This is a genomic window from Undibacterium sp. GW821-FHT07F11 (assembly GCF_059418665.1).
Genome location: NZ_JBWKQH010000001.1, coordinates 692058 through 889352 on the forward strand (window position 1 = coordinate 692058; position 197295 = coordinate 889352).

Annotated in this window: 173 protein-coding genes and 2 pseudogenes; 95 read left to right on the forward strand and 80 right to left on the reverse strand. The window is 51.6% G+C overall.

Annotation, left to right across the window (positions count from 1 at the left end; all coding sequences use genetic code 11):
* The first annotated feature begins 235 nt into the window (after window positions 1-235).
* Window positions 236-982, forward strand: a complete 747-nt coding sequence (locus AC07OI_RS02935) for a helix-turn-helix domain-containing protein (RefSeq protein WP_495256249.1) — start codon at window positions 236-238, stop codon at window positions 980-982.
* A 21-nt stretch (window positions 983-1003) separates the two neighbouring features.
* On the opposite strand, the gene AC07OI_RS02940 is transcribed toward AC07OI_RS02935, so the two are convergent.
* Entirely contained in the window at window positions 1004-2263 is a 1260-nt protein-coding gene (locus AC07OI_RS02940) for a hypothetical protein (RefSeq protein ID WP_495256250.1), read from the reverse strand.
* Window positions 2264-2635: 372 nt separating this feature from the next.
* Window positions 2636-3589, reverse strand: coding sequence for a D-2-hydroxyacid dehydrogenase family protein (locus AC07OI_RS02945; protein WP_495256251.1), 954 nt, complete (start codon window positions 3587-3589; stop codon window positions 2636-2638).
* Window positions 3590-3962: 373 nt separating this feature from the next.
* Here AC07OI_RS02945 and AC07OI_RS02950 point away from each other — a divergent pair, with 373 nt between their 5' ends.
* Entirely contained in the window at window positions 3963-5813 is a 1851-nt protein-coding gene (locus AC07OI_RS02950; protein WP_495256252.1) for a phosphoenolpyruvate carboxykinase (GTP), read from the forward strand.
* 140 nt (window positions 5814-5953) lie between these two features.
* Complete coding sequence (locus AC07OI_RS02955) at window positions 5954-6733, forward strand: substrate-binding periplasmic protein (RefSeq protein WP_495256253.1); 780 nt, start codon at window positions 5954-5956, stop codon at window positions 6731-6733.
* A gap of 55 nt (window positions 6734-6788) precedes the next feature.
* Here the strand turns inward: AC07OI_RS02955 and AC07OI_RS02960 are convergent, their stop codons facing one another.
* Together AC07OI_RS02960 and AC07OI_RS02965 are read right to left on the reverse strand one after the other, a co-directional pair.
* A complete protein-coding gene (locus AC07OI_RS02960) occupies window positions 6789-7202 on the reverse strand; it encodes a DUF2798 domain-containing protein (protein WP_492707630.1) in 414 nt (137 codons plus the stop codon).
* Between the two features lie 60 nt (window positions 7203-7262).
* Complete coding sequence (locus tag AC07OI_RS02965; RefSeq protein WP_492707628.1) at window positions 7263-7580, reverse strand: hypothetical protein; 318 nt, start codon at window positions 7578-7580, stop codon at window positions 7263-7265.
* A 148-nt stretch (window positions 7581-7728) separates the two neighbouring features.
* Here AC07OI_RS02965 and AC07OI_RS02970 point away from each other — a divergent pair, with 148 nt between their 5' ends.
* The 10 genes from AC07OI_RS02970 to AC07OI_RS03015 all read left to right on the forward strand — a co-directional run bounded on the left by AC07OI_RS02970 (window position 7729) and on the right by AC07OI_RS03015 (window position 23094).
* On the forward strand, window positions 7729-8703 hold the full coding sequence (locus AC07OI_RS02970) for a LysR family transcriptional regulator (protein WP_492707627.1): 975 nt from the start codon (window positions 7729-7731) through the stop codon (window positions 8701-8703).
* A 245-nt stretch (window positions 8704-8948) separates the two neighbouring features.
* On the forward strand, window positions 8949-10925 hold the full coding sequence (locus tag AC07OI_RS02975; protein WP_495256254.1) for a sensor histidine kinase: 1977 nt from the start codon (window positions 8949-8951) through the stop codon (window positions 10923-10925).
* Between the two features lie 64 nt (window positions 10926-10989).
* Window positions 10990-11697, forward strand: a complete 708-nt coding sequence (locus AC07OI_RS02980; RefSeq protein WP_492707624.1) for a riboflavin synthase subunit alpha — start codon at window positions 10990-10992, stop codon at window positions 11695-11697.
* Between the two features lie 45 nt (window positions 11698-11742).
* Window positions 11743-12177 (forward strand): YybH family protein, encoded by a 435-nt coding sequence (locus AC07OI_RS02985; RefSeq protein ID WP_495256255.1) that lies wholly within the window; start codon window positions 11743-11745, stop codon window positions 12175-12177.
* 2 nt (window positions 12178-12179) lie between these two features.
* Window positions 12180-12779: a protein tyrosine phosphatase family protein gene (locus AC07OI_RS02990; RefSeq protein ID WP_495256256.1), complete on the forward strand. Its 600-nt coding sequence runs from the start codon at window positions 12180-12182 to the stop codon at window positions 12777-12779.
* Window positions 12780-12900: 121 nt separating this feature from the next.
* Window positions 12901-13311, forward strand: a complete 411-nt coding sequence (locus AC07OI_RS02995) for a hypothetical protein (RefSeq protein WP_495256257.1) — start codon at window positions 12901-12903, stop codon at window positions 13309-13311.
* A 156-nt stretch (window positions 13312-13467) separates the two neighbouring features.
* Window positions 13468-18609, forward strand: a complete 5142-nt coding sequence (locus AC07OI_RS03000) for an alpha-2-macroglobulin family protein (protein WP_495256258.1) — start codon at window positions 13468-13470, stop codon at window positions 18607-18609.
* 809 nt (window positions 18610-19418) lie between these two features.
* Window positions 19419-21788, forward strand: a complete 2370-nt coding sequence (gene pbpC / locus AC07OI_RS03005) for a penicillin-binding protein 1C (protein WP_492707617.1) — start codon at window positions 19419-19421, stop codon at window positions 21786-21788.
* Between the two features lie 198 nt (window positions 21789-21986).
* Window positions 21987-22313, forward strand: coding sequence for a hypothetical protein (locus AC07OI_RS03010; RefSeq protein WP_492707615.1), 327 nt, complete (start codon window positions 21987-21989; stop codon window positions 22311-22313).
* Window positions 22314-22416: 103 nt separating this feature from the next.
* Window positions 22417-23094, forward strand: a complete 678-nt coding sequence (locus AC07OI_RS03015; protein ID WP_495256259.1) for a DUF2314 domain-containing protein — start codon at window positions 22417-22419, stop codon at window positions 23092-23094.
* A gap of 181 nt (window positions 23095-23275) precedes the next feature.
* Here the strand turns inward: AC07OI_RS03015 and AC07OI_RS03020 are convergent, their stop codons facing one another.
* On the reverse strand, window positions 23276-23695 hold the full coding sequence (locus tag AC07OI_RS03020; protein ID WP_495256260.1) for a hypothetical protein: 420 nt from the start codon (window positions 23693-23695) through the stop codon (window positions 23276-23278).
* 422 nt (window positions 23696-24117) lie between these two features.
* Here AC07OI_RS03020 and AC07OI_RS03025 point away from each other — a divergent pair, with 422 nt between their 5' ends.
* Window positions 24118-25068, forward strand: coding sequence for an IS110 family RNA-guided transposase (locus tag AC07OI_RS03025; protein WP_495256261.1), 951 nt, complete (start codon window positions 24118-24120; stop codon window positions 25066-25068).
* Between the two features lie 15 nt (window positions 25069-25083).
* On the opposite strand, the gene AC07OI_RS03030 is transcribed toward AC07OI_RS03025, so the two are convergent.
* From AC07OI_RS03030 to AC07OI_RS03040, 3 genes are all read right to left on the reverse strand, one after another.
* Window positions 25084-25542 carry a GNAT family N-acetyltransferase gene (locus tag AC07OI_RS03030; protein ID WP_495256262.1) on the reverse strand — a complete coding sequence of 153 codons (459 nt, stop codon included), beginning with the start codon at window positions 25540-25542 and terminating at the stop codon, window positions 25084-25086.
* Window positions 25543-25564: 22 nt separating this feature from the next.
* Window positions 25565-26626 carry a serine hydrolase domain-containing protein gene (locus tag AC07OI_RS03035; protein WP_495256263.1) on the reverse strand — a complete coding sequence of 354 codons (1062 nt, stop codon included), beginning with the start codon at window positions 26624-26626 and terminating at the stop codon, window positions 25565-25567.
* A 65-nt stretch (window positions 26627-26691) separates the two neighbouring features.
* Window positions 26692-27762 (reverse strand): DJ-1/PfpI family protein, encoded by a 1071-nt coding sequence (locus AC07OI_RS03040; protein WP_495256264.1) that lies wholly within the window; start codon window positions 27760-27762, stop codon window positions 26692-26694.
* Between the two features lie 81 nt (window positions 27763-27843).
* Here AC07OI_RS03040 and AC07OI_RS03045 point away from each other — a divergent pair, with 81 nt between their 5' ends.
* Entirely contained in the window at window positions 27844-28848 is a 1005-nt protein-coding gene (locus tag AC07OI_RS03045) for a GlxA family transcriptional regulator (RefSeq protein ID WP_495256265.1), read from the forward strand.
* 641 nt (window positions 28849-29489) lie between these two features.
* Here the strand turns inward: AC07OI_RS03045 and AC07OI_RS03050 are convergent.
* From AC07OI_RS03050 to AC07OI_RS03065, 4 genes are all read right to left on the reverse strand, one after another.
* Window positions 29490-30233 (reverse strand): LytR/AlgR family response regulator transcription factor, encoded by a 744-nt coding sequence (locus AC07OI_RS03050; RefSeq protein WP_492707608.1) that lies wholly within the window; start codon window positions 30231-30233, stop codon window positions 29490-29492.
* Window positions 30234-30252: 19 nt separating this feature from the next.
* Window positions 30253-31308, reverse strand: a complete 1056-nt coding sequence (locus AC07OI_RS03055; RefSeq protein ID WP_495256266.1) for a sensor histidine kinase — start codon at window positions 31306-31308, stop codon at window positions 30253-30255.
* A 160-nt stretch (window positions 31309-31468) separates the two neighbouring features.
* Window positions 31469-31969, reverse strand: coding sequence for a cupin domain-containing protein (locus AC07OI_RS03060; RefSeq protein WP_492707604.1), 501 nt, complete (start codon window positions 31967-31969; stop codon window positions 31469-31471).
* A 17-nt stretch (window positions 31970-31986) separates the two neighbouring features.
* Complete coding sequence (locus tag AC07OI_RS03065; protein WP_495256267.1) at window positions 31987-32421, reverse strand: carboxymuconolactone decarboxylase family protein; 435 nt, start codon at window positions 32419-32421, stop codon at window positions 31987-31989.
* A 392-nt stretch (window positions 32422-32813) separates the two neighbouring features.
* Here AC07OI_RS03065 and AC07OI_RS03070 point away from each other — a divergent pair, with 392 nt between their 5' ends.
* From AC07OI_RS03070 to AC07OI_RS03090, 5 genes are read left to right on the forward strand one after another with little or no spacing between them, the layout of a single operon-like run.
* On the forward strand, window positions 32814-33248 hold the full coding sequence (locus AC07OI_RS03070) for a TlpA family protein disulfide reductase (protein ID WP_495256347.1): 435 nt from the start codon (window positions 32814-32816) through the stop codon (window positions 33246-33248).
* A complete protein-coding gene (locus AC07OI_RS03075; RefSeq protein WP_492707600.1) occupies window positions 33245-33499 on the forward strand; it encodes a DUF4266 domain-containing protein in 255 nt (84 codons plus the stop codon). Before AC07OI_RS03070 ends, AC07OI_RS03075 begins: the two co-directional genes overlap by 4 nt.
* 48 nt (window positions 33500-33547) lie before the next feature.
* The gene (locus AC07OI_RS03080; RefSeq protein WP_495256268.1) at window positions 33548-34678 is read left to right on the forward strand and encodes a DUF3570 domain-containing protein; all 1131 of its coding nucleotides are present in this window, start codon (window positions 33548-33550) and stop codon (window positions 34676-34678) included.
* A 32-nt stretch (window positions 34679-34710) separates the two neighbouring features.
* Window positions 34711-35604: an FAD:protein FMN transferase gene (locus AC07OI_RS03085; protein WP_495256269.1), complete on the forward strand. Its 894-nt coding sequence runs from the start codon at window positions 34711-34713 to the stop codon at window positions 35602-35604.
* 25 nt (window positions 35605-35629) lie between these two features.
* Window positions 35630-36886 carry a DUF4214 domain-containing protein gene (locus tag AC07OI_RS03090; RefSeq protein ID WP_495256270.1) on the forward strand — a complete coding sequence of 419 codons (1257 nt, stop codon included), beginning with the start codon at window positions 35630-35632 and terminating at the stop codon, window positions 36884-36886.
* 89 nt (window positions 36887-36975) lie between these two features.
* Here AC07OI_RS03090 and AC07OI_RS03095 read toward each other — a convergent pair whose 3' ends face one another.
* Both AC07OI_RS03095 and AC07OI_RS03100 read right to left on the reverse strand, forming a co-directional pair.
* A complete protein-coding gene (locus tag AC07OI_RS03095; protein ID WP_495256271.1) occupies window positions 36976-38805 on the reverse strand; it encodes an AMP-dependent synthetase/ligase in 1830 nt (609 codons plus the stop codon).
* 200 nt (window positions 38806-39005) lie between these two features.
* Window positions 39006-39380 carry a DUF7674 family protein gene (locus AC07OI_RS03100; protein ID WP_495256272.1) on the reverse strand — a complete coding sequence of 125 codons (375 nt, stop codon included), beginning with the start codon at window positions 39378-39380 and terminating at the stop codon, window positions 39006-39008.
* A 110-nt stretch (window positions 39381-39490) separates the two neighbouring features.
* Between AC07OI_RS03100 and AC07OI_RS03105 the strand changes: the two genes are divergently transcribed.
* Window positions 39491-40144: a LysE family translocator gene (locus AC07OI_RS03105; RefSeq protein WP_495256273.1), complete on the forward strand. Its 654-nt coding sequence runs from the start codon at window positions 39491-39493 to the stop codon at window positions 40142-40144.
* Window positions 40145-40278: 134 nt separating this feature from the next.
* Here the strand turns inward: AC07OI_RS03105 and AC07OI_RS03110 are convergent, their stop codons facing one another.
* Entirely contained in the window at window positions 40279-40737 is a 459-nt protein-coding gene (locus tag AC07OI_RS03110) for an Lrp/AsnC ligand binding domain-containing protein (protein WP_110254407.1), read from the reverse strand.
* 150 nt (window positions 40738-40887) lie between these two features.
* On the opposite strand from AC07OI_RS03110, the gene putA reads away from it, so the two are divergent.
* Window positions 40888-44547, forward strand: coding sequence for a trifunctional transcriptional regulator/proline dehydrogenase/L-glutamate gamma-semialdehyde dehydrogenase (putA, locus tag AC07OI_RS03115; protein ID WP_495256274.1), 3660 nt, complete (start codon window positions 40888-40890; stop codon window positions 44545-44547).
* 117 nt (window positions 44548-44664) lie between these two features.
* Window positions 44665-45318: a TetR/AcrR family transcriptional regulator gene (locus AC07OI_RS03120; protein WP_495256275.1), complete on the forward strand. Its 654-nt coding sequence runs from the start codon at window positions 44665-44667 to the stop codon at window positions 45316-45318.
* A 59-nt stretch (window positions 45319-45377) separates the two neighbouring features.
* Here AC07OI_RS03120 and AC07OI_RS03125 read toward each other — a convergent pair whose 3' ends face one another.
* The 8 genes from AC07OI_RS03125 to glpK form a co-directional block, all read right to left on the reverse strand.
* A complete protein-coding gene (locus AC07OI_RS03125) occupies window positions 45378-46595 on the reverse strand; it encodes an arabinose transporter (protein ID WP_495256276.1) in 1218 nt (405 codons plus the stop codon).
* Window positions 46596-46939: 344 nt separating this feature from the next.
* Window positions 46940-48214, reverse strand: a complete 1275-nt coding sequence (locus tag AC07OI_RS03130) for a nucleotide disphospho-sugar-binding domain-containing protein (protein WP_495256277.1) — start codon at window positions 48212-48214, stop codon at window positions 46940-46942.
* 146 nt (window positions 48215-48360) lie between these two features.
* Window positions 48361-48870: a DUF2059 domain-containing protein gene (locus AC07OI_RS03135; RefSeq protein ID WP_492707579.1), complete on the reverse strand. Its 510-nt coding sequence runs from the start codon at window positions 48868-48870 to the stop codon at window positions 48361-48363.
* Window positions 48871-49774: 904 nt separating this feature from the next.
* Window positions 49775-50899 carry a hypothetical protein gene (locus AC07OI_RS03140; protein WP_495256278.1) on the reverse strand — a complete coding sequence of 375 codons (1125 nt, stop codon included), beginning with the start codon at window positions 50897-50899 and terminating at the stop codon, window positions 49775-49777.
* Window positions 50900-50907: 8 nt separating this feature from the next.
* Complete coding sequence (locus tag AC07OI_RS03145; protein ID WP_495256279.1) at window positions 50908-52122, reverse strand: BtaA family protein; 1215 nt, start codon at window positions 52120-52122, stop codon at window positions 50908-50910.
* A gap of 176 nt (window positions 52123-52298) precedes the next feature.
* Window positions 52299-52682, reverse strand: coding sequence for a hypothetical protein (locus AC07OI_RS03150; RefSeq protein WP_495256280.1), 384 nt, complete (start codon window positions 52680-52682; stop codon window positions 52299-52301).
* Window positions 52683-52730: 48 nt separating this feature from the next.
* Window positions 52731-53261, reverse strand: a complete 531-nt coding sequence (locus AC07OI_RS03155) for an SRPBCC family protein (protein WP_495256281.1) — start codon at window positions 53259-53261, stop codon at window positions 52731-52733.
* Between the two features lie 71 nt (window positions 53262-53332).
* The gene (gene glpK / locus AC07OI_RS03160; protein ID WP_495256282.1) at window positions 53333-54802 is read right to left on the reverse strand and encodes a glycerol kinase GlpK; all 1470 of its coding nucleotides are present in this window, start codon (window positions 54800-54802) and stop codon (window positions 53333-53335) included.
* A gap of 175 nt (window positions 54803-54977) precedes the next feature.
* Here glpK and AC07OI_RS03165 point away from each other — a divergent pair, with 175 nt between their 5' ends.
* Window positions 54978-55262, forward strand: a complete 285-nt coding sequence (locus AC07OI_RS03165; protein WP_492707569.1) for a hypothetical protein — start codon at window positions 54978-54980, stop codon at window positions 55260-55262.
* Between the two features lie 25 nt (window positions 55263-55287).
* Here AC07OI_RS03165 and AC07OI_RS03170 read toward each other — a convergent pair whose 3' ends face one another.
* From AC07OI_RS03170 to AC07OI_RS03185, 4 genes are all read right to left on the reverse strand, one after another.
* Window positions 55288-55734, reverse strand: a complete 447-nt coding sequence (locus AC07OI_RS03170) for an FKBP-type peptidyl-prolyl cis-trans isomerase (protein ID WP_492707567.1) — start codon at window positions 55732-55734, stop codon at window positions 55288-55290.
* Window positions 55735-55850: 116 nt separating this feature from the next.
* Complete coding sequence (locus tag AC07OI_RS03175) at window positions 55851-56123, reverse strand: hypothetical protein (RefSeq protein WP_492707565.1); 273 nt, start codon at window positions 56121-56123, stop codon at window positions 55851-55853.
* Window positions 56123-56851 (reverse strand): substrate-binding periplasmic protein, encoded by a 729-nt coding sequence (locus AC07OI_RS03180; RefSeq protein WP_492707563.1) that lies wholly within the window; start codon window positions 56849-56851, stop codon window positions 56123-56125. Before AC07OI_RS03180 ends, AC07OI_RS03175 begins: the two co-directional genes overlap by 1 nt.
* A gap of 118 nt (window positions 56852-56969) precedes the next feature.
* Window positions 56970-57854: a LysR family transcriptional regulator gene (locus tag AC07OI_RS03185; RefSeq protein WP_492707562.1), complete on the reverse strand. Its 885-nt coding sequence runs from the start codon at window positions 57852-57854 to the stop codon at window positions 56970-56972.
* A 113-nt stretch (window positions 57855-57967) separates the two neighbouring features.
* Here AC07OI_RS03185 and AC07OI_RS03190 point away from each other — a divergent pair, with 113 nt between their 5' ends.
* The 8 genes from AC07OI_RS03190 to AC07OI_RS03225 all read left to right on the forward strand — a co-directional run bounded on the left by AC07OI_RS03190 (window position 57968) and on the right by AC07OI_RS03225 (window position 68148).
* The gene (locus AC07OI_RS03190; protein WP_495256283.1) at window positions 57968-59464 is read left to right on the forward strand and encodes a CoA-acylating methylmalonate-semialdehyde dehydrogenase; all 1497 of its coding nucleotides are present in this window, start codon (window positions 57968-57970) and stop codon (window positions 59462-59464) included.
* Between the two features lie 832 nt (window positions 59465-60296).
* Window positions 60297-61334: an NAD(P)H-dependent flavin oxidoreductase gene (locus tag AC07OI_RS03195; protein ID WP_495256284.1), complete on the forward strand. Its 1038-nt coding sequence runs from the start codon at window positions 60297-60299 to the stop codon at window positions 61332-61334.
* A 21-nt stretch (window positions 61335-61355) separates the two neighbouring features.
* On the forward strand, window positions 61356-62975 hold the full coding sequence (locus AC07OI_RS03200) for a GMC family oxidoreductase (RefSeq protein ID WP_495256285.1): 1620 nt from the start codon (window positions 61356-61358) through the stop codon (window positions 62973-62975).
* 187 nt (window positions 62976-63162) lie between these two features.
* Window positions 63163-63936: an ABC transporter ATP-binding protein gene (locus AC07OI_RS03205; protein WP_492707554.1), complete on the forward strand. Its 774-nt coding sequence runs from the start codon at window positions 63163-63165 to the stop codon at window positions 63934-63936.
* On the forward strand, window positions 63933-64667 hold the full coding sequence (locus tag AC07OI_RS03210; protein WP_492707553.1) for an ABC transporter ATP-binding protein: 735 nt from the start codon (window positions 63933-63935) through the stop codon (window positions 64665-64667). Before AC07OI_RS03205 ends, AC07OI_RS03210 begins: the two co-directional genes overlap by 4 nt.
* Window positions 64668-64743: 76 nt before the next feature.
* Complete coding sequence (locus tag AC07OI_RS03215; RefSeq protein ID WP_492707552.1) at window positions 64744-65964, forward strand: ABC transporter substrate-binding protein; 1221 nt, start codon at window positions 64744-64746, stop codon at window positions 65962-65964.
* A 307-nt stretch (window positions 65965-66271) separates the two neighbouring features.
* A complete protein-coding gene (locus AC07OI_RS03220; protein ID WP_492707550.1) occupies window positions 66272-67156 on the forward strand; it encodes a branched-chain amino acid ABC transporter permease in 885 nt (294 codons plus the stop codon).
* An 11-nt stretch (window positions 67157-67167) separates the two neighbouring features.
* Window positions 67168-68148 carry a branched-chain amino acid ABC transporter permease gene (locus AC07OI_RS03225; protein WP_495256286.1) on the forward strand — a complete coding sequence of 327 codons (981 nt, stop codon included), beginning with the start codon at window positions 67168-67170 and terminating at the stop codon, window positions 68146-68148.
* Window positions 68149-68228: 80 nt separating this feature from the next.
* On the opposite strand, the gene AC07OI_RS03230 is transcribed toward AC07OI_RS03225, so the two are convergent.
* The 5 genes from AC07OI_RS03230 to AC07OI_RS03250 form a co-directional block, all read right to left on the reverse strand.
* Window positions 68229-69311: a HEAT repeat domain-containing protein gene (locus tag AC07OI_RS03230; RefSeq protein WP_495256287.1), complete on the reverse strand. Its 1083-nt coding sequence runs from the start codon at window positions 69309-69311 to the stop codon at window positions 68229-68231.
* Between the two features lie 37 nt (window positions 69312-69348).
* Window positions 69349-70050, reverse strand: coding sequence for an alpha/beta hydrolase (locus tag AC07OI_RS03235; RefSeq protein WP_495256288.1), 702 nt, complete (start codon window positions 70048-70050; stop codon window positions 69349-69351).
* 271 nt (window positions 70051-70321) lie between these two features.
* Window positions 70322-71101, reverse strand: a complete 780-nt coding sequence (locus tag AC07OI_RS03240) for a response regulator transcription factor (protein ID WP_495256289.1) — start codon at window positions 71099-71101, stop codon at window positions 70322-70324.
* 125 nt (window positions 71102-71226) lie between these two features.
* Window positions 71227-72384: an iron-containing alcohol dehydrogenase gene (locus AC07OI_RS03245; RefSeq protein WP_495256290.1), complete on the reverse strand. Its 1158-nt coding sequence runs from the start codon at window positions 72382-72384 to the stop codon at window positions 71227-71229.
* A 62-nt stretch (window positions 72385-72446) separates the two neighbouring features.
* Entirely contained in the window at window positions 72447-73322 is an 876-nt protein-coding gene (locus tag AC07OI_RS03250) for an alpha/beta hydrolase (RefSeq protein ID WP_495256291.1), read from the reverse strand.
* Window positions 73323-73558: 236 nt separating this feature from the next.
* Here AC07OI_RS03250 and AC07OI_RS03255 point away from each other — a divergent pair, with 236 nt between their 5' ends.
* From AC07OI_RS03255 to AC07OI_RS03330, 16 genes are all read left to right on the forward strand, one after another.
* Window positions 73559-74317 carry a TSUP family transporter gene (locus tag AC07OI_RS03255; RefSeq protein ID WP_495256292.1) on the forward strand — a complete coding sequence of 253 codons (759 nt, stop codon included), beginning with the start codon at window positions 73559-73561 and terminating at the stop codon, window positions 74315-74317.
* A gap of 185 nt (window positions 74318-74502) precedes the next feature.
* Window positions 74503-76449, forward strand: coding sequence for a tRNA uridine-5-carboxymethylaminomethyl(34) synthesis enzyme MnmG (mnmG, locus tag AC07OI_RS03260; RefSeq protein WP_495256293.1), 1947 nt, complete (start codon window positions 74503-74505; stop codon window positions 76447-76449).
* Between the two features lie 129 nt (window positions 76450-76578).
* Window positions 76579-77235 carry a 16S rRNA (guanine(527)-N(7))-methyltransferase RsmG gene (gene rsmG / locus AC07OI_RS03265; protein WP_492707534.1) on the forward strand — a complete coding sequence of 219 codons (657 nt, stop codon included), beginning with the start codon at window positions 76579-76581 and terminating at the stop codon, window positions 77233-77235.
* A 17-nt stretch (window positions 77236-77252) separates the two neighbouring features.
* Entirely contained in the window at window positions 77253-78029 is a 777-nt protein-coding gene (locus AC07OI_RS03270; protein ID WP_495256294.1) for a ParA family protein, read from the forward strand.
* A gap of 2 nt (window positions 78030-78031) precedes the next feature.
* Complete coding sequence (locus AC07OI_RS03275) at window positions 78032-78925, forward strand: ParB/RepB/Spo0J family partition protein (protein WP_492707532.1); 894 nt, start codon at window positions 78032-78034, stop codon at window positions 78923-78925.
* Window positions 78926-78938: 13 nt separating this feature from the next.
* The gene (locus AC07OI_RS03280; RefSeq protein ID WP_492707531.1) at window positions 78939-79487 is read left to right on the forward strand and encodes an RBBP9/YdeN family alpha/beta hydrolase; all 549 of its coding nucleotides are present in this window, start codon (window positions 78939-78941) and stop codon (window positions 79485-79487) included.
* A gap of 309 nt (window positions 79488-79796) precedes the next feature.
* Window positions 79797-80135: an ATP synthase subunit I gene (locus AC07OI_RS03285; protein WP_492707530.1), complete on the forward strand. Its 339-nt coding sequence runs from the start codon at window positions 79797-79799 to the stop codon at window positions 80133-80135.
* 2 nt (window positions 80136-80137) lie between these two features.
* Window positions 80138-80968: a F0F1 ATP synthase subunit A gene (atpB, locus tag AC07OI_RS03290; protein ID WP_492707529.1), complete on the forward strand. Its 831-nt coding sequence runs from the start codon at window positions 80138-80140 to the stop codon at window positions 80966-80968.
* Between the two features lie 80 nt (window positions 80969-81048).
* On the forward strand, window positions 81049-81291 hold the full coding sequence (atpE, locus tag AC07OI_RS03295) for a F0F1 ATP synthase subunit C (RefSeq protein ID WP_186917574.1): 243 nt from the start codon (window positions 81049-81051) through the stop codon (window positions 81289-81291).
* A 65-nt stretch (window positions 81292-81356) separates the two neighbouring features.
* Window positions 81357-81827 carry a F0F1 ATP synthase subunit B gene (locus AC07OI_RS03300; RefSeq protein WP_422951672.1) on the forward strand — a complete coding sequence of 157 codons (471 nt, stop codon included), beginning with the start codon at window positions 81357-81359 and terminating at the stop codon, window positions 81825-81827.
* A 2-nt stretch (window positions 81828-81829) separates the two neighbouring features.
* Window positions 81830-82363: a F0F1 ATP synthase subunit delta gene (locus AC07OI_RS03305; RefSeq protein ID WP_495256295.1), complete on the forward strand. Its 534-nt coding sequence runs from the start codon at window positions 81830-81832 to the stop codon at window positions 82361-82363.
* Window positions 82364-82389: 26 nt separating this feature from the next.
* Complete coding sequence (gene atpA, locus AC07OI_RS03310; RefSeq protein WP_162044016.1) at window positions 82390-83931, forward strand: F0F1 ATP synthase subunit alpha; 1542 nt, start codon at window positions 82390-82392, stop codon at window positions 83929-83931.
* A 29-nt stretch (window positions 83932-83960) separates the two neighbouring features.
* On the forward strand, window positions 83961-84830 hold the full coding sequence (gene atpG, locus AC07OI_RS03315; protein ID WP_492707525.1) for a F0F1 ATP synthase subunit gamma: 870 nt from the start codon (window positions 83961-83963) through the stop codon (window positions 84828-84830).
* A 30-nt stretch (window positions 84831-84860) separates the two neighbouring features.
* Window positions 84861-86267 (forward strand): F0F1 ATP synthase subunit beta, encoded by a 1407-nt coding sequence (gene atpD, locus AC07OI_RS03320; RefSeq protein WP_492707524.1) that lies wholly within the window; start codon window positions 84861-84863, stop codon window positions 86265-86267.
* Window positions 86268-86339: 72 nt separating this feature from the next.
* A complete protein-coding gene (locus AC07OI_RS03325; RefSeq protein WP_422951668.1) occupies window positions 86340-86762 on the forward strand; it encodes a F0F1 ATP synthase subunit epsilon in 423 nt (140 codons plus the stop codon).
* A 98-nt stretch (window positions 86763-86860) separates the two neighbouring features.
* Window positions 86861-87277 (forward strand): CoA-binding protein, encoded by a 417-nt coding sequence (locus tag AC07OI_RS03330; protein ID WP_492707522.1) that lies wholly within the window; start codon window positions 86861-86863, stop codon window positions 87275-87277.
* Here AC07OI_RS03330 and AC07OI_RS03335 read toward each other — a convergent pair.
* Both AC07OI_RS03335 and AC07OI_RS03340 read right to left on the reverse strand, forming a co-directional pair.
* Window positions 87265-88050 carry a tetratricopeptide repeat protein gene (locus AC07OI_RS03335; RefSeq protein WP_495256348.1) on the reverse strand — a complete coding sequence of 262 codons (786 nt, stop codon included), beginning with the start codon at window positions 88048-88050 and terminating at the stop codon, window positions 87265-87267. The two genes, AC07OI_RS03330 and AC07OI_RS03335, sit on opposite strands and share 13 nt — an antisense overlap.
* Complete coding sequence (locus AC07OI_RS03340) at window positions 88043-88489, reverse strand: hypothetical protein (protein WP_495256296.1); 447 nt, start codon at window positions 88487-88489, stop codon at window positions 88043-88045. Before AC07OI_RS03340 ends, AC07OI_RS03335 begins: the two co-directional genes overlap by 8 nt.
* 170 nt (window positions 88490-88659) lie before the next feature.
* Between AC07OI_RS03340 and AC07OI_RS03345 the strand changes: the two genes are divergently transcribed.
* The 8 genes from AC07OI_RS03345 to AC07OI_RS03380 all read left to right on the forward strand — a co-directional run bounded on the left by AC07OI_RS03345 (window position 88660) and on the right by AC07OI_RS03380 (window position 97085).
* A complete protein-coding gene (locus AC07OI_RS03345; RefSeq protein ID WP_492707517.1) occupies window positions 88660-89484 on the forward strand; it encodes a PPK2 family polyphosphate kinase in 825 nt (274 codons plus the stop codon).
* Window positions 89481-90278 carry an SGNH/GDSL hydrolase family protein gene (locus tag AC07OI_RS03350; protein ID WP_492707516.1) on the forward strand — a complete coding sequence of 266 codons (798 nt, stop codon included), beginning with the start codon at window positions 89481-89483 and terminating at the stop codon, window positions 90276-90278. Before AC07OI_RS03345 ends, AC07OI_RS03350 begins: the two co-directional genes overlap by 4 nt.
* A 342-nt stretch (window positions 90279-90620) precedes the next feature.
* Window positions 90621-91706 carry a uroporphyrinogen decarboxylase gene (gene hemE, locus AC07OI_RS03355; RefSeq protein WP_495256297.1) on the forward strand — a complete coding sequence of 362 codons (1086 nt, stop codon included), beginning with the start codon at window positions 90621-90623 and terminating at the stop codon, window positions 91704-91706.
* Complete coding sequence (locus tag AC07OI_RS03360; protein WP_495256298.1) at window positions 91675-92067, forward strand: hypothetical protein; 393 nt, start codon at window positions 91675-91677, stop codon at window positions 92065-92067. The genes hemE and AC07OI_RS03360 overlap by 32 nt, the downstream gene beginning before the upstream one ends.
* Before the next feature lie 166 nt (window positions 92068-92233).
* Complete coding sequence (locus AC07OI_RS03365; protein ID WP_495256299.1) at window positions 92234-94270, forward strand: primosomal protein N'; 2037 nt, start codon at window positions 92234-92236, stop codon at window positions 94268-94270.
* A gap of 202 nt (window positions 94271-94472) precedes the next feature.
* On the forward strand, window positions 94473-95912 hold the full coding sequence (locus AC07OI_RS03370) for a serine hydrolase (RefSeq protein WP_495256300.1): 1440 nt from the start codon (window positions 94473-94475) through the stop codon (window positions 95910-95912).
* Between the two features lie 101 nt (window positions 95913-96013).
* Entirely contained in the window at window positions 96014-96559 is a 546-nt protein-coding gene (locus AC07OI_RS03375; RefSeq protein ID WP_495256301.1) for a gamma carbonic anhydrase family protein, read from the forward strand.
* 85 nt (window positions 96560-96644) lie between these two features.
* The gene (locus tag AC07OI_RS03380; protein ID WP_492707507.1) at window positions 96645-97085 is read left to right on the forward strand and encodes a GNAT family N-acetyltransferase; all 441 of its coding nucleotides are present in this window, start codon (window positions 96645-96647) and stop codon (window positions 97083-97085) included.
* A gap of 23 nt (window positions 97086-97108) precedes the next feature.
* Here AC07OI_RS03380 and AC07OI_RS03385 read toward each other — a convergent pair whose 3' ends face one another.
* Window positions 97109-97576 carry a peptidase associated/transthyretin-like domain-containing protein gene (locus AC07OI_RS03385; RefSeq protein ID WP_495256302.1) on the reverse strand — a complete coding sequence of 156 codons (468 nt, stop codon included), beginning with the start codon at window positions 97574-97576 and terminating at the stop codon, window positions 97109-97111.
* 206 nt (window positions 97577-97782) lie between these two features.
* On the opposite strand from AC07OI_RS03385, the gene AC07OI_RS03390 reads away from it, so the two are divergent.
* The 3 genes from AC07OI_RS03390 (at window position 97783) to AC07OI_RS03400 (ending at window position 99781) form a co-directional block, all read left to right on the forward strand.
* Window positions 97783-98616, forward strand: a complete 834-nt coding sequence (locus tag AC07OI_RS03390) for a L,D-transpeptidase (RefSeq protein WP_495256303.1) — start codon at window positions 97783-97785, stop codon at window positions 98614-98616.
* A 78-nt stretch (window positions 98617-98694) separates the two neighbouring features.
* Window positions 98695-99327, forward strand: a complete 633-nt coding sequence (locus tag AC07OI_RS03395; RefSeq protein ID WP_492707501.1) for a LysE family translocator — start codon at window positions 98695-98697, stop codon at window positions 99325-99327.
* 112 nt (window positions 99328-99439) lie between these two features.
* Window positions 99440-99781: a YkvA family protein gene (locus tag AC07OI_RS03400; RefSeq protein WP_492707499.1), complete on the forward strand. Its 342-nt coding sequence runs from the start codon at window positions 99440-99442 to the stop codon at window positions 99779-99781.
* A gap of 105 nt (window positions 99782-99886) precedes the next feature.
* On the opposite strand, the gene AC07OI_RS03405 is transcribed toward AC07OI_RS03400, so the two are convergent.
* The 6 genes from AC07OI_RS03405 to AC07OI_RS03430 form a co-directional block, all read right to left on the reverse strand.
* Window positions 99887-100306 (reverse strand): hypothetical protein, encoded by a 420-nt coding sequence (locus AC07OI_RS03405; RefSeq protein ID WP_492707498.1) that lies wholly within the window; start codon window positions 100304-100306, stop codon window positions 99887-99889.
* Between the two features lie 14 nt (window positions 100307-100320).
* Window positions 100321-102687: a protein kinase domain-containing protein gene (locus AC07OI_RS03410; RefSeq protein ID WP_495256304.1), complete on the reverse strand. Its 2367-nt coding sequence runs from the start codon at window positions 102685-102687 to the stop codon at window positions 100321-100323.
* Window positions 102688-103344: a 4Fe-4S single cluster domain-containing protein gene (locus AC07OI_RS03415; protein ID WP_495256305.1), complete on the reverse strand. Its 657-nt coding sequence runs from the start codon at window positions 103342-103344 to the stop codon at window positions 102688-102690.
* Window positions 103341-105203 carry an AAA family ATPase gene (locus AC07OI_RS03420; RefSeq protein WP_495256306.1) on the reverse strand — a complete coding sequence of 621 codons (1863 nt, stop codon included), beginning with the start codon at window positions 105201-105203 and terminating at the stop codon, window positions 103341-103343. Before AC07OI_RS03420 ends, AC07OI_RS03415 begins: the two co-directional genes overlap by 4 nt.
* Complete coding sequence (locus tag AC07OI_RS03425) at window positions 105200-106270, reverse strand: hypothetical protein (RefSeq protein WP_492707490.1); 1071 nt, start codon at window positions 106268-106270, stop codon at window positions 105200-105202. The genes AC07OI_RS03420 and AC07OI_RS03425 overlap by 4 nt, the downstream gene beginning before the upstream one ends.
* A 157-nt stretch (window positions 106271-106427) precedes the next feature.
* Entirely contained in the window at window positions 106428-106766 is a 339-nt protein-coding gene (locus AC07OI_RS03430; RefSeq protein WP_492707488.1) for an antibiotic biosynthesis monooxygenase family protein, read from the reverse strand.
* A 408-nt stretch (window positions 106767-107174) separates the two neighbouring features.
* Between AC07OI_RS03430 and xdhA the strand changes: the two genes are divergently transcribed.
* The 5 genes from xdhA to AC07OI_RS03455 all read left to right on the forward strand — a co-directional run bounded on the left by xdhA (window position 107175) and on the right by AC07OI_RS03455 (window position 113883).
* The gene (gene xdhA, locus AC07OI_RS03435; RefSeq protein WP_495256307.1) at window positions 107175-108659 is read left to right on the forward strand and encodes a xanthine dehydrogenase small subunit; all 1485 of its coding nucleotides are present in this window, start codon (window positions 107175-107177) and stop codon (window positions 108657-108659) included.
* Between the two features lie 18 nt (window positions 108660-108677).
* The gene (gene xdhB / locus AC07OI_RS03440) at window positions 108678-111044 is read left to right on the forward strand and encodes a xanthine dehydrogenase molybdopterin binding subunit (RefSeq protein ID WP_495256308.1); all 2367 of its coding nucleotides are present in this window, start codon (window positions 108678-108680) and stop codon (window positions 111042-111044) included.
* Between the two features lie 26 nt (window positions 111045-111070).
* Window positions 111071-112189: a xanthine dehydrogenase accessory protein XdhC gene (gene xdhC / locus AC07OI_RS03445; protein WP_495256309.1), complete on the forward strand. Its 1119-nt coding sequence runs from the start codon at window positions 111071-111073 to the stop codon at window positions 112187-112189.
* A gap of 125 nt (window positions 112190-112314) precedes the next feature.
* Window positions 112315-113634, forward strand: coding sequence for a guanine deaminase (guaD, locus tag AC07OI_RS03450; RefSeq protein ID WP_495256310.1), 1320 nt, complete (start codon window positions 112315-112317; stop codon window positions 113632-113634).
* Between the two features lie 60 nt (window positions 113635-113694).
* Window positions 113695-113883, forward strand: coding sequence for a 4-oxalocrotonate tautomerase (locus AC07OI_RS03455; protein WP_495256311.1), 189 nt, complete (start codon window positions 113695-113697; stop codon window positions 113881-113883).
* A 2-nt stretch (window positions 113884-113885) separates the two neighbouring features.
* Here the strand turns inward: AC07OI_RS03455 and AC07OI_RS03460 are convergent, their stop codons facing one another.
* The 6 genes from AC07OI_RS03460 to AC07OI_RS03485 form a co-directional block, all read right to left on the reverse strand.
* Window positions 113886-114908 carry a BMP family ABC transporter substrate-binding protein gene (locus tag AC07OI_RS03460; RefSeq protein WP_495256312.1) on the reverse strand — a complete coding sequence of 341 codons (1023 nt, stop codon included), beginning with the start codon at window positions 114906-114908 and terminating at the stop codon, window positions 113886-113888.
* A 630-nt stretch (window positions 114909-115538) separates the two neighbouring features.
* Entirely contained in the window at window positions 115539-116693 is a 1155-nt protein-coding gene (locus tag AC07OI_RS03465) for an ABC transporter substrate-binding protein (protein ID WP_495256349.1), read from the reverse strand.
* A gap of 50 nt (window positions 116694-116743) precedes the next feature.
* Window positions 116744-117982: a cytochrome P450 gene (locus AC07OI_RS03470; protein ID WP_495256313.1), complete on the reverse strand. Its 1239-nt coding sequence runs from the start codon at window positions 117980-117982 to the stop codon at window positions 116744-116746.
* Between the two features lie 78 nt (window positions 117983-118060).
* Entirely contained in the window at window positions 118061-119041 is a 981-nt protein-coding gene (locus AC07OI_RS03475) for an MBL fold metallo-hydrolase (RefSeq protein ID WP_495256314.1), read from the reverse strand.
* A 153-nt stretch (window positions 119042-119194) separates the two neighbouring features.
* A complete protein-coding gene (locus AC07OI_RS03480) occupies window positions 119195-120046 on the reverse strand; it encodes an HDOD domain-containing protein (protein WP_492707469.1) in 852 nt (283 codons plus the stop codon).
* Window positions 120047-120097: 51 nt separating this feature from the next.
* Complete coding sequence (locus AC07OI_RS03485; RefSeq protein ID WP_495256315.1) at window positions 120098-121786, reverse strand: methyl-accepting chemotaxis protein; 1689 nt, start codon at window positions 121784-121786, stop codon at window positions 120098-120100.
* 410 nt (window positions 121787-122196) lie between these two features.
* On the opposite strand from AC07OI_RS03485, the gene AC07OI_RS03490 reads away from it, so the two are divergent.
* Window positions 122197-122937, forward strand: a complete 741-nt coding sequence (locus AC07OI_RS03490) for a glycine-rich domain-containing protein (protein ID WP_492707466.1) — start codon at window positions 122197-122199, stop codon at window positions 122935-122937.
* Window positions 122938-122953: 16 nt separating this feature from the next.
* Here the strand turns inward: AC07OI_RS03490 and AC07OI_RS03495 are convergent, their stop codons facing one another.
* The 3 genes and pseudogenes from AC07OI_RS03495 to AC07OI_RS03505 all read right to left on the reverse strand — a co-directional run.
* Window positions 122954-123538 carry a PilZ domain-containing protein gene (locus tag AC07OI_RS03495; protein WP_492707464.1) on the reverse strand — a complete coding sequence of 195 codons (585 nt, stop codon included), beginning with the start codon at window positions 123536-123538 and terminating at the stop codon, window positions 122954-122956.
* Between the two features lie 104 nt (window positions 123539-123642).
* Complete coding sequence (locus AC07OI_RS03500) at window positions 123643-124041, reverse strand: helix-turn-helix domain-containing protein (RefSeq protein WP_495256350.1); 399 nt, start codon at window positions 124039-124041, stop codon at window positions 123643-123645.
* A 132-nt stretch (window positions 124042-124173) separates the two neighbouring features.
* A pseudogene (locus tag AC07OI_RS03505) lies at window positions 124174-124671 on the reverse strand (type 1 glutamine amidotransferase family protein); the annotation flags it as partial.
* 90 nt (window positions 124672-124761) lie between these two features.
* On the opposite strand from AC07OI_RS03505, the gene AC07OI_RS03510 reads away from it, so the two are divergent.
* The 3 genes from AC07OI_RS03510 to AC07OI_RS03520 all read left to right on the forward strand — a co-directional run bounded on the left by AC07OI_RS03510 (window position 124762) and on the right by AC07OI_RS03520 (window position 126191).
* Complete coding sequence (locus AC07OI_RS03510) at window positions 124762-125229, forward strand: PaaI family thioesterase (RefSeq protein ID WP_492707462.1); 468 nt, start codon at window positions 124762-124764, stop codon at window positions 125227-125229.
* Entirely contained in the window at window positions 125226-125783 is a 558-nt protein-coding gene (locus tag AC07OI_RS03515; RefSeq protein WP_495256316.1) for a PaaI family thioesterase, read from the forward strand. Before AC07OI_RS03510 ends, AC07OI_RS03515 begins: the two co-directional genes overlap by 4 nt.
* Before the next feature lie 96 nt (window positions 125784-125879).
* Window positions 125880-126191 carry a hypothetical protein gene (locus tag AC07OI_RS03520; RefSeq protein WP_495256317.1) on the forward strand — a complete coding sequence of 104 codons (312 nt, stop codon included), beginning with the start codon at window positions 125880-125882 and terminating at the stop codon, window positions 126189-126191.
* Between the two features lie 16 nt (window positions 126192-126207).
* Here AC07OI_RS03520 and AC07OI_RS03525 read toward each other — a convergent pair whose 3' ends face one another.
* Entirely contained in the window at window positions 126208-127869 is a 1662-nt protein-coding gene (locus AC07OI_RS03525) for a long-chain fatty acid--CoA ligase (RefSeq protein ID WP_495256318.1), read from the reverse strand.
* A 195-nt stretch (window positions 127870-128064) separates the two neighbouring features.
* Between AC07OI_RS03525 and AC07OI_RS03530 the strand changes: the two genes are divergently transcribed.
* On the forward strand, window positions 128065-129459 hold the full coding sequence (locus AC07OI_RS03530; protein ID WP_492707456.1) for a hypothetical protein: 1395 nt from the start codon (window positions 128065-128067) through the stop codon (window positions 129457-129459).
* A 119-nt stretch (window positions 129460-129578) separates the two neighbouring features.
* On the opposite strand, the gene AC07OI_RS03535 is transcribed toward AC07OI_RS03530, so the two are convergent.
* The 3 genes from AC07OI_RS03535 to AC07OI_RS03545 form a co-directional block, all read right to left on the reverse strand.
* Window positions 129579-130052, reverse strand: a complete 474-nt coding sequence (locus AC07OI_RS03535; protein WP_492707720.1) for a DUF2721 domain-containing protein — start codon at window positions 130050-130052, stop codon at window positions 129579-129581.
* A gap of 208 nt (window positions 130053-130260) precedes the next feature.
* Window positions 130261-131607, reverse strand: a complete 1347-nt coding sequence (locus tag AC07OI_RS03540; RefSeq protein WP_492707454.1) for an ATP-binding protein — start codon at window positions 131605-131607, stop codon at window positions 130261-130263.
* On the reverse strand, window positions 131604-132332 hold the full coding sequence (locus AC07OI_RS03545) for a response regulator (protein WP_492707452.1): 729 nt from the start codon (window positions 132330-132332) through the stop codon (window positions 131604-131606). Before AC07OI_RS03545 ends, AC07OI_RS03540 begins: the two co-directional genes overlap by 4 nt.
* Before the next feature lie 308 nt (window positions 132333-132640).
* Between AC07OI_RS03545 and AC07OI_RS03550 the strand changes: the two genes are divergently transcribed.
* A complete protein-coding gene (locus tag AC07OI_RS03550; RefSeq protein WP_492707450.1) occupies window positions 132641-133201 on the forward strand; it encodes a Spy/CpxP family protein refolding chaperone in 561 nt (186 codons plus the stop codon).
* Window positions 133202-133317: 116 nt separating this feature from the next.
* Here AC07OI_RS03550 and AC07OI_RS03555 read toward each other — a convergent pair whose 3' ends face one another.
* From AC07OI_RS03555 to paeA, 3 genes are all read right to left on the reverse strand, one after another.
* Window positions 133318-135549 carry a bifunctional diguanylate cyclase/phosphodiesterase gene (locus AC07OI_RS03555; RefSeq protein ID WP_495256319.1) on the reverse strand — a complete coding sequence of 744 codons (2232 nt, stop codon included), beginning with the start codon at window positions 135547-135549 and terminating at the stop codon, window positions 133318-133320.
* 145 nt (window positions 135550-135694) lie between these two features.
* A complete protein-coding gene (locus AC07OI_RS03560; protein WP_492707447.1) occupies window positions 135695-136969 on the reverse strand; it encodes an Hsp70 family protein in 1275 nt (424 codons plus the stop codon).
* 107 nt (window positions 136970-137076) lie between these two features.
* Entirely contained in the window at window positions 137077-138390 is a 1314-nt protein-coding gene (gene paeA / locus AC07OI_RS03565) for a polyamine export protein PaeA (protein ID WP_492707445.1), read from the reverse strand.
* 78 nt (window positions 138391-138468) lie between these two features.
* Between paeA and AC07OI_RS03570 the strand changes: the two genes are divergently transcribed.
* Complete coding sequence (locus AC07OI_RS03570) at window positions 138469-139695, forward strand: MFS transporter (protein WP_492707443.1); 1227 nt, start codon at window positions 138469-138471, stop codon at window positions 139693-139695.
* Between the two features lie 61 nt (window positions 139696-139756).
* Here AC07OI_RS03570 and AC07OI_RS03575 read toward each other — a convergent pair whose 3' ends face one another.
* Both AC07OI_RS03575 and AC07OI_RS03580 read right to left on the reverse strand, forming a co-directional pair.
* Window positions 139757-141079 carry a dicarboxylate/amino acid:cation symporter gene (locus tag AC07OI_RS03575; RefSeq protein WP_492707441.1) on the reverse strand — a complete coding sequence of 441 codons (1323 nt, stop codon included), beginning with the start codon at window positions 141077-141079 and terminating at the stop codon, window positions 139757-139759.
* Window positions 141080-141238: 159 nt separating this feature from the next.
* Entirely contained in the window at window positions 141239-142708 is a 1470-nt protein-coding gene (locus tag AC07OI_RS03580) for an aminotransferase-like domain-containing protein (protein WP_495256320.1), read from the reverse strand.
* Window positions 142709-142884: 176 nt separating this feature from the next.
* Here AC07OI_RS03580 and AC07OI_RS03585 point away from each other — a divergent pair, with 176 nt between their 5' ends.
* Window positions 142885-143202 (forward strand): hypothetical protein, encoded by a 318-nt coding sequence (locus AC07OI_RS03585; RefSeq protein ID WP_492707437.1) that lies wholly within the window; start codon window positions 142885-142887, stop codon window positions 143200-143202.
* Window positions 143203-143246: 44 nt separating this feature from the next.
* Here the strand turns inward: AC07OI_RS03585 and AC07OI_RS03590 are convergent, their stop codons facing one another.
* Window positions 143247-144104, reverse strand: a complete 858-nt coding sequence (locus AC07OI_RS03590) for a hypothetical protein (RefSeq protein ID WP_492707435.1) — start codon at window positions 144102-144104, stop codon at window positions 143247-143249.
* 318 nt (window positions 144105-144422) lie between these two features.
* Between AC07OI_RS03590 and AC07OI_RS03595 the strand changes: the two genes are divergently transcribed.
* Together AC07OI_RS03595 and AC07OI_RS03600 are read left to right on the forward strand one after the other, a co-directional pair.
* Window positions 144423-146180, forward strand: a complete 1758-nt coding sequence (locus AC07OI_RS03595) for a DUF1800 domain-containing protein (protein WP_495256321.1) — start codon at window positions 144423-144425, stop codon at window positions 146178-146180.
* A 50-nt stretch (window positions 146181-146230) separates the two neighbouring features.
* The gene (locus tag AC07OI_RS03600; RefSeq protein WP_495256322.1) at window positions 146231-147625 is read left to right on the forward strand and encodes a DUF1501 domain-containing protein; all 1395 of its coding nucleotides are present in this window, start codon (window positions 146231-146233) and stop codon (window positions 147623-147625) included.
* Between the two features lie 7 nt (window positions 147626-147632).
* On the opposite strand, the gene AC07OI_RS03605 is transcribed toward AC07OI_RS03600, so the two are convergent.
* Complete coding sequence (locus tag AC07OI_RS03605; protein ID WP_492707429.1) at window positions 147633-148229, reverse strand: chromate transporter; 597 nt, start codon at window positions 148227-148229, stop codon at window positions 147633-147635.
* Entirely contained in the window at window positions 148229-148795 is a 567-nt protein-coding gene (locus tag AC07OI_RS03610; protein ID WP_495256323.1) for a chromate transporter, read from the reverse strand. The genes AC07OI_RS03605 and AC07OI_RS03610 overlap by 1 nt, the downstream gene beginning before the upstream one ends.
* A 231-nt stretch (window positions 148796-149026) precedes the next feature.
* On the opposite strand from AC07OI_RS03610, the gene AC07OI_RS03615 reads away from it, so the two are divergent.
* Window positions 149027-149848 carry a DUF2314 domain-containing protein gene (locus tag AC07OI_RS03615; protein ID WP_492707426.1) on the forward strand — a complete coding sequence of 274 codons (822 nt, stop codon included), beginning with the start codon at window positions 149027-149029 and terminating at the stop codon, window positions 149846-149848.
* Here the strand turns inward: AC07OI_RS03615 and AC07OI_RS03620 are convergent.
* A complete protein-coding gene (locus AC07OI_RS03620; RefSeq protein WP_492707424.1) occupies window positions 149845-150333 on the reverse strand; it encodes a phage regulatory CII family protein in 489 nt (162 codons plus the stop codon). The genes AC07OI_RS03615 and AC07OI_RS03620 overlap by 4 nt on opposite strands.
* Before the next feature lie 116 nt (window positions 150334-150449).
* Between AC07OI_RS03620 and AC07OI_RS03625 the strand changes: the two genes are divergently transcribed.
* From AC07OI_RS03625 to AC07OI_RS03635, 3 genes are all read left to right on the forward strand, one after another.
* Window positions 150450-151280, forward strand: coding sequence for a hypothetical protein (locus tag AC07OI_RS03625; RefSeq protein WP_495256324.1), 831 nt, complete (start codon window positions 150450-150452; stop codon window positions 151278-151280).
* 4 nt (window positions 151281-151284) lie between these two features.
* Complete coding sequence (locus AC07OI_RS03630; protein ID WP_495256325.1) at window positions 151285-152097, forward strand: DUF2491 family protein; 813 nt, start codon at window positions 151285-151287, stop codon at window positions 152095-152097.
* Window positions 152098-152170: 73 nt separating this feature from the next.
* On the forward strand, window positions 152171-152956 hold the full coding sequence (locus AC07OI_RS03635; RefSeq protein WP_492707418.1) for a hypothetical protein: 786 nt from the start codon (window positions 152171-152173) through the stop codon (window positions 152954-152956).
* Here AC07OI_RS03635 and AC07OI_RS03640 read toward each other — a convergent pair.
* Complete coding sequence (locus AC07OI_RS03640; RefSeq protein ID WP_492707416.1) at window positions 152953-153864, reverse strand: methylglyoxal synthase; 912 nt, start codon at window positions 153862-153864, stop codon at window positions 152953-152955. The two genes, AC07OI_RS03635 and AC07OI_RS03640, sit on opposite strands and share 4 nt — an antisense overlap.
* A 160-nt stretch (window positions 153865-154024) precedes the next feature.
* Here AC07OI_RS03640 and AC07OI_RS03645 point away from each other — a divergent pair, with 160 nt between their 5' ends.
* Both AC07OI_RS03645 and AC07OI_RS03650 read left to right on the forward strand, forming a co-directional pair.
* Window positions 154025-154786 (forward strand): tetratricopeptide repeat protein, encoded by a 762-nt coding sequence (locus AC07OI_RS03645; RefSeq protein WP_495256326.1) that lies wholly within the window; start codon window positions 154025-154027, stop codon window positions 154784-154786.
* A 460-nt stretch (window positions 154787-155246) separates the two neighbouring features.
* Window positions 155247-156155, forward strand: a complete 909-nt coding sequence (locus AC07OI_RS03650) for a proline dehydrogenase family protein (RefSeq protein WP_495256327.1) — start codon at window positions 155247-155249, stop codon at window positions 156153-156155.
* A 96-nt stretch (window positions 156156-156251) separates the two neighbouring features.
* Here AC07OI_RS03650 and AC07OI_RS03655 read toward each other — a convergent pair whose 3' ends face one another.
* The 6 genes from AC07OI_RS03655 to AC07OI_RS03680 form a co-directional block, all read right to left on the reverse strand.
* Window positions 156252-158648 (reverse strand): sensor domain-containing protein, encoded by a 2397-nt coding sequence (locus tag AC07OI_RS03655; protein WP_492707412.1) that lies wholly within the window; start codon window positions 158646-158648, stop codon window positions 156252-156254.
* A complete protein-coding gene (locus AC07OI_RS03660; protein WP_492707410.1) occupies window positions 158645-159940 on the reverse strand; it encodes a cyclic di-GMP phosphodiesterase in 1296 nt (431 codons plus the stop codon). Before AC07OI_RS03660 ends, AC07OI_RS03655 begins: the two co-directional genes overlap by 4 nt.
* Before the next feature lie 224 nt (window positions 159941-160164).
* Window positions 160165-160632: a YybH family protein gene (locus AC07OI_RS03665; protein ID WP_492707409.1), complete on the reverse strand. Its 468-nt coding sequence runs from the start codon at window positions 160630-160632 to the stop codon at window positions 160165-160167.
* Window positions 160633-160668: 36 nt separating this feature from the next.
* Window positions 160669-161358, reverse strand: coding sequence for a nitroreductase family protein (locus AC07OI_RS03670; protein ID WP_492707408.1), 690 nt, complete (start codon window positions 161356-161358; stop codon window positions 160669-160671).
* Window positions 161359-161413: 55 nt separating this feature from the next.
* Complete coding sequence (locus tag AC07OI_RS03675) at window positions 161414-162433, reverse strand: transporter (protein ID WP_492707407.1); 1020 nt, start codon at window positions 162431-162433, stop codon at window positions 161414-161416.
* A gap of 75 nt (window positions 162434-162508) precedes the next feature.
* Window positions 162509-163468, reverse strand: a complete 960-nt coding sequence (locus AC07OI_RS03680; protein WP_492707405.1) for a LysR family transcriptional regulator — start codon at window positions 163466-163468, stop codon at window positions 162509-162511.
* Window positions 163469-163740: 272 nt separating this feature from the next.
* On the opposite strand from AC07OI_RS03680, the gene AC07OI_RS03685 reads away from it, so the two are divergent.
* Window positions 163741-166614 carry a TonB-dependent receptor plug domain-containing protein gene (locus tag AC07OI_RS03685; protein ID WP_492707404.1) on the forward strand — a complete coding sequence of 958 codons (2874 nt, stop codon included), beginning with the start codon at window positions 163741-163743 and terminating at the stop codon, window positions 166612-166614.
* A gap of 229 nt (window positions 166615-166843) precedes the next feature.
* Entirely contained in the window at window positions 166844-167143 is a 300-nt protein-coding gene (locus AC07OI_RS03690) for a hypothetical protein (RefSeq protein WP_492707403.1), read from the forward strand.
* A 75-nt stretch (window positions 167144-167218) separates the two neighbouring features.
* Here the strand turns inward: AC07OI_RS03690 and AC07OI_RS03695 are convergent.
* Window positions 167219-167416, reverse strand: a pseudogene (locus AC07OI_RS03695) (vitamin B12 dependent-methionine synthase activation domain-containing protein); the annotation flags it as partial.
* Between the two features lie 419 nt (window positions 167417-167835).
* Here AC07OI_RS03695 and AC07OI_RS03700 point away from each other — a divergent pair.
* From AC07OI_RS03700 to AC07OI_RS03710, 3 genes are all read left to right on the forward strand, one after another.
* Window positions 167836-170088, forward strand: coding sequence for a protein kinase domain-containing protein (locus AC07OI_RS03700; protein WP_495256328.1), 2253 nt, complete (start codon window positions 167836-167838; stop codon window positions 170086-170088).
* A 117-nt stretch (window positions 170089-170205) separates the two neighbouring features.
* Window positions 170206-170928 carry a beta/gamma crystallin family protein gene (locus AC07OI_RS03705; RefSeq protein WP_495256329.1) on the forward strand — a complete coding sequence of 241 codons (723 nt, stop codon included), beginning with the start codon at window positions 170206-170208 and terminating at the stop codon, window positions 170926-170928.
* Between the two features lie 311 nt (window positions 170929-171239).
* Complete coding sequence (locus AC07OI_RS03710; protein WP_495256330.1) at window positions 171240-172442, forward strand: phosphatidylinositol-specific phospholipase C domain-containing protein; 1203 nt, start codon at window positions 171240-171242, stop codon at window positions 172440-172442.
* Here the strand turns inward: AC07OI_RS03710 and AC07OI_RS03715 are convergent.
* On the reverse strand, window positions 172435-174015 hold the full coding sequence (locus tag AC07OI_RS03715; RefSeq protein ID WP_495256331.1) for a sigma 54-interacting transcriptional regulator: 1581 nt from the start codon (window positions 174013-174015) through the stop codon (window positions 172435-172437). The two genes, AC07OI_RS03710 and AC07OI_RS03715, sit on opposite strands and share 8 nt — an antisense overlap.
* 62 nt (window positions 174016-174077) lie before the next feature.
* On the opposite strand from AC07OI_RS03715, the gene AC07OI_RS03720 reads away from it, so the two are divergent.
* Window positions 174078-174242, forward strand: coding sequence for a hypothetical protein (locus AC07OI_RS03720; protein ID WP_495256332.1), 165 nt, complete (start codon window positions 174078-174080; stop codon window positions 174240-174242).
* Window positions 174243-174359: 117 nt separating this feature from the next.
* On the opposite strand, the gene metH is transcribed toward AC07OI_RS03720, so the two are convergent.
* Window positions 174360-178109 (reverse strand): methionine synthase, encoded by a 3750-nt coding sequence (metH, locus tag AC07OI_RS03725; RefSeq protein WP_495256333.1) that lies wholly within the window; start codon window positions 178107-178109, stop codon window positions 174360-174362.
* Here metH and AC07OI_RS03730 point away from each other — a divergent pair.
* From AC07OI_RS03730 to AC07OI_RS03740, 3 genes are all read left to right on the forward strand, one after another.
* Complete coding sequence (locus tag AC07OI_RS03730; protein ID WP_495256334.1) at window positions 178108-178392, forward strand: hypothetical protein; 285 nt, start codon at window positions 178108-178110, stop codon at window positions 178390-178392. The genes metH and AC07OI_RS03730 overlap by 2 nt on opposite strands.
* Before the next feature lie 112 nt (window positions 178393-178504).
* Complete coding sequence (locus AC07OI_RS03735) at window positions 178505-179140, forward strand: response regulator (protein WP_492707390.1); 636 nt, start codon at window positions 178505-178507, stop codon at window positions 179138-179140.
* A 274-nt stretch (window positions 179141-179414) separates the two neighbouring features.
* On the forward strand, window positions 179415-181115 hold the full coding sequence (locus AC07OI_RS03740; protein WP_495256335.1) for a DUF4214 domain-containing protein: 1701 nt from the start codon (window positions 179415-179417) through the stop codon (window positions 181113-181115).
* 84 nt (window positions 181116-181199) lie between these two features.
* On the opposite strand, the gene AC07OI_RS03745 is transcribed toward AC07OI_RS03740, so the two are convergent.
* Together AC07OI_RS03745 and AC07OI_RS03750 are read right to left on the reverse strand one after the other, a co-directional pair.
* A complete protein-coding gene (locus tag AC07OI_RS03745; RefSeq protein WP_492707386.1) occupies window positions 181200-182156 on the reverse strand; it encodes a TerC family protein in 957 nt (318 codons plus the stop codon).
* Between the two features lie 3 nt (window positions 182157-182159).
* On the reverse strand, window positions 182160-182843 hold the full coding sequence (locus AC07OI_RS03750) for a Bax inhibitor-1/YccA family protein (RefSeq protein WP_492707384.1): 684 nt from the start codon (window positions 182841-182843) through the stop codon (window positions 182160-182162).
* Between the two features lie 163 nt (window positions 182844-183006).
* Here AC07OI_RS03750 and nhaR point away from each other — a divergent pair, with 163 nt between their 5' ends.
* On the forward strand, window positions 183007-183918 hold the full coding sequence (nhaR, locus tag AC07OI_RS03755; protein ID WP_492707382.1) for a transcriptional activator NhaR: 912 nt from the start codon (window positions 183007-183009) through the stop codon (window positions 183916-183918).
* 95 nt (window positions 183919-184013) lie between these two features.
* Here the strand turns inward: nhaR and AC07OI_RS03760 are convergent, their stop codons facing one another.
* The 4 genes from AC07OI_RS03760 to def form a co-directional block, all read right to left on the reverse strand.
* Window positions 184014-184586: a FlgO family outer membrane protein gene (locus AC07OI_RS03760; protein WP_492707380.1), complete on the reverse strand. Its 573-nt coding sequence runs from the start codon at window positions 184584-184586 to the stop codon at window positions 184014-184016.
* Complete coding sequence (locus AC07OI_RS03765; RefSeq protein WP_492707378.1) at window positions 184586-185263, reverse strand: hypothetical protein; 678 nt, start codon at window positions 185261-185263, stop codon at window positions 184586-184588. The genes AC07OI_RS03760 and AC07OI_RS03765 overlap by 1 nt, the downstream gene beginning before the upstream one ends.
* 208 nt (window positions 185264-185471) lie before the next feature.
* A complete protein-coding gene (gene fmt / locus AC07OI_RS03770) occupies window positions 185472-186428 on the reverse strand; it encodes a methionyl-tRNA formyltransferase (RefSeq protein ID WP_492707376.1) in 957 nt (318 codons plus the stop codon).
* A complete protein-coding gene (gene def, locus AC07OI_RS03775) occupies window positions 186428-186952 on the reverse strand; it encodes a peptide deformylase (protein WP_495256336.1) in 525 nt (174 codons plus the stop codon). The genes fmt and def overlap by 1 nt, the downstream gene beginning before the upstream one ends.
* Before the next feature lie 161 nt (window positions 186953-187113).
* Between def and AC07OI_RS03780 the strand changes: the two genes are divergently transcribed.
* The 5 genes from AC07OI_RS03780 (at window position 187114) to AC07OI_RS03800 (ending at window position 195581) form a co-directional block, all read left to right on the forward strand.
* The gene (locus tag AC07OI_RS03780) at window positions 187114-188211 is read left to right on the forward strand and encodes a LysM peptidoglycan-binding domain-containing protein (protein WP_492707372.1); all 1098 of its coding nucleotides are present in this window, start codon (window positions 187114-187116) and stop codon (window positions 188209-188211) included.
* Window positions 188212-188223: 12 nt separating this feature from the next.
* Window positions 188224-189342, forward strand: a complete 1119-nt coding sequence (gene dprA, locus AC07OI_RS03785; RefSeq protein WP_495256337.1) for a DNA-processing protein DprA — start codon at window positions 188224-188226, stop codon at window positions 189340-189342.
* Between the two features lie 64 nt (window positions 189343-189406).
* The gene (locus AC07OI_RS03790) at window positions 189407-189871 is read left to right on the forward strand and encodes a Smg family protein (protein WP_423006979.1); all 465 of its coding nucleotides are present in this window, start codon (window positions 189407-189409) and stop codon (window positions 189869-189871) included.
* A 167-nt stretch (window positions 189872-190038) separates the two neighbouring features.
* Window positions 190039-192675, forward strand: a complete 2637-nt coding sequence (locus AC07OI_RS03795; protein WP_492707368.1) for a DNA topoisomerase III — start codon at window positions 190039-190041, stop codon at window positions 192673-192675.
* A 122-nt stretch (window positions 192676-192797) separates the two neighbouring features.
* Window positions 192798-195581, forward strand: coding sequence for a DUF1631 family protein (locus AC07OI_RS03800; protein ID WP_495256338.1), 2784 nt, complete (start codon window positions 192798-192800; stop codon window positions 195579-195581).
* 37 nt (window positions 195582-195618) lie between these two features.
* On the opposite strand, the gene AC07OI_RS03805 is transcribed toward AC07OI_RS03800, so the two are convergent.
* Window positions 195619-196539 carry a cation diffusion facilitator family transporter gene (locus AC07OI_RS03805; protein WP_492707364.1) on the reverse strand — a complete coding sequence of 307 codons (921 nt, stop codon included), beginning with the start codon at window positions 196537-196539 and terminating at the stop codon, window positions 195619-195621.
* Window positions 196540-197295 lie beyond the last annotated feature (756 nt).

Genomic DNA, 197295 nt, shown 5'->3' on the forward strand with positions numbered 1-197295 from the left:
AACCATTTGAATCAGAGAAAATGTCACAAAGAAACTGCATGCTAAAAAGCATGCACAGCATGGATTGTGGCTTGATGCTTTTTTCTCTGGAAGCAAACAGATTGTTAGAGTTCCTACAGGATTTAGCCATCATTTGGCACTCTGAAAAACACCCGATTCCATCTTCCGGCACGTCATTGACAGTGCAATGTCCTTGCAGATAATCTGACCAGTCTCAGATGATGGGGGGAAGAATTTGATTGATCAATTGCTGTCAGAAGCTGCATCCGTTATTACTGTCGACGGTTTTAAACAATGGCTGCGCAAGTCAATTCATCCTCTTTATCCGCATGCAGCCATTTACTGTGGTTATGGGCGTGTACACGCCGGTGGTGTGGGGCTTGATTACGTCATTACCGATAATTTCCCGGTTGCCCATCTCGACAACATACGCAATAAAGCCGGTGGCATGGATTCGCCGATTTTGCGGCGCTGGATCGCGACGCAAGAACCGCAATTCTTTTCAGTCAACAATCCATGGGAAGATATCCCACCGCTTTGGTTCGAACACTTCCGCAACACCGGCTTCAACAATCTCGCCTCGCATGGTGTGTTTGATGCTGAACGCTGCGTCGGTACCTATTACAGTTTCTTTGGTGTTGATGATCATTTCGATCAACAGAAGGCCGCGCTGCTCAGACAATTATGTCCGCTTGTTCACGAAGTGATGTGCAAGGTCATCGAGCACTTCAATGATTTCAGCCAGTTTGAAAGCAAACTCAATACGCTGACCAGACGCGAATCTGAAATTGCACGGCATGTCGGTCAGGGCAAGACCAACCGTGAAATTTCCGAGCTGCTTTGTCTCAGTGAAATCACGATCAAACATCACCTGATGAAAATATTTGCCAAACTGGACGTAGGCACACGCGCCCAACTGGCCGGTTTGCTGGCCGCCTACCATGCAAGATCACGGCCAGACTGCGAGTTCAAGTTATTGTAGCCTTGTGCCAGAAAATGATCATCAGCCTGGTGGCGGTGTATGCTTTACCTGTGGACATTGGAAAGGCGCAGCAGCATTTGCTACCGGTACAGTGCGGTATTGATTAAAGAAATTGGTAAACCCGCGATAGCCATTCCATGGACCTGACGGATCATCGTAGGTGATGGCAACCCCATAGCAAGCCTGTATGCGGGCACCTGCACCAGCCTTGTCATATGCCAGATTCATCGCCACACCGAAGTTGGCATCGTGCTCATCAAACCAGGTATTCCAGATGTTGTCTGCATCATGCCATTTCAACTTCTTCCAGCAATACTGACTGGACCAGTCGGTAGAGCAATAATTCTGCAAGCTCACTGTGCTGATACTCACTGGCGCTTCATCGTACATCAGCACCATGGGTGGAATCGATGATGAATTTACTACAGCGCCCAGTGAACAGCCTGCCTTGTAGCCTGGCGGTTGCGGGAATTTTGGATCCGCTTCAAAGACTGCATAGGAAGAGGGCAGTACAAAAGTATTTTCTACCGTACTACGGTCATAACAAGTCTGCGCCTGGTAATCCCAGATGGCACTGGCCTTGGATGATACTGAACGCCATGGTCGCTGCGCGTCACTGCCAGCCGCATTGTCTTTAATACCCCACAGCATATTCAATGAACCACGTGACTGGCCAACCAAAAAGAGATTGTCGGGATCAATATGCAACTGCTCTGCGTTGTAACGCATGAATTGTATGCCGTCACGAATGTCGGTGTTACCGGGGGCTGGATTGAATTTGGCATCATAAGATGCAATCGGATGCCTGAATTCCAGTGAGATTACGGTGTAGCCAGCATTCAGTGCCTGCATCAGTACGCTCTGGAACAAGGTCGAAGTTGCATACGGATTGTCGCTCGGTGTGCTGCTTTCCTTGAACATGAATTTTTCTGTCTGCCCATTCGGATGAGTGAAGATAATGACGGGCCGTTTTGTACCCACAGGATCAGTCGCCGGGTCAACCGGGCTATAGACGGATGCGCGTTGGGTCAGATAGGCCGCAGAACCCGGCTCCCACCATACTGCCTTGTCGGCATAACAAAAATTATCGCTCTCCCAGAAGGTAATTTGCCCGGACTGATTCTGGTAGTTGATGTAGGCAATAGTGTGGCTTTTGGCGACTGGCAGTTTGTTTGTACAGTCAGGTGAGGGTAGCGCAAGGCTTTGCGCATAACTGTTACCCGCAAAAAGCAGCAGGAATGAAAATACGATTTGCACGGCTGCTTTGAAAAAAGACTTCATGAAATGCTCCCTGGTGTTTGCTACTTGTTGAGCTGGATAGAATCGTCATTCGCGGACTATTAAAAAACATGCGACATCGCAGCCCGGCAAGTAACCCGCAAAGCATGTGTTTTTATCTCTTTTTATGATGTTGAGCGTGCTGATTCTAGCTTTGTTTTTTTGACTATAAAGAGGCTGTTACCAGAGATTACACAGCCTACAAGTCGGTAACCGTATAGCAAGCTAAAGCTACAATAGTCATACACTTTGGAACAATAAGTCCTGCCGGTGCCAGCCAGGTGAGTTAGCTCTGGGAGCAGGGAGAAAGTGACATTGAGCCAGAAGGCTTGCACGGGCAGCGCATGCTGCCCGCTCAATTTCCTGCATTAAAGATCAGGATGCCGCAACGTGGTCGAGGATGTTCTGGAAGGCAATGCGGAAATACAATTCATAACTGGCCTGTTCTACATAACCCAGATGCGGGGTGGCCAATACATTTTCCCTGTGCAGTAGTGGATGATCTGCCGCGACGGGTTCGCTCTCGAAAACATCAATCGCGGCAAAACCGGGGCGACCAGCATCCAGCGCCGCTTCCAGTGCGCCAGCCTGCACCAGTTCTGCGCGGCTGGTATTGACGAACAAGGCATCCGGCTTCATCAGGGCCAGATCAGCCGAGCTGACGATGTCGCGCGTCGCATCATTCAATCGCAAGTGCATGCTGATGATGTCGCACTCGGCAAAAAAAGCCTCTTTGGATGCCGCTACCAGCAAACCATCTGTGGCTGCCTGCGCACGGCTGGGTTCACGTCCCCAGACCATGACTTGCATGCCAAAGGCGCGGGCATAGCCAGCGATGAGCTTGCCGATCTTGCCGTAACCCCAGATGCCCAGAGTACGCTTCTTCAAAACCCGTCCCAGCTGGTTATGTACAGGATGAAGGGAGGAGGTTTGCCAGGCGCCTTCCTGCAAGAGCTGTGCATAATTGGTCAGGCGACGTGAAGCTGCCATGATCAGTGTCCAGGTCAGTTCAGCCGGTGCAGTCGGGTCACCGATACCTTCTACGACGGTAATACCCAGTTCAGCCGCTGCTTCCATATCAATATTGCCTGCTACCTTGCCGGTTTGTGATATCAGCTTTAAATTTGGCAATTTTTGCATGAGCGCGCGCGTCAGGCGGGTGCGTTCGCGTATCAGTACCACGGCGTCAAAAGGCTGCAGACGTATCGCCAGTTGACCAATTCCCACGGCAGTATTGTTGAAGACTTTGACTTCATGATCCTTCAATAAGTCAAAGCAAGGCAGCTGCCGGACTACGTCTTGGTAATCATCAAGTATGGCTATTTTCATGGTTCATCCTTATACATTCTTTAAAATCAGGGAAAATCTTTATTCCGGGTTTTATTCAAGTCTGGGTTGAAAAATCTTCACTTTCATAAAACGTAAAACAATGATAATGAAACTGAGGCAAAATTCGCTTCCTGCCAGACTCGCGTGTACAATGTCCGCCTACGTAGCTTTTAGATTCTTCCGCCCCGCGCCATCCTGCCGGGCGCAAGCCAGGAGCCAAGACACCCTCTTGTCTTCGTATTATCCGACAGAACCGCCGCTATGGTGTTCGCCTTGCTTGAGCGCTCCTGCGATCGCATCGCCACAATCTAACGACGATCCTGCCGTGCCGCTACACCGGTTTTTTTATTGAAATGGCATTGGAGGTAGTATCGTGAATCAACCCATCATGAAAGGTGTGGCTGCATTGAACGCACCCGCTTACGTGAAACATCAGAAATTGATCAACTGGATCGCCGAAATGGCGGCTTTGACCAAACCTGACAATATCTATTGGTGTGACGGCTCGCAAGAAGAGTATGACCGTCTGTGCGCACAAATGGTTGCCGCTGGCACCATGAAAAAACTCAATGAAGCCAAGCGCCCCAATAGTTACCTGGCCTGCTCCGATCCATCGGATGTCGCCCGTGTCGAAGACCGCACCTATATCTGCTCAACCAACAAGGAAGATGCAGGCCCGACCAATAACTGGATGGCACCGGCAGAAATGCGCGCCACCCTGAACCCCATGTTTGATGGCTGTATGCGTGGCCGCACCATGTATGTCGTGCCTTTTTCCATGGGCCCGCTGGGTTCACCCATCGCCCACATAGGCGTGGAATTGTCTGACTCCCCTTACGTTGCCGTCAACATGCGCATCATGACGCGCATGGGTCAGGCTGTGTATGACGTACTGGGTACGGATGGTGATTTTGTCCCTTGCGTACATACCGTAGGCGCACCATTGGCAGAAGGCCAGGCTGACGTTGCATGGCCTTGCAATAACACCAAATACATCGTGCATTATCCAGAAACGCGCGAAATCTGGTCCTTCGGTTCCGGTTATGGTGGCAATGCACTGCTGGGCAAAAAATGCTTTGCCTTGCGTATTGCCTCCACCATGGGCCGTGACCAGGGCTGGCTGGCAGAACACATGCTGATCCTGGGTGTCGAATCGCCAGAAGGCAAGAAGCATTATGTCGCAGCGGCTTTCCCGTCTGCCTGCGGCAAAACCAATTTCGCCATGTTGATCCCCGCCATCAAGGGCTGGAAAGTCACAACGATTGGTGATGACATTGCCTGGATCAAACCTGGCAAGGATGGTCGTTTGTATGCGATCAATCCTGAAGCCGGTTATTTTGGCGTAGCGCCTGGCACCAATACCGCTACCAACTCCAATTGCATGGCGTCGTTGACCGCCAACACCATTTTCACCAATGTCGGCCTGACCGATGATGGCGATGTCTGGTGGGAAGGCATGAGCAAAGAAGCCCCAGCGCACCTGATCGACTGGCAAGGCAAGGACTGGACACCAGAAATCGCCAAGGAGACAGGCCGTAAAGCCGCTCATCCAAATGCGCGTTTCACGGTTGCAGCAACCCAAAACCCGGTTATCGACGCAGCCTGGGATGACCCGGCAGGCGTGCCTATCTCGGCCTTCATCTTTGGTGGCCGTCGCTCAACGACTGTGCCGCTGGTGACTGAAGCCCGCAACTGGGTAGAAGGCGTCTACATGGCAGCCACCATGGGTTCTGAAACCACGGCTGCTGCCGTTGGCCAGCAAGGTGTAGTACGTCGTGATCCTTTCGCCATGCTGCCTTTCATGGGTTACAACATGAGCGACTATTTCCAGCACTGGCTGGATATGGGCAAGAAGATAGAAGCGGCAGGCGCAACACAACCAGCCATTTTCTGCGTCAACTGGTTCCGTACGGATGAAAACGGCAAATTTGTCTGGCCAGGTTTTGGCGACAATATGCGCGTGTTGAAATGGATGCTGGAACGCATAGAAGGCAAAGCAAACGGTGTGGAAAACATCTTTGGTGTCACGCCTACCTTTGCCGACCTGAACTGGGAAGGTCTGAACTTCACGCAAGCGCAGTTCGATACCATCACTTCCATCGACAAGGCAGCCTGGGAAGCAGAATTGAAACTGCATGCCGAGCTGTTTGAAAAACTGGCCTACCACTTGCCAGCCGATCTGGAAGCGACCCGTGTCGCCCTGGAAAAACGCCTGGCAGCGTAAACCATCGTTTTCTGGCAATGACAAAAACGCGGCTACGGCCGCGTTTTGTTTTTTTGCACAAACTGGAAATGCGGGCACAAGGGGTGTATAAATATCATCAGCCTCCACCACTCCACGATGCTCATTCTTCCGGGGACCGCATGCGCCTATCCACCACATGGTTGTTGCTAATGCTCACTGGCAGCATGCTGCTATCACCGACCCTGGCGCAAGGACAGTCACAAAGTCGTGAAGAGCGCAGGCTGGATATCTCGCTGTCCGATGCAAATCGCCCGAGTACGATCATCTCTCAAAAAGTCCTGATCAAGGCTTACGAACAACTGGGCATCAAGCTTAATTTCATTGCCACGCCAGCCGCGCGGGCGATCAGCATGTGGAACGGCGGCAGGCTGGACGGTGTTTCTGCCAAAGTCATAGATACAGGTTTGCCAGACTCCATCAAGATAGACATACCCATCGTCTATGAAGAAGCGGTGGTATTTACAGCGAAAAATAATATCACCGTGGATAGCTTCGATAGCCTGAAACCCTATGTAGTCGGTTATGTCAGCGGGATTCCCTATCTTGAAGACAGGCTCAGGAATGTGGCGCAAAAAGAAACTGCCCCCAGCCTGGAATCACTGTTCAGAAAGCTCGAAGCCGGGCGCACCGATGTCGCCGTTGACTCCCGTTTCAGTTTTTGCCTGGTGCGAAAACTAGGCTTGAACCACATACGCATACTTGAGCCATCGCTGGAAAAACGCCTGGGTTACCACTTCCTGCATGCCAGGCATCAGCAACTGGCGCCTGCTGTGGAAGCGGTTTTACGCAATATGGAAAAAGATGGCAGCATCCGGAAGATCCAGGAAGAAACCATGCAAGAGTATATGGAGCAATGCACTGAGCTGTCTGACGCTAAAAACAAAAAAGCCGCAGGTTGATTACCTGCGGCTCTTCAATCTTGTCCAACGCACTACTTATATGCAATCAGCGCAATCAACGATGTACTGGCAATAATACGGGTTTGCGTTTCAAGCCACTCTTTGCTGTCGCCTGCTCAGACGCCTGCATGATGGCACTGGCACCCAGCGCATGCTCAGTTGGCACAGGCTTGCTCAGCATACGTGCCAGCTTATTGACCAAAGGTTTGCTGATATAGGCTGCCGGAAAAGCGATAGGCCATACAGTCAGCCAGGCTTCCATCCAGGCACCAACAAAGTCATGGCCCCAACCCATCCACATCAGGCGCAAGACGGCTGTTGCCACCAGGCTCACCAGACCTGTCGTCAGGATGGTAGGCAGCATGGACGCCAGACTCCTGGAACCAGCCACCACACGTGGCTGGCGCTGTGTCACTACCGGGCTCTGGACTGCACCGCCAGCCAGAGAATACGCAGATGAATGTTGCATAAGGCCAATTACTTATTTAATCGTGCTACTGTTTAGCCACGGGCGGTTAGCCACGGGCGGTTAGCCACGTGCAGCCAGGGCACGCAATTCAGCTGCCATGTTTGGCGAACTACGGTCCAGATCATTGGCGATGCGGCGGATAGTCAGCATATTGCGCAAATTACGTGACGCTGTTTTTTCTTCACGGGATTGTTTTGGGCTGATAAGCAGCAAAGCAGCACGCAACATGCCTAGCAGCATAGGCTTGAAAACGATGAGCATGGTGGCCAGGATACCCAGACCCAACAATGGACGGGCAGCGCCAACAACGGCACTGATAGCGATTTGGGAAACTGGCAGGGCACTGGCTGCAGGGAAGGCGATATTCAGGAAAGTCATGATTTACTCCACTCTTTAAACACTTTGTAATGACGTCATAATATTGCACCGCATCATATAATTCTAATTTTGATTTACCATATCAATTATGCTGTTCATGAATAATTGTCAGTAACTTATTATTGACCTACCAACCGGAGCAAATAACGTGAATTTTCTGACATTGGATTTGAATCTCCTGCGTGTTTTTGATGCCGTCATGATCGAGCAAAACCTGACCCGTGCGGCAGACAAGCTGGCCATGACCCAGCCAGCCGTATCCAATGCCCTGAAACGCTTGCGCCATTCGCTGGGGGATGAGTTATTGATACGCACAGCCTATGGCGTGAAGCCCACGCCGCGTGCTGAAACTCTGTGGCCAGCGATACGCCAGGCACTGTCCAGCCTGGAAAGTGCGATTGCCCCGACCAGCTTTGATGTATCACAGGCGCAAACCACCTTCAGGATGGCGATGTCGGACGCGACTGCTGCCTTGTGGATGCCCACGCTGGTGAATGTCCTGGAAAAAGAAGCGCCCCGAGTGAATGTACGCATGGTGCCGCTGACCACCCGTGAACCGCGCCCTATGCTGATGCGTGGTGACATTGATATCGCCATCGGTTTCTTCCCCGGCGTTGTCGCCCAGCTTACGGGCGGGCAAGGCGCGGCCAATAGCGCAATCCGCCATGAACGGCTGTATTCCGGTCACTATGTTGTTGTCATGCGCCAAAATCACCCTTTGGCCAATAAAAAACTGACACTGGACGACTACTGCAATGCCAAACACTTGCTGGTGAGTTTTTCTGGCCGCGCGCATGGCCTGGTGGATGAAGCCCTGAGCCAGATGGGACGTGAAAGGCGCATTGTATTGACAGTTAATCAATTCTTTACCAGTGGTCGCGTGGTATCAAATTCTGATTTGCTGACGGTGCTGCCGCGCCATCTGGTTGCTGCCACAGGTATGACCGAAGCCCTGGTCTGGAAAGAATTGCCTTTCGCCATGCCGGATGTACACGTAGACATGCTGTGGCACGAGCGCGATAGCCGCAACCCCGCCCATCAATGGATACGCCGCAACCTGGTGGATATGACACACTCCAATCTGATTACCGAATTGGAACATGAGGTAAAACTCGATACCTGAAGCACGGAAAGAATTTCATCCTTACTTCAAGGTCAAAAATCAAGGCCGAAAAACAAGGATAGAGAAAAAGGACGAATTTGCTTACTATTGCCGCAGCTTGAAAAACTTGCTAGTCTGAAATCCGGTTTTTAAGACTGGCTTTTAAGCCTGGTGTTGACTTTATTAAACTGGCCAGTCCAGGAGTTTAGCAGCATGACATTTCAGCTTTAGATATGACCGAAGTCCGTAACACTTGCTGTCGGCTCTTGTTTTTGCTCGCATTTTGCCTGGGCATCTGCGGAACGGGTGCACACGCGGCAATTTTAAAGCTGGATAATGGCAAGAATGAAATTCCCTTAGCCTCTGCCTTCCAGATCTATGAAGACAAAAGTGCACAACTGCAAATAGCAGACATCCTCAAACCAGGCAGCACGACAGAGTTCCGGCCCTTGCGCGGCAATCTGAGTGCCTCTTTTTCCGCATCCGCATTCTGGCTGAAGCTGGATGTACAGCGCAGCCAGGCCAATATTGCCCGGCAATGGTTGATGGAGCTGTCGCCGGTCTTGCTTGACGATATCCGTCTGTACCATGTCAGCCCTGACGGCAGCATGACGGTGCACCGTGCAGGTGACCGCCTGTCTTTTTCCAGCCTGGAGCTAAAACACCGCTATCCGCTGTTCATGCTGCAATTGCCGGATACCCAGGTACATCATCTGTATCTGCGCATACAAAGCAGCAGCGCGGTATTTTTGCGTGCCAGCCTGTGGGAATCACATGCCTTTGCGGAACACTCGAACCAGGTTTCCATTTTCATGGGTATTTATTATGGCGTCCTGCTGGCCATGATTGTGTATAACCTGTTGCTGGCCATCTCTTACCGCGACGTGGCACTGCGCTATTACCTGTTTTTGTCTTGCATAGCCTTGCTGGCGGGAATGAGCCTGAACGGCCATGTTGCCATGTACATACTGCCTGACTGGCCGGAACTGGTGGATATACTGCCCAGCTTTCTCTCGCCGCTGGTGGTCATGAGTTCCACCATGTTTATCGCCAGTTTTTTGCGCCTGCATGAAAAAATGCCGCGCATCAATCGTCTGTTCATTTTTACCCAGATCATTTGCGCCTGTGTGTCACTGGCCGTGCTGGCCGGTTATTACCAATTGGTCGCACCACTCATGCAATTGACAGGCTTCGCCCTGATGATGGTGATTTTGCCGGTTTGCCTGCTGGTGGGCATGCGTGGTTATCGGCCTGGTTATATCGTCTTCCTGGCGTCGGCCACCTGGATTACCGGGCTTTCGCTGGTGGCACTGCGCAATATGGGCGTACTGGAGCCAAGCTGGGCAACCGAGTATGGTTTCCAGATAGGTTCAGCCATAGAAGCCATCTTGCTGGCACTGGCCCAGGCTTACCACATCAGCCTGATGAAGAAAGAACATGCCCAGACCCAGGCTACATTGCTGGAAATATCCCAGCGTACTGAACAAGAGCTCGACGCCAAGGTCAGGCAGCGCACTGCCGAGCTGGCAGAAGCCGTGGCCAGCCTGCAAAAACTGGACAAAGACAAGAATGATTTCCTTGGCATTGCTGCCCATGATTTGAAAAACCCCTTGACCAGCATCATAGGCATGAGCGATTTGTTGCGTAAACTGCAGCAGGACATGCCGGAGCAGCAGCGCCAGCATTATCTTGAGCGCATCAGCAGCAGCGGCCAGCGCATGATGCGCATCATCAGTAATTTGCTGGACGTGAATGCCCTCGACTCCGGCCATCTGCACCTGAAATTGCAAAGTCTGGATTTGAGCAAGATATTGCAGGACGTGGCCCAGCAATATACAGAAATGCTGAAAGCCAAAGACTTGCAAGTGATACTGGATATACAGGATGGCGTCATGATCAGGGCAGACTTTGATGCCTGTGTACAAATCATTGATAACCTGTTGTCGAATGCGGTCAAGTATTCGCCTTTGGGCAAGCGCATTTGGCTGAATGTCAGCAGCACTGCAGGATTTGGCGTTTTCCAGGTCAGGGATGAAGGGCCGGGCTTATCCACAGCGGACCAGCAGCATTTGTTTGAAAAATTCTCCAAACTCTCCAGCCTGCCGACAGCGGGCGAACATTCCAGCGGCCTGGGCCTGTCCATCGTCAAGAAACTCAGTGAAGCCTGCGGCGGCAAAGTCGATTGCGAAAGCGTGGCCGGGCAGGGCTGCAACTTCATGGTAGAACTACCGCTGGCAGCATAAATATCTGGCCAGACGGGAATGGCTTACAATCACTGACATTCAACGTACATCAACAATATCCATCATGTTCACAGGCATAGTACAGGGCATAGCCCGCATCGCAACACTCAATGACAAAACCGGCTTGCGCACTTATCAGCTGGAATTTCCCGATGGTTTTTGCAAGGACCTGGAAATCGGTGCCAGCGTCGCCGTCGACGGCGTTTGCCTGACCGTGACAGCCCTGCACGGCAACAATGCCGCAGAATTTGATGTCATGCAGCAAAGCCTGGCCATCACCACCCTGGGCGAATATGCTGAAGATGGCCGCGTCAATGTAGAGCGTGCCGCCAAAGATGGTGCCGAGATCGGTGGCCACCCTCTGTCCGGCCACATCGACTTCAAAGCCCATATCGCCCAGATACGCGAGCTGGAAAACAATTACGTGATACGCATCGCCGTACCACCAGAATGGCTGCGCTATATCTTCGCCAAAGGCTATATCGCCATCAATGGTGCCAGCCTGACGATAGCCGAGGTCAACCGCCAGGAAGGCTGGTTTGAAGTCTGGCTGATCCCCGAGACCCTGCGCATGACCGTCTTTGCCGAGAAAAAAACCGGTGCCAGCCTGAACATAGAAATTGAACGAACCACGCAAGTCGTGGTCGATACCGTACGCAATATGCTGGCAGAAACCCTGGGGCCACTGTTGCCAGCATTGGAAAGCCTGCTTGCGCAGCAAGGCAAGGACCTGGGACAAATCATACAAGCCCAGGTGCCGCCACCCAAATGAACTGAACCTGCGCTTGCCTCAGCCTCAAACATTAAAAGGATAGCCATGCACACTGCCGTACCAGATCCAACCAGCGAAGCAGCCACCACTATCCTCAACAATATCCGGCTATGGCAAGATGCCACGGCTGCCGGGGATGTGGATAAGTTGCTGGATTTGATGGATGAAGAAGTGGTATTCCTGGTGGCAGGTCATCCGCCCATGAAGGGCCGTGAGCAATTCGCCCAGAACCTGCGCAATATCTTGCAAACACATCACATCGCTTCCAGCTCACAGATACAGGAAATTGTCGTACAAGCCGATCTTGCCTATACCTGGTCTTACCTGCAAGTCGAGATCATCCCTAAACAGGCGGGCCAGCATATGAAGCGTGCCGGGAATGTGCTGAGTATCTGGCGCTTGCAGGCAGATTGCAAATGGCGTATCAGCCGTGATGCCAATCTGCTGACGCTGGAAACCCAGCCTGAGCCGGGAGCCTGAGCATGCGCAAGCTTTCCGGCTCATCGCTCAACAGCTTGTCCACAGGCTTGTCAACATACATATCTACACACTTATGCACCGCTTTTCTGGGCTTGTCCACAGCCTTATGTACAAGCTTATCCACAGATGCCTATGCACAAAACATTGATGCACCGAATGTCGTCCCCATCACGGCACAACTGACCAGCTCGGGCCAGCCTACCGCCAAAGCGCTGGAAGGACTGGCAGCACAAGGCTATGAAGCCGTCATCTACCTGGCCCCGCCGCACGTCTCTGATGCGGTACGCGAAGAGAACCTCATCGTCGGTCGCCAGAACATGCTGTTTGTGAATATCCCGATAGTTTTCAACAAGCCAGCTGTCAGCGACTACGAAACCTTTGCCGCCATCCTGCAAGGCCTGGGAAATAAAAAGGTATTGGTGCACTGCCAGGTAAATATGCGCGCATCCACCATGGTCTTCCTGTACCGCGTCGTGATCGGCAAGGAAGACCCCGTCCTCGCCTATGAAGCCGTCAGCAAGGTCTGGGCACCCAGCGGGCCATGGAAGGCTCTGATGCTGGATGTCCTGCAAAAGCACAAGATCAATTTTGATCCGTATTGATTCTTGACTGTCACTGTAACCACCTACTTTGGTAGGCTGTGTTTTTGTATTCCGCCTCTGTAGTATGCAAAGTGGGCATGTCTTATGTTGGTCATGCTGTCTAAAAACCGGGTGGAATATCGTGATTGAATACTTCAGCAATGCCATCAAGAACGAGCATATCGTTACCTGGGGACAGGCTATACGCGCCCTGCTTATCTCAATACCGGTTTTTGTACTCTTCCTGATAGTCTCGACCGTCATCGTGGTCGGTATCGTCGTACTCGCTGGTTTCACAGGACAGGGCGGGCATGGCAGCAACCCCAGCAACACAGAATTCTTTAACTCTGCATTTGGCTATGCCAAGATATTTGGTCTCATTACTTTCCTGAGTTCACTTGCCGTCATACGCGCTATCTGTCTGTGCATAGGTGCCGTGTGCCAGGCAAGTTACGGCAAAACCAATATCGCTTTCTTTATCGTCACTGGTGTACTTGCCACAGCCTTGTTGTTGATGGCGGTTTTTTTTACTTATCTGCGCCCCAGTCCCTGAGCGCTGAAATTCGTTTACAGAAGTCTGTTGCATTTACCCCCACGGAAGAAATCGTAACACCGGAAGATATCGTAACAAGTGAAATATCGACAATGCCCGTGTCATAATCATTGTGCAAAATTTGAGCAATCCATCCAGATCAATCAGGGACACCACATGCAAAGCAAATCGTTAAAAATGGCGATGTTGTTCGCCTTATTCATTGCCATCATAGGCGGCGCATACTGGTACAAGAACAAGAGCCCGGGTACCTCTGATGGCATTGGTGCCCTGGTGGTCAATGATGATCCGAATGCGCCTTTGACCCTGGTGGATGCAGCTGACCGTGGCCTCGATGGTGCACCCGCACTGGCGCTGACCTTCAGCATCCCGCTCGACAGCAGCAAGACTTATGAAAAATACCTGCAGGTATTCGAGATGCCAGCTTCGGCTGCTGACCTGAAAAAAGCCGAAACCAATAGCAGCGATGAAGACAATGGCTATGACGACGACGGCCAACCCAAAAAAGGCAAGGTCAGCACGGTCAGCACCAAGGCTGAAGACACTGACAGCAAGGGTGGCAAACCGGTAGCCGGTGCCTGGGTGGTAGGTGAAAACCCGCGCCTCTTGTACTTCCCGCATATCAAGCCGCAAACCCGCTATGTGGTGCAAGTGCAGATCGGCCTGCCCGCGCGCAATGGCAAGACCCTGGGTAGTGAAGCGCGCTATTCCATCGTCTCGGCTCCTGTCTCACCTTCCTATTATTTCGCCAGCAATGGCATGGTCTTGCCCGCCAAACAGAATGGTGGCTTGCCCATCGTGACAGTGAATGTGCCAGAAGTGGATGTGCAATTCCTGCGCGTGAAAAATGACCAGTTGCCACGCTTTCTGGACCGCGTCATCAATGGCAAACCTAAAAAAGCCGATGCCGCAAAAACTGAAGGAGAAGAAGGTGAGGGTGGAGATGATTACAACTACGACTGGAAACGCAGCAGTTTGAAAGGTGCCGTCCAGGTTTACCAGCTTGATGATTTGCGCAATATGTCAGACAGTGTCTATCTTGGTCGCTTCATGACCGAGCAAAAAGCCAATAAACGCAGCGTCACCTATATCTCGGTGGAAGATATCAAGGAGCTCAAGGATCCCGGTGTGTATGTCGCCGTCATGAGCCAGCCTGGCCGCTTCCGCTATGAATACCAGACCACGTATTTCTATGTATCCGACCTCGGCCTGCATACGCATTTGTATGACAAGTCAGCGGATGCCTTTGTCAGTTCTTTGACAGATGGCAAGGCCGTTAGTGGCGTCGAAGTATCGTGGATGGATGAAACCGGCAAAGTACTGGCCAAGTCTGACACCAATGGCGACGGCCATGTGACTTTTGCCGAACAACCCAAAACTGCCAAGGTCTTGATGGCACGCAAGGGCGAGCAAATTTCTGTACTGGCCCTGAAAGAACCCGCACTGGATTTGTCTGAATACGATATCACCGGCTCACCATTCAAGGCGACGCGCCTGTTTGCCTATTCTGGCCGCAACTTATACCGCCCCGGTGAACAATTTGATTTGTCGGTATTGGCACGCGATGCCGATGGCCGCGCCGTGCCCGCCAAGGCCATACAGGCCAAACTGAAACGCCCGGACGGCAAGGAACAGTTCACCGCCACCTGGCGGCCAGACCAGCGCTTTGGCGGTTATCTGGTCAAACGCATTGAATTACCAGCCGATGCACCTACCGGTTTCTGGACCCTGGAATTGCGCGCTGACCCTGCCGACAAGGTGCCGGGTACAGTATTCCGCTTTGGTGTAGAAGAGTTCCTGCCAGAACGCATGAAGCTCGACCTGAGCAGCAAGCTGGCGAATTTAGCCGCTGACAGTGACTACAGCGTCGATGTCGTCGGTAATTATCTGTATGGCGCACCGGCAGCCGGTAACCGCCTGCTGGGTGTGGCCCAGTTTGAACGCAACAAAAATCCGCTGGCCAAGCAATACCCGGGTTTTGAATTTGGTGATGTCACTGAGAATGAAGCCAAGACCCGCACTGAACTGGCTGAAAGCAAGCTTGATGATGAAGGCAAGGCCTCCGTCGATGTTGATCTCTCACCTATCGCCAAGCGCCGTTCACCCTTTACCGTGCGCACTACCCTGAGCCTGCTGGAAAGCGGTGGACGCCCCGTTGTACGCAGTATGGAACGCGTAGTCTGGCCAGCCCCGGTGCTGGTCGGCCTGCGCCCCATGTTTACTGGTGAATATGCGCCTGAAGGCAGCCCGGTAGAGTTTGAAGTCATACGTTCGGACAAGGATGGCAAATTGCAGGCTTCACCGACTTTGCCGGTGCGCCTGTTCCGCGAAGACCGCAATTATTACTGGCGCTTTGAAGACCAGCGCGGCTGGCAGTCCGGCTTTACGGAGACGGACGAACTGGTAGAAACCAGTGCCGTCGCCGTGCCCGCCAATGGCCGTGGCAAATTGCGCCTGCCAGTGCGCTATGGCCGTTATAGACTCGAAGTGCTGGACCCGGACACCAAGATGCAGGCCGTGTACCGCTTCTATGTAGGCTGGAGTGCACGCACAGATGAAAGCCAGGGCGTGCGCCCTGACAAAGTCGCCATGAAGCTGGATAAACCGGTCTACAAAGACGGCGACACTGCACGCCTGACGATCACCCCGCCGCACAAGGGCGAAGCCCTGATCACGGTAGAAGGTGACAAGACCCTGTGGATAAAACGCATGTCTGTCGGTGCGGATGCAACCACGATCGATATCCCGCTCAACAAAGACTGGAAACGTCACGACCTGTATGTCACTGCCGTGGTTCTGCGCCCCGGCAATGAAGGCGACAAGGTAACACCAGCACGTGCACTGGGCCTGGCGCATATCCCGCTGGACAGGGCAGACCGCAAATTCGCTGTGACCATGGAAGCACCGGTCAAAGTGCTGCCTGACAGCACCGTCAAGGTGAAAATCAAGGTGCCAGAGGCCAAAGGCCAGAAAACCATGGTGACCTTATCGGCAGTGGATGTGGGCATTTTGAACATCACCAAGTTTATCTCGCCTGATCCGCATGCCTTCTTCTTTGCCAAATTGCGTTATGGCTCAGACCAGCATGATATCTATGGCCGTCTCATAGAAAAAATGCAGGGCCAGAAAGGCAAACTGAAATTTGGTGGTGACAATACGCCCAAAGCCACCAAGAGCTTGCCGAAGAAGGTCAAACTCATCGACATCTTCAGTGGCCCCGTGCAACTGAATGAGCAAGGTGAAGCCGAGATACCGCTGGCCATCCCTGACTTCAACGGTACCTTGCGCCTGATGGCCGTGGTGGCCGGTGGCGAGCGTTTTGGCGCCAAGGATGCCGAGATGACAGTCGCCGCACCGCTGATTGCCGAACTGGCGACGCCACGTTTCCTGTCCTTTGGTGACACAGCCATCGTCGCGCTGGATTTGCATAATCTCTCAGGTGCAGGACAAAGTCTGAAAGTCAGCATCAATGGCGGCGAAGCCCTGAAACTGACGGAAGCCGAACGCAGCGTGAGCCTGAAAGACCAGCAAAAACAAACCCTGCGCTTCCCTATCGAGGCCAAGCCGATGCCGGGTTTGCATACCATTACTGTCAATATCAGCGGCTCTGGCATCAAGATGGAGCGCAGCTTTGCTTTGACTGTGCAGGCACCGACGCCACAAACCCAGATCACCAAGCGCTTTACCGTAAAAGCCGGTGAATCGCTGGATATCAAAGAGGCTGACCTGGCAGGCTTGCACAAGGGATCGCTGCTGGCGCATATGGTGGTATCAAACAAGGCACCTATCGATATCCGCGCCGCCATTCAGGGTTTGCTGACTTACCCGTATGGCTGTGCCGAGCAAACCACAAGTACTGCTTACCCGCATGTATTCGTAGATGAAGAAGCCGCCAAGCGCTTTGGACTCAAAGCTTATACACGCGAGCAAAGGGTAGAAATGCTGGACAAGGCCATCGCCCGCCTGGCCAGCATGCAGGCCCCCAATGGCGGCTTCAGCCTGTGGGGCAATGTATCCGAGTATGAATACTGGCTGTCTGCCTATGTCACCGGCTTTTTGGTGGATGCACGCGAACAGGGCTTTGGCGTACCAGATGCCATGTATAACAAGGCCCTGGATTACCTCTTGCGCGGTTTGCAGGATGGCGTAGCACGCATGCCCGCCAGCCCAAAACCGGCAGCAGCAGCGACTACTACCGGCACCAACCTGTGGGAAGAAAACCGTGTGCGTGACAATAGCCACTTCAATGTACTCGCTGCCGGTGCGTATGTGCTGTCACGTCAGAACAAGGCACCGCTGGCAACATTGCGCCAGATGCACGACGCCCGTGGCCACGCGCAATCCGGCCTGGCCCTGGTGCAACTTGGCATCGCCCTCAAGCAAATGGGTGACAAGGCACGCAGCGATGTGGCCCTGGCCGAAGGTGTCAAGAAGGGCCGTGACAATGGTTACTGGTGGTATGACTATGGCAGTAATCTGCGTGACGCTGCCCTGTCCTATGCCTTGCTGGATCGCCACCAGATCACGCTGGCTGGTCGCGATAACCTGATCGGTGTCATCGCCAATGAGATGGAAAAGCATCGCTACTACAGCACCCAGGAAAAACTTGCCCTGTTCCTGGTAGGCCGTTCTTACAGCACTGGTGAAACAGCCCCATGGACTGGTACCCTGGCAATTGCAGGCAAGACCGATGAATTGTCAGCCAAGGCCACGCTGTTCCGCGAATTGCAGGCCAGTGAATTGTCAACCGGTGTCAAGCTGAGCAACAGCAGCAAAGACAATCTGTATGTGGAATTGTCCATGACCGGCAACCTGGTCAAGCTGCCACCTGCGAAGAGCGACGTCATAGAGCTGAGCCGCAAGATGTATGCACCGGATGGTTCAGAAATCGGCAACCGTGCCCTGAAGGTAGGCGAAACTATCATCATGCGCATCACCGCCCGCAGTCGTAGCGTCATGGGCACAGGCATGATCGTTGACCGCATCCCGGCTGGCCTGGAAATCGAAAACACGAACATCGTCCAGGGTGAACAAATGGGTGTCGTAACGATAGACAAACTCAATCCTGCCGAAGCCATGCAAAACCCGCATATCAAACATGTCGAGTTCCGCGATGACAGGTTTGTAGCAGCAGTACGCATGGACTGGAATGTACTGAATCTGTTCTACCGGGTGCGGGTAGTGACACCAGGTAAATTCGTCATACCACCGCTGTATGCGGAAGATATGTACAGGCCGGATTTGTATGGGCAAACGGGTGGGACGGATGTGTTGACTGTGGTGGAAAGTGGGAAGTAGTGATTTATTGCGGAGGTTGGGTAGATCGTAGGTTGGGCTACGGTTTACCAGCCCAACAATGGGCGCTCGATGACGTAATTCGTTTATCAAAGCCTGACCTAAGACCTCTCACCACAGAGGAAGGAAAGACTTCTTGCAAGAAGTCTTCGTTACGCAGGCGTGTGGCATGCCACACGAATTCCCTGCTACACCACAGAGACACAGAGGAAAAGCGGAGATTGTTTAGCTCCTTCCACTTCAAGGGGAAGGTTGGGATGGGAATAGGTTTCGGTAAAACAACGGCAATCATAAAGACGTCGCTCCAGCGAAGGCTGGGGCCCAGTGGCGTTCGTTGCATACTTGAGTCGTTATTAAAGCGATTGCCCTTCGTAGATACCAGCCGGGTCTCGGCCCGGCGGCCGAAATCCTTTCTTTGCTTCGCCAAAGAAAGGATTCAAAGAAAGGCGACCGCAGACTCGCCCTTCGGGTGCTTACGCTACGCTTCAGCATAATTTGTGCATCACAAAAAATGGGAAGATCCGAAACTCGCTTCGCTCAAACATCGGCTCTTCTGATTCCATTTTCCGTGAAGCACAAATTACATCGGTGTAGCAGGGATTTCGGATTGCATGCAATCCGCCTGCGTAACGACATTGCCTTGCAAGGCGATGTGTCTCCCTTTAGGGACACAGGGCCCAAGCGGTTGAAGGTCAAAAGCAGAGTCAAAAACAAGATCAAAAACAGGGTAATTTGATCACTATAAAAATAACGTTATATCTCGTTCTTTTATCTTATTTTCCTGAATGCGTTGCTAATAAAAACCTACCCGAATGAAGCTCAATCTCAAGAAGTACACCAACTTCACTTCCCTGCCTAAAGTCCTGCTCACTCATAAAAAGAAATGCGCAGCAATCATCATCGTCGCACTGACCTTCATCATCGCCGACCTCTGTTTCCCTCTGCCCAAACCCGGCCGCGATTCCCCTTATGCCATGGTAGTCCTGGCCCGCGATGGCACGCCTTTACGCGCCTTCCCTGACAAAGACCACATCTGGCGTCACGCCATCAGCCTGCAGGAAGTCTCGCCCTATTACGTCGATGCACTGACGCAGTATGAAGACCGCGCATTCTGGTGGCATCCAGGTGTCAACCCGTTGGCGCTGATGCGGGCGGCATGGCAATGGCTGCATAATGGCAAGATCGTGTCCGGTGGTTCCACCATCACCATGCAGGTGGCGCGCATCATAGACCCCACACCGCATACCGTGCGTGGCAAACTCAAGCAGATTGCCCGTGCGCTGCAACTGGAAGCGCATTATTCAAAGAAAGAAATACTGACCCTCTACCTCAACTATGCCCCCATGGGTGGCGTGCTCGAAGGTGTGGAAGCAGCCAGCCGCGCCTATCTCGGCAAGCCTGCCAGCCGCCTGACGCATGCAGAGGCAGCGCTGCTGACGGTGCTGCCACAATTACCATCCGTCTTGCGGCCAGACCGTTATCCACAGCGTGCCCAGGTGGCGCGTGACAAGGTCATACGGCGCATGGAGGGCAACTGGAGCAAGGACATCATTGCCGATGCCTTGACCGAACCTGTTACGGCGCAAGTCGTGCGTGAGCCCCTGCTGGCCCCTTTGCTGGCGCTGCGCATGAAGCAGCAAGCGAAGCGTACAAAAAGCCAGCAAACCGTGATCCAGACTACGGTTGATACTGCCATCCAGCAGACGGTAGAAACCCTGCTGGCTGACCGCATACGGCAACTGCCACCGCATGTATCGATGGCCGCCATGGTGATGGATAATGTCACGTTTGAAGTACTGGGCTATGCCGGTTCGGCAGACTTCAGTGACCGTGATCGTTTCAGCGACGTTGATATGGTGCGGGCTGCGCGTTCGCCGGGTTCAGCACTGAAACCCTTCCTGTATGCGTTTGCGCTCGATGAAGGCCTGATCCATTCAGAGTCTTTATTGTCAGATACACCGCAATCTTTTTCTGGCTACCAGCCCGGTAATTTCCAGCAAAACTTCCACGGCCCGGTCAGCGTGTCTGAAGCGCTGGTGAAATCCCTGAATGTGCCAGCAGTCGAAGTGCTGGAACAATTGGGTTCATCCAATTTTGTCTCCATGCTCAGGCGCGGTGGTTTGAAGCTGGAATTCCCGCGTGGCGCCACACCCAACCTCAGCGTGATACTCGGCGGTGCAGGAGCCAAGCTGGAAGACATGGTCGGTGCCTATTCCTCCCTCGCACGCAAGGGCATGGCTGCCGTACCACGCATGACACCAGCAGCACCACGCAAGGAACAGAGGATGATGAGTGAAGGTGCGGCCTTCATCGTGCGCGATATACTGGAAACCGGTGGGCCAGTGGCGCGTGCAGTCGAAGGCAATGGCAGCTACCGCGGCATCGCCTGGAAGACCGGTACCAGCTTTGGTTTTCGCGATGCCTGGGCAGTCGGCGTCAGCAACCGCTATACCATAGGCGTCTGGGTAGGGCGGCCGGATGGCACACCCAATCCTGGCTTCTTTGGCGCGAACGTCGCCGCGCCCTTGCTGGTGGATATCTTCACCGCCATACCCGATGGTCGCAGCCTCAGCCCGGCTGCGCCCCCCTCCACTGTCAGCCAGGAAAAAATCTGCTGGCCGCTGGGGACACGCGCCAGCGAGCAACCAGAAAAACTCTGCCCGCTGCAACGCACGGCATGGGTCTTGAATGGCGCAGCGCCACCGAGTTTTGCCGACCGCCTGAAAACCGCTTCACCAATATTCACTTACTTTGTCGATAGCCAGAGCGGCTTGCGAGTGGCCCCCGAATGCAGCAAGCGCCCCATGGACAAATTGCAGGCCGCACGCTGGCCCTCAGCCCTGGAACCCTGGCTGGATGCGGGCCTGCGCAAAGTCGCCCTGCCACCCGCCTGGGCAGCAGAATGTGCTGCGATCTACAATGCTGACGAAAGCATCAAGATAGTCGGCCTTAGCGATGGCGAAATACTGCACAGGGCCAGCGGCAAGGAAGTACCCAAGGCCAGGCTGGAAATCCGTGGCTCGCAGGCAGAAGTCAGCTGGATGGTGAATGGCCATCTGGTAGCCAATAAACTAGCCAACCAGTCGCAGATCATCGAATTCCCTGAAGCCGGGCGCTATGACATTACGGCCTTTGATGCTTATGGAAGATACGATAGGGTCAGTATTAGCGTAACAAAGTAAAGCTATGTAAATAGGACTTACGCAAAACCGCCTCAGCTGCGTTGCAGCTCCTAACCGTACTAGAGTACTGTTGTCGTCGCTGCGCCTTGCTGAGACAATTTTGCGTAAATCCTGGTAAAGAAACAGATATCTTCACTTTTCCTTCATAATTTTTGCTTAAGATCTATCCTGTCATCAACACCCTTGAAAGGAAACAGGATGAAAAAATTACTAAACCTGGCCCGTGCCAGTATCTTCATGGCGGCATTAGGTGCCAGCCTGTTCGCCCATGCTCAACCTCCCGGCGGTGACCAGAAAAAACCGCCTGAAGCTGGCAAAGACGACAGGCCGCCCCGTGAACCGCCACCGCAAGCTTATGAAGATTGCAAAGGCAAGAAAGAGGGCGCGGTAGTGCAAATCACCACGCCACGCGAAGGCAAGATTTCTGCGACTTGCACAAACTCACCCAAGGGTTTGTTTGCCAAACCAGAGCGGCCACCACGTCCACCTGAAGGCAAGGACAATAATCCACCGCCAAAGAAATAAATTGTCACAGTAAGTTTTTTCTTTGCAAAGAAAATTTCCATGCACACGAGATTGCCAGAGTAGAATTTCTACTTCTGACAATCCTGCGTGCGATGGAATCAATATGAGTGAAGAAAAATTAGTCCCCGTTTTTATGCCTTCGCTGGTCGCTATGCTGGTCAATCTGGAAGACAAGAAAGGCAGCCCCTTAAGCTATGAAGAAGTCATAGACATCCGCGACAATGCCAGCGTCATGATGATGGCAAAATCCCATGCCGACGCACTCAGCGAATCACGCGGCTATGATGATATCGATCCAGAAAATTGCTGGTATGACTGGCAAATGTGCAGGAGAGAGATGGGCCGCAAGCCTGATCTCGATCCCGGCGCAAAAATCACCATGAGCAACTCAAATGACGCGAGCATGCAGCAAGCGTTTGCAGATGCCCGGCAATCATTGCCACACTTCCGCAAACTTATCCACAGCAATACCGCTGCAGAATTCTTTCCCCTGATCAAAACCAAATTTGTACTTGCCACTGGCAATATGTTTGTGTGGTTGAGAGTAGTTGAAAGCAACGAGACAGGTTTTACAGGCGAATTATTTGAAGTACCCGCAGAGCTGCGTGATCATGAAATTGGCGACACTTTCAATGTCGAAGATGCGGTAATCATAGACTGGATGATCAATCACGATGGGGCCATGCATGGCGGCTATACCATCAGGGCGCACAGGGCAACGCTGAACTCGGAAGAGCAAGCGAAGCTGGATACGCATTTGGGTGTCAGTCGTTATCTGTGAAGAGAAAATCTATCTCACGAACAAGACAGAGCAAGTAGTCTCCCTATAGAGAGAAGGTTCTTATGTGTGAATAGGACCGCCCCTACCTGTAGCAAAAACATTCTCGTAGCCACGCGTAATCGCCCGATAGCCTGGAAATGAATGAATGTACGAATTGCCCTCGACTTTACGTTTTTAAACATTACTCCAATTCAACCACTAACTCACCTTCAACTTTAATAGTTTGTCCAAAATTCAGGTGTACTGCAATCTCGAATTCAACAGTAATTGTTTCGTTATTTTCAATATCAAGCACGTATTCAAATGCATCCTTTTTTTCTAAAACTGTCCCTACGACTATCGCATGTGGTGACAATTTTTTTTCTTGAAAAATGCCACGTTGACTAGCTGAACAAATATTTTCATACTTGACAACCAACTTCAATGAAGCTGTCAACGAAACCTTATCATTTACCGTCAGGCACTTTGATTTTTTCCCTTCATCTAAGTACTCATTGCATTGAAATCCGCTACACCAGACCTTCTTCTCTGTCGTTGCAACGGATATGAGTCGGTTATACCCAAAAGCAGAAATTGATTCAATAGAACCCGTAATTTTCATTGTTCGCCCTTAATTTTATTGGGACATCCTAAATATAGACGTTCTCATTCTTATCGACATTTTTGACCCGTCTCCAGCTTTGATGCAGACCGTGTAGGTGCGATTAGTGCAATGTAATCGCATGCATGTCTAGTCTAAAAATACCGTTGATCCTCTTAAAATCATGCGTGCGAATACGCGAAGCTTGTATGGTTATAAGTGACGATTTCTGGGAAACTAGAAAGCGTTGGGGTGGAGGGACAACGCGTTGCATCTGCAGTTTTCACTGACAGACTCGATTAGAACTCTCCCACCCCACCTCTTCAACGTCGATGAGGAATCCATCGGTCAATAGGCCTGCCAACCAATACCGCCGATATGTGCAAGCTAACGTGAAGAAGTGGCCACCCCAACATTCTCACTTTAACGATAAGGAGGCAATCATGCAATCCCCGTTATTCATTGGTGTTGATGTGGCGAAATCTGAAGTCGTTATTGCCTGCTCGGAAAGCAGTTTCCTGGTGCGTGCTGTTCCTAATGAATTAGCTGCTTTAAAGAAATTTCTGAAGCAGTTACCACTTGGCTCTTCTATTGCGATGGAAGCAACTGGCACCTATCATCAGATGCTAGCTGACTTGGCTTTCCAGATGGGCTTGCATGTTTATGTACTCAATCCTAAAGATACCCGCCATTATGCGAAAGGGGTTGGGGCGCGTGCCAAGACTGACAACGTCGATGCAATGCTCATTGCACGTTACCTGGCACATGAAGTTAAGGAACTACGCCTGTATGAACCAGCTACGCCGGAGCAACGCACGATGGATGAGCTGCTTAAACGCAGGGCGAAAATTGTTTCTCTAAAGACGGCTTTACGCCTGACCTGTGATGGAGCGCCGTCACTGAAAGTGAAGTCAGCCAAGCTTTTAGATAGCTTTACAGAATTACTCAAGCAAATCGATCAGGACATTGCTACATTGAATACGGATATTCCCCGCCGGGCAGAACAAGTCTGTCGCTTGCAATCCATTGCAGGAGTCGGGTTATTAACGAGTTCCTGGCTGGCAAATCTGTTTGACCGCGTTCGCTTCACCAACAGTGATGCTGTCGTTGCATTTGTCGGTATGGACCCACGTCCTAGTGACTCTGGTCAGAAACGTGGGCGCAGGAGGCTGTCCAAGCGGGGCCCTGCTGAAGGGCGCCGCTTGTTATTTAACGCTGGTATGGCAGCAGCAAAATCAAAGGTGTGGGCACCCGTGTACCAACATTACCGTCAACTTGGCTGGCCGTCAACGGCCACCATTATGATCATCGCTCGTAAAATATTGCGGATTGCTTTTAGCTTGATCAAGAACGGCGTTGATTTTAATTCTGATCTCATCTCGATAAAAACTTGACGGGAACCATAGAATCTATTCGCACCTACTTGTATCAGCCTGTGGATAACGCAAATAGTAATTATCAAACTCGGCTACTTCACGCAAAACAAAGCCATGACGAAGGTAAAAACGGTTGGCGTCACTGTCACTCAAGGCACCAACGTGGATGATCTTCCCCAGTGTGTCAGCTTCTGCCAGTACTAGCTCCATAGTTGCACTGCCCAGGCCACGTTGCTGAAAATCCGGATGCAGGTAAAAATGGTCCAGCAAGAGGTCGTTGTCCTGCGGACGCAGCACCAGAAAACCTGCCAGTGATCCATCCAGCTTGATGAGCCTGGTACACTCGGCTGCGAAATTCACCAGGAGCCGTTGCCGCGCCCTTTCTGCATCAAAGCGCCCGACACGTTCAAGACTGGGGCGCATGGCGAGGGCGCGCAATTCTGCCAACTGCGCAGCATCATCCAGCGTGCAAGGTTCAAGTTTTAAATTCATGTCAGGCTCATATTAATTCTTTTCACGAACAACTCTGCGCCAGCAATTTTGCCATGTGGATAAACGCATTCTTACCCACTTTTGGCACATCCCATTTACCATCCACAGGTACGCGGCGCTGGTGGGCGATCACCATATCCAGTCTGGGGATAAGCAGCAAATATTGCCCATGCAAACCCCAGGCCACGTAGGCGCCTTGCAGTGGCGAATCTACGGGTTCTTCGAGTACCCACCACATATAGCCATAAGCGACATGGCGTGCTGCTGTGCTAGCCGGGTGCATGTCGGATGAGGGGGTAAAAACACTGGTCGTTAAACGCATCCAGTCTGCTGGTATCAACTGCCTGCCATTCCAGTTGCCTTCATGCAGTGCCAGCAGGCCTATGCGTGCCATGTCCCTGGTGGATAAAAGGAAATGATAGGGCAGGTGTATGGATTTGCTGCTGTCGCCAAATTTCTTTTGCGCGCTGAGTTTGTAGTCCTGTAATTGCAGGCTTTGTGCAATGTCTTCGTCAAAGAGTTGGTAGATGCTTTTGTGGGTGGCGTTTTCCAGTATGGTGCCTGCGACATTGAAGTCCCAGTTGTTATACAAAAAATAGCTGCCCGGCGTTTGTGAGGCGCGTGCCGGTGCATTTGCCAGGTCGTCGCCACTGTTGGCTGCAGCATGGAAAACACCTGAACGTGCCGTCAGCAAATCGCGCACTCTGGCCTGTTTTTCTGTGGATGAGAGGCCACCAACATCATCGATATTTGCGGCCTCCAGGGTCTGGTCGAGATTGATCGTTCCGTTGGCGACGTATTTGCCATACAACATGGACAGGATGCTTTTGCGCTGTGACTCTATGATGCCCGGCACATCGGTACGGCCATAGCTATACATAACACGGCCACCTCTGATCGCCAATAGAGCCGTAGTGGCCTGCTTTTGCGCGTAGCTATCCAGCTCGGCCTGTCCCTTTTTGCATTCGGCACTAGTCGTGGCAACGCTGTCCCATTCCGTGCCAGGGAAAACTGTGGCGGCATTGCCCGTCAGTGCAAAACTCGTCAGCAGCAAGGTCAGTAATTTGATTTTGTATGTAGCCATGGATACCCTTTCGCATCAGCATAGTCTACCTGACCTGAATACAATGACTTGGTTCCCCGATTCTTCTATTGTGGATATTCCATGAAGGTGCTGACCAGCGCCCTGGTAGCCAACCCGTAAGCCTTGCCTATCTCCTGCAAGGCCCTGTCCATGGCCTTGGCCGGGGCGATTTCAGTCAGCCAGTTGTGTTCTTTTTTCAAGCTGTCCATGGCAGATACATCAGCCACTGCATCCGGCAGCAATTGCAAACCATAACGCGTATTCACAGCCTGCATGCTACTGGCATAGGTTTTCACTTGCGAGCGGTAGGTGCGCGACCAGGCATCGGCATACAGGGCAAGGGCGATGTCATTGACGCCATCGCTGAGTGGCAGGGCAATTTCTTCATGCGACCAGAAGCGCAGCCAGTTGCTGGCGATGGTGATGATATTGGCAGCGCTCAGGCGAAATTGCTGGCTATCGTGTGTGGATAAGTACTCTTTTATCCCCAGCTCATTCGCCAGAGTAGTGGCGCGCTCATGACCTGCAATTGCTGCCACCATAGCCAGCGATACAGGCAAAGATGCTGTCACTCCAGTGGTGGTAATGATCTTGCCATCGGCCAGGTAGCGCTGGTTGCGCACCCAGGTCGTGCCGGGAAATTGTTTTTGCAAACTATCCATGGAATACCAGAAACCGACGGCACGGCGCTTGTCCAGCAAACCTGCATGTGCCAGAACCCAGACGCCGTCGCAGATACCGACGATCACTGCCCCCCTGGCAGCCTGCGCCTTGACCCAGTTTTGCAGGACTGCTGCTTGCACATTGTGCACAGCGGGAACGATGACGTAATCAGCACCCTGTGGATAAGTCTGGTCAAATTCAGCCATGCTTGCCTGTGCCTGCATTTTCAGTGCCGGATACAGATTCACCACGCCACTAGCGGTTGCGACAGAAAATACCTGCGCAGCACCTGAGGCCTTGAGCACCGCATAAGGCACGACAAAATCAGTCTGCTCTGTCATTTCATTATCCGCGACTACGGCAACGACAGGCTTGTCGCGGCCAAAACGCGGCTGGTAGCCGGGCAGGGTACTGCCAGAAGCAAGGGAAAAGCTAAAGCCAAGGAATAAGAACAGCAGGATTTTTGTTTTCATCAGTACACCGGGATTTATCCACAGGCACACTATAATCATCAACATCTTGGCCGAAGTGCCAATCTTGTCGCAAATTCTGCCATGGACAACAATACCCGCAGCATAGTTTTCATCACACTGAATGGCGTGCAAAGTCTGGACCTTAGTGGTCCGATGGAAGTATTTGCCGTTGCTAATCAGCACAGACCGCCAGGCATGCCGACCTATCGCCTGATCGTCGCCAGCCCACAGGGCGGCAATATCACCACTAACGCCGGGCTGGAAATACATGGGGTATGCGCACTCAGGGATTTGCCCGCAGAGATTGATACCATCATCGTCACCGGTGGCAGTGAAGCTGCGATGCGCGAAGCTGCGGCGGAGAATATCCTGTTGCCCTGGCTGCAAGCACGTAGTAGCTCAAGCAACCGCACCCGCCGCATCTCCAGCGTCTGCACAGGCGCACTGATACTGGCCGCTGCTGGCTTGTTGAACGGTCGCCGCGCCACCACACATTGGAACACCTGCGCCTTGCTGCAAAAGCTATTCCCTGAGGTGAAGCTGGATGCTGACGCCATCTTCACCGCCGATGGCCCCATCTATACCTCAGCAGGCGTCACCGCAGGCATAGACCTCTGTCTGTCCCTGCTGGAAGCCGACGGCGGCCCGGTCCTGAGCCTGGCAGTAGCACGTGAACTGGTACTGTATATGCGCCGCGCCGGTGGACAATCGCAATACAGTCACAGCCTGCAAACCCAGATCTCATCACAAACCCAGGCCAGCCCGCGCCTGCAGCAATTGCTCAGCGAAATCCTCGCCAATCCCACCGGCGACCTGCGCACCCCGGCACTGGCAGCCCGCGTGCACATGAGCGAACGTACATTCGCGCGCATCTTCCAGCAAGAAACTGGAACCACTCCGGCCCGCTTTGTAGAAAGCGCCCGTCTGGAGTTTGCCAAGAATTTGTTGGTCACTACCAGTTGGCCACTAGCAAGAATTGCAGACCGGTCTGGCTATAACAGCCTGGATACATTACATCGCAGTTTCATGAAACATCTGGGGATTACGCCGGGGTTTTTCAGGGAGAGGTTTGGGGGTTTGGATTGAGAGGTCAGACAATGAATGCATGACCAAGCAGCACTACAAACAAAATCCCGCAACGGTCGCATTGACGTTGCTGTTGGGTTTTGCTTTGGGGTTGCAGTTGCTTTTGATTTTCCGCAGTTCCCATGTGTAGGCGCCGTTTGTACGGTACAGAAAATGGATTAAGAAGAGCCGCTGTCTGAGCGAAGCGAGTTTCGGATCTTCCCATTTTTTGTACTGCACAAACGGGAACCCCTTTAGGGGCGACTACGCCTGGGTCGCCTTTCTTTGAATACGTTCTTTGGCGACGCAAAGAAAGTATTTCGGCCGCCGGGCCGAGACCCGGCTTGTGTCCACGGAGGGTAACCGCTTTAATAACGACTGAAGTAGACAACGAACGCCACTAGGCTCCAGCCTGCGCTGGAGCGACGGATTTGAGATTGCACTTCGTCTTATTATTACTGCTGATCGAAAGAACCCCATTCTCATCCCAGCCTTCCCCACCGCGCCACTTGCAAGCGGCTTAGATATGCATGGCACAAAGCTGCGCTTTGCGAATTCCCACGCATCTCCTTGAAGGAGAAGGAGCAAAAACCAGCATGGCGAAAGCTTGCTGTCAGCGATAGATAAAAGCATAAAAACTCAAAGCACTAGGGAACACAAATTCAAATCGACATATCCCGCAACATCCTCGAAGCCTCCCGGTTCGCCAGCAACACACTCCCATCGCGCATATGCAAACGCAATTGCGATTGCTCATCCGCTTTCATGGATTCGACAAAATCCAGGTTCACCAGTAGCGAACGGTGTATGCGTATGAAGCGTGCCGGGTCCAGCCGGGTTTCCAGTTCGGTGATGCCCAGCCGGACCAAATGGGTCCTGTCACCGACGATGATGGCGGTGTATTTGGCATCAGCTTTCAGGTAGGCGATGTCATTCACATTAACCGGGAAGATGTGGCCACGGTCACGCACCAGGATGCGTTCCAGCCGGCTGGTTTCACGGCCTGCTGCCAGGTTCAGAGCGTGTTCCATGGCTTGCATGGATGGTGGCGCATCCAGCAAACGGTCTACCGCTGCATCAAAGCGCTCACGTGTAAAAGGCTTGAGCAGGTAATCAACTGCATGCAGTTCAAAGGCGGTCACGGCATACTGGTCATACGCGGTAGTGAAGACGATTTCGGGTAAATGGCTGAGGCGGCGCAAGACTTCGAGGCCGGTCATCTCGGGCATCTGTATATCCATGAAGACCACGTCTGGTTTCAGCAAATTGATTTGCGTGAGGGCAGTGACGCCATCAGCAGCTTCGCCAATGAGACTGAGTTCTGGCCTGTCGCTGACAGCGTCGCGCAAGACTTCGCGAGCCAGTGGTTCATCTTCTGCGATAAAGGCGGTTTTTATTTTAGTCATGATGTAGTCCAGCCAAGCGTCACAACGAGGAGATAGGTATCGTCAGGCATATTTCAAAACCCTGTCCGGGTGCAGTATTGATGGTGAAACTGGCACGCCCACCATATTCAAGGTGCAGGCGGCGTTCTACGGTTTTCACGCCTATACCGCTGGAAGCGTGAACATCTGCCAGCTCAGCCCCGGGGCCATCATCCCTGATGGTGATTTCCAGTTCGCCATGCAGGGCCTTGAGCCTGGTCTTGATCAGCAAGTTGCCAGGCTGGGCGCGCGGGTTAAAGGCATGTTTGATACTATTTTCCACCAGTGGTTGCACGCTCAAGGCAGGTAACCCGAAGCCACCTGCCATTTCATCGAGCTGCCAGTTGACGTTTAACCTGTGTCCCAGGCGCAAGGCTTCCAGGTTCAGATAATCACGCACGAAATTCAGTTCTTCTTCAAGGGCGACATGGGTAGTACCGTTTTTCTCGCTATCAAGCACATAGCGCAGCATGTCGGAAAAACGGAATAATGCAGCCTCAGCTGCCTTGCCATCCTTGCGCATGAGGGCAATGATGGAATGCAGGGTGTTGAACAGGAAGTGGGGATTGAGTTTATTGCGCAAGCTGGCCAGTTCAGCCACCACCAGCAAACCCTGGGCCTGGGTCGCGGCCAGTGCCTGCATGCGGCGTGCTTCGCTGGAACGCACGGTATGAAAAATAGCGGCAACTACGCCATACATCATCAAGCTATACAGGAAAGGCCAGATATAGGCACTCAGGGGGCGGACTTCTTCGATTGCCTTGACATGCACGATCATTTGCATGAAACCACTGACCAGGTAATGCCAGAAAAACCCGAATCCCACGGACAAGAGGATATGGATGAACACGATACTGAGAGGCCGCAAACCTTTGCGTTCTATCAGGCCGGTCAGGGGCCAGATAAAGGCCAGGGTCACTGCCGCTGGCAAAGTATTGATCTCTGAATACATCGCCAGTTGCAGATCAAACTGCCCTTTGGACAGACCATCTATCTGTATCGCAAGAGCGATCAGTATGGAATATGCTATCCATGCCAGGGTATAAAAAAGCCACATGCGGCGCATTACCTATCCTTTCCACAAATCTGAGCCATGCACGCAGTATCCGGTAATTCTTGCCAGACAGCTACGGTGATGACACCAAATGAGGAATTAGGGAGCTTAGTTGCAGAGCCTGCGCCACTGATTAATCCTTTTCAATGTCTTTCAGTCCTTCTCAATCCTTCTCACGCGCCCAGTATTCCAGCGTTGCCGCCTTGTCATAGCCTTCACCAGCCAGCACCACACTGATACGGTTGCTATCAGGATAGACAATCACATCATGGGGATTACGCTCACCTATGACCAGGTAACGGCATACCGCATCCGTATGATTGAACAGACTGTGACCAACCTTTTGCCCGGCCGGGAATACCATGTAATCCCCCGCCTTCATGACATAAGTCTGTTCACCCATGCGCAGGGTCAGGCTGCCGTCCAGCATCATCAATTGTTCTTCTTCCAGGTAATGATAATGGTTGGGGCAGGCGAGTTTGCCGGGTGACAGTTCTTCCAGACTCACGCCTACGTGCTGGCAACCACCATATTGACCTAGCTGGCGATAACGTGAACCAAAACTCTGTCCGTGGGAATATTCATCCCATGGTACATCCTCCACCGCAAACGGACGGGTTACGCCGTCTTCAGTGAGTGCGATAGCTTTTCTTCTCTCTGTCATACCGGTTTCCTTTGAAATCAATCAGGTGAGGTGGCTCCTGCTTTGTCCGCTTCAACCTTGCCCATTTCCAGCAAGACTTCATGGGCAGAGCGATAGGCGTCAATGGCCAGTGGCATGCCGCAATACACGCTGGCATGTAATAGTACTTCTTGTATTTCTTTCATGCTTGCGCCGTTATTGACCGCACCGCGTACATGTCCTTTGATCTCGTGCGCGCGCCCCAGGGCGGTCAGCATCGAGAGCGTGATCAGGCTGCGGGTTTTTAAATCCAGGCCATCACGGCACCAGACCGTGCCCCAGGCATTACGGGTGACAAATTCCTGCAGCGGTACGGTAAAGGCATCGGTATTGCTGAATGCCTTTTCGACAAAGGCATCACCCATGACTTGTTTGCGTATCTGCAGACCATCTTGAAACTGTTGATCTGTTTGCGTATCTGTTTGCTTATGCATCGCTATGTAGGCTCCATATGGTTTTCTGTAAGGGCATGCTAGCCAGAACAGCGGAAGGGGTCAAAACGGCAATGCAATTTGTTGTTTTTAGGTAGCAATGCCGTTTTCAAACGAAAATATGTTAATTTGGAAACTTGTTTGAGGACAGACTTGTTTTAAGGACATACTCCCGTTACAGTTCATTACAGAAAACCCGGTATCTTTACCTAAGCCAAGATTTATTTGCGCAGTACAAGGCTTATGATGGATGTTAGCGCAAGCTGCTTATGCAGCGTCGGCAACAACTTATCCTGCAAGACAGGCAAGGCAGCACCATGAAATTTCTGAATCTTAAAACAGCAATGACGGCAGCGGTATCCGTAGCTTTCGCCTTGGGCTTGAGCATGCCGGCAATGGCGCTGGAAACCGGCAAACCAGCCCCGGAATTTAATGTACAGGGTGGCAAGGGCAATATACAACTGAGTGATTATCGCGGCAAAGTTGTCTATCTGGATTTTTGGGCTTCATGGTGCGGACCTTGCAAGCAATCCTTTCCGTGGATGAATGCGCTGCAAAGCAAATACGGTGCACAGGGTTTCCAGGTGGTAGCTATCAATCTGGATACCAAACAGGAAGATGCACTGGATTTTTTGAAATCCAGTCCTGGCAATTTTCATATAGCCTATGACCCTAAGGGTCTCATGCCACGCCAGTATGAAATCAAGGGCATGCCCAGCAGTATTCTGATAGACAGGGATGGCAAGATACTGTCGCAGCATGCGGGCTTTAATGAAGCCAGCAAGGCAAAAATTGAACAGGCCATCGTGGCAAGTCTGGGGAGTAAATGATGATGCAATTCATACATTACAAACATTGGCAAAAACTGGTATTGCTGGGTCTGGTGCTGTCCTGTACCGCTTGCGGCAATATGCAGCTGGTACAAGCCGTACAGCCCTGGGAAAAAGGCAAGCTGGCGAAGAAGGAAATGACCTTTGACAATGACAAGCTGGAAAGCAAATTCGCCGAGCATACTTATTCCAGCAAGGAATCTGCCTTTGGCGGCACTGGTGTTGGTGGCGGCGGCTGCGGTTGTAATTGAAGAATAAAATTGAAGAACAAGCGTGGATAAGGCTCAGGAAAAAAAAGCATGAAACCAGTCACTTCCAAAACCCCTGACAATCTGGCCACCACTTTGCTGGCAGCCGCACTGGCCCTGCCCATGATGCAGGCTGCCCATGCTGAATCAGCACCGGACAAAGGCCTAATCAGCCTGAAATTGCTTGACTACAAGGATAGCCAACCCGGTGAAGACCGCGTCAAGGTACAGGCCAGTGCCCTCAAGATCATGGCACCGCTGTCGGATGAATGGTCGGTTGGTGCGACTTATGTAACCGATAGTATTTCTGGTGCCTCACCAGCCTTCCATAGTTATGGCCTGGTCAAGCTCAGGGATTTTCGCCGGGCACTGGATGCGGAAGTTACCCGCTATTTCCCGCATCACACGCTGACCCTGGGTGCCACAGCATCCAGCGAAGCCGATTATATTTCGCGTGGCATATCGCTACAGGGCAGCCAGTTCAGCGAAGATAAAAATACCACCTGGACAGCTGGCCTGGGTTTTGCCAATGATACCGTCAGCGCCTCCACCGGCAAGGTCAGGGGTGAAAACAAGCAGGTGACCGATGCCTTGCTGGGACTGACCCAGGTCATGGGCATGAATGACATTCTGCAGATCAATCTTGGCCTGGCCCATGCCAAGGGTTATCTGTCCGACCCCTACAAGGCTTTCGACAAACGCCCGGATGAACGCAATAGCTATACGCTGTTAGCCCGCTGGAACCACCACTTTGATGCCACAGGCGGCAGTGCGCGACTCAGTTACCGCTATTTTGGTGATAGCTGGAAAATCAGGTCGCATACCTTCAACCTGGAATATACCCAGCCTTTTGGCCAGGGCTGGAGTGTCACGCCCATATTGCGCTTCTATAGCCAGAGCGCGGCCAGTTTTTATGTCGACGCACAGCCAGACATGTATCCGTTTGCACCTAACCCACCGGATGGGGCGCAGAATTATTCCGAAGACCAGCGGGTCTCGGCCTATGGCGCACGCACTGTGGGTATCAAGCTGGCCAAACAGATTAATGAAGACTGGCAGGTCGATGTGAAATTTGAGCAATACCAGCAACGTGCTTCGTACCGTTTGTTTGGCAGTGGCAGCACTGGCCTATTGCCGTTTGATGCCAGGACCATACAAGTTGGACTGTCGCGCCAATTTTAGTTATTGAGTTTAGTGATTGAGTTCAGGTTTTTATGCAGATTTACCGCATCCCTTTCAAGGCCATGGCCAGCACCTGTGAAGTCGTTATCGCGGATACCGATGAACAGCTGATGTTCGCCAAGGCACAGGAAGCGATTGCGGAAGTAAGAAGGATAGAAGTCAAGTATTCGCGCTATCGGCCAGACAGCATAGTCTCGCGCATCAATAGCCAGGCAGGTGGTGATGCCGTGGCCTGTGATGAAGAAACCGTGGCCTTGTTTGATTATGCCCAGGCACTGCACCAGGCCAGCGATGGCTTGTTCGACATCACGGCCGGTATCTTGCGCCAGGCCTGGGATTTCAAGAGCCAGCGGGTACCGGCAGCAGATGAATTGCAGGCTTTGTGCCAACGCATAGGCTGGACAAAAGTCGAACGGGCAGGTGACAGGCTGAGATTGCCGCTGGCGGGCATGGAGGTCGATTTTGGCGGTTTTGGCAAGGAGTATGCGGCAGACCGGGCGGCGGCAGTATTAGAGGCTGCAGGTGTAACGCATGGCTATGTCAACCTGGGGGGTGATATACGGGTACTAGGCCCCAAGCCGGACGGGCAGCCCTGGATCATGGGCATACAAGACCCGCGCCAGCAGGACAAGATCGCTGCCAGCATCCCTTTAATGACAGGGGCGCTGGCGACCAGTGGCGATTACGAAAGGTATTTTGAAACGGACGGACAACGCTACTGCCATATCCTGAATCCGCAAACCGGCATGCCGGTCAGGTACTGGCGCAGCATCAGCGTGCTGGCACCCTTGACGGCACTGGCAGGCAGTTGTACCACCATAGGCATGTTGAAAGAAGCAGATGCACTGGCGTATTTGCAGAAAACCGGATTACGCTTTCTGGCAATAGATCAGCAGGGCAAAGTACATACTCAGGCTGCTGCCTGAATAATGAATTGAAGGAGTATTTATCATGGCAACAGTAGTTGGTGACGACGGCAATAATACCTGGACCGTCATTAATCCCTCGACGTTTACACTCGATGGCAAAGGTGGGATAGATACACTGAATCTCGGTACTTCCTTGCGTTCCGAATATACGATCACGCTGGCTGCGGATGGCTCGATTCATGTCGATACGCTGTCCGGTGCCAGTGGCGAATTGCATGCCACACTGCTCAACATGGAGAGGCTGGTTTTTAACAATGGCAAGGATGTGCTTGACCTGCTGAGTTTTTTTGGTGATACCACGCCACCTTCGGTGATCAGCTTCAGCCCGGCCACACTGGCCAATAGCGTGGCGACCAATAGCGATATCGTGCTGACTTTCAGTGAAACCGTCACTGCTGGCAGTGGCACGATCAGCCTCATGAATGCGGATGGCAGCGTTGTCGCCAACTACAATATCGCCCAGAGCAGCAATGTCAGCATCAACGGCAATACCGTCACCATCAACCCGACCAATGACTTGAATAACAACAGCACTTACAAGCTGAACATACCTTCAGGTTCTATCAAGGACATAGCCGGCAATAACTTCATTGGCACCAGCAGTTACTCCTTCACCACGGTGGCAAAAACCGTCCCAGGCGGCATTGTAGGCACGGCAGCCAATGACAATCTGAACGGCACTGCTGGCAATGACAGTTTCAATGGTCTGGCCGGGAATGACGTCATCAATGGTGGTGCTGGTCTGGATACAGCGATTTATGCCGGCAAGCGTGCTGACTTCACGATTACCGCCTCTGGAGCAAGCTTCACTGTGCAGGACAAGACTGGTGCAGAGGGCACGGATACCGAGAATCAGGTGGAACGCCTGCAATTTTCCGACATGTCGGTGGCACTCGATATCAATAGCACAGCTGGTGTCGCCTACCGCATTTATCAGGCAGCCTTTAACCGCACGCCAGATCTGCCTGGTCTGGGTTACTGGATAGGGCAGATGGACAAGGGATCAACACTGAACCAGGTTGCTGCCAGCTTTGTCATTTCAAATGAGTTCAAGCAATTGTATGGTGCAAATATCTCTGACAATGCCTTTCTGACAGCCTTGTACAGCAATGTCTTGCACCGTACACCAGACCAGGCAGGTTTTGATTACTGGAATGGGCAGGTCAGCAAGGGCATGACGCGCGCAGACATACTCGCCAGTTTTAGTGAAAGCACAGAGAACCAGGTGCAGGTGATAGCTAAGATACAGAACGGTATAGACTTTATCCCGTTTGGTTAAAGACGTTCATGCTGATGCTGCGGGCTTGCAGCATCAGCATGTGAATAAGTCCTGATTTATCAACAGCGACTGAGATCAAGCTCAGTCCATTAGCGCGTGTAAACAGCCTTGATATCCTCAGCAAAATGCGCCAGTAAATTATTGCGCTTAAGCTTCAGGGTAGGGGTGATCAACGTGTTTTCCACAGTCCATGCTTCCAGCGTCAAAATCGCGGCACGAGGTTGGGCATAGTAGGGGAAGTTTTTCGTCAGCGCCTTGATACGCTGCACGACCGCTTTCTGTGCCTGTGGTGACTTAAGGCTGGCGGCATCATCAGGGTTCAGGCCCAGCGAGCTGGACAACTCCTGCCAGTAAGCACGGCTAAGAACAACCGCACAGGCGATAAACGGTGAATTCTCGCCAAAAGCATAAGCCTGCTCAAACACCACGTCATTCATGATCGCCAGTTCCAGATCAACCGGAGCGATTTTTTCACCTGTCGAAGTGACGATGATTTCTTTTACACGTCCCAGGATACGCACGCGGCCATCGACAATGGAAGCCTGGTCGCCAGTGCGCAGCCAGCCATCGATAAAAGTTTTGGCGGTATCTTCTTCCCGCTTCCAGTAACCGCGCATGACATTCGGGCCACGCACCTGCAATTCTGCATTCTCGCCTATGCGTACTTCGACACCTTCAACAGCGCGGCCCACGGTGGCAGGGTCATTATCATCCGGCGCATTAAAGGAAACCACAGGCGCAGTCTCAGTCATGCCATAGCCCTGTACGATAGGTATGCCCAAGCCCAAAAAACATTGCGAAATTGTTTGCGACAGCGCCGCCCCACCACTGACTGCCACCCGTAAGCGACCACCAAACTGGTTCTTGAGTTTGCTGGCAATCAGAGGTTCAAGTACCAGCCAGCGCAAGCCATCCAGCAAGGCCGTCATGCCATCCCCCTTGAGCAAACCCTGTTCACGGCTGAAGCGGCGCCAGCCAGTGGCAATCGCCAGATTGAATAAATTCGCCTGGAGTTTTGATGCAGAGAGTTTGGTCTGGATCACGCCATACACACGCTCATAAATACGCGGCACGGAAATCAGGATTGTTGGCCGCACTTCCAGCAAGTCTTGCGGCAATTGCTTGACCGAACGCGAGAAAGCAACACAGGCACCCGCAGCCACCGGCAGGTAATAACCGGCAGTACGCTCAAAGGTATGCGACAAGGGCAGGAAAGATAAAAATACATCAGTAATGACAGGCGACACCCTGTGGACAACTGCCTTTACATTTGACACCACATTGGTATGCGTCAGCATGACACCCTTGGGTTTACCAGTCGTACCCGAGGTGTAGACCAGCGCCGCCAAATCATCGGCGACTGGCCCTTTTACTCTAGCCTGCAAATGCACTGCGCTGGCCAGCCATTCATCGATTTGCACGACAGGGGCGCTGGCTGGCAAGGCCGCAGCCTCCAGCGTTTTTTCAAGAACAACAACCTGGCGCAAAGCGGGCAATTCCAGACCTGCATTGGCGATATCTTTCCATTGCCGGTCGCTTGCGGCGATTAAAAATGCAGCATCGCTGTCACTGAGGATATAAGCAATACTGGCCGGGTTATCCAGCGCATGCATGGGCACCGGCACAAAGCCACAGGCCTGCACCGCCTGGTCCATGCAGACAGCATGCAAGCCATTCGGCAGCAAGATGGCAACACGCGAACCATGCTCGAGCGCCAGTGGCGACAGGGCCTTGATAAAACCTTGCATGCGCTCTTGCGTCTGTTGCCATGAATAAGATATCCACTGATCTGTCAGCTCATCAAATTGCCGGTAGGCTTCTGCATCAGGGGTTTGTGCGACCCGCCAGGCAAATAATTCTGCCAGGGTTTGCACTGTGGATAAGTCTGGGGATATGGTTGTTTGCGCAGAGGTAGACATGAAATACTGAAGAAATTGAGCGATCAAGCGGCAAGCTTCCCCCGGACCCGGTGAAAGCTTTTAATTTTCCGAAATTAAACGAAAATGCCTGCTAAAAGCATCATTATGCAACAAATTGGAAAAGGGATTATTGCGTGAGCGCAAAACGCCGGATTCCTCTGATTTTGCCAGAGTGCGCATGGCGCACCTTACTACGGAAGTCAGGAAATATCTCCCCACATGGCAACATAGAGTTGTTTTAAATTTGCAGGCAATAACGGCCAGGCACGTTTCTTTTGTGCTGGAGTCATACCAAAAAACAATTCTTCTACATAATAGACATCTATATATTCTCTAGTTTTTTCGTTTGCTGTTTTCAACAATTCAGACATAAACCTGAGATGTGATTGTGCGATTGCTTGATTATCATCGCGCATGGTCTGTGTCGTCAATCTGGCGAACTCTCCTACCATCTCTGTCGTGCAATTTGCTATGCTGCGATGCCTTTTTGCAATGAGCATCATGTGTTCAGCCACATCAGGAAATGACTTCATGATATTCAGTAAAAGTTTTTTGACGCTGGGATGAATGGGCATAAATCCAGTAAAAAATAATTGAAAAAGTCGTAGTACGTAAAACCAAACTGGTTTTCATTGCCGATTATAATAAAGCCCTTGTCCGCCCATCCCATACAGGAGTTCCCCCAATGTTAGGCACACAAGACCTCGTCCAGTTCATCATCGCCGGTATCTTACTCAATATCGCCCCCGGCCCCGATTCCATCCTGATCATGACGCGTAGCGCGACGCAGGGCTGGCGTGCGGGTTCGGCAGCAGCGCTGGGCATAGGTGCGGGTACATTAGTGCATATCATGGCAGCGGCGCTGGGTTTGTCGGCTTTGCTGGCGACTTCCGCTACGGCTTTCACTATTGTCAAACTGGCGGGTGCGGCTTATCTTTTGTATATAGGTGTGTCCATGCTGTTAAGCAGGGCAAAATCTGCTGAACAAACGCAAGCAGACACAGGGAGCAAAGCCAGCCAGCCTGCACTCAGCCACCGCAAGATTTTCATGCAAGGCTTTTTGACGAATATATTGAATCCGAAAGTAGCGATTTTCTTTTTGGCTTTTGTACCGCAATTTATTGCGGCTGATGCCAGCAACAAGCCGCTGGCCTTGATCGTCCTGGGTTGTATCTTCAATTTCAATGGCATGTTGTGGTGCCATTTCCTCGCTATCTCGACGGCATTTGCCAGACAGCGCATGCGTGTCAATCAGGCTGTCACACTGTGGCTGAACCGCTTCATCGGGCTGATGTTTGTTTCTTTCGGTATCAAGCTGGCGTTGTCGGGCAAGCATTGATGAGGAATCAGAAAAAGAGGAATCAGAAGCGCAAATGAAAACATGCCGCATCTTTAAGAAATGCGGCATGTATGCCAGGCTCAACAGAGTCTGAAGAAATACCTGAACAAGCTGCTTGCTTAATACTACCGATATTACTTAATTGGCAGGCAGCTGGTATTTTTAACTTCTTCCATCACTGCATAGGTATGCGTTTCGCGCACACCGTTCAATTGCAGCAAAGATTTACCAAGGAAGTCGCGGTAGGCATTCATGTCCTTGACACGCGCCTTGACGAGATAGTCAAAACCACCCGCCACCATATGACATTCGAGCACTTCAGGGATGGCTTGTACGCCACGCCGGAAAGCGTCGAACACGTCTGGTGTCGTGCGGTCGAGCACAACTTCAATGAAAACCAGCAAGGCCACATCTAAAAGATGGGGATTGAGCTGGGCTGTGTATCCTAGTATGTAGCCGGATTCTTGCAGCTTGCGCACGCGTTCCAGGCAGGCGGCAGGGGAGAGGTTAACCCTTGTTGCCAGTTCTACATTACTGATACGGCCATCGTTTTGCAATTCGGCCAGAATTCTTTTACTGATTTTGTCGAGCATAAGAAGTCAAAAATCGTCAGTGTGGTGATTAATAATATTCGGCATAATTTTCTCACAAAAAAGAAAATTTCGATATATGTTCTGATTTCCAGAATTAATCATCGAAGAGCATCTATACAATGAAATCATATTTGTTTTGATTATTTTTATATGATTGCGATCACCGTGCCAACTAATAACTCGCCTTTTTCTGCCCTGCAAGCAGAGCTGCTCTCCCCTGCCAGCCCTCTCAGAACTGCAATTACAGAAGCATACCGCCGATCAGAGCCTGATGCTGTGCAATGGCTGCTCGGCAATGTAAATGCCCACGAGGATCAGCAAAAGAGTGTTGCAGAACTGGCACACCGCCTGGTCAGCAATGTACGTCAGCAACGCACCCGCGCTTCTGGTGTTGATGCCCTGATGCATGAATTTTCATTATCGTCAGAAGAAGGTGTCGCCCTGATGTGCCTGGCCGAGGCGCTGTTACGTATCCCCGATCATCAAACCGCTGACCGTCTGATCGCCGACAAGATTAGCAAGGGTGACTGGCGCAAACACCTGGGTGAATCCCCTTCTTTGTTTGTGAATGCTGCCACCTGGGGCTTGCTGGTGACTGGCAAGCTGGTCAGCACGAATAGCGAACAAAGCCTGGGTTCTGCCCTGACACGTTTGATCGCCAAGGGCGGTGAGCCTTTGATACGCAAAGGCGTGGATATGGCCATGCGCATGCTGGGTAACCAGTTCGTCACTGGCCAAACCATAGAAGAGGCCCTGAAAAATAGCCAGGACAATGAAAAACGTGGCTACCGCTATTCTTATGACATGCTGGGTGAAGCCGCGCTGACTGCCAAGGATGCAGCCTTCTATTACAAAGCCTATGAAACGGCCATTCATGCGATAGGCAAGGCCTCGAATGGCCGCGGTATCAAGAATGGCCCTGGCATTTCAGTCAAACTGTCTGCCCTGCACCCGCGCTATTCACGCGCCCAGCGTGAACGCACGATGAATGAATTGCTGCCCCTGCTGAAAAAATTGCTGGTGTTGGCGAAGCAATACAACATCGGTCTGAACATTGATGCAGAAGAAACCGACAGACTGGAATTATCGCTGGACCTGATGGAAGCACTGGCCTTTGATGCCGATCTCAAAGGTTTTGAAGGTATAGGTTTTGTCGTGCAAGGCTATCAAAAACGTTGCCCGTTCGTGATCGATTACCTGGTTGACCTGGCGCGCCGCAGCGGCAGCAAGTTCATGATACGCCTGGTCAAGGGTGCTTACTGGGACGCAGAAATCAAGCGTTCTCAGGTTGATGGCATGAGTGGCTTCCCGGTCTACACCCGCAAGGTCTACACCGATTTGTCTTATCTGACTTGCGCACAAAAACTGCTGGCCGCGACTGATGTGATTTATCCACAGTTTGCCACGCATAATGCGCTGACCCTGTCCACCATTTATACCTGGGCACAAAAAGCCGGTATCACTGATTATGAATTCCAGTGCCTGCATGGCATGGGTGAGACCTTGTATGACCAGGTGGTAGGCAAAGACAAACTGGACAAGCCTTGCCGCATCTACGCCCCGGTAGGGTCACACCAGACCTTGCTGGCTTACCTGGTACGCCGCCTGCTGGAAAATGGAGCGAACTCTTCCTTCGTCAACCAGATCGTTGATGAAAATGTGTCGATAGAATCCATGCTGGCCGACCCGATAGCCGTCTCGCGTGAACTGGGTGGCGCGCCACATGCTGCCATTGCCTTACCCAGGGATTTGTTTGGCAAGGAAAGAAAGAACTCTGCTGGCCTGGATTTCTCCAATGAGCTGGAACTGCAAAAAATCAGCACCCATTTTGCCGAAAGCAGCCAGCAAAACTTGATAGCTGCACCTATCCTGCATGGCCAGGTATCCGCTACCCAGGCGCGCCCTGTGAATAACCCCGCTAACCAGCTGGATGTGGTCGGTGAAGTAATCGAAGCCGATGCCCAGGATGTGCAAACTGCCCTGCATGCAGCAGAACAATATGCGATGGACTGGCAAACCACAGCCCCGGTAGAACGTGCCGCCGCCCTGAAAAAAGCCGCAGATTTGCTGGAAGCGCAAACGCTGGATTTCATGGCGCTGGCGATACGTGAAGCCGGCAAATCCCTGCCGAATGCCTTGGCAGAAGTGCGCGAAGCAGTAGACTTTTTACGTTATTACGCAGCCCAGGTAGAAGGCTTGCCAAATACCCAGGCACTGGGCCCGGTAGTTTGTATCAGCCCATGGAATTTCCCACTGGCCATCTTCATCGGTGAAGTCAGTGCCGCACTGGCCGCAGGTAATGTGGTGCTGGCCAAACCGGCAGAGCAAACCCCGTTGATCGCTTACCGCGCCATACAACTGATGCATGAAGCTGGCGTGCCGCGTGGTGCCCTGCAATTCTTGCCAGGCACGGGTGAAGTCGTTGGCGCCCAGCTGGTGGCGGATCACCGCGTCAAAGGGGTGATTTTCACAGGCTCTACCGAAGTCGCACAAATCATCAACCGCACGCTGGCGAAACGCGCTGTGGCTGAGGGCATCGATATCCCGCTGATCGCCGAGACTGGTGGCCAAAACGCCATGATCGTCGATAGCAGTGCCTTGCCTGAACAAGTCGTCAATGATGTATTGTCGTCTGCTTTTGACAGTGCCGGCCAGCGTTGCTCTGCCCTGCGCGTACTGTGCCTGCAAGAAGATATCGCCGACAAGACCATAGAAATGCTGCACGGTGCCATGCAAGAATTGCGCATAGGCCAGCCAGACCGCCTGGCTATTGATATAGGCCCCGTCATCGATGCAGAAGCGCAAAACAATCTGATGAGCCATATCAATGGCATGCGTGGCAAGGCCAAATCTTTTTATACGCTGGACCTGTCAGCCACTTGCCGCGCCGGTACTTTTGTTGCGCCGACTGTCATGGAAATCGCCAGCCTGGCTGACCTGAAAAAAGAAGTGTTTGGCCCGGTACTGCACATCTTGCGTTACAAGCGCAATGACTTGCCAGCATTGATAAATCAGATCAATGGCACCGGTTTTGGTCTGACGCTGGGCATCCATACCCGTATTGATGAAACTATCGATTTCATCATCTCCCGCGCTCACGTTGGCAATATCTATGTGAACCGCAATATCGTTGGCGCCGTGGTGGGTGTGCAACCATTTGGCGGCGAAGGCAAATCCGGTACCGGCCCCAAAGCAGGCGGCCCGCTGTACCTGAAACGCCTGCAACGCACGCCTGTGACCGGCCTGGGTGGACATACCGTATATGAACGCCAGTCACCACCAGCACTGGAGGCCTTGCTGGTCTGGGCGCAAAAACAAGGTCATCAAAAAATCGCCGAACTGGGTGAGCACTATGCCCATAACAGCCCCTACAAAGTGACCCAGGTCTTACCTGGCCCGACAGGTGAACGCAATACCCTGTCATTTGCACCTCGTGGCCGTATTTTTTGCGCGGCAACGACAGTCAATTGCATCATCAACCAACTGGCCGCAACACTGGCGACTGGCAACCTGCCTGTGTTGCCTGCACAAACCATGTCTATCTTGCCAGCAGGTTTGCCAATCGAAGTCAGCAAACTCATCATCACTGCAGAAGCAGAGCAATGCGGTGCCCAACTGGCCCTGGTCGAAGGAGGTTTGCTGTCGCATTACAAGCTCTTGTTTGCAGGCCTGGATGACGCTATCGTCTCCGTTGTCGAAATCCATGACCATGCAGAAATTCCTCTGTGGCGTTTAATGGCAGAACGGGCACTTTGTGTGAATACCACGGCTGCCGGCGGCAATGCGAGTTTGATGACACTGGCGACCTGATCGTTTTCCGTATTGTCGCTGCGAAAAAAGCTCCTGCATTCAGGAGCTTTTTTCATGGCGGGAATATATAGTGCATATCATCTCAGAGTACTGTCTTGAATCTCACTTCATAATCCCATGAGCAAACCTCAAACCCCTCCTATCTCTTCAAGAAAGCGACCCCAGCAAAGCCGTTCGGCTGATCTGGTGGCGACCATACTGGAAGCTGCCCTTCAGGTTTTACAAAGAGAGGGCGCGCAAAAATTTACCACGGCACGGGTAGCAGAAAGAGCGGGTGTCAGCGTGGGTTCTGTATATCAATATTTCCCGAACAAAGCAGCCATCCTGTTCCGCCTGCAAAGTGATGAATGGCGACAGACTGGCGGGATGTTGCGTAATATCCTTCAGGATGTTCAACTGGCACCGCTGGAGCGCTTGCGCACTCTCGTGCATGCCTTCTTGCGCTCAGAATGTGAAGAGGCACAGATGCGCAATGCCCTCACCGATATCGCCCCGCAGTATAACGATGACCCTGAAGCACAGGAAGCATGGCAATACTGGGACCAGACCATACGGGTATTCGTAGAAGAGTTGCTTCCTGTCGCAGCAGCAGCGACGCGGTCCATCGTTGAAGAACTGATTTCCACCACACTCAGCAGTGCTGGTGAGCATGTGTCGGTAAATGGCTATCCTGCCGACAGAGTAGATGGCTATGCGGATGCCATGGCAGATATGTTCTGTGTTTATCTGAACAGTATCAAAAGCAAGGAAGAGATTGACCAGACTTCTTGAAAGCCTGATCAATCTCCCGTGGATGGTGCGCACAGCGCACCTGCAAAAATTTCAGTACCTTACGTACTTGCAGATGCTTTACCCAGCAAACGCACAGCCACTAGCAAAGACAAAGCCACTGCCACGCTGGCAGCAAGAAAAACAGCATCGACACCCCAGTGCCCGGCGATAAAACCAGCCAACGGGCTGACTATGCCCAGTGACATATCAAGAAAAGCGACATAGGCACCCATGGCAACACTGCGGCTTTGTGGTGGTGCACGGCGCGCAGCTTCAACACCAAAACCGGGGAAGGCCAGTGAATAGCCAAAGCCTGTCAAAGCAACACCTATATAGGCCATGCTGACAGTATCAGCCCGCCAGATCAGCATGAGCCCGGCGGCTTCTATCACAACATTGACAAGTGCGACTCTAGCGCCACCGAGCTTGTCAGGCAAGTGGCCAAATAAAATCCTGGCGCCGATGAAAGCCACACCAAAGAATGTGAATGCAAGCGAGGAGTTGCCCCAGTTTTTTGCCGCAAACAACAAGGCAGAAAAAGCCGTTATCACACCAAAGCCAATGCTGGCGAGAGCCAGTCCCAGGCCGGGTACTACGACAGTGCCCAGTATCTTGTAAAAAGGCATACGGACAGTTGCTGTCGGTGGGACGGCAGCAATGCCCAGCGCCATCAGCAATGCGGCGACCGGCATGCAAATTGTCGCTATGCCTATACCAGCAAATCCCAGATGAGCATTGATGGCGACACCTGCTGGTGCACCGAAGGCAAATGCACCGTAGATGGCGATACCTACCCAGGCCATGACCTTGCCTGCATTTTGCGGCCCGACCAGCCCTATGCCCCAGCCCAGTGCTCCGGTGACCATCAGGCTTTCGCCTATGGCCAGCAAGACACGGCCAGACAATAGTATCCACACCGATACTGCAGGTGTAGTGACAAAGGGGAGCGATGCCAGATACACCAGACCTGAGCTGGCAATAATCAGGGAACCAGTGAGTACTGCACGCTTGGTACCACGCATATCGGCAAAATTGCCAGCCCATGCTCGTGACAGCAGGGCAACAGCAAACTGTGTACCGATGACCAGGCCGACCACCAGTGTACTCATGCCCAGGTTGTCATGCAGGTACAGCGGTAATACGGGTAGCTGCATGCCCATGGTCAGAAAGCCGATAAAAACCGCCAGTGTGAGTGGCAGCAGTTTCAGAAAAACACTACCGCCAGCCGCTGCGGGTGCAGCAGACAAGGACTGCGAAGATTGAGAAGATAAAGACATAAAAAACTCCAGGCATAATCATGTGATTGATGCTGGATATGATAAAAGTCTTCATCCCTATCGAATAGTCGCGTAATGCCGGTAGCATGAAACCGCGTTGCAAGCCAGGCAGGGCGTGGCTTTGCGCATTTACGGGATTTTTATTTTTTTCTTGTGAACGCGAAGTATTCGCGTTTTAAACTGCTGCGCAGACAGTTTTTGTCTTAACTTGAAAATTAAATCTTTTTGGCATATTCATCATCTGCTGATAAATATGACTGCATAAAATCGCGCATAAAAAAACCTATAGACAATAATGAGTTGTGGATAAGTTCGGCTATATCTTGTCGCTGAAATTGATTACTTTATTTTCTCTTGCTTAAATTTACCGCTTCTATCGCATCACATAAAGAATCTGCATGACCAGCTTTCTTGAATTTCTTAGCAACAAGCGCGCAGTTTGTTTTGATTGATGCTGAACCCAGTAGTTGTGACAGACTGCGCTCTAATTTACGTGTCGTCAGGCGCGACATGCGCATGAAATCGCCAACATCCAAATTTTTTACGCGCGCAGCATTATCAAATTGGTCAAAAGCCTGCGGCAACAACAGTTGCGGTATGCCTGCTCTTAAAGCTTCTGCGGTTGTGCCTATACCACCGTGGTGAACCAGGGCTGACGCAAGTGGCAAAATACTGCGCAGGGGTAAATAGCTTTGCCAGAGTATGTTCTCCGGCAAGTTTGCCACGATCTGTTCACGGTGAGAACTCAGGAAAATCGCCCGCAAACCCAGTTTTTGCACTGCTTGCAGCGCACATTGAAAATAATGGCTGGCCTGTATATTCCCTGAACCCGGGGTGAAAATCACTGGCGCATCGCCTGCTGCGAGAAATTCTTGCAACTCTGTGGATAAGTCTTTATCAGGACTGCTGTCGTACAGCTGAAATTCCCCCATAACAATAGGATTTGGCCAGTCTGGCTGTGCTGGAGCAAACCATGCGGGGAAAAAACTGATGCTCAGGTCTGGCACAGCATACATATATGGTGGCAGGCTCTTGATTGGTGGCAAGTTCCTGACTAGTCTGGCTTGATTGATGATGGGGACAGCAAGCGGGTCAACAAAATTCTTGTCTGCATAAGTCCACAGCCATTCACGCATCCATACGGGCAGCCAGCGCGGTATGAATAAATCACCCATGACCAGTGGATCATGCACAGTCCTTAAATTGGAGGGTGCTAGGTAAGCCCCGATGACTGGAATATCAGGGCGAAAACTACGCGTCAGATCTGCTATAGGCAATCCCAATGGGTGAGTAATAAATACACAATCCTGATTATCAGGCAAAGAAGCGAAGTAATCAGGTATTTCTGTAAATAAGCGTTTGCATGACTCAAGTACAATACCCAGACCTTTGCGTACATTCCATATATCGGGATTACGCATAGCGGCATCATATTCAGCCTGGGTACCCAAAATCTTGTAAGCAATACCAGCCATTTCTGCATGAATGGCATGAACTGGGGCCAGCAGCATCGTGGACATATGTCCACGCCTCTGCATTTCGACTGCCAGGCTCAGGAAAGGAAATATATCCCCGAGCGTGCCTACACCAAGGAAAATGAAGTGCCTGGATTTAGCCATTGTTTTTACTTGCCTGGAAAGGCACTTCTTACAGGTAGATTTTCAAAAGTAAGTACCGTACGTAGTCGATATCAACAGCTAAATTCAACTAAGGCAGGTAAATTCTTTTATTTACAGCGCATTAGTCGTTAAATTCAGCTGAAAACTTATTTTTTTTGATCCAGTTCGCGTAATTCTTCAGCCATTTTCCTGGAAGCTTCAATTATTTTATCCATCATGGGCGTGGTCACTTTTTGCATTGCCCCCAGACTTTGTTGAATGATGACCGGGATTTTGCCGACATAAGCCTTACCCGCCGGGGACCTGTAGAAAGCAGCAATGCCGTCAACCTCTTCCTGGCTCAGGGAATTCGCATAGATTTCAACAAAAATAGGCTCGAGTTTTTCCCAGGTCATTTCTGTCTTGTGGATATCTAAGACTTTATCCCTGAATTTATCCAGTACTTTTTGCTGGTCTGTACTGATCGTCTGGTCTTTCAGGGCTGCTTTCATCATGTTTTTCATGACGCCATCTATCTGGGCCTCTGTACTTTTCAGTATTTGTTGGCTATTCGTTAAAACCAGTAATTCTTTGACCGATGCTTCAGTGGCTTTTTCTGCATGTGCAGTACCGCAAGCGAGCAAGGTAATGAGCAGCAAATTTGACCATAGTTTCACGGTGTTTTCCCAGGAGGATTGAATGAGTTACGGATTCTACGACAGTTTTTTGCTTTTGTTTTTTTGCTTTTTTTGAGCTGTGGATACCTTTAATTTGAATAACTTTATATATAAATAGTAGTAGTTGTTAACGCAGGCATGTTGCTGTGGATAAGTCGGTAAACATCCACAGGATCAAGAGTTTAGGCGAATGATAAGGCGGTGATAAAAGTCTGTATATCCACAGGACAAAATCTGAACAGTAAACTTGCAGATGTGAAAATTTGGAGTTACGCACAATGAATACAGTGGATATCAGCTGACTTATCCACAAAGTTTTTTTGAAAAATGTTGTTTTTCGACGTGATTTTTCTAAAAAAGGCTGATTTATAGCTCTGAAGGGAAGTTTTTTTAGGAAAACAGGAATGCCGAGGCGATCTTTGGCAGAGTCATAGGATAGATTTTTTGAAGCAAGGCAGTTTTCAACACTTGAATTTGTCTGCAATAAAAAATGAATGCCTTTTTTTTGGGAATCCAGAATTTTTATAAAAGATGAAGAACGCTGCCAGCTTCTTTTTTTTTGAAATATCAAATTTCTGCATCAATCATTTTTATTTGAATCAAAACCAGATCTTTCAGGAAAAACTTCCAGGGTTTTCCAAAAGGGGTTTAATTAGATAACTTAGTTTATATATACATAGTAATAGTAGTTAACGTCGCGATATTTTGTGGATAAGTCCTAATTTATCCACAGAAACAAGTACTTAGTTCATGTATAGATGTGCTGATAAGTCCTGTATGAAAAAAGGACGGTTTTGGGATAAAAAATCTTCTTCCACAGCTTTGTATGGTTTTGCACAGTTCATCCTGTGGATATGCATAGGCTTATCCACAGATAAATCAATGAAAATTTTGCTGTCAGGTTTTAAATACCATCAGCTTTTCTCAGTATTGCTGGAGCAAAAGTAGTGAGTAAACGACCAAAGAGCGCGGCACTTTGCACTGCAGTTGTGGATAAATGCCGGTTATGGATAGCGGTATATTCCAGCTGGGGAAGGCCGCCGCGGGCGCGTTTGAACTGGCTGGCACCTGAGCTGTAGTGCAGTTTCAGCTTTTTATCTTTGGCTGTTTTAAGTAATAAAGCCATCAGGCGTCTGTATAAACCCAGCTCTTTTGGCAGGTTGGTGTCATAACCTATCAAGGGTGTAGTCAGCCATCCGTGCTCTGGATGTGTATAAATACCTAGCACTCCAACCAGGCGGCCTTGCCAGCGCAGGGCGTGCATTTCCAGGAACTGGGTTTCCAGGCAAAGCTCAAAGAAAGCGGCACTGAAGTTGGGATTAAGATAAGAGTGCTTATCGATGAAGAGCTGGCGGTAGAGTTGCTGCAATACGGCAATATCCTGCGTTTGCAGATGTTCGTGTGTCAGCACTTCTACTTCAGTATTGCCCAGCAAGCGGGCATCCTGTTTGACATGATTGTGTTTCCAGACGCTGGCTTGTTGTGGATCGCACAAATAAATCATGCGACTTGGGAATAGCTGCCAGCCAGCGCTGAGCAGGCTTTCAGTCAGTTCGGGATTCACCTGTGGACAGATATTACGCATCATCAGCGGACGCTGTGGATAAGTGTCTAGTAACTTATCGGTAGTTTTGCTGATCTCTGTTGCTGACCAGTCAGAGTACAGATTGGTGGAGACGAGATGGTTGGCAATAATGGCTGCCTGGTCCAGTTTGCTGGCTTTGAACAGGGCAGAGAGCGGCCCGAAGATGGCGCAACTACCCAGTTTGATGGGCTGCTCCCATCTTGGACCTACCTGGCGCAGTATTTCCTGGCGCGGATAACGCAACCAGGTAGAAAGCGGGCTGGCGACATAGCTTTCTTGCCAGCTGCTTTGATCCAGCAAAGTGACTGGCTGGCTTTGCCCGGCAATTTCTATGGCATTGACATCACAAGTAGCATTATTGAGCCAGTGCTGGCCACCACGTGAACGTGCAGTCAACAGCCACAGGGCATCTGCCACCACGCGTGGCGGTAATGAGGTATGCAATTTGGCGCTTAAATTTTGGTGTACAGGTGCATGCCACCATAGATGGCGGAACGGTCAGTGGCGTACAGTGCACGGTTATGCACAACGTCGGTATGCCAGGCAGCCAGTACTTCTTGTGGCAACTTGGCTTCCAGTGGGGACTCGCTACCACCTGTACGGAATACCACTTTGGCACCCGGTGCCGCAGTGCGATTCACTTCTTGCCAGAGTGTTGTCAATTGTTGTTGATCCATCCAGTCCTGGGCATCAAGGAAGAGATAGGCGTCCATGGAAGCACGTGGCTGGCCCAGCAAAAAATCGGTCAGGGTTTGATGATGAGGATGCAGCCTGTCTATATTGCGGCGCAGGGTGTGGAAATGTTCTTGCTGTAAATACATGGGTAGGGCTGCCTGTTTTTTTGCGTCATAACGGCGGCCAAATGCCTGCTGGGCGAAACAGTTTTCTTCCAGTGGAAAGTCACAGGCCAGATGGCGCATTCTTTCTTTGAACAGCAGATGCAAGCCATCTTTGGCTTCATGTTTTAATTCAGCAAACTGTGACGGCGGTATACCCAGGCTATACAGCGCCAATGGCTGGCTGGCGATGAGGCGGAATAAGCGGGTCTCAAATACCGGGGCGACATATTGCTCAAATAACTGCGCCTGCTCCTGCAGATTTTTAGCCTCCATGAGTTTGCTCATGTCGCCACCCATCAGACGTACAAAAAAATGGGCAAAGCCGATGAAATTACCCAGCAAGCCATGCTGATAAGCCTGATTCGTAAAATAATGGTAACGCGGTTTGCCAGACAAAGAGCGACTTTCCCAGAAATTGCTGGCATCGTCTGACAATTGCATGCGTATATGACGTTTATAGCGCTTCAGATTATCGGGCTTGTCGGCATTACCTAAAAAAGCCAGCACTGCATCATAGTCGGGCAAATGCCTGATGGCTGTTTGCTTGATATTGAGCATGGCCAGGTGAGCGGCATTCAAATCCACGGCATGGACTGCGGCTGGTTCGGCAGATAAGTAGGCCAGGGCGTTGCAGCCACCTGAAGAAATTGTCAGGATATTCGCGCCTGGTTTTAGTTGCAGGGCATCCAGATCAGCTTGTGGATCTTCCCAGATCTGGGCATACACGAGGCGGCTGAACCAGTGGGCAAACAATTTGTCTGCCAGGCCCTTGCGGCCAGATGTGGTGGAATTGAAAACGGCGCTGTCTATCAGGGCTTTGGTGGACATGCTGGTCTCCGCTTATGTTTTGGATAAGGAAGACTTTAGGATGCAGAGGTGACAGGCAAGTGACAGATTGATGAAGATTATGTGAAAAACGTATAAGAAAACCACAAAAAAAAGCATGAACCCGGAAGGATCATGCTTTTTCACAATATCAACAGATTTATCTATAAAGATACGGTTCAACTACCCCGCTCTGTGGATAAGCGGCGACGTCTGGCTTTGATAAACATGAATAACTGATAAGCAAAATACAGGGAAGCCAGTACCGGCATGGAGGCGACCAGTATCCACAGGCCACCAGCCAGGGGAACCGGGCCTGACCATACCAGGATGGGTACATCAGGCTTATTGCTTTTCTCAGTGGCAGCTTGCTTGGGTGTGTCTATCTGTACACCAGAATTTTGCTTGGGCAAATCTTCTGGTGCGACCACGAATACAGCTTGCGTACCTGGGGATGCACTTGCCGGGGCTGGTGCATTGCCAGCTGAGGCAGCAAAAACAGAGGAAGCTGGCAATGCAGTCAGCATTTGCAAAGCCAGGATCAGGACATACTTGAGTTTCATTGATGCAATCGGGTAGAAGATGCAATGTAGTTTTGACTACAAGTGCAATTAATTTTTCTCGGCGAACTTTTTAAGATTGCTTAAGCCCGCTTCAAAATCAGGACCCACCATTTTATCCATAAATGGGGCAAATAGCTTCATCATGAAATTGCCTTCGCTGCTACCTTCCATCTTCCAGGTGATTTTCGTGCCTTCTGCTTGTGCTTCCAGCAAGAAACTGCCGGTTGATGGTTTGCCCATACCTTCAAAATGCAGTTCATAGTCGATTTCGCGGAAGGGACTGGCGTGGATGAGTTTCATACCGCCGTTGCCTTGCGATTCACTTTTCCATTCCCAGGCGGCGTCTCTACCTGATTCAGGACCGGAAAATTCCATTTTCATATTTGGGTCGCGTTGGTTCCAGACTGACCAGTTTTTCCATTCCTTGGGTGTGGCGATCAAGGGAAAAATTTTGGCCGGTGTGGAACGTATCAAAATACTGCGGCTGACTTTGTATTCATTTGGCAGTGAATAAGCAATTGCCAGTATCAGGGCTATCGCAATAATCGGTATGCCGACAGACCATTTAATAATTTTCATTTTTATTCTCCTGTTGGTAATGTAAATGGTGGAACGAGTCGCCACTTAGTTGCGGGTATCTCATGCCTGGATTATCTTACTTTTCCTATGGCGATTTCCCAATTTTGCATCAAGCTGGCGGCTTCATCGCGGCTCATGGCTGGTGTAAATTGCGTCTCCATTTGCCACTGGGCTGCGCATTCTTCCATGCTCTTATACACACCGGCTCCCAAACCTGCCAGATAAGCTGCACCCAGGGCCGTGGTTTCTGTGACTTTGGGACGTATCACGGGTATGCCCAGCAAATCAGCCTGGAATTGCAGCAGCATATTATTGGCTGCCGCACCACCATCGACACGCAGTTCCCTGATGGGGAAAACCGCATCCCTGACCATGGCCTGCAGCAAGGCGGTGCTTTGAAAGGCGATCGATTCCAGCGCAGCGCGGGCGATATGGGCCACGGTGCTGCCGCGGCTCAGGCCCAGGATGGCACCCTTGGCCGAAGGCACCCAGTAAGGGGCGCCGAGGCCAGTGAAAGAAGGGACGAAGACGACACCGCCAGAATCTGGCACAGTTGCTGCCAGTTGTTCTACGTCGGTGGAATGCTGTATGGCTTTCAAACCATCTCTTAGCCACTGCACTACCGCACCGCCGATGAAGACACTACCTTCCAGCGCATATTGGGCATGGCCATCAGTCTGGCAGGCCGCCGTGCTGATCAGACCATTTTGAGAGCTGGGACACTGGTCGCCAGTATGCATGAGCATGAAGCAGCCCGTGCCATAAGTATTTTTTGCCATACCCGGTGTAAAACAGGCCTGGCCAAACAAGGCTGCTTGCTGGTCACCGGCAATACCGGCAATGGGGATGGCCGCACCCAGCAGCTTGCTATGCCCGAACTGGTGGCTGGATGGCAAGACTTCAGGCAGCAAGGCTTTGGGGATATCAAACCAGCTCAGTAATTCTTCATCCCATTTATTATCGTGGATGTTGTACAGCATGGTGCGCGAGGCATTGCTGACATCAGTGACGTGCAAGCTGCCTTCACTGAGTTGCCAGGCCAGCCAGCTGTCGATGGTACCGAAAGCCAGTTCACCGGCATGGGCGCGGCGGCGCGCGTCGGGAATATTATCCAGCAACCACTTGAGTTTGGTAGCTGAAAAATAGGGGTCAAGTATCAGACCAGTCTTGGCCTGTATGCGTGCTGCATAGCCTTGCTGGCGCAATTCATCGCAATAAGCCTCGGTGCGGCGGTCTTGCCAGACGATGGCATGGTGGAGCGGCTGGCCAGTCTTCCTGTCCCACAATACCGTGGTTTCGCGCTGGTTGGTAATGCCCAGCGCGGCGATGTCATTTGCCTGTAAACCGGCTTTGGCCATGACTTGCTGGCAGGTGGCAAACTGGCTTTGCCAGATTTCCATGGCGTCGTGCTCTACCCAGCCTGGCTGCGGGAAAATCTGGCGAAACTCTTGCTGGGCGCTGGCGATTAATTCACCACGCTCATTGAAGATGATACTGCGCGAACTGGAAGTACCCTGGTCTAGTGCAAGCAGATATGTCATAAAAATTCCTGATGCATCTGAGCCTCATGGATGAAGATCAGAAAAATGCAGAATGAAAAATTTTCAGCCTGATGCTGACGTCTGGTTACAATTTTAGCCATTAGTGCAATGGCAAACAGGATTGAATTTGATATAGTAGATTATTGATTTAATATTAAGCAAGAAAGGCAAGTCTGTGGCGGGTTTACTCAATTTTTCTTTGTCTTTGCTGGTGCTGGTCTTATTTGCTTTGGGCACCATGCGTAAAAGCCGCCGCTTGATTAATCTGTCTTTTTTTGCCATGGTCGCCGCCAGTCTGCTGGGTTGGTATCAATATATTTTCCCTGCTGGTCTTAGCCTGCTGTTTTATGCAGGCACCATGGCGACAGTGCTGGCGATTTCCATCTTCTTTTACGCCATCTATTCTTATGAATCCATCTGGACAGATGTCCAGGAAATCAAAGCCAGGCAGTTGAGCTGAAGGCTTTGGCCAGAGACATCTGAATTTATCTCACATCCAGTAATTCAATATCAAAAATCAGATAGGAATTCGGCGGTATCATGCCGTTGCCTGCTCCTGCTGCACCATAGCCCAGTTCTGGCGGAATGATCAGGGTGCGCTTGCCGCCTACCTTCATTCCTGCAACACCTTGTTCCCAACCCTTGATGACACGGCCTGAGCCTATGGAAAAGGAAAAAGCCTGCTGACCTACCGAGCTGTCAAACTTGGCACCGCGTTCGCGGTTGGCGAAAGGGTCGTGTAGCCAGCCTGTGTAATGTACATAGACGGTATTACCTGCAAGCGCTTCTTTGCCTGTGCCAACTTTTTCATCGATTTTAGTCAGCCTGCTGATGACCACGCTGTCAGGCGCTTGCGCCTGGGCTGGTGAGATGGACAAAATGCCAGTGAACAGAGTGCTGGCGAGCAGGGCGCTAAGACATTTGTATTTCATTCGGTTTTCCTTATGTGACAATAAACGCAAAACAGCTGCGGCTGCATTGCAGCTTCCGCATTTATCTGCTGGAGCAATTTTGCGTAAATATTAATGATGATTTGTTGTATTGCCTACTATTTTTGCTTGGCCGCTGCCAGTTTTTTCTCAAAGGCGACATCCAGTTTGCTGGCTTTTTTTGGAGCCAGTTTTTGCAAGTTATTCACATAGGCGACAAATTCATCCATTTCCATGGCATCGCTGACGCTGGCTGGCAATTCATCTGGCTGTTCCAGATTGGCCAGGGTCAGTGAAAAACGCCCATCGGCCAGGCTTACCATGGAGTAAGGTGCATTGCTGCGCTCGCGCAGGCGGTTTACGGCATAGGCGGCCTTGGTTGATCTGGCCATTATCTGATCCCGTATTTGCGCATGATTTTTTCCATGGTACCGTCGTTATCCAGTTCTTTATTGATTTTGTTGTACAGCTCTATACGCTGCTTATCCATGCGGACATTGCATAACATATTCAATTCTATGCTTTTCCATTTGATGGCACGCGCAATGTCATTGCCAAATCCTTGTTGTTGGGCAATGAGCATGCCATGTGACTCTGAAACTATCCAGTAATTCAACCTGCCATTCACCAGCAGGCGCGGATTATCTTCGTCCTGGCTCGCAAATTCTATTTTGTAGCCTTGTTCGCTGAGTTGCAAACCTGTGGCTGCATTTTTGTAAGAGCCTATGGAATAAGGTTTGGCGTCTTCAAAACTTTTCAATACCCGCGTTTCGGTTTTGCGGGCATATAAGACCCAATTGTCGGTGACCAGTGGGCCTACCCATTTATACGAATTCTCACGCTCAGGTGTACGGCGAAAACCGAACAAACAGGTATTGTCGTCATTCAGCGTGGAATTAAGGCCACGGGCCAGAGACGTGCTGCTGATGCTGTAATTGTCACCTGCGCGCTTGAGGATTTCTTGTATCTTTTCGGTCAGCGCACCCTGGATTTCGCCGCTTTTGAGATCGGTATGGGTGAAAGGTGCATATTCCTGGATAAGCAGTTTGATCGTTTCTGCATGGCAAAATGCAGGAACGGTGGCCAGAGATACAAGCAAACTGGATAGCAAGAATTTCACGAACTTTGTTTCCGAAATAAATAAGTGCTGGAAATATACCGCTGAATTTCCAATAAAGGCAGATATTTTCTTGTTTTGAACTCAGGTGTGCGGCTGAGGAGACAGTGCGGGTTGCAATCTATACCCAGATTGTTTTCAACAAGGCAAAACTCGCTGCGATCATGGCTTCATGCTGGCGTTTTTCCTGGCAGATAAAACTTAGTTCTGTAGTAATACTGACGGCGTCAGCGATCACCAGCCCGTGTGCATGGGCCTCGCGTATGGCAATGGAATCGCGGATCAGGCTCAGACCTACGCCAGACTTCACCAGATCCAGCATGGTCGGCTCCTGGTCTACCAGGGCAACCTTGTTGGGCATAATTCCTAGCCCGGCGAAGATCTGGCTGAGCAGCCGGTGATGTGCTGATTCTGCCGGCGTCCACAACCATGGCAATTTGGCCAGGCTGGCCCAGCCTTGGCCTGCAACCCGGTTTTTCCAACCCTTGGGTGCCACGACGCGATAGGTAAATGGTGTCAGCACCTGGCTGTGGCAAGGCGTTTTACCATCGTCGGGCGGTTGCCCGAGATAAAAGCCCACATCCAGGGTACCGGCGCGAATTTGCTGCAAGACTGTACCAGACATGCCTTGCTGCAATTTTGTGGATAACTGTGGATAAGTCTCGACCAGACGCTTCAAAAATAGACCGAGACGGGTGAACTCAGGGTCAAGTATGGTGCCTATCGCCAGTTCACCAGAAATGGTGCTGTGCATACTATGGGCGGCCTGGCGAAATTCAGCCATGCTGGCAATGACTTTTTCTGCGTAAGGCAAGAGTTTGGCACCATCGTTGGAGAGGCGCATGCCACTGGCGCTACGTGTGAATAAACTTAATTGCAAGGCATCTTGCAAGGACTTGATTTGCAGGCTGACGGCGGGCTGGGTCACATGCAATTGTTCTGCTGCCCGTGTCAAATTGCCTTCTTTCGCCACGGCGACAAAGGCGCGTAGTTGTATCAAGTCCATTATCAGAAATCCTTATATTGCTATTGATAATAACTCATTGGATTAACCAGGGCGAGTGAATTAATCTCTGTGTCACCGCAGAAAAAACTTCACATTATCTCTAAGGTTTACTTATGACATCCACAATCGCGCATTATATGAATGGCCAGGCCTATGCTTCTGCCAGTGGCCGCCAGCAAGATGTATTCAACCCTGCTACTGGCGAAGTGACAGGCAGTGTTGCCCTCGCCAGCATTGCGGAAGTACATGCCGTCATCGCCGCCGCCAAGGCTGCCGCGCCGGCCTGGGCAGAAACTGCGCCGCTGAAACGTGCCCGTGTGATGTTCAAGTTCAAGGAATTGCTGGACCAGCATCACAAGGAAATGGCAACCCTGATTACCCGTGAACATGGCAAGGTTTTGTCAGATGCCATGGGCGAAGTCACGCGCGGCATAGAAATCGTCGAATTTGCCTGCGGTATGCCACAACTGCTGAAGTCGCAATTCTCGGACAATATCGGCGGCGGCATAGACAATTACAATCTGCGCCAACCGCTGGGTGTGACTGCTGGCATCACGCCTTTCAACTTCCCCTTCATGGTGCCTATGTGGATGGCACCGCTGGCGATTGCGACTGGCAATACCTTCATCCTGAAGCCGTCTGAACGCGATCCTTCCTGCTCTTTGCTGATAGCTGACTTGCTTAAAAAAGCTGGTTTGCCGGATGGTGTTTTCAATGTCGTGCAGGGCGATAAAGTGGCGGTCGATGCCTTGTTGCAGCATCCTGATGTGTCGGCGATTTCTTTCGTAGGCTCCACCCCTATCGCTGAATACATCTACAGCGAAGGCACCCGCATGGGCAAGCGCGTGCAGGCTCTGGGCGGTGCAAAAAACCACCTGGTCGTCATGCCCGACGCCAACCTCGAACAAGCTGTCGATGCCCTGATGGGTGCGGCTTACGGTTCTGCCGGTGAACGCTGCATGGCGATTTCGGTGGCTGTTGCCGTTGGCAATGTGGCCGACAAACTGGTAGCAGCCCTGGTACCCAGAGTGGAAGCTTTGAAGATCAAGAACGGCATGGAATCTGATGCCGAAATGGGCCCGGTCGTGACAGCCCAGCACAAGGCAAAAATCGAGTCTTATATCGCTGAAGGCATAACCGAAGGTGCGCAATTGCTGGTCGATGGCCGTGGCCTTAAAGTCCCTGGTCATGAGTCCGGTTTTTTCCTCGGCGGCTGCCTGTTTGACCATGTCAAAGAGGGCATGAAAATACATCGCGAAGAAATTTTTGGCCCGGTTCTGTGCGTAGTCCGCGTCCCGGATTTTGCATCCGCTGTTGAGCTCATCAACCGCCATGAATTTGGTAATGGCGTGTCATTGTTTACCTCGGATGGCAACACAGCCCGCGAATTTTCCCGCCGCATCCAGGTCGGCATGGTGGGCATCAATGTACCTATCCCCGTCCCCATGGCCTGGCATTCTTTCGGCGGCTGGAAGCGCTCCTTGTTTGGCGATGTGCATGCCTATGGCGAAGAGGGCATACGCTTTTATACGCGCTATAAATCCATCATGCAGAGGTGGCCGGATAGCATAGATAAAGGGGCGGAGTTTACGATGCCGGTGGCGAAGTAGCGGTGGCGTGCTTGCTCCTTCTCCTTCAAGGAGAAGGTTGGGATGAGGATGGGGTTCTGTCGATAAACGGCAATCAGATTGTCGTCGCTTCTGCGAAGGCAGGAGTACAGCGGCGTTCGTTGCATGCTTGAATCTTTATTAAAGAGATTGCCCTCTGTGGACACAAGCCGGGTCTCGGCCCGGCGGCCGAATTCCTTTCTTTGCTTCGCCAAAGAAAGGAATCAAAGAAAGACGACCGCAGACTCGCCCTTCGGGTGCTTACGCTACGCTTCAGCATAATTTGTGCGTCACAAAAAATGGGAAAGCTTCGAAACTCGCTCCGCTCAAACAACGAAGCTTTCTGATCCATTTTCCGTGAAGCACAAATTACATCGTCCCAAGCGGATTAAGGTCAAGAACAGATTCAAAAACAACGGCAACTGCAACGTCAATGCAACCGTTACGATAATGTCGTTGAGAGTGGTCAATCAACCGGGGTTTTGGGGTTGCTGCTGTTTTTGACTTTTGTAGTTCCCATGTGTAGACGCCGTTTGTGTAGTACAGAAAATGGATTAAGAAATGCACGTGTTTGAGCGCAGCGAGTTTCGGGCATTTCCCATTTTTTGTACTGCATAAACGGGAACCCCGCAGGGGCGGCTACGCCTGGGTCGCCTTCTTTGGCTTACTTTTCTTGGCGAGACAAGAAAAGTGAGTAGCTGTCGGGCTACCCCCGACCTGCAATCGCAATACAGTGACAGAAGTGAGTAAATGAGTTAGCGTACAAACACGACAATTGATGAAAGCCTGATTTACCTGTTTCCAACAACTCACTTAAATAAACCCGGAGCCCTAAATGCCCAGCCTGCCAACCCTCTGCCCCTACCCCATCATCCAAGCCCCCATGGCTGGTGGCGCCACCACCCCGGAACTGGTGGCCGCAGTGTCAAATGCAGGCGGCCTGGGCTCCCTGGCCGCTCCCTTGCTGACTCCGCTAGCCATCATAGAGCAGGCTGAACACATCAGAAGACTGACGGACAAACCTTTCGCTATTAACCTATTCGTGCAAACCCGCCCACAAGTCGATTTTGCCGCACTGGAAGCCGCCAAGCTCTTGCTGCAACCGATCTGCGAAGAACTGGGCTGGGATACCCTGCCGACGCCAACCCGCTGGTGTGAAGATTTTGAAGCACAGCTCGATGCCCTGATCACAGCACGCCCTGCAGTCGCCAGCTTTACCTTTGATGTGCTGCACGGCAGCCAGTTGCAGCGCCTGCATGATGCGGGAATAAAAGTGGTTGGTACTGCCACCAATCTTCAGGAAGCCATCGTCTGGCAAGCCATGGGGGCGGATGCGGTTTGCCTGCAAGGGGTGGAGGCGGGTGGTCACCGCGGGACGTTCATCGGCGCACAAAAAGATTCCACTCTGGGCCTGTCTGCCTTGCTGGAAGCCTGCAAGCCACATATGCAGGTACCGGTTATCGCTGCTGGCGGCATCATGGATGGCAGGCAGATCAAACAAGTACTGCAGGCGGGCGCGCAGATGGTGCAGATGGGCACGGCATTCCTGGCGACGAAGGAATCAGCCATTCACCCTGCCTATAAACAACGTCTGCTGGAAAGCAGCAGCGATACGACACGCCAGACCCGCGCTTTTTCTGGCCGTATTGCACGCGGTCTCAACAATCATTTCATGCAAACCATGGATGCAGTGGCTGACAAAGTACCTGCCTATCCGATACAGAACGCACTGACGGGTTCCATACGCGCAGCGGCTGCCAAGGCAGCGAATACTGAACTGATGTCCATGTGGGCCGGGCAGGGCATGGCAGCGACCAGGGATATGAGCGTGGCAGAGCTGATGGCTGCACTAATCGCGGAAATGCAAGATTAATCAGGAACAAGGAAAAACGGTATGGAAGCAGCAGGACAGTTTGATTACATCGTCGTCGGTGCCGGTACTGCAGGTTGTGTATTGGCGAACCGCCTCAGCAAGAATCCTGATAACAGGGTTTTGCTGATAGAAGCGGGTGGCAAGGATGATTATGTATGGATACATATCCCCGTTGGTTACCTGTACTGCATCAATAATCCGCGCACAGACTGGATGTTCCGTACCGAGGCGGAGGCTGGTCTGAATGGCCGTAGCCTGATTTATCCGCGTGGCAAGGTGCTGGGCGGCAGTTCATCCATCAATGGCATGATTTACATGCGTGGCCAGGAAAGGGATTACCAGCAATGGGCAGAACTGACAGGTGACGATAGCTGGCGCTGGGAGCATGTCTTGCCACTGTTCAAGAAGAGCGAAGACCATCACGGCGATGATGCAGAATTCCACGGCAAGGGCGGTGAATGGCGGGTGGAAAAACAAAGGTTGTCCTGGGAAATCCTGGATGCCTTCCGCAATGCAGCAGCCGAAGTCGGTATCCCTAACAGTAATGATTTTAACCGTGGCAATAATGAAGGCTGTGGCTATTTCGATGTGAATCAAAAACGTGGTGTGCGCTGGAATGCTTCCAAGGCTTTTCTGAAGCCAGCAGCAAGCAGGCCCAACCTGACCATCATGACGGGTTGCCAGGTCCAAAAACTGGTCATCAGGAATGATGAACAAGGCAAGCGCTGCACGGGCGTGGAATTCATAGGCGGTGGTCGCAGCTGGTTTGCCGAATCTGTGAAGGAAACCGTATTGGCAGCAGGTGCCATAGGCTCACCACAGATTTTGCAATTATCCGGTATAGGAGATGCGGCACATTTGCAACAGGTAGGGGTTGATGTGGTGCATGAATTGCCTGGCGTCGGCGGCAATTTGCAAGACCATTTGCAGATACGTTCTGCGTTCAAAATCACTGGTGCCAAAACGCTCAACAAGATGGCTAACAGCCTGATAGGCAAGGCGCGCATAGGGTTGGAATATGCCATGTTCCAGAGTGGCCCGATGTCGATGGCACCGTCGCAACTGGGGGCATTTACCCGTTCGGATGCCAGTCAGACTACACCGAATCTGCAATACCATGTACAGCCTTTGTCACTGGAGAAATTTGGTGACCCTTTGCATGATTTCCCGGCGTTCACCGCCAGTGTTTGCAATCTGCGCCCTACTTCGCGTGGTCATGTGCGCATTGCCAGCAATGATGCCGCCGCAGCACCGAAGATTGTGCCCAATTACCTGACGACGGCAGAAGACCGCAAAATAGCAGCGGCCTCCCTGACACTGACACGCAAGATAGTTGCTGCGCCATCCTTGCAAAAATACCAGCCTGAAGAAATGAAGCCGGGGGCACAGTTCCAGACTGAAGAAGAATTGGCCAAAGCAGCAGGGGATATAGGCACGACGATCTTCCATCCGGTAGGCACTTGCAAAATGGGAAGAGTGGATGATACTGAGGCAGTAGTCGACAGCGCTTTACGCGTAATAGGCATAATTGGCCTGCGCGTGGCTGATGCTTCTATTATGCCGACTATAACCTCAGGTAATACCAACTCACCTACTGTGATGATTGCAGAGAAGGCGGCCAGGAGTATATTGGCAAGCTGAACGGATGAAAATTGAGTCAGTACAGGAAGGAATTTTTCTGCGTGGAATTACTTATGGTAGTTATACCGTATTGTTTAGAAATCGGTTTGCTGGGTATTATAAAAAGCTAATATAAAAACTTCCAAAAAATAAAGGAAGTGTTGTCGCGTTGGAGTAATAACCATAAGCCAGACAATAAGGAGAAGAGATGACCGACGTCATCCTGGAGACTAAGCGCTTGACCAAAGAGTTCAAGGGCTTCACAGCTGTAAGCGATGTGAATTTGCAGGTACAGCGTGGGCATATCCACGCCCTGATCGGCCCTAACGGTGCCGGCAAGACCACCTGTTTCAATTTACTAACCAAATTTCTTGTCCCGACTTCGGGACAAATCCTGTTCAATGGCCGCGATATTACCTCGGCCAAACCAGCCCAGATCGCACGGCAGGGCATCATACGTTCATTCCAGATCTCGGCGGTGTTCCCGCACCTGACGGTGATGGAGAACGTGCGCATAGGCCTGCAAAGAAAACTGGGCACATCCTTCCATTTCTGGAAAAGCGAACAGTCGCTGAACCAGCTCAATGCCCGTGCCATGGAATTGCTGGCCGAAGTTGACCTGACTTCCTTTGCCGACACCGTGACTGTCGATCTGCCCTATGGCCGCAAGCGCGCCCTGGAAATCGCCACCACCCTGGCCATGGAACCAGAAATGATGTTGCTCGATGAACCTACGCAGGGCATGGGCCATGAAGATGTGCACCGCGTGACCGAGTTGATCAAGAAGGTGTCGGCCGGCCGCACTATCCTCATGGTGGAACATAATATGAACGTGGTGTCGGGTATTTGCGACAAGATATCTGTCTTGCAGCGCGGTGCCATGCTGGCCGAAGGTACTTACCAGGAAGTCTCCACCAATCCCAAAGTCATGGAAGCCTATATGGGCAGTACCAGTGGTGAACTGGAAGGGGCGCATGCATGAGTGCTACAAATACGAATGCAAATACCAGCCCGGCGCTGGAAATTACCGGCCTGCAAGCCTGGTATGGTGAATCGCATATCCTGCATGATGTGAACCTCAAAGTGAATCAGGGTGAAGTGGTGACCATACTCGGTCGCAATGGTGCCGGGCGCACGACGACGATGCGCGCCATCGTTGGCCTGACTGGTGCACGTAAGGGGTCGATCAAGATCAATGGGCAAGAAGCTATCCATCTGCCTACCCATAAAGTGGCGCATCTGGGTGTGGGTTATTGCCCGGAAGAGCGGGGGATATTTTCCTCCTTGTCCACAGAAGAAAACCTGATGTTGCCGCCCTCGGTATCGAAAGATAACAAGGGCATGTCGGTGGCCGAGATTTATGAGATGTTCCCCAATCTGGCTGAGCGTAAAAACAGTCAGGGCACACGCCTGTCCGGTGGTGAACAACAAATGCTGGCGGTAGCTCGTATCTTGCGCACCGGTGCCCGTTTGTTACTGCTCGATGAAATTTCCGAAGGCCTGGCACCCGTCATCGTGCAGGCTTTGGCGCGCATGATCACGATGCTGAAATCCAAGGGTTATACCATCGTCATGGTGGAACAGAATTTCCGCTTTGCTGCTCCGCTGGCGGACAGGTTTTATGTCATGGAGCATGGGCAGATCGTCGAGAGTTTTGCGTCTGCGCAATTGCAGGAAAAAATGCCGGTCTTGAATGAGTTGTTGGGTGTGTAGGATGTATATCTGTAAGGTAACTGCCTCGCTGTCTTGGTGAAGCAGGGTTGAATAAAAATATGATTGGAGAAGACGCATGAAAGCAACATTCACGAAATTAAAAGTAGCAAGTCTCGCAGTTTCCGCCGCACTCGCTGGTTTTGCGCTGAATGCAAATGCGCAAGTATCTGGTGACACGGTCAAGATCGGTTTCATCACCGATATTTCCGGCCTGTATTCTGATATCGATGGTCAGGGTGGTGCAGAAGCCATCAAGATGGCGATTGCCGATTTTGGCGGCACGGTACTGGGCAAAAAAATCGAGCTGGTCACAGCTGACCATCAAAACAAGGCCGATATTGCCGCCAGCCGCGCGCGTGAATGGTTTGATCGCGATGGCGTAGACATGCTGATTGGCGGCACCAATTCAGGTACAGCCTTGTCCATGTCCAAAGTGGCGGCTGAAAAGAAGCGCATCTTTATCTCCATCGGAGCCGGCTCTGCCCGCCTGACCAATGAAGAATGCACACCAAGCACAATTCACTATGCCTACGATACCGTAGCGCTGGCAAAAGGCACGGGTTCTGCCGTTGTCAAGCAAGGTGGCAAAAGCTGGTATTTCCTGACTGCTGATTATGCCTTTGGTGCTTCGCTGGAAAGTGACACTGCCAACGTCGTCAAAGCCAATGGCGGCACAGTCGCAGGTTCGGTCAAGCATCCTTTGTCGGCATCTGATTTCTCTTCTTTCCTGTTGCAGGCACAAGCTTCCAAGGCACAAATCCTGGGCCTGGCAAATGCTGGCGGCGACACCATCAATGCGATTAAAGCAGCCAATGAATTTGGCGTCACCAAGACCATGAAACTGGCTGGTTTGCTGATGTTTATCAATGACATCCATTCCCTGGGTCTGAATGCCACTAACGGCATGTACCTGACCGATAGCTGGTACTGGAACCAGAATGAAGAAGCGCGCAAATGGTCACGTCGCTATTTCGAAAAAATGAAGAAAATGCCTTCCAGCCTGCAAGCGGCTGATTACTCTGCGACCCTGACTTACCTGAATGCCGTCAAGGCAGCAGGTACGGATGACACGACCAAGGTCATGGAAAAACTGAAGGCTGCCAAGGTCAATGACATGTATGCCAAGAACGGTTACATCCGTGGCGACGGCAGCATGATCCATGACATGTACCTCATGCAGGTGAAAACCAGCGCCGAGTCGAAAGAGCCTTGGGATTATTACAAAGTGGCGCAGACTATTCCGGGTGAACAGGCATTTACCACTAAATCCGAATCCAAATGTTCCCTCTGGAAGTGAAATCCAATTCTCGGGCGCATAGCGGCGTTGCAAAGCCTCGCAATACTTTCGTATTGCTACGTTTTGCGCCTTGCTCTGCATCCCGATAATTGAATTTCAGCATTGCTCTTGTTTTACGGGTAAGGTCGCGGACTTTGTCGCGACCTTCACGTTTGCAAAATTGAAGTCATTCAACTCTAGATTTTTCGCAGAAGAAGTACTTAGGGAGTAGGCAGAAAGAAATGATTTTCTCCTGATTTTCTCTGTGACTCTGTGTGTCTGTGTTGAGAGGTCTTCACCTTTCCATCCATTTTTTATTTAGCGTGCCATGGAAATATTTGGTATTCCGCTGCAAGCGATGCTAAGCCAGCTTTTGCTGGGCTTGGTCAACGGCTCGTTTTACGCGATGCTGTCTCTGGGGTTGGCCGTGATATTCGGCTTGCTCAATGTGATTAACTTTGCCCATGGTGCCCTGTATATGATGGGTGCCTTCCTTGCATGGATGGGCATGAATTATTTTGGTATCAATTACTGGGTCATGCTGCTTGCTGCGCCTTTGCTGGTGGGCCTGTTTGGCATCATCATAGAAAAGACCATGCTGCGCTGGCTGTACAAGCTTGATCATCTGTATGGCTTGCTGCTGACCTTTGGTATTACGCTGATGCTGGAAGGTGTATTCCGCTCAGTGTATGGCGTGTCTGGCCAGCCTTATCAGGTACCTGATGCGCTGACAGGGGCGACCAATCTTGGCTTCATGATCTTGCCTAATTACCGTGCCTGGGTGGTGGTGGCCTCGCTGGTGGTGTGCTTTGCTACCTGGTTCGTTATCGAAAAAACCAAGCTCGGTGCCTACCTGCGTGCCGGTACTGAAAACCCCAAGCTGGTCGAAGCCTTTGGTGTCAATGTGCCGCTGATGGTGACGTTGACTTATGGCTTCGGTGTGGCATTGGCTGCCTTTGCCGGCGTGCTGGCAGCGCCTGTCATACAGGTGTCGCCGCTGATGGGTTCCAACCTGATTATCACGGTGTTTGCGGTGGTGGTGATTGGTGGCATGGGCTCTATCCTGGGGTCGATTTTGACAGGCCTGGGCCTGGGCATTATCGAAGGCCTGACGCGGGTGTTTTATCCTGAGCTGTCGGCGACTGTTGTGTTCATCGTCATGGCGATTGTCCTGATGATCCGCCCTGCCGGTTTGTTCGGTAAAGAAAAATGAACGGAGCCACCATGAATAAGAAAATCAGTTACGGCATTGCTTTTGCCCTGTTACTGGCGGCACCGTTTATCGTCTATCCGGTGTTCCTGATGAAGCTCTTGTGCTTCGCCCTGTTTGCCTGTGCCTTTAATTTGCTCATCGGTTTTACCGGTTTGCTGTCCTTTGGCCATGCTGCCTTCTTTGGTGCTGCCGGTTATATCGCAGGCTGGGCTTTGCGTGATGCCGGTTTGCCGACCGAGTTGGGGATCTTGCTGGGAGTAGGGGCAGCAGCCCTGATAGGCCTGGTGATGGGTGCACTGGCGATACGCCGCCAGGGTATCTACTTCACCATGATCACGCTGGCCCTGGCGCAGATGCTCTACTTCGTTTTCCTGCAAGCGAAGTTCACCGGTGGCGAAGATGGTTTGCAAGGTGTGCCACGTGGCAAACTACTGGGTATGGTGGACCTGGGTTCTGACCTGACCTTGTATTACTTTGTGCTGGCAATTGCGATCGCCGGTTTTGCCCTGGTCATGCGCACCGTACATTCTCCTTTTGGTCAGGTCTTGAAAGCCGTCAAGGAAAACGAGCCACGCGCCATTTCGCTGGGTTATGACGTAGACCGTTATAAACTGATGGCCTTCGTTTTGTCAGCTGCACTGGCTGGCCTGGCTGGTGCCACCAAAACCCTGGTACTGGGTTTTGAGACGCTGACGGACGTACACTGGTCCATGTCTGGCCTGGTGGTGCTGATGACCCTGGTGGGCGGTCTGGGCACGCTGGTAGGCCCGATAGTTGGTGCCATCATCATCATCGCGCTGGAAAACAAACTCGGCGACCTGGGCAACCTGCTGGCGAACGTGACGACGATAGAATGGTTCCGCACGATAGGGGACTCTGTCACCATCGTTACTGGCCTGATCTTCATCGTCTGCGTACTGGCTTTCCGCCGTGGCATCGTGGGTGAATTGATGGCTTATGTGGAACGCAATGGCAAGGCCAAGGCTGGATGAAAGTTTTGAATTGCCAGCAGCAAAAAAGCCCCGTGAAGAAATTCCCGGGGCTTTTTCTTTTCTTGAAGATTTAAGAAGATTTAATTGGCGACGTGCTTATTATCTGTCAGCCTTTCCAACACTTGCCGTGCACTTGTTTTGATTATCGTGTTTTCACTGGCACTGTTGATGAGGCTGGTCAGCAGCCGTTTCACTGTTTCCGCATTGGCACCTGACTGCGCAAGCGCAAAGATGGCTGCCTGGCGCACTTCCGGGATTTGATCATTCAGGGCGGCGGAAAAGTAATTGAGACTGCTGTCGTTTTTATCCCATTGCGCGAGTTGTGAAATGCTGCGGCTTCTGACTGTGGCATCTGGATTTTCAGTCAGGCTTTGTAGTTGCCTGATGACGGCGGCAGTTGTTTTGGTATCGGCATTGCCTGGCATGCTGTTGTCACCTGGCTTACCTGGCGCGTCAATCCCTGCTGGTGCAGGTGCTTTCAGTGCTGCTAGTGCCTGCAGGGTGACTGCCGGTGTTTGTTGGTTATTCAGCGACAACAGTATGAGTTCGCGCTCTTCTTGCAGATTGACATTCAGGTTGCCGAGCATGGATAAAGCTGCTTTGCGTTGTCCGGCATCCGGGCTGCTGGCAAGTCGTCTGGCTAATGTCAGTGTTTCTGCGCTGGGTATACTTGCCAGCAAAGTGATGATGAGTTCCTTGCTGGCGGCAGGTGTTTCACTGCCGTATAGCGCCACCAGTTTTTTCAGGTAGTGTGGATTGTCCTGCGCGAGTTTTCGCAATTGATCTTGAGCATCTTCTTTTCCTTCAAGCTGGTCGGCAGGTGACAGGGCGCGTACCCACAGCAAGTCAAACGGATCTGCTTTATCTGCAGGTATTGAAGTGCTGTTTGTATTTCCCCACAATCCGGTGAACTGACCCAATGTGCGCGCCGCCTGGGGTGCTACGGCAGCGTTGTCACTGCGTCCATGCGTAGCGACTACCGGCGCAGGGCTGGCGCTGTCTGAGGGCAATGCCATCCAGTTTATTGATACCAGGCTGGCCAGGGCAAGCAGGCTGAGCAAGAGCAGGATTTTTTTCATGGCTTGAGTCTGTCCCGATTTGGAAAAAGCCCGTGCAACAGCATTGTGCATGGATGATATGAACAAGCCGGTTTTATTATGCATGGGACTTCTCCTGATGTAGTTATTGTGACGAGGGTGGTTATTGAAGCACCAGGCTGGCCTGGGTATTGGTGGTGTAATCCTTCAAACCAAAATGTCCCAGCCAGAAATCGTAAGTCGCATTTTGCCCGTCAATATTGCTTGTATGCGAACCGTAGACGTAGCAACTGCCTATGCATACGACTTCATCTATGTAGCTTTTGATCGAATACATTTTGCTGCCATAGCGTTTATTTTTGACTGACAGTATCAGGGGACTGTCTATGGACAGACCATTGCTGCCGCAGGTCGGTGTCATGATATTGAAAGGGTAGAGGCCGCATGACTCCAGGCCATGCTGGGCACCGGCAATGCCGATAAAGGAATTGACGGATGTTGAATACGCCAGTTCATTGATGGCTTTCATCGCCAGCGTCACACCCATGGAATGGCCGATGACATCTATCCTGCCGGTGCAAGAGGCTGCTTTGGCGGCTTGCATGGAGGCCTTGACGGGATTGGTGTTGGCCGCGCCATGATCATTGATGGCAGGATTGGTTTTGGAGCCCCAGTTGGGGCGGTACAGCTGGGCATCGGTATAACCCTGGCTTTTGAGGGTGCTGACGGTGGCATTCCAGTCCGACGGTGAACCGGCATTGCCGTGTACCAGTACCACATTGTCGAGGCAGGCGGCTTGGCTGGCGCAGGCGATAAAGCTGAGGCTCATGGCAATGAGCACCCGGATGAGTGTGCGGTGTTGCATGGTGTTGTCTCCTGTGGTGTTTTTATGTAGTCCCGTGCTTTGGTGCGCAGGAAAAAACAGGGTAGGAGCAAGTTGGCAGGAGCACCACTATCCGTTCAGATAGTGGCTGAGAACCGGTTCACGATCTTACTGCGCGAGCGTGATCGGGGCTCATGCGCTGCTCAAAATGCTCATGCACTTAAGTACATTCCGCTTTTTGCGCTGCGCTTTTGTTACCCTCACCCCGCTGACGCTCGCGACAGATCGTGAACAGGTTCTGAGGGGTGTTGAGTCAGCTTTTATGTGATGTCAACAGCAAGCCCAGTTCATAGGCTTTGGCGACGGCATGTACGCGGCTGCGTACATCCAGTTTGGCGAAGATCTGGTCGATATGGTATTTGACGTTGACTTCGGTGAGCTCGAGGATGGTGGCGATTTCCCAGTTGGTCTTGCCTTCATGCAGCCAGTGCAGGATTTCTCTTTGCCGCTCACTGAGGGTCTTGTTGCTGATACCGGGCTTGATGGGGAATTCTTCTACCTTGCTCAGCGCATGGGCAAGTGCCAGGTGCAGATGAGGCGTCAACAGGCTCAGCAGGTAAGCATGTTGTTGACCGACTTCAAAGGGTAGATTTGTGAAGATGAAATAACTGGAGAAATGCCCGCTCAGGTCCAGCATGCCGTGGGCGACGGTGTTATGCATTTTCTGCTTCCTGAATGAAGCCAGCCACTCCGCAGGAACTGCATGGTCATCACGCCCGGCCTGGAAGAAAACAGGTTCCTGGGTTTCACGCCATTTTTGCATCAGGGGGCTATGTGCCCGTCCCTTGCTGTCGAGCAGGGATTGATAGTATTGGTAGCTCTCTACCGGACAATTGAACTGCAACAGCTTATGCACATAGTTGCCCTGCGGGCTAACGCCACCTATACCGCAGACCATCATTTCATGCGGCAAGACTTCACGCAAAATCCCTTGGGCAATCAGGCTGAAGTCATCGGCATTGCGGGTTGCCGCACAAGCCATGATGATGGGCAGTATGGAATTGCCGGAGACTTCATGCGCAAAGTTCACCATGTCTGGAATCGTCCTTCAGGCTGCTCAAGATCTGCGTGATGCTGGGGGAGATGTGATGTGCCAGGGCTTGCAAGGCGGTGCATGGTTACTGTTCCATGCACCGTCCTCAACTACTTACCCTTTACTTACATAGCTGCTGCGTAAATCGCCCTGGCATCTTCCTTCGTCACTTCACGTGGATTATTACCCAGCAGGCGTGTCTGCAACATGGCGTCGCTGGCAAGCTGGTCCAGGTCTTTCTCGGTGATGCCTACCTGGCTCAGGCGGGTTTCTATGCCTACCCGCACCGCCAGGTCTTCCATGGCCTTGATCATGGCGTGGCAACGCTGCTCTGCAGTGCCCATGGCTTCTGGCGCGATGATGGCTGCCAGCTCGGCATACAGTTCGGCCGCATGGCTGGCATTGAAGCGCAGTACGTGCGGCAAGACCAGGGAGTTCGACAAACCATGCGGGACATGGAAGATGCCGCCTACCGGATAGGCCAGCGCATGCACTGCTGCGCAGGGTGCATTGGCAAAGGACTGCCCTGCCAGCATGGCACCCAGCAACATGGCCTGCCTTGCCGCCAGATTGCTGCCATTGGTGCAGGCTTCATCGATGTTGTTCCAGAGTAATTTCAAGGCTTGTACTGCCAGCATGTCGGACAGCGGATTCTTTTTGTGTTTGGTCGTATAGGCTTCTATCGCATGCACCATGGCATCTATGCCAGTGGCAGCAGTGACCTTGGCTGGCAAGCCTGTTGTCAGTTGCGCATCAAGGATGGCGATGTCGGCATATAGCTGTGGCGCGACTACACCCATCTTGGTGGTCGCACCTGTGGTGACGATGGAGATAGGGGTGACTTCAGACCCGGTACCAGCTGTGGTCGGGATTTGTATCAATGGCAGGCGCTTGCCTTTGACATTGCCTATGCCATACATGGTGGACAGGCTTTGATCGCTGCCAGCCAGGATGGCGATGAGTTTGGCTACATCCATGGAGCTGCCACCACCGAGGCCAACCACCAGTTCCACTTGCAGGTCGCGGGCATTGGCTACGGCTTGCAAGACTATGGCTTCTGGCGGGTCAGCAATCACGTCGGAAAAAATACTGACTTTGAGTTGTTCCGTTTCCAGGCTGTCAATGACAGGCTGGACCAGGCCGGTACGCAGGAAACCAGCATCGGTCACCAGCAGTACATGGCTAATCGCTGGAAATTCCTGGCGTATGATTTTGCCCAGGCGCGTTGCTGCACCGGTTTGGCTGATCAGGCTGGGGACGGTTCTGAATTCAAAGTCATTCATCTTTATCTCATTTTCATTTAGCTAGTTGTAGGGATATCTACCTTAGCACATGCTGATGCTTTCTATTTATCCAGTAGTTTCAAATCTCGCATCCAGTCGGCATACAGGCTGGTCCAGTTGCGCACGCTGCCGCTGGCGGGTGTCATGCCAAAGCCATGGTCGCCACGGCGAAAGGCATGCAGTTCTGCCTGAGCACCGCCTTCCAGTAATTGTTGATAGATTTTTGCGGCAACCACCGGCGGGGCTTTGGGATCGTCCGAGGCATGGACTATAAATACGGGCGGGGTGTTCTTACTTGCCTTTGGGATTTTCCCGCCAGGCACGCCGGTATATACCAGGGCGATAAAGTCTGCACGATTGCTCAATTTTTCTGCGGCGTCGGCAGCGCTAGCGCTACCCTCGTCCTGATCCGCCAATAGTTGCAAGGCCATGATGCCGCCAGCAGAAAAACCGAGTACACCTATCTTCTTGCTGTCGATTTTCCAATCCGCTGCATGTTGCCGCAGTAGCCGCATGGCGCGGCTGGCGTCTGCTGTCAGGGGCTGTATGGCTTTCCAGTTACGCTCGGTATCTGGTGCGAGGGTTCGGTATTTCAGTACGGCTGCGGTGATGCCCTGGGCATTCAGCCAGTGTGCTGCTTCTATACCTTCCTTGTCTATGCAGATATAACGGAAGCCACCACCCGGCACGACCAGTACCGCAGTACCAGTGGACTTGTCCGCTGGAGCCGGATAAATGGTCAGGGTAGGTTTGCTGACATAGCTGAGGTATCTGTCGAGACGGCCAGTTTCACGCCTGTCTTCTGCTGCCTCTGCTTGCTGATGTTGCAGACCGGGCGCACCGTTTTGCCATAAGGGAATCTCGATTTCAGTTTGCGCCTTACTGCTGGTGCTGAATAAGATACATGCTGCAAACATCAGAGACAGAGAAATCTTCATTGCGTTGATCCTTGCGAGAGACAAACTAGCGACAGATTTATTACACCGGATTTGCATCTTGTCTGATTTGTCGCGGGCAGTCAAACCGGCAAAGCCGCACTGCAACTGTTATGGCATGGCCTGTACCTTGTTGCCTACAGCGTGCTTCTGTATAAGTTATCTGTGCCATGTTTGCTATTCAAGATATTCTCTTGAGGCAACATGCAGGCCCCAATCACAAATCAAATACGCTCAATATGGATATTTTTCTTTTAGCCCTGGCTGCCTTCTTTGCTGGTTTTGTTGATTCCATCGTCGGTGGCGGTGGCTTGATACAGGTTCCCGCCTTGTTTTCTTTCATGCCAGGAACTGCTCCTGCCACTCTGCTGGGGACCAATAAGATGGCAGGTATCTGGGGAACGACAGTTGCAGCGACTCGCTATATGAAGACAGTCAGCCTGCGCTGGAGCATGGTGGCACCAGCCGCATTCATGGCGTTTGCCTTTTCCTTTGCAGGGGCTTTCCTTGTGACACATATTCCGCCCACCTATTTGCGCAAAGCTTTGCCCTTTATCCTGGTGGCTGTGGCTATCTATACCTTCAAGAAGAAAGAGTTTGGTGCTGACAATAAACCTGTGTTCTCGGGTATAAAAGAAACCTATATGGCGATGCTGGTGGGCGCAGGCATAGGGTTTTACGATGGTTTCTTTGGGCCTGGCACAGGCAGCTTCTTCATGTTTTTGTTTGTGCGTATCTTTGGTTATGACTTCCTGCGTGCCTCTGCGGCAGCCAAGGTATTGAATGTTGCCTGCAATACTGCGGCACTTATCTGGTTTGGTTATAGTGGTCACGTACTCTGGATGCTGGGTTTGACGATGGCCGTATGCGGTGTTGGCGGTTCTATTTTAGGTAGTCATTTGGCAATAAAACATGGTGCCTCGTTTGTTCGCAAGATGTTCCTTGGTGTGGTTGTTGCGCTGATATGCAAGACGACTTACGATGGCTTTCTCAAATAGTAGTGTTTCACGTGAAACAATCAGGCAGTGATAATGGGACTTCGGTCCCATTTTTTATGTCCTGATACCCATGTTTCACGTGAAACATAGTTCTAAATAAAAAGAGAATCTTTAGCTCTCTAAAAGTTTACGCGCAAAACAAACTATAATCGTGCCTCCCGTCCCAAGTTTCTCAGAAATCCACCATGTTTTATCCTAAAGAATTCGATGTCATCGTCGTCGGCGGCGGTCACGCCGGTACCGAAGCTGCACTTGCCGCTGCCCGTATGGGGCAGTCCACACTATTGTTGACCCATAATATTGAGACCCTGGGTCAGATGTCTTGCAACCCATCCATAGGTGGGATAGGCAAGGGGCATCTGGTTAAAGAGGTTGATGCCATGGGCGGCGCCATGGCGATTGCCACTGATGAGGCAGGCATACAGTTCCGTATCCTGAATTCATCCAAAGGCCCTGCTGTACGTGCTACCCGTGCCCAGGCTGACCGCATCCTGTACAAGCAAGCCATCCGTAGTCGCCTGGAAAATCAGCCTAATTTGTGGCTATTCCAGCAGGCTGTAGATGATTTGCTGGTCGAAGGTAATCGCGTTGTCGGTGCCGTAACCCAGGTCGGCATCAAATTCCGTGCCCGTGCAGTCGTGTTGACAGCCGGTACTTTCCTTGATGGGAAGATACATGTGGGTTTGAATAACTATTCGGCAGGCCGTGCCGGTGATCCGCCGGCGATATCTTTGTCTGCCCGTTTGAAGGAGTTGGCGCTACCACAAGGTCGTTTGAAGACCGGTACGCCACCACGTATAGATGGTCGCAGTATCGATTTTTCACTGATGCAAGAGCAGCCGGGTGACCTTGATCCTGTGCCAGTATTCTCGTATATGGGCAATACCAGCATGCATCCAAGGCAGTTGCCATGCTGGATTACCCATACCAATGAAAAAACCCATGACATTATCCGGGCTGGTCTGGACCGCAGCCCCATGTACACAGGTGTCATTGAAGGGGTAGGGCCACGCTATTGCCCCTCGATAGAAGACAAAATTCATCGCTTTGCCAGCAAGGAATCACACCAGATTTTCCTGGAGCCTGAAGGCCTGACGACCAATGAGTTTTACCCTAACGGTATCTCTACCAGCCTGCCTTTTGATGTGCAGCTGGACCTCGTGCGTTCCATGCGCGGTATGGAAAACGCCTACATCCTGCGTCCTGGCTATGCGATTGAATATGATTATTTTGACCCGCGTGGTTTGAAATCGTCGCTGGAGACTCGCCAAATTGAGGGCTTGTTCTTTGCAGGTCAGATTAATGGCACGACAGGTTACGAAGAAGCCGCAGCCCAGGGTATGTTGGCAGGCTTGAATGCCGCACTGAAAACCCAGGGTAAAGACGCCTGGGTGCCACGCCGTGATGAAGCTTATCTCGGTGTGCTGGTGGATGACCTGATTACCAAGGGGGTGCAAGAACCTTATCGCATGTTTACCAGTCGTGCGGAATTCCGTCTGAGTCTGCGTGAAGATAATGCCGATATGCGCCTGACCGAGATAGGTCGTCAGTTGGGTTGCGTCAGCGATGCGCAGTGGCAGCAGTTTGAAGAAAAGCGTGAAAGTGTTTCACGTGAAATGGAAAGACTGCGCTCGACCTGGGTTAATCCGCGCATCCTGGCGGATGTTGAAGCTGAGCGTGTCGTTGGCAAGGCTTTGGAGCGTGAGTATTCCCTGGCTGATTTATTGCGTCGCCCACAAGTGACTTATGAAAGCCTCATGAGTTTGCAAGGTGTGGAAGGGCAGGAACTGGCCGGGCCAGGTGTGCTCGATCCCCATGTGCGCGAGCAGGTTGAGATACAGGTCAAGTATGCCGGTTATATCGACAGGCAAGCGAAGGAGGTTGAGCGCCATGCGCATTTTGAAAATCTCAAAATGCCGGTTGGTTTTGACTACATGGAAGTCAACGGGCTTTCGATTGAAGTCAGGCAAAAGCTGAACAAGCATCAGCCTGAAAGCCTGGGCCAGTGTGGCCGTATTTCTGGCGTGACGCCTGCAGCGATTTCCCTGCTTTTGGTGCATCTGAAGAAACGTGGTTTTAAAGAGTTCATGTCGAATACGGATGTTGTAGCCGAAGGCCAGGTGGCAGATTGATTCACGTGGAACATCAAATTACAGACACGTTTGAAAGTGCTTTGATATCAGCACGATCCAGGTGATGAATAAAAACGAAGAATAAAAAATTGAAATGAAAAACAAGAAGTTAATCGAGGACCAGGCAGTATGATTCACGTGGAACATGCACACTTAAGAGCGACGCTGCAGAGCGGTGTTGAAGAATTGTCGTTGAATTTGAATGATGATCAAATTGATAACATGATTGCTTATTTGTCATTATTATCAAAATGGAATTCAGTTTACAATTTAACATCTATCCGTGACCCGAAAGAAATGGTCAAACAACATTTGCTGGATTCGCTGTCGGCAGCCCCCGCCTTCAAAGACGCAAAAAATGTGCTGGATGTGGGTGCAGGTGGTGGTTTGCCCGGTATGATGCTGGCGATTACATATCCAGATATCAAAATATCAATGATTGATACCGTCAGCAAAAAGACTGCATTTTTGACCCAGGCCAAGACTGAGCTGGGTTTGAAGAACGTGACTGTGCATACCGGCAGGGTAGAAGCCCTGCAGGTGAAAGACAAGTTTGATGTGATCACCTCACGGGCGTTTTCCGAGCTGTGTAACTTCATCAACTGGTCAGGTCATTTGCTGGCAGATGGTGGCCAGTTCATTGCCATGAAAGGCGTCGCCCCCAATCAAGAAATAGAACGCCTGCCGGATGGTTGGCAGGTAGAGAAAATGCAAGCCCTTGCGGTGCCAGGTCTACAGGCCGAACGCCATCTCGTCTTTATCAAAAAACAACTGGCCCCGGCTTGACCCTACGGAAATCTTCTATGGCAAAAATCTTTTGTGTTGCAAATCAAAAAGGTGGCGTAGGCAAGACCACGACCACTGTTAATCTCGCCGCAGGGCTGGCGCAACTCAATCAACGTGTCTTACTGGTTGATCTCGATCCCCAGGGCAATGCCACCATGGGGGCAGGCATCAACAAGGCCAAACTGACAGCTTCCATTTATGAAGTCTTGTTGGGTATGTCTGACGTGACAACTGCAAAACAGCGTTCTGAATCTGGCCGTTTTGATGTTCTCCCTGCCAACCGCGAGCTGGCTGGTGCTGAAGTTGAAATGGTATCTCTGGACAACCGCGACAAGCGCCTGCGTGAAGCACTCGCCAAGGTTGATGCTGACTATGACTTCATCCTCATCGACTGTCCGCCAGCCTTGTCGTTGCTGACTTTGAATGGCTTGTGTGCCGCCCATGGCGTGATCATCCCCATGCAGTGTGAATACTATGCGCTTGAGGGTTTGTCTGACCTGGCCAATACCATCAAGAAAGTCTCGGCCAACCTCAACCCTGACTTGAAGATAGTAGGCCTGTTGCGCGTGATGTTTGACCCGCGTATGACGCTGTCGCAACAAGTCTCTGACCAGCTCGAACAGCATTTTGGCGACAAGGTCTTCAAGACCCTGATCCCGCGCAATGTGCGTCTGGCTGAAGCACCATCTTACGGTATCCCCGGCGTGGTGTTTGATCCTGCATCCAAAGGAGCGCAAGCCTATATCGCCTTTGGTGCAGAGATGGTGGAAAGAATTAAACAACTGGAAAAATAAGTATGTCGATCAAAAAACAAAAAGGTCTGGGCCGCGGCCTGGACGCCTTGCTTGGCGGTGCCGCTGACTTCGCCGAAGCCGTACCTACCGTCACTGGCGCCCCTACCAGCCTGAACGTGGCACAAATGCAGGCCGGCAAGTACCAACCCCGTACCCGCATGGACGAGGGCGCACTGGCTGAGCTGGCGGCCTCCATCAAGGCTCAGGGCCTGATGCAACCTATCCTGGTTCGTCCTATAGGACAAAATAATGGCGTAACCCGTTACGAAATCATTGCTGGTGAACGCCGTTTCCGCGCTTCGCAAATGGCAGGCATGGAAGAGGTGCCGGTACTGGTCAAGGATGTGGACGACCAGGCCGCCGCCGCCATGGCCCTGATCGAGAACATCCAGCGTGAAGACCTTAACCCTCTGGAAGAAGCCCAGGGCATACATAGGCTGATCACGGATTTTTCTTTCACCCACGAACAGGCCGCCAATGCAGTAGGGCGTTCACGCAGTGCGGTATCTAACTTGCTGCGTTTGCTGAACCTGGCCAAGCCTGTGCAAACCATGCTGATGGCGGGTGACATAGACATGGGCCATGCGCGTTCCCTGCTGGTGACAGACGCCGCCACGCAGATACAACTGGCCAACCAGATCGTTGCCAAGCGCATGTCTGTCCGCGAGGCAGAAAAGCTGGTCGCCAAGACCACGGCAGAAATGAGTGCCAATGGCAAGCCGCGCGACAAGGCAGAAAAATCCCGCGACATCACCCGCCTGGAAGAAGAGTTGTCCGACTTGCTGGCCACCCAGGTTGCGCTCAAATTAGGCAGCAAGGGCAGGGGACAGATGTTGATCGACTTTGCCGATTTGGATAGCCTCGACGGTATTATTTTAAAAATACGCGGACAGTAAAAAGATTTAACCCATGCAGATACTGACTTTACCCGGCCTGTATAGCTCAGGCCCCAGCCACTGGCAAACGCGCTGGGAAGCCGAATTACCGAATGTAAAAAGAGTAGAGCAACAAGACTGGGACCATCCGGTCAAGGATCAATGGGTTGCCACTTTATCAGCTGCTGTGAATGCAGTATCTGATGAAGTGGTGCTGGTTGCGCATAGCATGGGTTGTGCGCTGACGGCCTGGTGGCTGGCATCAGGCATGCCAGGCGTTGTGGATAAAAGCAAGGTCCGGGCTGCATTCCTGGTGGCGCCACCAAATGTGGGCCGGGTGGATTTCCCTGCTCCCACTTTTAGTCCCATGCCCCTAAACCCTTTTCCTTTCCCTGTTGCGGTGGTCGCATCCAGTGACGACCCCTGGTGTGATTTATCAATTGCGCAAGACTGGGCAAAAAACTGGGGGGCGGAACTGCACCTGATTGGTGCAAAAGGCCATATCAATGGCGAGTCTGGTCTGGGTAGCTGGAAGCAAGGCCAGGACTGGCTCAACCTGCTAATCGCAAAAACGGTACAATAGTAAAAAAGCACCAAAATGGCGCATTTTGATGCGATGCACCAAACATTTGGCCTTATGCATCAAACGTTTGACGTTATAACGCACTACCACGTATAATTCCGTGGTTTTGATCGGCGAGGATTTGCGCTGCCCGGTTATATCGTGGCAAGCCAGTCAAATTCAATGTCATATTTTATAAAATTGTAGGACTTACGCAAGATAGGCCAGCAAGGCTCCGTAATGAACACAGTGCAAAACTGGACGACGGAGCTACCGATGAGCTCATGCACTGCTGCTATTTTGCGCAAGTCCTGGATAAATGAGGGAAGCATGGCACGCATCATACTGCTGCAACTGGTAGCAGCGCTGGTTGCGGGCTTGCTTGCTGGAATTTTCGGCAATATTTCTTACGGATTATCCGCCCTGTTTGGGGGATTATCTTGTGCGATTCCAAATGCCTTGTTCGCGTTGCGCCTGAGTATGAGCGCCCGGAGGCCTGGAGGAGCAAATCCGATGAGTTTTTTCATCGGAGAATTTTTCAAAGTTACATTGACAGTCGCGCTGATGGCAGCGGTTGTCTTCTGGTACCCCGATGTCAACTGGCCGGCCTTTTTGATCGCCTTCATCGTCGTACTGAAAAGCTATTTCATTTTACTCTTTAGGCACTGATCATGAGCTCAGCTGAACAAGTCACTCCGTCAGAATATATAGCCCATCACCTTGGGCATTTGACTAACCACGGCCACCAGGCACAAACGTCCTTGTGGGACATGTCGTATGTGAATATTGATACGGTTATCTGGTCAGTCGTTTGCGGCTTGCTGGGTACTATCATTATGTACATGGCAGCACGCAAGGCAACTTCTGGCGTACCTGGCCGTTTCCAGTGCGCGGTTGAAATGCTCATCGAAATGGTCGACAACAATGCAAAAAGCATCGTTCACGGCAATACCAGCTTCATCGCCCCTATGGCCTTGTCGGTATTTATCTGGGTTGTACTGATGAACTCCCTGGATTTCCTGCCAGTTGATCTGTTCTCTCAATGGCTGTTCCCCTTGTTTGGTCTGGATCATGAAATGCCACATCGTGTGGTTCCTACTGCTGACTTGAACGGTACTCTGGGTATCTCCATCGGTATTTTTGCCCTGATGATGTATTACAGCTTCAAGATCAAAGGCGTAGGCGGCTTCATCAAGGAATTGTTCAGTGCACCGTTTGGTCCTATGCTCTTTCCTTTCAATCTGGCATTGAATTTGGTTGAATACGCAGCGAAAACTTTCTCGCTCGGTATGCGGTTGTTCGGCAATATGTTTGCCGGCGAATTGTTGTTCCTGTTGATTGCAGCTTTGCTGGGTGCTTCTGATTCCATCTTCGGCGGTATTGGTCATTTGGTACTGGGTTCTGCCTGGTCCATCTTCCACATCCTGATCGTGCCTCTGCAAGCCTTTATTTTCATGATGTTGACTCTGGTGTACATGGGTCAGGCTCACGAAGCGCATTAATTAAGTTTTGAAGTTTCAGGTTTTTGGTTTTAGTTTTTTTGATTTTGGTATTTTAATTTTAACTTTCAAGGAGTTTTCTCATGACTAACGTCGCTTTCGTTGCATTGGCTTGTGGTTTGATCATTGGTTTGGGCGCTTTGGGTGCTTGTATCGGTATCGCTATGATGGGTGGTAAATATCTGGAAGCGTCTGCTCGTCAACCAGAATTGATGGACAAACTGCAAGGTAAAATGTTGTTGTTGGCTGGTCTGATCGATGCTGCGTTCATTATCGGTGTTGGTATCGCCATGTTCTTCGCAACTGCAAACCCATTCAAAGGCTAATAGCTTTCCTTTTTCTACCGCAGGTCTCTGGCCTGCGGAACGATTAATTTGATAAGGAAACTAAAGTGAATCTGAATCTATCTATGTGGTATCAGGCTGGGGTGTTTTTCATCCTGGCTTTGGTGACTGCAAAATTCATCTGGCCACCAGTGATTGGTGCGATCGATGAGCGCATGAAGCGCATTGCAGACGGTTTGGCTGCTGCTGATAAAGGCAAGTTGGAAATGCAAGCTGCTGAAAAGCGCGTGCAGGCTCAATTGGCTGCTGCTGGTGAAGAGAGCAAAACACATATCATCAACGCAGAAAAACGCGCTGCTCTGATCGTTGAAGAAGCTCGCAACACTGCTGCTGCTGAAGCTGCCCGCATTATTGCTGCAGCAAAAGCGGATGCTGAAAATCAAGTGACTAAAGCACGCGAAGAATTGCGCGACCAGGTTGCCACTCTGGCAGTCAAAGGCGCAGAACAAATTCTGAAACGTGAAGTCAACGCATCTGCTCACGCTGATCTGTTGAACCAACTGAAAACCGAGCTGTAATCATGGCCGAAATCGCAACGATCGCTCGTCCTTACGCAGAAGCGCTGTTTCGTGTTGCCCAAGCCGGTAACCTGTCCGCCTGGTCGGACCTGGTTACCGAAATGGCACAGGTAGGTGCGCATTCCGATGTACAAGCTCTTGCACACAACCCCAAAGTCTCGGCTGATCAAAAAGCTGAGATTTTCTTGTCTGCGATCAAATCTCCAGTGACTGCTGAAGCGAAAAACTTCATCAACACACTTGCTGACTATGACCGTCTGACTCTGCTGCCGGAAATCGCTTTCCAGTTCCATGCTCTGAAAAACGCCCACGAAGGCGCTGCAGATGCAGAAGTAACCAGCGCATTTGAAATGTCGGCAGCTCAGTTGAGCGAGCTTTCAGCGCTGTTGGAAAAGAAATTTGGCCGCAAGTTGCACCCTACAGTCAAAGTGGATTCCTCTTTGATCGGTGGTGTACGCATCGTGGTTGGTGATCAGGTGCTCGACACGTCGGTACGCGCGAAGCTGCAGAAAATGCACGTCGCCCTGACCGCGTAAGAACGTAATAAATATTAGGAGTTAGTATGCAACTCAACCCATCTGAAATCAGCGAGTTGATCAAGAGCCGGATTCAAGGCCTTGGCGACACAGCTGAGATTCGCAATCAAGGTACGGTTATCTCCGTTACCGACGGTATCTGCCGCATTCACGGTCTGTCTGACGCGATGCAAGGCGAGATGCTGGAATTCCCAGGCAATACATTTGGTCTGGCGCTGAACCTGGAACGTGATTCCGTTGGTGCCGTTATTCTGGGTGACTACGAACACATCTCCGAAGGCGATACAGTTAAATGTACCGGCCGTATTCTGGAAGTGCCTATCGGTCCTGAACTGCGCGGTCGTGTTGTTAACGCGCTGGGTCAGCCTATCGACGGCAAAGGTCCTATCAATGCAAAACTGTCCGCGCCTATCGAAAAGATTGCGCCTGGCGTTATTGCACGTCAATCCGTTTCTGAACCTATGCAAACTGGCCTGAAGTCTATCGACTCCATGGTACCGGTTGGCCGCGGTCAGCGCGAATTGATCATTGGCGATCGTCAAACTGGTAAAACAGCTGTTGCGATCGATGCCGTGATCAATCAAAAAGGTCAAAACGTAACATGTATCTATGTTGCGATTGGTCAAAAAGCTTCTTCCGTTAAAAACGTTGTGCGCGCTCTCGAAGCCCACGGCGCCATGGAATACACCATCGTTGTTGCTGCCACTGCTGCTGAATCTGCAGCGATGCAATACGTATCCGCATACTCCGGTTGCGCGATGGGTGAATACTTCCGTGACCGCGGTCAAGATGCACTGATCATTTATGATGATCTGTCCAAACAGGCTGTTGCTTACCGTCAGGTTTCCCTGTTGCTGCGCCGCCCACCAGGCCGCGAAGCTTACCCAGGTGACGTATTCTATTTGCACAGCCGTTTGCTGGAACGTGCAGCACGCGTTAACCCAGACTACGTTGAAGCTTTCACCAAAGGTGAAGTTAAAGGTAAAACAGGTTCTTTGACAGCATTGCCTATCATTGAAACTCAAGCTGGTGACGTTTCCGCTTTCGTTCCTACCAACGTAATTTCGATTACTGATGGTCAGATCTTCCTGGAAACATCCTTGTTCAATGCAGGTATCCGTCCAGCGATCAACGCTGGTATCTCGGTTTCCCGCGTTGGTGGTGCAGCGCAGACTAAAGTCATCAAAAACTTGTCCGGCGGTATCCGTAATGACTTGGCACAGTACCGTGAATTGGCAGCGTTTGCCCAGTTCGCTTCTGACCTCGACGAAGTAACACGCAAGCAGCTCGATCGTGGTGCCCGCGTTACTGAATTGTTGAAGCAAGCACAATATGCTCCACTGTCTATCTCCCTGATGGCCGTTACTCTGTTCTCCGTGAACAAAGGCTTCCTGGATGATGTACCGGTCAAGCAAGTGCTGGCATTCGAAGCAGGCGTGCACAATTTCATGAAAACGAGCCATGCAGCATTGCTGCAGAAGATCGAAGAAACCAAGCAACTGGACAAAGATGGCGAAGCTGCCATGGCTGCCGCAATTGCTGATTTCAAAAAATCCGGCGCCTATTAATTTACTGTAGCTAGAAGGAGTCAATACTCATGGCTGCAGGCAAAGAGATACGTGGCAAGATCAAAAGCGTAGAAAATACGAAGAAGATCACTAAGGCGATGGAAATGGTCGCCGCATCCAAAATGCGTAAAGCGCAAGACCGGATGCGTGCGGCTCGCCCGTATAGTGAAAAGATTCGTACGATTACGGCTAACTTGTCACAGGCCAACCCAGAGTACACGCATCCTTTTATGGTGCAACAAGATCTGTCCAAGAAAATTGGCGTGATTGTTGTAACGACAGATAAAGGTTTGTGTGGCGGTCTCAACACCAACGTGTTGCGTCTGGTCACCAGCAAAATGCGTGAACTCGAAGGTAAGGGTTCAAAGATAGAAGCGGTCGCAATTGGTAATAAAGGTCTCGGCTTCCTGAATCGCGTAGGTGCACAAGTGGTTTCCCATGTAACACAATTGGGCGACACTCCTCACCTCGACAAACTGATAGGTCCAGTCAAAGTTTTGCTGGACGCGTATCAGGAAGGCAAGCTGGACGCGGTTTACCTGAGTTATACCAAGTTCATCAACACCATGAAGCAAGAGCCGGTGATGGAGCAGTTGCTGCCCCTGACAGCGGACAGGCTGACGACAGACAAGAATGCCCATTCCTGGGACTATCTGTATGAGCCAGATGCAGCAACGGTCATTGATGAATTGTTGATACGTTATGTAGAAGCACTGATTTTCCAGGCCGTAGCGGAAAACATGGCATCTGAACAATCGGCCCGTATGGTGGCGATGAAATCAGCAACTGATAACGCAGGTAACGTGATTGGCGAACTGAAACTGGTTTATAACAAAACCCGTCAAGCCGCCATTACCAAAGAGCTCTCCGAGATCGTCGCCGGCGCGGCAGCGGTCTAAACTGAATTTAAATATTAAGAAGGAACGAACATGGCTAATGGCAAAATCGTTCAGTGTATCGGCGCTGTTGTGGACGTTGAATTTCCACGCGACGCGATGCCTAAGATTTATGACGCCTTGAAAATGGAAGGCTCCGAGCTGACATTGGAAGTTCAGCAGCAATTGGGTGACGGCATCGTCCGTACCATTGCTCTGGGTACTTCTGACGGTCTGCGTCGCGGCATGACTATTTCCAACACTGGCAACCCTATCATGGTACCAACCGGCAAAGCAACGCTGGGCCGCATCATGGACGTACTGGGCAACCCTATCGATGAATGCGGTCCTGTCAGCCACGCGCAGACAGCATCCATCCACCGTAAAGCCCCTGCATACGACGAACTGTCCCCATCCCAGGAATTGCTGGAAACCGGTATCAAAGTTATTGATCTGGTTTGCCCATTTGCTAAAGGTGGTAAGGTCGGTCTGTTCGGTGGTGCGGGTGTAGGCAAGACCGTTAACATGATGGAACTGATCAACAACATCGCCAAGGCACACAGTGGTTTGTCTGTGTTTGCCGGTGTGGGTGAGCGTACTCGTGAGGGTAATGACTTCTACCACGAAATGGCTGACGCAAAAGTGGTTGATCTGGAAAATCCAGAAAATTCCAAAGTTGCGATGGTGTACGGTCAGATGAATGAACCACCAGGTAACCGTTTGCGTGTTGCTCTGACAGGTTTGACGATTGCTGAAGGTTTCCGTGACGAAGGCAAAGACGTTCTGTTCTTCGTGGATAACATCTACCGTTACACACTGGCCGGTACTGAAGTATCCGCTTTGCTGGGTCGTATGCCTTCCGCCGTGGGTTATCAACCTACTCTGGCTGAAGAAATGGGCCGCCTGCAAGAGCGTATTACTTCCACTAAAACTGGTTCCATTACGTCCATTCAGGCCGTATATGTTCCAGCGGATGACTTGACCGATCCATCTCCAGCAACAACATTTGCTCACTTGGATTCCACCGTTGTTCTGTCCCGTGACATTGCTTCCCTGGGTATCTACCCTGCGGTTGATCCACTGGATTCAACTTCCCGTCAGCTGGACCCACAAGTGGTTGGTGTAGAGCACTATGAAACAGCTCGCGCTGTTCAAGGTACTTTGCAGCGCTACAAAGAATTGCGCGACATTATCGCGATTCTGGGTATGGATGAATTGGCTCCTGAAGACAAACTGCTGGTCGCACGTGCACGTAAGATGCAGCGTTTCCTGTCTCAGCCTTTCCACGTTGCTGAAGTGTTTACCGGTGCTCCAGGTAAATACGTTTCTTTGAAAGAAACGATCCGTGGTTTCAAAATGATCGCTTCCGGCGAACTCGATCACCTGCCAGAACAAGCGTTCTACATGGTAGGTACTATCGACGAAGCAATCGAAAAAGCGAAAAAACTGGCTGCTGCTTAATTCAAGCGCACTGGCGGTGCAGTTGATATTGACTGCACCATAGCTTTTTTGAGCGAATAATAAGGGTCCAACATGGCACACACTATTCACGTTGACGTGGTTTCCGCAGAAGAGCTGATCTTCTCCGGTGAAGCCGAATTCGTCGCGTTGCCGGGTGAGGCTGGTGAATTGGGTATCTATCCGAAACATACGCCACTGATTACCCGCATCAAGCCGGGCGCGGTGCGCATCAAGGTTCCGGGCAAAGCCGAAGACGAGTTCGTATTCGTCGCCGGTGGCCTGCTTGAAGTGCAACCAAATGCGGTGACAGTTTTGGCTGATACAGCGATTCGCGGTCACGATCTGGACGAAGCCAAAGCCAGCGAAGCCAAGAGACTGGCAGAACAAGCTTTGGTTAATCGTGATTCCAAAATTGACTATGCGCAAGCACAGGCAGAACTGGCATCCGCGATCGCCCAATTGGCAGCGATACAAAGATTGCGTCAAAAGCGTTAATTTCGCTGCGAAAAATTTTTCGCGACGAAAGCAGTACAATGGAAAGGCAGCTCAGGCTGCCTTTTTGTTTTTCCATTGAATGTTGAGCAAAGCCGCCTATGCCCTTGGAACAAGACTTGATTGCTGAGATACTGAGCAAAAGTAAAACCATCGCCGTCGTCGGCCTGTCGTCGAAAACTTCCCGTCCCAGCCATGGCGTGGCAGCTTACATGCAGGCGCATGGCTATCGCATCATCCCGGTCAATCCGCGCGAAGCGGGGAATATGATACTGGGTGAGCATTGCTATCCTGATCTGATCGCTGCCGCGGCTGAGCACCATATTGATATCGTCGATTGTTTCCGCAATGCGGCGGATATTCCTCCCATCGTCGAAGAGGCAATACAGATAGCCACGCCTTATCTGTGGATGCAATCAGGCATCGTAAATACAGAAGCTGCCGCCAGGGCCGAAGCAGCAGGCATCAAAGTGGTGATGGACAGGTGTATCAAGATAGAGCACCTTTATCGTTCCTGAGTTTGCTTTGCTGAGCGCAATTGCTGTATGTAGGCAAGTTCGTTTTGCGCCAGTTTATTATCAGGTTCGATTTGCAAGGATTCCTGAAAAGCTTTTTCTGCCTCGTCCAGTTGCTTAAGTTCTATCAAAGAAAATCCTATGCCACGCAAGGACATCGCCTGGTAAGGGCGTTGTGAAAGATATTGCTTGCTCAGTTCATGCGCGTGACGATAGGTTTGCAAGGCTTCTGTGGGTTTGGCCAGCTGATTCAAGACATAGCCAATTTCTACCGAGGTGCCAGCAGAAACCGGGGCCAGATATTCCACTTTCCTGAGCATGGACAAAGCCTGTTGCAAATCTCTTCTTTCAACAGCAACAAAGGCCTGAACTTGCAGGCAGTTTTTATAACCCCATTCTATCCATTCAAAATCTAGTTTGCTGGTTTTGCTGAATTCCTCAAATTCTTGAGTCGACTGGAAAGAAAACTGCTTCTTGCTGCTGTCAAAAATGGATTCATAAGAGCGACAATTTTCTTTTGCTCTCTTGTCCGCTTCTTCAAATTTTTTATCCTTGATAAGCACATTCAATGCTTTTGAAGCTGCTGAAAATTCCACCCCCTTGGCACTGTCGGCAACTAAATTGGTATGGGTGGTAATCGTAAAAATCTTGTCGTCAGCCGTAACGCAAGCAGGGAAGGCCGCCGCCAATGCGAGAGCAGCTATCCATTTACGGGCACTCATTCTTCGGTTTGGAATAAAAAAATCAGTCATGCCCAGTGTCAGGTGATCACTCATAAAAAGCACGGTGCGGCTCCACGTAGATCAATTTTATCGACTTGAGCAGTTTGTAAATGATCGCCGCCAGCAATACATAGAAATACCCTACCAGCAAGCTGTATAAACCGCCGATCATAAACAGATTGAACAGGTCAGCGATATCGATGCGCCTGTCGTTGATCATCATCATGACCGCAGCACTAACACCAAATGCCAGCGCCATGACGAACGGCGCAAAATGGCAGTAGAAAACAAACTTGTTTTCATCCAGGCGAAAAAAAACAAAACTGAACACCAGCAGCGTCAGCAAATATGGTATGCCGCCAATGAACAGAGATCCAATCAGAAAGCGCGATAATTCACGCAACACGCCGAATTGCGCACATGCGACACTGAGTAAGGTCAGCACTATGGGCAATAACAATGCGGCCAGGTAATAGGTTTTCTTTCGTATCATAGGCACATAGACAATGAGTTTGCGATGTCTGCCGCACAAAAAGTGTAATCCTGCAGAAAGCATTTATAGTCTTGCTAGGGTATGCAGCACTTTTCATATTATCATCAAAACATTGTCTCTGAATCTGAGATACTTTCTTTGTAAGCTAACGATATTGATTGGGGACTTGAATGACAGTTGCGGACTTGTTTCGGGTAGGTAAAGGTTTTCAGGTCAAGGATGCTGATGCCAATAAAAAACTGCTGGGTACCGCAGTCACTGAAAAAAATGGGGACAAGGCTGCCGACAAGCTGGCGACACTAAAACTGGCAGAAGAAATTTCTGACCTGCAAAATGTTTTGTACGCCGGTCATGACCGCAAGCTCCTGGTCATCCTGCAAGGCATGGATACCTCCGGTAAAGATGGTACGGTCAACGGCGTGTTCGGGCAAATCAACCCCCTCGGTGCGCGCACGGTCGCCTTTAAAGCACCCAGTAGTGATGAAAAAAATCATGATTATTTGTGGCGCGTGCATAAAGAAGTGCCGGGCAAGGGTGAGGTCACCATCTTTAACCGCAGCCATTATGAAGACGTGCTGATTACCCGTGTGCATGACTGGATAGACCAGGCAGAATGCAAACGTCGTTACGCGCAAATCCGCGACTTTGAACGCATGCTGGCTGAGACCGGTACGGTGATACTGAAATTCTTTCTGCATATTTCCAAGGCCGAGCAAAAGCTCAGGCTGGAAGAGCGTCTGGCCGATCCTGACAAACACTGGAAGTTTGACCCGCAGGACCTGGTAGAACGCAAATACTGGGAAGCATATCAAGAGGCTTATGAAAACGCCTTGCAGGCAACGGACGCAGATCATGCGCCCTGGTATGCAGTGCCATCCGACTCCAAAACCCAACGCAACCTGGTCATCGCCAGCATCGTGAAAGAAAAATTACTCAGCCTGAAACTCAAATATCCACCCGGTAAGCCTGACTACAGCAAACTCAAAGTGGAATGAAGCTCAAGGCTAAGCTCAGCAGTAAATTAAACATTACATTCAGCTACTGGCCAGAATTGATCGCGGCACTGCTGTACCCTTTGCTGGCCTGGCAGGGACGGCGTACCCGTATCATGACGCCGCGCCTGCCCGAAGCCAGTGACCAGGCATATGGACTGTGGTCTCCTGGCAAGGCTGTGGATAAATACCGGGTATTGGGTATAGGTGAGTCGCCCGTTGCTGGGGTAGGCGTGGCGAATTATGAGGAAGCCATCACCGCACAACTGGCAAAAGCACTGGCTGGCCAGCTGGATGCTGCTGTGGCATGGCAGGCTCTGGGGCAAAACGGCGCACGCTTATCCTGGGCCAGACAAGCTTTGCCAGCATTTCGTCAGGCACAAAGCCATGCATCGCCAGCGTGGGATGTCATTCTGGTTGCTTTTGGTGTCAATGATACGACCAGCTTTTGCCCGGTCAATAGCTATCGGGCAGAGTTGCAAAGCCTGCTGGATGAATTGCAGATGATGCTAAAACCAAGTGGTCTTATCGTATTGGCGGGCGTGCCGCCGATGCAGGTTTTTCCCGCTTTGCCGGCTCCTTTGCGTCAGGTTTTGGGCATGAAAGCGCGTGCTCTGGATCAAATCAACCGCGAAATGTCAGCATCCCGGCAGCAGGTTTTGCATTTGCCGTTTACCCCAAGTCTTCAAGATGCGCGCCTGATGGCCGAAGATGGCTACCATCCGTCAGCACTTGGCGTCAGTATTTGGGCAAAAGAATTAGCGAAAACATTTCTGCAAAATCGTCAAGAAAAATAATATGGCTTTGGTACTTATGCACAATTTCGCTTGCACACGATTTATGTTAAAAAACGTGGATTTTTCATAAACTGGTATTCCTTCCCAATAAAATCAATGACTTACAGAATAATCCTGTTAACCGAATTTAAAATAAATCAGTAAACTGGCATTCTGTCATTTCTATCCACAAAGTTATCCACAGTTTATTTCCGGAAATTTTGCTGAAAATTGCGTCACTTATTGCAGATCAGATGCCGAGACTGCGCGCATAGGCGATAATGTCGCTTATACAGCAATAGACTGCGTAGTTTGACAATGTCAGTAGATAAGCAGATGCGCGCAGCGTCACCGAAAGCCCTTATGTCCATGAATTTTGCCCCACTCAAAAACGATACCTTCCTCAGAGCCTTGTTGCGCCAGGAAACTGATTACACGCCACTATGGCTGATGCGCCAGGCAGGCCGTTATTTGCCAGAATACCGCGCCACCCGCAAAGGTGCAGGCTCTTTCCTGAGCCTGGCCAAGAACCCCGGTTTCGCGACTGAAGTGACTTTGCAGCCTATAGACCGTTATGGCCTGGATGCGGCCATCCTGTTCTCTGACATTTTGACCGTGCCGGATGCGATGGGCCTGGGTCTGTACTTTGAAGAAGGCGAAGGCCCGAAGTTTGAGCGCCCGCTAAAAGATGAAAAAGACGTCATGGCACTCAAAGTGCCAGAAGCAGGCAGCTTGCAATATGTGTTTGATGCTGTAACGCAAATCCGCACCGCTTTGGATGGTCGCGTACCGCTGATCGGTTTTTCCGGCAGCCCATGGACGCTGGCTTGCTATATGGTTGAAGGCCAGGGTTCGCGTGATTTTCATACCGTCAAGAGCATGATGTACAAACGTCCTGACCTCATGCACCACATCCTGCGCACCAATGCCGATGCAGTCGCTACTTATCTGAATGCGCAAATTGATGCTGGTGCCCAGGCCGTGATGATATTTGACAGCTGGGGTGGGGCGCTGGCAGATGGCGCTTATCAAGAATTCTCGCTGTCTTATATGCGCGATATTGTCAGCCAGTTGCAAAAAGAAAAAGATGGCAAGCGTATTCCTGCCATTGTCTTCACCAAAGGTGGTGGCTTGTGGCTGGAACAGCTGGCCGACATCGGTGCCGATGCCCTGGGCCTGGACTGGACCATGAACCTCGGCCAGGCACGCGCCAAAGTTGGCGATAAAGTAGCCTTGCAGGGTAATCTTGATCCGGCAGTATTGTTTGCTGAACCAGAGCAAATCCGCCAGCAGGTGATTGCTGCGCTGGATAGTTATGGCAAGCCTGCAGCCGGTCACGGCCATGTATTTAACCTGGGCCATGGTATTTCGCAATTCACCCCGGTTGAGTCAGTCAGCGTACTGGTTGAAACTGTGCATGAATATAGTCGCCAACAACGCCAGGCGTAGTAAGTCACAGAATTTATTTATAAAATATGCATGGTTTTTGCCACTGACTGCTAAGAGAGTGGCTTGTCCAGCCAGTATTTCTGGTCAGGCCAGTAGCAAAGTATGGGCTTTTAGGCACTGGCAAAACAACAAGTGCCGGAAATGCTTGTCTTTGCGTTATGTTGCTCTGCAAAACATAGTACTGGCGTGCTTTTCCAGCCTGAAAGCTGTGGAAAACCAATGGATTAGCGGCAGTAAAATTTTGCATTTCTATGCACATTTTCTGTCACTTATGCACAAAATCGGGGCGACAAAAAATATTTTCAAAAATATTTTTTTGTCTTCCAGCATTTTTTATAAGTCATTGATTTTAAAAGATTAAATTCTAGGCTCTGAGACAGGGCATTTTGCCGAAACCCCCGTAAACGCTAGCGAAAACCGATGTCAATAGATCTTTCTCCACAAAGTTATCCACAGAAACTGTGGATATGTCAAAAAGCCTTATGAAATCAATAGTTAGCGCTGATTTTCATGTTCAGGTTTAGATCGTGAAACAAGTTTATTTACGCGTAGCCCTCGATACCCCTCTTGACAGCACCTTCGATTATCGATGGACAGCACAAGAAGAGGGCGGGGCTGTAATCGGCTTGCCACAGGTCGGGCAACTGGTCGCTTTACCATTTGGCCGTCAGGAAGTAGTCGGCCTGATTATGGATGTGGTAACCGAGACCGATGTCCCGCCCGCCAAGTTGCGCGATGCCATTGCTGTCAGGCATGAGTTGCCAGCCATGAACAGAGAATGGCTGGCGCTATGCCAGTTTGCCGCCGAGTATTACCAGCGCCCTATAGGCGAGGTAGCTATACCCGCCTTGCCCAAGAATTTAAAAGCTATCAAGACGGTTTCCTTGCAGCGTGCCATCAAGAAGCTGGCCAAATTGTCTGAACAAACCGATGTCAGCCCGCTGGGTGAGCCGCAATTAAATCCTGAGCAGCAAGTTGCTGTCGACGCTGTTGCCAATGCTGAAGGCTATGCCCCGCATCTCTTGTTCGGGGTGACAGGCAGCGGCAAGACCGAAGTGTATTTGCAGACAGCCGCCAAAGTGCTGGCAAAAACCCCGGATGCCCAGATACTGATCCTGGTGCCAGAGATTAACCTGACACCACAGCTTGAATCTCATATCCGCGCCCGTTTCCCCGGCCTGATGCTGTCCACTCTGCACAGCGGCATGGCCGAAGGTGAGCGCTTGCTACACTGGCTGGCTTCGCATACCGGGCGTGCCCGCATCGTGCTGGGTACACGTCTGGCGATGCTGGCATCCCTGCCCAGATTGAAACTGATCATCATTGATGAAGAGCACGACCCTTCCTACAAGCAACAGGAAGGCTTGCGATATTCAGCCCGTGACCTTGCCGTGTGGCGGGCGCGCCAACTGTCTATCCCCATCTTGCTGGGTTCTGCCACGCCTTCGCTGGAAAGCTGGCAGGGGGCGCAAACTGGCCGCTACCGCTTGCTTGAATTGCGTGAGCGGGCAGTCCAGCATGCCGTCTTGCCCATCATACGCATCATCAACCTGGAAAGAGAAAAGCCCAGCGAGGGCCTGACGCAAAGGCTGATAGGTGCTATCAAACTACGTCTTGAGAAGGGTGAGCAATCACTACTATTCCTTAACCGGCGTGGTTATGCACCGGTGCTGGCCTGCGACGCCTGTGGCTGGATCAGTAATTGCACGCGCTGCACTGCCCACCTGGTTTTGCATAAAGGCGACCACAGGCTGCGCTGCCATCACTGCGGCCTGGAACAACGCATACCACGCTCTTGCCCGACCTGCGGCAATATAGACCTGCAACCCCTGGGTCGCGGCACCCAGCGCATGGAAGAAAGCCTGACTCTGCTTTTCCCCGAAGCAAGAGTATTTCGTATCGATGCCGACTCCACCCGCCTCAAAGGCAGCGCCGCCGCCGCCTTTGAACGTGTGCATGCCGGTGAAGTTGATATCCTGATAGGCACACAAATGGTGGCCAAGGGCCATGACTTCAAACGCCTGACCCTGGTGGCGGCATTGAATCCAGACGCTGCCCTGTTTTCGCAAGACTACCGCGCCAGTGAACGCCTGTTTGCTCAGCTCATGCAGGTCGCAGGGCGGGCCGGGCGGGCTGCGCAAAAAGAAGGCGGTAATGCATCCGAGGTACTGGTGCAAACCCGCTATCCTGACCATCCGCTCTACCACGCGCTGATGTCACACAATTACCCCGACTTTGCCAAAGACTTGCTGGATGAACGCCAGCAGGCCCATATGCCGCCCTTCATGTACCAGGCTTTACTGCGGGCAGAAGCCAAAGAGCTGGAAACCGCCATTGCCTTTTTGAAAGAAGCCGCGCTCTGTACCGAGCATCAGGGCATCATGATCAATGACCCCATACCCATGACCATGACGCGGGTGGCCAATGTAGACAGGGCGCAATTGCTGGTCGAATCAGTCTCACGCCCGGCCCTGCAAGCTTTCGTCAAAGCCTGGATAGCTGATTTGCGCACCATGAAAAGCCGTGTCAGGTGGTCGGTGGAAATTGATCCTGTGGATATCTGAGTGTTTATCCACATGCACGGTTTCAGAAGCTGACTTTGCCAACTTTCTGACCCAGTTGGTAGCCGCGCGTATTGGTTCTTGCTTAAATACCATCTATACTGCGCATCAGTGCAATTGATGAACATATTGATCAGGCCCGCATGTGATTTGCAGTGGCATGTCAATTCGACGGAATGTTCCAACTTGCGAAGGAGGGAACATCTTGAAATTACATCGTTTTCACAATCTTGCACTGATGATGGCATTACTACTGCCTGGCATGACAAGTGCCACTACAGGCCAGCTGACTAATGCAGTAGCCCGGCAGATGCATATTAACCAGGAGCGCTATGGCCTTGCCGGGCAGGCTGTACTGGTAGCGCACAACGACGAGGTCTTGTTCCGTGGTGTCGACGGGCAGGCCGACCTCGCTACTGGCAGGCCGGTGCGGGTCAACGATGTCTTCCCTGCGTACTCGCTGGCCAAATTGTTCGCCAGCACACTCGTCATACAATTGGTTGAGCGGGGCGAAGTCAGGCTGGATGCTCCAGCCAAATCTTATGTACCTGGTTTGCCAGATGCGTGGCAGGCAATTACCGTTCGCCAGTTCCTTGATCACACGTCCGGTGTACCGGAATACTTCGCTGACCTGCGGGCAGCATCTCCACCTTCATTCCCGGCAACACTGTCGGCAGTGCTGGCCGCGCTCGCCAACAAGCCGTTGCAATTCGGGCCGGGCACGGCGACGCGCTACACGCAAACGAACTACCTGGTGTTGACTGCGCTGCTGGAAGCCCACTACGGCAAGTCTTACCCGCAGATCGCGCACGAGCGCATAGTGCAAAAACTAGGCCTCGAGCATACCTCGCTGGGGCCTGCATCTAAGGGGCAGGTGGTGACTGCCTATGTTGGCAAAGATGGCCGGCTGCAACCGAACCCTGACTTGCTGTGGCCAACGTACAGCTACGGCCATGCTGCGCTGTACACGACGCTGGACGACTTTGCCAGGTTCCTGCAAGCCTTGCGCAAAGGTGAATTGCTTGGCCGGGATGCTTTGCAACGCTTATGGTTGCCGCAGATATTGACCAATGACCAGCGCGGCGTGTTTGCCTCAGGCTGGGAATATGGTGAAAGTGGGGCTTACCGGCACGTCGGCCACGACGGCGGCACTCAAGTGCGGGTGCGGCTGGCGTTCAAGGATACGCTGGCTGGCGATGCCTATATCTTCATTTACCTGACCAATGGCAGTGTACAGAATGTCTGGTCACGTACCCTGGTGGAAAGCATCATGGCTACGGTGGCACCACAAGAGTTCGCGGCAGAAGCGCTGTCCGGGCAATTGATCGATTATGCGCTCAAGCCAGCCAGTAATGGTGACGCTGGTGCCCAGGCAGAAATCATCCGGAACAACAGTACTGTGCAAGGTGCGGCACTGGAGCGCACTATCAATGCCACTGGGTATGCTGTGCGTGAGAGTCTTGGCCTTGCTGAGGCCATCCGTGTGTTCGAGTTGAACACGCTTCTTTTCCCCATGTCGCCAAATGCATGGGACAGTCTGGCGGAAGCATATCAGACACAGGGCGAGCGCGACAAGGCGAAGCAGCTTTATGCGAAGGCACATGCGCTGGCGGCACAGACCACGTCCGGTGCCAGCACAAATTGAACGGGGTCGGGCTGGCTGAACCGGTTCGCTCGCGCAGCATAATAATGCCGATCAGTTAAAATTGCTGTCCAGACTGATCAAACGAACACGAAGATTGCGCCATGCCCCTCAGCCCTTACCTGACCACCTTTCCAGAAATATCCCCGGACTGTTATATCCATCCCAGTGCCCAGCTCATAGGTGATGTGCAACTGGGGCCAGACAGTTCAGTCTGGTGCAATGCCGTCTTGCGTGGCGACGTCAATCACATACGCCTAGGCCGCAGCAGCAATATCCAGGATCTGGCCATGGGTCATGTCTCCCACAAGAATGCCAGCAAGCCTGCAGGTTCACCTCTCATCATCGGCGACTATGTGACGATTGCCCATTCCGTCATCCTGCACGGCTGCAGCATAGGTGATGAATGCCTGATAGGCATGGGCAGCATCGTCATGGATGACGTAGTTATCCACAAACATGTCATGCTGGGTGCCGGCAGTCTGGTGCCACCGGGCAAAGTTCTGGAAAGCGGCTATTTATATGTAGGCCGCCCGGCAGTCAAAGTCCGCGCTCTGACAGCTGAAGAAATCAGCTATTTCAAGTATTCGGCAGAACACTATGTGCGCATCAAGAATAATTACCTGGCCAGCATCGTGGGTGACCAATGAACTTGCCAGCGAACTTCGTGTCAGAACGCAGCAAATCCATTTTTGAGAGGTTTTCAACCCTACCTGATTAGAAAGGTAAAAACGCATGAACGCAACACAGGCTGGCGAATACTGGATCACCACTGACAAGGACAAGATAGATATCGATCTTGTGCATCAATTTCTCACGACTGAGAGTGGCTGGGCCACCGGTATTTCACGACCCGTGGTAGAAGAGTCGCTGCGCAATTCCCTGTGTTTCAGCATTTTTCAGCAAGACCGCATGGTGGGTTTTTGCCGCATTATTACCGACATGGCCACCTTCGGTAACCTGGTTGACGTATTTGTCGTGACTGATATGCGTGGCAAAGGTATTTCCAGGTTGCTCATGGAAGAAGTCATGGCCCATCCGGTCATTAATAAACTGCGCCGCTTCACGCTGTCCACAAGCACAGCCGCTGGCCTGTATGAAAAATTTGGTTTCACGCCACTCAGCAAGCCTGAAAATTTCATGGAAGTGTATAAGCCCAGGATTTATCTGGAATAAGCCAATCCTGCACCCGCCCGCTTTCAGGAGGCGGGCTGGTAATTCAGTTCACCGACATTACTGGCCTCAAAATACATCATCATCTGACGCTGGCCGCCTTTTTTGATATCCGTCACCTTCTTGACGATCTGATCCGAGCGCATCGCATTGTCATGATAGTGGGCTTCAACTTCATAGCGGCCTTCTGGCAAAGCCAGGAATAACCAGGGGCCATCCAGGCTGGTGGTCAGTAGCACGGCTTTGGTTTTTTCATTGCGGACGATGACTTTGATATTCGCCAGATAAGCACCTGATTTGCTCGCAGCAGTGCGCAGCCAGAAGGTGTATTGCCCCGCCTGTTGCTGCAACTCTTCCCGCTCCGTACTACCTATGCCGCCAGATAAACATGCGATCTCCTTATTTGAACAATTGCTGCCCGCCGCCAGTGCAGACATGCTCAGGCACAGCGAAAGCGATAAGGGCAACAATATGGCTAATTTTGCAAATTTCATGGCATGCTACTCCAGCGTAAAGTGCTCAATATAGTATTTGTCGTATCAGACTGTTTGAGGTGAGTCAAAGTTGCAACATCTTGCATGCCACCATGCTGGTTATACTTGTCTGTCAGTATGAAACTGCGGCATATTGAAAGCGTTTAAGCGATAAAAACTCATGCTAGCGTTTCATTGCATAGCCGACCATTCTTTCTTAATTCAACATGCTTTCATCCTTGCTTAAACCTGCGACAGCCATCACCTTGGCGCTGGCCTTTGCTGCACCATACCCGGCCCAGGCGCTGGAATCTGCCCTGAGCCTCAAAGATATCTATGCCAGCACGGTGGTACAGCAAGTCCAGCCACCGCCGGAAGACTTGCAAAGTTATATAGACCAGATGGTGAGGGCGCTGACCAGTACCAACATCAGCAATCTGCCTTCACAATATATTTTGCTGGTGGACCGTAATCCCAAAGTACAGATTGCCATGTTGTTCTGGCTGGATCAGGAAGGACAGTACCAGTTCATCGGTGCATCACCAGTATCGACAGGACGCTCTCCCGGTTTTGAGCATTTCGAAACCCCCATTGGTGTGTATGCCCATAGCCTGGCCAATCTGGATTACCGTGCAGAAGGCAGTAAAAACAGCAAAGGTGTACGCGGCTATGGCATCAAAGGGCGGCGCGTGTTCGATTTTGGCTGGCAAAAAGCTAAAAAAGGCTGGGGCGATAAAATCATTGCCGACATGCGCCTGCAAATGCATGCCACCGACCCTGGCATACTCGAATCGCGCCTGGGCACAGTGCAATCCAAGGGCTGTGTACGCATACCGGGCACTTTGAATTTTCTGCTCGACCGTTATTCCGTACTGGATGCCGACTATATGCAAGGGGTGGCCGAAGGCAAGAAATTCTGGGTACTCGATAAAAACCGCGAAGATAATCCCTGGGCCGGGCGTTACATGGTCATTGTTGACAGCGGCAAAGAGCAAAAGCCTGAATGGGCAGCCTATATACCGCCTGCGCCTGCAACTCGCAAGGTAGTGAAAGCCTCTTGAACAGCAAGGCAAGTGTCTGGCCCTGAAATCGACTAAGATATCCCTGTCAGGATATTTAAATCATTTCAGGGAACACTTATGTCTATAGAAACCTGGTTGCTGTATGTCGTCGCCGTACTGGTATTGACCATTACCCCCGGCCCTGCCGTGCTGATGTGTATTACCAACAGCATCAATTTCGGTGCCCGCATGACCCTGTTCCCAGCCTTGGGAAATATTACCTCCCTGATCGCCATCATGACATGTTCAGCGATAGGCATAGGCGCCATCCTGGCGACATCATCACTGGTGTTTACCATCATTAAATACCTGGGTGTTGCCTACCTGCTATATCTGGGTATCAGCAGCTTGCGTGCCAAAAGCAGTGACTTTGTCTTGCCAACGGAAACCGAATTGCGTGGCACCCGCCTGCGTCTGTATGTCAAAGGCATGCTGGTCGGTGCCAGTAATCCCAAGGCACTGTTGTTCTTTACCGCCTTCTTTCCGCAATTCATCAATCCTGCCGCCGCCAAGATGCCGCAATTTTTAGTCTTGTGCAGTACCTTTGTGTTTTTTGAATTCAGTGTCTTGATGTTGTATGCCGTATTTGCTGAACGCATGGGGCCGTGGCTGCGTTCCAAAGGCAAGGCGAAAATGTTCAATCAGTTTTCTGGTGGTGTATTTGTGGCAGCGGCGGGTCTGCTGGCAACCGTGAAAAAGGCCAACGATTGAGGCCGCTGCAAAAATAAGCTAGTGTTGTTGCGCCTCCTTGTCGTACTAAAGTACGGTTTGCGTCGGCACGCCTGGCTATCTTAATTTTGCAACAGCCTTCAGGAGTAAGATCATGTCACATAGCAATGCGTACAGTGAAAACGGTTTTTGGGACAAGCTCAAAAAATATGCACAAGCGGCAGGTAGCGAAGTCGTAGAAAAAGTACTCTGTCTGTACTATGCAGCGCAAAGACCGGAGACACCGGCCTGGGCCAAGACCGTGATTTTCGGCGCACTGGGGTATTTTATTTTCCCTCTGGATGCGGTGCCGGATATCTTGCCTGTTGTCGGTTATGGTGATGACCTGGGAGTGATTGCAGGGGCGCTGGTGACTGTCAGTTTGTATATTACGGATGAAGTGAAGCAGCGCGCGCGAGATAAGATGAAGGGGTGGTTTGGGCGTGGGCAAGCTTGAATACTTGCAATGCCCCAGCTGTGAATGACGGCTATTCCATGACACTCAATCCAGCTCAAAGCAAGCTGGACTGAGGCTGTCGTCGATCAATAGATCCTTAGTCGCTCAGCCTGCAGTCTTCCTGGCAGAACTCTTGATAAAGTCGCTGTGCCTGAAGCGCAACGCTGACCAATCCTCATCAATCGCCACCATCCTCACTGTATCAAATCCCGCCTCCTTGATCACGTCCCAACCAGTGTCCCGGTTGAATTCACATTGATATTTCTTTGACGTCCCTTTGGGATAAGCAAACCACAGCACGGCATCCCCCTCAACCAGCTTGCTCAAGGCCAGTGAGACTTCATCAAGCTCTTGCTGCTTGCTGACAAACACCAAAGCAAACTTAAGCTTTTTGACGCCAGACAATTTTTTGAGCACCTTGACGCCAGTCAAAGCCGCAATTTCGGACTCAAAGGAGGCGGGTGCATGCAAGACCAGGATTTCGCTCTGGTCCTTCAGATTCAATTTAGTAAAAATGGCAGACATAAACACTCCAGGATTTATAGTTGCTCGCCCAATTCACGGATCTTGCGCATGGTCAGAAAATTAGGCAAAAAGCGCCATGCGGCGATGGCCAGGGCTGCCAGCAATATCCAGTAAAAATTGCCACCCCTGAAAAACACTGGCACGGCGATGATGGCAATGGCCACGAAAATCTGCATCTCCTGCCCCGCCCAGCCCTGGTTTTCTGTGCGCCGGGCCAGCAGGCTATCGAGCAGCCGCGATATTTTCGCGGCAATATGCTCTACCCGCAATGCCGCTTTTTTTGCTTCCTGCCAAGACGCTTCAGTGCTGGCAGAGGCACGCAATTTTTCCAGTATTTCATAATAATCGTCCAATGCTCTGCGCAGGTCTTCTGCTCCACTGGCAGGCAAGAGACTGTCGGTAGCAGCCACGCGCAATGCCTTGATAGTGCCCAATACATCCTGCTTCATGGCCATTGCTGCATCTTGGTCCGATGTACGTTGCCAGGCTTCAGCCTTTTGCTGGCGTTCAACCGCTTTCTGCGCCTCCGGCAACAGGGCTTCCAGCACCAGCAGCGAGGCCACAGGCATTTGCTCTATCTCACCCAAAGCTGATAACCAGGGGCAATAAGCTTTCAGGCCAGCATAGGCAATGACCAGGCGCTTGCGCAGGCGCTCTGGCCAGCGCTCATCATAGGCCAGCGCCAGGACCCGCGCATGCAGTTTATGCAGGGGCGCATTGTCACTGTTATCTTCCATGCCGTAGATGAGCTTGTCGATATTGGCATATTCACCGGGCAAATGCTTGCTGGCATATTCTTTCACCAGGCCAAAAGCCTCTTGCCATGCCTGCTGGATTTGCTTGCAGCAATGCTGCCACTTCTGCACTATGCTGGCGACTTCCTTGTTGCCAGCATCGGCATAGGCTTCCAGCACGCCGTAGTTATACAACTGGTTCAGCCAGTTGCTGGCGGTTTCGTCGCCTTTCAGTGCACGGTTGGCATAGCTGAGTATGGCAGGCAATTCTATGGTTTCACCGCGCCAGACCGGTGGTATGCCGGGTGCCAGATAGAGGATCAGGCGTAATAGCTGCACATCGACCGAGAGCTTTTTGTCCTGGCGCATATCGAGCAAAACACGTACGGCATTCTGGTCTTTTTGCACATCGCGGAACCAGGCCAGCAATTGCGCATTCGAGATATCCCTGACGCCATCATCCCAGTTACGGGCCAGTGCTACTGCCAGTTGTTCGCGGGTGTGGCAAAGATATGGCCCTATATGATAGGGCTCGCGAAAACCGCCCATGGCCATGGTTTCCACTGCGTCTGGCAAGCTGGTATCGCGCGCCAGCCAGCGCATGATTTGCTCATCACCCCAGCGTTTTTTGGGATCACGCAAGAGCAGGCCACGCAACAGCTTGCGCAGGTAGGTATCAGGCACGGCATTGAGTTCCAGCTCGCGCGTGGTCAGGTGGTGCAGGATCACGGCTTCTGACAAACCGGCAAATGGATGCTGACTCAGAGCCAGCTCCAGCATGATCATGCCCAGCGCCCAATAATCTGCCTTGGCATCGATGACGCCCGACAGGCTTTCTGGTGAGGCATAGGGCAGGGTGCGCGCCGTACCAGTCAGTCTTTGCGTGGCATCCAGCACGGAAGAAATACCAAAGTCCGTCAGTATCAAATCCAGTGGTTGCAGCGTGCGCACCAGAATATTTTCTGGCTTGAGATCGCGGTGGATAAGTCCGGCTTCATGCACACTGGCGATGGCGGCTGCCAACTCACGCACTATGCTTTCCAGCATGGCAGAATCTGGCCGCTTGCCCTGTGTGAATTTTTTTAATGAACCAAGCTCACAGTATTCCATGAGTTCATAGGCATGGCCGTCAGATACACCAGCCTCCAGCACGACCACGCGGTGCTCGGCTGGTACTGCGTTTAATCTCTCCCTGACTTCGGATTTGCCATGTATACCATGGCGATAGATTTTTGCGACGCGTTGTACACCGGATGTGTTTTCTTGCACCAATAACAGCTCGGCTTCTGCGCCCAGAGTGGGCAGGTGATGCAATATCCTGTAACGTTCACGCAGGGCCTGCGGCAGTGATAACAGACTATGGATCTCGTTGCTGTCTGCAGTTGATGCTATTGGTTCCTTGATTAGCGGACGATTGCAATACAGGCATAGTTCACTACCTGGCGGATTACTTTGTTCGCAATCTTCATAACCGCAAATTAATTCTGTTGCTGCTGCTATCTGTTTTATCTCGCGTGATGGTTCAGCTTGCTCCCGCTTTTCCATCAAGTCCACACCAGACAGCAAGGTGCCACAAACACAGCGCATGACTTCTGGCGCGTTTTCGGTTTCACATGCGGGGCAGCGGCGTATGTAAGTCTGACTCACTCAGGGTCTCCAGCTGACGCTATCAAAGGTCAGGCCACGGCTGGCGCATAATTGTTCCAGCGCCTGCATGTCACCGCGCCCTGGTATGCCTACATACCAGACACGCTGGCCATCTATCATGGTCTGTATGCGTTTGTCCTGCTCATCCAGGGGTGCGTCAACATAGTTTTGCATACGCGCTCTGGCGCGGTCTGACAAAAGCACCAACGGCTGATTGGCAGAGCCACGCCAGGCCTGAGTCAGCGGTTTGCTGGCGATAAAAGGTTCAGGAATCAGGGCATCGAGTTTTTGCAGCAAGTCTGCATGCTTTTTTTGCAGGGTCGCCAGTGGATAACCGCTATAGCAGAGTATGTCAAAATCCATCCCCGCATTGCTTCGCCAATGATGCAGACCATCGAGCAAGGCATGCAGGGCCTTGGGCTGCTCGAATGGTTCGCCACCAGAAATAGTGATGCCATCAAATTGCCCGGCACTGACTTCGCGGCACCAGCTCAGCAAACCTGCCACTGTCATTTCCTTGCTGCCATCCCTGGCCCAGGTATCTTGCGAGACACAGCCCTTGCAGCCTATGCTGCAACCCTGTACCCATATACCTATGCGCCGCCCCGGCCCCAGTACGGTGACGGGGAAATGCGCTTTATTGATGGCAATCTTCATGTTAATTGCAGGCTCAGGCTGATGACTTTATCGGCTTCAGTAATCGCTGTTACGGTGACACGTTGCTTGCCTTCCAGCTCTTGCTCAAACAGGGCACGCGACAAGGGATTGATGAAATTTGATTCCAGCTGATTGCCGACACCCCGGCCACCATTACTGAGGTCACGTATGCAGCGCGCCAGCAACTCATCGCGTACAGTCGCTGGCATGGCCAGTTGCAGGCCAAGTTCTTCTTGCAGGCGACGCGCCACATTGCGTAGCATGCCATCAAAAATCTTGGCGGCGACTTCAGCAGAAATAAAATCAAAGACCACGACATTGTCACCGATGCGGTTCAATAATTCTGGCCGTGACAATTTGAATTTGAAGTAATTGCCTATCGCCTCACGCACCTTGAATTCCACGGTTTCATAACTGTCACCAGGCTTCACATTCTGGCTGCGGTTGCCCTGGTTATCCTCAACATAGATACCCAGGTTGGAAGTGAAAATCAAAATGGTTTCTGAGAAATACGCAGTGTCGCCACGACCATCGGTGAGGCGGCCATCTTCGAGTATCTGCAAGAATTTATCGAGTATGCGCGGATGGGCTTTTTCGATTTCATCGAAGAGCACAACAGAAAAAGGTTTTTGCCTGACGGCGTTGGTGAGTTCACCTCCGGCGTCAAAACCCACATAACCAGGCGGCGCACCGAGCAGGCGGGCGCTGGTATGTTCTTCGGCAAATTCGCTCATGTCAAAGCGCAGGTAGGCGCGTTCATCCCCAAACACCAGTTGCGTCAGGGTTTTGGCCAGCTCGGTTTTACCGACACCGGTAGGACCAGCAAAAAACAGGACGCCACGCGGACGGCTGCCGCCAGAACGTGCCTGTGCGCCCGTCAGGCTCATGACGGAACGCTTGAGTATATCCAGGGTTTTGACCACGGCAGGATGCTGGCCCTTGACACGGTCTTCGATAAAGCTTTGCCCATCGCGTATTTTCTTGCGCAGGTAATCCTTGCGCCAGGGGTTGTCCAGCGCACCTATCTTGAAGCAGCGTACAGCATCTTCTATATCTGCAATACCCAATTTTTGCCTGTCTGCCAGCTCAGTGATATCGGACAGGGCTGACAAGGACATGCCCTCTGTCCCTTCAGTAAAACTTTTAACGAACTGGGTGCGCACGGCAGTAGCCGCGTCAGCATAGCCATTGAACAAAGGGGCCAGTTGCAGGGTAGCCGCCTGGCGCATTTCAAAATCTGGCTTGCTGATGACCAGGCTAGCGACTCTTTCACTATCCAGCGTGAACCAGGATGGCAAATCTTGCGCACGGTTGACCAGCCACAGTATGGGATTGTATTGTGGGGCCCCACCTGTCTCACGAGGGACGACGGCGCTGGCTGTCAGTGAAAGTTTTTCAGCAGCGACAAAAAAACGATGCTCAGCCTCGCCCAGCTGTTCTGCCTTGCGGGTAATGCGTGAAGCAAAATCCAGCACCAGGGCGCAGCGCATTTCTCTTTCGGCGCTGAGTTTCTTCATCAGCTTGCTCAGGCTTTCGAGACTGATTTGCTGGCAACCATCAGCCAGTTTCACATCGAATAGCCGTGTGGCCAGATCGCGCTGGGCACTTTCATCAGGATAGACACGCAAGCCATCTACCGGGTCATAAATCAGCAAGAGCTTGTAATCCAGACGCTTTAGCGATTCCCACAAGGCGCGGTTGAATGGCACCAGCGTAGCGCCGCCAGCGCCTGAGGATGCATCCTGAGATGCCAGCGGCAGTAAAAAGCTGTCGCGTATCGCACCAGAAATCACATAATGTGATCGTATCGGCAGCAAGCGCTGCAAGTCTTGCAGCCAGCGGGTTTCGGGTACATTCATGGCAATTTTTTCGACAGTAATTGGCTATGGCTTTCAATTTGCTCTTCTTCTGCAAATTGCGGCAGCTTGTCTTCCACGACCAGTTGCACAGGCAGTTCACCAGCCTGCAATAGCCGCGTCACCTGCATATGGATGCCCCGTGCTTCCAGTGCTGCCATCAGCGTCGGGAATTCGCTGCACCAGCGGTCTTCTGCCAGATGGTCAAGCACACTGCGCTCATTTTCACCCTGCTTGACAGAGCGGATGACATTGAAATTGGCTTGCCCGGTTTTGGTATCCATGCGCATGCGCACCATGTACTTGTCCCAGCTGGCGCGACGGAAGTGCACGACGCCGCCTTCGACAAACAGGGTATGCGACACTTCTTCGACCTGGTAGCCAAGGTCTTTCAAGGTCTGTTCCAGTATCAGGGCCTGGGCTTCTTCAACCTGCCGTTTTTTCTCGGCTTCCAGCAGGGCCTGGATTTGCAGGCGCAGCTCGCTGGCCAGCATGTCGGCACGGGCACCCGGCAGGGACTTTTCCAGTTCCCTTGCCAGTTGCGCGATATGTTCGGGTAATTGTTCAATATGAGCGATGCGTTTCAACAAACGCGCCAAGCGGTCTTGTGGCAAGGCTGCGGCGCTGGCGGCATCGAGATTGGCATCGCTTTCGTCAAACGAGGCATCAGCGCGTCTGGCAGATTCTTGCAACAAGACTGGTCTTAACTCATGTACCAGTGCCTGCAAGCTACGCAGATATTCTATGATTTCATGTTCGTCTGTCCCGGCTGGCGGTACAGGCTGGCTGGCGGTAATTTGCGCGCTACAGCCTATCTTTTCAGCCAACGCGATCAACTGGACATATTCTTGCTCGGCGATTTGCAATTGCTCTTGCAGGGCTTGCCGGCCCATGACACCGGCAGCACGCAGGCGCTCTTGCAGGGCGTTATGCTGTTCATCCTGGTCTGCACGCAACAGCTTGGCATTTTGATGTGCCTGCGCCACCGCCAGCGCTGCACGTATGGCGGCAGCCGACAACAGGATTACCAGGCCGTCGCCCGTGATCACGACTGTAGTGGGACCACTCATAGCTCAGATTTCAAGAAATGCAGAAGTAGCTAATATAGCATGGGCCAGACTGCTGCTTTACGGGAACGGGAAACGTATCTCATCCTGTTTATGAAATGAGTTCTAATAAAACTCGCAATAGCGAGCAATCAACCAGCGCTGCCTATTTTGACGCGTATCAGGCAGCAGCATGTTGCCCGGCTACTACACAAGGATGTGGCAAATTACCATCGCCATACGTACGCAAGACTTCCGCTACGACAACCTGGTAACCATCCAGCCAGTTCGCCTGGGCCGCCTTGGCTTGCTGGTGTATGGGATTATTGATCAAGGATTGCAAGGCTTCCAGACTGTCCCAGTAATACACATTGGAAATCTGACCAGTCGCCGCATTCTCCCAGGTCTCTTCACCGAGGTAGCCAGGTATGGACTTGGCCAGATTGATGATCTGGTCATCCAGCGCATAAAAAGCGTCGTCGTATTGCTTTTTCTTGAAAGTGAAAGTGGAGGTGTACATGCGCAGGCCCAGCTGATTAAATGAGTTGCAAATCATACATATATTTGTAGATTTTTTGATGTTTTTTTTGAACCGTCACTGGGAGTAATTTAAGAATTGCTTGCCTTAAGCATGGGGCCAGCCGGCCAATATTTGCTATTTTGATGCGCTACCTGTGTCGCTACTGTGTTAATTGTCTTGGTTGTCCTGGTTGGTATATATAAACCGTGATATTGCCCATTTATGCCGTGGTCTGCGGTTTTTTATTAACTGTCTATACTGAATACTGGCAAGGCTTTCCAGCCTGCCAGGGTGTTTGTCTGGTGTTTTATATTTTGAGCCGCAGATAAGCTACATCATTTTATGCATATAGATGTCAGCGCCGCGGATGCTAACCTCGCCCCATAAGAATTTCATACCGGAGCATTCATGTCTGACCCTATACGTTTCTATTACCAAGGCCAAATCCAGCAGGTAACCAATGCTGCGCCTACGCGCACGCTGTTGCAGCATCTGCGTGAAGACCTGCATTGCACCGGCACCAAGGAAGGCTGTGCCGAAGGCGATTGTGGTGCCTGTACGGTCGTCGTTGGTGAAATGAAACATGGTCAGCTGGAATTGCAGTCAGTTAATTCCTGCATACAATTCCTGCCTACCCTCGATGGCAAGGCAGTGTTTACGGTAGAAGACTTGCAACAAAAGAATGGTGAGCTGCATCCTGTGCAACAGGCGCTGGTGGAATGCCATGGCTCGCAATGTGGCTTCTGTACACCCGGCTTTGCCATGTCGCTGTGGAGCCTGTATCTGAAAAAAGAAGGGGATACTGTCCCGCCATGCCGCAAGGAGATAGACGAAACCCTGTCCGGCAATCTCTGCCGTTGCACAGGTTACCGCCCCATCATAGATGCCGCAAAGCGCATGGGTGAATTGCCTGCGGCTGAGTTTGACCGTGCTGCTGTCATCAGCGGCCTGCAAGGTCTGCAACGTGGCGAGATGTTCAGCTATACGGCGGATGGCCAGACTTTCTATGCGCCGCGCACTTTGCAGCAACTGGCTGAAGTGCGTGAAGCCAATCCCAAGGCCACCATACTGGCAGGTTCTACCGATGTTGGCCTGTGGGTCACCAAGCAAATGCGCGACTTGGGCAATATCATTTATGTGCGTGAAGTCGATGAGTTAAAACATATCAAGCCCGCGGATGGGATGCTGGAGATAGGTGCCGCCGTGTCACTCAATGATGCCTACGGCGCAGTCTGCCAGCATTACCCGGATGAACTGACCGAGATGTGGCAGCGCTTTGCTTCGCAGCCTATACGCAATACTGGTACGCTCGGTGGCAGTGTCGCCAATGGTTCGCCTATTGGTGATTCAGCACCGTGGATGATCGCCCTGGGGGCAGAGATAGTCTTGCACAGCGTGCGCGGCCAGCGTGTGCTGTTGCTCGAGAATTTTTACCTCGACTATATGAAAAAGGATATGCAACCCGGCGAATTTGTTGCTGCCGTGCGCATACCTCTGCCCAAAGCCGGGCAGCAATTCCGCACCTATAAACTCGCCAAGCGTTATGACCAGGATATCTCTGCCGTCTGCGCCGCTTTTGCGATCAGCCTTGATGCTGACAATGGCAACATCGTGCGTGATGCGCATATTGCCTTTGGTGGCATGGCCGCTACCTCACGCCGCGCACCACTGGCAGAAGCAGCCTTGAACGGACAACCCTGGAATGAAGCAACAGTAAAAAATGCCATGGCCTTGCTGGCACAGGATTACACACCGCTGACCGATATGCGTGCCAGCAATACCTACCGCATGCAGACAGCACAAAATCTCTTGCGCCGTTTCTGGCTGGAGACGCGTACCTATGCGCCGCTGAAACTGCAGGCCATCAATGTCTTTGCCACCGTCACAGCTTAATGAAGCTCAGGAGAAAACATGAATACCCAAACTGAAGCTTTCCTGACAGACAAAAACCTTGCCAAAGACAATGCAGACTGGGCAGAGGTTGGCAAATCGCATCCGCATGAATCAGCAGTCTTGCATGTGCTGGGTGAGGCGCGTTATACCGATGATATCCCTGAAGTGCAGGGCACCTTGCATGCAGCGCTTGGGCTGTCGTCCAAGGCGCATGCGAATATTGTGGCCATGAATTTTGATGCAGTCAAAAGTGCGCGTGGCGTGGTGGCCGTATACACCGCCAAAGATATCCCCGGCACCAATGATTGTGGCCCCATCATACATGACGACCCTATCCTGTCCGAAGGCCTGGTTGAATATGTAGGCCAGCCCATCTTCATCGTCGTTGCCGATACGCATGACAATGCACGTCGTGCCGTGCGCAAGGCTGATATTACTTACGAAGAATTGCCCGCGATACTGACACCGCAAGAAGCGAAAAAAGCGCAGTCTTTCGTCTTGCCGCCGATGCGCTTGCAACGCGGTGATGCACAGGCTGCATTCGAGCGCTCACCACGCCGTGTCAAGGGCGAATTGTATGTAGGCGGGCAAGAACAGTTCTACCTCGAAGGCCAGATTTCTTACGCAATACCGAAGGAAGACCGTGGCATGCTGGTGTTGTGTTCTACCCAGCACCCTAGCGAAATGCAGCATGTGGTCGCCCATGCACTCGGTGTGCACAGTCACAATATCGTAGTTGAATGCCGCCGCATGGGTGGTGGTTTTGGCGGCAAGGAATCGCAATCTGCCTTGTGGGCGGCAGCGGCAGCGATTTCTGCCGTCCACCTGAAACGTCCGGTCAAATTGCGTGCCGACCGTGATGACGACATGATGGTCACCGGTAAACGCCATTGTTTCCATTATGATTATGAAGTCGGTTATGACGACGAAGGCCGTATCATCGCTGCTCGAGTGGAGATGGTCTCGCGTGCCGGTTTTTCTGCCGACTTGTCAGCGCCGGTAGCAACCCGCGCAGTCTGCCATTTCGATAATACTTACTATCTTGGTGATGTCGATATCCGCGCCATGTGCGGCAAGACCAATACCCAGTCAAATACCGCCTTCCGTGGCTTTGGTGGCCCGCAAGGGGCGATTGCGATTGAATACATCGTCGACAATATCGCCCGTGACCTGAACAAGGATGCGCTTGAGATACGCAAGATCAATTTCTACGGCCGTAATGACGAAGAGGGGCGCAATATTACCCAGTATGGGCAGAAGGTCGTCGATAACGTCATCCATGAACTGGTGGCAGAACTGGAAGCCAGTAGTGAATATCAGCAACGCCGTGCCGATATCAAGGCGTTCAACGCCAGCAGCCCTGTCCTCAAAAAGGGGCTGGCACTGACACCAGTTAAATTTGGTATTGCCTTTAACGTCACCCATCTGAACCAGGCCGGTGCTTTGGTACACATCTATACCGATGGCTCGGTACTGGTTAATCACGGCGGTTGTGAAATGGGGCAGGGCGTCAATACCAAGGTCTGCCAAGTCGTCGCTCATGAGCTGGGCCTGAACCTGGACAAGGTGCGCGCTACCGCCACTGACACCAGCAAGGTTGCCAACACCTCGGCCACGGCTGCTTCGACTGGTGCTGACCTGAATGGCAAGGCCGCGCAAAATGCCGCGCATACCCTGCGTCAGCGCCTCGCTGAATTTGCAGTGAAGACTTATGGTGGCGAACTGGCAGATATCCGTTTTGCGGCAGGCCTGGTCAGTGTCAATGGCCTTGATATTCCGTTTGAAGCCCTGGTGCAAAAAGCTTACCTGGCACGGGTGCAATTATGGTCTGATGGTTTTTATGCGACACCTGGTTTGCATTGGGACCCCAAAACCATGAGTGGTAATCCTTTCTCTTATTTTGCTTATGGTGCATCGGTATCTGAAGTCATTGTCGATACCCTGACCGGTGAATGGAAACTCTTGCGTGCCGATGCGCTCTATGATGCCGGTAATTCACTGAACCCCGCCATCGATATCGGCCAGGTGGAAGGTGCTTTCATACAGGGCATGGGCTGGCTGACGACAGAAGAGTTGTGGTGGAACAAGGGCGGCAAGCTGATGACGCATGCACCTTCGACTTACAAGATACCGGCGATTTCTGATTGTCCTGAAGACTTCCGTGTGAGCCTCTACAAGAACCGCAATGTGCAGGACAGCATACACAGGTCCAAGGCTGTTGGTGAGCCACCTCTGTTGTTGCCGTTTTCTGTTTTCTTCGCAATCCGTGACGCAATTGCCAGCGTGGCGGATTACCGCTATAACCCGCCACTGAATGCACCGGCAACCAGTGAAGCGATTTTGTCGGCCATCAATGGCGTAGCAGCCATGGCTGCTGCCAGCTAAGATAAAATCAGACAAGCGAGTTCATCATGAAGCTTTGGTTAAATGCAATTGCCACACAAGCCGTCCCCAAGATACTGGTGACGGTCGCTACGGTATTGGGTTCCGGCCCGCGTGAGCCGGGTGCCAAGATGCTGGTCACTGCAGATGAATTATTCGACACCATAGGTGGCGGCCACCTGGAAATGAAGGCGACAGAAATCGCCCGTAATATGCTGGCCATGCCAGAAAGCCAGCTTGCCGCCCAGCGCCGATTTGAACGCTTCCCGCTAGGCCCCAGCCTGGGCCAATGCTGTGGTGGTGTCGTGCATCTGGCCTTTGAACGTGTGCAAGCTGACAGCCTGGCTTACTTGAATTGCCTGAACCAGCGCTGGCGTCTGGGGCAGGATAGCTGGCGTTTGCTGGCGCTGGACAGTGTGCAAGAGCCAACCCTGTGCGATGCCAATGGCACCCACCTGACAGGCCCTGCCTGGCCCGCGGGTTTGCCAGTGCAAATCGATACTAATCATCCCTGCCAGGTCTTGACTGATGCTGCAGGCCAGCGCTGGTTGCTGGATTCCTGCCTCGCTTACCGCGCCCACCTGATGTTGTTTGGCGCTGGGCATGTCGGTGCCGCCATAGCTCGTGCCATGGCTGATTTGCCTTGCCGTATTACCTGGGTGGATGAACGCGAAGACATGTTCCCCACCAGGCTGGCAGCCAATGTCACGGTAGAAGCGACAGATACGCCAGAAGCCCTTATTGCCAGGGCTGCACCAGGCACATCCTTTCTCGTGCTCACGCATAGTCATGCACTGGACCAAAAACTGTCTGAACATATCCTGCGGCTGCCGGATGTGGGTTGGTTTGGCCTCATAGGCTCGCAAACCAAGCGCGTGCAGTTTGAACGCCGCCTGCGTGAACGCGGCATACCGGCTACCCGTCTGAATGACATGGTTTGCCCAATAGGCTTGCCCGGCATACACGGCAAGCAACCCGCAGTCATAGCTGCCTCTGTCGCTGCCCAGCTTTTGCAGGTCTGGGAAGAGCATGAAATCCATCAGCAAAAAGAACTCAGCCGTGTACTTGCGCGCATAGGCTCTGATGTTTTTGCATCTAATACAGAAAAACGAGCGCTAGATGAGTGTCACTCGCTGGCTAAGCGTTAAACTCTCGCTGTTAGCGCTTAGCACCCACCAGATCAATGCGAATGTGATGCCAGACCGGCAGACTTGATGCACAAGTCGTGGTCTGGCTTGATTGCGCCTGCAAGACAGAATTCAGAAAGACCACGATGAGTAATATTTCAAGTAAAAACACGCTGCAAGCCTATCGCGCCAGTGTGCTGCATTTCCAGCAAGACCCGGCCTTTCATGAGCAGGCTTATGCCTGGCATGAAGATGGTCTGTTGATCGTTGAAGACGGCAAGATCGTCGCCGCCGGCGAGTATGCGCAACTGCATGCCAGCCTGCCTGAGGGTACCGAGGTCATCGATTACCGTGGCAAACTCATTGTGCCGGGTTTTATCGATACCCACATCCATTACCCCCAGACTGACATGATCGCCTCGCCAGCGCCCGGTTTGCTGCCCTGGCTGGAGACTTATACCTTCCCGACTGAACGCCAGTTTGCAGATATCAATCACAGTGCCCAGGTCGCGCATTTTTTCATTGATGAATTGCTGCGCTCAGGCACGACGACAGCCATGGTGTATTGCACCGTCCACCCAGAATCCGTCGAAGCCTTTTTCACTGAGAGTGAAGCGCGCAATCTGCGCATGGTGGCAGGCAAGGTCTTGATGGACAGGAATTGCCCTGAATTTCTGCGCGACACTGCCGAGGGCGGCATACGTGACAGCGAAACTCTGATTAAGAAATGGCATAAACGTGGCCGCCAGTTATATGCGATCACCCCACGCTTTGCACCAACCTCCAGCGACGCACAAATGCAGCTCGCTGGCGAACTGGCACAGGCTTATCCCGATACTTTTTTGCAGACTCACGTTGCAGAAAATACCGATGAAGTAGCCTGGGCCAAAGCACTGTATCCAAAAGCACGGAGCTATCTCGATGTGTATGACCAGTACGGCATGCTGCGCCCGCGTGCCATGTACGGCCATTGCATCTGGCTCGATGATGCTGATCGCGCACGCATGGCAGAGACGCAATCGGCTGTGGCGATGTGTCCGACTTCCAATCTCTTCCTCGGCAGCGGCCTGTTCAATTTTGAACGCGCTGATGCCCAGCAAGTCAGCCTGTCACTGGCAACCGATGTCGGTGGCGGTACTTCATTCTCGATGTTGCGCACCATGAATGAAGCTTACAAGATGGCACGGCTCGGAGGTACTTATTTGCCTGCGTTACGCATGTTTTACCTGGCAACCCTGGGTGGCGCACGCAGCATGCAACTCGAAGGCACGATAGGCAATTTCGTCAAGGATGCAGAAGCCGATTTCATCGTGCTCGACCCGCAAGCCACACCTTTACTGGCGCGCCGTACCGGACATACCGAGAGCCTCGATGAATTGTTGTTTGCACTGGCCTTGCTGGGCGATGACCGCACAGTGGCTGCAACATATGCAGCAGGCAAACTGGTCCATCAGCGTCAGTTGTGAAAATCTTGTCTGACTGATTTATGATGGTGGGTATTGTTCAACACCTTTCAAGGAAAAACCATGCCCACCATCAATGTACAAATGTTTGAAGGCCGCACGCTTGAGCAAAAGCGTGCCTTTGTCAAAGCCGTTACTGAAGCCAGCGCCCAGACTCTGGGTTGTTCTCTCGACGCTGTGGATATCATCATTCAGGAAGTGAAACGTGAAGACTGGTCTTCTGGCGGGACTTTGTGGTCGGATAAGAAGTAAGTCTAGTCCACTTTCAACTTGCCCTTGATAATCGCCTGACTGGCTTCGCGCAGTCTTTGCAGCACCGGCCGCTGGCGCAGGATATCGCAATCGGAGTATGCGGCATCGGTGCTGATACCGGTCAGCGATACTGCGCCTTCCTTCAAACCATATTCAATTCTGGTTGCAGTTGATCCACCCAGTATGGCTGCTACTGCCAGACTGATGGCCGTATCGCCATGCACCTGCATATTGTCGATAACCTTGCCCGCAGTCTTCGGGCACTGGTTGACATAGCTGCCTATGGCCCGCGCTTTGCTATTGCCAGTAAGTGCTTTGAATACCCCATTATTGCTGCTGCCAGCAGCCGCATAAATTATGTCAACACCATCGGCCAGCATGCTCTTCGCCAGTGCTTCGGCACGGGCTGTGTCATTGAAGGGCTGGCTGCCTTCTATCCAGACGATATGGTTCAGGTCGGCATCCGGCCTGACTGACCTGGCACCGGCGATAAAGGCATCGACAGGCTTTTGTTTCAATGGCGTTTTCACAGCACCGATGACACCTATCTTGCCGCTGGCTGATACCAGTGCCGCCTCCATGCCCGCCAGATAGCTGGCTTCGCTTTCGCGAAAGCTGATGCAGAGCAGGTTGGGTGGTGGATTATTGATACATTGTTCAAGTATCACGAAATGCACATGGGGCGCTGTGCGCGGCACGGTATCCAGCAATTCCCTGAATTCATAGCCTATCATGACGATGATATTCGCCCCCAGTCTGATGGCATTTTCCAGCTGCTTTTGCCTGCCCGCACGGTCAGCCTGGCTAGCCAGTGTGGCAGCCTGCATCTGGTACATCTGTGCCGCCTGTTTGATGCCGTCGCTGCCTTGTTGCAGGTAGGGGTCGTCGTTGTCAGGAACAGGGCGGACGTAGAAGATTTTTTGTGCTTCTGCAGTGTGGGCTGGATTGCTTGTCATGCTGATCATGAGGCTCATGATCAGTAGTGCTGTTCTGATGATTTTGTTATTGCGGATGTGGGTTTGCATGGTCGTCCTCCGGGTATTTTTACTGCTGGCTTCGGGGTCAGCATGAGCTTTTATCTTGGAGGAAAATTGTGTTTGTTCAGGGGGTTGGAGGCAATATTGAATATGGGTTTGGGGGGATAGTGAGGGAGGGGGCTTGTGTTAGTTGCGCTTGGTTTTTTTGCGATGCGCTATATGAATTGAAGACGATAAATCGCTATCGTATTAACGTCGCTCCAGCGCAGGCTGGAGGCCAGTGGCGTCGTCGTGCATTTGGGTCGTTATTAAAACGATTGCCCTTCGTGGACACAAGCCGGGTCTCGGCCCGGCGGCCGAAATACTTTCTTTGCGTCGCCAAAGAAAGTATTCAAAGAAAAGCGACCCAGGCGTCGTCGCCCCTACGGGGTTCCCATTTGTGCAATACAAAAAATGGGAAAGTCCGAAAACTCGCTTCGCTCAAACATCGGTCTTTCTCTTTCCATTTTCTGTATTGCACAAATGGCGTCGACACATGGTAACTGCGGAAAGTCAAAGTTAACCGCAACGTCAAATTCAACAGCAACGTCAAATTCAACAGCAACGTCAAATTCAACAGCAACGTCAATGCGGCTATTGCTGCAATTTCTGCGGACTAATTTTTAAAATTTTCTCCTCTTACTCCGCCTGATAAACCCACTTCCCACCCTTGATCTGCACCATGACACGCGCCCTTTGATCGAGGCCCAGGTGATCTGCTTTGCTCATGTTGACGACACCGTTGGTGGTGGCCAGGCCCTGTGTCGCTTCCAGGGCATCGCGCAAGGCTGCGCGGAATTCTGCAGTGCCGGGGGCGGCTTTTTTCAAGGCGACGGGGATGGCTTGTTGCAGCAGCAGGCCAGCGTCCCAGGCATAGGAGGCAAAGGCAGCGAGGCTGCCAGCGCCGTAGGTGGTTTCAAACTTGTTGGAAAAATCCAGGGCAGCTTTTTTGACGGGGTTGTTGTCAGCCAGTTGTTTGGCCACCATGACCGGGCCGGTGGGCAGGAAAGTGCCATCGCAGTCTTTGCCGCAGACGCGCAGGAAGTCGCTGTTGGCGACGCCGTGGTTATGGTAGATGCGGCCTTTGTAGCCGCGTTCGACCAGGGTTTTGGGTGGCAGGGCGGCGGGTGTGCCCGAAGCACCGACGACGATGGCTTCGGGGTTGCTGGACATCATTTTCAAGACCTGGCCGACCACGCTGTTATCACTGCGGCTGAAACGTTCTGTTGCCACCACCTTGATCTTTTTCAGTTCGGCATATTTCGTCACTTCCACCAGGAAGGCTTCGCCGAGGGCATCCGAGAAACCGATGAAGCCCATGGTCTTGATGCCTTTCTTGCTCATGTCTTCGGCAATCGCGATGGCCATCATGGTATCGGTTTGTGGGGTCTTGAACATCCAGGCTTTATTGGCATCCATGGGTTCTATGATGCGGTTGCTCGATGCCAGACTGATGGTAGGGGTCTTGCCTTCACCTATGACACCCAGCATGGCGAGGGAGTTTGGCGTGGTGGTCGAACCTATGATGGCATCTACTTTTTCTTCCGAGATCAGCTTGCGGGTATTGGTCACGGTTTGTGTAGTGTCGGAGGCATCATCGAGGACGATGTAGTCGACTTTTTTGCCCGCGATTTCCTTGGGCAGCATGGCAATCGCATTTTTCTCAGGGATGCCCAGCGAGGCTGCCGGGCCTGTCGATGAAATGGTAACGCCTATCTTGATCTGTGCCTGGGCATTGATACTGAGGCTGGCGCAGAGCATGATCGCTGCTGTTGCCAGCAGATTTTTTTTGATGCAGGTATTTGTCGTCATAGTGTCTCCGTATTTTTTTGTTGTGAGTCGTTTTATAGTTTGCAGGGTACTGATAAAAAACCGCGAAAGCGTGCGCGTCCACCTCTGATGGGCGCAGCGCTTAATCTGTAATCGGGGAAGCGTGCCAACAGGCGGGAAATTGCCACCCGGCCTTCCAGCCGCGCCAAAAACATGCCCGCGCATTGGTGTATGCCGGAGGCAAACGCCAGATGGCGGTTGGGGTTGCGGCTGATGTCCAGTTTGTCCGGGTCAGAGAATTGTAAGGGGTCGCGATTGGCCGCACCTATGCACAGGCTGATGCGGCTGCCAGCGGCGATAGCGACGTCGCCGATTTGCGTATCCACTGTGGTCATGCGATTGCCTAACTGGTTGGAACTTTCAAAGCGCAGGAATTCTTCGATGGCGGTGTTGATCAATTCTGGCTGGGCGATCAGGCGGGCCTTTTGTTCTGGCCATTCCTGCATGGCGACCAGGCCATTGCCTATCAGGTTGGTGGTGGTTTCATGCCCGGCATTGAGCAGGAAGACACAGTTTTGCAAGAGTTCGGTTTCAGTCAGCTTTTCACCATTTTCTTCGCCTTCTATCAGGCGTGTCAGCATATCAGTTTTGGGGTCACCGGGATGCAAGCGGCGCTGTGCCACCAGTTGTTTCAGGTAATCCAGAAATTCGGCGACACACTGATTGGCATAGGCAAAAAATTCTGGCGTGATGGCTGGCTCCAGTGCACCCAGGATGGCAAGTGACCATTCACGCAAAGGTTCGCGTTCATCATGTGGCACGGCCAGCAAATTGCCTATGATTTCTACCGGTATGGCAGAAGCGAAATCGCTGATGAGATCGACATCATTTTTACTTGCCATCTGGTCCAGCAAGCCATCCACCAGTTTGATGAGGCCGGGTTCGGTATCGGCCATGGCTGCCGGTGTCAGGCCGCCCATGATGAGGCGGCGCACCCTCGTGTGCAGCGGCGGGTCATTGAAGACCAGGCTATTGGTGTGATGTTCATACAGCAGTGAATCGCCATAGCGCGGTTTGAACTCCAGCTTTTTGTCCGAGCTGAAAGTTTTGGCATCTTTATAGACATGCACCAGGTCGGCATAACGCGTCAGCAGGTAAGAACCATCCGGCATCCTGCGCACGGGCGTCTGCTCGCGCAGGGCGTGGTAATAGGGATAGGGGTTCTGGTAAAAATCTGCGGGCAGGTGGCGCAGGTCAAAATCATCACTGATAAGCGGCGCTGATGTGACGGTATTCTGATACTGAGAAGGCATAAAAATCCCGGCAAAGGACAGAGTTTGCACTGTGTCCGATTTGCCGGGTACTGTCAATCAGGCTGGCGACAATTCAAATCATGGCAGTGGCACGTAATTCAGTGGCATCCATGCATAGCCTTTGCCTTCCTTGCGTATATAACCCAAGCCAGGGAAGGACAGGTGGGCAGAACCTACCAGGTAGGAATGCTGCGCTGCATCAGCATAGGCTTTTTGCCTTTGTGCATAAGCAGCCTTGCTGTCGCTGTCGAATTGTATGGTGACTGCCGGGTTTTCAAACTGCACTGCTGCGACATGCATGAGGTCACCCCACAAGACCAGGGTTTGTCCTTTGCTCTCTACCTTGTAGATGCTGTGACCAGGGGTATGGCCATGGGAAGCGACTGCTTTGATGCCGGGTACCAGTTCTGTATCACCTTCGAAGGACTTCAACTTGCCAGCCTGCACATAGGGTTTCAGGATGGCGATGGCTTTTTCAAAACTGCCTTTGGCATCGGCGGGAGCCTTGTCAAGGTTGGCCTGGCTTAACCAGTAATCAGTGTCATGCTGGTCTACGCGTACGATAGCATTCGGGAAAGCTGCTTTGTCACCATCTACCAGGCCACCGATATGGTCGGTATGCATGTGGGTGATGTAGATTTCATCGATTTGCTCAGGCAGATAACCGGATGCTTTCAGGCTCGTCTGCAGCTTGCCCAGGGTAGGGCCGAAGAAGACGCCGGCACCGCTGTCTATCAGTACCAGTTTGCTGCCGGTGTTGATGAGGTAGGCATTCACCGAAGTCACGACAGGGGATTGCAAATGGTATTTGCTGAGTGCCTTGCCGACTTTTTCTGGCGTGGTATTGGTCAGCAGTTTATCGACAGGCAAGGGTACTGCACCATCAGACAGGACGGTGACTTCAAAATCACCGAGCATGCTGCGGTAAAAGCCGGGTGCGCTGGTTTTCACCATCGGTGCGGCAGCGTGGGCGCTGATGGCAGGTATGCCAAACACGGCGATGCCAGCGAGAATGGAAGAACTGAACAGGCCGGAACGGAGCAAACTTTTCAATTGCATGGTTTTTCCTTTGAAGTTGGCAGGGACTCAGCAGGCTGGCAACTTTAGCCTGGCAGCTTGCTGTGATGGGCAAAAAAATTGTAAATGCGACAGCTATTATGCCGAATTTCTGCCAACTTCGTTGGGAGCAGCTTGTTCGCCTTCTGACCAGTATTAGCTGATCAGGGACGCAGTCAGGGCATCGACTTCTTCCGCCGATTCAGACAGGATGGAAAGCAGGGTGCCTTCGCCGACCGCAAAATCAATTTCCGAGGCTGACTGGCGTATGTTTTCTGGGGAACGTGGGTCCAGCGGCGATGGCACGGCGGCCAGTTCATTTGCCAGCAACAGGGTGTCCCCCAGGGTTTCTGGTGGCATGACACGCATGCCATACCACAGGGCTTCTACCGCTGATACCACGCGTTTGGGTACCAGCAATTTGTTCAAAACGGCGCGGCCTATGAAGGTTTCATCGGTTTCCGCCAGGGCATCTGTGGCAACTGGAGTAGTATCGATTTCCAGCAGAGCCGGGAATTCCTGAGCCCGCGACAGCAGGTAAAAACCGCCGACCTCATGCACGATACCGGCGAACAGGGCTGTCTCGGCATCCACCTTGCTGACCTTGCGGGCAATCAGGTGGGCCAGTGCAGCGACATAGGCAGAATGACGCCACAGAGCTTCCATTTTGTTGCGTATGGCCGGGTCAGAGACTGCTGCGCTTAGCTGGCGCATGACAACGGCGGCAGTGACCGAGCGCAGGGTGTTGAAGCCCAGTATGGTAATGGCAGTGCGGATATTGGTAACACCCCCGCCGAAGCGGTTATAGGCAACAGAATTGGCAATGGCAACCACGCGGGCTGACATCAGGGGTTCAGTCATGACCAGTTTTGCGGCTGTCTCTATACCGCAGTCCGGGTCGTCGAGAGCCTGTTGTATCTTCAGCGAGGCATTGACATTGGTAGGGAAGACCAGATCACCCTTGCTGGCTTGTTCAACAATACTCTTTAATGCTGCCGACTTGTTCATAATGTGTTTGTTGGAGCAGTGCCATGCAGGGCATCTGCTCCCCACGGTCCGCTAATTTTTATTGAAACCCAGTGCCCTCACTAGTTTACCAGCAGTTGCCATGATCAAGGAGGGTTCCTCTTCAGTATAGTCGTTGCGCACGGGAGTAGCTTGCACTGGCTGCACTTGCTGTACCCTGCGCACGGTATTGCTGGCATTATCCAGCTTGAAGGCAGACACTGCCCTGGCCAGATTATTGGCCTGTTCTTCCATGCTCTCTGCCGCTGCTGCTGCCTGTTCTACCAGCGCTGCATTTTGTTGTGTCATTTCATCCATCTGGTTGATGGCACGGTTGACTTCTTCTATGCCTGAACTTTGTTCCTGGCCAGCAGCCGTGATTTCAGACATGATTTCTGCCACATGTTTCACGGAGCTGACGATTTCATTCATGGTCTTGCCAGCTGCATCGACGAGCTTGCCACCGGTATCGACTTTTTCTACAGAATCACCAATCAGGGTTTTGATCTCTTTTGCTGCACTGGCGCTGCGTTGTGCCAGATTGCGCACTTCTGAGGCCACCACGGCAAAGCCGCGGCCCTGTTCACCTGCGCGGGCTGCTTCCACCGCTGCATTCAGGGCCAGGATATTGGTCTGGAAGGCAATACCGTCGATGACGCTGATGATATCGACAATCTTGCGTGAGCTTTCCTTGATGGAGTTCATGGTGTGGACAACCTTGCCGACTTCTTCACCACCCTTGATGGCGAAGTTGGAAGCAGAGGTGACCAGGCCATTGGCCTGTCTGGCATTGTCGGCATTATGTCTGACCGTTGCCGTGATTTCTTCCATGGAGCTGGCGGTTTCTTCCAGCGCACCAGCCTGGGTTTCTGTGCGGGAAGACAAGTCAGAATTACCGCTAGAAATTTCTACTGCCGCAATCGCGATGGCGTCTGTACCCTGCCTGACTTCGCTGACGATATTGTGCAGGTTATCGCTCATCTCTTTGAGGGCATTCAGCAACTCGCTGATCTCGTCTGTGCCGTCAGCCGCTTCACGGAAGGTCAGCTCACCGGCAGCAACGCGCTTGGCAATTGAGACTGCATCCCGCAAAGGTGTGGTGATACTGCGCGTCAGGAAGATGGAAAAGCCTGCACCAAATAATAAGATCACTGCACCAATGGCGAACAGGGTGAAGGTCAGTTGCTTGCCCTTGCTTTCTGCCGTGGCAGACAATTCAGAAGCAGCCTTGTTTTGAATCTCGACCAGTTTGTTGATTTCCAATATGGCTTTTTGTTGCAATGGGTCAACTTGTGTGGCGATCAGCTTCACAGCTTCTTCACCATTGAAGGCCAGCAACATTTTCATGGCTTCCTTGATGGGAAAATCAATTTGCTTGTCCAGGTCGGATACCGCATCGATAATCTTTTTTTCCTCTGCGCTCAGACCCAGGGCAATGAGTTTTTCCCTTGCTTCAGCAAAGCGGGCTTGCTGCTTTTTGGAGATGACATTTTGTTTGTCACTTTCGCCCAGGTCAGTCTGCAAACCTATATTGCGTATGGCTATGCCACTTTCCAGCATGCTGCTTTTCATGGTGGCAGCAAGCTCGCTTTTGCTATGGGAGAGTTCCAGACCTGCAACCATTTCCTTGCGGTTACTGGCACTGAAGATGCTGTCGATGATGAGTATGAGTACCAGGGTCGCCAGTATCACACCAAAGCCCACAGCGAGTCGGGTACCTATGCGCAAGTGACGCAAATTCATAGTGAATCTCCCTTAAAGAAGCTCAGTTACTACGAGGTCGTGCTTACATAAAATCTTTGCTTGGTATTGCTTGCTCTGACTTTTCCGCTTGCATGACAACATGCAAGCCGCATGCCAACGCTATCCGTATTTATCATGCGACGCTTGGTTTTTGTCGCTCCAGGCAATCATGTGAATGACGTACAAGATTTCAGATCAGCCCCTGAGAAAAAATATTTTTCATAAAACAACATATCAGAATTCGGGGAAGAGAAAATCTGGTATCTCATACCGGTCTTGGAATAAGCTACGGTGCAGTCTGCCTTGCCGGTACGATATACCTTTGTATCCATACTATGCCAAAATTGCTTTGCCGCAAAGCATGTATGGCACATGTTTTTGTTAAATTCTATTGATTGAGAGCAAGCTTGATGCCCTTATTACTCAGCGTTGTTGTACTTGTGCTGGCGGTCAGTCTGATCTACGTCTGGACGCGCTGGCGTCGGGCAGCGCAGGCGGACTATATTCGCACGTATATGTTTCCACCCGGACTGTTGGAAAGACTACACAAACAGCGTCCTGATCTGAATGTAAAAGACCAGCAACTGGTCGCGCGCGCCTTGCGGCAGTTTTTTCTGGTGTATCTGAAATCGGGTTTCAAACATATTTCCATGCCTTCGCAGGTGGTCGATGACCTCTGGCATGAATTTATACTATATACAAAAAACTACGAGCAATTTTGTAAAAAAGCTTTTGGCCGTTACATGCACCACACACCGGCTGCTGTCCTGGGGGCCAGCCAGCGTGGAAATGAGGGTTTGCGCCGCACTTGGTGGTTTGCCTGCCTGGAAGAAAACATCAATCCACGCCGTGCGACACGCTTGCCACTGCTGTTTGCGCTGGATGCCAAATGGAATATTGCTGATGGCTTTCGTTATGAACCCGATTGCAGTGCCTTGCGCAAGAATGGCGATGGCACGGTGTATTGCGGTGGTGATTTCTATGGCGGCAGCGGTGGCAGTAGCGGCAGCGACACATCCTATGATTTTGGTGATACTACCCATCATAGCAGTCACAGCAGCCATGCTGATAGTGGCGGTGGCGATAGTGGGGGTGACAGTTCAGGTTGTAGTGGGGGTTGCGGCGGTGGTTGTGGTGGGGGAGGGGATTAGCGCTGGTTTCTGGTAATTATCCGCCGGTCGGCCTTAGCGCTGCATTGCTGCTTTCCAGCCTGTCCATCAATATTTTCTTTTCGCCATCGTGGAAATTCAAGAATTCCAGGCCGATGCGGAAAGAAAATTGCGAGAGTATGGTGTACACCATCCTGCTCTCGACTTCTATTTTTTGCGCTTGCATGCCTGTGTTCAAGGGGGGCAGCGTCATGACCAGTTTTACTTTGCCGTTAAAAAAGACATTGTAATCACAGAACATGCTGAGACCATTTTCGGAAATATCATTGATCTTGCCGTAATAGCTCAGTTTTTTTCCGCCGAATTCATGAATCAGGGCAATTTTCCATTTCACCAGGTAGCGGTTATGTGAACGCAAGAGCTGCGTTTTTACGACATTGAATTTGGCCAGCGTATCCGAAATCGCTGCATTTTGAGAGGGGGGCGTATCCTGCACCAGGATGGTATCCCCCAGATCCGGGGTCACAAACGGCGGTGTCAAAGGCCCATCTACAAGCGTCTCATCCTTGAGCAATACAGGTGCTTCTGGCGCTACCGTATCAGCGCCATAAGAGACTTTTCTTTTTCCTGGTAGCTTGTGCATGGCAACATTATATAGAGAAAAACCGCCGCAATAATTTCCACATGGAAATTATTGCGGTTTTTCATGCTATTTTTTGTATTAATTTTGTAGCTGTTTTTTGCTACTTAAGCACTGACTGTAGCCCGTTTAGCGGGTCTGAATTGCTCGCGATAACTGGCCGGTGACAGGCCCGAATGTTTTTTGAACAGGCGGCGGAATGAACTAGGGTCACTATAACCCGTGCGTTCTGCCACTTGCTCCAGTGTCAGCGTGGTGGTTTCCAGCAGGCGTTTGGCGATATCCATCTTGACTTGCTGGGCATAGCTGGCTGGGGTGGTATCCAGGGTCTGGTGAAAATGCCGTATTACGGTACGTTCACTGACCGCCAGGTGTCCGGCTAGTGCAGGCAGGCGGAAGGGCAGGTGATGATTCAGGCTCAGCCATTTCTGTGCCCGCTGCACCAGGATGTTTTCATGCTGATGGGTATCTTGCTGGGTCAGGCTCAGCATTTGCATATAGGGCATTTGCGAAGTGCGGTTGGCATCGATCAGCAGGGTTTTTGCGACACCGCTGGCTATATCCTGGCCACCAAAGCGCTCCACCAGATGGTAGGCAAGATTCAAAAAGCTGGTGGCGGCACCACTGGTCAGGATGTTTTCATATTCATCCAGCACTTCCGACAGACGCAGGCTGACTTCGGGATAACGGGTCTTGAATGCTCTCTCCAGCCACCAGGTAGTCGTTGCATGACCACCATCCAGCAAACCGGCTTCAGCCAGCAAGAAGGTGGCGCTGCAATTGGCCGCCAGTACACAGCCCTGCGCATGCCTGGCCCGCAAGATAGGGAATAGTTCACGCATGGCATGCATGCTGCTGGTCAGGCCCGTAATGCCGTTTTCCATATACAGGCCTGGTAATAAAATGATATCGGCGTTGCTGTCGGCCTGTATGCAGGCATCGGCACCCAGGCTGACTTTGGCAGGTGTCATGACAGGCTTGCCATCGATGGAATGGGTGCTCCAGGTGAACAAGGGATCTACTTCATCGACATTCTTGAGCGACCAGATGGCATTGGCGACAGCAAACACATCCAGCGGGCCAGTGACCGCAGATGCCATGCATTGAGGGTAGAGCCAGACTTCGATATGTGCCATTTGTCGTAATCTGCATTAAAAGAGTCAATACTGACACTGTCAGCACTTTCCTGCAATAACTAGAATGTAGCTTAAATTCATAAAGGAAAAATGATGACTTCAGCAGATACACTGAATGAAACCGTGAATAGTACGGTGGCGGCGGAAGAGCAGGCACAACGCCTGAACCAGTTCGGTGCCAAGTTTCTACCAGGCCACCTGGGCATCAACATCCTGACGGTAGAAAAAGGCAAAGTCACGGCAGAATTGCCGGTCTTGCCCCATTTATTGGCGCCCAACGGCTATCTGCATGCAGGCAGCGTGGTTACCCTTGCTGATACCGCCTGCGGTTATGGCTGCGTCGCCAGCCTGCCAGAGGGGGCACAGAGTTTTACGACCATAGAACTGAAATCCAATCATCTGGGCACTGCGCGTGCGGGCACCATCAGCGTGCTTGCCACCGCAGTCCATCTGGGCCGCACTACCCAGGTCTGGGATGCCGTAGTCAGTTATGAGGGCAAGACGATTGCCCTGTTCCGTTGTACCCAAATGATTTTATTTCCCCGGAAGGATGCATGATGAGTGATGCAAAGAGTGAGGCAAAGGGTGACGCAACTGCGGTCTTAAAACAATGGCAAGAACAGGAAGCCGCAGTCCGCGCCCGCATGGCTGAACCTGGCGTATTGGGCCTGGACCAATTGAAAGCTGTCAGCGGTATCGATTTTTTACGCGGTATCCTCGAAGGTAAATATCCGGTCGCCCATATAGGCAAGACCCTGGATTTCATCCCGGTAGAAGGTGAGGCTGGCCGTATCGTGTTTCAGGGTACGCCGGGTCTGCAGCACTACAACCCTTTGGGCAGTGTGCATGGCGGTTACTTCTGTACCTTGCTTGATTCTGCCGTTGGTTGTGCCGTGCAATCGATGTTGCCAGCCGGCGTTGGCTATACCACGCTGGAAATCAAGGTGAATCTGATCCGCGCCATGAGCGCCAAGACCGGGCCTGTGCGGGCTGAGGGCAAGGTGATACAGGTGGGTAAGCAGGTGGGCACGGCGGAGGGCCGTATCGTGGATGCGGCGGGGAGGATTTATGCGCATGCAACGACTACATGTCTGATTTTTCCTTTGCCTTGAGAGAAGGTGGGGTTCTGTCCTTGAACGGCAATCATAAGATAAGCGACGAATCTCAGATTCGTCGCTCCTGTGCAGGCAGGAGCCCAGTGGCGTTCGTTGCATTACCGTACTTTGATTAAAACGATTGCCCTCCGTGGACACAAGCCGGGTCTCGGCCCGGCGGACGAAATTCTTTCTTTGCGTCGCCAAAGAAAGAATTCAAAGAAAGGCGACCCAGGCGTAGCCGCCCCTGCGGGGTTCCCATTTATGCGGTACAAAAAATGGGAAATGCCCGAAACTCGCTACGCTCAAACACGGGCATTTCTTGATCCATTTTCTGCACAGCACAAATGGCGGCTACACATGGGAACGGCGAAAATTCAAAAACAGACCCAACGTCAAAACCAACACCATCACAACCGCATTTAAATTACTTAAAGCTTGGCTATTTCTTCGCCGCTTCCTTCTCCTGCAAGGTCCGCCACATCACTTTCCCCGTCCCTGATTTCGGCAAACTATCCACAAACTCGACAAACTTGGGCACTTTGTAAGCGGCCATTTTTTCATGTGCCCAGGTCATGATGTCTTCGGCAGTCACATCGCTGCCAGGTTTTTTGACGACCACGGCTTTGACGGTTTCGCCGCGGTAGGCGTCGTGGGCGGCGATGATGCAGCATTCCTGGATGGCGGGGTGCTGGTACATCATGGATTCGACTTCGGCGGGCCAGACTTTAAAGCCGCTGGCGTTGATCATGCGTTTCAGGCGGTCGGTGAAGAAGAAGAAGCCTTCCGGGTCCATGTAACCAAGGTCGCCGGAACGGAAGAATTTTTTGCCGTCGAGTTCGGCGAAAGAGTCGGCGGTTTTTTGCGGGTCGTTCCAGTAACCCTGGAAGACTTGTGGGCCATGTATCCAGATTTCGCCAGTTTCGCCCTGTTTAACTTCTTGCAGGGTGGTCGGGTCAACGATGCGTGAATCGACATTGAAATAGGGCACGCCCAGGCACTGCTGCTTCATGCGTTGTGCCGGATTGACATGGGATGCGGCCATGGTTTCTGACAAGCCATAACCCTCCATATAGACTTGCCCAGACAAGTCCAGCAGCTTTTGGGCAATCGCAGCGGGCATGGCTGCGCCACCACCGGATACCCTGGTCAGCCTGGAAATATCATATTCAGCCAGACGTGGGTTGGACAGGAAATCGATCATCATCGATGGCACCAGCGTCCAGTTACTGACCGCATAGCGGGTGATGAGCTGTCCTGCCGCATCCCTGTCCCAGCGCGGCAGGATGACCAGAGTGCCGCCACAGTAAATCATGCTGTTCATCACAGATTGCATGCCCGTCACATGAAAGAATGGCAGCACTGCCAAAGACACATGATTGGCAACTATATTGCCCGACCAGGTGGGGCTGGCAACCGTATTGAAAATGACAGAGCGATGGGTATGTATGCAGCCCTTGGGTTTGCCTGTCGTGCCCGAGGTATAAGGCATACAGGCCAGGTCGTCCGGGCCTGCCGCATGGGCATGCGGCTGGTGTCCGGCCTCTATTGCCGTTCGCCAGCTATGGACGCCAGCCTGATCTGGCACCTGGCGTTCTGCCTTTACAAAGTCAGGGATGACCAGGTTGGTGGCCGCTGTTAAATGATCGGAGTAAGTGGCTACTATCGCATTTTGCAATATGCTATGGCCTACTAATGGCTGCAGGCGCGAAAAAATTTCCTGGGAGACCAGGGCTGTTTTGGCACCGCTGTCGGCGATGTAATGGCTAAGTTCATCCGTCATCAACATGGGATTGACAGGGACGACCATGGCATCAGCCCGCAAAATGGCATAAAAACCGATGATGAACTGTGGACAGTTTTGCATGTTAAGCAAGACACGGTCACCTTTTTGTACACCGCAAACCTCTTGCAGATAGCCAGCCAGCGCCAGCACTTCTTCGTGCAGTTGGAGATAGGTGATGACCGTGTCATAAAAGATGATCGCCGCCTTGTCCGGGTAGCGCAGGGCTGATACCTGCAAATTCGTATACACGCTGGCTTCTGGCGTGATCAGATGATGCGGCAAGCCTTGCGGCCAGTGGGCGTAGTGCAAAGTGTTCATAGGCTGTCTCCGTTATGTTCGGTTTTTTTATTAGAGTGCCATACCTAATTCTTTTTTGCACGGTCGTTCGCAAAATAATGATGTTTAGCGGAAACTTGAAACATTTTGTCAACACTTAGCTTAAAGGTATTGCAAACGGCAGCATGAAGCTACAATGTTAAGCATTCCCCTATTCAGCAAGACATCGGAGTCAGCGTGTTTCAGCAAATCAAAACAGCCCTAATCGTTTTATCCAGCCTGGCCATGGTGGCTTGTGGCGGAGGTGGCGGTGGTACCGCGGGTACAGGTGGCGGCACGACGGCCAACCCCATGGCGATTGCGGTTCCCGATGCCTTGACAGTGACCAGTGGTGCGCCCCTGAGCTTTAATGGTCAGGCCAGCAGTACCGTCGGTGTCATCACGAATATGTACTGGCAGGTAGAGAACCTGACCCTGTCAGCCAACCCGCTGGCAGCAGTGACGAATGCAGATTGCAAGATCATCAGCAAGAGCAGTACAGGTGCTGATGCCAGCTGTGTCCTGCAAGTCACCCCGCCGGCTTTGTTGACGGCGGACTATACCTATAAATTGACCCTCAATGCTGTTGACGTTAAAGGCAATACCATCAAGGCGTCCACCACTTTGCTGGTGAAACAGGAGGCATCCACGACTGCCAATCCAATAGCCAAAGTCAGCGGCACCACTAATGCCACATCGGGTGACAAAGTCAGCCTGAGTTGTACCGGCAGTGGTGGTACACCGGCAGCTACGGGTGAACCTTATTCCTATCAATGGGTGGTCAGCGATGCAGCCGGTACTACCATTACCCTGGCACCGGCGGATACTGCCGCCACCAGTTTTACCGCGCCTGTAGTGACAGCATCTACGGCCTTAAAAGTGCAATGCCGTGTCACTGATGACAAGCAAAAAGTAGGTACGGCAACCCAGACCGTGACAGTGACACCTATCATCAAGCCGACAGTCGTGCCTATCTCTTACAGCGGAGGTGTGGTTGCGGCAGGTTCTACCATCACTCTTGATGGCAGCAAGTCGGTCAAATACGATGCCAACGGCAAGGTCGACAGCAGCACACCTATTTATTATTACTGGAAGCAAAAATCCGGTCCTTCGGTAGAAATTTTCAATGCTTTCAGCAGTGTGGCCAGTGCCGCCCTGCCCAAGTTTGTCGATGTGCGTACACCTTTTGTATTTACCCTCAATGCCTCAAATTCCGTCATCCAGCCTGGCGGTTTTTCGCTGGATCCTATCGTCCAGATGGATGTGGTGTTTTATGTAGACCCCTTGCCACCTATTTCGCTGGTGTCGTATACCCCGGTACAAGTAGTGCTGACCAATAGTGCCGTTACCCTGAAAGTCGATGCGCCGTCGAATACCAGCAATATCATCTACTACAGCTGGACGCAGATTGCCGGTACTACCGTTGCCATCGCCGGTGCAGGTACCAGCAATGCCGGATTTATTTCGCCTGGCACACCGGGGACATTGATTTTCCGCGCTACTGGTAGTTATCAACCGATTACCGTGGCTAATCCTGGCACGGCTTCCATTGATGTCATCGTCACGGTACAGGCACCAGCCGTAGTGAAATAACAGCGTGAAGTAAGAGCTTGAAATAAGAGCTTGAAATAGCGGTTTGAAATAAGCAGGCAGCTAAAAAAAAGCCCCGCATCGTAAAGATAGCGGGGCTTTTTATTGGGGCTTGTCTGATATTACGATTCGCGGGCAATGATCTTACGCCTGCCCAGTTTGCGCTGGCGTGTCAGGGTCTTGGTGGCGACAAAAATCTCGCGCATGAAATAAATGAAGCTGCCTATCAGGGAAAACACCCCGCCCACAAACAGGGTGGCAATCAGCTTGTCGAGATTCAGGCTGGTGGCATCGCCCATGAACAAGGTAGCAATCACCAGACAGATCAGCAAACCACAGGATGTGCTGAGGGTGATGGCGCGGTTGATCAGGTGTGAGCGTTCATATAGTTCGTGCAATTCTTCTTCCACGCCAGGAGGGCTGACGGGTGGGCTATTCTCGCCATGCAGCAAGTCTTCCACGACCCTTGAGCGATCTATGATACGGGCCAGGCGGCTGGTCAGGACCGAGAGTGTGGTACCCACGCCGGTCAGCAGGAAGACCGGGGCAATCGAGAGTTGTATGATGTGGCTGACATCGCTTAGTTGTAGATTAATCATGTGCAAGTCCTCAGGTTTTCCCCGGATTTTACAGGGACGAGGGCTTGCCCGGGCAGATGGAGCGCAGACTTTTTTGAGCAGCCTTGCTGACAGCAACAGGTTTTTGTCATGCAGGCAGGGCTTAAGGAAGGATTACCCCACTGGCATGCAGCGGGGCTGGTCCAGGATACAGGCGAGGGTACTAACTCCTGCCATTCAAACCACGTCAAGCCGTTTGCAAAGGCAGCGTCAGGCGAACTTCCAGGCCACCTTCAGGCAGATTGCTCAATTGCAGCTGGCCGCCGTGTTGCTGGGCGATATTCTGGGCTATCGTCAGACCCAGACCAGTGCCGCCAGACTCTCTGGAGCGCGAGGTTTCCATGCGAAAAAATGGCTCAAACACCTTGCTTTGAAATTCAGGTGGTATGCCATGGCCGCCGTCGCGTATCAACACATGCAATACATCCTTGGCGGCATCCTTGCCAGCCACCAGGCTGACTGTGGCGTATTGACCATATTTGACTGCATTGTCGATCAGATTGGTCAGGCAACGGCGCAGGGCTTGTGGCCTGGCCATGACAGTCAGGCCGGGCTTACCTTGAAAGCTGACGTTTTGCCCGGCATCCGCGGCGTCGGCGCATACGCTATCAAGCAGCGAATCCAGGTCCAGCGGTTTCAGGGCTTCATTGCTGTCCATGCTGCGCGCCAGATCCAGGCCTTCGCGTATCATCATTTGCATGCCTGACAAATCTTCTATGAGTTTGTCGCGCAATTCTTCATCCCTGACTTTTTCCAGACGCAGACGCAGGCGCGTCAACGGGGTTTGCAAGTCATGGGTGATGGCTGCCAGCATATGGGTGCGCTGGGCGATATGCTGGCGTATCCGTGCTTGCATGGCATTGAAGGCACGCGTTGCCTGCAAGATTTCAGTTGCCCCTTTTTCTGGCAAAGGAGGGCGGTTAATGTCTTGCCCCAGGGCCGTGGCTGCCTTTGCCATTTGCTGCAAGGGCCGCATGGTCATGCGGGCGATCAGGAATGCCAGAACGGCAATACTGGCTAAAAACAGGAACAGGTATTGCAAGAAATCCGGGCGCAGTGGTGGGGCAGGATTACGTGGCGGTAATACCGTCAGGCGCAGGGCGGTACCGTCATGCAGGGTGATGCCCAGTGCTTCACAGGGCAGGCGGTTGGTTTGTATGTTCTGCGGGTTGCGCGGGCAGGATGCCGGATCTTGCGCCAGTGACATGACGCGAAAGGTCTTGCCCAGTCTTTCGCTGACAGCGGCTGCATACTCAGAACGTGGTGCCTGGTCAGTCGTCTCGGCGGGCAGGGTGGCTACTTTCAAGCCCAGGCGTGGTGCAGTTGCCAAAAACTTTTCACGGTTTTCTGCCGGCAGGGCATCCAGTGCCAGCACCAGTTGTTCAGCCCGTTCAACTGCGTGTGAATCTCTGTATTGCGATATGGTTTTTTGTCTTTCGCCAAAAGCCAGCGACCAGGTCAGTACCGTCGAAGCGATTACTCCCAGCAGAAGGATGGCAAATACCCTGCCCCACATCGACGATAAGATTTTCATGCGTCCTGCTCCACGACGACGGTAACGGCCAGTACATAACCGCCATTCCTGACGGTTTTGATGATTTGCGGTGAACGCGCATCTTCGCGCAGTTTTTGGCGCAAGCGGCTGATCTGGATATCGATGGAACGGTCAAACGGGTCGGCATCGCGGCCATGTGTCATGTTCAGCAACTGATCACGGTTCAGCACGCGGTTAGGATGTTCCAGGAAGATATTCAACATGCGGAACTCGGCGCCAGACAATGACACTACCATGCCATCCGGGCTGATCAGGTGGCGTGCCGTCAAATCCAGTGTCCAGCCAGCAAATTTAAGTTTTTGCAGGGCTTCGCCAGAATGCGTATTGACATTGGTCTGGGTACGGCGCAAAACACTGCGTATGCGCGCCAGTAGTTCGCGTGGCTCGAAGGGTTTGGGCAGGTAATCATCTGCACCCATTTCCAGGCCCAGGATACGGTCCAGCGGTTCGCCGCGCGCAGTCAACATGATGACAGGCAAAGTTGATTTGCTGCGCAAGGTACGGCAAAGCGTCAGGCCATCATCGCCAGGCAAATTCAAATCCAGCACCACCAGGTCAACCTGGTGGTTTTGCAGGGCTGTCCACATGGCATTGCCTTCAGCAGCCGTGACTGTGCTGTAGCCATTATTGTCGAGATAATCAGCCAGCAAATTGCGGATGTCGCGGTCATCATCAACGATGAGAATTTTATTTGGTGTGTCCATGTTCTTCATTATGAGCCCGATCCAGTAGATAAAAACCCTGATTTTGTATCGTCTTGTTATGATAAACCGTAACATACCACCTTATCATTCTTGACTGTTACACGTCGATACAAAGCGAGAGCAGACGGACATTTCGACGTTACAAGCTTGCTGCAAGATACATCACATGTCTGAGACAGCAATGCAGGACTTGATGCAAGTCCAGAAAGCGATCAGCCAGCTTAACTCACCATTTTGTGGAATGTATTTTTGTAAAATGTATATTGCGGATGTGTGAGCTTGTTCTACTGTTCAGAAAGAGAAAAAATATGAAAACCTTACACAAAAAATTCTGCATGGCTCTGGCAGCAATCAGTCTGGGTATCGCCGCCAGTGCAGGCAGCGCCCTGGCACAATCTTCTGCACCGCCGTCTGCTTCTGCACATGCTGGCCATGGTCAGCCGCATGGCGACCCCGCCAAGTGGGCAGAAAAGATGAAAGAGCGCATGGCTAAACACCAGGCCGAACTGCATGACAAATTGAAAATTACGGCTGCACAAGAACCAGCCTGGAAGACCTTCATTGATGCCATGAATCCAGGCGCCATGCCAGTCCGTCCTGACCGCAAGGAAATGGAAAAATTGACGACACCAGAACGCATGGAAAAAGGTCTGGAAAAAATGAAGGAGCATCTGGCAAGAATGCAAACGCGCCTGGCTTCCCTGAAAACTTTCTATGCCGTGTTAACACCTGAGCAGCAAAAGATTTTTGATGACAGCCACCGACGCATGGCATCGCATATGCGTGAACGCATGGGCAAGCAGATGGGTGAGCATGGTCCTGGTATGCAAAAGAGCGGTGATCGTCCCCCGATGACAGATAAGAAGTAAGCTGTCAAATTACCAGAACTTGCAGTATGCAGGTTCTGGTAATAAAAGTAAGTGTAGAAAAGCGTAGAAGGCTGTTGCGAGATGGGGAATTTACTCCCCCATTTTGTGACAGCCTTTTATTTTCTGAGATTGATCCAGGAGACAAGATTCTCTTCCAGCATGGGGCGGCCTATGTAAAAGCCCTGGCCCTCATGACAACCCATGGCTGCCAGCGTCTTCCAGTGGGTTTCATGTTCTACCCCTTCGGCGATCACCTGCAAGCCAAGTTTTTTACCGAGTTGCGTAATCAGCTCGGCTATCCGCGGCCCCTCAGGCGTATCGATTTGATTGACGAAAGCGCGGTCTATTTTCAGCCTGTCTACCGGTAATTTATCAAGGTAGCTGAGTGAAGAAAAACCGGTGCCGAAATCATCGATGGCAATTTTTACGCCCATTTGTTTTAACTTGGCGAGCTTGCTTTCAAACAGGGCCGCGCTGGTCATGGTGACAGACTCTGTAATTTCCAGCTCCAGATTTTCTGGCAGTAATCCTGTTTCTTTCAGCGCTGATTCGACGATTTCGATAAAGTCATCCTGGCGGAATTGCACGACCGAGACATTGACACCCATGCGTTGTGGCGCGATGCCCGCTTTTTGTAATCTGACCATCATGAAACAGGCAGTGCGTAATACCCAGGCACCCAGGCTGATGATGAGACCGGAATATTCTGCCAGCGGGATAAAGTCATTTGGTGGTATTAGCACACCATCATCATTACGCCAGCGTATCAGTGCTTCCAGTCCGGTAAATTGACTGCTCTCCAGATCGATTTGTGGCTGGTACATGAGGAACAGGCGCTCGGCATCAAAGGCCTTGTGCAAATGCTGCATGAGCGTAGCGCGCTCGCGTATCTCTATGCCCATGGAGCGGGTAAATAAGGTGCAACTGCCACGCTGATGTATCTTGGTGCGCTTGAGGGCGATACTGGCGTCTTTCAGCGGTTCGGCACCGTCACCTACATAACCTTCCAGTGCCACCATGCCTATCGACATGGACACCGCATGGGCAGTTTCTTCTATCGTGTATGACTCGACAAACATCAGTCTCAGGGTTTCTGGCTCGAGTAATTCCTTGCTGCCCAGCAGACCGAATACATCACCGGAAATACGGGCCAGGAAGACGTGAGCGCCCAGTTTTTCACGCAGCCTGTCTGCGACTGCTTTCAGGATCAGGTCGCCGTAATGATGGCCGAGCACATCATTGATTTCAGCAAAATCGTCAATGTCTATCAATGCCACCATTTGCCCGGTCTGTTCACTTGCCAGGGTAGTGCTGATCTGTTCTATGAACTTCAGGCGGTTAGGCAGTTTCAACAACTGATCACGATAAGCATGGTTCTTGAGTTGATTGACCAGGCTCAGATTATCAAGACAGACGCCGAGGTTGGAGCAAAATACTTCCAGCAAATGCTGGTTGATTTCCGACAGCGAAAACGGCAAGTCGATGAAGGCAGCCAGAGGCCGGTTGCCACGGCCAGAGAAATACAGGGTCATGCTGTGATCAGTGAACAGAGATTCACGTCTGGTCAGCACATGTCTTAAGGCATCGCGCACGCGACTGCTGTGGATATCATCAATCGGGCAATTCATCAGGTTGCTGTAATGCCCGGCAGAGGCGATGACATTGAAAGTCTCGGGGATTTCTTCATCCAGCTCATTGAGCTCGCCCTGGGCGCACAACAAACCTTCTGGCGGTACGCCACACAAGGCGGCGATCTGGGTAATTACACCGCTGGCAAAAGATTGTATCCCATGGTCGAAAGTGAAGGCAGCGCTGGAACTGATGATCTGGTGCAGGCCACGCCGGCTGGCATCGATGGTGCGTATCTGTTCATACGAGCGCACTGCTGCCGTCAGTGAAGTCAGCAATTTCTTGCGTGTCAGCTCATTCTTGGTTTTATAGTCGTTGATGTCATAGTCGCGTATCGCTTCTTCTTCCGGTGCATAACCGGGTTGGCCGGTGCGAAGGATGATACGGGTATCGGTCCAGCCCAGTTCATCGCGGATGAAGCTGACCAGCTCCAGTCCCGCATGCTCGGTTTCCATGACCACATCCAGCAAGACTACGGCGATATCGCTTTCACTTGCGAATACTTTGCGGGTCTCATTTTTGGAGTAAGTGTGGATAAATTCCAGAGGACGGTTCAGTATCTGCACATACTGCAGCGCAAAGCAGGTGGTGCGGTGTACATCTTCATCATCATCGACGATGGCGATTTTCCAGCTGCGTCCTGTTTGCTGAGTGGCGGCTTCTTCTTCCGCATCCTCAACCAGGAACAGCTCATCATCATCGTCTTGTTCGTTCGACATGCCTTCTCCGGGTAGAAAAGCCTGCTAATTGATGCAACAAGTATAGTTTAAGTTTTGGCGTCGGACGCAGGCATGGCTCACCGACTTTGTGACTTAAGGTGAAATATATTAGTCAAAACTGACGCCTTCCTTGCAAATCTAATTTTCATGCAAAGCGGCGGGCGGCATCCAGACCAAGACCTGATCCTATGCTGCCAAAAAGATCACCTTCGACCTTGGTTGCGGTCGGGACTATGCTGGCGATTTGCTGGCGCAAGCCACGTACGCCACTGGAACCACCGGTGAAAAACACGGTATCGACCTGTTCCGGTTTCAGGTTTGCCATGTTCAGTACGGTGTTGACGGTGTCACCGATATTGCTGGTCAGGTGGGCGATGGAGGCTTGCAAGCCATCCTGGTCCAATGCCAGATGGCAGGCAGGTGCAGGTTGTTTGCTGCGCAAACGTTCCAGTGGCAAGTCTATGGTGTGCTGATCTGACAATAAGATCTTGGCTTCTTCAGACTTGATGGCCAGCCAGTGGCCATCGCGTTCTTCTACCAGGTTCAGCAGACGTTCAAAGCGCAGGCGTAATTCGGCAGTATTGATATCACGATAAACTTCCTGCAATTCACGCCAGACTTTTTGGGTATACGTCAGGTTGATCGTGTGCCAGGTCGCCAGGTTGAAATAATAACTGGATGGCACTTCGATCTGGCTGCCCAGACGGCCACCCAGTCCCAGCAGGGGCATGACGTGGTTCAGGCTCAGGTATTTATCAAAGTCGGTGCCGCCGATATGTACACCGCCATTGGCGAGGATATCGTCTTTCCTGTCTATCCTGTGGGCACGTTCCGGTGCCAGGCGCACCAGTGAAAAATCTGAAGTACCACCGCCTATATCGGCGATCAGTACCAGTTCTTCCTTGGTGATGCGTGATTCATAATCAAAGGCGGCGGCAATGGGTTCATACTGGAACTGCACTTCCTTGAAGCCGGCAGCGCGGGCGATTTCTTCCAGGGTATCTTGCGCCAGCTTGTCGGCCTTGCTGTCATCATCAATGAAATGCACAGGGCGGCCCATGACGGCCTGGGTAAAGTTGCAGCCTGCAGATTTTTCTGCGCGCACTTTGAGTTCACGGATAAATTGCGCCAGCAAATGGCGGAAGGGGACGGACTTGCCCTGTACTTCGGTCTGGCCATCCATCAGGCTGGTACCCAGCAAACTCTTCATCGAGCGCATCAGGCGGCCTTCATAACCCGCCAGGTAATTGCCCAGAGCAGCCCGGCCATAAGTGACCTGGTCATCCTCGACATCGAAAAATACCACCGATGGCAGCGTGACTTTGCCCTCTTCCAGCGCTAACAGCGCAGGCTGGCCCGGCCTGTGCCAGCCAACAGTTGAATTCGAGGTGCCAAAATCTACTCCACAAGCGTGCGACATGAAAATCCTGATAAAAACGGGTAAGCCAGCAGCTTTGGGTGAACTGCTGTTGACGATAATGCGTTATAAATGAGTTAAGACGTGATACGGAAGAAGCTTAGTGATAACTACGATGATTTGTTGGTTTCCGCACTATCGAGCTTAACTACCAGCAACTGATCAATGCGATAGTGATCAATATCGACGACTTCGAACTTATAAGACCCCAGCATCACAAAATCAGTGCGTTTGGGTATCCGTTTCAGCATCGTCATCATGAAACCGGCAATGGTCTCATAGCTTCCCTGCTCAGGCAAGCCATCTATGTCGAGGGCACGACAGACATCCTCGATTGTTGTCGCACCGTCAATGAGCCAGGAATTGGCATCACGCTGGACGATCTGGTCTTCCAGGAAAGGATGAACCAGGTTGCCCATCAGGGTACTCAGCACATCATTGAGTGTAATCACGCCTACTACCAGCGCATATTCATTGAAGATGACGGCAAAGTCTTCGCGCGTGCCCTTGAATTGTTCCAGCATTTCAGACAGAGTCAGAGAATCAGGCACCGCCAGGGCAGTGCGTATCGATAATTCCTGCACCTTGGTGAACGCCTGGTTGGTCAGTACCCGTTTCAAGATATCCTTGGATTCGACATAACCAACCACGTTGTCGATATTGCCATCACAGACCAGGAACTTGGTATGCGGATGCTCGGCGATCTTCTGGCGTATCACTACATCGGTGTCTTGCAGGGTGAAGTAGACGATGCTGTCGCGCTGCGACATGGCCGATGGCACAGTGCGGCTTTCCAGCTCGAACACATTGCCTATCATGTGATGTTCGCTTTCCAGCACTACCCCGGCTTCAGCCCCGGCATCAAACATCGCATAGATTTCATCAGACGTGATTTGCTCATTGCGTGTCGTTGGTAAATTGAACAGCCGCAGGAGCAGGTTGGCCAGGCCATTGAAGACCCAGACCAGAGGTTTGAACAGGCGCACGCACAAGAGTATGGGGCTGACCACCAGCATGGCCACGGTTTCTGGCGAGATCATGGCGATCTTCTTGGGCATCAGGTCAGCAAACAAAATGAAAATCGAGGTCACGAACAAAAAGGAGGTGACAAAGCTGACGGTTTCCACCCAACTGGTCATCCCGAAAACAGCGACCAGGGCTTTCAGGATATATGGTGTCAAAGCCTGTTCACCCAGAATACCGCCAAGTATGGCAACTGCATTCAGGGCGATTTGTACGACCGTGAAAAAATGCCCCGGCTCTTGTTGCAGTGCCAGCACCTTGCCCGCACGCTGCTCGCCCTCTGCATGCAGTATCTGCAATTTGACCTTGCGCGCAGCCGCCAGCGAAATCTCTGACATGGAAAAAAATGCGCTGATGGCGACCAGCAAGGCAATGATGAGAAAGTGATCAAACAAAGCCATATTGGCTCCCGTGCAAATGTACTTGACGGTAATCATATACTATTGTGCTTTGTATATTTCGCTTAAAGGTTGTCATTCATGACAAGTTCCGAACAGGCCGATGTCGTTAAAGCACTGCCGACCAATGTACGTTTTGTATTGATCACCGTATTCCTCGACATACTGGGCATAGGTCTCATCATCCCGGTCTTGCCACGGCTGGTGGCCAGTTATACTTTGCAGGCCGATAGTCAGGCTTACTGGTACGGCGCGATTGTCGCCATCTATGGGGTCATGCAATTTATATTTGCCCCGATGATAGGGGCGCTCAGTGACCGCTATGGCCGTCGTCCGGTCTTGTTGATATGTGTATTCGGCCTGGGCTTGAATTTCCTGTTACTGACCCAGGTGACGACTATTTACTGGATGTTGCTGGTGCGCGCCATCGGTGGTGTCACCGCAGGTAATCTGTCAGTCGCGAATGCTTATATTGCGGACGTATCGAGTCCGGAAAACCGCGCCAAGGCCCTGGGCAAGATAGGTGCCATGTTTGGCCTGGGATTTATATGCGGCCCGGTTATTGGTGGCATGCTGGGTGAGGCGCATATCCACTATCCGTTTTATCTGGCGGCGGCTGTGGCGCTGGGAAATGTGGTGTACGGTTATTTCACCTTGCCAGAATCACTGCCTGCCGATCACCGCAAGGCATTTCATATTTCCGCCGCCAATCCCTTTGCGGGTTTGCGCGGTCTCGCTCATTTGCGTGGCGTCGGTGCGCTGGTGTGGGTGTATGCACTGACCATGTTTGCACAATTTACCTTGCAGACTACCTGGGTGTTATCGACAGAATTGCGCTTTGGCTGGACGCCCATGCAAAATGGTTTTTCACTGTTCATGGTTGGTGTTTCCAGCGTGCTCATGCAGGGTGTTTTTCTGGGGTCTTATATCAAGCGGGTTGGCGATGCGAATGCAGTCCTGATCGGCCTGGCTTCATCGACCGTGGCACTCAGCTGTTATGGCCTGGCCAATCAGGGTTGGATGATGTATGTACTGATCCTGTGTAATGTGCTGGCTTTTGCCGCCGGGCCTGCCTTGCAGGGTTTCTTCTCGCGTGCTGTGGATGCGCGCTCGCAAGGCCTTGCCATGGGTTCTTTGACTGCGTTGGCCAGTATCATGAGTGTGTTTGCCACACTGATAGGGACGTCGATAGTCGGGCAAGTCAGTCATTTTCCCAAGGGCAGTGTTTTGCTGGGCGCACCTTTTTTCCTGGCGGCGACCATACAGTTAATGGCCTTGACTCTGGCACTGCGGCATTTGAAAAAATAGCTGAAGCCGGAATGCAAAAAGCGGACCTTGAGTCCGCTTTCTGTTTTACCTGCAGCCAGCTTCAACGCACTGCTGTATGCATGGATGCAGTGTCCATCAAGAGTTCCGGATCTTCTGCTTCTTCCACCGTTTCATTATTCAAACGTCTTTGCATCTTGACGGTATCCACGTCATTACCCCATTTGGCAACCACCACAGTGGCGACACCGTTGCCGATCAGGTTGGTCAAGGCGCGTGCTTCTGACATGAAACGATCTATACCAAGTATCAAGGCCAGACCAGCGACTGGTACACCACCAACTGCTGACAGTGTCGCTGCCAGCACGATGAAGCCGCTACCTGTGATACCTGCCGCGCCCTTGGATGTCAGCAGCAAGACTGCCAGCAAAGTGATTTGCTGCATCAAAGTCATCGGTGTATCCGTGGCCTGGGCAATGAATACCGCAGCCATGGTCAGGTAGATGGAAGTGCCATCGAGATTGAAAGAGTAACCGGTAGGGATCACCAGACCAACCACGGATTTTTTTACACCCAGGTTTTCCAGCTTGGCCATCATGCGTGGCAATACTGATTCTGAAGAAGAAGTACCAAGTACGATGAGTAATTCTTCCTTGATGTACTTGATGAATTTCCAGATACTGAAACCATGTACTTTGGCAATTGCACCGAGAACGACGAAGATGAAAATCAGACAGGTTGCATAGAAAGTCGCCATCAGGAAACCGAGCTGCACCAGCGAACCGACACCGTACTTACCTATCGTGAAAGCCATCGCACCAAAGGCACCGATAGGAGCAACTTTCATGATGTAGCCAACGATGACAAACAGCACGTGGGAGAATTTTTCTACCAGATCAAATACCAGCGTGCCGCGACCACCAAAACGATGCAGGGCAAAACCAAAGAAGATGGAGATCAGCAAGACCTGCAGTATCTCACCCTTGGCAAAAGCATCGGTGAAAGTAGTAGGGATGATGGCCATCAGGAACTCAGTCGTGGTCTGCATTTTGCCAGGTCCGGCAAAGGCGGCGATGCCCTTGGTATCGAGTGTATGCACATCGATATGCATACCTACACCAGGTTGCACGACGTTGACGATGATGAGGCCGATGATCAGTGCCAGGGTGCTGACAACTTCAAAATACAGCAGTGCCATGCCGCCGGTCTTGCCGACTTTTTTCATGTCTTCCATACCGGCGATACCAACTACGACGGTACAGAAAATAATCGGCGCAATCATCATCTTGATGAGCTTGATGAAACCGTCGCCGAGAGGCTTCATGGCCGCGCCGGATTCGGGATAAAAATGGCCAAGACATACGCCCAGAACGATGGCCGTGATGACTTGAAAATACAGGGATTTGTAGAAGGCTTGAGCTTTCATCCTGGGTCTCCATTGGATGGTAGAAAGTCTCGCCTGAATAAAATCATCATGGCGAGCACGTTGCGGAATATTTTTCTCCGTCAGTGCAGCCATTATGGAAAATGCGCGGAGCAGCCACAATTGTGGCTTTCCACAGTGCCTAATTTTTATGCAGGTTTTTTATGCCGCAATATGTTGCCTTGATGCGGAAGAATGCGTCGCCTGATGTTGAATGATGCGACCCAGCAAACGCATCGCATCATCCAGATCCTGGGTATATGGCATGCCGCAATTGATACGCAAAAAATGATCAAAACGATTTGAATTGGAGTACATCAAGCCCGGTGAAACCAGGATGCTCTCCTCTAGCGCAGCATCAAAAACAGCGCGGGAAGAAGTGCCGGCCGGCATCTCTACCCACAGCGAAACTCCACCGGCTGGCATGGTCACGCGCGTGCCTTCGGGAAAATATGTGGCAATCGCTTCTGCCATTTTTTCTCTTTGCACAGCGAGGCTGCTACGTAGTTTCCGCAGGTGCCTGTCGTAAGCCGACGACAATAAAAAAGTTGCCGTGACTATCTGTGACAATTCTTCGTTATAACGTGTGTGTGCGTACTTCAGCATGTTGACCCGCTCTTGCCAGCGACCTGCCAGTATCCAGCCCACGCGCATGCCGGGCGCAAGAATTTTATGTACTGATGCGCAGTAAATCACGTTGCCGCTGTGGTCCCATTGCTTGAGTGCAGTCGGTATCTTGTCACCATCGGCGAGGGCGCTGTAAGAGTCATCTTCTATCAGCGGTACGCCTTGCGCTTCACACAGCGCTACCAGTTTTTGCTTGTGCTGGTCAGGCATCATGCTGCCCAAAGGATTCTGCAGATGTGGCACCACCACGACCGCCTTGATATTGTCATAGGTGCGCATCGCCAGTTCCAGCGCTTCGACGGAAATGCCGGTACTCGGGCTGGTGGGTATTTCCAGCGCCTTCATGCCCAGGCTTTCCAGCACTTGCAAGAGGCCGTAAAAAGTCGGCGATTCTACTGCGATGACATCACCCGCTTGCGCGACGGCACGCAAGGCCAGGTTCAGGGCCTCGATACAGCCATTGGTGATGATGACCTGGTCGGCGGATGTGCTGATGCCCGAATCGAGCGCGCGCTTGGCCAATGCCGCTTTCAGTTCGCGATTACCACCCGGCGATATCGCCTTGGTCAGCAATTCAGGATAACGGCGCAAAGTGCTCACGGTCAGGCTGCGCAATTGCTGGTGCGGGTACAGGGCGGGGCCACCGGTTGCGCGTGCCAGATTGCATTTCACCTGGCGCTGGCCCTGGGCGATGATTTCTGACACCAGTTCATGGATGCCGACAAACTGCGCGGGGTCGATGATCTTGCCTATGGTTGGTTCCTGTGCCGGTATCAGGCGCACCCGCCGCGGTTGCCGCACAAAATAGCCTGAGCGCGGGCGCGCCTCCAGCCAACCCTCGGTTTCCAGTTGGCGACATAACTGCAAGGCGGTGGACAAGCTGACGCCATGCACCTGCATGAGTTTTCGTACAGAAGGCATACGGTCACCCAGCTTCAGCGTGCCGCAGCGTATGGCATTCAGATAATGGTCGGCCAGTTGCCTGTAGAGAGGTAAGGTTTGCATAGCTTGATAATGTAAGGCTGCTCATGGGCCTGCACGGATACAGTTCAGGGCTAGCGATACAATAACAGATTCTGAATTTTCTGTCTGATACGATACAGATAGGCTTTCTCTGTGTCTGTGCGGAAAGTCTGACAAGTCTTATCCTCTTAGCCATTCACCGCCTTGAGGAGCGTTTCATGGATACCCACACAATCAAAACAGGCCAGCGTCTGCAGGTGCTGTTAATGGCCGATAGCAAACTGCATCTGCATACAGGCCGCTTACATATCCTGGCTGCACCGCAATTTCTGGAAGGCGTGGCCTGGCAAGTCGATACTGTGCTCAGCAGCGGTGCGCTGTTCACGGCTGAACGTGATGGCTGGGTAGAATTGCAGGCAATCGAGGCAAGCGAAATATTGGTACAGCAAGCCGAGCCTGTCAGCTGGTGGCAGGCCTTGCAGCAGCGCTGGCATGGGAGACCGGCAAGGGCATATGGTCAGGGTGGGTCGGTTTAAGCTGTCAGGTGCTTATCCCGGGAATGCTCCCGGGGCGTGGAAATTCACGGGAAAAATTCCTTCAGCAAAAAGCTTTCCAGCTCTGCTGAATCTTCTATCCGCGCTGACTTGACCATGACGCGGCCCAGGCGTCTGGATTCCCAGTTGAAGTCGCCCTTGTATTCCATGCGTATGATTTCTATCATGCGGCGTACTACGGCCAGGCGTACATCGCCACCCAGACCGGCATCGACTTCAAAAGACTGCTTGCCGCCAGAAGCCACTATGCGGGTGTTCCAGCCACGGAAAGTGAAGCTGGCTACCCTTGTGCCTACCGTCCCCAGTTCAAACACGCCGCTGCCACCACCACGGTTGGCAGCTTGCTGCATGCTGCGTTTGACATTGGCTTCGGCCACTTCCTGCGGCGTCATGCCGCGGCCTGCCTGACGCGCACCGTCATTTTCCTGGGCGGCTGCCTGTTCTGCAGCACGGCGGCGTTCACGCGCAGCATTGGCCATGGCCATCATGTCCATTTCTGGTGGCGTCTCTTTGGCTTGCGGCGGTGGTGGCTGCGCTATCGGTGAATCCGTGACTGGCGGTGGAGGTGTCTTGGGCCGGGTAATTGCGTTTTTTGACGGCGGTACACGTACTGGTTTTGATTCGGTTTTTTGCTTTTGCGGTGCAGTTGCCTGTTTGGGCGCTTTGGCTACCTTGTCCATCAGCAAGACGATGGGCTCACTTGAGCCACCCTTGTCCAGCTTCTTCTTGATCACATTCATGTGTAGCAAGAAGTACAGCAACAGTCCGTGAACCAGCAAAGCCAGCAAGATGCCGAACATATTCGCAGGGCGAAACCGGATATGCAAATGAATTTCGCCCGGCAGGGCAACTTCATCATCAGGCGCTTCTATGCTCAACTTCATGGACTATATGAACCGGTGTGCAGAATTTCAAGGTGGCAAGCATACCTCAAACTATGTCTCTCCCTGTAACAAAGATTGTCTGGGGGCGAATCTGCAAATCCGGCACATGCTGATAAAAAACGAAAGTGTAACAAATGACGCGCCCTGTTTTTGAATCTTTAATGCTATTTACATTTGCAAGTAACAAACTATGTAGAAAATTGCTTTAATTCCTGACAACTACTTACAAATCGGTAATAGGAAACTTACATCCTTGTTCTAATGTTCAAGCCTGGCCAGCAACAAAGAATATTTCATACCAATACAGGGAGACTTAACATGGAAGAGCAATTGGCAAGTGTGGATGCCATGGATACTGTGACCACAACAGACAAGGATTTGTTCAATCAGCACGCGGATTTGAAGGCTGCTGCAGTGCTTGCCTCTGCCGCCTTGCTGACCGCATGCGGTGGTAGCACGACGGCAGAAAATAGTACAGGCAACAGCACTACGGCAATGGGTGCGCCACCGGCACCTGCTCCTGACGCCGGTGCTGCCGCTATTACCACCAGTGAAGCATCCCGCTTTCTGGCACAAGCCAGCATGGGAGCCAGCCGTGCCCAGATCGCCAGGGTGCAAGCATTGGGATATGCAGGCTGGATTGATGAGCAACTCAGCATGCCTGGCAATGGTACGCGCTGGGACTGGCTGGTCTCAAAAGGTTACAACGATGTCAGTTACCGCAATAGCCAGGCGGGTTTTGATGCAACGGCCTGGCGCAAACTGATCAGCTCGCCAGATACTTTGCGCCAGCGCTTTACCCTGGCTTTGTCGGAAGTCATCGTGGTCGCGATTGATGGCCTGATAGGTGGTGGCTGGAAAGCCTTTGCCGCCGCAGCCTGGCTGGACATGCTTGAAGCAAATTGCTTTGGTAACTACCGCAATCTCTTGCAATCAGTATCGACCAGTCCTGCCATGGGGCAATACCTTACTTTCCGGGGTAATGCCAGATTCAATTCAAAAACCGGGGCCAGCCCGGATGAAAACTATGCCCGCGAAATCATGCAGCTCTTCAGCATAGGCTTGATTGAACTCAAACTGAATGGCAATCCACGCAAGTATGACGGCAATACCAGGGAGACCTATGGCCTGGAAGATATTACTGGTCTGGCCCGCATCTTTACTGGTTGGGGGTTTGATCTGGCAGGTGGCGGCCCCGACAAGCCGGACTTCATGCGCAGACCCATGATACAGGTGCCCGACAAGCATGAAACCGGTGCATCCACTTTCCTTGGTAAGACCGTAGACGAAGGCCTGAGTGGCGAAAAGGCCTTGGAAGCGGCACTCGATATTATCTTTGCCCATGACAATGTCGCCCCCTTCATCAGCCGACAACTGATACAAAGACTGGTGACCAGCAATCCAAGTGAGGATTATATCTTGAGGGTGGCGACCGTGTTCAATGATGATGGTAGCGGCACAGTCAGAAAAAAAGGTAATTTGAAAGCCGTATTGAAGGCGATTTTGCTCGATGATGAAGCGCGCAAACCAGCTAATCTCAGCGATCCCCAGTTTGGCAAACTGCGTGAACCCATGTTGCGTTTCCTGGCCTGGGCACGGGCCTACAATGCCACGGCAAACAATGATATCTGGAATATCGGCAATACCAGCAACCCCGCCGACAAACTGGGGCAAAGCCCCTTGCGTTCACCGTCGGTATTCAATTTTTTCCGTCCCGGTTATGTCCCGCCAAATACGGCGATTGCCGTAAAAAACCTGGTGGCACCGGAATTCCAGATCACCAATGAATCTTCAGTCGTTGGTTACGTCAATTACATGCAGATTGCCGTCAGTGAAGGTGTCAGTGATATCAAGCCCGATTACAGCAGTCTGATGCCACTGGCTGAGACGGCGCCGGCCTTACTGGATGAAATCAATCTGGTGCTGGCAGCAGGGCAGTTAAGTGCGACTACCCTGGCGGATTTGAGCAGCGCAGTCGACAGCATGCCCAAGGGTAATGATGTCCGTCGCAAGCAAAGAATCTATGCGGCGCTGACCTTGGTACTGGCCGCCCCTGAATTCATCGTCCTCAAATAAGCCTGAACTTCTGAGCAAATAATTTGCTGTCACCAATACAGGAAAGCATCATGAAAAATTCTACTACAATGAATGCCTCACGCCGCGCATTCTTGCAACGTGTCTCTGCTCTGTCCATCGCCGGTGTCGCCACACCCTGGGCACTCAACCTGGCTGCCATGGCCGAAGCCTCGGCCGCCAATGCAGATGATTACAAAGCCATCGTCTGCGTGTTTTTATACGGTGGTAATGATTACGCCAATACCTTGGTGCCGTATGACGTTCCCAACTACGCAGCTTATTCCCAATTGCGTCCTTCGCTGGCTTATGGGCGCGACAAACTGACTAAGCTGGAAAGCCTGAATGTTCCTGTAGACAGGAATGGTATCAGCCATCAATACGCGCTGGCACCCGAACTGAAGCTACTGAGTCCCATATTCGATGCCGGCAAGATGGGGATATTACTGAATGTCGGCACTCTGATACGTCCGACCACCAAGCTGGAATACGTGAATAAGACGGCGATGCTGCCACCCAAGTTGTTTTCGCACAATGATCAGCAATCGGTATGGCAATCTTCTGCACCTGAGGGAGCAACAGCAGGCTGGGGTGGGCGCATGGGTGACCAGTTCGTGGCAGGTAATGGCAACGCTACTTTCACTTGCATAAATGTTTCAGGTAATGCGGTCTACCTGTCTGGCAATACGGCTGTGCAATATCAGGTATCGACCAATGGCTCAGTTCATATGACCGGTGTGAAGGCACCTTTGTTTGGTTCCGTTCCCTGTTCCACGGCTTTGCAAAAACTGGTTACGCAAGAGCGTATTCACTTGTTTGAAAATGAATATGCACGCGTCAGCAAACGTTCCCTGGAGGCTGACGATGTACTCACTGCGGCACTGGACAATGGCCGCATCATCAAGACACCATTTAATAAAGAAAATAATCTGGCCATGCAATTGAAGATGGTGGCGCGCATGATTGACTGCGCAGGTACTCTGGGCGCAAAACGCCAGGTCTTTTTTGTTTCCATGGGGGGCTTTGATACCCATAATGGCCTGAAAGAGACGCATCCTGATTTGCTCACCAGTGTTGGCGAAGCACTGAGTTCATTTTATGATGCAACTAAGGAATTGGATATAGAAAACAAGGTCACCAGTTTTACCGCTTCTGATTTTGGCCGTACCCTGAGTGTCAACAATGACGGTTCTGATCATGGCTGGGGCAGCATGCATTTCATGCTGGGCGGAGCAGTCAATGGCAAGCGTTATTATGGTACTGCGCCGCTGGTTGCCGTCGACAGTGATGATGACGTGGGTCAGGGTCGTTTGCTGCCTACGACTTCAGTTGATCAATACGCTGCCACGCTGGGCAAATGGCTGGGCATATCAGACACTGAAATGCTGGAGATACTGCCCAATCTGAAGTATTACGATGCCAGCAAACGCTACCTGGGTTTCGTCTGAATTTAGCTTAAATCAAACCAAACCAGCCGAGTGCAGCACCACCCGCCAGCAGCCACAGTAAATGCAGGCGGGTGCGCCAGACGACCACGGTACACACGACCGTCATCAGCCACAATGGCCAGTCTCTGTTCACCTGGTCATGGGATGCTGCCATGATCCAGCCCGTTGCCAGCAACAGGCCGATGACGATGGGTGCCATGCCCAGTTTGAAGGCACGTACACCACGCAATTCGCGGTTGGCATGCCCCCAGCTGGCTGCCACATAGGTCAGCGTGGTACTCGGTAAAAGTATGCCCGTCATGGTGACGAAGACACCCAGCAGGGCAGTCCACATGCCACCGGCATTCATGCCCACATTCCAGCCCATCAGGGCGATGAACAAGACGTTGGGGCCAGGGGCGGCCTGGGCGATGGAGACAGAAGCATTGAATTGCGCATCAGTCAGCCAGCCTTGTTGCGCGACCAGATAGCGGTGCATGTCAGGCAGGGTAGAAATCGCACCGCCTATCGACAGCAGGGACAGCATCATGTAGTGCAAAAACAGTTGCAGCCAGTCATTCCAGTTCAGGCTGATATGCAAGGCATTGTGCAGGGTATCAGGCATTATTTCAGCCTCCGGTAAACCAGTATGCAGGTGACAGTGCCGAGGGCAAACAAGACATAGGCCAGCGGCAGGCGCAAGAAGGCAATGCCGGCAAAGCAAAGTGCGCTGAAGACCAGGGCGGTAACCCTGCCCAGGGGATTATTTTTCAGTGCCGGGACCAGCTTGAGCGCTGTGGCGATGATGAGGCCAGCAGTCACTGCACCCATGCCGCGCAATGCACCGACGACCTGGGGGTATTGGGAAAACTGGGCATACACTACCGCCAGCATCACCACGATCAATAGAGGGACGGACAACATGCCAGCCAGTGCCGCCATGGCACCGGCAAAACCAAAATGGCGGTGACCTATCATGAGGGATAAATTCACGACATTCGGCCCCGGCAAAATCTGCGCGACGGCCCAGTCTTCGACAAACTCTTCCATCGTCATCCAGCGCTTTTTTTCCACCAGTTCACGTTGCACGACGGCCAGTACACCACCGAATCCTTGTAATGCCAGCAAGGTAAATGAGATATACAAATCCGCAAGGGACGTGGGACGCTGGCTGGCAGGTTCTGTGGACATGATGATGGCAGCCTGGCGGCTTAGCATGGAGCAGGTCTACATTGTAAAGCAGACGAGAAAATGCTGCTGAGCAAATATTTCACCTATCCCAATTTCCATAGGTGCAGCCTTGCCGACCGGAGCGCATCATATACAGAAGTAAGAACTTGTATCATTTGAAACGAAGTCCTGTACTTGCTTAATTGCCAGCCTGCTTTGCGCTACAGTATTTTTATTTTACTGGTCAAGATCATGAGCGAAGACAAGATAGTCATGTTTGAAGGTGCCAGTCCTGCCATGCAGGCGGCAGCAGAAAGGGCGCGCAAGACTTTCAAATATTTCTGGCGCGAATTGTCATGGGAATATCGCCGCATTATTCCCGGTCTGGGTCTGGCTGCAGTGAAAGTGGCATTTCCTACCGGCTCGGATGGTGAGGGGCCGGAAGTGGAGCATATGTGGATCAATGAAATACAGTTCGATGGCGACACTGTATCTGGCGTTTTGCTGAATAATCCGCAATGGTTTGACAGCATTGCTGCCGGTGATGCTGTAACTGTGCCGCTGGCAGAAATTGGCGACTGGATGTACACCATCGGCGGTAAAGTATATGGCGGCTACAGCATCGATGTCATGCGTAGCGACATGTCAAAAACCGAGCGCGAAGAACATGACCAGGCCTGGGGACTGGACTTTGGCAAGCCGGGTGAAGTCATGATCGTACCTGTACCAGCGCAGGAAAAGCAGGGCTTTTTATCGGGCCTGTTTGGCAAAAAAGAACAGGCGATCATTGTCAGCACAGAAGACCTGCCGGAACATCCCATGAGTGAAAACATGGCAGAGAAAATGGATCAGGGTTTGCAGGATGAACCGGCCTTCACCCGCAGCGTTGATGAAAATGGCTGGACCTTGCTGCAGAAAGATGCGCTGGCCGGCAATCTCGCTCCCGTAACTTTGCTGGTCAAGCATGGTGCCGACGTCAGTGCTGTCAATCCCAAAGGCGAATCAGCACTTGATCTGGCGCGCAAAATGGGCTGGCCAAGGATAGTTGCTTTTCTGGAAAAGAAATTGCATTAATCCTTTTGCTTATGGTGTGCGCGTATACGCGCACGCCACTCACCCAGCACTGTCAGTGCACTCTGAAATTCTCTTTCTATCAAGTCTGCTTCGGCATCGGTAATCACACCATCGATCAAGGCGGTTGAGACTGCCTCTGCCACATCGCCAACACGGCTCATGACGCGGCATACCGTCTGCGACAAATCATCTTCACTGACCTGATCAGGCTCTGGTATTACAAACGCCGCCATGCCATGTCTGCTCAACAGCGCATGCAGAGGCAGGTGGGCATCCTTGACACCTGCTTGATGACAGAGCTCAACGATCATCGAGAGTTCTTCAAACGATGGGTAATGCGACTCTATGCCCGGTGCCAGCTTGTTGCGCAAGACATTCACCGAGACTTCCATACGGCTGGCCAATGCCTCCAGGCCACCAGGATAGGCGCGTGCAATCTTGTACAAGGCGTCGTGCTGGTTCATATCCGAATATTTGCGTGTCATGGTGAATTCCCCAATTTATTACCGATGATCTTTGTATTTTTGCTCACTATGATGACATCCATCGAGAGTTGAGGGATTGTACAGATAGCTTAACCATATTTCTATAGATGAGAACCATGAACAGTTTTAATAACAAATTAATAGCAATCATGCTGGCGCTGGTTTTGCCACTCTCGGCCAGCTTTGCCCATGCAGCTGGACGCTCATCCGGTTCTTCGGGTGGCTTTCGTGGTGGCTTCTCTTCACAAAGAAGTATCAGCAAACCTGCGCCATCCAAGCCATCGAATACCGGTTTTGGCAGTTTCAATAACAGCAAGCCAGCGAATGTGAGCAAGAAGTCTGACTCTGCGTTGAACCGTGATCTGGAAAAAAACCAGGCACAGGCGAATGCACAAAAAAGTATGGATGCTCGCCAGCAGACAGCACAGCAAAGTCAGCGCGGGTTTGGCAATAGCACTGGTAACAACAGTGGCAACCAGCAGGCAGCAAACCAGCCTGCATATACAGCACCGCCCGTGACGCAATCTGCACCAGTAATAATGCAGCCACAGGTAGTGCAGAGAGGCAGTGGCATTTTTCCTGCAGTTGTCGGTGGCGTGATACTCGGTAGTGTGATGAGCCATCCTCAGGCAGCAGAAAACCGTCAGTCCCAGCAGTTGGAACCCATTGCCAGCATGGGAACGGGCAGCGGCAAGGAGGCAGTGGCCAGTAGCGCTGCAGTAGCGATGGATGACAAGACCACCGCGCTGAGTAGCTCAGAAGCAGAAAACACAGCAGCAACACTGACGACTACAAAAGTGACACAGGAGAGTGGTGGTTTTAAATTGCTGCGCACCGCTCTCTTCATCTTGCTATTCGCCACGGTGGCCTGGGCAGGCTGGCAATTTCTGCGCAGCAGACGCAACAAGCAAGACAGTGCAGTTCATTACAGTTTAGGAGGAAATTAATACCATGGCCTGGAAAGATGCATATCAGTACGTAGGCAAGCTGTTTAACAAACACGACAAGGATCAACTCGTCGCAGACGAGATGCATGCAGAAAATGGCAGACAAGATGCAGCCCTGCCACTGGGTGCGCGCATAGGCAGTGTCGTCAATTTGCAAAAGACACCGCTGATACGTGCGATCAGCCAGGGCTCACTGATTGCCATGCCGGATGAAGCTGAAACCCGCATCGTCGCCATCAGCCGCGTGCAACTGCCTATCAGCGGCAAGATGTATCGCTATTACCTCAACCGCGATGCCAATGGCGGCGAGAAATTTTTGCAGTTGTATTGCGATGCCAATGATGATTTGCAAGAGCTTTTGTATTGTAGCCACCTGACGCGCTTGATACCTGAAACCGTCGAAGATCAGCAAGCTTTTCTGGGTGAAAACGGTGCCGGTCTGGGGGACCGCAATTACAGTCTGTGGCGTGAACAACTGGTGGGCATAGGCTGGGATGAGGCTAGCCTGGACAGTGTATTTGCCGATGCCGACAGCCTGCAATATGAGCGCGATGCCGGTGATCCGGCGCAGGAATTTGTCACCCCTTTTAAAGGTGTAGAAACCCGCATTGATGATGCAGCAGGCAAGCATGGTTTGCAGCAGGATGTGGTCTTCATGCCTTACCGCAGGAGTTTGAATGAAGCGGGTGATCAGTCTGAATTACTGCTGATCAGCACAGAGATTTTACGTAGCAAGGATGGCGATAACAAGCGCGACATCCATGTCGATTTTATGATTGCCCTACCCCTGGAAGCGGAAAGGCTGCTGGTGCAATAGCACCAATTTGATGTAGCAAGCAATGTAGCACCGTGAAGTATCAATATCGTGTCACACACTGAAAGGACATAACATGAGCAATATGAATGGCTGGGGCCTGACCGCACGTTTGATTTCCAAACACTTTGGCGCACTCGGCGACAAAATATCCGAAGCAATTGCCAACTTCGATCCCGAAACAGCGACTGAAGCAGACCGTGACCGTCTGGCAGCGACCCTGCGCGAAACGGCACAGAAACTGGCCGCTGCCCGCTCATCTTTCGACAAGGAACACAATGACGTAGTGCGTCTACGTGAACTGATTGCGAATGATGAAAAAGCCTCGGCAACACTGGCAGACCGTTTGGCCAGTGGTAAAATTTCTGAAGCTACTGTCAATATGTTCTGCGACGAACTGGAAGCCAACAAGGCACGCTTGCCGGTAGAGTTGCAGGAAGAAGCCGATGCCCAGGAATACATGAACGAGTTGCAAAAAATCGTCGATGCCTTCTCCAAACAATTGGCAGACTTTGATGCAGCCGCGAAAAAAGCTTTGCAAAACCTAGCGTCTGCCAAAGCGCAAAAAGATTTACAGCAATTGCGGGTAGAGCGGCAAGAGCAACTCAGCAACCTGTCCGGCATGCGCACGCATTCAACCGCCCTGAATGCGCTGACACGTCGCGCACAAAATGTCAGCAATGAAGCGGCGGGTTTGCGCATTGTTGCCGACATAGGGCAAAAACCGCTGGACCAGGCGGCTGAAATTGATGCCATCCGCAAATCCGTGGCACAGGCCGATACTGCAGGCGAAAGTACGCTGGAAAGACTAAAGCGCTTATCGGGCCAGGCTGCAGCAGGTCAGACCGTAACAGCGGCCTAAGCCTGCCTGCTGACTCTCTGCGTCAGCAGGGTGAGCCAGCGGTCTGCACCACTGACTTCACTGATGACTTGGGAAAAGTCACAGACGGTGCGGGCCGCACGTTCAAGTAATTGTATGTCGGCTTCATGCTGACGTGCTACGTGCGGGTCTTCGAGAAACAGGATGCGGCGTATTTGCCGGTCAAGTACCAGTTCTGCCAGTTGCGCATCTCCACCCAGAGGGCCGGAAAGATAAGGGGTGACCCAGTTCTTGCCGGCTTCTGCTCCCTTGATTCTTTGTGCCAGCTGGTTCAACAGGCCACCAGTCGTGCCAGTCGCATAGCGATGGCCAAAGCTGTCGAGCAGTTCAAAATGTTTTTCAGCCATGACCAGCATGCTCTCCTTCATCGCGTCATGGGCGATCAGGGCGATACCTTCCTTGCCTAATTCAAAAGTCTGATTCAGTTTGTTGTCTATCGCTGCACCGGTTGCTGTCGCTTCCAGTTCCAGCCATTCCCTGGCGCTGGCTAAAGTCGCCAGGAAGGGTTTGCGGTGTATCACACACTGGCGCTTGAGTGCCTGGGCCTCCGGGAAAACAGAAGAAGGGTCGACCGGATCAATCAGATAAATTACTGCATCCACCGCTCTGGCTGGGTCTTTATCGACGACCCGTGATACCAGTTTCATCAGGCCACCTTCGCGGCCATAGGGGAAACGTTCGACCTCAGGGCAGCTTTCCAGCAAACCATGTGAAATGATGGCGTCAAGTGTACGTCCGACGATGACCATTTCAGCTTGCAAGTGGTGCAATGCTGGCCCGCCGCCGTGTAAGAGTTGCACCAGGGCAGAATTGGGGGCATCCTGATGTGAACGGTTGGCAATTAATCCTATGCGTAGCTTTTTTGCTGAGGTCACGGCATGTGCTTTCATGGCTGGTGAGAAAATTGTCTGCCCCTGTAGTTTACTCTCAGACCGTCTATACTGGCTGACTGAAGGCTACATTTTGTTACCTAATCCAACAGTCGAGACACACGAAAAAGCCTGGACAGGCGTAGCATTCTGTACATGAAGTAAAACAGGTGAGGATAAAATGAAAAAATGGCGACATCTGCTGATGGTGCTGATGATCATGATGACCTGCGCCTCGGCTTTGGGTGATGATGATTTTGATGATGAAATGCAAGTCAGGCGCTGGGCTCTGCTAGGGGATACCCAGGCGCAGAATATGCTGGGTTTGTTATATCTTGAGCCCAATGAGAATTTACAAAATGCACAGGAAGCCGCCTACTGGCTGGAACAGGCGGCGGATCAGGGTCATGCAGGTGCCCAGGCAAACCTGGGTGTCATGTATCTGACCGGTGAAGGTGTTGAGACTGATGAAGGCCAGGCTTTCCGGTTATTTCGTCGCGCCGCCTTGCAGGGTTTGACTTCTGCCCAACTGGCACTGGGTTATATGTATGCGACTGGCAAGGGTGTGGAAGAAAATCCTGAAGAAGCGGTATTCTGGTATCAACAAGCTGCACATCAGGGTAATGCCAGTGCCCAGCATCATCTGGCCCTGGCCTATCAGGACGGTGCAGGGGTAGAGAAAGACGCTGATCAGGCTGCCCGCTGGGAAATGCTGGCAGCTGACCAGGGCTTGTCGAGTGCACAGTTTCAAATGGGTTTGCGTTACTTGCATGGCGATGGGGTAGAGCGCGACATGGTGACTGGTTACCGTTATTTGCTGAAAGCCAGTGTCAAGGCTGGCAGTATGGCAATAGATAGTCGCGAACTTGTCAGCAATGACCTGACTACCGAGCAAATTGCTGAAATCCGCGATGATTCCCGCTACTGGAAAGCGCGCCTTTGATGCCATGTATCAATGACACTGACCTGTGAATAATGGTCGTTGTTACCCTTGGTCTGCTTACTGAGTACCAGTTTTACTCTGAACGCCGCAAATTTTTTGCGGCGTTTTTTTATTTGTGCGTAATCTGGATAATCGGGACAGCTGATAAATTAGATTTGCACAATTCCAATGCGCAATGTACTCTCGATGTTGCATGATCGTATATCCCGGAAAATGACGACTGGGATAACCCAAAAGATCAACGAATAAAGCTGAGAAAATCAAATGCATCGCGCTGCCTGGCCTCCTCTCTGACAGAACGCACATCGCTGTAGTGCAAAGCATGTATCAGCATGCTGCATTGCTTGCGCTGGTTCTAACATGTTCAAGCATGTTCAGGCCATCAATCTCCCACGCCCTTCTATCCGGCCTACGGCTTCGGGATGGGCGTAGCATTTCTTTATTCGTATTGGAAATTTACATGCAATTATTGAATACTCTCATGGCGCACGCCATGCCATGGATTCCCCGCGCACTGATACAAAAAATCTCACGACGCTATATCGCTGGTGATAATCTCGATGATACTGTGACCTGCGTCCGTCAACTGAACAGACTGGGTTTCGACGTCACCATCGATGTATTGGGTGAGTCAGCCTCAAACCTGCAACAAACTGAAGACACAGCCTACGAATACATGCGCGTGTTGACGGCAATTCAAGAGCACGGGTTGCAAGCCAGCGTATCGGTCAAACCAACTGCTTTGGGATTGCTGCTTGATATGCAGCGGTGCGAGCAACACATGGAACAAATTGTCGCTTTTGCCGATCATCATCAAATTTCTGTTTGCATGGATATGGAGGATGTTGCCTGTACCCAGAAGGAAATTGACCTGTTCACCAAGCTGAGAGTGAAATACAGCAAGCTCAGCCTGGCATTACAGGCTTATTTATTGCGCACTTATCAGGATATTGAAGCGCTAGTGCAGAACCGTAGCAGCATGCGCATTTGCAAGGGTATTTATCTTGAGGAACGATCACAGCTGGTAGATGGTGCATGGCATGACAGGAGTAGCATCAACCCGCATTTCCTGGCCCATGTTGCCCGCTGTTTCGACACAGCTACCTTCGTTGCAATTGCTACGCACGACAGCGCCTTGATAGCGCAGGTGCTGGAGCTGGTGCAGCGCCGCAACATAGTGAAGCATGCATTCGAATTTCAGATGCTGTTAGGGGTTTGCGAGCCTCTGCGCGACAAGCTAAGGGACATGGGTTTTAGTGTGCGCATCTATGTGCCATATGGCAAGGACTGGTATGGTTATAGCATACGCCGGATAAAAGAAAATCCCCAAATTGCAGGTCACATATTGCGGTCTTTAATACGTCGTTAAGTTTTTCAATAAGTTTCTCAAACCGATATCACGTCAGTTTCAAGCGCTCATTGAAAGCTTGAAACTGACGCATCTATTATGCTAAGTTTGAACAATTCAGCGCAGATAGTGCTGTTCAAATTCTTCCGCTGACATGGCTTGTGAAAACAGGTAACCCTGCATTTCATCGCATTGCTGCTGCTGGAGAAAATCGCGTTGCTCCCGGGTTTCCACACCTTCGGCAATTACGCGCAATTTCAAGGCATGGGCGAGGTGGATGATGGCAGTCACAATAGCGATGTCGCTTTCGTTGCCTGGCAAATCATCTATAAAAGAACGGTCTATCTTGAGCTTGTAGATAGGGAAGCGTTTCAGGTAGCTGAGACTGGAATAGCCGGTGCCAAAGTCATCAATCGCCAGCTTGACGCCCAATGCCGCCAGGGATTCCAGCTTCTTCAATGCATCTTCCGCATCCTTGATGAGTATCGATTCGGTCAATTCCAGTTCTATGCACTGTGGCAGCAAATCATGCTCATGCAGGGCTGCAGCGATACTGTCAACAAAATTGGCTTGCTGGAATTGCAGCGCTGAGACGTTGATCGCCACCCGCATGGACTGGCCATCACGGTTCCATAATGCCGCCTGTCGTATCGCCGTTTGCATGACCCAGTTACCGATAGGGACAATGACGCCTGACTCTTCTGCCACCGGGATAAATTGTACCGGGCTGACTTCACCGAGGTCTTTGTCGGTCCAGCGAATTAGCGCTTCCACACCCAGCAGCTTGCCGGTGGCCAGTTCTATTTGTGGCTGGTAATGCAATCTGAAAAGCTGGTGTTCCAATGCCTGGCGCATGGCATGATCCAGCTTCATGCGTGACAACAAGCCTATATTCATCTGGCGCTGATAAAAACGGAAATCCGAGCGCCCGCGCTCCTTCACATGGTACATGGCGCTGTCTGCATTCTTGATCAGGTCTGCCATGCTTTGCCCATCTGCCGGGTAAAGCGCAATCCCTATGCTGGCGGTGACAGTAAAGTTCATGCCATCGAGTGAAAATGGAGCGGACAATTCTTCCAGCACCCTTCTGGCGCAAATCTCTGCGCCTTCCGCATCGGCTTCATGCAAGAGCAAGACAAATTCGTCTCCGCCCAGACGTGAAGCGGTATCGACCTGGCGTATGCATTTTTTCAGGCGTTCAGTGACTTGCAAAAGTACACGGTCACCAAAGGGGTGTCCCAGTGCATCATTGATTTGTTTGAAATGATCAAGGTCAAGGAAGAGCAGGGCAAAGGTCGAATGATTGCGGCTGGAAATGGTGATCGCCTGACGTATGCGTTCATCCAGTAACAAGCGGTTCGGCAAACCGGTGAGCACGTCAGAAAACGCCAGTTCTTCAATTTTCTGTTTCGCCGTATGGGTTTCTGTCCTGTCCTTGAAAAAGCCTATGTAGTTCAGTGCACCACCCTTGGCATCCGGGACCTTGACCAGGGAAATCATGCATAGATAGGCATGGCCATTCTTGCGGCGGTTCCACAATTCACCTTCCCAGAAACCCAGGTTCTCCAGCTCTTTGAGCAGGTTTTCTACCTGGGCAGTATTACCTTCCATGGAGAAAAATTCCCTGGGTGTTTTACCCAGCATTTCTTTTTCGGTATAACTGCTGAGGCGCTCGAAACTAGGGTTGGTGGTGACTATTTTTTGTTCAGCATCGGTGATGAAAATCGCATCAGTACTCGATTCAAATACTTTGGCCGCCAGCCGCAGGCGTGCTTCATCGGCCAGCCGCTGAGTGATATCGCGGTAAGAATATACCCGCCCTATAGGACGACCCCGTGCATACTGTGGCAGGGTCACTCTTTCCAGTACCTTGCCAGAGCGAAGCGTCAGCACATCGGTGGCTTCCATCAGTGGTGAGCGGGTGATGGTGCCCAGTCTTTCTTCATACTGACCAGCATCAAGCATGCATTTATCCATCCAGGCATAGATGGCCTTGTCATCACGCTGCGTCATCAAATCATCCGGCAAGCCCCATAGCTCAGCGAATAAATGGTTATAGCTGCGGATGGCAGCATCCAGGTCAGTGACCAGTATGCCGTCAGCGGTGGACTCCAGGGTGGCGCGCAGCTCGGCGATGAGCTTTTCCAGCTCATTTTCAACCTGGCGCTGATTTGAATGGTCATTGATGGCGACCACATAGACAGAACTGTCCAGACCCATCCTGACCAGGGTAACCCGTCTTTCTATCTGGACTATGCTGCCGTCACTACGTTTCAGCAAGGTTTCTGAGTGAATATTTTCTGATAAACCTGCTGCCACATCCTCCCAAAAGAACACATCTTCAGGTGCAACTGCCAAATCTACTATGCCCTTGCCAAACAGGCTGTCTGGCGGGACTTGCAGCAGATGATGGATAGACTTGTTGGCAGCGACTATGCGCAGTTGTATGGGGTCAACCAGTATCACTGCTTCCAGCAAACCTTCTATCAGTGATTGCCAGGGATGGGCTTTCATGCCGCTGCCCCATCTTCGGTACGCGGTTCTGCCTCCAGTCCACGTTCAAAGAAATAGCACAGGCGCTTGCGCGGCGATAAGTAGTCGTAGGCTGCCTTGGGCAATTGCAAGGGTTTGAGGCTGCGGTGTATGCATACCGTGTTTTCATGCTCCAGATTGATGACCAGTGCTTCTTCGCGCGGCACGGCAGAATTGTGGATGACCACCTTGGGTTTGATGGGGCGGGCTGAATTGACCGATACCACCATGGCATAGCGTTCATCCGTCAGTTGCACGACCGAGCCCGGCGGATAAATCCCCATCATGCGGATGAAGGCGGTCAGGGTGGGGGCATGAAAACGGGGTTTGTGCTGGGTAAAAATCTGCGACAGGGCTTCATGCGGCGTGACTGCAAATGCAGGATTGGCAGGATTGCAAAGATTATCGTAATGATTGACCAGTGCGACGATGCGGCTGATGGGACTTAGCTTGTCGCCCTGTACATGGCTGGGATATCCCGTGCCGTCTGCATGTTCATGATGCTGGGCGATGGCCAGCAAGACATTTGCCGACAAACCCATCTTGCGTGCCATCGCCAGGCTATGCAAGACGTGCTCGTGATATAGCTCGCGTTCGGCGTGATTGAAATGTTCATCTTGCCAGCGCAAACGGTCGGGCAAATCCATTTTGCCTATGTCATGCAAGATGGTGGCGACACCCAGGTCCAGCATCTCTGCCTTGCTCAAATGCAGTGCCCGCCCCAGCAAGAGTGCGATGACCGTCACATTGATGGAATGCAGCGAGGTTTTTTCGCCTGCTTTTTCAGACAGCAGGCGTATCGCTGCTTCATCCTCCCCCAAAATCTGACCCAGGAAACCTTGTATCAACTGCTCGGCCAGTTCTTTGGCTTGCGATGGCTGCGAATGGACTAAATCCGTGACTTGCTTGAAGGTTTGTGCCGCATGGGCAAACTGGCGCTCGCAGACTTGCAGGCTGGCTTGCTGGTTGGCCAACAGCTCACGCCTTTGCCTGGCGGCGAAAGCACCGGGGCTTTCCGTTACTTTGCTTTCTTGCCCGATATGCTGTTCGCTGGTGGCGGGGTTGGTCTCTGAATTGAGTTCCGGGCTGCTTTTGTCGGGCGCATAGCGTATGCGCTCCAGACCTAGTGAACGTATGGTATCGATTTGCGACTGACTGCTGATCTTGAAATTGGAGACAGGGAAGGGGTGATCCATCCAGCCCACATCCAGATAGACAAACATGCCTATGCGTAGCTGGCCAAGCTCAATAAACTGTGTATGAATATCAGTCATGACACTTGTTTCCGGAAATTTGACGCTTGAGCCTGGTTTTTTTAAAGAGAGTATGCCACCTCAGTGCTGAAGGCATTCCGGGCAGCATTATTCTGCATGTTACATCAGCTCTTTGTCTGTCTGGCTACAATTCAGGCTGACTGTGGGTTTTATGCTTAAATTATGCTGGCTTGATGCAAAAAACAGCTGTCTTTATACTTGGTCTGCATCTGAATCATGCTGAGTCATGGTTTGGCGCAATCGCAAACATCATTTCCCTTGTCGAAAATGATACGCCAGACACCAGGGCTCTCCAGTCTCCAGATAGAGGTAAAAGTAGCCACCAGCTTGCCTTGCGGGTCACGTACCGGCCCGCTGCTGAGCGCCAGTTTGCCTGACTCCAGGACTTCTACCGTTTCCGGTGCCCAGGAAAAAGGTGCGGCAGAGCCTTCGTAAAAGCGTTTCCAGGCTGCGGCCACTTCCTGCTTGCCGTGCAAAACCTTTTTGGTCGAAAAAAAGATGGTTTCATCTGCCAGAAATTCTGTAAAAGCCTTGTGGTCGCGTACTTCCATGGTCTTGGCAAAGGCAGTCTCGGTCTGCATAACCTGTTTGACCAGATCGGCATGATTTTCAGCGGCTTGGGCATGCAGGCTCAATGCCATACTAGCTACCAGACTAGCGGCCAGCAGCAAGCGTGAGTAAATGGCAGTCATAAGAAATCCCTTGAGGTCAAAATCAGCTTACTGGCTTTAAAAGAAACTGGCAATTTGTTCCAGTGGTTTCTTTTGTATATTCGGTATCAGGCAATGCTCAGCCGGATAACCAACTACTAGCAAAATATACGGTTTTTCATTGTCCGGCCTTTGCAGCAACTGGTTCAAAAATCCCATGGGGCTGGGTGTATGCGTCAGCGTTGCCAGGCCGGCATGATGCAGGGCGGAGATCAGGAAGCCAGTTGCAATCGATACAGACTCAGGCACGTAGTAGTTTTTAACAGCACTGCCATCGTCCATGAGCGTGGCTTTTTGGCCGAAGATCGCGATCAGGTAAGGCGCGGTTTCCAGGAACGGCTTGTCAGCATCCGTGCCGAGTGGCGCCAGTGCATCTTTCCATTCCTGGGGGGCACGGCGGTCATAAAATTCACGTTCTTCTATCTCGGCTTCAATACGTATCTTGTGTTTCAGTGCGGTGTCAGTGACAACGGCAAAATGCCAGGGCTGGTGATTGGCACCAGATGGCGCAGTACCGGCAGTCAATAAACAGGCTTCTATAATTTCACGTGGTACGGTACGGTCAGAAAATTCCCGTATGGTTTTGCGCCGTTTCATGTCCTGATAAAAGCTTTGCGCCCTTTCCAGCATTTCTGCTTCTGGGTAAGCCTGATAAGTTGATAAGGGTATGAATTGTGGTGATCCCTGATTGAATGAAAGTTTGCTCATGGCTTGTTCCTGTCAATGTAGTTAGTAGGGCTGCTTGGTAAGCGCTTGTTTGGTATTAGTCGTTGCGGTTTTTCCTGAATGCCAGCCAACCGGCAATGGCAGTAAACGTCGCTACGATGGCGACCACGATCCAGAAACCATTTTCATGCTGCGCCAAAGGCACACCACCCACGTTCATGCCCAGCAAACCGGCGATGATATTGATGGGCAGGGCCAGCACCGTTACTATCGTCAAGACGAATAGTGAACGGTTATTCTGTTCATTGACGCTGGCAGCAATTTCTTCCTGCAAGAGCTTGATACGTTCCTGCAACGAAGCCATGTCACTCAGTACCACGGCAAATTCTTCGGTGGACTGGCGCAACTCCTGTACATCACGCTCGGCCACCCAGATTGGTGGTCTTTGCAGCAGGCGAAACAAGGCGGCAGGTTCAGGCGCCAGTAGTCTTTGCAGGCGCACCAGCACGCGGCGTAACTCACCGAGGTTGGCCCGTTTATGATTCAAACGGTCAGCCAGCAAGTGGTCTTCGATATCGTCGATTTTTTTGATGAAATTGCGCACTATGCCTATCAGTACATCAGCCTGGTCACGCAATAAATGGGTCAGTAACTCTGTCGGTGAACTGAAATGCTCGCCCTGGTTGACGGCATTGCGCAATCTGTCTACCGACTTCAGGGGTTTGCGCCGGGCGCTGATCATGACATTGCTGCTGACATTGAGCCACAGGGTGGCGATGTCCGAGGCTTCAAAGGCAAAGTCATGCAAGACATCATTGACGACCGCGATCAGGCTATGGTCGGCATGCTCGATACGGGTGGAGCGTGAGCCTTCATGCAGGGTTTCGAAAAACTCGTCTGGCAGGGCAGCGTACTCGCGCAGCCATTTCTCGGCGGCGACATTGGATAAATTGAAATGCAGCCAAATGAAAGAATCATCTCTGGCACCGTGTCTGGATTGCAGCCATTCGACGGCTTCTTTGGTATCGAGCAGTTTGCCAGGCTGCTCATGCGCAAAAATATAGCCACAGATCTGCCCCGACTGATCTGAACCATACGATAAGTGATCTGTTTGCATTGGCTGTCCAGGCGAAGAAACTGGGCATATTGTAAATCAGCCAAGCAGATACTTGCCTGGCTTTCCACACAGAATTTAACTGATCAGCATGTTCTTGTATGACAGCGAAGCCTGGCGTATGCAATCCTGGAAGGTCAGGGCAGCATGTGACAAAGGCCGGGTCTTGTTCCATATCATACCTACCGGGCTGGGCAAGTGACCCAGATTCAATGGCAGGATTTGCAAGACCCCTTCTGCCACCAACTGGCGTGCTGCCGACAGCGACAATAAACCCAGGCGCGGAGGTTCCATCAGCAAGGGTACATTCACTGAGCGTGATACTGATTCAATAACATCGGTAGGTTTGTTCAAACCATTCTTGGCCAGCAGATTGATCATGCGTTGATGCGTTGGGGATTCTTCTACCGACAATATCCAGGGCAGGTTATTCAAATCCATCCAGGTCAGATTATCACGACGTGCCAAAGGGTTCTTGCTGGAAGTTACAATGACCAGAGGATCGTCATACAGGACTTCTTCCTGCAAATGTTCTGCTGCACGTTCAGAAAACACACGGCCTATGACCATGTCTATCTTGCCTTCGCGCAGTTCATGCAAGAGTTGATCGACCGTGCCATCCATGATGCATAAGGTGACATTCGGCCAGCTTGCCTTGAGTATCTTGACTGCCTTGGGAATGATGGTGGTGGAGACCACACTCAAAATGCCAACAGTGACCTTGCCCACCGTGCCGGTGGCCAGTGAACGCATCTCCTGATGTGCTTTTTGCAAGTTAAACAAGACTTCCCGCGCATGTCGTATCAGACATTCGCCAGAAGGTGTTGGTTTTATACCACGCCCAGCACGTTCGAATAACTTGACACCGATCCCTTCCTCCATCTCGCCCAGCATTTTGGAAACAGCCGGTTGGCTGACATGCAAAGTCGCCGCAACCTGAGCAACCGTCTGCTTGTCAGCCAGTTCCACGAGCAAGCGCAAGTGCTTGATCTTGAGTTGTCGGGCGAAATACTTTTCTATGGGTAAGGTATCAATCATAACTTTAATTATATACGTTTTCCTCAAATTCTCATTGGACGGTAATGAAATTGTAATGTGATCATTCTGAAATGCAACAAAGTGTATCGAATTGTGAATGTTGCAGAAACTGTGGATAAGCACAGTCGCTGAACAAATAAACCCAAATAAAACGATACGCAAATTGTTCAAGCACCGGTTTGGTTCGACCGCAAAAAGGCAAGTCAGTTCAGTAGGGTTTCTTGCCATCTTTGCAGTTTGTACCTGTTCATGTTTCACCAAGGAGATTCTGGATGTTTTATCAAGAGAAGAAATGTGCTTATGCTGTCAAGCTGGCACTGGCTATGTTGTCTGGCAGTATGTTGGTCAACGCTCAGGCGCAGACTGAGTCAGTAGAAAAAATCCAAAAAATTGAAGTCACTGGTTCCCATATCAAGCGTATTGATAAAGAAGGTACTTCTCCTATCCAGACACTGACGGCAAAAGACATCAGCCAAAGTGGTGCGACAACTGTTGCTGAATTGCTGCGCACCATTCCGGCTTTGGGCAGCGGTGGCGCATTCGATGCAGTTGACGGTGGCTTTTCCCGTGGTGTGGCAACAGCATCCCTGCGTGGCCTGGGTTCCAGCTCCACTCTGATTTTGTTGAATGGCCGTCGCATGACGCCATCAGCTTATGCAAATCCTAATCAAGGCCAATCAACGCTGTACGATATCAACAGCATTCCATTGTCCATGCTGGAACGTGTAGAGATTTTCAAGGATGGCGCATCTGCGGTGTACGGCTCTGATGCTATTGCCGGTGTAATCAACTTCATCACCAAGAGCGATTACCAGGGCGTGCAAATGAACGCCAGCATGGGCGCCAATGATGACAACAAGTTCAAGAAAAAAAGCGTCAGTGCTTTCGCCGGTTTTGGTAACTATGGCCAAGACGGCTACAACATTACTGTCAGCGCTGAAATTTCCAAGCGTGACCGCGTTGCCATCAAGGATGCCAACGATGTAGAAAAAGATCTGTACAGCGTACTCAACACCCGTCTGTCACCTTATTCCAGCAGCATCAGTAACCAGCCTTTCTTCTATCGTGAACGTACACCGGGCAGCAAGACTTTCTTCTCTGCCAATGATGCCAACGTGATCAACCGCACTAATTGCGATCCATCCCGTCTGATCACAGGTGGCGCGCAATACAATATCGCAAGCACCAGCGTCTTGTTTGGTCGTCAGTTCTGTAACTACAATCTCGACGATTTTGCTGAAGTCCAGGGCGCTGGCCAGGACATCAGTGCAATGTCACGCGGTATCTATCAAATCAACGATACCTTGTCCGCTTTTGCTGAAGTTGCTTACACCAAAACTGACCGTGATTACACAGGTGGTTCACGTTCCATCGATGGCCGTACTCCATCCACAGCATTTGCATTGTCTGGCGCTGGCACACCATTCCAGGCTATCTTGCCAGTTGGCCATCCTGACAATCCTTTCCCTACCAGCCGTGCTGCAGTTGTCTACCGTTTTGAAAATGTCGCAGGTGGTACCACGACTACCAACGAAGCTCTGCGTTTTGCTTCTGGTTTGAAAGGTAGTTACAAGACCTGGGACTGGGAAACTGGCGTTTTGTGGAACCGTTCCGAGCGTACTGACAATTCCAATGGCTTCCTGTTGCTGCCAGAAGTGCAAAAGCTGATAGACCAGAACATGTCTTTGGCCGATGTTGCCAAACAGCCTAACCTGAGCCGTCCACTGAAGAGCGTTGGTGTTGCTGAAATCGCCCAGGCTGACTTCAAGGCAAGTACAGAATTCGGTAGCCTGCCTGGTGGCGCAATTGGTTTTGCATCCGGCGTTGAATTCCGTCAGGAAAAAATGACGTTGACACCAGATAACCTGACCAGCTCTGGCCAGATTCTGGGTCTGGCTAACCAGTTCATCCAGGGCCAACGTAACGTTACTTCCGCTTTCGTTGAAGTGCGTACACCGATCCTGAAAAACTTTGAAATGGATTTCGCTGGCCGTATCGATAAATACCCTAGCTTCAAAACCAATTTCGTACCAAAAGTTGGCGCAAAATGGACCGTCAATGATTCTCTGGCATTCCGTTCCACTTATGCACAAGGTTTCCGTGCACCGGCACTGGTACAGGTGACTGCAGGCGGTACACAGACTTTCCTGAACAGCCTGGTTGATCCTATCCGCTGCCCTGATGGTAAGACACCTTTGACTGGTGCCGACAATACTGATTGCTCCAGAAGTATTTCGACACTGATCCGTCAAAATCCTAACCTGAAGCCAGAAACATCACGCAGCTTCTCTCTGGGTATGGTCTTGTCACCTACACGTGATTTCGACATCCTGGTTGATTACTACAACATCCGTAAAGAAGACGAAGTTGCAGCGCTGTCGTCCACACTAATCCTGAATAATCAAGATGCTTATCCAGGTACTGTGATCCGTGACACCAATCCTGTCAATTTTGTTAAAGACAAGAACGGTAATGTCGTCCCTAACTCTGGACCGCTGATTTCTCTGTTGAGGAACTACATCAACCAGGGTAGTACTGTAGTCAGTGGCGTTGACGTTGAAATGGCAATGCGCAACAACCTGGGCACTAATGGCAAACTGGATACACGTTTCCGTACTTCCTACACGATAGAATACCGTCGTGCAGAAAAACCGGGCGATCCAGAAACCAACCTGGTTGGCACACGCGGTGGTTTGTCCAACTTCTCTACCAGCGTTGGCGACATCCCTCGTTTGCGTGCGACACTGTCCTCTTCCTGGACTAAAGAAGCGCACACAGTCAACGGTGCAATCAACTTTGTTGGCGGCGTATCCCTGATGCGTTACACCAATGCTGCTGAAACTTACCCAGTTTCTTATTGCCACTATGGTACTGGCCAGCCATCCACAGCGACATCGCTGGGCGGCGTAGCCAAATACCTGACGTATGTACCTGAATGTTCCGTTGCCAGCTGGACGACAGTTGACCTGGGTTATACATACAAAGGCTTTAAAGATCTGACTATCGGTGTGCGTGTATTGAACGCTCTGGATTCCAAGGCACCATATGATCCAAGCTCCAGCTATACGACAACTGGTTACAACGACAGCTTGCACAATGCTTATGGCCGTGCATTCCGTCTGAACGTAGGTTATGTCTTCAAATAATCTGCGTGTAATGTAAGTCAGTACAAAAACAGGGGCTCAGGCCCCTGTTTTTTTGTCTTGAACGCCTTGGCTTGTTACGTAGCCAGTGCATTTTTTTATGAGCTATAGAGAAGATTCAGTATAATCATGGCAAGTTAAAAAGAACTGCTCCCTTTGGCAAACCAGCTTATTCACACAGATATGTCATCCCGATGACGCTGGAATTTTTGATACAAGTAGAAAGCACGCTATGTTTAGTTGGTTTAATTCAAAAGAAGAAAAAGCGTTCGGCTTGCAACTTGCTGAATTTGTCATCAAGGAAATCCCGCTAGAGATTGTCAAAAAAAAGCAGGATAAAACCATCATCAAGCGCCAGAAAGTCATGCAGCAGGTCGCGAGCAAGGTGTTGGAATTCAAACGCGACCACCGCTTGAATGTGTATAAAAAGGCACAGCTGGGAAATAGCTTCAAGTGGCGTTTGCTGGAAGAAGGTTTTGATGCAGATGTCGCCAAGGAACTGACGACGATAGTAGTCAGGGAAATGGGTTAAGTGTTGAAGTGTTGTTAATGCATCCTGCAGCAGACTACAGGATGCTTATTGAGGATTGCGATCAGATCCTGCCGCTTATAAATTCGGTGCCAGCCAGCGTTCTACTTCATCCTTTGGCACGCCACGTCGTTCAGCCATATCAGTGACCTGGTCACCGGCAATTTTACCTACGCTGAAATACTTCGATTCAGGATGGGCAAAGTAAAAGCCCGATACTGCCACGCCCGGTATCATGGCCCATGATTCGGTGATGTACATCTCGATTTCTTCACACTACATCTGTTTGAACATTTCGGTTGCGACGGACTTGCCTTGCAAATGTCAAATCGGTTGTCCTGAGACTTACGCCGCAAACGCAGCTCGTCCTCCATGGCTGAACGAAAATACGGCATACACCTGCAGCCAGAACCTGGTTCTCCAGGTCCGGGTACGGCCTGATACTTCCTTGTGATCTTCCACGCCAGACAAAACCGTAACGGAATAATTTGTCTGGATGCCGATTGACAGTAAAGCGGTGCGAAAACATAAAGCCTGGCACTAACGAGCTAAGCAATTGAATTTATTCGACTTTTGACAAGACAATAATGGCTTATTATATAATTTTAAATTAGCTGTCTGGAGAATCTGGTTGCAATAAACGCAAGATGGCGCGCTGATCGCTTCAGGTTTTATCTAACCCTATCCAAATCCCAATGAATTCAGCTGCCTCAGCACGGACACCGGCCCCTGGTATTTTCCCGCCATTGAGTCATTATCAACTTCGTCATAGTCTCGGTGAAGGCGGCTTTGGCCAGGTGTTTGAGGCCTGGGATGAGAAATTGCGGCGCAGGGTGGCAATCAAGCGCATGAAACATGACAGTGGTCTGATAGGGGGCGAAGACCTTACCCGGGAAGCGCGTATGGCCGCTTCGCTGCACCACGCAGCATTTGTCAAAATTTATGCACTGGAAGAAGATCAAGACAGCCAATCAATTGTTATGGAGCTGGTGCCAGGCAAAACCTTGCGCCAGTTGCTCAGTGATCATGAATCCATGCACGCGCCAGGACACTTGTTTACTGAGGTACAGGTGCTGGCGATCGTGCAGCAAGTGGCTGAAGCCATGCGTGAAGCGCACCAGGCAAATCTTGTTCATGGCGACTTAAAACCCTCGAACCTGATGCAAGAGCCTTCGGGCACGGTGCGCATTCTCGATTTTGGGCTTGCCAACAAGAGCGATCCGGAAGCCACCGCCAGCATGGCGCGGCTTAATCCACAAGGCACGATTGCTTACATGGCACCGGAAAGACTGCTGGGCGCAGGTCTGTCGCCGCAGGTTGATGTTTATGCGCTGGGGGTGATTTTGTATGAACTGGCCAGCGGGCAGCGTCCGTTTGCCAATCTCTCCGGGATGGCGCTGGCAGCGGCACAGGTGCAATCGTCGTCGGATCAATGGGTATATCCGGCCAGTATGTCGCCGGGACTGGTGCAGCTGATCCGCGCCATGACTGCCAGAGAACCGGCACAGCGCCTGAAGAGTATGCAGCAAGTACTGGCTGGCCTGGCTGGTTTGTTGGGTCGGAGGGAGGGGCATGTCCAGACAACCGCCCCGACTACCGCACTGACAACATCGGCAGCACCTTTGGTTGGCGATGTTGCCGGGCAGCCTGCAATCCTTGGACACCGGGTGCCGGGCATCCGGCGCGGCGGTAAAGCCCTGGCTGGCAGTGCGTTGGTGCTGGCATTGATGGGGGGTATCTGGCAGGTTCAGCCGTATTTGGGCGAATTGTTGGCGAACGCCGCGCCGTTTTCCCCCTCGCTGGAAATGAAAAAGGGGTTGGCTGCGCTGGCTCAATGGGACAGGCCGGGCAGTGTGAATGAGGCCTCTGAGCACTTTTCCCGTATTTTGGGAAAACAACCGGATAACGCAGCCGCAGTCGCAGGCATGGCCCTGGTTTACCACTTTCGCTATCTTGGTGATAGTCGGGATGAAAACTGGCTGCAAAAAGCCAATGCCAGCGCCCAATTGGCGATGAGCCTGAATGATCAAATCGCCCTTTCCCGTGTTGCGCAAGCCACCATCGCGCGTGCGATGGGTAGGCCGGACGAAGCACTGCAAAGCTTTGATCACGCTTTGCGGCTGGACCCGGAAAACCTTTTTGCATGGTTAGGAAAAATGGAGGTAATGCAAGATTTGCACAAGACCGGGGAAGCATTACAAATGGCACAGCGGGGTTTGCAACGCTTCCCACGTGAACGCTTTTTTGCCGATCAAATTGGCACGATACAGTATCAAGAGGGAAAGCTGGATGAGGCTGAGCAGGCCTTTCGAAGCAGTTTGCAAATTCAACCCGATAGCGTTTACGCCTATGCGAATTTGAGTGCGGTGCTGGCACGCAAGAATAAATTCGATGAAGCGATGCATGTTTTGCAGCAGGGCTTGCAAGTGCGTCACAGTTTTACCCTTTATACCAATTTAGGCAATCTGCTTTTCTTGAGAGGCAATTATGTGGAAGCTGCCACCGCATTTGAAGCGGCGGTCTCGCCAACAAAAGGCAATCCAGGTAATTATCTGGGCTGGGCCAATCTCGCCGATACCTTGCTGTGGTTGCCGGGCCGCGAGGGGCAAGCACGCGACGCTTATCAAAAAGCACAAAACTTGCTCCAGCCCATCTTGCAACGCCACGCAGAAAATACCATGTATCAATCAAGGATGGCGCTTTACAGCGCGCGAGTCGGCGATAAACAAACCAGTGCACGATTATTGCAAACAGCATTGGCCAAACCTGCCAATGACCCCAGCCTGTATTTTCGTGCTGGCTTGGCTTACGAGTTGATAGGAGAACGTGAGCTGGCGATCAAGGCGCTACTGCAAGCACGCAAACTCGGTTATCCGAGCTCACACATCCAAGCCGAGCCTGGTTTGATTGCACTGCGCCGGGATTCGAGGTTTGCCAATTTACCATAACCAGTGCCTGATTTACTTGGCGCAGCTTTTGCTTGATCGAATTGTGAATGGCTCGCTGAAACGGGCAACCATTTAATTTGATTTTCAACCCAGCATTGACTTATCCAAGAGGAAATCATGAATTCAAGTCACAAAGTAATTTTATTTAAAGAAAATAACCTGACAGGTGAAGCCCTGGTTTTATTTGAGGCAACCGATCTTCACACCATTCCCGGTTGGATTGGCAATATTCACTCTGTACACATTTTGGCCGGGAGTTGGCTTGTACAACAGCCTGGCAAAACAGGGGTGGTATTCCAGGGATCGCTGATGGCATCAAATAATTATCAATCCGCGAATGTATTTTCTCCACCTTTTGAACAAATACGTCCATATGGCACCAGCAATCTTCCTGCAAGGAGCACCGAACCGAACCGAACGGTAACGACGCCGCAAACCTATCATTTGTTTTTTCATCCAGCGCAAAATGCATTTTCAATCAACCCGGCCCCGCCTCATCAATTCAAGATAGTTGATGCTCAGGAGAGTTTCCGCTGGCTAATTAACGATGGCGATACGTTGATCATCAATTGGGATGGTGAGCTTGGCCACCCATGGCTGGAATTCCGCCAACGCACACTCAAGCCTGGTGAAACCACCCCCGCCTCAGCACCAGTAGAGCCGACCAACGATATCATCATTGATAGTGCCAGTAACCCTATGCGTGTCACGTTGCAGCGCAAAGATTGCGCGCTTACCGTAGATTATCGCAATGGGGTGAAGTGGAGTATCGATTTTTGCTGGGATGGCGGCAAAATTGATCCAGAAATGCAAGTCGGCACGGGTTCGGGCAACCCGTAGAGTGATTGAGGTCAGAGAAAAATTATGCGTTTTCTCTTTCCGTAATGATTCGTCTTTGCCCACTGTCAAACCGTGTAAAGCGCCGTCCAAACAAAAAAACCAGCACCATATTTTCCACGTCTTTACGCCGCTTTACGCGGCACCAGCCCGCCACGACGCAATTACAGCCATTTTTTAGCTGGCACAAGCTTTGCGATAGGTAGCTTGTCCGACAGCGATTCGCATTCCAGTCTCGCGATATAGCTGTAACCACGGAACAAGCCAATAAACCTGCATTGCAGGATTACTTATACCTACCCTGGAGAGAAATCATGACCTCGACCCAACATCAAGGCAAAGCCAATTTAACCCTGGTCAACAATACGGCGGGCACTTTAAAAGTGTTAACCTGTGGCAGTACGTTTGATTTGGCCCCGCATACCCGCCACACCCGTATGGTGGAACTACCAAAGCAAACACTGATGCCCGTAGTGGCGAGCAGTAACTTACCCCAGTTCAATTTTCAATTCGATGCCAAAACCGGTGAAAACAGCCATAGCGCCCAGGAGTACGATTACCCGCTGGACGGCCACGCCAATGTCTATCAGCATATCGGTCAGGAAAGTGGGGCAGTAAGAGCGATGACTCTGAATATCGGCCCGGCATTTTCTTCAAAATACTGGATGAGCATGCTTGATATCACCCCCGATACCACACTGGCCGATATTACCATTCCAGGCACCCATGACAGTGCCACCTGGAAGGGCAGCCGTGCCAGTCAATGCCAAAAATTGACGATGCGGCAGCAACTGGAAGCGGGCATCCGCTGGTTTGATTTACGTCTTTCCGTTTCCGGCGACGACATGCTGATTTACCATGGCCCGGAATCCCAGGACATCTATTTAGCCAAGGATTTATTACCCGTCATCAAGGATTTTCTGGCCACCTACGCCAGTGAAACCGTGATAATTTGCGTACAAAATGTCTCTTGGCCCCATCAAAAGAGTGAGTTTGATCCGCTGCTGAAAAAGCTCCTGATTGCGGGCGTGAGCCATAACAAATTATACGACCGCCCACACATGCCCAAGCTGGCCGATCTGGCCGGATGCGTGGTGCTGATGCGTCAGGACACAGGAGCCACTTTCGGCATCATGGCGCAAAACTGGCCTGATGACGACAGCGGAGTAGTGAATGATCCAAGCGGCAATTTTAACTATTCTGTGCAAAATGTTTATAAATTTGGCCCGGATGTATTAGCCGCAAAATGGGGCCAGGTCCATGCGCAATTGGAACGTAGCGTGAACAAAACCGATGGCACTGCCTGGTATGTCAACTTCACCAGCGCCAGCCGGGCACCAATTACCGATCCGATTGACATTGCCATTGGCTCGGGCCCTAACAGCATCAATTATCGGCTGCATAGCTATCTGTGCCAGCAGGCAGGGCCACGACTGCTTGGGACGGTACCAATCGACTTTCCTGAAGCACCTTACGGCTTGATCAAACTGCTCATTTCAATGAACAAACTCAAATGATGCCGTTTTGTTTCTGAAGTTGGCGTGCCAAAGCCAGCCGCCGCCGCAAACCTTCTGCAGGGGTTTTCAGGCGCGCGGCGCAGGCATCCACATTACCTGCCACCTCGACCAATACCCGTTGAATTTCTTCAGCATCGATTTGGTCGGCACGGCGAATGTGCGGGTGCTGCTCCAGCAGCTTATACAGTGAGGGCCGGGAAATACCCAGTTCGGTGGCTGCTCCTTGTATCATCCAGTCGTTATTATCCAGCGCTGCCAACACGTCGGCATTACTCAGGTCTGCCGGGCGCTTGTGATTACGCCTGGGTAATGGTATTGGCTCGTGCGGCAACGCAGGCAAGGGCGTAACATCCGTTATGTCTGGTGTGACGGGTGCAGCCATGTTTCTCACTGCACGCACAGGCCGTGCCGTGCCGCTTTCTATCAGCTCGGCCAACGCTGGCATTTCTCCTGTGGAAAGCACCAGCATCAAACGTCGCACCACATGGCGCAATTGCCGGATATTGCCGGGCCAGTCATAAGTCGCCAATTGCGCCACCAGCGGTGCAGGCAATTCAACCGCCCCCTTGCCGGGTAAATCGCCCGCTTGCATCAAGTGCAAAATCAACAAACCCGTGTCTTCACGCCGCTCGCGCAGGGGAGGGATGGCGATGGTAAACCCTTCCAGCCGCCGCAGCAGGGCTGGATTAAAACCGCCATCATACAAATCCTGATCCGTAGCCGCAATAATACGTGCGTTCGATCGCACATCGGCTAGCGCTCCCAAGGGGCGGTAATCACCTTTTTCGAGAACGCGCAGCAGCATAGGCTGCACCACCGCAGGCGCATTGCCGATTTCATCGAGAAACAGCGTGGCATCCTGCGCCTGAGCAAAAAAACCACCACGTGAATTTTGCGCCCCGGTATATGCGCCCTTGGCCGCGCCAAATAAATCAGCCGGAGCCAAAGCTTCATTCAAGGCCGCCATATTCACGCTCACCAGAATTTGGCTGGCGCGTTGCGACAGGGCGTGGATGGCACAAGCCGCTACCTCCTTACCGGTGCCAGTCTCACCCAGCAGCAGTACTGTGGCGTTGGTCGGTGCCACCTGAATAATTTGGTCGCGCATCTTGATCGCTGCACTTCCCACTCCAATCAAACCCGCTACTGGGTTATGGCGTGGCAGGCAATGCATAAAGTGCAGGCACAGCACCACAGCGCGAGCCAAAACCACAATGACACCCTGTTCAATTTGCTCGCTTGAAAGTTGCTGTGTGCCCTGCGCCACTGCGCCGTTGATTTCCAGTACCATTTTGCTCGCCGAAGCCTGCACGGTAACGCTGTCGTCCGGATTGCGCACAAGGTGGGTGGCTTGGCGGGAAATGCCATCATGTCCCAGTCCCAGACCATCCTTGCCTGGTTTGCAAAACAAAGGCTGGTAGCGTGCCAGGTCGAGGCTGTCGTGCACCATAATGCATTGCTCGCCGATGCGGCTGTGATCCGGGTGCCAGATAATACTCAGGCATAGCATGGGCCGCCCGGCCTGCGGGCTATGGTAAATCGGCGTGGTCCGGGTGAGCTCGTCGTGTTTCAAGGCGGTGTGGCAGGGCACTTTAAGAAATTAATCATACCAGAAAGCCTGGATTTGCCGTGCATGTGCGGGCACTTCTTCTGCACATTGCACTGGCCGACAAGGCCGGTGGCGCTGGTGGTGACACGCAATTACAATTGAAAAATAGCGAGATGGGAAATAGGGAACCGCACTACAAATATGCTCTGGAAGGTGCCAAGCGCCGGCTGACACCTGCCCGCAAGGTCTGATTGTGCCAGACCAGGTTAATCTTTCGTCCGCCGTGGCGAGCAAAAAAAGCCTGCAAGTAGCAGGCTGGCCACCAACATGGCTGGCAATTCCATGCCGGCGCAAATGGCAACGGGTTTTTATAAATTTGGCGCAAGCCAGCGTTCTACTTCATCCTTTGGCACGCCACGTCGTTCAGCCATATCAGTGACCTGGTCATCGGCAATTTTACCTACGCTGAAATACTTCGATTCAGGATGGGCAAAGTAAAAGCCCGATACTGCCGCGCCCGGTATCATGGCCCATGATTCGGTGATATACATCTCGATTTCTTCACACTGCATCTGCTTGAACATCTCGGTCTTGACCGTATGTTCCGGGCAGGCCGGGTAGCCAGGGGCAGGGCGTATGCCTTTATAGCTTTCCTTGATAAGCTCTTCATTGGAGAGCGCTTCATCGGCGACATAGCCCCACAGGTCTTTACGTACGCGTTCATGCAGGTATTCGGCAAAGGCTTCAGCCAGACGGTCGGCCAGTGACTTCAGCATGATACTGCTGTAGTCATCATGGGCGTCTTCAAAGCGCTTTTCATACTTTTCTATACCCAGGCCAGCAGTCACGGCAAACATGCCTATATAGTCCTTGATGCCACTGTCTTTCGGCGCAATGAAATCTGACAGGCACTGGTTGGGTCTTTGCACGCCATCAATGATGGGTTTCTCGGTTTGCTGGCGGGTGCCGTAATAGGTCAGGGCCACCTGACTGCGTGTGTCGTCGGTGTAGATTTCTATATCGTCGTCATTGACGGTATTGGCAGGCAGCAGGGATACCACGCCATTCGCCGTCAGCCAGCGGCCTTCGATGATTTTCTTCAGCATGGCCTGGCCCTCGGCAAATACCTTGGTGGCTGCTTCGCCGACGACTTCATCCGTCAATATCGCCGGGAAGGGGCCAGCCAGGTCCCAGGTCTGGAAGAACGGGCCCCAGTCTATGTAATTGGCAATTGTCGCCAGATCAATATTCTTGAACAGGCGGCGACCGATGAATTTGGGTTTGACCGGCGCATTGCTGCCAGTGAAATCCACTTTCATCTTGTTGGCACGCGCTTGCGCCAGCGTGACCATGGGTGTGGCTTTTTTATTCGCATGCTGGGTGCGAATGCGTTCGTAATCACTGCCCAGGTCTGCGATGTACTGGTCACGGCTTTCCGGTGTCAGCAGCGACTGTGCAACCGACACTGAGCGCGAAGCATCGGCGACATACACCACCGGGCCTTCATAGTTGGGCGCAATCTTTACTGCGGTATGCGCACGGCTGGTAGTCGCGCCACCGATCAGCAGCGGGATCTTGAGCATGCGGAAATGCGGGTCACGCTGCATCTCTTTGGCGACGTAAGCCATCTCTTCAAGAGATGGGGTGATCAGACCAGACAGACCGATGATGTCGGCATTTTCTGCCTTGGCCTTGGCCAGGATTTCTGAACAGGGCACCATCACGCCCATGTTGACCACTTCAAAATTATTACATTGCAAGACCACGGTAACGATGTTCTTGCCTATGTCATGCACATCACCCTTGACGGTAGCGATGACGATCTTGCCCTTGGGCTTGTTGTCGCCGCTGCGTTTCTTTTCTTCTTCGATATAGGGAATCAGATGGGCCACTGCCTGCTTCATGACGCGCGCAGATTTCACTACCTGCGGCAAGAACATCTTGCCCTGGCCAAACAGATCACCAACGATATTCATGCCCGCCATCAGCGGGCCTTCGATGACCTGGATAGGGCGGCCACCATCCGCCATGATGGCAGCGCGGGCTTCTTCCGTGTCTTCGACGATCCAGTTGGTGATGCCGTGCACCATCGCATGGGCCAGGCGTTTTTCTACCGGTTCATTACGCCATTCCAGCGTGGCTTCTTCTTTTTTGCCGCCCGCTTTTAAGGTGGCGGCGATTTCTATCATGCGCTCGGTAGCGTCTTCACGGCGGTTCAGCACCACGTCTTCGACACGCTCGCGCAATTCCGCATCGAGTTCGCTATACACGCCAACCATGCCGGCATTGACGATGCCCATGGTCATGCCGGCCTTGATGGCGTGGTACAGGAATACTGTGTGGATCGCTTCACGTGCCGGGTCGTTGCCACGGAAAGAGAAACTCACGTTCGACACACCGCCGCTGATCTTGGCACCGGGCAGGTTTTTGTGTATCCAGGCCGTCGCTTCGATAAAATCAACGGCGTAATTATTGTGTTCTTCTATACCTGTCGCGACCGCAAAAATATTCGGATCAAAGATAATGTCTTGGGGATCAAAATCCAGACTATCGACCAGCAGGCGATAGGCACGTTCACAAATTTCCACCTTGCGCGCATAGGTATCTGCCTGGCCTTTTTCATCAAAGGCCATGACGATGACAGCCGCACCATAGCGCTTGCACAGCGTGGCCTGGCGCAGAAATTCTGCTTCCCCTTCTTTCATGGAAATCGAGTTGACGATGGCCTTGCCCTGTACGCATTTCAGGCCTGCCTCGATGACCGTCCACTTCGACGAATCGATCATGATGGGCACGCGGGCGATATCGGGTTCAGAAGCAATCAGGTTCAGGAAGCGTGTCATCGCTGCCAGTGAGTCCAGCATCGCTTCATCCATATTGATGTCGATGACTTGCGCGCCGTTCTCTACCTGCTGGCGTGCGACTGCCAGCGCTTCATCGTATTGCTCATTCAGGATAAGGCGGGCAAATGCTTTCGAGCCGGTGACATTGGTACGCTCACCAACGTTGACGAACAATGAGCTTTCATCAATCGTGAACGGCTCCAGGCCAGACAGACGCATCGCTGCTGGTACAGTCGGGATGTCGCGTGGGGTCTTGCTTTGCAGGATGTCGGCAATCGCCTTGATATGGTCAGGCGTGGTGCCGCAGCAGCCACCGGCGATATTGATGAAACCGGCTTCAGCAAATTCTTTCAGCAGGGCTGATGTATCGGCTGGCAATTCATCAAAGCCGGTATCACTCATGGGATTGGGCAAACCGGCATTCGGGTAAATGCAGACAAAGGTGTCGGCAATCTTCGACAACTCTTCTGCATATGGGCGCATCAGGGCAGCACCGAGAGCGCAGTTCAGGCCAACCGTCAGTGGTTTTGCATGACGCACAGAATTCCAGAACGCGGGTACCGTCTGGCCAGACAGGATACGGCCAGAAGCATCGGTCACCGTGCCAGAAATCATGATGGGCAGGCGGGTGCTGGTTTCTTCAAAAAACTGATCGATTGCAAACAATGCCGCTTTACAGTTCAGCGTATCGAATATGGTTTCGACCAGCAGCACATCGGCACCACCTTCAACGAGGCCGCGGGTTTGCTCCAGATAGGCAGCCACTAACTGGTCGAAAGTGACATTACGCGCAGCCGGGTCATTCACATCGGGTGAAATCGATGCAGTCTTTGGCGTCGGCCCCAGCGCGCCTGCCACATAACGTGGTTTATCCGGTGTTGAATATTTATCGCAGGCAGCACGCGCAATTTTGGCCGAGGCGACGTTCATCTCATAGGCCAGATGCGCCATGTGGTAATCATCTTGTGCAACAGTCGTCGCACCAAAGGTATTGGTTTCTATGAGGTCGGCACCGGCGGCCAGGTATTGTTCATGGATCTCGGCAATGACATGCGGTTGTGTCAGCGACAGCAATTCATTATTGCCCTTGACGAAAAGTTCGCGCACGGTTTCAGGGCCGGTAAAGTCCTTAAAACGCTCACCGCGATAATCTTCTTCGGTCAGTTTATAGCGTTGTATCATGGTACCCATGGCACCATCGAGTATCAGGATGCGCTTTTGCAAAATCTCGCGCAAACGGGTTTCGAGGGCAGATACAGGCAGGGTCGTAGTCATGATGTTTACTCGCAATAAAACAAAACCCGATCAGCTTGTGTGTGCAGGCGGATCGGGCGACGTCCTTTTAGCAGCACTTATTACGCGCCCGCAATCTGAATCTCAAATCGGCGCAAGAAAGCGTAAATTATACGTCAAATCAAGGGCTTGGGTATGGCAGGCCTGCACCCTGTCGGTTTTTAATCATGACAAAATGCTAGTGATGGGTAATCGGAATGATAAAAAATGCCGAATCTGCCCTAAGCTTGATGCATTGGTGCGTACTCAGGCAGACTCGAATTAACAGTTTTTACTTGCCGAATTGCAGTGACAGCATCAATATTCTGTTTGCACTAATAAATTAAGGTAATGTCTGTGTACGACTATCATTTTTTGCCTTCCTGCCAATAAATCAGATGACAATTTCTGCATTGATTATTGAAGATCATCCGATCTACCGCGATGCCTTGCTGCTATTCATGCGGCATTTGTTGGGAGCAGCTCATGTAGCGGCGGTAACTTCAACAGAAGAAGCTCTGGCGCAATCGGCCGGGCTTGACGGTCTGCGCCTGATTTTGCTGGATCTGCGCTTGCCAGGCATGAACGGCGTAGAAGCCATCTGTTCGCTGCGCAAACATTATGCAGATGCCGCGATCGTCGTGGTCTCTGCTTCTGACGACAGGCGTGAGGTCGATGCAACATTGCGTGCAGGTGCAAAAGCCTTTATATCCAAAGCCGTATCCACCGACCTGATGATAGAAGTGGTGCGCAAAATACTGGCCAACGAAGTACTTGAAACTAATTGGATCACTTTGCGTGGCAAACAAGCCAACAAGGAAGAACCCTTGCTGGCTTTGACGCCCAGACAGCAAGAAACCCTGATTCTGCTTTGCCAGGGCCTGTCCAATAAAGAGATAGGCCTGCGCCTGGACCTGGCAGAAATCACCGTGAAAATGCATGTGACCTCGATATTCCGGGTACTCAATGTCGTCAACCGCACCCAGGCAGTATTGGCTGCCCGCAGTCTTGGGCTATACACGCCTGATCACTAAGTGCTTACTTACAAACTCCTTGAAAATTGTTACAATATGTAAGTGACAAAATTTAGGGATGTCGATGAGACGACTTTGCGCCATGCTGCAAAGTCAATTTCCATTCCCCGGCTGATGTTCAATCTGCCTGGCTGATACCCGTGATGCCATCTTCCCATGCCGCGTTTACTCCGGCAGGGATGTTGTGCTGTCTGAAAAACTGTCGGAACTGCATTTCTTGAATTGAATCTCAATTCACCTTCCATATTTTTTACTTTTATAAATAAGGCATTCCATGGGCATAAACGCCAGCACCATACAAAAACTCTATATCGCCTATTTCAATCGTCCAGCGGACGTTGCTGGTTTGCAGTATTGGGAAGGTCAACTGGATGCCAAGAAAATTTCTCTCGTCAGTCTGGCCCAGTCCTTCAGTGAGCAAGTGGAATACAAGACCATGTATGGCGGGAAAAACACTTCTGATGTCGTCATTGCTTTGTATAAAAACCTGTTTGGCCGATCTCCGGATGCAGATGGTTTGAAATACTGGGCTGGCCAGATTGACGGAGGCATGGTTAATTTGGGAACAGCCGCTCTCGCGATAGTGAATGGGGCGACGCCACAAAGTGTGGATGGTGCAACGATAGATAACAAGCTGACCTTTGCCGCAAACTTTACTGCCAGTCTTGACACCGCTACAAAAGCAGCGAGCTATAGCTCTGCCAGCACATTCGAGGTCATGCGCAGCATACTCTCTGGCGTGACGGCGACAGGTAGCTTACCGACGCTGACGGCAAGCAAGCAGGTCAAAATCGCTGATGCGACCAATGGAATCAATAAAATAGAAAAACTCGCAGGCATTGACGTTGTCGTCGATTTGACAGGGGTTCAGACCTATGCGGGCTACAAAGTGGAATTGATGAATGGCGATAATTCATTCACTACGTCTGTAACGCATCTGCTCACCGTTGATGAGGCAAACGCGCATAAAGCGGTAATCACTATCCCTGGCGGTAGCAACTGGGGTGACGACGGCTATAAATTTGTCGGCGTTAAAGTCTCGGACATTTTTGGAAATACAGGTAGTGTCGGTGGTCAACTTGGACTGTTATTGGATACGACGCCGCCATCCTTGCCTCCTTCTGCCTTTTATGTGCAAAGATGGATCTATGATCCCAAGACTTTGTCAGACGCATACAAGCAGATAAAAATCGTTTTCGACAGTTTTCAATTTAATATCAAAGCAGGTGAAAATACCGGTGGTAGGGCGGCCTTACAATTGAAAGGGCTGACTGTGGCAACTGACAATACGATCAATGCAACAGACACCACATTGAATTTTTCTTTTGATACAGTTTTAGGTGCGCAACTAAATGATAGCTATTTTACGGCGCCCAATTATGGTGGCGACATTAGTCTGGTGATTACTGATGCTGCTGGAAATAATCTGGTCTATGGATTCAATAGCTATCAGGTTAACCACACATTTAAATATGTTAGCGGTACGCCTGCAAGCAATATTTCTATTATCCCCGTCGGAGGAAATATTGTTGCCAATACGATTAATAGCAGCAATACGAATCTGCTGGTAAGAGCGACCATCAATCCATTGGAATACCTGCTTAAGAGAGCTATCCTGAAAATTAACGGCAGAGAGGTTGCTTACGATGACAGTATATTTAGCTCGGATACCACAGTTGATTTCAATTTAGGGGCATCCACGAACGCGCAATTGCAAAGCATGATAAAAAATGGTGGTGTGGTTTCGGTGACAATGATAGACCTCAACGACAAGGCGGTAGAAAGTATAGTCAATCCTACTTTACTGACCAATTTCACTTCTGCGTCATTGCAGCATGATGTGCTGATGTTTAGTGGTCCAGTGCAGCTTGCTGCTGGTCATGTGGCGTCTTCAGATGTGGTGACCTTAGCGACACCGGTGGCATTGATTGGGCAAGCACATCAAGCACTTAGTTTGGAAGTAATATCTACCTGATTGAAAAAAGGCACATCACGGTCTTGCTGTGATGTGCCAAGGGGAATCGTAAAAAGGGAAATAAAGTTGCTGCTTGGCTTGTGCTTAGCCAGTTTTTTTGCGGCTGACCACGAGGCTGGCAATTATTGAGCTGCCGAGCAAGGTGCCGATAACGATCAGTGAGATGCTGGTTGGTACATGCATCCATTTCACGATAAGCATCTTGATACCGACAAACATCAACACAAACGCCAGGCCAAATTTCAGCAGATGGAAGCGGTCTGCCATATCTGCCAGCAAGAAATACAGTGCACGCAAGCCCATGATGGCAAAGATATTTGATGTGAACACGATGAACGGGTCAGTCGTCACAGCAAAAATCGCCGGTATCGAATCAACAGCAAAAATCACGTCGGATATTTCTATCAGGATCAACACCAGGAACAAGGGGGTGAAAAAGCGCTTGCCGTTTTCCTTGATGCTGAATTTTTCCGCATGAAACTCTTTGGTGAAAGGCAGCAGTTTTTTCGCCAGACGCAAGACTGGATTTGCTTCCAGATCAGGTTCCTGTTCAGCTGCCACCAGCATGCGCATACCTGTGATCAGCAAGAAAATACCAAACAGATACAGCACCCATGAGAACTGCGCTACCACCCAGCTACCAGCCAATATCATGATAATTCGCATGACGATGGCACCCAGTACGCCGTACAGCAAAACCTTGCGCTGGTATTGGGGCGGCACTGCAAAGTGACCAAAGATCAGCAGGAAGACAAATACATTATCAACCGACAGGGATTTTTCTATGACGTAGCCGGTCAGAAATTCCATGGCCTTGGCCGTAGCCACTTCACGACCAACGGTGTCAGACAAATAAATCCACAGACCAAAATCGAATAACAAGGCCAGGCTGACCCAGACGATAGACCATGCCGCCGCTTCCCTGACGCTGACTTTATGAGCGCGCGAACCACCAAGGGCCAGCACGTCGATTGCCAACATGAGTAAAACAAAAGCGATAAATACTGCCCACATCCAGGGCTGAGCGACGGAATGGATCATTTCTTATTCTTTCTCAATAAAGCCCAGCAAGTGCAAGAGGCTGGTGAACAGGTTAAAGATGGTGACGTACAGGCTGACAGTCGCCATGATGTAATTGGTCTCGCCACCGTGAATGATGTTGCTGGTTTCGAACAGGATCATGCCCGACATCAACAAGACCATGACGGCAGAAATCGTCAACGACAGGGCAGGGATCTGGAAGAAAATCGCACCCAGACTGGCAACAAAAGCGACCAGCATACCCACCATCAAAAAGCCCGCCATGAAACTGAAATCACGTTTGCTGATCAGTACATAAGCAGACAAGCCCATGAAGATCAAACCTGTCATGGCCATGGCTGTCATCACGATGCCGGTACCGCCTGGCATACCCAGATAACGTGTCAGCATAGGGCCAAGGGTATAACCCATGAAGCCGGTCAGGGCGAACACAGATGCAATACCCCAACCACTGTTTTGCAATTTAGTGGTCGCAAATAGCAAGCCAAAGTACCCCACTAAAGTCAGCAAGATGCCGGGACCCGGAATATTGAAGGCAACAGTTGCTGCCGCGGTCACTGCTGAAAACAGCAATGTCATGGACAACAACATATAAGTATTGCGCAAGACTTTATGGCCGGCGCTGACATTACTGTCTCTATAGGCGACGGTTTGTGCATCACTGGCAGAACGACTCAAGATTTTCATGCTTTTCTCCTGAAATGTTGGAGCCACGCATATACGCAAAATGGCTTCACCTTCTCAACAGAAGGTAGAGCTAGTGTAGACCTGGTGGATAAACAAGAAAAGTCGAATATAATTGAATAAATAGTCGTATAAACCGATGTATTGCCAAATAGACCAAAATCATATGCCCAGCCTTAATTACAAGCATTTGCATTACTTCTGGATGGTGGCCAAGGCTGGAAGTATTGCCCGTGCCAGTGAGCAATTACATCTGACGCCGCAAACCATTAGCGGACAACTGAGCCTGTTTGAAGAAATCCAGGGTGAAGCCCTGTTTCGTAAAAATGGGCGTAACCTGGAATTGACTGAGGCAGGGCACCTGGTTTTAAGCTATGCCGATGATATTTTTGCTCTCGGACAAGAATTGGAAGAGGTCTTGCATCATAGACCCACGGCACGTACCGTACAGTTAAGAGTGGGTGTATCTGATGCCTTGCCCAAAACCCTGGCGTATCGTTTGCTGGAACCGGCCCTGAAGTTGCCGCAAACCTTGCGCATCAATTGCCGCGAAGGCAAGCTGGAAGTCTTGCTGGCTGACCTGGCGACCCATAAGCTCGACGTCGTCATGTCGGATAGCCCTATGCCAGTCAGTGCCAATGTCCGTGGATATAGTCATCAACTGGGAGAGTGTGGCATCAGTTTTTTTGCGACCAGGGGTTTGTTGGAACAATATCCACAAACATTTCCGCAAAACCTGGAAGCTGCACCTTTTTTATTGCCGGGAGAAGATGCGGCCTTGCGAGCCCGTTTATTGCAATGGTTTGATCATCAGGGTTTGCATCCACGTATTGCCGGTGAATTTGATGACAGTGCGCTCATGAGTGCCTTCGGCCAGGCCGGTGCTGGTTTTTTTGCAGCGCCGACGGTCGTTGCTGACCTGGTCATGCGCCAGTATGACGTGCAGTTACTCGGGCAGACCGATGAAATCAGGGAGCAGTTTTATGCCATTTCGGTACAGCGTAAATTGACCCATCCGGCAGTGCTTGCCATCAGCCGGGCTGCCCGTGATGATTTGTTTGCTATGGGTGATGAATGACACTGCCTTAAGAGTAATGCATAAAAAAAGCGACAGCATATGCTGTCGCTTTTTAGCTTTTAATGCTGAGGCTGGTTTCGGCCAGCAAATCCGGATTATCGGCGACCCAACAGAGTCTTGATATTTTTATCCATAGGGATAGCATAATCAACCGAGCTGATCACGGTATTGTCACTAGGTTTGACCAGTTTCAAATTCACAAAAACCAGTTTGTCGCCTTCGGCATAAGTGCCGACGATGACTGCCTGGGCACTATGATTTTGAGCCACATCCTTGATTTCACGGGTTAGCAGCAATTCGCCAACATTTTGCTTCATGAATACCTTGTCGCGGAATTTCATTTCCACCATTTTGTAGTCACGACGGGTGAACTGACCCGAAATCTGTTCAGCAATGATGCGGCCAAATGTAGAAGACTCTTCGAGGAAGTTGATATTGGCAAGAGTAGCGATAATCAATGGACGCGAAGGATCAAGCTTCAAACCAGCATTGTTGATCAGTGCATCTGCTGCACGCTGATTAGCCGGGATGAATTCATTGGATTCAGCATCTTTCCATGTCGGAACAGGGGATGCGGCAGCTGGTGGCGGAGTATTACCCAGACCCAGATTGGCACAAGCACTGAGTGCAATAGCTGAAGCGATGACGAGAGCTGCACTTTTCATCATTATTGGCCTCCAACGACACGGAAGTTGAAATCAGTGTCTCTATTGTAAAGTGTCCAATCCATATCAGCGACATAGTAAGCATCGGTACGGCGAGCGATATATTGCGAGTTTTTCACCAGTGATGTTGTCACGATCAGCTCATGCTTGGGTGTAGCGCCCCTGGCATATTCCTGATTGACCCAGTTGGTCCAGTCATAAGCGCCTGCCAGTGCCAGTCCGCCAAGGACTGCATCTGTTTTGACCGGTATACCCAGGCCATGCACGGCAGCAATACCTGCGCCAATCGCAGTCACGCTCACAAAACGTTTGTTTTGGTGGCGGTCAGGTGAAAAACGTACCAACTGAGTTTCGATATTGACAACTTGCGCAGTACCGTCATTGATTTTCCTGACAACTACACCCTGATTGACGAGGGAAGTAATGATCTGAGTGTAGAAAGCCTGAGTAAATTGGCTATCTTTCTCTGGCGGCATGACATAAACCGGTGCGCCTATCTTGTCGGTTCCGAGTTTGATTTGCTCTGCTACATCTTTCGCGATGACGAGCCAGTGCGACGCCGCTTGCAATTTATTTTGCGTCGTCGTCGGAAAATTGCCTGCTAAGGGCGTTTCACTGTATGGAGTTGCACAACCTGCCAACAGCGCGGCTGCCAGGGCAATGGGAAGAAATTTCTTCATGAGCTCACCTTTTTTTAGGTCTTAGTCAGAGTTTTTGTTATCGAAAACGAAAATGGCAATAATTCAGTGTAAGAGAATACAACAAGTAGCCGCAGGCAACAAAGATTTTGCTTGCAGCAAGGCATTAATTGAACTATTCCCGCAGATATCATGCACAGACCACTGTTTATTAAGGAAAGTTGTAGCTTTTTTGCTTCATTTTTTTCAGCTAACTGAAAAAATGTCCCTCAATTAAAGCAAATCCTTGTAGGAAATCTGTCACTGAAAGTCGTTTGCCACCGGGTTTTTGCAATTCAGTCAAGCCGAGCGAGCCTTGACCACAGGCAACGATAACACCTTGCTCTGCATTCGCCGATAGTATTTGCCCAGGTTTATGGTTACCAGTTGTTTCAAGCAGCTTTGCACCCCACACTTTGATGGTGGTTTCAGCATACTGAGCATGGGTACCGGGAAAGGGATTGAAGGCACGTATTTTTCTTGCAAGTACCTCTGCAGGCAAGTTGAAGTCCAGGCCAGCTTCTTCTTTACTGATCTTGGACGCATAGTTGACACCAGCCTCGGGCTGTATGGTTGCCGGGAGCGTGCCAGCTTGCAACTGTTGCAAAGCAGCAACAATCATTTCACCACCCATTGCCGCAAGTTTGTCATGCAGGATGCCGGTAGTATCTGTATCTGTAATGGCAATACTTTGCCTGAGCAACATGGGGCCGGTATCCAGACCTTCTTCCATTTGCATGATGGTGATGCCAGTCTCGGTGTCGCCTGCTTCTATCGCTCTGTGAATAGGGGCGGCACCACGCCAGCGAGGCAAGAGCGAACCATGGATATTCAGGCAACCCAGACGTGGGATGGTTAATACCGAGAGTGGCAGGATCAGGCCATAGGCAGCCACCACCATGACATCATGGGGCGTGCTATTGAGCAGATCATGCGCTTCTTTGGCAATGTCAGGATATTTGCCATCCAGTCGCAGAGACTGTGGCTGCGCCACAGCTATGCCATGCTGCAGGGCAAATTGCTTGACGGCAGAGGCATGCAATTGCATGCCACGCCCTGCCGGGCGGTCTGGCTGAGTCAGTACCAGAGGCACTTCAAAACCCGCCGCATGGATGGCCTGCAGGGCGGTAGCGGCGAATTCAGGGGTTCCGGCAAAAATAACACGCATTAACGTTCAGCCCGTCTGCGTTGCTCTTCGCGTTCTTCTTTCAGCATCTTGGTTTTGATACGGTTGCGTTTCATTGGCGACAGGTATTCGACAAATACCTTGCCTTTCAGATGATCCATTTCATGTTGTATGCAGACTGCCAGTAAGTCAGTTGCGTGGATTTCAAATGGCTTGCCATCAGCATCCAGGGCGCGTACCTTGACTTCGGCCGGGCGTTCCACACCATCATAAATGCCGGGTACAGACAGGCAGCCTTCGTCATAAACCTTGCGTTCTTCACTGGCCCAGAGTATCTCTGGATTAATGAATACCTGTAGCTGGTCATTGGTTTCTGAAACGTCAATGACCACCAGTTGCTCGTGCACATCGACCTGCGAAGCAGCCAGGCCAACGCCAGGAGCGTCGTACATGGTTGCGGCCATATCGGCGACCAGAGTTTTCAGGCGTTCATCAAATTGTGTTACCGGTTTTGCCACTTTATGGAGGCGCGCGTCGGGGTAGCGCAGTATATTTAGTATCGTCATAAGACTTTTCACAACAAGCTTTGATGCTTATTGCGCAGTTTTTCTTGCTAGTTCAAGGATTTATGGGCAGAATTTGATTCAATTTGGCAAGTTTTGCAAGATTGCGCCTGCCTGCGCGCCTTCACTTGCGGTATTGCAGTATTTTGCATCGGATATTATTCATGAAAAAGTTTAGCACAATCGCTTCCATCTTCGCTGTCAGTCTTCCCCTGATTTCTACCGGGGCGCTTGCGGCTGGTGGACAGGCAACCACGGCACAGGCGCAAGCCGTTGCCAGCAAAACCAAGTGCGAATTCTTGCCAGAGGCACCAGACAAGCATGTCGTCGTCAAAGGGGATACGCTGTGGGGCATATCCAGCATGTTCCTGAAAAACCCCTGGTGCTGGCCTGTGGTCTGGGGCATGAACCAGGAAGATATCAAGAACCCGCACTGGATATATCCTGGCCAGATCGTCTATTTTGACCGTGTCAATGGCCGCTTGCGTCTTGGTAATCCAGGCGGCGTGCCGACCGTTAAGTGGAATCCAAAATCGCGTGTTCAGGGCTTGGGTGAAAATGCCATCCCGGCTATCGCGGCGTCTGTGATAGAGCCGTTCCTGTCCCAGCCTTTGATATTGGAAGACGATGACCTGGCTGTCGCGCCGCGCATTATTGCCACCAAGGAAGGTCGTGTCAACCTGGGTCTGAATGAACAGGCTTATGTCCGGGGTGAACTGGATGGCAGCACCTCGTTCCAGGTTTTCCGTCCGGGCGTGCCTTTGCGCGACCCCGTCACCAAGGCCATCATCGCCTACGAGGCCGTGTACCTCGGTACGGTCAAGCTTGAACGCGAAGGCAATGACGAGAGTGACGTGCATACTTTCTCTGTCGTCAGGTCAAAACAAGAGATGGCAGTGGGTGATCGTCTGATGCCTATTCCTCCTTCCCCGATTTTGAATTATGTGCCGCATCCACCTAAAGAAGACGTTGATGCCCGTATCGTATCCGTCTATGGCGGTGTCGGTTCGGCAGGTCAGAACCAGATCGTTTCTATCAATCGCGGCAAGAATGATGGCTTGAATATAGGTACAGTCCTCACTTTGTATAACTATGGCAGAGTGATACAGGATAAAACCGATGCCAATAAATCAGTCAAACTGCCAGATGAACCTATTGGTGATTTGTTTATCTTCCGTGTATTCAATAATGTCTCCTACGGCCTTATCATGCAGGTGAAAGATATCGTCAAAGTGGGTGACGCAGCTAAATCGCCAAGATAATTCCGCTTGCTGATGGCGCTTGGTTTGGATGTACACCAGGATTTAAGTGCCTGGTTAAGGCTGGAACAAACGCCAGGAGTTGGCAATGAGTCCGCACGCCGTTTGCTCGCTGTATTTGGTCTGCCTGAGCAGATCTTTGCTGCGAGTCATGCCGCCCTCAGTGAAGTAGTCACACCAAGACTGGCCAAGGCCTTGCTGGCCAGTCCACCTGACTTTCAGCAGCAACTGGACAAGACCCTGATCTGGCAAGAACAGCCAGGTAATCTGATATTGACACTGGCGGACGCAGGGTATCCACGTGCCTTGCTGGAAATCCCCGATCCCCCACTGATGTTGTACGTCAAAGGCCGTGCTGCCTTGCTGGAGGCTGCCACGGTCGCCGTTGTTGGTAGCCGTAATGCCACCGTGCAAGGCATACGCAATGCTGAGCAATTTTCCGAATCTTTAAGTAATGCTGGCCTGTGTATCAGCTCCGGTCTGGCTGCTGGCATTGATGCCGCCGCTCATCAGGGGGCTTTGCGCGGCCCGGGCTCGACTATTGCCGTCATAGGTACAGGTGCCGATATTGTTTACCCTGCACGCAACCGTAATCTGGCACACCTGATTGCAGAAGGCGGCTGCATCGTCAGTGAATACTCACTTAGCACGCCGGCATTGGCGCCTAATTTTCCTCGTCGCAACCGTATCATCTCAGGCTTGGCCAAGGGGGTATTGGTGGTTGAGGCTGCTGCGCAATCCGGTTCACTGATCACTGCCCGTATGGCAGCGGAACAAGGGCGGGAAGTATTTGCCATCCCGGGGTCTATCCACTCACCTTTGTCCAGGGGTTGCCATCAGTTAATCCGTCAAGGTGCCAAGTTGGTGGAATCCGCGCAGGATATATTGGAAGAATTGCAATTGCAGTCGGTGCCATTACCTGCACCGCATACATTGGCAAAGCCCGGCGCTGTGCATATGGATACATCTGAGGCTGGCCTTTTAAAAGAAATCAGTTTTGATCCTGTCCATATGGATATGCTGGCCAGCCGCACAGGTATAGACATTTCCAGTCTGACGACAGAGTTGTTAACGCTGGAATTAAGCGGACAGTTGGAAGCTTTGCCGGGTGGTTATTACCGCCGACTTGCCTGATTGATATTTGATGACAAATTGGCAGGGGCTTGTTTGAAATCGCTGCAAAGGCTACAGTAGCAGCATGTTTGATATTCTTGTTTACCTCTACGAAACCTATTATCGTCCGGATGCGTGTCCTGACACGGCGGCTTTGACTAAAAAATTGTCGGCGGTTGGTTTCCCTGAGGATGAAATTTCCGAGGCGCTGGACTGGCTGACGGGTCTGGCTGTGAATACAGCTGAACCAGCTACGGCAGCACCTGTTTCCAAGGGTTTCAGGATTTATGCTGAGCAGGAAATTGTCGCTTTGGGCACGCCAGCCCTGGGTTTCATACAATTTCTTGAATCTGCCGGATTACTTAATGCCAATCAACGCGAAATCGTGATTGAGAGGGCATTAGTTGTCAATGAATCACCTCTGCCGCTGGATAAACTGCGCATTATTGTTTTAATGATGCTGTGGAGCCAGGGCGCCGAGCCTGACATGCTGATGTTCGATGAATTATTGTTGTCAGATGACGACAACACGGGCAGGCTTTTGCATTAATCATTTCCTAAATGGAATTTTTATGACAAAAATCGCGCATAGATTGCGGTTTTTCGTCTATCACGTTTATCATTCCCCGCAAATTTAGGTTAGTCTTACGCTTATTTTGCGAAATGTTGCCTATTAGACATTGGCAACCACGCTTTACCCTATTCGAGAATCCCGAAATGACAAAAACGCTCATCATTGCCGAAAAACCCTCAGTCGCTAATGACATAGCGAAAGCGCTGGGTGGCTTCACCAAGCATGATGATTATTTTGAATCAGACAACTATGTACTTTCTTCCGCAGTAGGCCATTTGCTGGAAATTACGGTTCCGGAAGAATACGACGTCAAACGTGGTAAATGGAGTTTCACCCATTTGCCAATGATACCGCCGCATTTTGCCCTGAACCCGATTGCCAAGACTGAATCGCGTCTGAAGGTATTGAATAAGCTGATCAAGCGCAAGGATGTCACCGGCCTCATCAACGCATGTGACGCGGGCCGCGAAGGTGAGTTGATTTTTCGTCTGATTGCCCAGCATGCCAAGGCTAAGCAGCCAGTCAGCCGTCTGTGGCTGCAATCCATGACGACAGGTGCGATACGCGATGGCTTCCAGAAATTGCGCAGCGATGCAGAAATGATGCCTCTGGCTGATGCAGCCCGTTGCCGCTCCGAGGCAGACTGGCTGATCGGTATCAATGGCACCCGTGCGATGACTGCCTTCAATTCCAAGGAAGGTGGTTTTTACCTGACTACTGTGGGCCGCGTGCAGACGCCAACCTTGTCCATCGTGGTTGAACGTGAAGAAAAGATCAAAAAATTCGTCTCCCGCGATTATTGGGAAGTGAAGGCAGAGTTTGTTTGCGCCGCCGGTATTTATGAAGGCCGCTGGCAAGACCACCAGTTCAAGAAAGACGAACACGATCCTGAGAAAAAGGCTGAGCGCCTGTGGAGCAAGGCAGCTGCCGAATCCATCGTGGCCGCCTGCCGTAACCGCCAGGGCAGCGTCACTGAAGAATCCAAACCGGCGACGCAAATAGCGCCTGCCTTGTTTGACCTGACCAGTTTGCAACGCGAGGCCAATGCCCGTTTCGGTTTTTCAGCCAAGAATACCCTGGGTCTGGCTCAGGCCTTGTATGAAAAACACAAGGTATTGACTTACCCACGTACCGATTCCCGTCATTTGCCGGAAGATTACCTGCCTACGGTGAAAGACACTCTGGGCACGATCTCTGATACGAATAATTACCATCAGTTCGCTTCACAAATCCTGAAAAACAACTGGGTCAAGCCGAACAAGCGTATTTTCGACAACACCAAGATCAGTGATCACTTTGCGATCATTCCTACTGGTCTGGCACCAAAGAATTTGTCTGAACCTGAACAAAAACTGTATGACCTGGTGACGCGCCGTTTCCTGGCCGTGTTTTTCCCGGCGGCTGAGTTTCAGGTGACAACTCGCATTACCGAAGTATCCGGCCATCAGTTCAAGACTGAAGGCAAGGTCATGACCAGCGCTGGCTGGCTGGCGATATACGGCAAAGATGGTCTGGAAGAAAAAGATGGCGAGAGCAAAGGCACCCTGGTGCCAGTTGCCAAAGGTGAGAAGGTCCAGACCGAGCAGATTACTGCGAATGCACTGGTCACCAAACCACCTGCCCGTTACAGCGAGGCAACCTTGTTGTCCGCCATGGAAGGCGCCGGCAAACTGGTCGATGACGGTGACCTGCGTGAAGCCATGGCAGGCAAAGGGCTGGGTACACCAGCTACCCGTGCTGCTATCATCGAGGGTTTGCTGAACGAGAAATACCTGTTGCGCGAAGGCCGTGAAATGATGCCTACCGCCAAAGCCTTCCAGTTGATGACCCTGTTGCGCGGTTTGGGCGTAGATGAACTGACCTCACCAGAACTGACCGGTGAGTGGGAGTACAAGCTTTCGCAAATGGAAAAAGGCAAGATCAGCCGTGAAGAATTCATGCGCGAGATTGCCCAGATGACCCAGATCATCGTCAAGCGCGCCAAGGAATACGATAACGACACTATCCCGGGTGACTATGCAACCTTGCATACCCCCTGCCCGCATTGCGGTGGTGTGGTCAAAGAGAATTATCGTCGCTTTGCCTGTACCAAGTGTGAATTCTCCATGAGCAAGACACCTGGTAGCCGTCAGTTTGAAGTTGCTGAAGTGGAAGAGTTACTGGCCAAACGTGAAATCGGCCCGCTGCAAGGCTTCCGTTCCAAAATGGGACGCCCATTTGCAGCCATTTTGAAGATCGTGCCGGACACTGAGCACAATAACCTGAAGCTGGAATTTGATTTTGGCCAGAACCAGGACGAAGGTGAAGATGGGGAACCTGTCGATTTTTCCGAACAAACTTCGCTCGGACCTTGTCCAAAATGCGGTAATGGCGTGTATGAAATGGGTCTGGCCTATGTCTGTGAAAAATTCATGGCAAAACCCAAGACTTGCGATTTCCGCAGTGGCCGCATCATCCTGCAGCAAGAAATTCTGCCTGAGCAGATGGGCAAATTGTTGAATGACGGCAAGACAGACTTGTTGCCTGGCTTTATCTCGCAACGTACCCGCCGCCCATTCAAGGCTTTTCTGGTGCGCGGCAAGGATGGCAAGGTCAGTTTTGAATTTGAAGAGCGCAAGGCCAAAGCCCCTGCTGCTGGCAAATCCAAGGCCAAGGCAGAGCCTGATGCGGAAGGTTCGGTTGCAGTTGCGGCCACCAAAGTGACCAGGGCCAAGGCCACAACTGCAGCTAAAGCAGCACCCGCAAAAAAAACCGTAGTCAGGAAAAAGAAGGCGGCCTGATCATTTATCCTGTGTGAATCGGGATAAACTCTAGGTGGAAAGTGTCAAATCTGGCACTTTCCTGGCAGAGTCAGTCATTTTCGCGTATTGTTAAAAGGTGATTTTCTAGATATAGGGTGCACATGGTCGCAAACGAGTCTTTATCCAGTGCTCGCGCTGAATTTACTCATGCATTTAATCATGCAGTACCCGGCATTCTGCCCGAAGCTTTGGAAGCATTGCTGACCAAGGCGAATTACAACGGCACTTCCTCGGCTGATAAAAGCCGCATTGTCAGTGCGCGCGCCATCCTGCCAGAAAAATGGGATGCCATTTCCCGCGCCATGCCTGTCCACCTTGAGCAATTACTGGACCGCAGTATTACCACCGCCTACAGCACCTTCAGGCCAGCCTCTGCTTTAGGCCAGGTAACTGAACTGGCTCTGCTGGACTCTTCTACCTTTGAGACTACACTGCGTTTTAATGAAATGACGCAGAATTTCCGCGATAAAGCCGGGCAAGCCTTGCTGGATTTGAATATCCGTATCGCGGTCTTATTTGGGCAAGATGATATACGCGAAAGGGAAAATCCCTTCCGGCCTTATTTGCTGGCGCGTTGTGTTTTTCTTGCGGTGGAAGAGCAGAAATTGCTGCCAGATACAGAAGCCATACTGATAGAACAACTGGGTGAAACCATGGCTGGCACCATGTCTGCCATCTATGAAGCGGCCAATGCAGCTCTGGAACGACAGGGCATCAGTGCGAATCTGGCACTCAAGATCAGCAAGGCGCCAGAATCACAACAGACCCGCAACCCAGCTGCTGGACAACAGGGCGGATTCGGTGGGGCAGGTGGCTCCGGTGGCACTGGTGGCGCAAGTGGAGGTGCTTATTCCACCATGCAGGCAGGTGTTTTTCCGGGCGCACAAGGTCCAGGCCAGGGCCAAGTCCAGGTACAAAACCAGGGCGCTTTCCCGGCGGCACAACAGACTGCCATGGCCAGTCCTGGTGTGCGCCTCGAACAATTATTTCAAACGGTACGTGGCAAGCCCTTGTCTCTGCCTGCGGCCACTCCGGTACTTGCACAAAATGCCAGCAGCATGCTGGCAGCAGCATCCAATCCCTATGCCGGAATGCCGTCTCCAGGCACTTCACCTGCCAATGCGGGTCCTGCCTGGCTGAGTGGTAACAGTGCTTTGGGTGGTGTCTTGCGCCAGGCTTTTGGTGAGGCTGCACCTGCCAGTCTCCGCAGGGATAAGCATGCAGGCGACAGTATTCCTTTCACGGTCAGGGATAACTCTCAGGCTGGATCTAATACATCAACTAATACACCTGGTCAGGCGCGCTCCGGTCAATTCGCCCACTCTGGTTTGCCAGCGTCCGTAGGTGCGGGTAGTTCTGATCAGATACAGGTACCTGCCGCCCTGATTGCCTCGCATTTACAAAATATAGAAGCCCAGCTCAAACAAAGGGCAGACGTGCAATCGCTGCCGCCAGAAATGAGCATGGGTTTGTCCAAGGTGCTGGGACAAATGCACAAGGTCATGGTGCCTGACAGTGCATCCATGAAGGACGGGCAGGGTGAAATCCGTAACCTGATACGCGAGCAAAAAGACGCCTTATATAGCCTGGCCAAGGATACCGAAGAACAGATGAGCATAGACCTGGTTTCTATGCTGTTTGAAGTCATGCTGTGTGATGAACTGGTGCCGTTTAATATACGCATCAGTCTGGGGCGCTTGCAATTCCTCATCTTGCAACTGGCACTGAAAGAAAAAAATCTGCTCAGCGATAGCAAACACCCGGCCCGCCTTTTGTTGAACCGGATTTGCTCGATTGCCTATAGTGCCCAGCAAATCGGTGATGTTGATAACCATGTGACTGAAGAAATCGCCCGCATCATCAAGACCCTGATGCGGCACGATAGTGAAGTGCCAGAACTGTTTTCACGCATACAAAACAGGTTTGAAACCTTCATTGCCCGTGAATTGCGTACCAATAATCAGCATATACACCGCACCGTAAAAGCCTTGGGTGAAGCAGAAATTCGCTTCATGCGCTTTGCCTGTATTGCTGTGGCGATCAGCAAAGCCATGCCAAAAGTGAATGTGGAGATGTCCTTCCGCAGCTTCCTGAGGACAGAATGGGTCAGGGCAATAGAAGTGGCTGAAAGGACAGATGCCTTGTTGGCCAGACGTTATCGCCTGCTGGTCCCCGACTTGTTATGGAGTGTCTTTCCCAAGCTGGATAATGACGACAGGAACTTGCTGTCATCCATGCTGCCAAATATGGTGGGAACCTTGCGGCATGGCATGGACTTGATGGACCTGGAAAAACCCAGGCAACAGAAATTGTTGAACTGGCTGGCAGATGCCCATTCCAAAGCATTGCGCCCGCCAGCCGACAGCAAAAAGCCGCAGGGCCTGAGCCTGCCGGCCATGCATGAGCGTTTTGAACAATTCACTAATCAGCCGGATACGATAGAACATTCCGAGGTTCATCATTATGAATTTGCCCGGGAACTGTATCAACTAGGCGTGTTTGGTGAACTGGGTTTGCGTATCAGGATGCTGGATAAGGAAGTTCAGAAGCAAGTCCCACCTGCAGAAGGTGTCATCACTGTTAATACCCCCGCTGAACCTGAGCTCAATCCAGCCTACCTTGAACGCATAGTCTGCGGTGCGCTGATTGATTTAAAAACCGAGAAGCTCAATGCCAAGGCTTGCCTGCGCTGGGTAGATCCGAATCTGATCTATGTCGTGCTGAGCATGAAAGGGGATGAATTTCCTTCCGTACTCAGCATACGTGTGCTTTGTGAATTGCTGGACTCAGGCAAATTGCGTTTTGTGGAAGATGAACCTCTGTTTGAGCGTGCCATCCACACCCTGCTCAAGTCTGCTGATGAAGTCGATAATGTGCGGGTTTAAAAAAACCGGCCATACCAGATTCATCAGCTCAGATTTTCTAGTCGTCAGTACTATCCAGGTCCGGCTCAAAGAAACACCACTTCGCCTGTGGCCAATTGCTTTGTATGCCGTCTTCCACTTCATTGATGGCAGCAATCAGCGCCTGGTCAGAACCTTGTGGACGCATTTTTGCCTGTACCGCGATCATTAACTGCTCACCCCATTGCAGGGTAATCAGGTTGATGACGTGATCGACTTGCGGGTGGCTGGCTATATGCGCGCGTATAGCTTCATTCACTTCCGGCGCAGCAGACTCGCCAGTAATCATGGCCTTGACTTCCCTGATGACAAAAAATGCAACAGCCATCAATAGTATGCCCACGACGATGGAACCAATCGCATCCCAGATCGGGTTACCAGTCACCACCGACAGCACCACTGCAACAAAAGCCACAGCCAGGCCAGCCAGGGCAGCGATATCTTCACCTGCCACCACCATCAATTCAGATTGACGGGTTTCTCTGAACCAGTGAAAGAAAGATTTGCCGCCAGAAATCTTGCGTATCTCCAGCATCGCCCCGTAGAGTGAAAATGCTTCCAGGGCGACAGAAATACCCAGCACTACCAGCGCCACCATAGGATTCTTCAGAGGTTCAGGATGCTTCAGGCGTTCTACACCCTCCATGACAGAAAACGCACCGCCCAAAAAGAACAACAGCAAAGCCACCATCATGGCCCAGAAGTAAACCACGCGCCCATACCCCATAGGGTGGGACGCGTCTGGTGCACGCTTTGCTTCCTTGATACCTACCAGCAAAAAAATCTGATTAATACAATCCGCCGTGGAATGAATAGCTTCCGCCAGCATGGCCCCCGACGCCGTAAAGATGGCCGCGCCAAATTTAGCCAAGGCAATACCGCCATTGGCACCCAGCGCATAAAAAATCGCCTTGGTAGAACCTTCTGAATTCGCAGACATGAGAATAATTAAAAGTGAGAAAAACCTAACCTTACTTGATTTCTCTGCAAATAATCAATTAGGCATTCGGAATGTTTGCTTTTGCAGAATTTGTGTTTGGTTGATACACAGAGAGCTGTTTAGCTTGATAAAGTCCCTCTCACTTCGCGAAGCAATGCCAGCATTTCTCAAAACCGTGCAAACTCCTTCCCCTTCAAGGAGAAGGCCGGGATATGGCTGGGTTTCGGTCGATGAGCGAAATGCCCATCAATATAGAAGCCCATCGGACGACGTTGATTCGTAAAGCCCATTACGAAGCAAGAAGCCAAACACCGGAGCAGCAGGAAGTGACAAGGGTGCGCGTAGCGCACCCCTGATTCTGCTTTTCCACAAACGGCTAAATAATTTACGCCGGGGTCTTGCAAAGGGGTGAGGAAGTTTGCTATAGTTCGCCTCCCGCTGAAGAGCGGGCGAAGAAAGTGAAGCAAGACTGGAAATTGAGCGGAGAAGTAAAAGCTGCGGAAAGATCTGGTGCTGTGAATAGATTGCAACGGTTTAGTGAGTTCGCAAGAACGAAACAAAACGAAATGAGTTGCAGGTGTTGACAGTAGCGAATAAGTGCTTCATAATCTCGTTTCTCTGCTGCTGACGCACACAACGCTGCGACGCAAGACTGGATGAATAAGTAGTCCGGTGAGGCAGAAAAGATTTCAGTTCTTTAACAATTAACAGTCAATAAATGTGGGCACTTGGTGAAGCGCACCAACTAACTTAGGT

Coding starts and splice junctions, on each gene's coding strand:
- AC07OI_RS02940 (WP_495256250.1), bottom strand. CDS start 2,263: ATGAAGTCTTTTTTCAAAGCAGCCGTGCAAATCGTATTTTCATTCCTG.
- AC07OI_RS02945 (WP_495256251.1), bottom strand. CDS start 3,589: ATGAAAATAGCCATACTTGATGATTACCAAGACGTAGTCCGGCAGCTG.
- AC07OI_RS02955 (WP_495256253.1), top strand. CDS start 5,954: ATGCGCCTATCCACCACATGGTTGTTGCTAATGCTCACTGGCAGCATG.
- AC07OI_RS02960 (WP_492707630.1), bottom strand. CDS start 7,202: ATGCAACATTCATCTGCGTATTCTCTGGCTGGCGGTGCAGTCCAGAGC.
- AC07OI_RS02965 (WP_492707628.1), bottom strand. CDS start 7,580: ATGACTTTCCTGAATATCGCCTTCCCTGCAGCCAGTGCCCTGCCAGTT.
- AC07OI_RS02980 (WP_492707624.1), top strand. CDS start 10,990: ATGTTCACAGGCATAGTACAGGGCATAGCCCGCATCGCAACACTCAAT.
- AC07OI_RS02985 (WP_495256255.1), top strand. CDS start 11,743: ATGCACACTGCCGTACCAGATCCAACCAGCGAAGCAGCCACCACTATC.
- AC07OI_RS02990 (WP_495256256.1), top strand. CDS start 12,180: ATGCGCAAGCTTTCCGGCTCATCGCTCAACAGCTTGTCCACAGGCTTG.
- AC07OI_RS03000 (WP_495256258.1), top strand. CDS start 13,468: ATGCAAAGCAAATCGTTAAAAATGGCGATGTTGTTCGCCTTATTCATT.
- pbpC (WP_492707617.1), top strand. CDS start 19,419: ATGAAGCTCAATCTCAAGAAGTACACCAACTTCACTTCCCTGCCTAAA.
- AC07OI_RS03010 (WP_492707615.1), top strand. CDS start 21,987: ATGAAAAAATTACTAAACCTGGCCCGTGCCAGTATCTTCATGGCGGCA.
- AC07OI_RS03015 (WP_495256259.1), top strand. CDS start 22,417: ATGAGTGAAGAAAAATTAGTCCCCGTTTTTATGCCTTCGCTGGTCGCT.
- AC07OI_RS03020 (WP_495256260.1), bottom strand. CDS start 23,695: ATGAAAATTACGGGTTCTATTGAATCAATTTCTGCTTTTGGGTATAAC.
- AC07OI_RS03025 (WP_495256261.1), top strand. CDS start 24,118: ATGCAATCCCCGTTATTCATTGGTGTTGATGTGGCGAAATCTGAAGTC.
- AC07OI_RS03030 (WP_495256262.1), bottom strand. CDS start 25,542: ATGAATTTAAAACTTGAACCTTGCACGCTGGATGATGCTGCGCAGTTG.
- AC07OI_RS03035 (WP_495256263.1), bottom strand. CDS start 26,626: ATGGCTACATACAAAATCAAATTACTGACCTTGCTGCTGACGAGTTTT.
- AC07OI_RS03040 (WP_495256264.1), bottom strand. CDS start 27,762: ATGAAAACAAAAATCCTGCTGTTCTTATTCCTTGGCTTTAGCTTTTCC.
- AC07OI_RS03045 (WP_495256265.1), top strand. CDS start 27,844: ATGGACAACAATACCCGCAGCATAGTTTTCATCACACTGAATGGCGTG.
- AC07OI_RS03050 (WP_492707608.1), bottom strand. CDS start 30,233: ATGACTAAAATAAAAACCGCCTTTATCGCAGAAGATGAACCACTGGCT.
- AC07OI_RS03055 (WP_495256266.1), bottom strand. CDS start 31,308: ATGTGGCTTTTTTATACCCTGGCATGGATAGCATATTCCATACTGATC.
- AC07OI_RS03060 (WP_492707604.1), bottom strand. CDS start 31,969: ATGACAGAGAGAAGAAAAGCTATCGCACTCACTGAAGACGGCGTAACC.
- AC07OI_RS03065 (WP_495256267.1), bottom strand. CDS start 32,421: ATGCATAAGCAAACAGATACGCAAACAGATCAACAGTTTCAAGATGGT.
- AC07OI_RS03070 (WP_495256347.1), top strand. CDS start 32,814: ATGGCGCTGGAAACCGGCAAACCAGCCCCGGAATTTAATGTACAGGGT.
- AC07OI_RS03075 (WP_492707600.1), top strand. CDS start 33,245: ATGATGATGCAATTCATACATTACAAACATTGGCAAAAACTGGTATTG.
- AC07OI_RS03080 (WP_495256268.1), top strand. CDS start 33,548: ATGAAACCAGTCACTTCCAAAACCCCTGACAATCTGGCCACCACTTTG.
- AC07OI_RS03085 (WP_495256269.1), top strand. CDS start 34,711: ATGCAGATTTACCGCATCCCTTTCAAGGCCATGGCCAGCACCTGTGAA.
- AC07OI_RS03090 (WP_495256270.1), top strand. CDS start 35,630: ATGGCAACAGTAGTTGGTGACGACGGCAATAATACCTGGACCGTCATT.
- AC07OI_RS03095 (WP_495256271.1), bottom strand. CDS start 38,805: ATGTCTACCTCTGCGCAAACAACCATATCCCCAGACTTATCCACAGTG.
- AC07OI_RS03100 (WP_495256272.1), bottom strand. CDS start 39,380: ATGCCCATTCATCCCAGCGTCAAAAAACTTTTACTGAATATCATGAAG.
- AC07OI_RS03105 (WP_495256273.1), top strand. CDS start 39,491: ATGTTAGGCACACAAGACCTCGTCCAGTTCATCATCGCCGGTATCTTA.
- AC07OI_RS03110 (WP_110254407.1), bottom strand. CDS start 40,737: ATGCTCGACAAAATCAGTAAAAGAATTCTGGCCGAATTGCAAAACGAT.
- putA (WP_495256274.1), top strand. CDS start 40,888: ATGATTGCGATCACCGTGCCAACTAATAACTCGCCTTTTTCTGCCCTG.
- AC07OI_RS03120 (WP_495256275.1), top strand. CDS start 44,665: ATGAGCAAACCTCAAACCCCTCCTATCTCTTCAAGAAAGCGACCCCAG.
- AC07OI_RS03125 (WP_495256276.1), bottom strand. CDS start 46,595: ATGTCTTTATCTTCTCAATCTTCGCAGTCCTTGTCTGCTGCACCCGCA.
- AC07OI_RS03130 (WP_495256277.1), bottom strand. CDS start 48,214: ATGGCTAAATCCAGGCACTTCATTTTCCTTGGTGTAGGCACGCTCGGG.
- AC07OI_RS03145 (WP_495256279.1), bottom strand. CDS start 52,122: ATGTCCACCAAAGCCCTGATAGACAGCGCCGTTTTCAATTCCACCACA.
- AC07OI_RS03150 (WP_495256280.1), bottom strand. CDS start 52,682: ATGAAACTCAAGTATGTCCTGATCCTGGCTTTGCAAATGCTGACTGCA.
- AC07OI_RS03155 (WP_495256281.1), bottom strand. CDS start 53,261: ATGAAAATTATTAAATGGTCTGTCGGCATACCGATTATTGCGATAGCC.
- glpK (WP_495256282.1), bottom strand. CDS start 54,802: ATGACATATCTGCTTGCACTAGACCAGGGTACTTCCAGTTCGCGCAGT.
- AC07OI_RS03170 (WP_492707567.1), bottom strand. CDS start 55,734: ATGAAATACAAATGTCTTAGCGCCCTGCTCGCCAGCACTCTGTTCACT.
- AC07OI_RS03175 (WP_492707565.1), bottom strand. CDS start 56,123: ATGGCCAGATCAACCAAGGCCGCCTATGCCGTAAACCGCCTGCGCGAG.
- AC07OI_RS03185 (WP_492707562.1), bottom strand. CDS start 57,854: ATGGACTTGATACAACTACGCGCCTTTGTCGCCGTGGCGAAAGAAGGC.
- AC07OI_RS03190 (WP_495256283.1), top strand. CDS start 57,968: ATGACATCCACAATCGCGCATTATATGAATGGCCAGGCCTATGCTTCT.
- AC07OI_RS03195 (WP_495256284.1), top strand. CDS start 60,297: ATGCCCAGCCTGCCAACCCTCTGCCCCTACCCCATCATCCAAGCCCCC.
- AC07OI_RS03200 (WP_495256285.1), top strand. CDS start 61,356: ATGGAAGCAGCAGGACAGTTTGATTACATCGTCGTCGGTGCCGGTACT.
- AC07OI_RS03205 (WP_492707554.1), top strand. CDS start 63,163: ATGACCGACGTCATCCTGGAGACTAAGCGCTTGACCAAAGAGTTCAAG.
- AC07OI_RS03210 (WP_492707553.1), top strand. CDS start 63,933: ATGAGTGCTACAAATACGAATGCAAATACCAGCCCGGCGCTGGAAATT.
- AC07OI_RS03215 (WP_492707552.1), top strand. CDS start 64,744: ATGAAAGCAACATTCACGAAATTAAAAGTAGCAAGTCTCGCAGTTTCC.
- AC07OI_RS03220 (WP_492707550.1), top strand. CDS start 66,272: ATGGAAATATTTGGTATTCCGCTGCAAGCGATGCTAAGCCAGCTTTTG.
- AC07OI_RS03225 (WP_495256286.1), top strand. CDS start 67,168: ATGAATAAGAAAATCAGTTACGGCATTGCTTTTGCCCTGTTACTGGCG.
- AC07OI_RS03230 (WP_495256287.1), bottom strand. CDS start 69,311: ATGCATAATAAAACCGGCTTGTTCATATCATCCATGCACAATGCTGTT.
- AC07OI_RS03235 (WP_495256288.1), bottom strand. CDS start 70,050: ATGCAACACCGCACACTCATCCGGGTGCTCATTGCCATGAGCCTCAGC.
- AC07OI_RS03240 (WP_495256289.1), bottom strand. CDS start 71,101: ATGGTGAACTTTGCGCATGAAGTCTCCGGCAATTCCATACTGCCCATC.
- AC07OI_RS03245 (WP_495256290.1), bottom strand. CDS start 72,384: ATGAATGACTTTGAATTCAGAACCGTCCCCAGCCTGATCAGCCAAACC.
- AC07OI_RS03250 (WP_495256291.1), bottom strand. CDS start 73,322: ATGAAGATTTCTCTGTCTCTGATGTTTGCAGCATGTATCTTATTCAGC.
- AC07OI_RS03255 (WP_495256292.1), top strand. CDS start 73,559: ATGGATATTTTTCTTTTAGCCCTGGCTGCCTTCTTTGCTGGTTTTGTT.
- mnmG (WP_495256293.1), top strand. CDS start 74,503: ATGTTTTATCCTAAAGAATTCGATGTCATCGTCGTCGGCGGCGGTCAC.
- rsmG (WP_492707534.1), top strand. CDS start 76,579: ATGATTCACGTGGAACATGCACACTTAAGAGCGACGCTGCAGAGCGGT.
- AC07OI_RS03270 (WP_495256294.1), top strand. CDS start 77,253: ATGGCAAAAATCTTTTGTGTTGCAAATCAAAAAGGTGGCGTAGGCAAG.
- AC07OI_RS03275 (WP_492707532.1), top strand. CDS start 78,032: ATGTCGATCAAAAAACAAAAAGGTCTGGGCCGCGGCCTGGACGCCTTG.
- AC07OI_RS03280 (WP_492707531.1), top strand. CDS start 78,939: ATGCAGATACTGACTTTACCCGGCCTGTATAGCTCAGGCCCCAGCCAC.
- AC07OI_RS03285 (WP_492707530.1), top strand. CDS start 79,797: ATGGCACGCATCATACTGCTGCAACTGGTAGCAGCGCTGGTTGCGGGC.
- atpB (WP_492707529.1), top strand. CDS start 80,138: ATGAGCTCAGCTGAACAAGTCACTCCGTCAGAATATATAGCCCATCAC.
- atpE (WP_186917574.1), top strand. CDS start 81,049: ATGACTAACGTCGCTTTCGTTGCATTGGCTTGTGGTTTGATCATTGGT.
- AC07OI_RS03305 (WP_495256295.1), top strand. CDS start 81,830: ATGGCCGAAATCGCAACGATCGCTCGTCCTTACGCAGAAGCGCTGTTT.
- atpA (WP_162044016.1), top strand. CDS start 82,390: ATGCAACTCAACCCATCTGAAATCAGCGAGTTGATCAAGAGCCGGATT.
- atpG (WP_492707525.1), top strand. CDS start 83,961: ATGGCTGCAGGCAAAGAGATACGTGGCAAGATCAAAAGCGTAGAAAAT.
- atpD (WP_492707524.1), top strand. CDS start 84,861: ATGGCTAATGGCAAAATCGTTCAGTGTATCGGCGCTGTTGTGGACGTT.
- AC07OI_RS03325 (WP_422951668.1), top strand. CDS start 86,340: ATGGCACACACTATTCACGTTGACGTGGTTTCCGCAGAAGAGCTGATC.
- AC07OI_RS03330 (WP_492707522.1), top strand. CDS start 86,861: ATGCCCTTGGAACAAGACTTGATTGCTGAGATACTGAGCAAAAGTAAA.
- AC07OI_RS03335 (WP_495256348.1), bottom strand. CDS start 88,050: ATGAGTGATCACCTGACACTGGGCATGACTGATTTTTTTATTCCAAAC.
- AC07OI_RS03340 (WP_495256296.1), bottom strand. CDS start 88,489: ATGATACGAAAGAAAACCTATTACCTGGCCGCATTGTTATTGCCCATA.
- AC07OI_RS03345 (WP_492707517.1), top strand. CDS start 88,660: ATGACAGTTGCGGACTTGTTTCGGGTAGGTAAAGGTTTTCAGGTCAAG.
- AC07OI_RS03350 (WP_492707516.1), top strand. CDS start 89,481: ATGAAGCTCAAGGCTAAGCTCAGCAGTAAATTAAACATTACATTCAGC.
- hemE (WP_495256297.1), top strand. CDS start 90,621: ATGTCCATGAATTTTGCCCCACTCAAAAACGATACCTTCCTCAGAGCC.
- AC07OI_RS03360 (WP_495256298.1), top strand. CDS start 91,675: ATGAATATAGTCGCCAACAACGCCAGGCGTAGTAAGTCACAGAATTTA.
- AC07OI_RS03375 (WP_495256301.1), top strand. CDS start 96,014: ATGCCCCTCAGCCCTTACCTGACCACCTTTCCAGAAATATCCCCGGAC.
- AC07OI_RS03380 (WP_492707507.1), top strand. CDS start 96,645: ATGAACGCAACACAGGCTGGCGAATACTGGATCACCACTGACAAGGAC.
- AC07OI_RS03385 (WP_495256302.1), bottom strand. CDS start 97,576: ATGAAATTTGCAAAATTAGCCATATTGTTGCCCTTATCGCTTTCGCTG.
- AC07OI_RS03390 (WP_495256303.1), top strand. CDS start 97,783: ATGCTTTCATCCTTGCTTAAACCTGCGACAGCCATCACCTTGGCGCTG.
- AC07OI_RS03395 (WP_492707501.1), top strand. CDS start 98,695: ATGTCTATAGAAACCTGGTTGCTGTATGTCGTCGCCGTACTGGTATTG.
- AC07OI_RS03400 (WP_492707499.1), top strand. CDS start 99,440: ATGTCACATAGCAATGCGTACAGTGAAAACGGTTTTTGGGACAAGCTC.
- AC07OI_RS03405 (WP_492707498.1), bottom strand. CDS start 100,306: ATGTCTGCCATTTTTACTAAATTGAATCTGAAGGACCAGAGCGAAATC.
- AC07OI_RS03415 (WP_495256305.1), bottom strand. CDS start 103,344: ATGAAGATTGCCATCAATAAAGCGCATTTCCCCGTCACCGTACTGGGG.
- AC07OI_RS03420 (WP_495256306.1), bottom strand. CDS start 105,203: ATGAATGTACCCGAAACCCGCTGGCTGCAAGACTTGCAGCGCTTGCTG.
- AC07OI_RS03425 (WP_492707490.1), bottom strand. CDS start 106,270: ATGAGTGGTCCCACTACAGTCGTGATCACGGGCGACGGCCTGGTAATC.
- AC07OI_RS03430 (WP_492707488.1), bottom strand. CDS start 106,766: ATGTACACCTCCACTTTCACTTTCAAGAAAAAGCAATACGACGACGCT.
- xdhA (WP_495256307.1), top strand. CDS start 107,175: ATGTCTGACCCTATACGTTTCTATTACCAAGGCCAAATCCAGCAGGTA.
- xdhB (WP_495256308.1), top strand. CDS start 108,678: ATGAATACCCAAACTGAAGCTTTCCTGACAGACAAAAACCTTGCCAAA.
- xdhC (WP_495256309.1), top strand. CDS start 111,071: ATGAAGCTTTGGTTAAATGCAATTGCCACACAAGCCGTCCCCAAGATA.
- guaD (WP_495256310.1), top strand. CDS start 112,315: ATGAGTAATATTTCAAGTAAAAACACGCTGCAAGCCTATCGCGCCAGT.
- AC07OI_RS03455 (WP_495256311.1), top strand. CDS start 113,695: ATGCCCACCATCAATGTACAAATGTTTGAAGGCCGCACGCTTGAGCAA.
- AC07OI_RS03460 (WP_495256312.1), bottom strand. CDS start 114,908: ATGCAAACCCACATCCGCAATAACAAAATCATCAGAACAGCACTACTG.
- AC07OI_RS03470 (WP_495256313.1), bottom strand. CDS start 117,982: ATGCCTTCTCAGTATCAGAATACCGTCACATCAGCGCCGCTTATCAGT.
- AC07OI_RS03475 (WP_495256314.1), bottom strand. CDS start 119,041: ATGCAATTGAAAAGTTTGCTCCGTTCCGGCCTGTTCAGTTCTTCCATT.
- AC07OI_RS03480 (WP_492707469.1), bottom strand. CDS start 120,046: ATGAACAAGTCGGCAGCATTAAAGAGTATTGTTGAACAAGCCAGCAAG.
- AC07OI_RS03485 (WP_495256315.1), bottom strand. CDS start 121,786: ATGAATTTGCGTCACTTGCGCATAGGTACCCGACTCGCTGTGGGCTTT.
- AC07OI_RS03490 (WP_492707466.1), top strand. CDS start 122,197: ATGCCCTTATTACTCAGCGTTGTTGTACTTGTGCTGGCGGTCAGTCTG.
- AC07OI_RS03495 (WP_492707464.1), bottom strand. CDS start 123,538: ATGCACAAGCTACCAGGAAAAAGAAAAGTCTCTTATGGCGCTGATACG.
- AC07OI_RS03500 (WP_495256350.1), bottom strand. CDS start 124,041: ATGCCCTATATGCAAATGCTGAGCCTGACCCAGCAAGATACCCATCAG.
- AC07OI_RS03510 (WP_492707462.1), top strand. CDS start 124,762: ATGATGACTTCAGCAGATACACTGAATGAAACCGTGAATAGTACGGTG.
- AC07OI_RS03515 (WP_495256316.1), top strand. CDS start 125,226: ATGATGAGTGATGCAAAGAGTGAGGCAAAGGGTGACGCAACTGCGGTC.
- AC07OI_RS03525 (WP_495256318.1), bottom strand. CDS start 127,869: ATGAACACTTTGCACTACGCCCACTGGCCGCAAGGCTTGCCGCATCAT.
- AC07OI_RS03540 (WP_492707454.1), bottom strand. CDS start 131,607: ATGAAAATCTTATCGTCGATGTGGGGCAGGGTATTTGCCATCCTTCTG.
- AC07OI_RS03545 (WP_492707452.1), bottom strand. CDS start 132,332: ATGGACACACCAAATAAAATTCTCATCGTTGATGATGACCGCGACATC.
- AC07OI_RS03550 (WP_492707450.1), top strand. CDS start 132,641: ATGAAAACCTTACACAAAAAATTCTGCATGGCTCTGGCAGCAATCAGT.
- AC07OI_RS03555 (WP_495256319.1), bottom strand. CDS start 135,549: ATGTCGAACGAACAAGACGATGATGATGAGCTGTTCCTGGTTGAGGAT.
- AC07OI_RS03560 (WP_492707447.1), bottom strand. CDS start 136,969: ATGTCGCACGCTTGTGGAGTAGATTTTGGCACCTCGAATTCAACTGTT.
- paeA (WP_492707445.1), bottom strand. CDS start 138,390: ATGGCTTTGTTTGATCACTTTCTCATCATTGCCTTGCTGGTCGCCATC.
- AC07OI_RS03570 (WP_492707443.1), top strand. CDS start 138,469: ATGACAAGTTCCGAACAGGCCGATGTCGTTAAAGCACTGCCGACCAAT.
- AC07OI_RS03575 (WP_492707441.1), bottom strand. CDS start 141,079: ATGAAAGCTCAAGCCTTCTACAAATCCCTGTATTTTCAAGTCATCACG.
- AC07OI_RS03580 (WP_495256320.1), bottom strand. CDS start 142,708: ATGCAAACCTTACCTCTCTACAGGCAACTGGCCGACCATTATCTGAAT.
- AC07OI_RS03585 (WP_492707437.1), top strand. CDS start 142,885: ATGGATACCCACACAATCAAAACAGGCCAGCGTCTGCAGGTGCTGTTA.
- AC07OI_RS03590 (WP_492707435.1), bottom strand. CDS start 144,104: ATGAAGTTGAGCATAGAAGCGCCTGATGATGAAGTTGCCCTGCCGGGC.
- AC07OI_RS03595 (WP_495256321.1), top strand. CDS start 144,423: ATGGAAGAGCAATTGGCAAGTGTGGATGCCATGGATACTGTGACCACA.
- AC07OI_RS03600 (WP_495256322.1), top strand. CDS start 146,231: ATGAAAAATTCTACTACAATGAATGCCTCACGCCGCGCATTCTTGCAA.
- AC07OI_RS03605 (WP_492707429.1), bottom strand. CDS start 148,229: ATGCCTGATACCCTGCACAATGCCTTGCATATCAGCCTGAACTGGAAT.
- AC07OI_RS03610 (WP_495256323.1), bottom strand. CDS start 148,795: ATGTCCACAGAACCTGCCAGCCAGCGTCCCACGTCCCTTGCGGATTTG.
- AC07OI_RS03615 (WP_492707426.1), top strand. CDS start 149,027: ATGAGCGAAGACAAGATAGTCATGTTTGAAGGTGCCAGTCCTGCCATG.
- AC07OI_RS03620 (WP_492707424.1), bottom strand. CDS start 150,333: ATGACACGCAAATATTCGGATATGAACCAGCACGACGCCTTGTACAAG.
- AC07OI_RS03625 (WP_495256324.1), top strand. CDS start 150,450: ATGAACAGTTTTAATAACAAATTAATAGCAATCATGCTGGCGCTGGTT.
- AC07OI_RS03630 (WP_495256325.1), top strand. CDS start 151,285: ATGGCCTGGAAAGATGCATATCAGTACGTAGGCAAGCTGTTTAACAAA.
- AC07OI_RS03635 (WP_492707418.1), top strand. CDS start 152,171: ATGAGCAATATGAATGGCTGGGGCCTGACCGCACGTTTGATTTCCAAA.
- AC07OI_RS03640 (WP_492707416.1), bottom strand. CDS start 153,864: ATGAAAGCACATGCCGTGACCTCAGCAAAAAAGCTACGCATAGGATTA.
- AC07OI_RS03645 (WP_495256326.1), top strand. CDS start 154,025: ATGAAAAAATGGCGACATCTGCTGATGGTGCTGATGATCATGATGACC.
- AC07OI_RS03650 (WP_495256327.1), top strand. CDS start 155,247: ATGCAATTATTGAATACTCTCATGGCGCACGCCATGCCATGGATTCCC.
- AC07OI_RS03655 (WP_492707412.1), bottom strand. CDS start 158,648: ATGAAAGCCCATCCCTGGCAATCACTGATAGAAGGTTTGCTGGAAGCA.
- AC07OI_RS03660 (WP_492707410.1), bottom strand. CDS start 159,940: ATGACTGATATTCATACACAGTTTATTGAGCTTGGCCAGCTACGCATA.
- AC07OI_RS03665 (WP_492707409.1), bottom strand. CDS start 160,632: ATGACTGCCATTTACTCACGCTTGCTGCTGGCCGCTAGTCTGGTAGCT.
- AC07OI_RS03670 (WP_492707408.1), bottom strand. CDS start 161,358: ATGAGCAAACTTTCATTCAATCAGGGATCACCACAATTCATACCCTTA.
- AC07OI_RS03675 (WP_492707407.1), bottom strand. CDS start 162,433: ATGCAAACAGATCACTTATCGTATGGTTCAGATCAGTCGGGGCAGATC.
- AC07OI_RS03680 (WP_492707405.1), bottom strand. CDS start 163,468: ATGATTGATACCTTACCCATAGAAAAGTATTTCGCCCGACAACTCAAG.
- AC07OI_RS03685 (WP_492707404.1), top strand. CDS start 163,741: ATGTTTTATCAAGAGAAGAAATGTGCTTATGCTGTCAAGCTGGCACTG.
- AC07OI_RS03690 (WP_492707403.1), top strand. CDS start 166,844: ATGTTTAGTTGGTTTAATTCAAAAGAAGAAAAAGCGTTCGGCTTGCAA.
- AC07OI_RS03700 (WP_495256328.1), top strand. CDS start 167,836: ATGAATTCAGCTGCCTCAGCACGGACACCGGCCCCTGGTATTTTCCCG.
- AC07OI_RS03705 (WP_495256329.1), top strand. CDS start 170,206: ATGAATTCAAGTCACAAAGTAATTTTATTTAAAGAAAATAACCTGACA.
- AC07OI_RS03710 (WP_495256330.1), top strand. CDS start 171,240: ATGACCTCGACCCAACATCAAGGCAAAGCCAATTTAACCCTGGTCAAC.
- AC07OI_RS03730 (WP_495256334.1), top strand. CDS start 178,108: ATGATGTTTACTCGCAATAAAACAAAACCCGATCAGCTTGTGTGTGCA.
- metH (WP_495256333.1), bottom strand. CDS start 178,109: ATGACTACGACCCTGCCTGTATCTGCCCTCGAAACCCGTTTGCGCGAG.
- AC07OI_RS03735 (WP_492707390.1), top strand. CDS start 178,505: ATGACAATTTCTGCATTGATTATTGAAGATCATCCGATCTACCGCGAT.
- AC07OI_RS03740 (WP_495256335.1), top strand. CDS start 179,415: ATGGGCATAAACGCCAGCACCATACAAAAACTCTATATCGCCTATTTC.
- AC07OI_RS03745 (WP_492707386.1), bottom strand. CDS start 182,156: ATGATCCATTCCGTCGCTCAGCCCTGGATGTGGGCAGTATTTATCGCT.
- AC07OI_RS03750 (WP_492707384.1), bottom strand. CDS start 182,843: ATGAAAATCTTGAGTCGTTCTGCCAGTGATGCACAAACCGTCGCCTAT.
- nhaR (WP_492707382.1), top strand. CDS start 183,007: ATGCCCAGCCTTAATTACAAGCATTTGCATTACTTCTGGATGGTGGCC.
- AC07OI_RS03760 (WP_492707380.1), bottom strand. CDS start 184,586: ATGATGAAAAGTGCAGCTCTCGTCATCGCTTCAGCTATTGCACTCAGT.
- AC07OI_RS03765 (WP_492707378.1), bottom strand. CDS start 185,263: ATGAAGAAATTTCTTCCCATTGCCCTGGCAGCCGCGCTGTTGGCAGGT.
- fmt (WP_492707376.1), bottom strand. CDS start 186,428: ATGCGTGTTATTTTTGCCGGAACCCCTGAATTCGCCGCTACCGCCCTG.
- def (WP_495256336.1), bottom strand. CDS start 186,952: ATGACGATACTAAATATACTGCGCTACCCCGACGCGCGCCTCCATAAA.
- AC07OI_RS03780 (WP_492707372.1), top strand. CDS start 187,114: ATGAAAAAGTTTAGCACAATCGCTTCCATCTTCGCTGTCAGTCTTCCC.
- dprA (WP_495256337.1), top strand. CDS start 188,224: ATGGCGCTTGGTTTGGATGTACACCAGGATTTAAGTGCCTGGTTAAGG.
- AC07OI_RS03790 (WP_423006979.1), top strand. CDS start 189,407: ATGTTTGATATTCTTGTTTACCTCTACGAAACCTATTATCGTCCGGAT.
- AC07OI_RS03795 (WP_492707368.1), top strand. CDS start 190,039: ATGACAAAAACGCTCATCATTGCCGAAAAACCCTCAGTCGCTAATGAC.
- AC07OI_RS03800 (WP_495256338.1), top strand. CDS start 192,798: ATGGTCGCAAACGAGTCTTTATCCAGTGCTCGCGCTGAATTTACTCAT.
- AC07OI_RS03805 (WP_492707364.1), bottom strand. CDS start 196,539: ATGTCTGCGAATTCAGAAGGTTCTACCAAGGCGATTTTTTATGCGCTG.